General features: G+C 39.8%; 156 protein-coding genes and 5 pseudogenes. 72 read left to right on the top strand and 89 right to left on the bottom strand.

Annotated features, from left to right (window positions below):
* Window positions 1-962 (bottom strand): annotated as a pseudogene (locus AB1K80_RS05695) (collagen-like protein); the annotation flags it as partial.
* A gap of 186 nt (window positions 963-1,148) precedes the next feature.
* Between AB1K80_RS05695 and AB1K80_RS05690 the strand changes: the two are divergent.
* Window positions 1,149-2,168 (top strand): LLM class flavin-dependent oxidoreductase, encoded by a 1,020-nt coding sequence (locus AB1K80_RS05690; protein WP_412855653.1) that lies wholly within the window; start codon window positions 1,149-1,151, stop codon window positions 2,166-2,168.
* Window positions 2,169-2,208: 40 nt separating this feature from the next.
* On the opposite strand, the gene AB1K80_RS05685 is transcribed toward AB1K80_RS05690, so the two are convergent.
* Window positions 2,209-2,829, bottom strand: coding sequence for an acetate uptake transporter (locus AB1K80_RS05685; protein WP_412855652.1), 621 nt, complete (start codon window positions 2,827-2,829; stop codon window positions 2,209-2,211).
* A 139-nt stretch (window positions 2,830-2,968) separates the two neighbouring features.
* Between AB1K80_RS05685 and AB1K80_RS05680 the strand changes: the two genes are divergently transcribed.
* Window positions 2,969-3,787, top strand: a complete 819-nt coding sequence (locus AB1K80_RS05680; RefSeq protein ID WP_412855650.1) for a uroporphyrinogen-III synthase — start codon at window positions 2,969-2,971, stop codon at window positions 3,785-3,787.
* 41 nt (window positions 3,788-3,828) lie between these two features.
* Here AB1K80_RS05680 and AB1K80_RS05675 read toward each other — a convergent pair whose 3' ends face one another.
* Window positions 3,829-4,431, bottom strand: coding sequence for a DedA family protein (locus AB1K80_RS05675; protein WP_412855649.1), 603 nt, complete (start codon window positions 4,429-4,431; stop codon window positions 3,829-3,831).
* A 189-nt stretch (window positions 4,432-4,620) separates the two neighbouring features.
* Between AB1K80_RS05675 and AB1K80_RS05670 the strand changes: the two genes are divergently transcribed.
* The gene (locus tag AB1K80_RS05670) at window positions 4,621-4,851 is read left to right on the top strand and encodes an excisionase family DNA-binding protein (protein WP_412855660.1); all 231 of its coding nucleotides are present in this window, start codon (window positions 4,621-4,623) and stop codon (window positions 4,849-4,851) included.
* 45 nt (window positions 4,852-4,896) lie between these two features.
* Here the strand turns inward: AB1K80_RS05670 and AB1K80_RS05665 are convergent, their stop codons facing one another.
* From AB1K80_RS05665 to AB1K80_RS05655, 3 genes are read right to left on the bottom strand one after another with little or no spacing between them, the layout of a single operon-like run.
* Entirely contained in the window at window positions 4,897-5,997 is a 1,101-nt protein-coding gene (locus AB1K80_RS05665) for a Ger(x)C family spore germination protein (RefSeq protein WP_412855648.1), read from the bottom strand.
* Window positions 5,994-7,091 (bottom strand): GerAB/ArcD/ProY family transporter, encoded by a 1,098-nt coding sequence (locus AB1K80_RS05660; RefSeq protein WP_412855647.1) that lies wholly within the window; start codon window positions 7,089-7,091, stop codon window positions 5,994-5,996. The genes AB1K80_RS05665 and AB1K80_RS05660 overlap by 4 nt, the downstream gene beginning before the upstream one ends.
* A 12-nt stretch (window positions 7,092-7,103) precedes the next feature.
* Window positions 7,104-8,585, bottom strand: a complete 1,482-nt coding sequence (locus AB1K80_RS05655; protein WP_412855646.1) for a spore germination protein — start codon at window positions 8,583-8,585, stop codon at window positions 7,104-7,106.
* 171 nt (window positions 8,586-8,756) lie between these two features.
* Between AB1K80_RS05655 and AB1K80_RS05650 the strand changes: the two genes are divergently transcribed.
* The 11 genes from AB1K80_RS05650 to AB1K80_RS05600 all read left to right on the top strand — a co-directional run bounded on the left by AB1K80_RS05650 (window position 8,757) and on the right by AB1K80_RS05600 (window position 21,550).
* Complete coding sequence (locus AB1K80_RS05650; protein ID WP_412855644.1) at window positions 8,757-9,326, top strand: branched-chain amino acid aminotransferase; 570 nt, start codon at window positions 8,757-8,759, stop codon at window positions 9,324-9,326.
* 128 nt (window positions 9,327-9,454) lie between these two features.
* On the top strand, window positions 9,455-10,261 hold the full coding sequence (locus AB1K80_RS05645; RefSeq protein ID WP_412855643.1) for a tyrosine-protein phosphatase: 807 nt from the start codon (window positions 9,455-9,457) through the stop codon (window positions 10,259-10,261).
* A 24-nt stretch (window positions 10,262-10,285) separates the two neighbouring features.
* A complete protein-coding gene (locus AB1K80_RS05640) occupies window positions 10,286-11,818 on the top strand; it encodes a family 10 glycosylhydrolase (RefSeq protein ID WP_412855642.1) in 1,533 nt (510 codons plus the stop codon).
* A gap of 137 nt (window positions 11,819-11,955) precedes the next feature.
* Complete coding sequence (locus AB1K80_RS05635; protein ID WP_412855641.1) at window positions 11,956-13,098, top strand: acyl-CoA dehydrogenase family protein; 1,143 nt, start codon at window positions 11,956-11,958, stop codon at window positions 13,096-13,098.
* 45 nt (window positions 13,099-13,143) lie between these two features.
* Window positions 13,144-14,778, top strand: coding sequence for an AMP-binding protein (locus tag AB1K80_RS05630; protein ID WP_412855640.1), 1,635 nt, complete (start codon window positions 13,144-13,146; stop codon window positions 14,776-14,778).
* Between the two features lie 8 nt (window positions 14,779-14,786).
* Window positions 14,787-16,136, top strand: a complete 1,350-nt coding sequence (locus tag AB1K80_RS05625) for an acetyl/propionyl/methylcrotonyl-CoA carboxylase subunit alpha (protein WP_412855638.1) — start codon at window positions 14,787-14,789, stop codon at window positions 16,134-16,136.
* Window positions 16,133-16,348, top strand: coding sequence for an acetyl-CoA carboxylase biotin carboxyl carrier protein subunit (locus AB1K80_RS05620; protein WP_412855637.1), 216 nt, complete (start codon window positions 16,133-16,135; stop codon window positions 16,346-16,348). Before AB1K80_RS05625 ends, AB1K80_RS05620 begins: the two co-directional genes overlap by 4 nt.
* A 14-nt stretch (window positions 16,349-16,362) precedes the next feature.
* Window positions 16,363-17,268, top strand: coding sequence for a hydroxymethylglutaryl-CoA lyase (locus AB1K80_RS05615; protein WP_412855636.1), 906 nt, complete (start codon window positions 16,363-16,365; stop codon window positions 17,266-17,268).
* A 15-nt stretch (window positions 17,269-17,283) separates the two neighbouring features.
* Window positions 17,284-18,063, top strand: coding sequence for an enoyl-CoA hydratase-related protein (locus AB1K80_RS05610; protein WP_412855635.1), 780 nt, complete (start codon window positions 17,284-17,286; stop codon window positions 18,061-18,063).
* Between the two features lie 18 nt (window positions 18,064-18,081).
* A complete protein-coding gene (locus tag AB1K80_RS05605) occupies window positions 18,082-19,605 on the top strand; it encodes an acyl-CoA carboxylase subunit beta (protein WP_412855634.1) in 1,524 nt (507 codons plus the stop codon).
* A gap of 13 nt (window positions 19,606-19,618) precedes the next feature.
* Window positions 19,619-21,550, top strand: a complete 1,932-nt coding sequence (locus tag AB1K80_RS05600) for an AMP-binding protein (protein ID WP_412855633.1) — start codon at window positions 19,619-19,621, stop codon at window positions 21,548-21,550.
* Window positions 21,551-21,577: 27 nt separating this feature from the next.
* Here AB1K80_RS05600 and cysI read toward each other — a convergent pair whose 3' ends face one another.
* Both cysI and AB1K80_RS05590 read right to left on the bottom strand, forming a co-directional pair.
* The gene (gene cysI / locus AB1K80_RS05595) at window positions 21,578-23,296 is read right to left on the bottom strand and encodes an assimilatory sulfite reductase (NADPH) hemoprotein subunit (protein ID WP_412855632.1); all 1,719 of its coding nucleotides are present in this window, start codon (window positions 23,294-23,296) and stop codon (window positions 21,578-21,580) included.
* Between the two features lie 31 nt (window positions 23,297-23,327).
* Window positions 23,328-25,142: an assimilatory sulfite reductase (NADPH) flavoprotein subunit gene (locus AB1K80_RS05590; protein WP_412855631.1), complete on the bottom strand. Its 1,815-nt coding sequence runs from the start codon at window positions 25,140-25,142 to the stop codon at window positions 23,328-23,330.
* 222 nt (window positions 25,143-25,364) lie between these two features.
* On the opposite strand from AB1K80_RS05590, the gene AB1K80_RS05585 reads away from it, so the two are divergent.
* Window positions 25,365-25,730, top strand: coding sequence for a DUF3221 domain-containing protein (locus tag AB1K80_RS05585; RefSeq protein ID WP_412855629.1), 366 nt, complete (start codon window positions 25,365-25,367; stop codon window positions 25,728-25,730).
* Between the two features lie 81 nt (window positions 25,731-25,811).
* Here the strand turns inward: AB1K80_RS05585 and AB1K80_RS05580 are convergent, their stop codons facing one another.
* Window positions 25,812-27,239 carry an aldehyde dehydrogenase family protein gene (locus tag AB1K80_RS05580; RefSeq protein WP_412855628.1) on the bottom strand — a complete coding sequence of 476 codons (1,428 nt, stop codon included), beginning with the start codon at window positions 27,237-27,239 and terminating at the stop codon, window positions 25,812-25,814.
* Between the two features lie 210 nt (window positions 27,240-27,449).
* On the opposite strand from AB1K80_RS05580, the gene AB1K80_RS05575 reads away from it, so the two are divergent.
* The 3 genes from AB1K80_RS05575 to AB1K80_RS05565 are packed head-to-tail and all read left to right on the top strand — an operon-like array spanning window position 27,450 to window position 29,061.
* On the top strand, window positions 27,450-27,875 hold the full coding sequence (locus tag AB1K80_RS05575) for a DMT family transporter (RefSeq protein WP_412855627.1): 426 nt from the start codon (window positions 27,450-27,452) through the stop codon (window positions 27,873-27,875).
* A gap of 13 nt (window positions 27,876-27,888) precedes the next feature.
* Window positions 27,889-28,572, top strand: a complete 684-nt coding sequence (locus AB1K80_RS05570) for a Crp/Fnr family transcriptional regulator (RefSeq protein WP_412855626.1) — start codon at window positions 27,889-27,891, stop codon at window positions 28,570-28,572.
* Between the two features lie 21 nt (window positions 28,573-28,593).
* Window positions 28,594-29,061, top strand: coding sequence for a DMT family transporter (locus AB1K80_RS05565; RefSeq protein ID WP_412855625.1), 468 nt, complete (start codon window positions 28,594-28,596; stop codon window positions 29,059-29,061).
* A gap of 16 nt (window positions 29,062-29,077) precedes the next feature.
* On the opposite strand, the gene AB1K80_RS05560 is transcribed toward AB1K80_RS05565, so the two are convergent.
* From AB1K80_RS05560 to AB1K80_RS05550, 3 genes are all read right to left on the bottom strand, one after another.
* Window positions 29,078-30,484 carry a phospholipase D-like domain-containing protein gene (locus tag AB1K80_RS05560; protein WP_412855624.1) on the bottom strand — a complete coding sequence of 469 codons (1,407 nt, stop codon included), beginning with the start codon at window positions 30,482-30,484 and terminating at the stop codon, window positions 29,078-29,080.
* Window positions 30,485-30,745: 261 nt separating this feature from the next.
* Window positions 30,746-31,090: a hypothetical protein gene (locus tag AB1K80_RS05555; RefSeq protein WP_412855623.1), complete on the bottom strand. Its 345-nt coding sequence runs from the start codon at window positions 31,088-31,090 to the stop codon at window positions 30,746-30,748.
* 32 nt (window positions 31,091-31,122) lie between these two features.
* Complete coding sequence (locus tag AB1K80_RS05550; protein WP_412855659.1) at window positions 31,123-32,262, bottom strand: collagen-like protein; 1,140 nt, start codon at window positions 32,260-32,262, stop codon at window positions 31,123-31,125.
* Window positions 32,263-32,562: 300 nt separating this feature from the next.
* On the opposite strand from AB1K80_RS05550, the pseudogene AB1K80_RS05545 reads away from it, so the two are divergent.
* The 13 genes and pseudogenes from AB1K80_RS05545 to AB1K80_RS05485 form a co-directional block, all read left to right on the top strand.
* Window positions 32,563-32,784: pseudogene (locus AB1K80_RS05545) on the top strand (T7SS effector LXG polymorphic toxin); the annotation flags it as partial.
* A 264-nt stretch (window positions 32,785-33,048) separates the two neighbouring features.
* On the top strand, window positions 33,049-34,884 hold the full coding sequence (locus AB1K80_RS05540; protein ID WP_412855622.1) for a ribonuclease YeeF family protein: 1,836 nt from the start codon (window positions 33,049-33,051) through the stop codon (window positions 34,882-34,884).
* A gap of 14 nt (window positions 34,885-34,898) precedes the next feature.
* Window positions 34,899-35,408 (top strand): hypothetical protein, encoded by a 510-nt coding sequence (locus AB1K80_RS05535; protein ID WP_412855621.1) that lies wholly within the window; start codon window positions 34,899-34,901, stop codon window positions 35,406-35,408.
* 199 nt (window positions 35,409-35,607) lie between these two features.
* A pseudogene (locus tag AB1K80_RS05530) lies at window positions 35,608-36,081 on the top strand (DNA/RNA non-specific endonuclease); the annotation flags it as partial.
* A gap of 8 nt (window positions 36,082-36,089) precedes the next feature.
* A pseudogene (locus AB1K80_RS05525) lies at window positions 36,090-36,203 on the top strand (TIGR01741 family protein); the annotation flags it as partial.
* A 169-nt stretch (window positions 36,204-36,372) separates the two neighbouring features.
* Window positions 36,373-36,948 (top strand): SMI1/KNR4 family protein, encoded by a 576-nt coding sequence (locus AB1K80_RS05520; protein WP_412855620.1) that lies wholly within the window; start codon window positions 36,373-36,375, stop codon window positions 36,946-36,948.
* 398 nt (window positions 36,949-37,346) lie between these two features.
* Window positions 37,347-38,387, top strand: coding sequence for a LacI family DNA-binding transcriptional regulator (locus tag AB1K80_RS05515; RefSeq protein ID WP_412855619.1), 1,041 nt, complete (start codon window positions 37,347-37,349; stop codon window positions 38,385-38,387).
* Window positions 38,388-38,395: 8 nt separating this feature from the next.
* Entirely contained in the window at window positions 38,396-38,518 is a 123-nt protein-coding gene (locus AB1K80_RS05510; RefSeq protein ID WP_412855618.1) for a hypothetical protein, read from the top strand.
* 90 nt (window positions 38,519-38,608) lie between these two features.
* On the top strand, window positions 38,609-39,865 hold the full coding sequence (locus tag AB1K80_RS05505; protein WP_412855617.1) for an ABC transporter substrate-binding protein: 1,257 nt from the start codon (window positions 38,609-38,611) through the stop codon (window positions 39,863-39,865).
* A 90-nt stretch (window positions 39,866-39,955) separates the two neighbouring features.
* The gene (locus tag AB1K80_RS05500) at window positions 39,956-40,828 is read left to right on the top strand and encodes a carbohydrate ABC transporter permease (RefSeq protein ID WP_412855657.1); all 873 of its coding nucleotides are present in this window, start codon (window positions 39,956-39,958) and stop codon (window positions 40,826-40,828) included.
* On the top strand, window positions 40,828-41,658 hold the full coding sequence (locus AB1K80_RS05495; protein WP_412855616.1) for a carbohydrate ABC transporter permease: 831 nt from the start codon (window positions 40,828-40,830) through the stop codon (window positions 41,656-41,658). The genes AB1K80_RS05500 and AB1K80_RS05495 overlap by 1 nt, the downstream gene beginning before the upstream one ends.
* Window positions 41,659-41,690: 32 nt before the next feature.
* Window positions 41,691-43,025, top strand: a complete 1,335-nt coding sequence (locus AB1K80_RS05490; protein WP_412855615.1) for an alpha-glucosidase/alpha-galactosidase — start codon at window positions 41,691-41,693, stop codon at window positions 43,023-43,025.
* 225 nt (window positions 43,026-43,250) lie between these two features.
* A complete protein-coding gene (locus tag AB1K80_RS05485) occupies window positions 43,251-44,711 on the top strand; it encodes a CoA-acylating methylmalonate-semialdehyde dehydrogenase (RefSeq protein WP_412855614.1) in 1,461 nt (486 codons plus the stop codon).
* Window positions 44,712-44,754: 43 nt separating this feature from the next.
* Here the strand turns inward: AB1K80_RS05485 and AB1K80_RS05480 are convergent, their stop codons facing one another.
* Complete coding sequence (locus tag AB1K80_RS05480; protein WP_412855656.1) at window positions 44,755-45,672, bottom strand: LysR family transcriptional regulator; 918 nt, start codon at window positions 45,670-45,672, stop codon at window positions 44,755-44,757.
* A gap of 145 nt (window positions 45,673-45,817) precedes the next feature.
* On the opposite strand from AB1K80_RS05480, the gene AB1K80_RS05475 reads away from it, so the two are divergent.
* The 11 genes from AB1K80_RS05475 to AB1K80_RS05425 all read left to right on the top strand — a co-directional run bounded on the left by AB1K80_RS05475 (window position 45,818) and on the right by AB1K80_RS05425 (window position 60,156).
* A complete protein-coding gene (locus tag AB1K80_RS05475; RefSeq protein WP_412855612.1) occupies window positions 45,818-46,978 on the top strand; it encodes an MFS transporter in 1,161 nt (386 codons plus the stop codon).
* A gap of 165 nt (window positions 46,979-47,143) precedes the next feature.
* The gene (locus tag AB1K80_RS05470; RefSeq protein WP_412855611.1) at window positions 47,144-48,682 is read left to right on the top strand and encodes a glycoside hydrolase family 43 protein; all 1,539 of its coding nucleotides are present in this window, start codon (window positions 47,144-47,146) and stop codon (window positions 48,680-48,682) included.
* 43 nt (window positions 48,683-48,725) lie between these two features.
* Window positions 48,726-49,991, top strand: coding sequence for a glucuronoxylanase (locus AB1K80_RS05465; RefSeq protein ID WP_412855610.1), 1,266 nt, complete (start codon window positions 48,726-48,728; stop codon window positions 49,989-49,991).
* Between the two features lie 742 nt (window positions 49,992-50,733).
* Window positions 50,734-51,048, top strand: coding sequence for an ArsR/SmtB family transcription factor (locus AB1K80_RS05460; protein ID WP_289385712.1), 315 nt, complete (start codon window positions 50,734-50,736; stop codon window positions 51,046-51,048).
* 12 nt (window positions 51,049-51,060) lie between these two features.
* Complete coding sequence (locus AB1K80_RS05455) at window positions 51,061-52,359, top strand: arsenic transporter (RefSeq protein ID WP_412855609.1); 1,299 nt, start codon at window positions 51,061-51,063, stop codon at window positions 52,357-52,359.
* A gap of 14 nt (window positions 52,360-52,373) precedes the next feature.
* On the top strand, window positions 52,374-52,793 hold the full coding sequence (gene arsC, locus AB1K80_RS05450) for an arsenate reductase (thioredoxin) (RefSeq protein ID WP_412855608.1): 420 nt from the start codon (window positions 52,374-52,376) through the stop codon (window positions 52,791-52,793).
* Between the two features lie 432 nt (window positions 52,794-53,225).
* Window positions 53,226-54,371: a choline esterase gene (locus AB1K80_RS05445; protein ID WP_412855607.1), complete on the top strand. Its 1,146-nt coding sequence runs from the start codon at window positions 53,226-53,228 to the stop codon at window positions 54,369-54,371.
* A gap of 760 nt (window positions 54,372-55,131) precedes the next feature.
* The gene (locus AB1K80_RS05440) at window positions 55,132-56,433 is read left to right on the top strand and encodes an ABC transporter substrate-binding protein (RefSeq protein ID WP_412855606.1); all 1,302 of its coding nucleotides are present in this window, start codon (window positions 55,132-55,134) and stop codon (window positions 56,431-56,433) included.
* Window positions 56,434-56,454: 21 nt separating this feature from the next.
* A complete protein-coding gene (locus AB1K80_RS05435; RefSeq protein ID WP_412855604.1) occupies window positions 56,455-57,402 on the top strand; it encodes a carbohydrate ABC transporter permease in 948 nt (315 codons plus the stop codon).
* A 197-nt stretch (window positions 57,403-57,599) separates the two neighbouring features.
* Entirely contained in the window at window positions 57,600-58,247 is a 648-nt protein-coding gene (locus AB1K80_RS05430) for a carbohydrate ABC transporter permease (RefSeq protein ID WP_412855603.1), read from the top strand.
* A gap of 49 nt (window positions 58,248-58,296) precedes the next feature.
* A complete protein-coding gene (locus AB1K80_RS05425; protein WP_412855602.1) occupies window positions 58,297-60,156 on the top strand; it encodes a GH32 C-terminal domain-containing protein in 1,860 nt (619 codons plus the stop codon).
* A 217-nt stretch (window positions 60,157-60,373) separates the two neighbouring features.
* Here the strand turns inward: AB1K80_RS05425 and AB1K80_RS05420 are convergent, their stop codons facing one another.
* Window positions 60,374-61,357 carry a LacI family DNA-binding transcriptional regulator gene (locus tag AB1K80_RS05420; protein ID WP_412855601.1) on the bottom strand — a complete coding sequence of 328 codons (984 nt, stop codon included), beginning with the start codon at window positions 61,355-61,357 and terminating at the stop codon, window positions 60,374-60,376.
* A 306-nt stretch (window positions 61,358-61,663) separates the two neighbouring features.
* On the opposite strand from AB1K80_RS05420, the gene AB1K80_RS05415 reads away from it, so the two are divergent.
* From AB1K80_RS05415 to AB1K80_RS05385, 7 genes are all read left to right on the top strand, one after another.
* The gene (locus tag AB1K80_RS05415; RefSeq protein ID WP_412855600.1) at window positions 61,664-62,917 is read left to right on the top strand and encodes an MFS transporter; all 1,254 of its coding nucleotides are present in this window, start codon (window positions 61,664-61,666) and stop codon (window positions 62,915-62,917) included.
* Between the two features lies 1 nt (window position 62,918).
* Window positions 62,919-64,388: a glycoside hydrolase family 32 protein gene (locus tag AB1K80_RS05410; protein ID WP_412855599.1), complete on the top strand. Its 1,470-nt coding sequence runs from the start codon at window positions 62,919-62,921 to the stop codon at window positions 64,386-64,388.
* 53 nt (window positions 64,389-64,441) lie between these two features.
* Window positions 64,442-65,422 carry a carbohydrate kinase family protein gene (locus AB1K80_RS05405; protein WP_412855598.1) on the top strand — a complete coding sequence of 327 codons (981 nt, stop codon included), beginning with the start codon at window positions 64,442-64,444 and terminating at the stop codon, window positions 65,420-65,422.
* 76 nt (window positions 65,423-65,498) lie between these two features.
* Window positions 65,499-65,615, top strand: a complete 117-nt coding sequence (locus tag AB1K80_RS05400; protein WP_412855597.1) for a maltose acetyltransferase domain-containing protein — start codon at window positions 65,499-65,501, stop codon at window positions 65,613-65,615.
* Between the two features lie 348 nt (window positions 65,616-65,963).
* Window positions 65,964-66,218, top strand: coding sequence for a hypothetical protein (locus AB1K80_RS05395; protein WP_412855595.1), 255 nt, complete (start codon window positions 65,964-65,966; stop codon window positions 66,216-66,218).
* A gap of 63 nt (window positions 66,219-66,281) precedes the next feature.
* A complete protein-coding gene (locus AB1K80_RS05390; protein WP_289383192.1) occupies window positions 66,282-66,707 on the top strand; it encodes a MarR family winged helix-turn-helix transcriptional regulator in 426 nt (141 codons plus the stop codon).
* A 91-nt stretch (window positions 66,708-66,798) separates the two neighbouring features.
* Window positions 66,799-67,146 carry a DoxX family protein gene (locus tag AB1K80_RS05385; RefSeq protein ID WP_106028876.1) on the top strand — a complete coding sequence of 116 codons (348 nt, stop codon included), beginning with the start codon at window positions 66,799-66,801 and terminating at the stop codon, window positions 67,144-67,146.
* Window positions 67,147-67,526: 380 nt separating this feature from the next.
* Here AB1K80_RS05385 and AB1K80_RS05380 read toward each other — a convergent pair whose 3' ends face one another.
* The gene (locus AB1K80_RS05380; RefSeq protein WP_412855594.1) at window positions 67,527-68,090 is read right to left on the bottom strand and encodes a sugar O-acetyltransferase; all 564 of its coding nucleotides are present in this window, start codon (window positions 68,088-68,090) and stop codon (window positions 67,527-67,529) included.
* A 157-nt stretch (window positions 68,091-68,247) separates the two neighbouring features.
* Between AB1K80_RS05380 and AB1K80_RS05375 the strand changes: the two genes are divergently transcribed.
* From AB1K80_RS05375 to AB1K80_RS05365, 3 genes are all read left to right on the top strand, one after another.
* Window positions 68,248-69,438: an MFS transporter gene (locus AB1K80_RS05375; RefSeq protein WP_412855593.1), complete on the top strand. Its 1,191-nt coding sequence runs from the start codon at window positions 68,248-68,250 to the stop codon at window positions 69,436-69,438.
* Between the two features lie 155 nt (window positions 69,439-69,593).
* Complete coding sequence (locus AB1K80_RS05370; RefSeq protein ID WP_412855592.1) at window positions 69,594-69,923, top strand: hypothetical protein; 330 nt, start codon at window positions 69,594-69,596, stop codon at window positions 69,921-69,923.
* Window positions 69,924-69,966: 43 nt separating this feature from the next.
* On the top strand, window positions 69,967-70,092 hold the full coding sequence (locus tag AB1K80_RS05365) for a hypothetical protein (RefSeq protein WP_412855591.1): 126 nt from the start codon (window positions 69,967-69,969) through the stop codon (window positions 70,090-70,092).
* A gap of 50 nt (window positions 70,093-70,142) precedes the next feature.
* On the opposite strand, the gene parC is transcribed toward AB1K80_RS05365, so the two are convergent.
* From parC to AB1K80_RS05350, 3 genes are all read right to left on the bottom strand, one after another.
* Window positions 70,143-72,584, bottom strand: coding sequence for a DNA topoisomerase IV subunit A (gene parC, locus AB1K80_RS05360; protein ID WP_412855590.1), 2,442 nt, complete (start codon window positions 72,582-72,584; stop codon window positions 70,143-70,145).
* Window positions 72,585-72,586: 2 nt separating this feature from the next.
* Window positions 72,587-74,554, bottom strand: coding sequence for a DNA topoisomerase IV subunit B (gene parE / locus AB1K80_RS05355; protein ID WP_412855589.1), 1,968 nt, complete (start codon window positions 74,552-74,554; stop codon window positions 72,587-72,589).
* Between the two features lie 410 nt (window positions 74,555-74,964).
* Window positions 74,965-75,378, bottom strand: a complete 414-nt coding sequence (locus tag AB1K80_RS05350; protein ID WP_412855588.1) for a CoA-binding protein — start codon at window positions 75,376-75,378, stop codon at window positions 74,965-74,967.
* A 155-nt stretch (window positions 75,379-75,533) separates the two neighbouring features.
* On the opposite strand from AB1K80_RS05350, the gene plsY reads away from it, so the two are divergent.
* Window positions 75,534-76,115, top strand: a complete 582-nt coding sequence (gene plsY / locus AB1K80_RS05345; RefSeq protein ID WP_412855587.1) for a glycerol-3-phosphate 1-O-acyltransferase PlsY — start codon at window positions 75,534-75,536, stop codon at window positions 76,113-76,115.
* A 102-nt stretch (window positions 76,116-76,217) separates the two neighbouring features.
* The gene (locus tag AB1K80_RS05340; RefSeq protein WP_412855586.1) at window positions 76,218-76,505 is read left to right on the top strand and encodes a HesB/YadR/YfhF family protein; all 288 of its coding nucleotides are present in this window, start codon (window positions 76,218-76,220) and stop codon (window positions 76,503-76,505) included.
* Between the two features lie 38 nt (window positions 76,506-76,543).
* Here AB1K80_RS05340 and AB1K80_RS05335 read toward each other — a convergent pair whose 3' ends face one another.
* The 7 genes from AB1K80_RS05335 to acnA form a co-directional block, all read right to left on the bottom strand.
* A complete protein-coding gene (locus tag AB1K80_RS05335; RefSeq protein ID WP_412855585.1) occupies window positions 76,544-76,855 on the bottom strand; it encodes a hypothetical protein in 312 nt (103 codons plus the stop codon).
* Window positions 76,856-76,857: 2 nt separating this feature from the next.
* A complete protein-coding gene (locus AB1K80_RS05330; RefSeq protein ID WP_412855584.1) occupies window positions 76,858-77,280 on the bottom strand; it encodes an acyl-CoA thioesterase in 423 nt (140 codons plus the stop codon).
* Window positions 77,281-77,382: 102 nt separating this feature from the next.
* Window positions 77,383-77,625 carry a small acid-soluble spore protein Tlp gene (gene tlp, locus AB1K80_RS05325; protein ID WP_412855583.1) on the bottom strand — a complete coding sequence of 81 codons (243 nt, stop codon included), beginning with the start codon at window positions 77,623-77,625 and terminating at the stop codon, window positions 77,383-77,385.
* 15 nt (window positions 77,626-77,640) lie between these two features.
* A complete protein-coding gene (locus tag AB1K80_RS05320; RefSeq protein WP_412855582.1) occupies window positions 77,641-77,784 on the bottom strand; it encodes an acid-soluble spore protein N in 144 nt (47 codons plus the stop codon).
* A 44-nt stretch (window positions 77,785-77,828) separates the two neighbouring features.
* On the bottom strand, window positions 77,829-77,960 hold the full coding sequence (locus AB1K80_RS05315) for an FbpB family small basic protein (protein ID WP_412855581.1): 132 nt from the start codon (window positions 77,958-77,960) through the stop codon (window positions 77,829-77,831).
* Between the two features lie 72 nt (window positions 77,961-78,032).
* Window positions 78,033-78,536 (bottom strand): TlpA family protein disulfide reductase, encoded by a 504-nt coding sequence (locus AB1K80_RS05310; protein WP_412855580.1) that lies wholly within the window; start codon window positions 78,534-78,536, stop codon window positions 78,033-78,035.
* 65 nt (window positions 78,537-78,601) lie between these two features.
* Complete coding sequence (gene acnA, locus AB1K80_RS05305; RefSeq protein WP_412855579.1) at window positions 78,602-81,331, bottom strand: aconitate hydratase AcnA; 2,730 nt, start codon at window positions 81,329-81,331, stop codon at window positions 78,602-78,604.
* 219 nt (window positions 81,332-81,550) lie between these two features.
* Between acnA and sspO the strand changes: the two genes are divergently transcribed.
* The 4 genes from sspO (at window position 81,551) to AB1K80_RS05285 (ending at window position 83,054) form a co-directional block, all read left to right on the top strand.
* A complete protein-coding gene (sspO, locus tag AB1K80_RS05300) occupies window positions 81,551-81,697 on the top strand; it encodes a small acid-soluble spore protein O (protein ID WP_412855578.1) in 147 nt (48 codons plus the stop codon).
* A gap of 21 nt (window positions 81,698-81,718) precedes the next feature.
* Window positions 81,719-81,865, top strand: a complete 147-nt coding sequence (locus AB1K80_RS05295) for a small acid-soluble spore protein P (protein ID WP_012010105.1) — start codon at window positions 81,719-81,721, stop codon at window positions 81,863-81,865.
* Window positions 81,866-81,967: 102 nt separating this feature from the next.
* Window positions 81,968-82,366, top strand: a complete 399-nt coding sequence (locus AB1K80_RS05290) for an Hsp20/alpha crystallin family protein (protein ID WP_412855577.1) — start codon at window positions 81,968-81,970, stop codon at window positions 82,364-82,366.
* 259 nt (window positions 82,367-82,625) lie between these two features.
* Window positions 82,626-83,054 carry a DUF2621 domain-containing protein gene (locus AB1K80_RS05285; protein WP_412855576.1) on the top strand — a complete coding sequence of 143 codons (429 nt, stop codon included), beginning with the start codon at window positions 82,626-82,628 and terminating at the stop codon, window positions 83,052-83,054.
* 23 nt (window positions 83,055-83,077) lie between these two features.
* Here AB1K80_RS05285 and AB1K80_RS05280 read toward each other — a convergent pair whose 3' ends face one another.
* Both AB1K80_RS05280 and AB1K80_RS05275 read right to left on the bottom strand, forming a co-directional pair.
* Entirely contained in the window at window positions 83,078-83,560 is a 483-nt protein-coding gene (locus AB1K80_RS05280; RefSeq protein WP_412855575.1) for a CcdC family protein, read from the bottom strand.
* A 95-nt stretch (window positions 83,561-83,655) separates the two neighbouring features.
* On the bottom strand, window positions 83,656-84,363 hold the full coding sequence (locus AB1K80_RS05275; RefSeq protein ID WP_412855574.1) for a cytochrome c biogenesis CcdA family protein: 708 nt from the start codon (window positions 84,361-84,363) through the stop codon (window positions 83,656-83,658).
* A gap of 209 nt (window positions 84,364-84,572) precedes the next feature.
* Here AB1K80_RS05275 and AB1K80_RS05270 point away from each other — a divergent pair, with 209 nt between their 5' ends.
* The gene (locus tag AB1K80_RS05270; RefSeq protein WP_369810454.1) at window positions 84,573-84,746 is read left to right on the top strand and encodes an aspartyl-phosphate phosphatase Spo0E family protein; all 174 of its coding nucleotides are present in this window, start codon (window positions 84,573-84,575) and stop codon (window positions 84,744-84,746) included.
* Between the two features lie 269 nt (window positions 84,747-85,015).
* Here the strand turns inward: AB1K80_RS05270 and AB1K80_RS05265 are convergent, their stop codons facing one another.
* The 6 genes from AB1K80_RS05265 to yneA all read right to left on the bottom strand — a co-directional run bounded on the left by AB1K80_RS05265 (window position 85,016) and on the right by yneA (window position 89,417).
* On the bottom strand, window positions 85,016-85,234 hold the full coding sequence (locus AB1K80_RS05265) for a YneF family protein (RefSeq protein WP_412855573.1): 219 nt from the start codon (window positions 85,232-85,234) through the stop codon (window positions 85,016-85,018).
* Window positions 85,235-85,318: 84 nt separating this feature from the next.
* Complete coding sequence (gene sirA, locus AB1K80_RS05260) at window positions 85,319-85,765, bottom strand: sporulation inhibitor of replication protein SirA (RefSeq protein ID WP_412855572.1); 447 nt, start codon at window positions 85,763-85,765, stop codon at window positions 85,319-85,321.
* 188 nt (window positions 85,766-85,953) lie between these two features.
* The gene (gene tkt, locus AB1K80_RS05255) at window positions 85,954-87,957 is read right to left on the bottom strand and encodes a transketolase (RefSeq protein WP_412855571.1); all 2,004 of its coding nucleotides are present in this window, start codon (window positions 87,955-87,957) and stop codon (window positions 85,954-85,956) included.
* 186 nt (window positions 87,958-88,143) lie between these two features.
* The gene (locus tag AB1K80_RS05250; protein WP_412855570.1) at window positions 88,144-88,374 is read right to left on the bottom strand and encodes a DUF896 domain-containing protein; all 231 of its coding nucleotides are present in this window, start codon (window positions 88,372-88,374) and stop codon (window positions 88,144-88,146) included.
* 69 nt (window positions 88,375-88,443) lie between these two features.
* On the bottom strand, window positions 88,444-89,088 hold the full coding sequence (locus tag AB1K80_RS05245; RefSeq protein WP_412855569.1) for a recombinase family protein: 645 nt from the start codon (window positions 89,086-89,088) through the stop codon (window positions 88,444-88,446).
* 17 nt (window positions 89,089-89,105) lie between these two features.
* Window positions 89,106-89,417: a cell division suppressor protein YneA gene (gene yneA, locus AB1K80_RS05240; RefSeq protein ID WP_412855568.1), complete on the bottom strand. Its 312-nt coding sequence runs from the start codon at window positions 89,415-89,417 to the stop codon at window positions 89,106-89,108.
* A gap of 154 nt (window positions 89,418-89,571) precedes the next feature.
* Here yneA and lexA point away from each other — a divergent pair, with 154 nt between their 5' ends.
* Window positions 89,572-90,192 (top strand): transcriptional repressor LexA, encoded by a 621-nt coding sequence (lexA, locus tag AB1K80_RS05235; protein WP_412855567.1) that lies wholly within the window; start codon window positions 89,572-89,574, stop codon window positions 90,190-90,192.
* Window positions 90,193-90,233: 41 nt separating this feature from the next.
* Here the strand turns inward: lexA and AB1K80_RS05230 are convergent, their stop codons facing one another.
* Complete coding sequence (locus tag AB1K80_RS05230) at window positions 90,234-90,674, bottom strand: hypothetical protein (RefSeq protein WP_412855566.1); 441 nt, start codon at window positions 90,672-90,674, stop codon at window positions 90,234-90,236.
* A gap of 295 nt (window positions 90,675-90,969) precedes the next feature.
* On the opposite strand from AB1K80_RS05230, the gene AB1K80_RS05225 reads away from it, so the two are divergent.
* Window positions 90,970-91,512: an IseA DL-endopeptidase inhibitor family protein gene (locus tag AB1K80_RS05225; RefSeq protein WP_412855565.1), complete on the top strand. Its 543-nt coding sequence runs from the start codon at window positions 90,970-90,972 to the stop codon at window positions 91,510-91,512.
* Window positions 91,513-91,547: 35 nt separating this feature from the next.
* Here the strand turns inward: AB1K80_RS05225 and AB1K80_RS05220 are convergent, their stop codons facing one another.
* From AB1K80_RS05220 to AB1K80_RS05190, 7 genes are all read right to left on the bottom strand, one after another.
* Complete coding sequence (locus AB1K80_RS05220; protein WP_412855564.1) at window positions 91,548-92,396, bottom strand: STAS domain-containing protein; 849 nt, start codon at window positions 92,394-92,396, stop codon at window positions 91,548-91,550.
* Between the two features lie 137 nt (window positions 92,397-92,533).
* Entirely contained in the window at window positions 92,534-92,971 is a 438-nt protein-coding gene (locus AB1K80_RS05215) for a sporulation protein (RefSeq protein WP_412855563.1), read from the bottom strand.
* A 195-nt stretch (window positions 92,972-93,166) separates the two neighbouring features.
* Window positions 93,167-94,075, bottom strand: a complete 909-nt coding sequence (locus AB1K80_RS05210) for a trypsin-like serine peptidase (RefSeq protein ID WP_412855562.1) — start codon at window positions 94,073-94,075, stop codon at window positions 93,167-93,169.
* 192 nt (window positions 94,076-94,267) lie between these two features.
* Window positions 94,268-97,411, bottom strand: coding sequence for a bifunctional cytochrome P450/NADPH--P450 reductase (locus AB1K80_RS05205; RefSeq protein ID WP_412855561.1), 3,144 nt, complete (start codon window positions 97,409-97,411; stop codon window positions 94,268-94,270).
* A gap of 15 nt (window positions 97,412-97,426) precedes the next feature.
* Complete coding sequence (locus AB1K80_RS05200) at window positions 97,427-98,008, bottom strand: TetR/AcrR family transcriptional regulator (protein ID WP_412855560.1); 582 nt, start codon at window positions 98,006-98,008, stop codon at window positions 97,427-97,429.
* A 224-nt stretch (window positions 98,009-98,232) separates the two neighbouring features.
* The gene (locus tag AB1K80_RS05195) at window positions 98,233-98,943 is read right to left on the bottom strand and encodes a DUF421 domain-containing protein (RefSeq protein WP_412855559.1); all 711 of its coding nucleotides are present in this window, start codon (window positions 98,941-98,943) and stop codon (window positions 98,233-98,235) included.
* 62 nt (window positions 98,944-99,005) lie between these two features.
* Entirely contained in the window at window positions 99,006-101,222 is a 2,217-nt protein-coding gene (locus AB1K80_RS05190; protein ID WP_412855558.1) for an RNA ligase, read from the bottom strand.
* A gap of 112 nt (window positions 101,223-101,334) precedes the next feature.
* On the opposite strand from AB1K80_RS05190, the gene AB1K80_RS05185 reads away from it, so the two are divergent.
* Window positions 101,335-101,526 (top strand): hypothetical protein, encoded by a 192-nt coding sequence (locus AB1K80_RS05185; RefSeq protein ID WP_412855557.1) that lies wholly within the window; start codon window positions 101,335-101,337, stop codon window positions 101,524-101,526.
* 12 nt (window positions 101,527-101,538) lie between these two features.
* Here the strand turns inward: AB1K80_RS05185 and AB1K80_RS05180 are convergent, their stop codons facing one another.
* The 3 genes from AB1K80_RS05180 to AB1K80_RS05170 form a co-directional block, all read right to left on the bottom strand.
* Window positions 101,539-102,447: a DMT family transporter gene (locus AB1K80_RS05180; protein WP_412855556.1), complete on the bottom strand. Its 909-nt coding sequence runs from the start codon at window positions 102,445-102,447 to the stop codon at window positions 101,539-101,541.
* A gap of 109 nt (window positions 102,448-102,556) precedes the next feature.
* A complete protein-coding gene (locus AB1K80_RS05175) occupies window positions 102,557-104,158 on the bottom strand; it encodes a M48 family metalloprotease (RefSeq protein ID WP_412855555.1) in 1,602 nt (533 codons plus the stop codon).
* Between the two features lie 225 nt (window positions 104,159-104,383).
* Complete coding sequence (locus AB1K80_RS05170) at window positions 104,384-105,226, bottom strand: Ku protein (RefSeq protein ID WP_412855554.1); 843 nt, start codon at window positions 105,224-105,226, stop codon at window positions 104,384-104,386.
* Window positions 105,227-105,339: 113 nt separating this feature from the next.
* On the opposite strand from AB1K80_RS05170, the gene AB1K80_RS05165 reads away from it, so the two are divergent.
* Both AB1K80_RS05165 and AB1K80_RS05160 read left to right on the top strand, forming a co-directional pair.
* Window positions 105,340-107,187: a DNA ligase D gene (locus AB1K80_RS05165; RefSeq protein WP_412855553.1), complete on the top strand. Its 1,848-nt coding sequence runs from the start codon at window positions 105,340-105,342 to the stop codon at window positions 107,185-107,187.
* Between the two features lie 54 nt (window positions 107,188-107,241).
* A complete protein-coding gene (locus AB1K80_RS05160) occupies window positions 107,242-107,931 on the top strand; it encodes a YoaK family protein (RefSeq protein ID WP_412855552.1) in 690 nt (229 codons plus the stop codon).
* Window positions 107,932-107,987: 56 nt separating this feature from the next.
* Here the strand turns inward: AB1K80_RS05160 and AB1K80_RS05155 are convergent, their stop codons facing one another.
* The 5 genes from AB1K80_RS05155 to AB1K80_RS05135 all read right to left on the bottom strand — a co-directional run bounded on the left by AB1K80_RS05155 (window position 107,988) and on the right by AB1K80_RS05135 (window position 112,151).
* Window positions 107,988-108,236: a hypothetical protein gene (locus AB1K80_RS05155; RefSeq protein WP_412855551.1), complete on the bottom strand. Its 249-nt coding sequence runs from the start codon at window positions 108,234-108,236 to the stop codon at window positions 107,988-107,990.
* A 456-nt stretch (window positions 108,237-108,692) separates the two neighbouring features.
* Window positions 108,693-109,805: a tetratricopeptide repeat protein gene (locus tag AB1K80_RS05150; protein WP_412855550.1), complete on the bottom strand. Its 1,113-nt coding sequence runs from the start codon at window positions 109,803-109,805 to the stop codon at window positions 108,693-108,695.
* Window positions 109,806-110,032: 227 nt separating this feature from the next.
* Window positions 110,033-111,052 carry a BclA C-terminal domain-containing protein gene (locus AB1K80_RS05145; RefSeq protein ID WP_412855549.1) on the bottom strand — a complete coding sequence of 340 codons (1,020 nt, stop codon included), beginning with the start codon at window positions 111,050-111,052 and terminating at the stop codon, window positions 110,033-110,035.
* 44 nt (window positions 111,053-111,096) lie between these two features.
* The gene (locus AB1K80_RS05140) at window positions 111,097-111,441 is read right to left on the bottom strand and encodes a DUF3992 domain-containing protein (protein ID WP_412855548.1); all 345 of its coding nucleotides are present in this window, start codon (window positions 111,439-111,441) and stop codon (window positions 111,097-111,099) included.
* Between the two features lie 74 nt (window positions 111,442-111,515).
* A complete protein-coding gene (locus AB1K80_RS05135) occupies window positions 111,516-112,151 on the bottom strand; it encodes a CotZ-related putative spore coat protein (RefSeq protein ID WP_412855655.1) in 636 nt (211 codons plus the stop codon).
* Between the two features lie 427 nt (window positions 112,152-112,578).
* Between AB1K80_RS05135 and AB1K80_RS05130 the strand changes: the two genes are divergently transcribed.
* Window positions 112,579-112,950, top strand: coding sequence for an iron chaperone (locus AB1K80_RS05130; RefSeq protein ID WP_412855547.1), 372 nt, complete (start codon window positions 112,579-112,581; stop codon window positions 112,948-112,950).
* 470 nt (window positions 112,951-113,420) lie between these two features.
* Here the strand turns inward: AB1K80_RS05130 and AB1K80_RS05125 are convergent, their stop codons facing one another.
* Window positions 113,421-113,738 (bottom strand): hypothetical protein, encoded by a 318-nt coding sequence (locus AB1K80_RS05125; protein ID WP_412855546.1) that lies wholly within the window; start codon window positions 113,736-113,738, stop codon window positions 113,421-113,423.
* 683 nt (window positions 113,739-114,421) lie between these two features.
* On the opposite strand from AB1K80_RS05125, the gene AB1K80_RS05120 reads away from it, so the two are divergent.
* Window positions 114,422-114,682, top strand: coding sequence for a YesK family protein (locus AB1K80_RS05120; RefSeq protein WP_412855545.1), 261 nt, complete (start codon window positions 114,422-114,424; stop codon window positions 114,680-114,682).
* A gap of 564 nt (window positions 114,683-115,246) precedes the next feature.
* On the opposite strand, the gene AB1K80_RS05115 is transcribed toward AB1K80_RS05120, so the two are convergent.
* Window positions 115,247-115,630 (bottom strand): RidA family protein, encoded by a 384-nt coding sequence (locus AB1K80_RS05115; protein ID WP_412855544.1) that lies wholly within the window; start codon window positions 115,628-115,630, stop codon window positions 115,247-115,249.
* Between the two features lie 105 nt (window positions 115,631-115,735).
* Between AB1K80_RS05115 and AB1K80_RS05110 the strand changes: the two genes are divergently transcribed.
* Window positions 115,736-116,074: a winged helix-turn-helix transcriptional regulator gene (locus AB1K80_RS05110; protein ID WP_412855543.1), complete on the top strand. Its 339-nt coding sequence runs from the start codon at window positions 115,736-115,738 to the stop codon at window positions 116,072-116,074.
* A 904-nt stretch (window positions 116,075-116,978) separates the two neighbouring features.
* Here AB1K80_RS05110 and AB1K80_RS05105 read toward each other — a convergent pair.
* The 9 genes and pseudogenes from AB1K80_RS05105 to spoVK form a co-directional block, all read right to left on the bottom strand.
* Complete coding sequence (locus tag AB1K80_RS05105) at window positions 116,979-117,440, bottom strand: Imm30 family immunity protein (RefSeq protein ID WP_412855542.1); 462 nt, start codon at window positions 117,438-117,440, stop codon at window positions 116,979-116,981.
* Window positions 117,441-117,461: 21 nt separating this feature from the next.
* Window positions 117,462-119,057, bottom strand: a complete 1,596-nt coding sequence (locus tag AB1K80_RS05100; protein WP_412855541.1) for a ribonuclease YeeF family protein — start codon at window positions 119,055-119,057, stop codon at window positions 117,462-117,464.
* A 130-nt stretch (window positions 119,058-119,187) separates the two neighbouring features.
* A pseudogene (locus tag AB1K80_RS05095) lies at window positions 119,188-119,573 on the bottom strand (ArpU family phage packaging/lysis transcriptional regulator).
* 337 nt (window positions 119,574-119,910) lie between these two features.
* Complete coding sequence (locus tag AB1K80_RS05090; protein WP_412855540.1) at window positions 119,911-120,114, bottom strand: XtrA/YqaO family protein; 204 nt, start codon at window positions 120,112-120,114, stop codon at window positions 119,911-119,913.
* Window positions 120,115-120,425: 311 nt separating this feature from the next.
* A complete protein-coding gene (glnA, locus tag AB1K80_RS05085) occupies window positions 120,426-121,760 on the bottom strand; it encodes a type I glutamate--ammonia ligase (RefSeq protein WP_412855539.1) in 1,335 nt (444 codons plus the stop codon).
* A gap of 60 nt (window positions 121,761-121,820) precedes the next feature.
* On the bottom strand, window positions 121,821-122,231 hold the full coding sequence (locus AB1K80_RS05080) for a MerR family transcriptional regulator (RefSeq protein WP_412855538.1): 411 nt from the start codon (window positions 122,229-122,231) through the stop codon (window positions 121,821-121,823).
* 89 nt (window positions 122,232-122,320) lie between these two features.
* Window positions 122,321-123,601 carry an aminotransferase class I/II-fold pyridoxal phosphate-dependent enzyme gene (locus AB1K80_RS05075; protein ID WP_412855537.1) on the bottom strand — a complete coding sequence of 427 codons (1,281 nt, stop codon included), beginning with the start codon at window positions 123,599-123,601 and terminating at the stop codon, window positions 122,321-122,323.
* Window positions 123,602-123,619: 18 nt separating this feature from the next.
* The gene (gene hflX / locus AB1K80_RS05070; protein WP_412855536.1) at window positions 123,620-124,882 is read right to left on the bottom strand and encodes a GTPase HflX; all 1,263 of its coding nucleotides are present in this window, start codon (window positions 124,880-124,882) and stop codon (window positions 123,620-123,622) included.
* Between the two features lie 121 nt (window positions 124,883-125,003).
* The gene (spoVK, locus tag AB1K80_RS05065; RefSeq protein ID WP_412855535.1) at window positions 125,004-126,023 is read right to left on the bottom strand and encodes a stage V sporulation protein K; all 1,020 of its coding nucleotides are present in this window, start codon (window positions 126,021-126,023) and stop codon (window positions 125,004-125,006) included.
* 271 nt (window positions 126,024-126,294) lie between these two features.
* On the opposite strand from spoVK, the gene AB1K80_RS05060 reads away from it, so the two are divergent.
* A complete protein-coding gene (locus AB1K80_RS05060) occupies window positions 126,295-127,053 on the top strand; it encodes an N-acetylmuramoyl-L-alanine amidase (protein ID WP_412855534.1) in 759 nt (252 codons plus the stop codon).
* Window positions 127,054-127,113: 60 nt separating this feature from the next.
* On the opposite strand, the gene AB1K80_RS05055 is transcribed toward AB1K80_RS05060, so the two are convergent.
* From AB1K80_RS05055 to AB1K80_RS05015, 9 genes are all read right to left on the bottom strand, one after another.
* A complete protein-coding gene (locus tag AB1K80_RS05055) occupies window positions 127,114-127,731 on the bottom strand; it encodes a hypothetical protein (RefSeq protein WP_412855533.1) in 618 nt (205 codons plus the stop codon).
* 93 nt (window positions 127,732-127,824) lie between these two features.
* Entirely contained in the window at window positions 127,825-128,799 is a 975-nt protein-coding gene (gene nrdF / locus AB1K80_RS05050) for a class 1b ribonucleoside-diphosphate reductase subunit beta (RefSeq protein ID WP_412855532.1), read from the bottom strand.
* A gap of 17 nt (window positions 128,800-128,816) precedes the next feature.
* A complete protein-coding gene (gene nrdE / locus AB1K80_RS05045; RefSeq protein ID WP_412855531.1) occupies window positions 128,817-130,919 on the bottom strand; it encodes a class 1b ribonucleoside-diphosphate reductase subunit alpha in 2,103 nt (700 codons plus the stop codon).
* Window positions 130,879-131,271 (bottom strand): class Ib ribonucleoside-diphosphate reductase assembly flavoprotein NrdI, encoded by a 393-nt coding sequence (gene nrdI, locus AB1K80_RS05040; RefSeq protein WP_412855530.1) that lies wholly within the window; start codon window positions 131,269-131,271, stop codon window positions 130,879-130,881. Before nrdI ends, nrdE begins: the two co-directional genes overlap by 41 nt.
* Before the next feature lie 263 nt (window positions 131,272-131,534).
* Window positions 131,535-131,747, bottom strand: a complete 213-nt coding sequence (locus AB1K80_RS05035; protein WP_412855529.1) for a hypothetical protein — start codon at window positions 131,745-131,747, stop codon at window positions 131,535-131,537.
* 79 nt (window positions 131,748-131,826) lie between these two features.
* The gene (locus tag AB1K80_RS05030; RefSeq protein WP_412855528.1) at window positions 131,827-132,138 is read right to left on the bottom strand and encodes a hypothetical protein; all 312 of its coding nucleotides are present in this window, start codon (window positions 132,136-132,138) and stop codon (window positions 131,827-131,829) included.
* Window positions 132,139-132,298: 160 nt separating this feature from the next.
* Window positions 132,299-132,520, bottom strand: a complete 222-nt coding sequence (hfq, locus tag AB1K80_RS05025; protein WP_003211269.1) for an RNA chaperone Hfq — start codon at window positions 132,518-132,520, stop codon at window positions 132,299-132,301.
* Between the two features lie 25 nt (window positions 132,521-132,545).
* Window positions 132,546-133,502, bottom strand: a complete 957-nt coding sequence (gene miaA / locus AB1K80_RS05020) for a tRNA (adenosine(37)-N6)-dimethylallyltransferase MiaA (protein WP_412855527.1) — start codon at window positions 133,500-133,502, stop codon at window positions 132,546-132,548.
* 71 nt (window positions 133,503-133,573) lie between these two features.
* Window positions 133,574-133,975 (bottom strand): YmaF family protein, encoded by a 402-nt coding sequence (locus AB1K80_RS05015; protein WP_412855526.1) that lies wholly within the window; start codon window positions 133,973-133,975, stop codon window positions 133,574-133,576.
* Between the two features lie 104 nt (window positions 133,976-134,079).
* Between AB1K80_RS05015 and AB1K80_RS05010 the strand changes: the two genes are divergently transcribed.
* Window positions 134,080-134,349, top strand: coding sequence for a spore coat protein (locus tag AB1K80_RS05010; RefSeq protein WP_412855525.1), 270 nt, complete (start codon window positions 134,080-134,082; stop codon window positions 134,347-134,349).
* A gap of 182 nt (window positions 134,350-134,531) precedes the next feature.
* Here AB1K80_RS05010 and AB1K80_RS05005 read toward each other — a convergent pair whose 3' ends face one another.
* The 5 genes from AB1K80_RS05005 to AB1K80_RS04985 all read right to left on the bottom strand — a co-directional run bounded on the left by AB1K80_RS05005 (window position 134,532) and on the right by AB1K80_RS04985 (window position 139,287).
* Window positions 134,532-134,981, bottom strand: coding sequence for an OsmC family protein (locus AB1K80_RS05005; protein WP_412855524.1), 450 nt, complete (start codon window positions 134,979-134,981; stop codon window positions 134,532-134,534).
* A gap of 77 nt (window positions 134,982-135,058) precedes the next feature.
* Window positions 135,059-135,793: a poly-gamma-glutamate hydrolase family protein gene (locus AB1K80_RS05000; RefSeq protein ID WP_412855523.1), complete on the bottom strand. Its 735-nt coding sequence runs from the start codon at window positions 135,791-135,793 to the stop codon at window positions 135,059-135,061.
* Window positions 135,794-136,438: 645 nt separating this feature from the next.
* On the bottom strand, window positions 136,439-137,587 hold the full coding sequence (locus AB1K80_RS04995) for a tetratricopeptide repeat protein (protein ID WP_412855522.1): 1,149 nt from the start codon (window positions 137,585-137,587) through the stop codon (window positions 136,439-136,441).
* A gap of 164 nt (window positions 137,588-137,751) precedes the next feature.
* A complete protein-coding gene (locus tag AB1K80_RS04990; protein ID WP_412855521.1) occupies window positions 137,752-138,501 on the bottom strand; it encodes a poly-gamma-glutamate hydrolase family protein in 750 nt (249 codons plus the stop codon).
* Window positions 138,502-138,810: 309 nt separating this feature from the next.
* Window positions 138,811-139,287, bottom strand: coding sequence for a CarD family transcriptional regulator (locus AB1K80_RS04985; protein WP_412855520.1), 477 nt, complete (start codon window positions 139,285-139,287; stop codon window positions 138,811-138,813).
* 556 nt (window positions 139,288-139,843) lie between these two features.
* Between AB1K80_RS04985 and AB1K80_RS04980 the strand changes: the two genes are divergently transcribed.
* Both AB1K80_RS04980 and bslA read left to right on the top strand, forming a co-directional pair.
* Window positions 139,844-140,227, top strand: a complete 384-nt coding sequence (locus AB1K80_RS04980) for a hypothetical protein (protein ID WP_412855519.1) — start codon at window positions 139,844-139,846, stop codon at window positions 140,225-140,227.
* A 124-nt stretch (window positions 140,228-140,351) separates the two neighbouring features.
* A complete protein-coding gene (bslA, locus tag AB1K80_RS04975; protein ID WP_412855518.1) occupies window positions 140,352-140,891 on the top strand; it encodes a biofilm surface layer hydrophobin BslA in 540 nt (179 codons plus the stop codon).
* A 285-nt stretch (window positions 140,892-141,176) separates the two neighbouring features.
* Here bslA and AB1K80_RS04970 read toward each other — a convergent pair whose 3' ends face one another.
* On the bottom strand, window positions 141,177-142,310 hold the full coding sequence (locus tag AB1K80_RS04970) for a tetratricopeptide repeat protein (RefSeq protein ID WP_412855517.1): 1,134 nt from the start codon (window positions 142,308-142,310) through the stop codon (window positions 141,177-141,179).
* A 528-nt stretch (window positions 142,311-142,838) separates the two neighbouring features.
* Between AB1K80_RS04970 and AB1K80_RS04965 the strand changes: the two genes are divergently transcribed.
* Window positions 142,839-143,456 (top strand): LysE family translocator, encoded by a 618-nt coding sequence (locus AB1K80_RS04965; protein ID WP_412855516.1) that lies wholly within the window; start codon window positions 142,839-142,841, stop codon window positions 143,454-143,456.
* A gap of 515 nt (window positions 143,457-143,971) precedes the next feature.
* Here the strand turns inward: AB1K80_RS04965 and mutL are convergent.
* From mutL to pgsA, 14 genes are all read right to left on the bottom strand, one after another.
* The gene (gene mutL / locus AB1K80_RS04960) at window positions 143,972-145,864 is read right to left on the bottom strand and encodes a DNA mismatch repair endonuclease MutL (protein ID WP_412855515.1); all 1,893 of its coding nucleotides are present in this window, start codon (window positions 145,862-145,864) and stop codon (window positions 143,972-143,974) included.
* Between the two features lie 21 nt (window positions 145,865-145,885).
* Window positions 145,886-148,465 (bottom strand): DNA mismatch repair protein MutS, encoded by a 2,580-nt coding sequence (mutS, locus tag AB1K80_RS04955; RefSeq protein ID WP_412855514.1) that lies wholly within the window; start codon window positions 148,463-148,465, stop codon window positions 145,886-145,888.
* 122 nt (window positions 148,466-148,587) lie between these two features.
* A complete protein-coding gene (cotE, locus tag AB1K80_RS04950) occupies window positions 148,588-149,133 on the bottom strand; it encodes an outer spore coat protein CotE (protein ID WP_412855513.1) in 546 nt (181 codons plus the stop codon).
* 244 nt (window positions 149,134-149,377) lie between these two features.
* Window positions 149,378-149,812: a RicAFT regulatory complex protein RicA family protein gene (locus tag AB1K80_RS04945; protein ID WP_412855512.1), complete on the bottom strand. Its 435-nt coding sequence runs from the start codon at window positions 149,810-149,812 to the stop codon at window positions 149,378-149,380.
* 1 nt (window position 149,813) lies between these two features.
* Window positions 149,814-151,340, bottom strand: a complete 1,527-nt coding sequence (gene miaB, locus AB1K80_RS04940; RefSeq protein WP_412855511.1) for a tRNA (N6-isopentenyl adenosine(37)-C2)-methylthiotransferase MiaB — start codon at window positions 151,338-151,340, stop codon at window positions 149,814-149,816.
* 156 nt (window positions 151,341-151,496) lie between these two features.
* A complete protein-coding gene (locus AB1K80_RS04935) occupies window positions 151,497-152,678 on the bottom strand; it encodes a glycine C-acetyltransferase (RefSeq protein ID WP_412855654.1) in 1,182 nt (393 codons plus the stop codon).
* Entirely contained in the window at window positions 152,675-153,739 is a 1,065-nt protein-coding gene (tdh, locus tag AB1K80_RS04930) for an L-threonine 3-dehydrogenase (protein ID WP_412855510.1), read from the bottom strand. The genes AB1K80_RS04935 and tdh overlap by 4 nt, the downstream gene beginning before the upstream one ends.
* A gap of 173 nt (window positions 153,740-153,912) precedes the next feature.
* Window positions 153,913-156,957, bottom strand: a complete 3,045-nt coding sequence (locus tag AB1K80_RS04925) for an efflux RND transporter permease subunit (RefSeq protein ID WP_412855509.1) — start codon at window positions 156,955-156,957, stop codon at window positions 153,913-153,915.
* 204 nt (window positions 156,958-157,161) lie between these two features.
* Complete coding sequence (gene spoVS, locus AB1K80_RS04920) at window positions 157,162-157,422, bottom strand: stage V sporulation protein SpoVS (protein WP_003211281.1); 261 nt, start codon at window positions 157,420-157,422, stop codon at window positions 157,162-157,164.
* A 200-nt stretch (window positions 157,423-157,622) separates the two neighbouring features.
* Window positions 157,623-158,417, bottom strand: a complete 795-nt coding sequence (locus tag AB1K80_RS04915; RefSeq protein ID WP_412855508.1) for a TIGR00282 family metallophosphoesterase — start codon at window positions 158,415-158,417, stop codon at window positions 157,623-157,625.
* A gap of 95 nt (window positions 158,418-158,512) precedes the next feature.
* Window positions 158,513-160,078: a ribonuclease Y gene (gene rny, locus AB1K80_RS04910; RefSeq protein WP_412855507.1), complete on the bottom strand. Its 1,566-nt coding sequence runs from the start codon at window positions 160,076-160,078 to the stop codon at window positions 158,513-158,515.
* Between the two features lie 297 nt (window positions 160,079-160,375).
* Window positions 160,376-161,419 carry a recombinase RecA gene (gene recA, locus AB1K80_RS04905; protein ID WP_412855506.1) on the bottom strand — a complete coding sequence of 348 codons (1,044 nt, stop codon included), beginning with the start codon at window positions 161,417-161,419 and terminating at the stop codon, window positions 160,376-160,378.
* A gap of 176 nt (window positions 161,420-161,595) precedes the next feature.
* Entirely contained in the window at window positions 161,596-162,846 is a 1,251-nt protein-coding gene (locus AB1K80_RS04900) for a competence/damage-inducible protein A (protein WP_412855505.1), read from the bottom strand.
* Between the two features lie 16 nt (window positions 162,847-162,862).
* Window positions 162,863-163,299: CDP-diacylglycerol--glycerol-3-phosphate 3-phosphatidyltransferase (gene pgsA / locus AB1K80_RS04895; protein WP_412855504.1), on the bottom strand; the 437-nt coding region annotated here is incomplete at its 5' end.

Genomic DNA, 163,299 nt, shown 5'->3' with positions numbered 1-163,299 from the left:
GCTCCAGTTGTACCAGTAATTCCTGTGGCACCGGTAGATCCGGTTGAACCAGTGATTCCAGTCGCACCGGTAGCTCCAGTTGAGCCAGTAATTCCTGTGGCACCGGTATGTCCAGTTGAACCGGTAATTCCTGTAGGACCGGTAGATCCAGTTGTACCAGTGATGCCTGTCGCACCAGTAGATCCGGTCGGACCCGTGATTCCAGTCGAACCAGTAGATCCAGTTGAACCGGTGATTCCTGTTGGACCTGTAGATCCAGTTGAACCAGTAATTCCTGTAGCACCAGTAGATCCAGTTGAGCCAGTAATTCCTGTGGCACCGGTAGGTCCAGTTGAACCGGTAATTCCTGTAGGACCAATAGGTCCAGTTGAACCGGTGATTCCTGTCGCGCCAGTAGGTCCAGTCGCACCAGTGATACCTGTGGCACCGGTAGGTCCAGTTGAACCGGTGATTCCTGTTTCGCCAGTAGGTCCAGTTGAACCGGTAATACCTGTAGGACCGGTAGCTCCAGTTGAGCCAGTAATTCCTGTGGCACCAGAAGAAGCTAAAAGCGTGTAATCAGGTGACACGCCTGGTATTCCGGTCGGAGCATCTACATTGGCCACATACGCATTTCCATTGAACGTAACGACTTGACCAGCTCTGTAACGTTGTGATTGAGATGGATTAAACGGTACCAAGGCGCTTAGACCACCAGCAGGGCCTGTAGGGCCGGTGGGTCCAGCTGGACCAGGAGGACCTGCTGGGCCTCTTCGTACAACTGTTTGTTTTGGTTTTAAGTGACTTTTGTCTTTTATCTTATGACACGAAGGGTTCCCTTGAGGGTACTTGTGCTTCGGTGGGTTTTGTTTGTGCAATGGACAGGCATGACTTGGCACACGGTCATGACGTGATCTTTTGTAATGAGACTGTCCATGGACCTTCCCGCAAACGGGACATTTGTGTTCGAATTGATTGTACAAATTGCCCATCTCCTATCATTGATAATTCATTCTATGTAAGGAGTTTCAAATGGGAAGTCAAAATCATCATCAATTCATCATTTCGAAGATCATCGAATCAAATGATTTAAAAACCAAATGATTTTATGTTATGGTGTTGAATGAATGAAATGAGTTGGATTTTTGACAGAAATGGGGACATCATTTATGAGTCAATCAGTTTTAAGAAACACAGCATATTCCGTTTTAAATTTATCTTCTGTAACAGAAGGCGGCACCATTAGAGAGTCTTTTGACAATAGTATGGATTTGGCCAAAAAAGCGGAGAAGTGGGGATACAATAGATACTGGCTTGCAGAACACCATAATATGGAAGGTGTTGCAAGCTCTGCAACGTCTGTGTTAATTGGATACATTGCTGGAGGAACCGAAAAAATTCGGGTTGGATCTGGCGGCATTATGCTACCAAACCATTCTTCACTTGTCATCGCAGAACAGTTTGGTACACTCGAAACTCTGTATCCAGGAAGAATTGATTTAGGTCTTGGAAGAGCGCCAGGAACGGATCAATTAACGGCACGCGCCCTTAGACGAAACCTTCATAATGGAGAGGATTTTCCGGAGCAGCTTGAAGAACTTCGTCAATACTTCAAACCTTCAGGTCAGGTAAAAAAACATGTAAGAGCTGTTCCGGGAGAAGGGTTGGACATTCCTATTTGGCTTCTTGGCTCAAGTGGGTTTAGTGCTAGACTGGCAGGAGAGCTTGGGCTACCATTTGCCTTTGCATCGCATTTCTCACCAAAACATACAATCCCTGCACTAGAACTGTATAGACAATCATTCAAACCTTCTGATGTATTAGACGAACCATATGCCATGGTTGGAGTGACAGTTGTTGCGGCGGATGACACAGAAAGAGCTAAATATTTGGCAACCTCACACGATCAGCGCTTCTTGAGTCTCATTCGTAATACACCTGGAAAACTAAAGCCACCTGTCGACAGTATGGAAGGATTGTGGACGCCTTATGAAAAAGCAATGGTCCATGAACAATTAAGTTCAACCATCATCGGAGATAAACAAAAGGTCAAAGAAGAATTAGAAGCCTTTATTGAAAATACACAAGCAAACGAAGTGATGATTCAATCAGATGTATTTGATCATGATGAAAGAATGCGTTCCTATGAGATCATTGCAGACATTTTCCAAGAAGAACAATCGAAATAAACATAAAAAAAGAACTGCCGAGTGGGCAGTTCTTTTTTATTTACTCTTTTGTCCATATACGAAATGGTTGTCCAACTGGCAACACAGTACGCCCAAAATGAGTATTGAGCACAACAGCTGCGGCACCATAAAAAGAGAGCAGGGAGATGATGAGTTCTGAGATACCTGCGATCATGTGCGTCACATCATACATCACACCAAATGTGCTAAGGGAAAGACCAATGAATAAGAAATCAATAAAGACGAAAATCATAAATAGTACTTTATGTGTTTCCATTGCGCCAATCGTCATAAACAAGCTGAAAATCAAGTAGCCGATAAAGGCAAACCCTAGTTGTTTTGGATCAGCGGATTCTGCTAATGCCTTCCCAAACGCACCTGCTTGAATAAGCCAAGTTGTTCCAACGCCCATCCAAAAAAGACCGAATGCGCCAAAGGCTGTTGCTCCAAAAATATTATGATGTTTTGAATCTTGTATGGACGCAATCAGCTGCGCGATTCCTCCAAGGAAGATAGCCCAAGGTAAAATGAGAGAAGTGCCATCAGTGATTCCTAGTTTTTGTGAAGACGCAACGAGCGTCACCATTGCGAGACCAAATAAACCGAGTGGTGTTGGGTCTGCAATTGATAATCGGATTGCTTGAACGTTCTGTTTTTCCATAGTAACCTCCTACATTTAACACTAACAAACCATACTCGAATTCGATAGAATCGTCAAGCTCTTTTTAGTAGACTCTTGCATCACCTTCCAAATAAATCTATATTATACATATCACATGAGATAGAAAAAGAGGGATAGCATGAGAAAAGGCTTAGAAGGAAAAACGATTGCCATTTGCGGAACACGAAAAACAGAAGAAATGCGTACACTTGTTGAAAAGCAGGGAGGACAAGCCGTCATTCGGTCTCTTCAAGGAACTGTATTTCTAGCGAAAGAGGAATTAAAGCCTGGCATTGAAACCTTTGTCAAACAAGGAGCCGATTGGGTCATTTTGACAACAGGAATTGGGACAGATACATTAATTGAGAGTGCAGAAGAATTAAACGTAGGTGCATCGTTTATGGATATATTATCAAAAGCCCAAATTGCATCGAGAGGCTATAAAACCTATGCCGCCTTAAAAAAACGCGGTATTCAGCCTGACGTGTCAGATGAAGACGGAACCGTTCGTGATCTCATTTCAAAATTAGCGCATCATGATTTTCAAGGGAAGAGAGTGATGGTTCAGCTTCACGGAGAAAATGCCCCAGCACTTATTCAGTTTTTACATGACAAGGGAGCAGACGTTTTGTCATTGTTGCCATATCAACATATCCCTCCGCAACCAGAAGCTGCCGAAACATTGCTTTCTGAAATGCGAGAGGGAAAGGTACATGCTGTCTGTTTTACGACTGCTGTCCAAGTTCATGCCTTTTTCAAACTAACAACAGAATGGGGGAGAAGAGACGAGCTTCAACGCATGTTCGAACAACCAGTGCTGGCTGTGGCTGTCGGTAAAGTAACAGCCGAGGCTTTAAGGGAAGAAGGCGTGGAGCGAATCCTTGCTCCATCTCTTGAAAGAATGGGTGCCATGATCATAGAACTATCTCAATATATGAAAAAACAATCGACACGCTAACAAAAGAACGCCTTTCACAGCTGACGTGAAAGGCGTTCTGATTAAATGGGCCATTTTCGATTCGTACGAATTTTTTTAATGACGATGTAACTCACGATGAGGAGAATGGCAATCGCCATAATCGGTGTTGTATATGAATGGGCGACACTTTGAACATGATCCCAATTCGCGCCAAGCTGCATACCGAGATATATAAATAGAATAGACCAAGGGATGGCAGCTAAGCCTGTCAATACAACAAATTTGAAAAAAGGCATCTTGGCAATCCCTGCTGGAATAGAAATCGCATGACGGACAACAGGGATAAAACGTGCCGTAAAGACGACAACCGTTCCATACCGTTCAAACCAACGCTCTGCGATTTCAATATGATGCGCGTGAATCAATAAGAATCTTCCATACTTCGTTAAAAAAGGTCTGCCTCCATATAACCCAATCCAATAAATAAAGCACTGGGCAATCGTTCCGCCGATGACCCCAGCGATCACAGCCCCCATAAACCCAATGGTTCCAGTTGATACCATATACCCACCATATGCAAGGACGATTTCACTTGGAATGATTTCAATCATTAACCCAAGCGCAACGCCCACATAACCAAGACTCGTGAGCCAAATTAACACTTCATTTAACATGTGTCCCATTCACTTCACACTGCCTTTACATACTCATTTTATCTCATCCTATGCTTGTTTCACGTCTCTCATGATGATCTTTAACAAGTCGTCCAGCACGTCCTGTCCAATTCAGAAGAAACGAGTACAGAAAGATGAAAAAAGATGAATCAGTCGTGATATAATTTGTAAGATGAAACGAACTGGTGGTGCACAATGATGTATTTAACAATTGCAGAAACAGCAGAATATCTCGATGTATCAGAAGCATATATTCAAACATTAATCCAACAAAAAAAGATACGCTACGTATTTGATGGGGAATCGTATCTCATTTATCAAGGGCAATTTCAAACCCATTTGAAACAACTTGAACAGTATAAAGAACTTGTGCGTGAAATTTTAAATGAACCCATCCCAGAAGATCCAGATGTAAAGGATGAGGATTAAAAAAAGACTGTGAGAAAAGAGTTGGATCTTTTCTCACAGTTTTTTTCATTCACTAACGCCCGTTTGAACAATCTCCATCTCACATTTCACTAGGACATCAGCATCAGGGTATATGTTGTGCCACTTTTCTGGTGTCATTGCTTTGTCTTTAGAACGATATCTTAGGCCGAGCCCAAGCGGATCAATGTGTTGCTCTTTAAATGACTGAACGAGCTCTGCTCCCTTGCTGGCAACACGATTCTCCACTTCTTTTTCGACTTGATCTAAAATAGAGAGCTTATCGATTTTTTTTGATTTCATAAATTCCTTTAACTCACCCTTTAGCTTGATTGTAATGGTAATATGCGGTTTTTCAGTTGAGTTCTTCGTTGGTTTTAATTGATAATCAACATGTGATTTAATATTCTCAATGACGACATGTGTCTTTTCTTCATCATCAAATCTGAATTCATAAATGCCATTTTTATGGTTTTCAACCATTGCTTTGAACGTAAATGCATCCTCTCGAGGAAGATGGTGGATCATTTTTTGATGATTAAAAAGAGCGATTCCCGACACTTCAATCGCATTACTTGTTTTTTTGATGAACGGAAGATAGGCATCGACTCCTTTAGCCATCATTTGACTCATAAAAATATGTTGGTTGGTCATGGGCTGGTTTCCTTCTCGCATATTTTGAGTGAGAAGATCCGCGAGATACACCCCGATATTTAAGTTGGATTGATTCATTTTTGTATACAGTAAATCTTCTACATCTCCATCGACAACAGCAAAAATTTGCCTTGAACCAATGATCGGGTCTCGGTAGATATAATTCATCAAATCAATCATACCGACTTCTGTTGCCAGCTTTTCACTAATTAAAATGACGAGAATTTGACCCATGACGACAGGAAACGGCGATTTCTCTGAAACGAGAAACTGTATATTACTGATGGTGTTTGATTTGGCACTTAATATTTGATAGCTCCCTTGTTGTTCACTTTTAAACACAGGAAAGACAAAAAAGCCATTCATTTCTCCGTCTTCCGCTAAATCAAATCCTGCTGCCTGTGAGATATTTAATTCGTCTAGAAGGCGCGGCTGTGCACAGCTAGTTAAGAAAAGGCTCAATAACATAAGACTGATCAGAAGGGAACGTTTCATGCTCGTTTTTTCACCCACCTTTTTTTCAGCAATAAGATGATAATCAGGCATACAATCAATCCATACGCAAGGATGTATCCACTATATTCAATCCATTTATTAAAGGATTCAAAAGAGGTTGCCCCAGCAAAAAACGAAAACATGACCAAAACCATGATACTAAGAATCAGTAACATCATCGATTGCTTCGTATGAAACACTTGTTTCGCCATCCTGCTCGCTGCCCATAGCGGGATGGCTACATTCGGAATAATAATCAAGAGCCATAATGAGATTTCGATAAATTCAAAACGCTGAATAAAAGGGAGTTTGACAATACTCGTAAATGTCAATGTTGGCCATTTCGTTAGTTTCAGCTGGGAACTCGAGTAGTACGCAATAGACACGAGGAAAACAAGTAAATTCAAACCTGTCGTGAATAAGGCACCTAAATGTGCAAACTTTTGTGATGTTTGTGCCTTTTTAATAAAGGGATAATACACAAGGAGGGTTTCAAAGCCAACCATTGTTAAAGAGGCATCTTTCACCCCTACAATGACCTCCATCAACGAATGATCAAACATTGGGAACATAAACCGAAGATGGCTATACTTCATCACGTAAAAGCAGATAAAGGTCATCCAATACGTTAATACAATGCTAAAGAAAGCCCAGCCAGTCACTGTTCTGAAGCCACCAGTGTGAATATAATAAACCAGCACTAACAGCAATGCGGCAAATAACAATCCAGGGATTTCTTGGAACAACCACACATGAATGACATCCACATAATGAACAAGAACGGTTAAAGACAATGAAGCAAAATACAGGATATATAACACATTCAACAATTGCCCAAGCCATTTGCCAAACACATATTGCGTAATCTCGCTAAATTCAGCTGTTGGTGCATGGCGAAACATGAAATAAATCAAAAAGATCATCAAATTGACACTGAAACCAGCAATCAAAATGGCCATCCAACCATCATTATTCAATGAAGCCGCAAGTTTTGATTGGAAATTTAAAATGCCGATCCCTACTTGATTGGCATTGATTAAAAAGAACACAAGAAAAGGGGATATTTGAAATTTTTCTTTGACAGTAGAGACCACATTTTCACTCCCTTATTCATAAAAATCATTTTTCCCCTTTTTGCCCACCTTCGGCTTTGAGCGGTGAATGGTTTTATTTTGCACACGCAAATTTTGAGGTCTTTTATTCAAAAAGCGCAATGGCAAGCGAACCAAGCTTCCTTTTAAATCGGCTAAACGAAGGGGGTAAATCGGCTGTAAATATGGCTGGCCAATTGATGTTAATTTCATGAGATGTGTGAGGAGAAAAGAGCCCATTAAAGCAATGCCAAGTGCCCCCCATGCCTGTGCTGCAAAAAGGAACGGAAAACGTAACAGACGAATGGTGTTCCCCATTTTGTAAATAGGTGTCACAAATGAAGCGAGTGCAGATAACGCCACAATAATCAGTAAAATATTACTCGTTAATCCAGCCGCCACTGCTGCCTGCCCGATCACAATCCCGCCAACAATACCAAGCGTTTGTCCAACTTTTGCTGGCAGCCGCGAACCTGCTTCTCTTAGTAATTCAATGGAAATCTCGAGAAATAAAGCTTCAACAATCGGCGGAAAGGGAACGAGGTAACGAGAAGACACGATGGTCTCTAATAAATCCTTAGGGATTAGTTCATAATGAAAGGTTAAAATCGCAACATATAATGGTGTGGCAAAAATAGAAAAAACGACGGCAAAGATACGCAACAGTCTTAAAGAAGATGCCGTAATCCACGCTGTATTGTAATCCTCCATCGTCGAAAAATACTCAAGCAATATCGTCGGTGCAAGCAAGGTGTGAGGTGAACCATCCACCAAAACAGCAATTTTCCCTTCGGCTAATCCTGAAGAGACTCGGTCAGGTCTTTCTGTATTTAAAAACAACGGAAAGATTGTATTTGATTCATCATAAAGAATTTGTGCAAGATAATTCGCATCTAAGATTTGGTCATAATCAATGTCTTCAATTCGCTGAACGACAGTGTCTATGTTATCTGGATTGGCAATGTGTTCAATATACAAAACAGCGATCTTCGTTTGAGAAAGAGTACCAACTGTCCTTTCTACAACTTTGAGATCCGGCGTTGGGAGCCTTTGTCTGATCAAATTTAAGTTGGTGTCAAGTAGCTCAACAAAGGCTTCCTGTGAACTAATAATGCCAAATTCAATCTCAGGTTGACTAATTTGTCTGCCTTTTTTATCTGCAATCGGGAAGAGTAGCGCTTTGTCCCAATCTGTCTCAAGACGGATCGCGATACAACCTCTATGTAAGGATTCTTTCACTTTTTCATTGTCGCTTGTGATCACCCCTTGATCGATCGGGATGATCTCTTTTAACTCTTCTAGAGTGGGATGTTCATGTAAATGCTTCATAGCAGGCAGGATTTGTTCATGTAAGAGATTCCCATTAATCAAAGAACGAAAATATGACATTCTGTATTGATACGCTTCACTCTGTGCTAACTCATTTGTAAAATCAGAGGAATGAGACATGGCCTCAAATACTGAACTCGGGTCCTGTTGTTTGTTTTTCTTTTGCATTTGAACCGTCTCCTCTCAAGATTTTTTTCTATTATCTAACCAATTAACGGAAGATATGCATAAAAAAGCATTCAACCTCAGAAGCAGGACGGTTTTGGACATCTCTTTCTTTTCGTGTGTGTTATGCTAAAATAATAAGCGCAAATGGAGTAGATGAAAGGAGACATAGCCATGTCGTTGCAAAATCGATTATTGGATTTATTGAATGAAGGGCAAGGACTGACAGACTTTGAATATGATGAAGCGGCGCGTCAAAACTGGGTGTTAAAAGGAAACAGCATTCATGAAGAAGCGCGTTTTAGTGATGCATATATTGAGCGTGTTAATAAGGAAACGGAAGAAATGATTCAAACAGAAGCATTATCTTTTTTGTATACACCGCTTACATATGTGAAAAGCCATCCAAAAGAATTTATTTATATCGAATCCAAATGGTCAGAGGTAGTGAAAGTAGATGGACTCGCCATCGAGTGGGATGATGTTTTTCAGACGTATACCGTACTATTCGGCTTAAAACGTCCTAAAAAAGAGACGAATGTACTGAAAGAGATGCTTTCACCATTGAATGGTACCCTTCAATTTAATGGTCAAGATGGGTTGTTTGACGTGAATTTACAGGTGCTTGAATTAGAAGAAATTCAGGAGGACATGCCTCTAGCAAACGTGATCTCTGCCATTTATCGCTTTTTGTTCCATCTCATATTACAACTAGAGAAGAATGAATCAAAAAACGGCTCATAATCTGAGCCGTTTTTTTGATTCACCGATGTGCAAATGGACAATGGTGTTTGTTCTTTATCACTTTTCTTTTCCTTCATCACATAAAAGCGTATGATAGAGACAAGCCAGATGAAAGGACTTTTACTTCTATGAATCAACCAACGATACAATTTTCAAAGCTTGCTAATTTTAGAGAAGTCGGCGGAGTTTGTACAACAGATGATGTGATGATCAAGCGTGGCATGATTTATCGATCCGCAAATCTTTCCCGCCTGACGAAACAAGATGTCGCCAAGTTCACAAATCTAGGGATCCAAACGATTTGCGATCTTCGTACAACTTCAGAACGCAAATCACATCCACCTAAGTTGAAGAATCACGACAAGATCATTCATATCCCCATGCAGCCAGACAGTATCATGCCGAGTAAATGGGCGATGTTTCGCATGCTAACAACTGAAGGGAGATCTCTCTCATTTACGCCTATCATGAAGGATTTATATCAGAGCATGCTTCATGAGCGGAAGAAGCAAATTCAGCAATTATTTACGCTGCTTTCTGATGAAAAAAACTATCCACTTATGCTTCACTGTACGAGTGGAAAGGATCGAACTGGCTTTTTATCTGCTCTCATTCAATTAGCATTAGGTGTGCCCATCCGCACCGTCTTATCAGAATACATGCGTTCAAATGAGGGTGTCCAAATCCTTGTGAAAAGACAAGAACGTTTTGTTCGCATGATGAGCTTGTACCGCGTATCAAAAGCACAAGTTCAGCCACTTCTCGGCGTACAGCAAGATTATCTTGAGGACGTTCTAAACGAAATGATGGAAACATACGGAAGTGTAGAACGTTATTTAATTGAAGCGTGTGAGGTTCCAAAAGCCCAGCTTGACCAAATGAAAAACATCTTGCTTCTACCATCTTCTGGCATTCCATCACACAAAATAGAATAAATTCCATTAGAGGTGATGCATACGATGTGCAAGAAGATGAGTACAGGGGTTGTCATGCTGTTTATGATCATTTTTTTATTGATTCCATCTAGTAGTCTAGCTCGGCCAATTGCAAAGGGGACATTAGAAGCAAGCAGGGAGATGCGTGCTGTATGGATTGCATCAGTCTTCAACTTAGATTGGCCATCAAAAAAAGGACTGTCTGAAAAAGAACAAAAGCAGGAATTGGTTCAACTGTTAGATGGGATTCAAGCCATGAATATGAATGCGGTCATCATGCAAATTAAACCAACGGCAGATGCCTTTTATCCATCTCGATATGGTCCGTGGTCAGAGTATTTGACTGGGACACAAGGGAAAGATCCCGGATATGATCCGCTTGAATTTATGATAGAAGAGGCGCACAAGCGCAACCTCGAATTCCATGCTTGGTTTAATCCCTACCGGATCACAATGAATCACACAGACATCGGGCGCTTATCTTCCGATCATCCCGCGAAGCGGCATCCAGAATGGACAGTTGCTTATGGAAATCAACTGTACTACAATCCAGGAATTCCAGACGCGCAAGACTTTATTGTAGATGGCATCAAAGAAGTGGTGAAGAACTATGACATTGATGCAGTTCATATGGATGATTATTTCTATCCGAATCAAATCGCCGGTGTGCCGTTTCCTGACCAAGAAACGTATGAGACGTATGGAAAAGAGTTCACACATATCGAAGATTGGCGCAGACAGAACGTGAATCATTTGGTCCAACAAATCAATGAGACCGTCAAGAGAGAAAAACCATATGTGAAATTTGGCATTAGCCCTTTTGGTGTTTGGCGTAATATAAAGGATGATCCGACTGGCTCCAATACAACCGCAGGGATGACGAATTATGATCATTTGTATGCAGATACACGGCATTGGATTCAGCAACATCATCTTGACTATGTGACACCACAAATTTACTGGAGCATTGGCTTTCAGCCAGCCGCTTACGACGTGCTCACGAATTGGTGGTCAAATGAAGTAAATGGAGAGCCTGTTCACCTTTACATTGGTCAGGCAACGTATAAAATCAATCAAAATAGTGACCCTGCTTGGTCTGACCCCGAAGAGTACTTTCGCCAGATCAAACTGAATCGACAAGCACCACTCGTGCAGGGGAGCATGCATTTTAGCCTAAAGGACATCAACCGGAATCCTTTACAAGTCAAGGAACGGCTCATGAATGAGACCTATCAAAAGCCAGCGCTCATTCCGGAAATGCCGTGGCTCCATCAACAAGCACCAAAAAAACCACTCATTCATTCTGGGAAAAAGACGACAGAGGGTGCGGTGTTGCAGATTCAACATGAGCCACATTCTACTGCGGCCTACTATGCTGTCTATCGTATGACCACTAACGGGACATACGAACTACTAAAAACAGTCAGAAAAGAAGAAGGCTCGCGCACAACAATGAAAGACCCTTCAGCGAATCAAAAGAAACGCTATACCTACAAGATCACTGCCCTGAATCGACTCCATCACGAGAGCAAACCTACCACAAAAACGATCAAATAACGAAAAAGCATAAAATAGGTGTTTCCTATTTTATGCTTTTTTTCTTTGTTTTAATTTTCTGAATTCGATTCCCCATAGCATGAAGTGGCATCTTGATTAATAAATATTGATAGAAAGCTGTTAAAGGAGGAAGCCAGATGAACTTTGAATTAACGAAGGAACAACAGATGATCCGTCAAATGGTCAAAGAATTTGCGATAGCAGAAATTGCACCTCATGCCCAGACCATTGATGAACAAGCCACATTTCCTGAAGAAATATTTCAAAAAATGGGGAAGCTCGGCCTAATGGGCATTCCATTCCCAGAGACATATGGGGGTTCAGATGGTGATACGATTTCATACACATTAGCTGTTGAAGAAATCGGAAAGCAGTGTGCAAGTACAGGTCTTAGCTATGCGGCAGCGGTCTCGTTAGGCGCAAGTCCGCTCTATTATTTCGGGACAGAACAGCAAAAAATAGATCACCTTGTTCCGCTCGCATCAGGCAAAGCACTTGGTTCATTTGGTTTAACAGAACCGAACGCTGGATCAGATGCAAAAGGAACAAAAACAAAAGCGATAAAAGACGGACAAGATTATGTCATTAGTGGTGAAAAGTGCTGGATTACGAATGCGAACTTTGCACGGACGATTATCGTGACTGCCGTAACGGATCGAGATGCAAGTGGCCGCCCAATCATCTCCGCCTTTATCGTAGAAAAGGGACAAAAGGGACTAACCATTACAAGTCCATATGACAAAATGGGCGTGCGCGGTTCAGATACAGCTGAAATTATTTTAGATCAAGTGCGTGTACCAGCACATCACATATTAGGTGATCCATCCAAAGGGTTCAAACAATTTTTATACACATTAGACGGCGGACGCATTTCCATTGCCGCCTTATCAGTTGGGATTGCACAAGCTGCACTCGATGCTTCACTCGCTTATGCAAAAGAACGAAAGCAATTTGGTCAGACCATTTCTTCATTCCAAGCCATCCAATTTAAACTGGCAGATATGGCAATGCACATAGAGCTTGCAAGACAGATGGTCTGGAAAGCGGCATGGCTAAAAGATCAAGGCAAACCCTTTACAAAAGAAGCAGCCTATGCCAAACTTTTCGCCTCTGAAATGGCGACAAAAGCAAGTCTTGAAGCCGTTCAAATACACGGAGGTTCAGGCTATATGAAAGAATACGGTGTAGAACGACTCGTCAGAGATGCGAAACTGATGGAAATCGGGGAGGGGACGTCAGAAATTCAACGGCTCGTTATCGCAAGACAACTGTTAGCATAACGCAGAAATGAAAACGCTTACTACATGTGAGGGAGGAAAGCAAAGATGTCGATCCATCCACAAACCATCGGCTCCCTATTATTAGAGAAAAAAGAACGGCACCCAGCGCATGAAGCTGTTGTTTACCCCGATCGTTCTTTACGTTATTCATACGAAGCGTTTTACAATCACGTAAAACAAACTGGAAAAGGTCTCATGGCACTAGGCGTTGAAAAAGGTGATCATATCGCCATCATGGCACCAAATGTACCAGAATGGCTCATCGCACAATTCGCCTGTGCCTCCATTGGAGCTGTTCTCGTAACAGTGAACACAAATTTTCAATCACAGGAACTCGCATATTTACTCAAGCACTCTGATAGCAAAATGTTATTGATCGTCGACGGTTTTAAAGATACTTCTTATGTCCAGATGGTCAATGAGCTAATCCCAGAACTGCAAACAGCCGAGCAAGGCAAACTGACTTCTGCACAATTTCCTTTCTTAAAAAGCTGCATTTATATCGGACAGCACGTGCCAAACGGAATGATTGGCTGGGATCAGATGCAAGAGAAAGCCAAAACCATCAGTGAACTTGCTTGGGACGAACGATTGAATATGCTATCGCCTGATGATGTCATCAATATGCAATATACGTCAGGCACAACCGGCTACCCGAAAGGCGTCATGCTTAGTCATACAAACATCGTGTTAAATGCCCGTCACATTGCCGAGTGTATGAAGCTAACCGAGGAAGACCGAATGTGTATCCCGGTTCCTTTCTTTCATTGTTTTGGCTCTGTACTTGGCGTCCTTGCCTGCCTTTCAAAAGGCGGAACCATGATTCCAATTGAATCGTTTCATCCAGAGCGTGTACTGCAAACAGTTGAAAAAGAAAAATGTACCGCGCTTCACGGTGTCCCCACGATGTTCATTGCAGAACTCGATCATCCGAATTTTTCTCAGTATGACCTATCAACACTTCGCACAGGCATCATGGCAGGATCGCTCTGTCCATCTCATGTGATGAAAGCAGTCATTGAAAAAATGGGACTTAGAGAGCTGACGATTGCATATGGTCAAACAGAGAGTTCGCCAGTCATTACCCAAACAAGAACAGACGATTCATTTGAGAAGCGTGTTCAGACGGTTGGGCGTGCACTCCCGCATATAGAAGTAAAAATCATAGCGCCTGGTACGAAAGTTGAAGTGAAAAGAGGAGAGCAAGGAGAGCTGTGTACAAGAGGCTACCATGTGATGAAAGGCTACTATAAAAACGAAGAAGCTACGAACGAAGTCATTGACGAAGAGGGCTGGCTTCATACAGGAGATCTAGCTGAAATGGATCATGACGGTTACGTCAAGATTACAGGCCGGCTGAAAGATATGATCATAAGAGGTGGAGAGAACATTTACCCGAAGGAGATAGAAGACGTTCTATACACGCATCCGGCCATTCTTGATGCACAAGTTGTAGGTGTCCCTGATGAGACATACGGAGAAGAAGCTGCCGCATTCATTCGACTAAAACATCGCTGCACGATCACGATTGATGAATTAACGAATTATTGTCAATCCACGATGGCACGTTACAAAATTCCAAAATATTTCTTCATTATCGATTCGTATCCAATGACCGCTTCAGGCAAAATCCAGAAGTTTCGACTGAAACAACAGGCGCTTGATTTGATAAAGGAGTGAACGTAGTGATGTTTCAACAAGTACTGATCGCAAATCGAGGCGAGATTGCCCGTAGAATCATCCGAACATGTAAACGGCTTGGCATCAAAACGGTGGCCGTTTATTCAGAAGCAGACAAGAATGCCCTTCATGTACAAGAAGCAGATACCGCACATCATATTGGGGGTGCAAAAGTTTCTGAGAGCTATTTAAACATGGACGCCATCATCGACGTAGCCAAAAAAACAAGAGCCGATGCCATCCACCCCGGCTACGGTTTGTTATCAGAAAATGCCCATTTTGCTGATCGATGCCGCAAAGAAGGAATTGCTTTTATTGGTCCGTCTGCAACAGTCATTCAGCAAATGGGGAACAAAATTGAAGCTCGAAAAACAATGGAACAAGCGGGCATCCCAATCGTTCCTGGCGTTTCATCCCCAATCCAAGATGTAGACGAGGGGATCAAAAGAGCAAGAAACATCGGATACCCCATTATGCTAAAGGCTTCAAGCGGAGGCGGAGGAATTGGCATGCAGCTCGCTTCCGATGATGAAGAGCTGAAGCGAGCATTTGAAGGAAACCAAAAAAGAGCGAAAAGTTTTTTCAACGATGGCACCTTGTATATGGAAAAGGTCATTGAACACGCGCGGCATATTGAAATTCAAGTGCTTTTTGATTCCTTCGGTCATGGCGTTCATCTGTATGAGCGAGATTGTTCACTACAAAGAAGACACCAAAAAATCATCGAAGAAGCACCAGCTGTCAGGCTTGATGACACCGTAAGACAGCGCATGGGCCAAATGGCGATTCAAGCTGCCAAAGCAATTGGCTATGAAAATGCAGGAACGATTGAATGTTTACTTGATCAACATCAACAATTCTATTTCCTAGAGATGAATACGAGGCTACAAGTAGAACATCCTGTCACAGAAGAAATCACCGGCATTGATCTGGTTGAAGAACAACTAAAAATCGCTGCATGTGAACCACTTTCCTTCAATCAAGAAGATATTCAACCAATCGGTCATGCGATTGAAGTCAGAATATATGCAGAGGATCCCGTCACATTTTATCCATCACCAGGCACCATCACTCACTTATCTGCACCAACTGCCTCGCACATACGACATGAATCAAGCGTCACAACCGGCAGTGTCATTACCCCATTTTATGATCCGATGATTGCCAAGATGGTCATCTATGGCGATACACGTTTATTAGCAATTGAACGATTACAAGAAGCATTAGCCGCATATGAAATAGAAGGGATTAAAACCAACTTACCACTTTTAAGAAAAATGGCTGGATCTTCCGCCTTTTTAGAAGGAAGCATCACCACCGATTTTTTGATGAAGGAAAGAGAGGGAAAGCATTCATGAAGACCGTCACGATTCAAATGACCGGAAACTTATGGAAGCTCCTTGTGAAACAAGGAGATGTCGTGCAAAAAGGGCAAGAGGTGGCGATCTTGGAATCGATGAAAATGGAGATTCCGATTGTCGCAGATGATGCAGGTGTCGTCAGTAAGTTGCATAAAGCGGAGGGGGAATTTGTCAGCGAGGGAGAGGTGCTCTTGGAGTTAACGGAATAGGAGGGGAAGGTCAAATGACATTACCTACATCTGTGCATATCAGGGAGGTAGGGCCAAGAGACGGGCTCCAAAACGAATCAACTTGGCTGGAAACAAACGAAAAGTTGACTTGGATTGATCTGCTCTCAGCAGCTCATCTTCCTTACATTGAAGTTACCTCATTTGTCCATCCAAAATGGGTTCCAGCCTTAAAAGATGCCAAAGCATTAGCCCAATCACTGAATAAGAAAAACGATGTGACCTATGCAGCCCTCATTCCTAATCAAATAGGATTGGCCCATTTCTTTGAAGCGAATTTAGATGAAGGCGCCATGTTTATCTCTTCGAGTGAAACACATAATCAAAAGAACATAAATCAATCCATACATGAAACGCTTCTCTCCATCAAACAAATGACAGCAGACCTTAAAGCAGAAGGACGAAACACACGCGCGTATATTTCAACTGTATTTGGATGTCCGTATGAAAACCAAGTATCCATGGATCAGGTGCTTCGTCTAACCGAAAAACTGCTATCCTATGGCATCGATGAAATATCCCTCGGAGATACGATTGGAGAAGCCCACCCGCTACAAGTAGAAAGAAGACTAGACATATTACTTGAACGATTCCCTGCCGATAAAGTAGCCCTTCATTTTCACGATACAAAAGGAATGGCACTTGCCAATATTTATACAGCATTAAAGGCAGGGATAACAAAATTTGATTCTTCTTGTGGAGGGCTAGGCGGCTGTCCATATGCCCCTGGATCTAGCGGAAATGTCGCGACAGAAGACGTGGTGCATATGTTGCAAAAATTAGGCATTGAAACAAGTGTCGATCTACCTGCAATGATAAAAGCGGCAGAATGGATTGAAGCAAAAGTAGAACGGACACTGCCTAGTCACTGTCTACGTGCTTTTCACTCTCAAACTACTTGATAAAGGATGAATACCGTGGAACAACTAGTTCAATTTTCAATCAAAGAAGCGATTGGCGTGTTGACCTTAAATAGACCGAAAGCTGCCAATGCCTTATCCGCCGCAATGCTAACGGAAATCAATGAAACGATTCAGCACATACAGCACGACACACGAATCCGCTGCCTGCTGATCACAGGCGCAGGATCCCGTGTCTTTTGTGCAGGAGCCGATTTAAAAGAGAGGCGACATATGTCAGAGAAAGAAGTAAAACGCGCTGTCCTCACCATTCAACAAACCTTTTCAGCAATCGAAGAAGTAGCGATTCCAGTCATTGCAGTCATCAATGGGCACGCTCTTGGTGGTGGTCTTGAGCTTGCGTTAGCTTGTGATGTTCGCATCGCAAGCACCGAAGCAACACTCGGTCTGCCAGAAGCAGGACTAGCCATTATTCCAGGAGCTGGTGGTACTCAAAGACTTCCGCGCCTGATCGGGATCGGTCAAGCAAAGAAACTCATCTACACAGGCGCTTCCATTCGAGCTGAAAAAGCTTTGCAAATAGGCTTGGTCGAACACATATCAACACCGGATTCACTTATGCATGATGCCGTCACCCTTGCAACACACATCACCCAAAATGGACCCATTGCCTTAAAAGAAGCAAAACGAGCGATTCAATCAAGTCTTGATTCCGATTTACAAACAGGCATTGAGAAAGAATACGAAGCCTATTTACGACTGCTTCATACAGAAGATCGCATGGAGGGACTTCGGGCTTTTCAAGAAAAACGAACACCTCAATATAAAGGGAAATAAGAAAAGAGGGGATTGATCATGATCGAGGAATATGAGGTAAAAAAACAACAGATTTTAACAGGTGGAGCGGAACGATATCATCAAAAAAACAAAGAAAAAGGGAAATTATTTGTCCGTGATCGTCTTCACTTGTTACTAGATGACGACTCCTTCATTGAAGACGCTCTATTTGCAGAGTGTTCTGATGAAAGTTTACCAGCAGATGGTGTCGTCACAGGAACAGGTCGTATGAACGGACAAACCGTATGTGTCATGGCGAATGACTCTACCGTGAAAGCAGGCTCATGGGGCGTCAAAACGGTGGAGAAAATCATTAGAATCCAAGAAACCGCCGAGAAACTCAACTGCCCGATGCTGTATTTGGTCGATTCAGCTGGGGCTAGAATTACAGATCAATTGGCGATGTTCCCAGGAAGAAGAGGAGCGGGCCGTATTTTTTATAACCAAGTCAAGCTATCTGGGCGAATTCCGCAAATTTGCTTACTATTCGGTCCATCAGCAGCAGGCGGGGCTTACATCCCCGCATTCTGTGACATCGTCATCATGGTAGAGGGGAATGCCTCCATGTATTTAGGCTCTCCACGAATGGCAGAAATGGTCATTGGCGAAAAAGTGACACTGGAAGAAATGGGTGGCGCTAACATGCATTGCAGCATTTCAGGGTGCGGAGATGTATTAGCGAAAACAGAAGAAGAGGCCATACAATTGGCAAGAGATTATCTCACCTACATGCCTGCCAACTATACAGAAAAACCAAAAGCCACTGCCGCAAAAGCACCTGAACCATCTGACATCTCCATCCAAGACTTGATTCCAAAAGGCCAAAACACCCCATTTGATATGTATCAACTGATTGATTTACTCATAGACGAAGGATCCTTTTTTGAAATCAAAAAGCTTTTTGCCCCGGAGCTCATCACAGGCTTGAGTCGCTTTAACGGTCAGGCTGTTGGCATCATCGCCAACCAACCAAAGGTAAAAGGTGGCGTCTTATTTCACGACTCTGCTGACAAGGCGGCAAAATTTATTCAGCTATGTGACGCCTTCCATATCCCACTTCTATTTCTTGCGGACATTCCGGGATTCATGATCGGAACGAAAGTGGAACAGGCTGGCATTATTCGACATGGAGCAAAAATGATTTCCGCGATGTCAGAGGCGACAGTTCCTAAAATATCCATCATCGTGCGGAAAGCGTATGGTGCAGGATTATACGCGATGGCAGGACCGGCTTTTGAACCCGATTGCTGCCTTGCATTGCCATCTGCACAGATTGCGGTCATGGGACCAGAAGCTGCTGTGAATGCCGTCTATGCAAATAAAATTGCCGAACTCCCAGTTGAAGAGAGAGCCGCATTCATTCAAGCCAAACGCAAGGAATACCAAGAAGACATGAACATTTACGCGCTTGCATCCGAAATGATCGTCGATGGAATCATTCCGTTTGATCGTTTAAGAGAAGAATTATGTCATAGATTACAAGCCTATACATCAAAAGAAATGACATTTACGAGACGAAAACATCCGGTCTATCCGGTATAAAGGGGGCACCCTCATGAAGAATTCGACACCTGCGTGGATACCGGATGAGGAATTGATCAAAGAGACACGACTTTATCAATGGATGCACTCTCTCGGCTTTGCCTCCTATGATGCGTTTTATCAAGCCAGCATCAACCATACAGAATGGTTTTGGAAAGAAGCCGAAAAGGCGGTTGGGATCAAGTGGAAAGTACCGTATGAATCGGTCTTAGATCCATCATCATTCATGTGGCCATCATGGTATAAAGGCGGGAAATTAAACATCATTGACACAGCCATCAACAAATGGGCGGATGACGAAAAAACAACCCTTCAGCCAGCGATTATATGGGGCAATGAATCTGGTAAAAAAGAGACATGGTCCTTTCAGAAGCTACAAGAAAACGTCCATCGCTTAGCTGCTGGGTTTTTGAAAAAGGGGCTTCAAAAAGGAGATGTCGCGATCATTTACATGCCGATGCTCCCTGAAACAGTTGCGGTCATGCTTGCCTTTGCAAAAATTGGCGTGATTTTTAGTCCCGTCTTCTCTGGTTATGGAAGTGAACCACTTGCTGTTCGCATTCGGGCTTCTGGCGCCACCATTATTGTGACAGGGCACGAAGTCACAAGGCGAGGTAAGTTGATCAACATGAGAGAATGTGTCGCTGATGCGATCGAGAAGACAAATACGGTAGAAACAGTGATCGTCCATACTTCTTCTGAAACTGGTCATGTGCATGATATCAAGCTAAACGAGTTGCTAAAAGAAGAACCAATTACGGAAACAGCCTATATGACAAATGACGAGCCTTTGATGATTTTGTATACATCTGGAACCACAGGCACGCCAAAAGGCGCTGTTCATACACATGCAGGTTTCCCTTTAAAAGCCGCCTTTGATGCGGGACTATGTATGGATGTCAAAAAAGGAGACCGATTATTTTGGCTGACAGACATGGGATGGATGATGGGACCTTTTCTTGTCTTTGGCGGGCTGATCAACGGCGCAGCCATTGTCCTTTATGATGGCGCACCCGATTACCCAAATGAACAGCATATTTGGTCATTTATCCATCAGCAAAACGTCACTCATTTTGGTCTTTCACCAACCTTTGTTCGCTCCGCGATGCAGCAAAACATGTCTGACGTGAAGCTGTCACATGTCAAAGCCATCATATCTACCGGTGAACCGTGGAATGAAACGCCGTGGCGGTGGCTCTTTGACACAATCGGGCAAAAGAGCATTCCCATTTTAAATTACTCAGGTGGAACTGAAATATCTGGTGGAATCGTAGGAAGCACTTTGCTTCGACCAATCAAGCCCATTCTCTTTAATGCCGCCATCTTAGGAATGGCAGCTGATGTATACGATGAAACGGGACTTTCGGTCATAAATGAAGTAGGGGAGCTTGTCGTGAAAAAACCGTGGGTAGGGATGACATGTGGTTTTTGGAATGAGCCAGAGCGATTTGAAGACACTTATTTCAAACGATTTGAAGGGGTTTGGACGCATGGTGATTGGGTCATGCAAACAGAGAAAGGAGAATTTCACATCACGGGCAGATCAGATGATGTCATCAATACAGCAGGCAAACGGGTCGGCCCAGCCGAAATTGAATCCATTCTAGTGGGACATCCTGCTGTGCACGAAGCGGCGGTGATTGGGGTAAAAGATGAGGTGAAAGGGGAGGCGATTGTGTGCTTCATCGTGACCAGCTTACATGCTGATGAAGAAACGAAACTCATTCAAGAGCTCTCAGCACATGTTGGATCACATGCCGGAAAAGCGCTCACGCCAAAAGAAGTTCATCTCATTCCAGCTTTACCGAAAACAAGAAATGGGAAAATCGTTCGTCGTTTACTAAAAGGGGCGTATGAACAGCAACTTTCACCAGACCTTTCTTCACTAGACAACCCGAATGTGTATAAGCGCATCACCGAGTACTTAAAAACACATAAACAATAAAAAAAGACAGGAAGGACTCCTGTCTTTTTATTGCACGTGGAAATTCGTTCCATCCGTTGTCGCTTTAATAATGCCTGCTCGAATAACAAAATCCCCGAAGTGTTCATTTTCTTCTCGTTCTTTTGCATAGCGAGGCAACAGAGTGCCTAGCTCTTGTAAAATGTCTTCTTCGCCAACATTTTCTCGATACAGTTTACTTAATCTGCTGCCATCAAATGCGGCACCAAGATACATGTTGTATTTACCTGGTGATTTCCCAATAAAACCGATCTCACCTAAAGCATGACGCGCACATCCATTTGGACAACCAGTCATTCGAATCGTGATTTCTTTATCACTCAATCCGTTTTCTTCCACAATTTCTTCAATTCGATCAATGAGGCGAGGGAGGTAGCGTTCTGCCTCTGCCATCGCTAGACCGCATGTTGGAAGGGCAACACATGCCATGGAACTCCGGCGCAAAGCAGAGTGCTGCTGTCCATCAGATAAACCGAATTCCTGAATGAGCTGTTCAATTTGTTTCTTTTTATGTGAGGTGACATTTCCAATGATCAAATTTTGATTCGCTGTTAAGCGGAAGTCACCCGTATGAACCTTTGCAATCTCTCGAATGCCCGTCATCAGTTGATAATCATCATAGTCTGTGATACGTCCGCCTTCGACAAACATCGTATAATGCCATCTGCCATTGATCCCTTTTACCCAGCCATAGCGGTCACCATTGTGATCGAAGTGATACTCTCTGGCATCTAATAGGGCATATCCAAGACGGCGTTCAAGCTCTGCTTTCACATTGTCCAGACCAAGGCGATCGACCGTATATTTAAATCGGGCATTTTTCCTCACTGAACGGTTTCCATAGTCACGCTGAATTGTAATGACTTGTTTCGCAATCTCCACGACTTGATCAGGTGTACAAAAACCGATGACCTTCGCAAGCTGAGGATAGGTCGCAGTATCACCGTGAGTCATTCCCATTCCGCCACCAATGGCCACATTAAAACCAACCAATTGGTCATTTTCTAAAATCGCAATAAAGCCTAAATCCTGCGAAAATACATCAATATCATTCGAAGGAGGGACCGCCACGCCAATCTTGAATTTTCTTGGCAAATAAAGTGGTCCATACATTGGCTCAACTTCCGCATCTGGTGTTGCCGCCACTTTTTCTTCATCAAGCCAGATTTCGTGATACGCTCTTGTTTGCGGAAGCAGGTCATCACTTAGCTTTTTCGCAAGCTCGTACACATCGTGGTGCACTTCTGATTGATACGGATTCGATGTACACATCACATTCCGATTCACATCCCCACAAGCAGCAATGGTATCAAGCATTGTCGCATGAATGTCTTGAATCGTCTTTTTCATATTCCACTTTAAAATTCCGTGGAGCTGAAAGGTTTCACGCGTTGTCAGCTTTAATGTTCCGTTGCCGTATTTCTGTGCAAGCTCATCCATCACTAACCATTGTTTTGAAGTAGCAACTCCGCCCGGAAGACGAACACGTAGCATAAATTGATAGGCGGGTTCAAGCTTTTGTTTTTGTCGTTCATTTCTGAGATCACGATCATCTTGCAAGTAGCTGCCATGATGCTTCATGAGCCGGTTATCATCATCAGGTATGCCCGCTGAAATCGGATCAAGCATGACTTCTTTTAAGGTACCACGTAAGTAATTACTTCTTTCTTTTATATCCTCTACGTCACTTGGAGGGCCATCCGGCGCAGTTAATACAGTCTTCACCATCTCGTAAAAACTCCTTTCTTAAAGCATGAAATCAATATACGTCACGCTGATAGCGCTTTTGCTGTTGTAAATTGGCAAGGTAGCTTTCTGCCTTCTCTTTACTCATTGCACCTTCTTCCTGAATGATGGAAAGAAGGGTATTGTGGACATCATGTGCCATATGCTTTTCATCTCCACAAATATACACATAAGCGCCTTGCTCGAGCCATTCGAATAATTCTTTGCTGTTTTTCTTCATTTGGTGCTGCACATACACTTTTTCTTCCGTATCTCTTGAAAAGGCGACATCCATTTTTGTTAACACGCCATCTTTTAACCACTTTTGCCATTCTGTTTGGTATAAGAAGTCTGTGACAAAATGCTGGTCACCGAAGAATAACCATGATTTTCCGTTAGCACCGATTTCCTCACGTTCTTGCATAAACGAACGGAACGGAGCAATACCTGTGCCTGGTCCTACCATAATCATTGGCACATCAGGATCATGAGGAAGCTTGAAATTTTGGTTATGCTGAATATATACTGGCAATTTGTCACCTGGCTCTAAACGGTCTGCACATAAAATGGAGCAAACACCATGACGCGTTCTCCCGTGTGCATCGTATCTAACAGCACCGATTGTTAAATGGACTTCGTCTTCATTTGCTTTTAAACTACTCGCAATGGAATAAAGACGAGCGGGTATTTTTCTTAAGATCGTCGTGAAATCTGTTGCCGATCCTTCAAAAGGACCGAAATCGCGTGCTGCGTCCAATAAGTCTCTGCCTGCGATATACGCTTTTAGCTTGTCTTCGTTTCCTTCTTCTAAAAGGGTCTGTAGGGCCTCGCTTTTTGTCCATTGTGCGATCTTTTGAAGAAGAGGCTTTGTTAATACCGTAATCTCAAAATGCGAAGTGAGTGCTTCTTTTAAAGGAAGTGTATCTCCGTTTTTAAGAACAGGTACTTCTTCATTTTCATCCCATCCACAAATCGTGATTAGTTCATCAACAAGCGCCGGATCATTTGTCGGATAGATCCCGAGGCTGTCACCAGGCTCATAAACAAGTCCTGACCCTTCTAAAGATAACTCTAAATGCCGTGTTTCCTTGTTAGAACCACGACCATTTAAATTGATATTTTCAAGCACTTCTGCATAAAAAGGATTCGTTCTTGAATAAGGAGAAGCACCTGCACTGTTTTCGCCTGTAGACCCTTGTGGTAATGCGGAAACTTGACCTTCTCCAAGAGATTGGGTAACACCTTGAAGCCATTCCGAGAACGGCTCATCAAAATCAAGATCACAGTCTACCCGGTCAAAAAGCCGACTTCCGCCAAGCTCTTTCAAACGCTCATCAAATTCTTTACCTGTTTGACAGAAGAATTCGTATGAGCTATCACCAAGTGAAAGAACCGAATAGCTAAGGTGATCAAGCTTTGGCGCACGTTTGCTATGGACATACTCATGGAAGGAAATCGCATTATCCGGTGGATCACCCTCACCATGTGTACTAACGATGAGCAGTAAATTGTTTATTTTTTTCAGACTATTTGGTTTAAAATCTGTCATAGAAGAGAGTGTCACGTTGAAACCTTTCTCTTCAAGTTGTTGTGCTGTCTTTTTTGCTAAACCTTCGGAATTACCTGTTTGTGAGCCATAAAGCACGGTCACATCTTTGTTCACGACAGGCTGTGTCGAAGCTTGAGCAGAAGGGACTTGACCAGCGCCTTCTGAACCGGCAAGAGCTGCCTGTGCTGATAAATAACCAGTAAGCCAAATTTTTTGTTGATCTGTTAAAGTCGGGAGCAATTGATTCAGTAAATCCGCCTGCTCCTGGCTAAACGGACTGTTCAATACATGAAGTTGCAACGATATCCACCTCACAAGGAATATAAACATAGATTAATTCGATAGGAATTATATATATAGGTTCAAGTTGAACTTTACCGAAAGTTTGCCATTAAGTAAAATATATAATGTTGATGGTTATGATTAAGATTTTTAATACCTCTATTAGTTGAATGAGCGTATTTGTAGGGAATGGATCACATGATATGAAAGGGGAGCTATACGTTATTAAAGATTCTTAACATGTCAATCGTCATCATCTCTTTTTTACTAGTAGGGTGTGTTCACGGTCATTTTAAAAAAGCGAATACAGCACCTATGCAAGACATAAAAGACACAACATTTTCAGTTAGAGGCATACTGTTATATAAAAAAGAGAACGTTGGCTTCCTGCTTATCCATGATAAAGTCCCTAAAAAAGAGGATGATTTCTTAGAACCGAATAGGCTTATTGACAAGTATCAATCCGATCTTATCGTAATGGATCTGTCAAAAGTGAACACAAAGAAATTGAAACCTGGTCAAAAAATAGACATTTGGTTTGATGAACTAAAAGAATCCCTTCCACCTAAAACGACAGTAAAGAAATACAAACTGATCAACAGATGACGACGAACGCGAAATGATACATATCCCCAACATAAAAAAGGAGAAAAACGGGCGCGCGTTTTTCTCCTTCTTTTTTCATCATTATGCAGTTGGCATCCCCATGACAGCTTTCACTTCTAAATACTCTTCGATACCGAAATCTCCCCATTCTCTGCCAATACCTGATTGCTTAAAGCCACCAAATGGGGCGAAGTAATCTGTTTCCGCATTGTTAATGGTGATTTGACCCGCACGAATATGTTCTGCTACATATTTTAATGTCTTTTCATCTTGACCAATAACATACCCGGCCAATCCATACACGGTATCATTGGCAATTTCAAGCGCATGATCTAGGTCCCGATAAGTCAAGACACTCATTACTGGTCCAAAAATCTCTTCTTGGGCAATGACCATCTCATTTTGAACATTGGTGAAAATCGTATGCTTAGCGAAATATCCTTTGTCCAATCCTTCTGGCTTACCAGTACCGCCAGCTAGCAAGGTAGCACCTTCTTCAATGCCTTTTTCAATGTAAGACTGGACCGTATCCCACTGTTTTTTTGACACGAGTGGACCAGTGGCATGATCTTCTCTCGGGTCACCAACTGTAAACTTCGGAAGGGCATTCAGCAGCGCTTTTTCAAACGCTTCTTTCATTGATTCAGGAATGAGTACGCGAGTTGCTGCAGAACATACTTGCCCTGTATTCATCGCAATATGATGAATCGCTGTTTCTGCTGCTTCATTCACATCAGCATCTTCTAACACAATAAGAGGGGATTTACCACCAAGCTCAAGGGCCACTTTTTTTATGTTGTCTGCCGCGTTTTCCATAATTTTAGAACCAACGGCACCTGATCCTGTAAATGAGACGAAATCAATATCAGGATGTGAGCTAATGCCATCCCCAATCACTTCACCTGTTCCGTTCACGAGATTGAAGGCACCCTTTGGAACACCGGCTTCATCAATGATTTCAGCTAATATCATCGCAGCAAATGGTGTGATTTCTGCTGGCTTTAACACAACGGGTGAACCAGCTGCAATGGCACCAGCAATTTTAAGTGACGTTTGATTCGTTGGGAAATTCCACGGTGTGATCAATCCACTTACGCCAATTGCTTCCTTTATAATGGTATGTCCGCCACGATCTTCAGTAAAAGTATACGTTTTGAGGGCTTCTGCTGCTTTAGAGAAGTGTTCAAGGCCCATTTTATAATGTACTTCTTCTGATACTTTTAACGGTGCACCAAGCTCTTCTGTCATCACTTCTACTAGTTCATCCTTGCGTTTTTCATACCCGCGCACAATATTCTCAAGCATCTTCACGCGCTCGCTTCGAGACGTTTTTGAGAAAGAAGGGAAGGCGGCACGAGCGGCTTGAACAGCTTGATCTAAATCTTCTTTTGTCCCTAAACTAATCGTACCAATGACTTCCTCCGTTGCGGGATTGATAACTTCCGTTGTGTCATTTCCTGTTGATGCAACCCATTGTCCATGAATAAAGTGTTTCTCACGTTTTCTCATTTTGACATGTCTCCTTTTTTGGTTCATTTTGATTCATATTCTGTTTTTAGCTCATATTAAACAGTACCCACTGTCAAAAATCTAAAACGAAGAAACTGTCAAAAAAGGGTGTCTGATATAATACGCAAAGTGGGACATATGTCCTTTTCAATAGAAGGGCATCTATCTTTTAATGGAACTAGACGAAATAAAGAAGGAGCAATTGAAAGAATGAAGGGTGTTATTTTCGCTTTAATCGGAGGCGCTTGTATTACGCTACAAGGCGTTGCCAACGCACGAATTAGCCAAGACATCGGCACATGGCAAGCTGCCACCATCACACAGCTGACAGGATTTTTATTATCTCTTTTGATCTTGTTGATCGTCAGAGACGGACACATTCGAGAATTGAAAAAGGTGAAGCCGCTCTATTTAATGGGTGGCGCATTTGCTGCCATTATTATTTTTAATGAAGTGACCGCAATCCAAATGATTGGTGTAACGCTCACCATTTCTGCACTACTCATCGCACAGCTCACCTCTACCTTTGCCATCGATGCAAAAGGGTGGTTCGGTGTGCAGAAGAAAAAAATGAAATGGCCTCATTATGCAGGTATTCTATTGATGATCGCCGGCGTGATCATCCTAAAGCTATAAAGGAGGGAAGCACATGGAGGAGCTTCATCAAGCATCTCTTTTTTCCTCTTATATCGAGAGACATCAATTACAGCATGTCTTTCACAGTACCTTGCTATCACATGTGACACTATGGCGATATAGGCAAGGGGAGCTCATTTGTTCTAAAGGGGACAAAAGAGAATATATGTACTTGTTGGTGAAAGGGAAATTGAAAATTTTCACGACAACAAAAGAAGGGAAAACCTTTATTCTTTGTTTTAAAAACCCGCTCGAGGCGATCGGAGATATAGAATACATCCAGCAGACAGACATGGTGAATACTGTCGAAGCGGTCACAGAGGTACATTTGCTTCGCATCTCACATCAAGCTCTTTCACGCTATGCAAAAGAGGACCCACGTGTCTTAACCTTTTTGCTAAAAGGAATTACCAACAAATTTTATACGAAATCAAATGATTTGAGCTTTCATCTTTTACACCCTGTGGAGGTCAGACTCGCAAGCTATTTATTGTCTGTTTTATTAGACGAGGAAACCTCAAACAGCCAATTACGGTTGACAGATATAGCGAATTTAATTGGAACGAGCTACCGTCATATTAATCGCGTCATTCAGCAATTCGCTGAAAAAGGGGTGATCGAACGGCGAAGAGGAAACATTACGATTCGCGATAAAAAACGATTACTGGAAATAGCAGAACACAATATTTATGAATGAAAGACACGAAAGGATAAATGTATGATCATAGGATTATTATTAGCCATTACAGCTGGCGCACTTGTTAGCTTACAAACCATATTTAATCGACAGGTCAATGAACATACGGGCTCTTGGTCAACGACCACACTCGTACTAGGAATGGGTTTTATTGCTTCTCTCATGATGGGACTTCTATTAGAAGGGACCGGAATGTTTCAATTACGGCATATGCAGGCTTGGTACTGGGTAAGCGGGGCGATTGGGGTAGGGGTCGTGATCTGTCTCGTTCAAGGAATTAAACATTTGGGCCCAACATATGGGATTGCCATCGTCTTAATCTCACAACTAGGCTGCGCGCTTTTATTTGATTCCCTTGGATGGCTCGGATTAGAAAAAGTAGAATTTTCACTGACCAAACTATTAGGTGTTCTTGTAATCGTGGCAGGGATCTTAATTTTTAAATTGACCAAATTTGAGGAAATAACAGAAGAACAAAGGGAGCAGTAGAAATCGCCCCCCTTGTTCAAATTAATCGTCGCCAAAAGACTGTGATCGTAGATAAACTGACCAAAAGGAGCCTTTTCACTAGAGGCTTTTTTTTCTGCCCACCAGCACTTGGTTTACATTCCGTGCGATCCTTAGCCACGAGTTGACTCGAGGCTATTTTTCGTTCAATGGCCGCAGTGAGTGATAAGGCGAATGATACGTTTTTAATCATTAAAATGGATTCTGTATTTAAAAAACTTGATCTCGCATCCAAATTATACGTTCCGATTACACTGATCTGATCATCAATGACCATTGACTTCCCATGAATGGAATATGGACCTTCATATTCATATAAATGAACACCCGTTTTGATGAGTTCTTTTCTCGTGCTCAAATACCCAGCAAACGCTAAAGGATTCGGCGTCGATTTGAGGGAATTGGTGAGAATCGTCGTTTTGATCTCTTGAGATAAAGGAGTGAGTCCATCCTTCATTGGACGTGTTGGTATCACATAGGGTGTCTGAATGAAGACGGATCGCTTTGCTTGATGCGCCAACTCATTTAACTTTTTCAGCACCAGCGGACGCTTATTCAAACGTTCGACAGGATTAGAGAAAAAAGAGACTTGTTCCACAAAAGTGGCATCCTTTACCCAATCAAAAGATGCCATGACAAACGGCTCCTTTGTACGCACCGCCTCATGAAAAGATCTAAGTAATTGTTTCTTTAACTTTTCTCCTTTGTCTATTTTTCGTTTTGAACGAGCTGCTTTTTCTCTCGTCGTAAAGTCATGTTGCCAAAGATCATCAAAATATCGCACCATTTCATTTAAGACTTTTCCCTTTTTTGCATTGTAAATGAGAACATCGCGGTCATAAGCAAAATCTTTCGGAGGTTGATCTGCAAAATATTTATCACCGATGTTTCTACCGCCCATGACAGCAACTTCTCCATCTACCAGAATCAGCTTATCATGCAAACGATTATGCCACGTCCATGGCTTAAACAACTGAAAGGGCTCATAAAAGCGAATAGACATATTCGGTTGTTGGGCGACTGCATCCCGAAAATGCTTTAATGGTCCACGGAGGCTGTGACAGATCCCATCTAACAAAATTTGAACCTGCACCCCTCGCTCAGCTGCTTCCATTAAAGCGCCAAGGACCCATTCAGCAGTTCTTCCTTTTTGAATCGAATAATAGCTAAGGCGAATCATCTTTTTTGCCTCACGAATCATTTGTATACGAATCTGACCTGATTCAAACCCGTCGTCGAGAAGCATCACCTGATTTGCACCTTCTTCGTCTCCAGAAGATGAAGTCGCTTGATAAATGCAATGATCTTCGCATTTTTTTTGAACAGGTAAGTAAAACAGAACAAATGCGGTAATCAAGACATAAACCACATACAGAAAGATAAGAAAAAATAAGAGTTGAAGCATTTTGTCAGCTCCTTATCACAATCAACTTTTTTCTTATCTTGTGTCAAAATGAAATTTTCACTCATGTTGTGAATGATCATGAGAAAGAATCATCATTCAAACTTATTCACAATGAATGTTCAAACAATGATGATGAAGTGAGCGAAGAACGAGGTCTAAAGAAAGACTGATATGACAAATTGTAAACGTAAGTATAGGTTCCTTTAAATAAAAAGAGGGGAACAGTATAAAATAATCCCCTCTCTTTCAAAGAAATGGTAACTAAACATTGATCACGATTGATGTTGTTACAGGTGCTTTATTAGCGATCACAGTTGCTGTAACTTCAACTTCTTTGCTTGCGTTTTCTAACAAATTGACTTCGAATGAAAATGCACCAACTGGATCTGTCGAAACGCTTTCAGGTTGAACGATACTTTCAGGCGAACTTGACAGATTGACATTTACCGCTCTTAAAGGAACAGTATTACAAGTTACGATTCCATTCACTTGAAAACACCTATGATCTTTCTTGATGAATTCTAATGTGATTTCAGGGCAACTCGTTTTCACCATAAAATCATCTTCTCGATAAACTCTTCTTCCGCACCCACAGTTTCTAGCCATATTCACTCACATGCCTTTTCCAATTCTTTATTTTAAAAGTTTTGAACACACGTATCGCAAGGACCACCTGTATTTTTAAAGACAACATTGTCGACTAAAGCGGCACTACCCTCGGCTGGCCCCCCAATATTTTGGAAGGTGATACAGGCAGTAGTCGCTCCTGGTGGTGCACAAACGGTTAAAGAGTACTCTTGGAAGACACTTTGAGGTTGATTCGATACAGCAATAATATGCGGAATACCTTCGGTGAATATTGGATTCGTTGTCACAGTTCCTTCTGCAGTACCCGTATTGGTGATTAATGGTGGGCATGACTGTGGCGGGAAGGATACTGATGCAACTAAAACGCCTGTAGCTCTCACATCTCCGGCAAACGTAAGCGTAAAGCAGCAACCTTCTGAAACAGGAACAATTTGGTTGATAAAGCCAGGTGTTGCAACTGTTCCAACAGGTGGGGTAGGGTCTAAACCTAGAATACTAACAGATTGTATCGTTGGCGTTGTAGGATCTCCAACAAAACGACCACTATGTGCATCTGGGAAGTCCACAACCGTAGCAGTATCAGACGTCCATGACGCAGGTGGAGCTCCAGCAGCTGATAAATCAAATCCTGGGTTTGTTAACAGGTTCGTACATGGACAGCAAGCTTCCCCTGTAGGGCCGGTTGCACCTGTTGCACCCGTTGCGCCAGTAGGACCTGTTGCGCCGGTTGCACCCGATGGACCTGTAGGACCCGTCGCGCCGGTTGCACCCGATGGACCTGATGGACCCGTCGCGCCGGTTGCACCTGATGGACCTGTAGGACCCGTCGCGCCGGTTGCACCTGATGGACCTGTAGGACCCGTTGCTCCGGTTGCACCCGATGGACCTGTAGGACCTGTAGGACCCGTTGCGCCGGTTGCACCCGATGGACCTGTAGGACCCGTTGCTCCAGTTGCACCTGATGGACCCGTAGGACCCGTTGCTCCGGTTGCACCCGATGGACCTGTAGGACCCGTCGCGCCGGTTGCGCCTGAACCTGTAGGACCCGTTGCTCCGGTTGCACCCGATGGACCTGTAGGACCCGTTGCTCCGGTTGCGCCTGAACCTGTAGGTCCCGTTGCACCCGTTGCACCTCGTCTACCAGGTATTCCTCTCGGTCCACGCCTTCCAGGAACACCCACTGTCTTGATACAACAACAAACATCTAACCATTCTCCACATTGAGAACATCGTCTATACTTCACATGACTCACTCCTAAAAAAGATGTAATCATGACATAATATTAGAGAAATAAAAATATGTAAGGGCATTTGTGAACCTCGAAGATGTATTTTTTAAAACCGACAAAATCCTTGTCTGAAAACAGGTCATGAATACAAATACTATAAATAAAATTGGTGGAGATAATTAGAAAGATAAATGCTATTTTTATGCCTTTATTCCTATTTAACGACAGACATCGTGTTCGTAAAATTGGCCTTGATAAGGAATGAGTGACTTCTTCTGGATAAGATACTTGAATACAAAAACACTAACAAGTGCCATGGATACAAGGGCTAAACACTATCTAAAACTACGCGAACAAATGGAAGATTTGAAAAAAGCATTACAAAGTGTTGCCAAACTCGGTGACGACTTCACTGGGAAATATGCAGATAACATTAAAAACTTTTATAAAGAGCGGGCTGGGAATGTGGACATGATTATCAGTTAAAAGATAATTACTACTGCTTTGCTAATAAGTACAATTCTTGGGACGCCTGTTTAACAACATACTCAGGCAGATACTAAAAGTAATTTAGTGTTACTTTCCTCAAGAAGTGCAGGATCATAAAGAGTATCCGTACCAGTTTTTAAATTACTGCTACAGGTCTGTTCTGCACATTGGATGGACAAAAATAGATAAAATGGATTAAATTATAAGATCCCTTATGGTATTCTAGTAAAGGAATATCCATATAAAGGAGTATTTTATATGAAAATATTAGATTCTCCCTCGTTGTTTTCAGCTGTACAAGAAAGGTCTAAAGCATATGAACAGCTTCGGGAACAAATGACGGATTTGAAAAAAGCGTTAAATGGTGTATCGAACTTAGGGGATGAATTCACTGGGAAAGGCGCAGACAATATTAAAGCCTTTTATAAAGATCTTGCACTTTATGTTGAAACCTATGTTAACTTCATTGACATGCAAAAGGCGTTTTTAGATGGAGTGAAAGGGAAGCTTATTGATGCTTCGTTAGGCGGTAGTACTTTTATAGATGAACACTTTTTAGACACTCAATTGAAACAAGGGATTCAGAACAATAAAGATATGGTCACTGAACAAAAGGAAGCCTTATCCACTATTTTTAATGATATCAGTGATCTTATTGAGCTGAATGTATTTTCAAGTAAAGAGGTCAATGAACATCTAGACGATGCGAATAAAAAAAGAAAAGACGCAATTCAAGCCTTACATAAAATAGATAATGATTTAAAAAATGATTACGCAAGATCAGAAGAAATTGAGCATCACCTCAAGATATATTATACAAAAATGATGGCAGCGACAGGAAAAGGGAAGAACGCTCAGCCAATGTATTATGATGCAAAAGCTTTTCATGAGACAGATGTTTATAAGAACCATGATGAAATCGATGCAAAGGTCAATGCATATTTAAAAATGAAAAAAGAAGAAGCGGAAAAGAGAAGAATCAAAGAGCTAAAGGCAAAGCTTGATGATCCTTCTTGTATGTCAGTAGAAAAGTACTTTGAGATTGTAGATGAAATTGGTTACGATAATCTTTCAATCGATCAGAAATTGTACTATAGCCAGCTTCTCCAAATCAAAGCGCAGGAAGAGGCCTCAAATGGAATTTTCGATGGAGTTAAAGGGACAGTAGTGGGTTTATATGATGTGGCGAAAGATACAGTAGTCGGTATATACGATCTTGTCACTGACCCTGGTGGTGCTGTAGAATCATTTGTGACAGCTGTTTCTAATCCCCGTGAAACAGCGAAGGCGATTGAAAAAGCGATCTCAGACTCATATGAAAGAGACATGGTGAATGGTGATGCGTATTCTAGAGCTCATTGGGTAAGTTATGCAACAGGTACTATTGTAACATCTGTATTTGGAACTAAAGGGTTGGGGGCTACTACGAAGACGGGTGTAGTCAATACGACAACTGCAGTTGTGAATGGTGTATCTAAAACCAATAACTTTGTGAAAAATGTAAAAATATATGATTTACTACCGTATTCACCAAAGGTTCAAATAGCTGGTGGAGGAAAACTACCTTATAATGTGTTTGATGGGGAGAATCTGAAAAATAAGCTTCTTTCCATGGCGAAGGATCTAGACAATCAATCTGGCTTTGGAATCTCTCAGACAGACAGACGATTACCAGCACCAAAATCAGAAGGTAATGGAGGTCATTTGACTGCATCCAATAAAGGATCTAAGGGTACGGGTAATGTTTTAAGTGATGGTACAGTATGGGAAAATATAAAAATTACTCAACCACTTTATGAAGGTACAAAAATTCCAAAATCATTTGAATTAGTAGCAGATGGAAAAAAATTCTGGGTACATCCAAATGGGACAAAACATATGGTCGAGTATATAACAAGAGATGTAACTACACATGGTATGCCGATAAATAGTCAAACTTTATTGTCAAGTTTTCAAAACTCTGTTAAAAATGCTGTTAAGGAAGGCATTAAATATGAAGAAATCATGAACATAGGCAATTGGGAGTTAATATTTAGTAAACCCCGTGGAGATGGATTACTACCGGTAATAAAGCACGCTGTGTATAGGCCTTAGAAGGAGAAATGATTATGTTAAAAGTAACTGAATATAAAGGAAGTCAGACTGTAAATATTGAATATGATGTTTATACACCGATTAATATTGAATTCGGTTCTTGGAATATATCAAAGGAACCAACAATATATTGGAGAACTGGGGATTTCAGAAGATCTTTAATTGAAGTAGGCATTGGGAAATATACAGGTAATATTCGTTCTATTACACTAACTTTAAGTGAGAATGTACACAAAATGGAAAGTATAAACTTGGATATGAATAATATGACTTTGATTAAAGGTGTACCTATTTTTCAGATTGACGAATTTAATGATCAGCCATATATAGACGAAAAGGGTGAATTGAACGTTTATATAGGAATTGATAAGGTGTTAATTTCATTTTCAAAAAGTGATACTGTGTCTATTGTACAAAATGATACTGTGGGATTTGCTTTAGATAAAAATAAAATGGTTTGTGGCATTATCGTAAGTGGTATGTTAGAACATGAAAAGAAGACATTAGAAGATGCATTGAAATAAAGTATTGTGAATTACAAAAAATCACTAAACCTTGATTGGCTAGATGCCTTTCAAGGCTTTTCACCTTAATTTAACTGATAAACAAGTGTGATAAATGAATATGATTTTATTTGAGATTTCATAACTCATGAAGTAGTACCCTCATGGAGTATTAATTTAATATTTGGATTTTGTGAGAAGTACGATAAACAGGCGAGATTATGTGAGGTGGAATCTCAAAAAGGTATTAAAACCAAATGTCGTTTATACAACAAAACAAGGGTACACCTACACAACAGATCACTATGGACGAATTGTTAAAGTTGAAGCAAGTGATTTAAAATATGGAGAAGTTAAAAGAAACCAATACGCCCAATCCAATGCAGGGAAACCTGATAGACTGACAAAAGATGAGGGAGGCCATTTAATCGCATCTATTGTTAAAGGGTCTGGGGATATAAACAATCTTGTGCCGATGAATTCCCAGATCAACCGTAGTGGTATAAAATGGTATCAGTTGAAACAGGAATGGTTGGCAGCATTGAGGAAATATCCACCTAAACATGTAGAAGTTAGTATTGAACCTGTTTATAAAGATGATTCGTTAAGACCTGATAGTTTTTTTTGTGAAGTACAAAGTCGGAGTCTGGAAAATTCTCATTTGATGTTGGATACGAAGGTGTTTATTCTTTAGGATTTGACAATGTACAAAGAATAGCAGTTTGGGAATACGAAACGTTCGGATTTTTACCAGACGATGAGGAAGATAAAGAAGCAGTGCTGAATTATGTGAAAAATAAAGAAGAAAACAACTAACACAATTGCCCTCCAATTTGAAGGAGGGTTTTTGTATTAGAATAGGCAAAGGAAATGAAAAACTATATCGGCATGAGATTTCAATGGAAAATACAACTTATTCCGACAGACTTGCATGCAAATATACCACATATTGGTGCTGCATCAGACTTGAGAGGTGGATATTAAAATGGGCTTTGAACAAATTAAAAATAAACTAGATCAATACACTCTTAATATTAGATCGACTAGAACAAAGGGAAAGTTAGAGAACATAGAGAAATTAGGAGCAGAAAGCGATTTTCATTTCTCTTCTGATTATAAGTGCTTTATTAGTGAGTACGGAGAATGTTGGATTGAAGACAATGTATACACCCAATTAAAAGAAGAGCCAGTGTGGTTAGATGGCGAAGCGGTTCCAGTAGGTTTGTTTTACGGGTTAGAGCAGAATAAATATGATATACGAGATGTCATAAAAACATATAAAGAACAACTACCAGAGAAAATTATTCCTATCGCAGATGCAGACGGTGGAGACCAAATTTGTTTAGATGTTAGTGAGTTAAATCAAGGGAAAGTTTATTTCTGGGATCATGAACTAAGAGATGGCGAACAAGACCTATTCCTAATCGCTGATACGTTCACTGAATTTATTGAAGGGTTATTTGTTGTTGAAGAAGACGAAGAAGATAGTGAGACAGGAGCTATTGATATCCAACTTAGTGACGACCTTTTGGCCATGTTAAAGGATATAAATAAAGATTGAACTCTATCAATTTCACAACTGAGACTCGGATAAAACTTACACATTACCCTCCTAATTAAAGGAGGGTTTTTATATGCTCGAATTTAATTCGAACAAAAGCCCTTAAAACTCAAAAGAACGTGCGTTCTATTGTTATTTAATCAGTGATTAAATGCTTAGTAACAGAAAAAATAGATAAACCAATTATAGACGAAAAACAAGCTGAAGAGTTTGAAACAATAATTGCCTATGCAATGAGCGTTACGCAAAGTTTACTAAAAATAAATGTCTTCTTCCAACTTATTTAAAAAAACAATGAAAAAAACAGGAAAATTATTCTTGAAAGCGCTTTATTTGTATGTTATTCTTCAATTATCTTTAGTAAACATTTAGTCAAATAAGCCATGAGGAGTTTGCCTATGACCACACTCAAAGATATTGCACATGATGCAAAAGTATCCGTTTCTACTGTATCTCGTGTCTTAAATGACGATCACACGTTAGCTGTTTCAACCGCAACAAGACAAAACATCCTCGACATTGCCAAGAAATTAAACTATACCCCAGTCAGAGCAAGAAAAGCAGATAAATCAGAAGGAAAAGGTTCCTCTGAATCCCCAATCATTGGTGTTGTTGTCGCACAATCCATCGACGAAGAATTAAACGATCCATTTTTTTCATCCATTCGAAAAGGAATTGAAAAAGAATATGCCAATCAAGGTTTATCGGCCCTGCATACATTTCGGCTAAGAAGCATGGACCACGGCGAGATGCTGAAGGATATGGACGGGTTAATCATCATTGGCCGAATTAGTCCAGACACTGTTGAAAAAATGACGAACCGCATGGAGCATATTGTCTTTATTAATCATTATGCAGATGAAGATTTGTATGATTGTGTGCATGTAGACTTTGAAAGAGCTGCCGATCGAGCCATCGATCACCTTCGATCCCTCGGATATTCTCATTTAGGTTATATTGGCGGGAAAGAGCGAGAGCACTATTTCGAAGGAGATGCTGTCATAGAAGATCAGAGACAAAGCACGTTCATGAAAAGAATGCAAGAGGCGGGAAGTCTCAATATGAATGATGTACATATCGGAGAATATTCCATGCAAGAAGGCTATGACCTCATGCAGCAAGCCATCCAAAAGGGCAATCTTCCAGATGCGTTCTTTATCGGAAGTGATTCCATGGCGATCGGGGCGATGCGCGCTTTACATGAAGCAGGTCTTCATGTCCCTACAGACGTATCGATCGTTGGTTTTAATGACATTGAAGCAGCCTCATTTTCAAATCCGTCCCTCACGACCGTTAAAGTGTATACAGAACAAATGGGGGAAGTTGGTCTGAAGCTTTTGCTGGAGCGAATCCGCGGGAGAACATTGCCGTTAAAAGTAGTCGTGCCAACAAAACTTATTGAAAGAGGAAGTACATGTGCCAAACATGAAAGGGGGTGAGTCAATCAATGAAGGCAAACAAAAAAAGAGACAAAGAAGCAACTGGAGAACTCCATCACATGATGGCCAAATCACGTGTACGCAAGGGGGTCTACCGATTTTTGCTTTTATCTCTCTTTGAAAAGAATTGAATTCCAGTATAATGGACTTCTTTTGTTTGCACAACGGTTTGAATTCTACTAAATATAGTCTGAATTTTCTGTAATTATAAGGAGGAGACCATGAATAAAAAAAGCATCTTGCTGAGTGTAGTGATTGTCTTGGCGGTCGTATTATCTGCATGCGGTAATAGTGGGGCGTCCGAAGCAAACGGAAAGGTCACACTGACCCTTTTTTCGACCATGAGTAATAACGGGGAAAGAAAAGCGTTTGAGGAAGTGATTCGTGATTTTGAAAAGGAGCACGAAAACATTCGAATTGATGCAAACTTCCCTGGTAACAACTACGAGGACATGATACGCGTCAAAATGGGCGCTAATGATATGCCTGACCTCTTTGATACACACGGCTGGGCCAAATTGCGATATAGCGAATATGTCGCTGATTTAAAAGACATGGACTGGGTACAACATCTAGATCCTTCACTAGATCAAATTTTAAAAGATCAAAATGGCAAAGTATACGCCTATCCTCTTAACCAAGCCAAAGATGGCTTAAGTTTTAATGCGAATCTATTAAAAAAATATGACATTCAAGTGCCTAAAACACTGGATGAATTAAAGAAGGCTTTGACAACTGTGAAAGAAAAGAGCAATGGAGAGGTCGTGCCGCTCTGGATCCCAGGAGGAGATAACTCAAACATTGCCCAAGTCTTTGATGAATTAGCCACACCATTATTAATAACTGATCAAAATCATCAATACGGAAAATCGCTAGAAGATGGAACGTTTGACTGGTCTAAGTATAAGCCGCTTCCGCAGTTTATGAAGGAATTAAAAGATGAAGAGCTTTTAAACAAAGATGTACTCACAGCTAAACTCACCCAAGCACCTGAATTAATGGCTCAAAACAAAATCGCTTTCTCCTTCGTAGGCGGTTCTCTAGGGCCTGAGGCAACAGAATTGAACGATGCAATCAAAGTGGGGACGATGCCTGTTCCATCAATTCATGAAGGGGATCAGCAAAACTGGATCGGTGGAGAAAGGTTTACTGTCGCTGCATGGAAAGACTCCAAGCATTTAAAAGAAGCCAAACAATTCATTGATTTTCTAGCAAAACCTGAAAATGCGAAGAAAATCGCAGAAGGGACGTCTTCTGAAACAGCCCTCAAACATGTGGAAGCGAAAAACTATTACTCTTCCTTTTATGAACAGTATGAGGACATCAAGATTGAACCTTACTTTGATCGAAAGTATTTACCAAGCGGCATGTGGGCTGTCATGGCAACGACTGGTCAAGAATTATTAGCGGGCTCGATCACACCAGAACAATTATCGAAGAAAATGGAAGAGGAATATCAGCGGTTAAACAAACAATAACCAACTCAAGCTGAAACAGGAGTGAAGCCAATGAGTGATCTCTCGAAAACAAAACAAACGGCAACATTCACCTCTTTTCCAAAACAAAAGATGAAACGAAGTCACAAATCATCACTTTGGTGGATGTACTTACCTGCTGTTCTCGTTGTTAGTACCTTTATCATTTACCCTTTTTTCAACGGGATTCAGCTTTCTTTTACAAATTGGAACGGTTTCTCACAAAACTATGAGTGGATCGGACTTGCACAATATGAACGGTTGCTACAAGATCCAACAACGTGGCTTGTCGTAAAAAACACGCTGCTTTATGGGATCGGAAGTACCATCTTACAAAATATCATTGGACTTGGGTATGCGCTCCTGTTAAATCACAGTTTGAAAATGAGAGCGGTCACAAGGACGATTATTTACTTGCCGGTCATGATTAGCCCGATTGCGATGGGCTACATATGGTATTTCATTTTTGCATACCAAGGCGGTGCATTAAACGACGTCGTGGCGCTTTTCGGCTTTGAACAAATGAATGCACTTGGCAATCCACAATTGAACACATGGATCATTGTAATGGTGAACACGTATCAATTCGTCGGTATTGCGATGATCATTTATTTAGCAGGGCTCCAAAGCATTCCAAAAGATTATTATGAGGCGGCACAATTAGACGGTGCGTCTAGTCTCCAGCAATTCAGGCGGATTACGCTGCCGCTTTTAATGCCATCGATCACCATTAATGTTGTGCTCAATGTCATTGGCGGGTTGAAGCTATTTGATGTCATTGTCGCCCTCACAGGAGGCGGACCTGGTGATGCCTCACAATCGATGTCCACTTTTATGTATGATTTGTACTTTAAGCGGCAAGATGCCGGCTATGCAGCAACTCAAGGTGTCTTCATGGCCCTCATCATCCTTGTGATCAGTATCGCTGCACTGATTTATTTCAAACGAAAGGAGACCGAGGTGTGATGGATAGCGCATATAAACGAAAGAAAAGATGGTTATCCTTACTCGCTCTTTTGATTACATTGCTTCATTTGATCCCATTTTACATTTTAGTGACGACTTCACTAAAGGGCATGGGTGATTTTAGTTCAAAATGGCTCTTTCCAACAAATCTTCATGTTGAAAATTTTCTCATCGCATGGTCAGAGGCCCAATTGGGACAATCGTTTTTGAATACATTGATCATAACATTCAGCTCTGCAGTGTTGCTCATTTTTCTAGGATCACTTGCAGCCTATCCACTCGCCAGAAGGGCAACGAAGCTCAATAAAGCCGTTTACCTGTTGTTTATTGCCATTATGGTCATTCCACCTCTGACGGCACTTGTTCCGTTATACAAGATGGTCGTACAAATCGGGATGATGAACACGTATCAAATCGCAATACTCAACAATGTGGCTGCTTTCTTGCCGCTCACCATCTTTTTATACGCTGGTTTTATCAGGTCTACCATTCCAAAAGAGCTGGAAGAAGCAGCACGTATCGATGGAGCAGGAACACTAAGAGTCTTTTTCACTGTCGTCTTCCCGCTATTAAAGCCCATTACAGCTTCTGTTTTGATTATTGCATGTGTTTACATTTGGAACGACTATCAATTTGCGATTTTCTTTTTACAAGATAAAGAGATGCATACACTTACAGTCGCATTATCCAATTTCTTCGGTCAAAATCAACATCAGCTCCAGCTCGTTGGTGCAGCCGCACTCATTGCAATGCTACCAATGGTCACGATGTTTTTACTCCTGCAAAAATACTTTATCGCAGGGCTTTCGCAAGGTTCTGTGAAAGGATAATCCAAACTTGATATAAAAAAGGAGAGTCGTCTATGTCTAAAATTACCTTTATCGGTGCTGGGAGTACCGTATTTGCCAAAAATATATTAGGAGATTGTATGTTTGTGCCTGCGTTATCTGGCTTTGAATTCGCCTTATATGATATTGACCAAAACCGGCTAAAAGAATCAGAGACCATGCTCAAACACTTAAAAGAAAACTACAATGCAAATGTGGCCATTCGTGCATATGACGATCGTAAAGATGCCTTAAGGGACGCGAAATATGTCATCAATGCCATTCAGGTCGGAGGCTATAAGCCAAGTACTGTCATCGACTTTGACATCCCTAAAAAGTACGGACTAAGACAAACCATTGCGGATACAGTTGGGATCGGTGGGATCTTTCGTTCACTTAGAACCATTCCCGTCATGCTCGATTTCGCGAAGGATATGGAAGAGGTTTGTCCTAATGCCTTATTTTTAAACTACACGAACCCGATGGCGACACTGACAGGGGCCATGCTGCGTTATACACCGATTCAAACCGTTGGCCTTTGCCATAGTGTTCAAGTATGTACAAAAGATCTGTTTGAATCTCTCCAAATGGAACATGAGGGGATTGAAGAAAAAATCGCCGGCATCAACCATATGGCATGGTTATTAGAGGTCAAACGAGATGGGAAAGACTTATATCCAGACATCAAAAAACGAGCAAAAGAAAAACAAAACATGAAACACGATGATATGGTTCGTTTTGAATTAATGGATAAATTCGGCTACTACGTGACAGAATCATCAGAGCACAATGCCGAGTACCATCCATATTTTATTAAATCACGTTATCCAGAGCTTATCGAGCGGTTTAACATTCCGCTTGATGAATACCCGCGCCGTTGCGAAGAGCAAATCAACAATTGGAATACAATGAAGGATGATCTTGTGGGAAATACACACATCACGCATACGCGCTCGAAAGAATACGGCTCACGCATTATTGAAGCCATTGAAACGAATGTGCCATTTAAATTTGGTGGCAATGTACTCAATACAGGGAGACTGATTCAAAACCTGCCTGAAAAAGCATGTGTGGAAGTACCATGTATTGCAGATCGTAGCGGCATCATGCCGTGTTTTATCGGAGAGATACCAGAGCAATTGGCGGGCCTTAACCGTACCAACATCAGCTCACAGCTGATGACAATTGAAGCAGCCATCAGCGGGAAAAAAGAACATATTTATCAAGCGGCTTTGTTAGACCCACATACAAGTGCTGAACTATCCATTGATGACACGATTAAACTATGTGATGACTTAATCGAAGCCCATGGAGACATGCTGCCACATTTTTCAGAACCGAATCAATCTGTCACTTCATCTCCGTCCTAAATGAAAAGATGAGATGATCCTTCCACCTGATGCTGTGCGGCATCAGGTTTTTGTATGCACCGGAGCGGTTTATGATGCATCATTGATCACAAAGTAAACCAATACAACGGTTTTATTTGACAAAGCGTGTATACAGATGGGCAATCGTTTGATGAGACAATGGGTGATAAACAAGAGCTTCTAAAGTGTGAGATGACCCAATCATGATAAAAAGGAGACAAAGACATGACCAAAACAGATATCCAAACGTTGAAAAATTATATCGGCGGGAAGTGGATGGATGCGGAAACGAATCAAACCGAAGCTGTCTATAATCCGGCGACTGGAGAAGTGATCGCACAAGTCCCTCTCTCAACAAAAACAGATGTGGAACGTGCGGTACAAGCCGCACAAAAAGCGTTTACCATTTGGTCGAAAACAGCTGTCCCTAGACGTGCACGAATCCTTTTTAAATATCAACAGCTACTCGTAGAGAAGTGGGAAGAGCTAGCAGAACTCGTCACGATTGAAAACGGAAAAAGTATGTCAGAAGCCAGAGGAGAAGTGCAGCGCGGAATTGAATGTGTAGAATTTGCCGCTGGTGCTCCGACGCTCATGATGGGAAAACAATTGCCAGATATCGCAACTGGTCTCGAATCCGGAATGTATCGCTATCCAATTGGTGTCATTGGTGGTATTACGCCATTTAACTTTCCAATGATGGTCCCTTGCTGGATGTTCCCACTTGCGATTGCATGTGGAAATACGTTCATTTTAAAACCATCCGAACGCACGCCTCTTCTCGCTGCACGGTTAGCAGAACTGTTTGAAGAAGCAGGGCTACCTAAAGGAGTCTTAAACATTGTAAACGGTGCACATGATGTCGTAAATGGTCTTCTTGTGCATCCAAAAGTAAAAGCGATCTCATTTGTCGGTTCTCAGCCAGTCGCAGAGTATGTATATCAAAAAGGAACAGAACACAGGAAACGTGTACAAGCGCTAGCTGGCGCAAAAAACCACTCGATTGTGTTGAAAGACGCCGATTTAGAAATGGCAACAAAACAAATCATTGGTGCTGCCTTTGGATCAGCTGGAGAACGATGCATGGCTGCCGCTGTTGTTGCAGTCGAGGAAGAGGTGGCGGACAAACTCATTCACCAATTAGTCGACGAAGCCAATCAACTGGTGATCGGAAATGGAATCAATGAGGACGTTTTTCTTGGGCCTGTCATCCGAAAGCAGCATAAAGAGCGGACGCTTCAATACATACAATCAGGTATTGAAGAAGGAGCCAGTCTCATTCGTGACGGACGAAAAGACAAAGAAACGAATGGAGAAGGTTATTTTGTTGGACCAACGATTTTTGATCACGTCACGAGTCAAATGAAAATTTGGCAAGATGAAATCTTCGCCCCTGTTTTATCTATTGTACGAGTCTCATCACTTAGCGAAGCGATTGACCTGTCCAATCAATCAAAGTTTGCAAACGGGGCATGTCTTTACACAGACAGCGCATCACGCATAAGAGAATTCCGCGAAAACATAGAGGCGGGCATGCTAGGCATTAACATCGGTGTTCCCGCACCAATGGCATTCTTTCCGTTTTCCGGATGGAAAGATTCATTCTACGGGGACTTACACGCCAATGGAACAGATGGGGTCGAGTTTTACACAAGAAAGAAAATGGTCACCGCCCGTTATATGTAAATAAAAGAAGAAAAAGATGCAGCGCCAGAGTAGGTGACTGCATCTATTTGTCTCTTCCTTGACCATTGTGCTTTGAAAATTGTTTTTCCATTTCTGAAAAAAACAGATGAGCCGCCTGAGAAAAGACTTGATGCTTTTTCCAAACGAAACGGACACCTGATGCTAGTTTCGGTTCTAGTGGCCTAAAGCACAAGTGGCTCTCCTCTGACGTATCGGCCACTTTATCAATGGATATCGCATAACCGACCCCTTCTTTGACCATGATGCCAGCATTGTATAATAGGTTATACGTACACACCACATGTAACTTCTCGTAATCCTCTCCAAACCATTCCGAGAACTCATTCCTAGATAAACCGGATTTCATCGCTTGTCTAGAAAGAAGAAGAGGAAGATCGACTAGATCCTGCCTTCTGATGGATTCTTTCATCGCCAAAGGGCTGTCTTTTCTCATAACAACTCCCCAAACATCATCGGCAGGCAGACGAATGGAATGATACTTAGACAAATCGGCTGGTTCAATGAGTAGACAGAAATCAAGCAACCCTTGATCTAACATCTCGGTGACATCATCAAAGTTGCCGCTTTGAAAATGACATTTGACCTTTGGATACTTTAGCTGAAAGTCTCTTACGACTTTTGCAATGAGCCTCATCGCTTCTGTTTCTCCGCCGCCAATATACACATCCCCACTAATAGTGCCTTCCATTGATTGAAATTCTTTTTCCACTTTCGTGACCATCTCAATGATTTCTTCAGCTCTTTTTCGTAAAATCATGCCTTCCTCAGTAAGTGCCATATGATGACTCTTGCGGACAAATAGTTTTTTCCCCAATTTATCTTCTAATTCCTTTAACTGTCTAGATAAAGTAGGCTGTGTAACATGCAGATAATGGGCTGCACCTGTGATGCTTCCTTCTCTAGCAACAGCAAGAAAATAACGTAAAACCCTAATTTCTATCCTCACGACCCCCTCGACAAAAAGCGCATTATGCCTAAAAGGCATTTCGCCTTATGAGATTTAAGTATTGGTTATATCATAAACTTCCCCTTAAACTATACTCAAGCTTCAATCATAAATCAATTTAGAAGTGAGGAGAATGTAGATGAGGAATCAGCCGCAATTATTGATCTTGATTTTAACAATAGGTGTTTTCGGTATTTTGAATACTGAGATGGGGTTTATCGGTATATTACCTGACATTGCAGCTTTTTATGATGTACACGTTTCAACAGCAGGTTGGTTAGTTAGCGTATTTGCCATTGGTGTGGCTGTATCAGGTCTAACCATGCCGCTCCTTCTATCTAGATATAATCGAAAAAAAGTCATGCTGCTCGTCCTTAGTATATTTGTTGTAGGGAATATCATCTCAATATTTACAACTCATTTTACCGTATTAATGCTTGCACGAATCATTCCAGCACTTTTCCATCCAGTCTATTGTGCATTGGCATTTTCGATTGCAGCTGAATCTGTCAGCAAAGAAGAGGCTCCTAAAGCCGTATCGAAAGTGTTTGTTGGTGTGTCTGCCGGTATGGTAGTAGGTGTACCGGTTGTCAGTTTGATCGCTAGCGTGTCAAATTTACAAATGGCTATGGCTTTTTTTGCAGTGACCAACCTGCTCGTTCTCATTGCCACTCTCATATGGATTCCGTCAATGCCTGTTCAAGTAAGGCGAACCCATGGTGAGCAACTGAACATCTTAACAAAATCAAAACCGTGGTTTTCAATCATCTTTGTCATCTTATTAAATGCAGCCATATTTGGGGTATATAGCTACTTAGCTGAGTACTTACAATCGGTGAGTCAAGTTTCTGCAAATCTATCAAGCTTGCTGTTGTTCATCTATGGTGTAGCCAACATCATTGGAAATGTGGCAGCCGGAAAGTTATTGACACTTCATGCTAAACGCATCATAATCATGACACCCATCATGTTAAGTACGGTATATGTTTTTTTATTTTTGGCCGCGCAGCAAACGTTCCTAATGATTTTGATTATATTACTATGGGGGATATTAGCGGGAATAGGCGCACTTGTGAATCAATATGTTGTGACATCCGCAGCACCAGAGGCTCCTGACTTTGCAAACGGAATATTCTTGTCATCGACCAATATTGGGACTGTGATTGGCACAATACTTGGCGGTTACTTTATTTCTAACATGGGCATCCAGTATGTCGTCTTTGTGGGGATCATCTCAGCAGGACTTAGTTTATTGGTCATTTCAATGCGACATCACAGAACGAAAACTGACCAACTTTAAGAATGTATCAAACGTCCTTGCCAAATTTGATGAAAAGGTGAGAATCATACGCTCATATGTACACGCACACCCTCAAGAAATAAGTCTTTTTATGCATTCTCCATGGTCAAACGACAACATATTTTTGAAGGAACCCTATCTTAGATACCAGGAGGATGTAAAGCGATGAGAAAGAAGTGTAGTGTATGTTTTTTGGTTATGGCTTTAATATTGAGCTGTGTACCTTGGAGTAATGCGAAGGCTGTAAGCAGCCCCATTGCAAAACAAGTAGGGAAGTCAAATCCGCTAATTGACCATCATTTGGGGGCAGATCCATTTGCACTGACCTATAACGGAAGAGTCTATATTTATATGTCAAGTGATGACTACGAGTATCAAAGCAACGGGACAATTAAGGATAATTCATTTGCCAATTTAAATAAGGTGTTTGTCATCTCGTCAGCGGATATGGTGAACTGGACTGATCATGGAGCCATTCCAGTAGCAGGTGCCAACGGGGCAAATGGTGGGAGAGGCATTGCCAAATGGGCGGGAGCTTCTTGGGCCCCATCAGCCGCGGTGAAAAAGATCAATGGTAAGGATAAATTTTTCCTTTATTTCGCGAACAGTGGGGGAGGTATCGGGGTTCTAACAGCAGATAGCCCAATTGGTCCGTGGACGGATCCAATCGGAAAAGCGCTCGTCACGCCAAGTACGCCAGGCATGTCGGGGGTTGTATGGCTTTTTGATCCAGCAGTTTTTGTAGATGATGATGGTACTGGTTACCTATATGCCGGCGGAGGTGTTCCTGGCGATTCAAATCCAACACAGGGAGAGTGGGCGAATCCAAAAACAGCCAGAGTCATGAAATTAGGGGAAGATATGACGAGTGTTGCGGGCAGTGCTTCTACCATTGATGCCCCTTTTATGTTTGAAGACTCAGGCATGCACAAGTATAACGGAACCTATTACTATTCCTATTGTATCAATTTTGGCGGCACACACCCAGCTGACAAACCCCCTGGTGAGATTGGTTATATGACCAGCTCAAGTCCGATGGGCCCCTTTACGTATAGAGGGCACTTCCTGAAAAATCCGGGCGCATTTTTTGGAGGCGGTGGAAACAACCATCATGCTGTTTTCAATTTTAAAAATGAGTGGTATGTGGTGTATCATACGCAAACTGTCAGCTCCGCTCTGTTCGGAGCCGGAAAAGGGTACCGTTCTCCGCATATTAATAAGCTAGTGCATCAGACAAATGGCTCCCTTCAAGAAGTAGCAGCCAATTATGAGGGGGTCAAACAGCTGTCCAATCTGAATCCTTATCAAAGGACAGAAGCTGAAACGTTTGCTTGGAATGGACGCATTTTGACAGAAGACTCTTCAGCACCCGGAGGGCCGGTCAACAATCAACATGTCACCAATATTCAGAACGGAGATTGGGTGGCTGCGGGGAATGTAGACTTTGGATCGAGCGGTGCAAGCACATTTAAAGCCAATGTCGCATCCGCTACAAGCGGGAAAATAGAAGTACGACTTGGCAGTACAAGCGGCAGACTAGTCGGAACACTCCATGTTCCTTCAACAGGCGGAACGCAAAACTGGCGAGAAATTGAAACTGCGGTTAACGGTGCAACAGGCGTGCACAACGTATTTTTTGTCTTTACCGGAACAGGTGCAGGAAACCTATTTCAATTTGATTCATGGCAATTTACTCAAAGGTAACAAAGGCAGATGCAGAAATATTGGGTAGAGGAGTGGGAACTCGATGTCATGTGTAAAAAAATCAATTTGTGCTTTATTGGCCTGCTTCACCATGTTGCCTCTCATGTTCATAGGACCCGGAGTGACTAAAGTATCTGCAGCAAGTGATGCCAATGTAAATATAAATGCGGAAAGACAGGTGATTCGTGGCTTTGGCGGAATGAACCACCCAGCTTGGATCGGGGATTTGACAGCACCTCAAAGGGAAACCGCCTTTGGCAATGGACAGAATCAATTAGGGTTTTCTATTCTTAGAATATATGTAGACGAGAACAGAAATAATTGGCACAGAGAAGTCGCCACTGCCAAACGCGCGATAGAGCACGGAGCTTTGGTGATTGCTTCGCCATGGAACCCTCCAAGCAGTATGGTCGAGACCTTCAATCGTAATGGAACAACTGCTAAGCGGCTTAAATACAATCAATACGCAGCATATGCTCAGCATCTAAACGACTTTGTGACTTATATGAAGAGTAACGGGGTGAATCTTTATGCCATTTCAGTGCAAAACGAGCCAGATTATGCACACGAATGGACATGGTGGACCCCGCAGGAAATCTTGCGTTTCATGAGAGAAAATGCCGGTTCCATCAATGCCCGTGTAATTGCGCCAGAATCATTTCAATACCTAAAAAATCTATCGGACCCCATTTTGAATGATCCGCAGGCGCTTAGAAATATGGACATTCTCGGTGCTCACCTGTACGGGACCCAAATCAGCCAGCTTCCATATCCGCTTTTTAAACAAAAAGGAGGAGGAAAAGAGCTATGGATGACAGAAGTATACTACCCGAATAGTGACAACAACTCAGCGGACCGTTGGCCTGAAGCATTAGGGGTTTCAGAGCATATTCACCATTCAATGGTAGAAGGGGATTTCCAAGCATATGTGTGGTGGTACATCCGCAGGTCTTATGGTCCTATGAAAGAAGATGGGATGATCAGCAAACGCGGATACAACATGGCACATTTCTCCAAATTTGTTCGTCCTGGCTACGTAAGGATTGATGCAACGAAAAGTCCTGAACCGAATGTTTTCGTATCAGCCTATAAAGGTGAGAATAGAGTCGTCATTGTGGCGATCAATAAAAACAATACAGGAGTCAATCAACACTTTGTGATGCAGAATGGAACTGTTTCAGAAGCATCGAGGTGGATCACAAGCAAAAGCAGTAACCTCGAGCCTGGAACAGATGTAACGATATCAGGCAATCAATTTTGGACCCATCTTCCGGCTCAAAGTGTGACAACATTTGTAGTAAAGCGTTAAAAACATCGAATTGCAACAAGCTGAGTTTCTTATTTTGGTTATGGGCTTTGGATGAAGAAGTATTATCATGCCACATATGTAAATGCAGCAAAAACTAGCTCAACAAAAACCATATCATATAAACTTATTGAATAAGCATGCTACAAAAAGTTTTTATTGCTTACAGTTGGTTTGGAGAGCTTGGAAGTCATAAAATAACTGGCAAGGAGCGTGGATTTTATTAGCGTATTCTTTCTTCACCCGATGGCTCTAATCTTATTTACATTGCCATTGTTATCTTTGGTTTGGGGGATTGTTGGTTACCTTTTAGCGAGTATGTCGTTCTAATCATCACATTTGTAGTTTCGACTATTTCATATTTGCCTATACGGGGTTCGTCATGTCAAATATATATTGGGTAGTGACTATGACCTTTCTAAGCATGTGTACCTGTGTCATCACAAAAATGAGACGATATCTTTCAAATCGTTATAAAAAAGTATAGATATCCAAAAAGCTTATGTTCCCAAACATAAGCTTTTTTTACTTCAATTTTAATGAAAATACTTTATTTAAAAATGAGAAAACATTGAATGCCATATTTCTATCCATGAATAAATTTTTGGTTTGACTCATATAATCTATTGTTTATATAAGTCATTGATTATATACTAATAAAGGAGTTGAAAACAGTGACTAATATTTGAAAAAGAGGGGGGATCATAGCATAGTGGATTCTAATGTTTCAATTGGTGTGACGCATATGACGAATTGTTTAAAAGCACTTAGCGATCAAACAAGACTGATCATGATGAAATTATTTTTGGAGAAGGAATATTGTGTTTGTGAACTAGTCGATATGTTCGAAATGAGTCAACCATCCATTAGTCAACATTTAGGAAAATTAAAAAAGGCTGGATTTGTCCACGAAAATAGAAAAGGACAGTGGCGTTATTATTCAATTAATACACTGTGTCCAGAATTTGAGACGATTCGGATGATCTTAAATCAAATAGACAAAGAAGATGATCTTTTAAAAAGGGTTCAACATAACGGAACTAACGTTTCTTGTTCGTAAGGAGGGATGAGTTTGAGTTTTGCCATATTGTCATTACTCATATTTTTGTTGACTTTGGGATTGGTTATTTGGCAACCAAAAAACTTATCGATTGGCTGGTCAGCATGTGGAGGAGCTATTTTAGCCTTAATTATAGGTGTTGTGAATGTTGAAGATGTGATGACCGTGACAGGCATCGTTTGGAATGCGACTTTAGCTTTTGTCGCCATTATCGTCATTTCACTCATACTAGATCGAATCGGTTTTTTTGAGTGGGCAGCACTGCATATGGCAAAGGCTGCAAAAGGAAGTGGGCTACGTATGTTTGTGTATGTCACTATCTTAGGTGCAGCCGTAGCTGCTTTATTTGCAAACGATGGTGCAGCACTAATTTTGACACCCATTGTTTTAGCCATGGTCAGAGCATTACACTTCAATGAAAAAATTGTGTTCCCATTTATTATTGCGAGTGGTTTTATTGCAGATACAACTTCGCTTCCCCTTGTCGTAAGTAACTTGGTGAACATTGTAACAGCCGACTATTTTCAAATAACTTTTATCGAATATGCATCTAGAATGATTGTGCCAAACCTTTTCTCATTGCTAGCGAGTATCACTGCATTATACCTTTTCTTTAGAAAGAGTATACCTAAGCGCTATGATCTGACTGAGTTAAAGCACCCTCATGAAGCAATAAAAGATCCAAAAATGTTTAGATTATCTTGGTATATATTGGTTTTTTTATTGATTGGGTATTTTGCTAGCGAATCTTTATCCATACCTGTATCGGTCATAGCTGGCGTGATCGCCATCATATTTTTAATCATTGCCCAAAAAAGCCCTGCTGTTGAAACTAAAAGCGTATTAAAAGAAGCGCCATGGGCGATCGTTTTCTTTTCAATCGGCATGTACGTTGTTGTCTATGGCATGCGAAATGCAGGACTCACTGATGCTCTTTCAAGCGTGATTCAAGCTGTAGCAGATCAAGGTTTATTGGTAGGGACTCTTGGTATGGGATTTATCGCAGCAATTCTTTCATCTGTCATGAATAATATGCCGACTGTCATGATTGATGCATTAGCCATATCCGGTACTGATACCCAAGGAATGATGAGAGAAGCGTTGATTTACGCAAATGTCATTGGTTCTGATTTAGGTCCAAAAATTACACCTATAGGTTCTTTGGCAACACTCTTATGGCTTCACGTACTATCTCAAAAAGGTGTGAAGATTTCCTGGGGGTCATATTTCAAAATCGGTGTCATTCTCACAGTACCAACACTATTCATCACACTATTAGCTTTGTATTTCTGGCTAATCATTATACATTAAAGGAGAAGATCAACATGTCAAAGAAATCAATTTACTTTTTATGTACCGGCAATTCTTGTCGTAGTCAAATGGCTGAAGGATGGGCTAAAAAACATCTTGGAAATGAGTGGAAGGTCTATAGCGCTGGTATTGAAGCTCATGGATTAAATCCGAATGCTGTAAAAGCAATGAAAGAAATAGGGATTGATATTTCTAATCAAACGTCTGACCTGATTGATCAGAACATATTACAAAATGCTGACTTAGTCGTCACACTATGCGGTGATGCAGCTGATAAATGCCCGATGACACCCTCTCATGTCAAACGTGTACATTGGGGCTTTGATGATCCAGCAAAAGCAGAAGGAACAGAAATAGAGAAGTGGGCTTTTTTCCAAAGAGTACGAGATGAAATTGGAGATCGATTGAAACAGTTTGCTAAGACTGGAGAATAAGAGCATTCATAACGTAATCAGCCGATTGAAACAATCGGGTTATATTATGCTTATTCCTAATGTGCAAATTGGATATATGATTAATTAAATAGAAGCATACAAATACAACGAAGCACAACGAAGCCAAAAGATCAATGACAGGCGATTAATCGAACCAACTTAATATGTTCTATAATACCATCATGTCCTTTGATCTTTTGGCAATGATGGTATTTTTTATTTAAACTAGTTACATGTTTCAACTTTTGTACAAAGACATGATGAAGGGAATCATAAATATTTCTGAAATTGGTAGCGATATCAAGAAAGCCATGGAGTATATATGATTCACTGAAGATAGGATGTAATAGTTTCAGATTGTTGAAAAGCGCTTATAGCGCAATGTATGTATTTCACATTCACCACTTTTATTAAGAAAGGGGGAACAAGAAATTGAAAACTGATGATGCATTTCCAAAACCAATTGGTGGCTTTACTGTCGGGCGAACCCAAATGGATGTTGATTACACGGCATCAGATCACTCAAAAAGGGAACTGACGGCGTTTGTGTACTATCCGTCCGATAGTAGCGAAGGGAAGACTACATCAACGTACATGTTTCCAGAAGTCTACGAGATGCTTAATGAACAGCCACTTGTCACTGAGTATCTTAAAAAGAAGGATTTTTTCTCTATCGATATCAAGACTCAGTGTTACGACGACCTTGCTCTTTCCGAGAAGGAAAATCGCTATCCGGTGTTATTCTATGTTTGCGGCGGGGGCGGTTCTCCAGAATGGGGTACAGTGATTTGTACAGATTTGGCAAGCATTGGGTATGTTGTCGTAAGCATCGGCCATCAGAATAGCACGATGTATAAGCGTAAAGACGGGCGCCTGTTTAATGTATCAAAGGATTTTTCCGATGTCATGATGGCGTTTTCTGAAGATCCGGAGATGATGGCATTTTCTAGTAAGATGGAGATGCGGCCTGACGATGAAACGGCCATTGACATGTGCCGTAACGTCCTTACACTGCCGATACTTAACCAGTTAATGAAGTATAGTGAATTACAGTCAGAAGATGTCAGGTATGTAGCCGATTATCTATACAAACTGGACTCTGGAGAGGTGAATTCCATCTTTAAGGACAGATTGTTGCTTGACATCGGCATAGGCATAGTCGGACATTCTTATGGAGGGCCAACGGCGGCGATTGTTTGCCGGGACGACGACCGGTTCGCCTGCGGGATTGGCTTGGATAGTGGTGCGTTCGGTCTTATCGACAGCGACCTGAAGAAACCCTTTTTGCTGCTATTTTCTGAACCTAACTATAATATGAATGCGATCATTGGCGCTAACAACAGTATGGAAACCTATTATTTCTCTGTTGATCGTGTTGCGCATTTAGATTACTGCGACATCGTGTTTACCAGTGTTAATGAGGAACTCAGAGGCGAACGGAATGCTATGGAGATGCGACATCTTGTGACAGACTATACGAAGAACTTTTTTGATCATTACTTGCCGCAGATGGATGCAAGTGTGGAAAGTCTGGCATACGATGGCGTGGACTTGATCAAGAAGACCAGCAACAAGTGACATAACTGAAATGAAAATACTCAAACTGAAAAACCTTTTTGAACAATTTCATTTATTAAGGACGTAGAGATTTTTTCATATTACACTAAGCTGTACAAGAAGGTAAATGTGGATCCATTATTATTTTGGAAGACAAAAGCGGACCCATAGTAATCAAGTCTAATAACGTATCTTTTATTGATGATTATCGTTCGCACAATTGACATTATTACGAGTATTTAGTTTGTAGGAGAGAAAAGTGTGGGTGTCACAAACTTTTTATGTGGGTTAAAACCTGCAATAATTTTAAGTAGAAACAATACTAATAACCTAATTAAAATAGAATATGAGAGCGTTGTGTTTTGCAATATATTCAGCAATATCTAAACAAAAAGGATCCAGCAAAGGCTCTTTTTTGTGTGCAACACACAAAAGGCTGCAGCCCCTACTGGTATTGAGAGGATATCTTTACTGAGAAATCTCTTTAAAAGACCAGTAGGGGGAATGGACATGAATAAGCATTTAAACTACACTTGTTTTGAAAAATACAAAAGAAAACGCAAAAATGAGCGTAAGCGTCATTACAAAATTATTTCATTCATCACTTAAATAACTTTTGAATGATAGATATAGAATTGGATATAACAAAGAGCAATAAATAAAAAAGAAAATTCAAACATTTCATGTCAACCGGTTGACATGTGAAACCGCTTGACATAAAATTTTCATTGAAAGCGCTTTTATATTTATGGAAAAGATAAAAGAGGGGAACGTGGAATGTATGAAAAAGTGGCTATTTGTAAGTATAGCTTTATTACTGATTTTTGCTGCAGTAGGATGTAGTAAAAATCAAAGTGTCAACAGTGATGGAAAAAAAGTCATCACAATGTGGGTACATGTATCTGATGATAATGAAGAAGGTAAAGTTTATAAAAACCGGGTAGAAGCTTTCAACAAGAAGTACGCATCTGAAGATATTAAAGCTAAGATTGAATTTATTCCACGTAGTGGAAACGGTGGTGGGTATGAAGATAAAGTGAACGCAGCACTGACAACCGGTACATTACCAGATGTTATTACTTTAGATGGGCCGAATACGGCTGCTTATGCTAAATCTGGCATCATTGCTCCACTAGATGAGTATGTGAAAGATCAAGATGATTTACTACCGAGTATTAAGCAACAAGGAACATATCAAGACAAATTGTATGCAATTGGTGCTAGTGAATCATCCGTGGGAATTTACTACAATAAAAAAATGTTACAAGAGGCAGGCGTTGATTTAAATACGTTACCGACAGTTGATAAACCTTGGACATGGGATCAATTTATTGCCCTGTGTAAAACGTTAAAAGAAAAATATAATAAACCGGCTATTGATATGCAATTACAATCAAAAGATGAAATGTTAACGTATGCTCTAACACCATTTGTATGGTCTGCAGGTGGAGAAATTCTCTCAAAAGATGGTACGAAGGCAGAAGGTGTGTTTAATCAGAAGCCTACTGTTGAAGCATTGCGTTTTATTCAAACAATGTTAAAAGAAGGGTATACAACGCGTACCCCCGTCAAACAAGCTTTTGAAACAGAAAAGTATCCAATGAAGTTTAGTGGTGTATGGACAGTAACAGATCTGGAAACAAACTTTCAAAAAGTTGATTATGGTGTGATGCCTTATCCCGTATCACCAAAAACAAAGAGACTGGTTTCACCTTCAGGAAGTTGGCAGTTTGCAACAACACAAAAGTCTGAAAATAAAGAATGGTCTGCTAAATTGGTGGATTGGATGACAAATAAAAATTCAAATTTAGAATTAAGTCGCACAATTGCAGCCCTACCAGTTCGTTACTCTTCTGAGAAAGTGCTTACAAAAGAATTTTCTGATCAAATGAATGTATTCATGAAACAATTAAAGGAATCAGGACACACTCGACCAGTAACATCAGCGTATCCACAAGTAACACGTGCTTTCCAACAAACAATTGATGATATAAGTTTCTATGATCAAAACAAAAATATCAAAAACATCTTAGATTCACGTGCTACAGAAATGCAGGAAGCTATCGATAAGGCGAATCGATAAAAGCAGCTAGAAGGAGGCATTATGATTAAAACTGGATTAAAAAGAAATAAGACCGTTTCCAATTTTCCACTAAAATCAAAAGAGACCAAAAATAAAATGAAATGGAAAGAAAACGTAGTAGCTTATACATTTTTAGGACCGGCATTATTCCTTTTATTGCTGTTCCTCATTATTCCAGCGATTATGTCCATCTACTATGCATTCACAGATTACTACCTGTTAACGCCCGATATGCGTAAATTTGTCGGATTAGATAACTTTATCAATTTATTCAAGGATCCTATCTTCTTGAAAAGTTTAGTGAACACTCTAAAATTTGTTGTTTGGGTAATTCCTTTACAAATAGGGGCAGCTCTTGGGCTAGCCCTCCTGTTAAACAAACAGCGCAAAGCTAACACATTTTTTAAAGTAGCCTACTTTAGCCCTGTAGTCATGTCGCTGGTTGTTATCTCTGTTCTGTGGCTCTATTTGTTAAATCCAAATGAAGGAATCATCAACAATGTACTCACGCATTTTGGCCTCTCAGCTCAACCGTTCTTAACAAGCCCTAAGCAAGCGATGTTTACAATAGTTTTTGTTTCAGCATGGCAGGGAGCTGGCTTTCAGATGCTAATTTTTCTGGCAGGGTTGCAGAACATACCTGGGGATGTCTATGAAGCTGCACAGTTAGATGGAATTAATAAATGGCAACGATTTATTTACATTACATTGCCTTTACTAAAGCCAACCTCTGTTTTTATCTTGATAACGACATTAATTGGTGCATTTAAATTACTGGTTCAACCAATGGTCATGACACAAGGAGGTCCAATCAACTCCACGATGACAGTTGTATATTACATTTATCAAACTGGTTTTACAGATCGAATGGTTGGATATGCTAGTTCAATTGCTCTTCTCTTTGGAACAATTATTGGATTGGTTACGCTAGCCCAACGAAGATTAGTGAAGGAGGAAGATGACTATTGAGACGGAACTTCGGACCCTTAACAATTTTAGAATACATTTGTTTGGTTCTACTGGCGGTATTATTTATTTTTCCATTGTTCTGGATGATCGCATCATCAATGAAACCAGAAGCAGAAGTATATCATCATATGAATAGTGTCAAAGCTTTCCTACCTTCGTTCGATCCGTCAAATTGGTTTATATCATATAAGCAAGTTTTGTCACGCTTTCACTTACTTGGCTATATAGTAAACAGTTTGATCTATGGTCTATGTGTCGCAACTGGTTCTGTCATTATCAATGGGATGGCAGGTTTTGCGTTCGCTAAATTGAATTTTAATGGGAAACGAGTACTGTTTGGTCTTTTATTGGCCCTTTTAATCGTCCCACTCGAAACCATCTTAATCTCACAATTTACTATAGTTCAGAAACTAGGATTAGTAGACACTCGCCTTGCAGTCATCTTGCCTGTTTTAGCAGGGGCATTCAATATCTATCTATTCCGAAACTTTTTTATGGCCATACCTGCAGAGATTATTGAGTCAGCCAAGTTGGATGGAGCAAATACGTGGCAAATATTTTTAAGGATCATGTTACCGATGTCCAAACCGGCTGTTGCTACAGTTGGAACCTTAGCCTTTATCGGAAGTTGGAATGATTATATCTGGCCTTTGATGGTTTTGACGGACAAGTCCAAATTCCCTATCCAAGTAGCCATCACGGCAATTAATAGTACAGATCCTGTTTATACCAATCAAGTGATGGCTGTACTCACCATATCTACCATTCCATTAATCCTTATTTATATCGTAGCCCAACGGTATATTTTGGAGGGTATTGGTGGTTCAGGGACAGGCATCAAATAAAAAATAGTATATAATTCGCAAAATGAATAAACAAGAGTCGAGGTGTTGAATGTCTACGTTTAGGAGAAAGATCATTATTCTATTTATAGCCGTAATTGGATTATCATCATTTAGTTATTTTGTGAGGAAGGATGTAGCAAAAGGGACAGATTATAAGGAGAATATCTCGGAAGTTACTTTCTACAATGAATTATATCGTCCACAATACCATTTTTCACAACCCGAAGGTCATTTAGCAGACCCAAATGGTTTAATTTTTTATAAAGGAGAATATCATTTGTTCCATCAACAAAATGGAACCTGGGCTCATGCAATTAGTAAAGATCTCACTCATTGGAAACATATGCCGATTGCGTTCGGACATGATCAATTGGGCGAGGCCATTTCAGGGAGTGCTGTAGTGGATTGGAATGACACAAGTGGCTTCTTTGATGGAAAATCTGGTCTTGTTGCGATTTTTACTAACACATTGGATGGCTTAGAACAACAAAGTCTCGCTTATAGTAAAGATAACGGTAGAACCTGGGTAAAATATAAAGGTAATCCAGTTCTTCCAAACAATGAAGGGAAGGATTTCCGAGATCCTAAAGTTTTCTGGCATGAAGAAACAAAACAATGGGTAATGGTTGTATCCACCAATCAAAGTGTTACCTTTTACGGGTCGAAAAACCTGAAAAAGTGGACAAGAATGAGCCGATTTGGTGACCAGGAAGGCTCACATGCAGCAGTCTGGGAATGTCCAGATTTGTTCCAGCTACCTGTTGACGATAGTGGAAAGAAAAAATGGGTTCTTCATGTAAGTGTTGGCGATAATGATGAAACAAATGGATCAACTGCTCAATATTTTATTGGCGAATTTGATGGAAAAGAATTCAAAAATGACAATGGGCCAGAGACAGTTCTGACAACAGATATAGGACAGGATTTCTACGCTGGGCAGACATTCTCTGATATTCCCGAAAAAGATGGAAGACGTATTTGGATTGGATGGATGTCTAATTGGCGTTATCCATACCAATCACCAACATCTCCGTGGATGGGTAATATGTCTATCCCTCGTGAATTGACCTTAAGGACAATTGAAAATGGTCAAATTAAATTAGTACAAGAACCAGTAGATGAATTAAAACAATTAAGAGCAACCACTACACAATTTAAACCGTTTACGTTCGAAGGCAATAAAAAGATTACTAATTTTAAAGGGAGTACATTTGAATTTGAAGCAGAAATGACATGGAAGGAAATACGTGAGTTTGGAATTCGTGTGCGACGAGGGGATTCAGGAAAAGAGCACACAGATATAGGACTTGATGTGAAAAATCACAAGGTTTTTACTGATCGAACAAATGCTGGGTTGAAAGAATTAATCGATCGAAATGGAAAACCATTTGCATTTGGTTCACGTCATGAAACTGATTATCCAAAGAATCGCAAGAAAATCAAAATTCATGGTTTTGTGGATGAATCATCGGTTGAAGTATTTATTAATGATGGGGAACAAACTTTTACAAATTTAATTTATACTAATCCAGCTAATCGTGGCATTGAATTATATTCAAAAGGAGGTAAAGTACGTGTAGACTCTCTGCAATTTCATCATTTAAACTCTATTTGGCGTGATAAACTCAAAAAGGACAAGTTAGAAAGAATTACATTAAGTGAACAAGCAGTCGTTCTTAAAATAGGCGAAAAAAGGGATGTTCAAGCAGTAGCAAAGCCGGATTGGTTAGATTACAAAGGTGAGTTAAAGTGGGAAGGAACTGACAAGTCAATTGTAAAAGTATCTACCGAAGCTATAGGTTCCCAAGGAACATTGAGAGGGTTAAAGACAGGTAACACAACTATCAAAATCTCTGACAAAAGTGGAAGAGTTATTACAAAGTTACCTGTGAGTGTGGTAGGGAACTAGAATAAAGATCAATCTATTTAACGTTAAAATGTAAACGGATTCAAATCTGTCATTTTAGACAAACTTCACCAATTGATGAAGTTTGTCTTTTTGATTAGAGACTATTGAACCTAGAGCATACTCATTTTTAGAAAGCTACTATTAAGCTTTTTTAAAAATTAATTCATGCTAATCGGTTGACATCTAAGTGTCAAAATAATATATCAAGATACTATCTTTAAGTGGTTGTTCTTTCTAAAAGCTTAACGGGCAAGCTTGTTTCAAGTGGTAAATCGTTAAATTCACCTTCAATTTCTTTTGTTAAAATCTCAATGGCCTTTTTAGCAATTGACTCAACTGGTTGACGTATTGTTGTTAATCCAGGTAGCAAGGTTTGACTGGTTTCTGTTCCATCATATCCGATGACTTTTAGTTCAATTGGAATGTCTTTTCCTCTTTTTTGTGCCTCAACCATAACTGAGGCTGCAATTAAGTCATCACTTGCAAAAATACCATCTACCTCTGGATGCTCATCGAAAAGTTTACAAATGACCTCTTGCTGAATTTTACGATCAAATGTATTTGAAATTTCATACGTAATCGGTGTCATTCCCTGTTCATTCATGACATATTCATATGCTTTCCGTCTTAAATTTGCTGGTGTTTCCAGTTGAATGGGTCCGTTAATATGGATAATATGCTTACAACCTTTAGAAATTAATAATTCTGTTGCTAGTATTCCGCCTGAATAATTATCAGAAGAAACGGTAGGTATCTGTTTCGATAAATAATGATCAATCGCTACAATGGGGAGAGTGTGGTTATGATAATCTAGTATACCTCGGTTATATGTCACAGCTATTACACCGTCTACTTGATTTCGTATCAACATTTCCCAATATTTCTCTTCTTTATCTATCCGATTTAAACTGTTACACAGCAGCACCTTAAAATTAAGCGAAGCACAGATACTTTCAATATGAAAAACCAGCTCACCAAAAAATGGATTGCTTGTCTGAGGTACGATGATCCCTATCAGATTTGTTCGTTTATTGAATAGAGAACGGGCAATATCATTAGGAAAGTAATTGACCTCTTTCATTGCTTTGTAGACATTTTTCTTTGTTTCATCACTTATATAACCGCGATTGTTTAATACGCGGGAAACAGTTGTTGGCGAAACACCTGCTATTTTTGCCACATCGCTAATTTTGGGTTTCATCCTATTTCCTCCTAATTTCTTAAGAACCATTTATTCGTATTATACTGAGATATGTTGTAACAGTAAAATGCATTGAATGGAACGGACTTATACTGCAATAAATTTGCTCCATCATGTTACATAAATCCGATTACAACCATTCACAATTTAATTATAATATATTTATTCAATGAACAAAGATCGGAATTATTTGAATATTCAACAATGAAACCGGTTGACATATGAAACCGGTTGACATAAAATAATATTGAAAGTGCTTTCATATTTAAAAACTATTCTACATCACTAGCTAAAGGGGCATTTAATGTGAAAGGTTCAAAAAGTCTATATTGGAAGTTAAGTGCATATTTCTTCTTTTTCTTTTTTACTTGGTCTGCTAGTTATTCTTTATTTTCTATTTGGTTAGGGCAAGAAATAAAATTAAATGGTTCAGAAACAGGTTTGATTTTTTCTGTAAACGCTATCTTTGCCTTATGTATACAGCCTTTGTATGGTTACATTTCTGACAAAATAGGTTTAAAGAAAAATGTCTTATTTTTTATCAGTTTATTACTTGTATTTGTAGGACCATTCTATATTTTTATCTATGGACCGTTATTACAATACAATGTCATTTTAGGTGCAGTTGTTGGGGGACTATATTTAGGAGTAGCTTTTTTGGCTGGCATCGGAGCCATCGAATCTTACGTTGAAAAGATTAGTCGTAAGTATAAGTTTGAGTACGGAAAATCAAGAATGTGGGGCTCGTTAGGATGGGCAGCAGCTACATTTTTTGCGGGACAGATATTTAATATCAACCCACATATTAATTTTTGGGTAGCATCTGTTTCAGCCATCATATTGCTCACAATCATTATGTCCGTAAGAATAGAAATGACAGATCACGAAATGGAAAAAGCCGATTCTGTTACATTAAAAGACGTTGGACGACTATTTCTATTAAAAGATTTTTGGTTTTTAATGATGTATGTTATCGGAGTGACATGTGTTTATAGCGTTTATGATCAACAATTCCCAATTTATTATGCATCCTTATTTCCAACTGAAGGTTTAGGCAATCAAGTATTTGGATATTTAAATTCCTTCCAAGTATTTTTAGAAGCTGGGATGTTGTTTCTTGCCCCATTTGTAGTCAATAAACTTGGCGCAAAGAATAGTTTAATTTTAGCAGGACTTCTAATGGCCTTTCGAATCATTGGATCTGGACTTGTCATTGGACCAATTGGAATTTCATCCATGAAATTAATTCACGCACTTGAATTACCGATTATGTTGATTGCTATTTTCAAGTATTTAGCAGCGAATTTTGATACAAGATTATCTTCTGTATTATATTTAGTCGGTTTTCAATTTGCCTCTCAAGTAGGTGCATCTATTCTTTCACCAATCGCAGGTGGATTATACGATAATATAGGTTTTCGTCATACCTATATCATCATGGGAATCATGGTTTTTTGTTTCACAATTATTTCAATTTTCACGTTATTAAATTCGGAAAAAGTCATAGAATCGCGAGTGAAGGTAAAAAAGGATACAAAAAGTTATCTAGGAGGATATTAGGATGTTATCAGTAAATGGAATTCAGAAAGCAGAAGAGGCACTTAAGAATACAAAAGAAAAAATGAATAACCGTTATCGACTAGGTTATCATATCATGGCACCAGCGAACTGGATCAATGATCCAAATGGTTTAGTACAGTATAAAGGGGAATACCACGTATTTTATCAGCATCATCCATATGATGAAAATTGGGGTCCAATGCATTGGGGACACGTAAAAAGTAAGGACCTTGTTCATTGGGAGCACTTGCCCATAGCCTTAGCTCCCGGAGATGTTTGTGATACAGATGGATGCTTCTCGGGAAGTGCAGTCGATAATCATGGAGAACTAACTTTAATCTATACTGGACATCATTATACCGATAAAGAAAAGGACCTCTTCTATCAAAATCAAAATATTGCGGTCAGTACAGATGGTACTACTTTCGAGAAAGTTGGAGAGAATCCAGTTATTGCCGAGCCACCAGCAGATAGTTCACGTCATTTTCGTGATCCAAAGGTATGGAAACATAACGATGTTTGGTATATGATTTTAGGAAATTCAACTAAGGATAATATTGGAAGAGTTATTATGTATCGTTCTTCTAATCTACGTGAATGGGAGTACATTGGCGTCCTTGCGCAAAGTGACGAGAATCTTGGATATATGTGGGAGTGCCCAGATTTCTTTGAATTAGATGGAAAGTATGTCCTCTTGATTTCTCCACAAGGGATTCAAAAAGAAGGAGATTTATATCATAACTTATTTCAGACAGGTTATTTGATTGGAGATTATCATTACGAAACAAACGAGTTTGTGCATGGGGGATTTACTGAGTTAGATAATGGACATGATTTTTACGCGGTTCAAACATTTTTGGATGAGAAAGGTCGTCGAATTGCGATTGGTTGGATGGATATGTGGGAGTCAGATATGCCAACAAAAGAAGATGGATGGTGTGGAGCACTTACATTACCACGTGAAGTTACTTTAGGAGAGAATGATAAAGTTTTAATGAATCCTGTGGAAGAATTAAACTTATTACGTGAGATTGAACATCATACACTTACCAATGTAACTTCTAATAGCTATTTAATAGAAACAAACGAAGATTTACTTGAAATAAAAGCTGTGTTTGACCTAACCAATTGTAACGCTCAGTCGGTTGGAATAAGAATTCGTGGAATTAACCAGGAAGAGACTGTATTAACGTATCACTTGGACAAGCAAACACTTAAACTCGATTGTTCTAAGTCTGGTAAAGTTGAAGATGGTATAAGAAAAACCATTCTTAGAGCAAATCAAGAGCTTTCCTTACGCTTATTCCTTGATCGATCCTCTATTGAAATATTTGCAAATGAAGGACAAGCAACTATGACAAGTCGTATTTATCCAACTGAAGATAGATTAGGCATTGAAATATTTACAGATATTGAAGATGTAAAGGTTAAGGATTTAACATACTGGAAGTTAAAAGATATTTGGAAATAAACTATGAATGAACAAGTGTAGAAGCACTTGTTCATTGTTTTGGGGTGAAGATGTTGAAAAAAGTTTTTTGTATTGGCGAAACATTAATTGATTTTATTCCTGTTCAAAAAGAAAAGTCTTTAAAAGAAGTTACTAGTTTTGAACGTGTGGCTGGGGGAGCTCCTATGAACGTTGCAATTGCGATTGCAAAATACGGGGGAAATTCTGTTATGCTAACGAAAATAGCTAATGATAGCTTTGGTGATTATTTAGTAGATGTGCTTGAAGGAAATGGGGTTGATACTTCATATATTATTCGATGCAATGAAGGAGAGACCGGTTTGGCATTCGTATCTATAGATAAATTGGGAGAGAGGGACTTCAGTTTTTATAGAAAGAATTCAGCTGACTTATTACTTTTACCAAACGAGGTGAAAGTAGAGTGGTTTGATAAGGGAGACCTTCTTCATTTTTGTTCTGTAGATTTAGTCGAAAGTCCAATGAAACAAACTCATATCAAAGTAATAGATAGTTTTCAAAAAATAGGGGGGATTGTCAGTTTTGATCCCAATGTTCGTCTTCCTTTATGGCCTGACAAAGAAAGCTGTCGTCGAACAATTCTAGACTTTTTACCTTTAGCAGATATCGTGAAAGTATCAGATGAAGAATTATTTTTTATAACCAATATTAAGGGAGAGAGGGAAGCTATTAACTCTCTTTTTGTTGGCAATGTAAAAGTGGTGGTTTATACCAAAGGGAAAGATGGAGCCATTATTTATTTGAAAAATGGAGAACAATTCGAGGATAAAGGATTTAAAGTGACTGTCTCAGATACAACCGGAGCAGGTGATGCATTTATAGGTGGTTTTTTATCTGAATTGCTTTCAATTGATATATCGTGCGACAATCTATGTCAAAAAGTGAGTGAACACCATCAACAGTTGCTTACCTTTGCTAATGCAAGTGGGGCACTTACTGCCTCAGTTAAAGGAGCGATTCACGCAGCACCTAGAAAACAACATATAATGAATTTTATTGCTACTCAAAGAGCATAAGAAAATATGTATTTATAGTTAGGAATTAGTATGAAATTCACGATATAAGTAAGGGTTAAAAGAAAGGATTTAAATAATGAGGACTGAAAAAGAAAAGATGTTAGATGGAGAAATGTATAATCCTGCAGACGCACAATTAAGAAACCATCGAGAACATGTTAGAAGGCAGATTAGAATATATAAGGTGCATTAAAGCGAGGTTAATATTTCCAACCTCGCTTGTTAGATTCGTCTGCACTTTTTCAATAAACAGGAAAATTCATTTTTCCTTAAATTCACTTTTTGGTCTGTGAATCAATCATTCCAAAAATTTCCTGAGATATTTTATTTATAAGCTCTACTTCAGAGTGAGATCGAGTAGAGAGTAAACAAACATGAGCTTTAAAATTTTCAAGCAAATGATCTTCTTCACTAACAGAAAAAAAGTAACCGGTTTAACTTCCAGTACCAGTAACAATTTTTCTAATTCTAATGTATCGAGTGTAATATTTCTTTCACCACGTTCAACACCTGCCGTAATAGGGGAAGAGGTTATGGCCCCTTGTTCATGTCCCGAATGGACCCTTATTCATGTCCTTGTACACAAGTAGAATATGAAACTGAACTTGCTCCAATTGTTCGTGAACAGCTTGAAATTATTTTTTATCAATTGTTAGTGAATCAATATACAAATGTCGAAAAACAAGTGTTAAAGGTCACGGCTGTTTTTTTAAGTTGGGGAATTCACGGAGCTTCTGTTGAGTGGAGAAAGAATAGTTCGCACATATCTTCAGAAGAATTTATCAAATCAGCTTGACAATGTTAAACCGCTCCACTAATATAAATGCTATAGCATATAAAATTGTTAGAGGGTGTTTACATGAAGTTACATGATTTAATAGGTTATCTCGTTCATCGCACTGATGTGAAAATGACGAATTATTTTACGAATAGGTTAAAGCCGTACGGAGTTACACCAGAACAGTGGAGCATTATTAGTATTCTTAGCCGTGAAAAAGGCTCGACTCAAAAGGAATTGGCAGAAGGCATTGATAAAAATCAAACCACTGTCGTAAGAATGATCCAGTCAATGGAACGAAAAGGGCTTGTCAAAAAAATCTATAATGAACAAGACCGGCGCTCGCATCACCTGTTTTTAACAGAAAAAGGGGACAAGATCAAAAAGGCGATTCTTCCTGTCGTCATGGATGCACATCGAACTGTGACAAATCAATTAAGCGATGAAGAGATTCAACAATTAAAATTACTTTTAAACAAATTATTTCATTCACACTATTCATCTTGATAAATCTGTAAGGTTGGAACAACCTCTATTTTGGTACGATATATGCTATGACATATAAATTTCACCTTTTGGTCAAATAACTTAGAAAGATGTGATCACTATTTTCATTCTTATTCTACAAATTGTATTGGCCGTTTTCTTTTTCCTAACAGGAACAAAAATCATATCAGGAAAAATGGCAGAAGAGTTCAAACGATTTGGTTTACCCGCATTTTTCAATGTTTTAACGGGGGCTCTTGAGCTAATAGGCGCTGCTGGAATGCTAGCTGGCATATGGATGCCAACATTAGCATTATTATCAGGCTTATTGTTAGGAGGCACGATGCTGGCAGCTGCATTTACTCTGATCGTATTGGCCAAAGACCCCTTTAAAAAAGCAATCCCTGCACTTGTTTTATTCGCTCTTAGTATTGGGGTCAGCTTATACCACATTCTTTAAGTTCATATCAAGGTAAGTCACAATAACCTAAACAAATCTCCATTTTTCTAATGGTGGATTGTGTTTAGGTTTTTTAGCGATTGAATCGTTTTCGAAGAACTAGGCATGAGATAGCAAAAACTGCGAAAGCGCCTGCTGATCCAGCAGTAAACATCAGCCCAGATTGTTCTAGTTTGGATTTGAATAACAAAGGGACAGAAAGAATGAGCGCGGCACCTGTACAACAAGTTTTAAACGATTTATTTATTCATTTCTTTTTATTAGTTTACATAATATATATTCTAGGAAGTTGTAAAACAGATCACTTTTCCGCATCTCAAAATTAAGTATACTTATCTTATTGAGATAAAATAAAAAAATCCAACGTTCAACCGTCAGATTCAGTTTGTTGATGATTCAAGATATTTTATGATCTTCGCTGGATTTCCACCAACCACAACATGTGATGGAACATTTTTGGTCACGACGGATCCGGATGCAATCACTGCACAGTCGCCAATGGTGACACCTGGGTTAATGATCGCGCCTCCGCCAATCCAAACATGATGACCAATATTTACTGGTTGACCAAATTCAATGCCTTTTGCGCGTTCTACTGGATCAAGCGGGTGTCCAGCTGTATAAATATGTACGTTCGGTCCTAATAAACAATGATTCCCAATGGTGATTTTACAAACATCTAATAAGACTGCATCAAAATTCGCAAAAAAATGCTCGCCTACTTCGATATTATATCCGTAATCGCATTGCAATCGTCCTTCGAACACCACATCTTCACCGCTAGCACCTAACAATTTCTTTAGAATGGCTCTTCTTTTTTCTGGGTCACCTGTTTGCTGGTAGGCAAATGTCAGTTTTCTAGCTTTTTCTCGATCTTCCCTCAAGGTTTGATCATTTGGTTGATAGTATTCTCCTTGGAGCATCTTTTCTTTTTCGCTTTTCATGTTGATCTCTCCCCTATTCGTTCTTTCTCCATCATGACCTTTTCACAAGTTTCCAGCAATATGATCCTTTATGTTGTTTACGAATGACGAAGTCTCATTTATAATCGAGTTGGTTTGCGTTTTGAACATATATAGAATATCAGATATGAGGGATTAGATGGAATTAAAGTGGTATAAAGCAATCATTGTGATTTTTACAATGTCCGGGATTTCTATCTCTACGTGGTTTTCACGGACTCCAGAAGTAAGAGATGTATTACAAGCGGACACTGGAACAATGGGACTCATTTTACTTGGCTTATCGGTTGGATCAATTGTTGGTCTTGTTCTCTCCAATGTATTCGTACGAACAAAAGGCGGACGAATGGCGATTGTCATAAGCGCCTTTTTGATGTTTATGGGCTTCGCCACACTTGCTGTTGGTTCTATGCTCCCTTCAACTCTTGTTGTCACGACTGGACTTTTTCTTTTTGGAATGGGCTCAGGTATGTGTAATGTGGCGATGAATTTAGAAGGAACTGAAATTGAGTACAGGATCAGTAAAACGATCCTGCCGATCTTACATGCTTCCTTCAGTATTGGGACATTGATCGGTGCAGGCGTTGGTATTCTGCTGATCTATCTAGGTGTTTCTGTCATGAACCATCTGCTCATCATTGCATGCCTTTTCTTATTCAGCATTCTTGCATCTACTCGGTTTATTCCGCATGGGACTGGAAAAGACAAGCGCGAGAAACAATCAAAAGAACCTCAACCTTCACAAAATACTTGGCTTAATAAGCGCACCGTATCTCTTGCGATGATCGCGCTATGTCTTGCCTTTGTAGAAGGCTCTGCAAATGATTGGATTCCCCTTGCAATGGTGGATGGATATCAAGTTTCACATTCAATGAGTACCGTCATCTATGCGTTATTTTTATGCGGTATGATTACCGGACGACTGATCAGCGGACAATTAATTGATCGGTTCGGCAGAGTATTATTGCTACGAATCGCCATTATATCGGCTGCTATCGGTCTACTCCTTGTGATTTTAAAAATCTCTCTTATTGTTTGCATGATCTCAATCTTCTTATGGGGCCTCGGAGCTTCATTAGGCTTCCCGCTGACCATTTCTGCTGCTGGTGATGATAGCCGGTATGCGGTCAAACGTGTGAGTATTGTCACTTTATCAGGTTACACAGCCTCTCTCTCTGGACCACCAATTCTAGGTCTTCTCGCCAATGAAGTGGGTCTACTCAATGCATTTATTTTTGTCCTTGTGGCCATATGTATTGCGGGAATCTTTACAAAAGCTGTCGCAAAGCCGCACTCAGGACAATCTCAAGAAGAAGTGCTAGAGTCATAGATGTAAAAAAATAATTTGAAACCTTTTACAGAGAGAAATAGTCTCATATATGTCTCATGTTTACACCATTTTCACTCAGGGAAAGAAAAGATGAAGACTTTTCAAATAACTGAAAACATGGTAAGCTCATGAAAAAACAGGAAGGGGTGAGAAAAATGAAAAGACATATGCTGTTAAAGTTAGCCGTCATATTCATCGCATTTGCAAGTTTTCATTTGTTCTCAATGCCTCATTCCGTTCAAGGTTATCACCATTTAAAGGTGGTCGCTGATCAAGAATCACATGAAATGAAAATTGTTCAAACAATGGACGATGAAAAAAAACATGTGAGCACAGTATTTGCCGCATTTACAGCATTGCTGATCATTGGTAGTGTATTAGCTGGATTTGCATGCATCACCTATACTGATCAATTTGACCGGAAAAAGAAGCATTTACTTGCAGTGTTCTATCAATCTTCTTATTTCGGATTAGCACGTGTTTAACCCAACCATTTAAATCAAAACAAAAATTGGGAGGTTTTACACGATGTTATTTTTCTTACGTTTATTCATTCTAGGTTTATTCTCGGTCACGTCCATTTCTCTTTTCGTTTATCAAGGAATTGAAGTGGTTCATGCCATTACTAGTATGTTTGGCAACCATGAGAGCTAAATGCCCTAAATACAAAACAGCCCCCTGACATTTGCAGGGGGTTTTCGTTTTTAAGATTTAGCTTGATCCGGTGAAGGTGCAGGTGACAGAAGAACATGCGTGACTTCTCCCTGCTCCTCTTCATCCAAAATAAATGACCCGTTGCTATACCGATCATTGGCTCTCAGACTAGAGATATCAAGTGGGATCGTTGTCCCCTTCTCTGTATCGATCTCAAGCGTGTCATGCAGTAATGCAGCCATTACAGCAACAACGCGATGAGGATTTTTCTTTAATTCTCTTAGCATCAATACGCCACGTTTGGCACGTGTTGTTTTCTCAAATTCCGAAAGATTCATACGCTTCACAGCGCCTCTTTGTGTAGTAAGCACAAGGACATGATGTTTCGGATCAATGATCTGTCCAGAGACCACTTCGTCTCCTTCTTTCAGATTAATTCCTTTGACACCAGCCGCTCTAGCACCAACCACGCTGACTTCTTCTTCATCAAACCACAATCCATACCCATTTTTCGTCGCAATAAACAATTCTTGCTGTCCTGTTGTGACGTGAACATCTATTAGTTCATCATCCCCTTTTAAGTTCAATGCAACGAGCGGTTTCGAATAACGCTGTGCTTTATATTGAAGAAGCTCGGTTTTCTTCACCATACCGCCTTTTGTAAAGAAGACAAGGTATGATGACTCATCAAATTCTTTAATTGGGATTGCCTTTTGTATATATTCATCACGATCAATCGAAATAATGTTTGTAATATGTTGCCCCATGTCTTTCCAACGTATATCTGGTAGCTGATGAACCGGACAATAAATGTAGCTCCCTTTATTCGTGAACAATAGAAGGACATCCGTTGTATTCATTTCAAACTGCTGAATCAACCGGTCTGTGTCCTTCATGCCAAAGTCTTTCCCATTAGACGCGGCATAGGAGCGCTGGCTTGTCCGTTTGATATACCCATCCTTTGTGACAGTGACATATACATCCTCTGAAGCGATCATGACTTCCAAGTTAATCTTGATTTCTTCAATTTTCTCTTCAATCACAGAGCGTCTGTCATCAGCATACGTTTTTTTGAGCTTTTTCAAACTTGAGGTAATGACCTTTAACAGCTTTTTCTCATGGGCTAAGATGTCTTCAAGTTCTGCTATACGCTGATCAAGCTCTTTCGCCTCTTCTCTTAATTGCGTAATATCCGTATTTGTTAAACGATACAATTGGAGAGAAACAATGGCTTCTGCTTGCGCTTCGGTAAAGTCGTATTTCTCTATTAAGTTATTTTTCGCATCGCGCTTATCATTAGACGAACGAATGGTCGCAATCACGTCATCCAAAATGGACAGTGCCTTAATTAAACCGTCGACAATATGATGGCGCTCCTTCGCTTTTCGCAGCTCATATGCCGAACGATTCGTCACCACTTCTTTTTGATGGGCGATATATGCATCTAGTACCGTTGTCAATGTCATTAACGTTGGTCTTCGATTATGAATCGCAACCATATTAAAATTATAAGGGATTTGCAGATCTGAATTTTTATATAAGAAGTTCAAGACGCCATTGGCATCGGCTTCTTTTTTCAGCTCTACGACGATACGAAGTCCTGTACGGTCAGTCTCATCTCGAACCTCCGAAATCCCCTCTACCTTTCTTTCAATACGAAATTCGTCCATCTTTTTGACAAGATTGGCTTTATTCACTTCATAAGGAATTTCTGTGATGACGATTTGCTGACGTCCACCACGAATGGTTTCAATTTCCGCTTTTCCGCGGATGATGATCTTTCCTTTACCTGTTTCATATGCCTTCTTAATGCCATCCACACCTTGAATAATGCCGCCTGTCGGGAAATCCGGCCCTTTAATGACCGTCATCAAGTCTTCTACGGTGCAATGCGGCTGCTCAATGCGCTTGATCACACCATCAATGACTTCTCCGAGATGATGCGGAGGAATATCAGTGGCATAACCAGCTGAAATTCCTGTCGATCCGTTGACAAGTAGGTTTGGAAACATCGCTGGTAAGACCACTGGCTCTTTGCTTGTATCATCAAAGTTTGAAACAAATTCGACTGTTTCTTTGTCTAAGTCTTTCAGTAGCTCTGACGCAATCGCTGATAGACGCGCTTCTGTATAACGCATAGCCGCTGGCGGGTCTCCATCGATACTCCCGTTATTTCCATGCATCTCAATCAGCACGTTACGCACTTTCCAGTTCTGACTCATCCTCACCATCGCTTCATAAACAGACGAGTCTCCGTGCGGATGATAGTTACCAATGACGTTTCCGACGGTTTTGGCCGCTTTACGGAAGTTTTTATCTTGTGTGTTGCCTTCCGCGTACATTGCATATAAAATTCTTCGTTGTACAGGCTTTAGACCGTCACGTGCATCCGGAAGCGCACGTTCTTGGATGATATATTTACTATAGCGACCAAAGCGGTCCCCAATGACTTCTTCTAATGGTAAATCGTGAAATCGTTCTTGTTGTGCCATGTTTAAACCTCCTCAGCTAGCGACAAGTTTTCATTTTCAAGAATGTTACTTTCCTCATCAATTCCGAAGGCGACATTCTTTTCAATCCATTTACGGCGCGGTTCTACTTTATCACCCATCAGTGTTGTAACGCGGCGTTCCACTCGTGCAGCATCATCAATTTTCACTCTGACAAGTGTTCTGGATTCTGGATTCATTGTCGTTTCCCATAGCTGGTCGGCATTCATTTCACCCAAACCTTTATAGCGCTGGATCGTATAACCCTTTCCAACTTTCTTTAGCACGTCATCCATTTCTTCATCAGACCATGCATACTCAATGATTTCTTTTTTGCCTGAGCCTTTGCTGACTTTATATAACGGTGGAAGAGCAATAAACACTTTTCCATGCTCGATCAGCGGCTTCATGTATCGATAAAAGAATGTTAAAAGAAGTACCTGAATATGAGCGCCATCTGTATCAGCATCTGTCATGATGACGATTTTGTCATAGTTGATGTCTTCTACTTGAAAATCGACACCTACGCCACCACCAACTGCATGAATAATGGTGTTGATTTCTTCATTTTTGAAAATATCCGCAAGCTTTGCTTTTTCTGTATTAATGACTTTCCCTCGAAGCGGAAGCACCGCTTGGAACTTCCGGTCACGTCCTTGCTTTGCTGATCCCCCGGCAGAGTCTCCCTCTACTAAGTAAAGTTCGTTTCTAGCTGGGTTTCTTGATTGTGCAGGCGTCAGTTTTCCGCTTAACGTGGCTTCGGATTTTTTCCGTTTCTTGCCGCTCCTCGCTTCTTCTCTCGCTTTTCTGGCAGCTTCTCTCGCCTGCTGTGCCTTTACAGCCTTTTTCACAAGGAGAGTCGCTGTTTCCCTATTTTCTTCGAGATAATAAGCCAGCTTTTCAGAAATGACCGCATCGACAGCGGATCTCGCCTCACTTGTCCCAAGTTTTCCTTTTGTTTGCCCTTCAAATTGTAGCAATTCTTCAGGAATTCTGACGGAAATGATAGCGGATAGCCCTTCGCGAATATCAGTGCCTTCTAAATTCTTGTCTTTTTCTTTTAGTAACGTGACTTTTCGTGCATATTCATTAAACGCTCTCGTCATCGCCGTTTTTGCGCCAGACTCGTGTGTACCACCGTCTTTTGTTCTGACATTGTTAACAAATGACAAGATATTCTCTGAATAGCCATCATTAAATTGAAAGGCAAAATCTACTTCAATTGACTGATGCACCCCTTCAAATGAGACCACTTCGCTCAGTACATCTTTTTCTTCATTGAGATATGCAACGAATGCCTCGATACCCGTCTCATAATAAAAAGTTTCTTGGACATCATGACGTTCGTCAATTAAGTCTATTTTTAATCCTTTTAATAAAAAGGCCGATTCTCTTAGACGTTCTGATAATGTATCGAAATTATAGGCCGTCACACTAAACATGGTCGGATCTGGTTTAAAGTGAAGCAGTGTTCCTGTCTTTTTTGTTTTCCCGATTTTTTCAAGGGAAGTGACAGGCTTTCCGCCGTTTTCAAAACGTTGATGATAAATAAAACCATCACGTTCAATTGTCACGGTGAGCCATTCTGACAGTGCATTCACAACTGAAGCCCCTACACCGTGAAGTCCACCACTTGTTTTGTATCCGCCTTGACCAAATTTTCCGCCCGCGTGCAAGACTGTTAAAATAATTTCAGGCGTTGGTTTTCCAAGCTTGTGCATACCAGTAGGCATTCCACGCCCTTTATCCTGAACGGAAATGCTATTATCTTTATGTATTTTCACAATGATTTGATCTCCATGGCCAGCTAGCACTTCATCGACAGAGTTATCTACAATTTCATAAACAAGATGATGAAGTCCACGGGAATCGGTTGATCCTATATACATTCCTGGACGTTTCCGAACCGCTTCAAGCCCCTCTAGCACCTGAATTGAATCATCGTTATAATCTACTTGCTGCTTTTTAACCAAATGCTTATTCCCCTTTCACTACCAAACATAACCGGTTCATCATGAAATGATCTCTTGAGATTTTAATGATGATCATGCTGCTCATTACGATCTAATTTAATAAGCTGCATCATCACCATGCATATGTGCTTCATCTATACATACTCTTTTGCACAACGATCAAAGATTTTGCATTCAGAACTCGAAGTCCATTATAAACAAGACTATATCATAAGCCAAATGCATTCATCATGATGAAACCAGTTAAACAGAACAAACGTTCCTATTTTATGATATCGCTCTTTTTCTTCATTTGCAAGGTCATCAATATAGTCCCTGTCGCCTTATTTTATCGCTTTCTTGAAGAATGGCAAATATATTTCTGCTTCAAAAGAAGAAAAACCCTTGAAAAAACAAGGATTTTTGACGAATTAGTGAGTTTTTGTCATAGCATGTGCCACCTTGATACATAAATCCATGATCGCCATCTTACCATGTTCCTCAATCAATCTCTTCGCTTCTTCATGATAAATACCTTGCTGAGCCCAAAAAACGGGTGCATCTATCTCTAAAAATTCTTTTGCGAGCTCTGGTAAAAATTCTGAACGTCTAAACACATTCACGATATCAACAGGCTCTGTTAAGTCTTTTAACGAGGCAACCGCTTTCACACCAAGTGCCTCATCAATGGTTGGATTAACTGGAATAATCTCATAACCAGCATCCTGCATCGCTTTTGATACCATATACGACGTTCGGTGCGGCTGATCCGATAAACCAAAAACAGCAATTCGCTTGCTGTTTTTTAAAATACGACCAATTTCTTGTTTGGTAGGCTGATTCATCATGACACTCCTTTTCTTCTATTTTAGCGAAGTTTCTTCCTAAAAACAAAGCTGAAATGATTCACCTGCTATATTTTCAAAAAAAGATCACTATGTTATTCGTTAGATCATGTTAAAATGTAAAGCAAGAGGGAGAATATAAAGGAGATATGCAGATGTTAATTGCTTTGATGTTTATTTTGGCTTATCTTCTCGGCAGTATACCATCCGGTCTGATTGTCGGGAAAGCTGCAAAGGGAATCGATATTCGTGAGCATGGTAGCGGGAACCTTGGGGCAACGAACGCATTTCGTACACTTGGGGTAAAAGCAGGGTCTATCGTCATCACAGCCGATATTTTAAAAGGGACTCTTGCTTCAGCATTACCGTTTTTCATGCAACTGGACGTCCATCCCTTATTAGCAGGAGTAGCTGCTGTCATCGGTCACAGCTTTCCTCTATTTGCAAAGTTTAAAGGGGGAAAAGCAGTCGCTACATCAGGCGGCGTCTTGCTATTTTATGCCCCATTTTTATTTATCACAATGATCGCCGCTTTTTTCTTATTTTTATACATTAGTAAATATGTTTCTTTATCATCAATGTTAACTGGGGTCTATACATTCATATACAGCCTATTCACACAAGACTTGTTCTTGATTATTGTAGTGGCTGTTTTGTCTGGCTTCGTGATCTTTCGGCATATAGCCAACCTCAAACGCATTCTCAACAAAACAGAGCCCAAAATCAAATGGCTTTAGCTGTTTTAAAAAATGAATCTGTGGTATAAGAATAGAAAAGCTGTTTTTTTGCATTCTGCATTTCGAAAAACAGCATGAATTTCAAAAAAGGAGCGATCACTAATGAAATTAACGATAAAAGACGAAGCACTAAATTGGTACAAGGATGAATTAGATTTAGAAAAAGGTGATCAAGTTCGCTTTTTTGTCAGATATGGCGGGTGCAGCAATGTACAAAAAGGCTTTTCTCTTGGCGTCACAAAAGATCAACCAGAAAAAGCTGGCGCGACCGCTGAATTAGAAGGTATTACTTTCTTTGTTGAAGAAAGTGATATGTGGTATTTTGACAACCATGATCTGCATATTGATTATAACGAGTCCGTAAAAGAACCAGAGTTTCATTATGAATAACAAAAAAGATACCTCATCCCTCGGGTATCTTTTTTGTTTTATACGCAGATCAATAGACCAAACTCCTGAATATTTCCTAAGGAGCGTTCCTTTTTCAGTATTCTTTTTTGCACGTCACCAATGAGATCAAAGTGAGGAAATCCTTCGCGAATATGAATCCATTCTTTTTTCAAACCATATGTTTCTCCCCACAAAACTAACACGTTCAAATCTTGACAGGCAGCCTTTGTGACAGTATTGGCATTTGGAAAACGGTCATCTAGCCAATAATGCGTTAAAAAGGCGATTTCACCTTGCTGAACAGCTGATTTCCAGCCGTTCAACTCATGTCTTTTGATACCAAAAGCCATCACTAAACCTGCTTCTTTGACTGTTCGTAAACTTTGTGCCAGTCTGGGAAAGCTTTTCTAAATTGAATTGGTTTAAACGTGTCTTTCTTTACGCATATATGGGAAGTTGTGCCGGTGATCGCTGTTTGACCATCAGGCTTTTGAATTTCATAGCCATACACCGTTTTGACGCCATTATACTCTTCAATCCATGTATGTACTGTCGCTGTTTCGCCATACAATAATGGCTTTTTATATTGAACTTGAAGATCGACTACAGGTGCAAGAACGCCATCCGCTTCAAGCTGTGCATAAGAAAAACCTAATTCTTTCATCAAGGCCGTTCTGCCGACTTCCATCCATATGAGATAATTGGCATGATATACGATGCCCATTTGATCCGTTTCAGCATATCGTACTTCTATTTCTTTTTTTGAAATATACACGTTTCATCGCTCTCCTATCGAAACCTAAAGTCTCTGTCATTTTACCACATTCCAAAAGGTTGTTCTAAAAAGAGCCAATAAAATAAACCAGGAATCCCTGGTTTATTCAGTATACCCGTTCTTTCTTGCCGTTTGTTCATCCTTGATTTCAGAACGCATCGCGTCAATACTCATTTGGCGGTTTTGATTCTTCTGCTGAATCATTTGCTTTTCTTCCTCTGTTGAAAATGCCATGGCCTCTTCAGACTCATCTATACGATCGAGTGTATTCTGAATCATGTCTTGCAGCTTTTCAACATTATCAGAACGATCATCTGGATTGGATTGATAGGACTTGTCGTTCATCATTCTTCCCTCCTACTATTCGCCTTTCGTTTGTATCACATCAGGCTGTTCATTCGTTTTATTATGCATCTTTTTTCCTTTATTCCGCTTGTATGCGACAGATTTTGTCCCTAAATGGTCAGGTGTAAATTGTGCTTGTTTATCATGCTCTCTACCCATCATTCATCCCTCCCTCTTCTATAGGATGAACGAAATAACGCAAATCATAACTGGTTTTTATCGAGCCGTTCTTCCAACTTTTCCTCAAGCTGGTTTAAAAACTCTTCATTGCTTAGTAATTCTTTTTTATTTTCTAAGACGAGCTCTTCAAATGTACGTCTTTTTTTTCTTCTCATTCCGCTCACCTCCATGTCGTTACCATACATTTTAGCCAAAAGATTTAGAAAATAAGCAAAAAAGCTGAACCCTTATAGGTCCAGCTCTTCTTCTATCTCTTTTTTTGTCAGCATTTGATTTTTCACAGACAAGATGCGTCCTTTTTCGTCTAATATGTATGTTGTTGGATATGACAGCACTTGATATCTGGCTTGGATGCCCTTTTCATCTAACAAAACCGGAAAACTTAGTTTCAGCTCATCTTTAAACGATCGTACATGCTCCACACTCTTTTCAGTTGTGGTCAAATTCACCGCAAGAACTTCGACTTGATCATTCTCGCTTCTGATTGCATCTAAATCGGGCATTTCCGTTCTGCACGGTTGACACCATGTTGCCCAAAAATTGACGAGAACTTTTTTCCCGCGATAATCAGATAAGGAGACCGTTTGGCCATCAAGTGTTTCCAATTGAAAATCCGGCGCCTCATCGCCTTTTTCAAGACCAATCGCTGGCTCTTTTGGTTCAAGCAAATTCCATACAAATAAACCAATCAACACAAGTAAAACAGCGCTTGCCATTCCTTTCTTCCACATGATTGATCCTCCACTATTTTAAAAAAGAAGAGAAAGCTTTCAAACGCCTTCTCTTCTTTACTGTATTAGTTGTTTGCCAATTTTTCGCGAAGTACCATTTGAAGGATACCGCCATGGCGATAGTAGTCAATTTCTACTTCACTGTCAAAGCGAACAACTACTTCAAATGTTTTCACATTGCCATTTGCATCAGTGGCTCTCACAGTCACTAGGTCACGCGGACGAACTGTTTCATCCACATCGACTTCAAAAGTTTCTGTTCCTGTTAATCCATATGTTTCGGCACTTTCTCCGTCTTTAAACTGTAAAGGAAGGACGCCCATGAAGACAAGGTTACTTCTATGGATACGCTCAAAGCTTTCAGCAAGAACAAATTTAATGCCAAGAAGGTTTGTTCCTTTTGCAGCCCAGTCACGTGAAGATCCCATACCGTAATCTTTACCTGCTAAGATCGCAAGACCTGTTCCATCTTCTTTATAACGCATACATGCATCATAAATGGATGTCACTTCACCAGTTGGCCAATATGTTGTATATCCGCCTTCTGTTCCTGGTGCGATTTGGTTTTTAATACGGATGTTTGCAAAAGTACCTCTCATCATGACATGGTGGTTACCACGGCGAGATCCATATGAGTTAAAGTCTCTCGGTGATACGCCTCTTTCTTGCAAGTATTTACCTGCAGGTGTGTCTTTCCCAATGGCTCCAGCAGGAGAAATATGGTCAGTCGTGACAGAATCTCCGAACTTCGCTACGACGCGTAAGCCTTTAAGCGGTTCAACTTTACCAGGCTCAACTGATAAGTTTTCAAAGAATGGCGGGTTCGCAATGTATGTTGAATCTTCATCCCATTTATACAATGCATCATCCGTCGTTTTGATTTCATTCCAGCGGTCATTGCTGTCAAAAACAGTTTCATACTCTGAACGGAATAGCTCAGGTGTGACTGTGCTTTTAACGATGCTGTTGATTTCGTCCATTGATGGCCAAATGTCATTGAAATACACGTTATTTCCGTTTTTATCAACACCGATTGGATCTTTAGTTAAGTCAATATCAACTGTACCAGCAAGTGCATACGCCACAACTAATGGTGGGGATGCAAGGTAGTTCCCTTTTACAAGCGGATGAATACGACCTTCAAAGTTACGGTTACCTGATAAGACGGAAGTGATCAGTAGATCATTTTCAGAGACAGCTTCCTCGATTTCTTTTGCAAGCGGTCCAGAGTTTCCAATACATGTTGTACAGCCATATCCAACAATGTTAAATCCAAGGTCTCTTAAGTATGGAAGAAGACCTGAATTCACAAGGTAGCCTGTAACAACCTTTGAACCTGGTGCTAATGATGTTTTCACATAGTTCGGCACCTTCATCCCAAGCTCACTTGCTTTCTTCGCTACAAGACCAGCTCCGATGAGCACGTATGGGTTAGATGTATTCGTACAGCTCGTAATGGCAGCAATGGCAATTGCACCTGTCTTCATCACAGCTTTTTCACCGTTTTGAAGATCAAATTCGATTTGTTTATCAAGCTCTGATTTCTCTAAACCGAATCCTTGGTTCCCTGCTGGGCTTTCAATATGCTGATGGAACGTCTCTTTCATTTTAGAAAGTGGAATCAAATCTTGCGGACGTTTTGGTCCAGACAGGTTTGATTCAATTTGAGAAAGGTCAATTTCTACAACATCAGTAAAAATTGGGTCTTCCATATCCGGCGTATAGAACAATCCGTTTGCACGAGAATATGCTTCAACAACATTAATTTGCTCTTCATCACGGCCTGTTAGGCGAAGGTAAGCAAGTGCTTCTTCATCTACAGGGAAGAAACCACATGTTGCACCATATTCCGGAGCCATATTTGCAATTGTTGCTCTGTCTGCTAATGGCAGCTGTGCAACACCTGGTCCGAAGAACTCAACGAATTTGTTTACTACACCTTTTTCACGTAGTACTTGTGTGACTTTTAATGCAAGGTCAGTGGCAGTTGTTCCGTTTGGAAGCTCACCTACTAACTTTGCACCAATGACTTCAGGGACTGGGAAGTAAGAAGGCTGACCAAGCATACCCGCTTCCGCTTCAATCCCACCAACGCCCCAACCAAGAACGCCGATTCCGTTAATCATCGTCGTATGCGAGTCAGTACCAACAAGCGTATCTGGATAAGTGATCAGCTCGCCATCTTCTTCAATCGCATGAACAACACTTGCAAGGTACTCTAAGTTCACTTGGTGAACAATCCCTGTTGCAGGTGGAACAGCTTGATAATTATTAAACGCTTTCTTTGCCCAGCTTAAGAAGTTGTAACGCTCTGCATTACGCTCAAATTCTAAATCCATGTTAATGTTTAATGCATCTTCCGTTCCAGCTTTGTCTACTTGAACAGAGTGATCAATGACAAGGTCAACTGGAATCTCAGGGTTAATTTTATCTGGGTCTCCGCCAACATCAGCCATTGCTTTTCTTAAAGAAGCAAGGTCAACGACGGCTGGTACACCGGTGAAATCTTGTAAAATAACACGAGATGGTTTAAATGGAACATCAATCTCTTTGACCTCGGCAGTTCCCCATTTTGCCAAGTTTTCAACATGTTCCTTTTTGATCACTTTACCGTCTACTTGACGAAGGACTGATTCTAACAAGACCTTAATGGAATAAGGCAATTTAGATACATTGCCAACACCTTGTTTTTCAAGTGCTTCTAGCGAATAATAGTGATATGTTTTCCCGTTTGTCGAAAACGTTTTTCTAGATTGAAAAGCGTCTTGTTTAGCGACTTGCTGTTGTTTCGACATGTCCAAAATCCCCCTTTTGATGATCAAGATCAATTTCAACTCTCAGAAAAATCGTCGTATTCACCACAATTTTCTCACAATTTCATCTTAAAACAATTTCATACATAAGTAAATAACAATGCTTTTATTAAATTCAATAAGTTTACCTTATCACTAGGAAATGTTTACTCTTCATAAATCAATTGGCTCACGCTCATACTAAAGCTGAGGTGATAAGACATGACAAAACGAAAAGCAAATCATATCATTGACGGAATGAACGCAGCCAAAAGCCAAGGAAAAGGTGCTGGCTATATTGAAAACGATCAACTCGTGTTAACAGAAGAACAAAGACAAAACAATAAAAAGCGCAAAAAGAATCAATAATATCAGAAAGGAGACAAGACCATGACAAATAAAAATACAGGGAAAGACATTCGTCAAAACTCACCAAAGGAACATCAAAGCGGACAGCCTGAACCACTATCAGGTAGTAAAAAAGTGAAAAATCGCAACCATACAAGACAAAAACATAATTCCCATCACGATATGTAACTCATCCTCTCTCATCCCGTTACCTGGCGGGATGTTTTAGGTTAATCACACATTTCACTTCTGAACATATCATTTATTATGAGATATGATGGAGGAGTGTTTATGGAGAATGAAAAGCAAGTGAGTTCTTCTGATTTTCTTGAAATAGATGATTGGCTTCATGTATTAATGGATGATCCTTTTGCTTGGTATGATGAACAGCTCCCAATTGATCTTTATGAAACAAGCCTTGACTATATCATTGAGCTGGATACAACCCACCTACCCATATCTGACTTCAAACTAACCTTCGCTGGTTATGAACTTGTTCTATCTTATGTATTAAAGCAAACAAATCATGAGGAACAGCCGATCGAAAAAAGCGTGATGCTTCCTTTCTACTTGAATGACAAAGAAATTGTGACAGAGTATGAAAACCAAATCATATCCATCCATATTAAAAAAAGTGCCCATCGTCAAGATGCAGCATTTACGTTTCAAATGCCATACTTCAAACATTGAGAGCCCACCTAAGAAAGGTGGGCTCTCTTCCGTTCGTTTTAAGTCAAATCCATCCACGCGCCACCACCATGGCCAAATAGTAGAGTCGCTATATGATAACGTATTCGTTTTCTACTAATTGGTTTGGGTGTTTCTCGTAAAAGGGCGCTACCAGTGCCGAGAGTATTCATAGTGAGGCGCTTTATACATTTTTGTTATTTTCTTCTATCATGTATTCATGTAAAATAAAATAGACATAAGGGGTATAAGGGGTGAGAACATGTTAAGCGGCTGGTTTTTGTGGTTTATTTTATTTTGGGGTACGGTCATGATCGGTTTATTAGCAATCGGTGGCTTTTTTATGTTTCGCAAATTTTTAAAACGATTGCCTAAGGAAGACGGTAGATCAGAGCTAGATTGGCAAAATGAATATATACAAAAAAGCCTTCACTTGTGGCGGGAGGAAGACAAACAACTTTTAAATGAACTTGTATTGCCTGTTCCAGAGCTTTTTAGAGATGTGGCGAAAGAAAAGATTGCCGGTAAGATTGGCGAATTGGCCTTAAAGGAACAAGCTGCTAGCATCAATTTAGACCTAATCATTCGAGGCTACATGATCGCTACGCCAAAACGAGACCATAAGTTTTTACTCAAACGTCTACAAGAAAAGAACATCGATCACAAGCCATATGAATCTTTATTAAAATAACCTCCTTTTGTTGAAAAGGAGGTTTAATTCATTTGCACCTGCTGTGGATCTAATTGTTTCGATAGTTTTCTAAAGGATAAGTACATCGCAACACGCCACGGCACGATCATTCCGAAAGCAAGTATCCAGAACATCCCGCTTAATGCGCCATAATCAATAGAAGAGCTTAGGACGGTCTTCATGGCAATACGTAGAATCAGAAGTCCTATCAGAATGAAAACAAAAGCTTTTGAACGCTTTAAATAAATATCTTTTCCTCTAATCTCAAATTTGGATGTTTTAATTAAAAAGATAGAAAAAAACATCCCTACTGTAATCGCTTCAAGAAATTCGGCTCCAGTGACTTGAAACATCGGAACAAAAAACATCAATGCACCAGTGCTCATGAAAATAGGCGGTAAAATAATCTTTTTAGCGGTTGCAGGTTTTTCAGATGATTTAATTCGGATAAACATGACAGCTACGGCCATACAAACCGCAATTATCGATGAGATGATGACCATCATAACAAATCATTCCTTTATGCTTTAAGCTCAGCTAATTATAATATACTCCAATATACGAAAAAAAACCATGTATAGCGACTGTGTAGAAAACGATTTCAAAAACCTGTAAATCCACCAAACAAAGACGAGAACAGAATAATAATCCACGTCAGAAGATCAAAGAACAGTAAAACCCCTATGACAATCATAATAATTCCGCCAATTCTCATGATCAATTGCTGGCGTTTTCTAATCCAAGTGAGCTTCGTAATAAAAAACGAAAGAACAAAAAACGGGATAGCAAACCCCAGTACATACGCCAGCATATAGGTCACAGCAGACTCTGGATGGTTACTGGCAAGTGTGATGACAGCTGATAAAATGGGGCCCGTACAAGGCGTCCACCCCGCCGCAAAACCCATTCCGATAAGAATCGAGCCGAAAAAACCAGCTGGGCGATTTTTGAATTGCATTCTTTTTTCTCCCATGAGAAAAGAAGGCTGGAACACACCTAGAATCATAAAACCAAAGAAAATAATGAGAATGGCGCCAATTTGACGGATCGCTTGATGATATTCATTAAAAAAAGATCCAACAAGCGAGGTGCCAAAGCCAATCGCAATAAAAATAATGGAGAATCCGATTAAAAAGAATAGTGTATGTAGCAAACTCCTCTTTCTTAGCATCACCTTCTCTGAATTCACTTCATCTATACTCACACCCGTGATATAAGATAAAAAGGCTGGATAGAGCGGCAAACAACACGGTGAAATAAACGAGAGAAAACCTGCACCGAATGCTAAAAAATAATTCAGCTCTGTCAAAAAGAACACCCCCTTCTTACAATATACAATAAGAGATGACAAAATCATTTCATTTTTTTAACATCCTCTTAATAAAGATGGTCTAATCTCTTAAAACCTTATATAATTTAATTTGACATCGAGACATTTAATCCTTTAAATTTGAAAATAAACCTTAAAATGGATATAATAGAACCGATTCTTTTTATCAAGATTTGCATGAAAGGAACATGACTTTGGTAAAAACATCATTATTGACTCAGATTGAAGAAAAAAGAGAAGAGCTGATGAAAGTTGTCTTGCATAATGGGATGACATCCACAGTGACGATAGAACATAGCCAGCAGCTAGATCATCTCCTCTTACAATATCAACGACACTTACATTCCAACTCAGCCAACTAATCATATCTATTGACATACACACCGTGCCGCTAAATGTCAGAACAGTTGATATGTATTGAAGATAAACGATGCAAAAGCCCCTCTTAACGGAGGGGTTTTTGTTGTACGACTTTGTTCATCGTCACGCCATATAAAAAACCACCTTCCCTGCTCGTTTATGCAAGTACAGTGGTTTTAAGCGTTTGATGAAGGTGACTTTAATAAATTCTAGACATCGCTTGTCCATCCTTTATTACCATGTTCCATCTATGATCATAATATCTGACGTATTATTTCGCTTGGTTGTTCATGGCTTTCATCATTTGATTGATTTTCTTTTGGGACGGTTTCATGCCCATTTGCATCATCATCATTCGAAGCATTTGTTCATTAATTGGTGGATTCTTTTTCAAATAGCTCATCATATACTTACGAGCAATAAAGAATCCGAGTGCAACTCCTGCAAGCAATGCAACAACGCCTACAAGGATGCCAACCCATAAATCCATAATTCTTCCTCCTTCATGTTGTATCGTATAAAGTGTACTAAACAAAAGGTGATTATACAACATTTCACGTTCATTTTTATTTTTTTAAACAAAATTCCTTACTTTGACAGGATTGAGCCACCCATGCTTTTTCGATCCAAAGTCCATGGCTAGGAAGCAAGGACTAATTTTTCTCAGTACTTCAAAAAACACCGTTTCCGCCTCATAGCTGCCTGTAGCGGACATTTGAATATAACGATCTTTGATGATAAATGCCGCAGTCCCTTTTCCGCCTGGTAAAGAGGCACTATAAATGGACCCAATCTGCGTATAGTGAATATTTGTTAAATGACTCATTAATCGTTGATGCATATGAAAAGCAGGGATTCGTTTCGTTACATAATCCACTTGCTTCACAAGCATCACCAACTCATCGTCACTTCGGTTCGTCCAGTGTAACGACTCAAACAAATGAAACAAAATAGACTCTCTACCAAAATAATGATTGGCAAATTCATCCTCAATCCAATAAATATAATAATGGCGTTCCATGTCAATCCCTTCCTTTCACATTTCGTCAATCTCATTTAATGCTTGTATTATACAAAAATGTGAAAGAAAGAATTGTCTATATATGAAGCGAGAAGGAACTAGTTTTGTCAAAAAAACAAGAAAAAAGAAAAATGTTTGCAGAGCTGATGAACATGCTCTGCAAACATCCTGCATGAAAGCGAGTCGATTTATTTATTCAGCTTTGCTTTCACACGGCTTACGATATTGCTAACAGTAAATCCGTATTTCTCCATGATGGTTTCACCTGGTGCTGAAGCACCAAATTTATCAATCGCAATCACATCACCGTCAAGCCCAGTGTAACGCTCCCAGCCTAATGAAGCACCCATTTCAATGGCAATACGTGCTCTCACTGATTGCGGAAGAACTGACTCTTTATACTCGTCGGATTGTTGATTAAAGCGATCCCATGCTGGAAGACTCACAACAGAGACGCGGATGCCTTCTTTTTCAAGGGCCTTTTGAGCTTCAATTGCTAAACCGACTTCAGATCCTGAAGCAAGTAGAAGCGCTTCTGGCTGTGCATCTGCTGCTTCAACTACTACGTATCCACCCTTTTCTACACCCTCGTATGCTTTTTCAGGTGCTTGGTCAATCGTCGGAAGGTTTTGACGCGTTAAAACTAGCGCTGTTGGTTTATCCGTAGAAGAAACAGCGAGTTTCCATGCTGCAGCTGTTTCGTTTCCATCTGCAGGACGAATCACAGAAAGATTTGGCATCGCACGTAATGAAGCAAGCTGTTCAACTGGCTCATGCGTTGGGCCATCTTCTCCAACTGCAATACTATCGTGAGTAAAGACATACGTTACTGGAAGCCCCATTAATGCAGCAAGTCGAATCGCTGGTCTTAAGTAATCGGAGAAAACAAAGAATGTTCCACCAAATACACGTAGACCACCGTGGAGTGCCATACCGTTTAAAGCCGCACCCATCGCAAATTCTCTGACACCGAACCAGATATTCTTGCCAGCGTAATTGTCTTTTCCAAAGTCTTCTGTATGTTGAATCGTTGTTTTATTTGATCCCGCAAGGTCAGCAGATCCTCCAATAAAGAAAGGTACTTGCTTTGCAATGCCGTTCAATACTTCCCCAGAAGAAGCACGTGAAGCGAGACTTGAACCCGATTCATAAACCGGAATGTCTTGATCCCAATTTTCAGGTAGCTTTCCTTCAATCGCAAGCTTTAATTGGGCTGCGAGTTCAGGGTATTCTTTTTCATATGCTTCAAACAACTCATTCCACGCTGCTTCTTTCTTCGCTCCAGCGTCTTTTACAACTGTTTGGAAATGTTCATAAACTTCAGAAGGAACGTGGAAATCTTGTTCAAACGTCCAAGAATATGCTTCCTTCGTCAACTTGGTTTCCTCACTGCCAAGTGGTGCACCATGCACACCAGATGTGCCAGCACGGTTTGGAGAACCGAATCCGATTGTTGTCTTTACTTCAATCAATGTCGGTTTGTCTGTGCTTTGTTTGGCTTTTTCAATAGCAGCTGTTAGTTCTTCAATGTTGTTTCCGTCTTTCACATAAAGGACTTCCCAATTCATTGCTTCGAAACGATTTTTTACGTTTTCAGAGAATGAACGATCTAAATCGCCATCTAAAGAAATGTCGTTTGAATCGTAAAGAACAATTAATCGACCTAAGCCTAAATGACCAGCAAGTGAAGCAGCTTCAGAGGAAATCCCCTCCATTAAGTCACCGTCTCCACAAATACTGTATGTATAGTGGTCCACAACATTAAATTTGTCTTTGTTATATGTTTCAGCTAGGTGTCTTTCTGCAAGTGCCATTCCAACAGCCATCGCAATTCCTTGTCCTAAAGGACCTGTTGTCGCATCGACACCTTCTGTGTGTCCATATTCAGGATGTCCAGGTGTTTTACTTCCCCATTGGCGGAATTCTTTTAAATCTTCGATGCTAAGGTTGTATCCGCTTAAATGAAGCATGCTATATAAAAGCATAGAACCATGTCCCGCTGATAATACAAAACGGTCTCTGTTAAACCAATTTGGGTTTTGCGGACTTACGTTTAAGTGATTCGTCCATAATGCATAAGCCATAGGAGCTGCACCCATCGGCATTCCAGGGTGACCCGAATTTGCTTTTTCAATTGCGTCTATGGATAGCGTACGTATTGTTGCAATAGATTTCAGTTCAATCGTTTCCATATAAATCCCCTTCCGTAACTTGTGTACAACATTATCATAAATCTACTGTCCTTTTTTCACAACTATTTCACGCTGAAAAAGAAGTAAATTATCACATTTAGTTTCTCAATTGATGAAAAACTTATACAAAAATGAAAAAGATGAGAATATTTCTCCCATCTTTTCAATAATAAAGAAATGATCTTCTTAATGAAGATTTTGATCTCTTTCTTTTTTTAACTTTTCTGGTGTGACGTCATTTCCTTCTGGATCGACGATTTTAACAGTTTTTAGTGTATTTTTCATAGAAGAACGAAAAGCTTTTAAGTATTCTTCTCTTAATTGCTTTTGCTCCGTTTTTTCAGCGTCCGATAAACCGATCTCTTTCGATTTTTTTGAAAGCTCATTGATCCTTGCAAGCTGTTCTTTAGAAATCATGACAAACTCCTTTAAAACTTTTTCTCTACATACTACTAAATATCTTTTACATTTACAACAATTCAAACTTTACGTAAGATTCTTTTCGTATTCCTGATACCTTCTATGTACGGTTGCTTTCGAAATATCAAAACCGAGCGCTTGAAGCGTCACAGCAATTTCAGCAAAGGTCATGTTGTTTTTTCTTAATCGAACAATCTCGGAAATCGGCACCTCAATACGCTCACGTCCAGGTGCTTGCTCCTTATGTTTTAAGTTGCGTTCAGGCTGGTAGCCGCGCTCAATTGCTCTTTTCATGCCGCGTTTTATTTTTAAATTATGGATTTTCCGTTGGTATTCCTCTACGATCCCTACGATCTCAATGACCATTTCATCTGCTTCTGAAAGCTCTAGCTCTCCTCTATGAAATACACTATACACTTTGACTTTTTCTTTAAATAGACAATGAAGGAGTGCGATTTTTGCTTGTCCTCTACCGAGTCGTGTCTCATCTTGAATTAATACTGCATCAATTGACTCTTCCTTTAATGTCGCAAGCATTTCAAAAACACCATCACGATCTAGATCGTATCCACTTGCTTTTTCTTTAATCACTTTAACGACGTTCATCTTGTGAGAACTAGCTAAAGCTAATAGCTCTTCTTCTTGTCTTTTTAACGAGGTTTCCTGTTCTTCTTTTACAGTACTGACTCTCGCATAAATCATTGCATTCATGTCATCAATCGACCTTTCTACTGGACTGTTGCGAGTTCATATACGACTGGATGCTCTTTTTTGACAGGTATGACAAGGATATCTCCTGGCTGAATGTCCGTTGAGACTAGATCATTTTGTTTGGTCACCCAATCAATAAATGAATTCTTATCGATTGATTTGCTGTCGTTTACTTGATCAGCTATGCCCCAAAGTGTATCACCTGATTGAACCTCTATTTTAACATATTGATTTGTATCATTATGGCTTGTGACGGCAATAAGTGAGAGAAATACGCCAACGATGAATGTGAATAGTCCAATAAATATGATAGATTCTTTTAACGTCATAATGTCATCTCCCTTAATAGAATGTGTGTTCGTTTCGAATTTATTATAAATACGAACAAACGTTTCTGTCAAATGGTTTTTTCGAACCTATGTTTGTACTACGAGGAAAAACATGCTATAATTTCTTTAAAATTGACGTTTTGAGGTGCAAAAGATGACGAAGCTATCAAAAAGACAACTCGATATCCTAAAATTCATCAAAGACGAAGTAAAAAGCAAGGGCTATCCCCCTTCCGTTCGTGAAATTGGTGAAGCGGTCGGTCTAGCATCTAGCTCAACGGTTCATGGACATTTAGCTAGACTAGAAACAAAAGGCTTAATTAGAAGAGATCCGACAAAACCTAGAGCAATTGAAGTACTAGATGAAGAGGAATTGAATATTCCAAAGAGTCCTGTGATGAATGTTCCAGTCATCGGAAAAGTCACAGCGGGTTTACCTATTACCGCTGTCGAAAATGTAGAAGAGTACTTCCCTCTTCCTGAAACATATGCAACGCCAGATGAACAGATCTTTATGCTTGAAATTATGGGAGAAAGTATGATTGATGCAGGCATATTGGACAAGGACTATGTCATTGTCCGTCAGCAAAGCACCGCCAACAATGGGGATATCGTAGTAGCCATGACAGAGGAAGATGAAGCGACAGTCAAACGCTTTTATAAGGAAGATACGCACTTTAGATTACAGCCAGAAAACCCATCAATGGAACCGATTATTTTACAGAATGTGAGTATACTAGGTAAAGTGATTGGTGTATTTAGAAATATTCATTAAAAAACCGGACTTCATCTTTCTTGGATGAAGTCCGGTTTTTTTTAAGAACAAGAATATGCTAGAATCCTTGAGCTCGGGAAGGAACCAAATGTAAAGTTTGGCCATATAAAGCCCGTTGTACGTCCAAAAGGCTGTGAAGATAGTACAAACATTAATAATACTTGACCGTTTCTTAGGAATACGATGGTCCAACGTCTATTACAACCCGCAGCAAATTGAACCGTTTGCTGCCCGCCGATACTTTGTTGTGAAATGAGGCTCTGCATACTTTGTGGCTGAGAAACCGCTTGCTGATACTGTGAAAGAATTTGCGGTGAGGGAGCTGGTGGAGCCGACTGTCCGCCAATCCCTTGCCCTGAACCAACTCCTCCAATTGGAAACATAGGAAATCCTCCTACTGGAGGTACTGGTAACGTTCGCCACCCAAATACGTGCCCGTCATATGGGTATCCATTCCACACATCTTCATATGATTGATACATACTTAAACACCACTTTCTTAGACTTTCATCACGACATTATATGTGCCGGACGTAAAAGAGTGTTGGGACTTAAACGAGAAATATGTTAAAAAGAGGTTTTATTCCCATTTAGAACGGTTAAATGATGAATAAGACGAAAATTTTAAAAAATGGGAACTTTTTATGCCGCTCAAACGTTATATAGATATCAGCAAACGAAACAAAAAACATTTACATTTAATACTTGTAATCTAACTGTAATTATTGTAACATTTGTAATATAAGAAGTTTTCATTTCGAAAAGGGGGCATTCGCCTTGAAAAAATTATTTGTTTTATTCACTGCAATCATGCTAATCATCTCATTACAAACAACGACACTGGCCGCTTCCAAGAAACATAACAACTTGACGAATAAAGAAGCGTTACATATTGCTCTAGATGCAAGAGAACATTTTTGGAGTGCTATGTCAGGCTACAAAGTCAATGAACATACTGATTACAAATTAAAATCATTTACTTACAAAGACATGACTTACAACTACCTTGCTAAAACATTTGATACGAAGAAAAAGCTAAATCACTATTTATCAGAAGTTTTCACAAAAGATGCGATTACTTTTGGGTTAAAAGACTATCAGTTCATTGTCCATAAAGGTAAAATGGCGGTTCCAATCGGCGACGGCGACAACATGCTGAACTGGAACAAAGCAACACCGAAACTCGTTTCTAAGAAAAGTGATCTTCGCACATATGAGTTTACAGTACCAACCCTCGACGGACGTAAAGTAAAACGTACCGTCACCTATAAAAAAGAGCAAAATGAATGGAAAGTAACCCAATTCGATGCTGTCATCTAAATAAAAAACAGGCCGTTTCTTACAGGCCTGTTTTTTTATTTAGATGACAAATCAGCGATTCGATCAAGTGAATGTGCAAGCGATGATGCCGTACGGAGTTCATTCAATGGAAGCCCTAATTGAACGGCTGTTTGGGCAATTTCTGGTCGAATCCCTGAAATGATCGTCTCCACGCCAATCAAACGAAGGGATGTCATCAGATGAAAAATTTCTTGTGCAACCATCGTATCAATCATCACAACTCCTGACAGATCAAGGCACAAATGCTGTACACCTTTTTGCGAGCATTCCTGTAACGTATTTTCAAGAATGAATTTCGCCCTCGCTGTGTCAATATCCCCTACTAATGGCAGTAAAGCAATATGTTTTTTTAAGACAATGACAGGAGAACTTAGTTCATAAATCAAATCCCTCTGTGCCATTAATTTTTCGGTGGTATTTTTCACATATTGCTGAATAAACACATGAATAGAGATATTAAATGCCTCCGCAATTAAATCATACCAATAAAAAATCCGATCAATGTCAATATTTCCTTGACGCTGTTTGATAAATTCTTTTACATAATGCAGGACGATCTTTTGATTGGACATATATTCCCTGACGACATAGTCTAGTGGTGTATTTAAATGCTTCGGATCACTCGCTAAATCTTCAGACCACTTCTTAAACTCAGTATGTAAATACGTCTTTTCTTCAATTAACGCACGGATAAAATGCTGATAGTAATCTTGATTTTGCCGTTTCAGCTCTGCAATGATACCGGAATCTGTTGATCGATAAATCGATTCAGGGTCATCATCCTCAATTGACTCATACCATCTTTCAGTCAATCCCGCCGCATGTTGCATGAAAAAATCGTATAATTCACGGTTTTGCTCCATAAACAGATGTCCCTTCAAATTTCTTCTAGTCAGTCACGACATATTGATTGTACCATCCAATGTTTTGTTTCTGCCAGCTCGAATACGCTGTCATTCTCAATAAAAAAGACCCTTCAAGGGCCCTATGATACACACCTTTATTTGACGATGAATAAGATTCTCTGTCCATCAGCATAAGGATTTATTTGGTGTCCTACCCATGAACCAGCACCTCTATTATCTGAAGGACTGACATATTTGACACTTGCCCCCTTCCCTCCTTCAAGACACACTGCCATCGGCCATTCATCTCGGTCAAATCCAGGTTTCGTCGGAATGCCTTTCAATGATTCTTGTCTTCGGCTATCTGCTCCATTCCTGTCAATGGTACACACATCTGAATGCCCTTTACGAATCGCTTCTTGAATATGTCCACCTGTTTCAGGATAACGATCCTTCGGAAATTGAATGACATGATCATACCGATCAGCACCTGTTGCCCTCTGCTCCTCACCAAAACCGACTAAAATAAAGCCCAACCATAACACAAAGCATAGAATCGCAGCAGAAAACCAGCTTTTTCTTATCAAGAACATGAAACCTCCCCATACAACTTCATGACAACATTGACCTAAAGAAAATCAGTCATTTTTAATGTATGAGTGAACTTCAAAAACATGTGAACAGATCAGGCAGCATGGAGGCGAATGTGACAGATTAATAGATGATCACGCATGCTAAAAATAAAAAAGCTTGTCCCCATCAATGGAAACAAGCTTTTTAGTCTATTATTATTGTGCTTTCGCATAGTTGATAAATTCAACAAAGGCAGCAGTGGCTTTTGGTCCACCGTTGATCGTACCATTTGAGTACCCTGCATTATGGACACCAACAATTTGTTGATTTTGATCTAGCATGGCAGATCCAGAATTGCCACCGAATGTGTCAATTGAATAGTATGCTAGATTCGCATCTTCTCTCGTCACAGGACCTGACATCTCCCACTGTGATACTTTGCCAGTTGATCGCATCTTATCACCTGGATAGCCAGAAATTCTAATAGTCGTTCCTGCAATGTTCGTCACCTGACGGATGGAACGGTAACCAACTGTATTTCCGATATTGGTATTGGTTTTAATCACTGCAAAATCGTATTGACTAGCGCCAGTATTAATATATCCACTTGGCACATAGAAATCGGTCATATTCGCTGAACCGTTGACGGCCGTTCCATCATTCATCCCTGGATAGACAGAACCCTTTGCACTATAACTTCTCGTGGATGTATTGTACACACAATGTCCATTTGTCAAAATTTTGTTTGGGGCAATCAATGTTCCTGTGCAGCTAGATCCTCCAAACGTAATATAGGCAATCGAATTGTAGGGTGCTACTCTTGTATTCGCTACTTTTGTTCGGCCATCTTCTCCAATGACAACTTTTGTTTGAAAGTCTTTTAGATATTTAGACAGTGGTTTTACTTTTTCGCCAACAGTGGAAGAGAGGTCATCAACTCTGTTGAAGGATGATGGGGCTTTGATATCTTTGTGGAATTCACTAGAAGGGATTACTTTTCCGTCAGAAGTCACCATGTCATAATCAGACGTTAGCACTGAATCAGATGTTGCATGGGCAAAACTAGGCACACTTAAAGCACCAAAAACGAGTAACGAAGGGATTAATTTTTTCACACTTTTCATCATATTCCTCCTTAATGTCCTATATTAAAAATCATACGATTGTTTCATATTAGAGTAAATGAGAGAATATTCTTATTTTTTACAAAATTTACATTTATAAAATAGGTGTTTTGAATCTTTCATTCTCTTCATCATTCTATCTCTTTCCAATTTAAACAAAAAAACCGCCTTTTGGGCGGTTTTCTGGCTAGCTCAACTCCATACATCTTTTACATACCTATTTTCATTCGTAAGTGATGTGAGCCAATGTTCAGCTTCTTCTTTTGTACACTGTTTGATCTTTTGATACATCTCCAATAACGTAAGTTCTACATTTGGCGCCATGGCTTTTCCATCTCCGCAAATATACAGATATGCACCTTGATCAAGTAATGCGATCAGCATCGCTCCATCTTTTTTCAGCAAGTCTTGAACATATACTTTTTCCCCGTTATAGCGAGAGTATGCCGTGTGAGTGATGACAACACCTTGATTCTCTGCTTGCTGCATTTCATCAACATAAAGATGATCTTCTTTCGGGTGGCGACAACCAAAATAAAGATGTGCTTCCCCTAGTTGTTTTCCTTCACTTTGCCATTTTTCTCTCGCTTGAATAAACCCTCTAAAAGGTGCAATACCTGTTCCAGGACCGATCATAATCATCGGTATTTCTGATGTAGGGGGCAATTCAAATCCTGTTTGTGAGGCATGTAAGAAGCAAGCCACTTCTTCCCCTTCTTCAACGTCGCATAAATAAGTTGATGCGACGCCAGCATACTCCCCTAGACCACTCCAAGCTTCGCCTTTCACAACGGCTACTGTAATACTAACTCGTTGTTCGTCTACCTTCGGAGAGCTGGAAATAGAATAATAACGCGGCTTCAACCCTGCTAATAACGATAAAAAGTGCACAAATGGTAGCTCACATGCTTCATATTGTTCTAGTAAATCGAGCATCGTGACACGTTTCTTTAATATCGCTTCTTGATAAGATTCTCCAGCCATCTGTTCAAGCTCGATGCGATGAGGTGGACAAACCGTATATTTGGCGAGCTCTCTTAGCTGCGTACGTGTCGCAGGTTCTTGAAGTTCAACATGCGATGCCAGCAAGTCTTTGATTTGAATCGGCTGTCCTAACGGCAAGTGACTGACCTGTTTTTCAGACGACAGCTTAATGTATTTTTCAGGATCTAATTTAAATCGTTTGGTCACCCTCTGCACGAGAGCTTCACGGTTTTTCGGTAGGATACCGATGTGTTCTCCTTCTTTGTATTGTTTTCCTTGCGGTAATTTCAATTCGATATGCCTTGTTTGCCGCGGACTATTTTCGGTTTGTAACTCTCGATTTTTCAATACAACGGCTGAAAAGGCACCATATGCTTTTGCAACCGGACGTTCGACTAATTCATTCGTATAATCAAACATTAAGCTTGGTGTTTCCTGATTTTTCTCTTGGTAAGTCAAATCAAATTCTTTTGCAAGTACTTGAAATATAGATTGTTGAAATGTTTCTTTCTCCTCATCCATATCACCGCTAGCATCACCTTCGCCTAATGTTGCCACACGTTTTGCTCCCTTTTTCTCCAGTAATTCATCAATGAGTCGAGGAATGCGCTGGTACGTGCTTGCCCAATTTCGATCACCACATCCAAAAACAGCAAATTTCACGTTTGATAAATCCTGCGCTTTATCTTGTGTCAGCCATTCCACGAATTGTGTTGCATGGTCAGGCGGATGCCCGTTATATGATGCCGTCACAATCAGAACAGCTCCATCCTCTGGTAATTTGCCTGCATACTCATCCAGTGGGGCAATGGTCACATCAAAGCCTTTCGCTTTCCCAACGTCTCCAAATTCATTGGCGATTTGCTGTGCTGTTCCTAGATTCGATCCATATAAGACCAGTAGAGGTGTTCCATGACTAGCTACTTTTGATTGTGCAGAAGTGTCACTTTTTTTCTTTTCCTCTTTTGGAGGCAACATAAAAAACTGTTGTTTTCGTGGTCTTACTTTGATTTTAAAGTCGTTCGGTTTAATCGTGAGAGACTCTTTTAAATCGAGCTCATATGATGTATGGTCAATCAACTCAAGATGATGCAGTACCATCGCCAGTACCATCGTCGCTTCATGAAGGGCGAATTGCATACCGATACATGCACGCTGTCCATTTCCAAATGGTTTATAAGCATGCTGTGGAATTTTTTCTGGATGCATAAAACGCTCTGGTTTAAACTCATTCGCATCATGGCCCCAAACTGATGGATCTCGGTGCAATTTAGGAAGTAGCACGCCGACGCTTTGATTTTTTTCAATTGGATATGCCCCTCCGATGACCGTGTCCTCTTTCGCATAGAGCATAAAAGCCGGAGCAGTCGGCCAAAGGCGGAGGGCTTCATTTAAAACCATGCGTGTGTACTTTAGCTTTTGTACTTGTTTGAACGTTGGCATTCCACCTTGAAGCACCTCATCCGCTTCTTGAACCGCCTTTTTTAATTTGTCCGGATTCTTCAGTAAGAAATAAATCGCAAATGAGAGTAAACCACTTGTCGTTTCATGACCTGCTATTAAGAAGGTAATGATCTGATAACGGATATTTTCATCCGACAACCTCTCTCCTGTTTCAGGATCCGTTGCATGCAGCATCAGAGACAGCAAATCGTCTCCTTTCACGTTTTGTTGCTTACGCTCCTTAATAATGTCATCCACTAGATCCTTCATAAAATCGACATTTTGCACAAATTCTTTTTTTCTTTTGATCATGAGTTTATCAGCAATCGGTAATCGGCTGGATTGATCCATCGCTTCGTTTAACCCATTTAACATACTTTCAATAAATGGATGCTGATTTTCTTTATAAAAACTGTTAAAACGATAATCAAAACCACACAGTCCGATGGTATCCAGCGTGAGTTTTGTCATATCTTCAGCTACTTCAATCTCCTCATCATGGCCCGTTCTTTGCCATTTTTGAACAAGTTGTGTGGCAATATCCAGCATCATATGATGATACCCTTTCATTGCTTGCTGACTAAAGGCTGGCATTAAAATGTGGTGTGCCTTTTTCCAGTTCGGTTCATCTGTCCAGCTAGTAAATAATCCATCCCCTGCAAAGGCTCTTACTTTCTCAAGACTAATGCCAACATATTTATCAAACCGGCTTTCATCACACACTTCACTTACAAGTTCATGACTTGAGACAAAAATGGTTGTTTGCCCTGTAAATTCAAATTGAAAGATCGGCCCTAATTCATCTGCCAAACGCCAAAAGGTTTGGGAAAGCTCTCCCTTTTTTAATAGTGGGATATTTTTTAAAGGGCCATATGTTTTTGGTTTTGGAATGATTGATGCTTGTTTCATGTGCCTACTCCCCTTTTATGATGATGCAACGCTAATCGCGCGCCATAAACATTGTTCAATTTCTTCTAAAAATTCGATGGTTGGCTCCTTTTCCTCAGCAAGTATTTGTTTATGTAGCTGCACAAAGGCGCCAAATACAATAGATAAGATGGTTCTTCCTGAAAGATTCGGATGGATGCCATCTTTTCGACCTTCCTCAAAGATGAGAAACAATTCATCTAACAGCTGCTGCATCTTTTCTTTACTTGTCTCATCTAAATAATGGGACCGCTTATCAATTTCTAAAAAGTATAAACCGCTTGGATTTTCCTTTGTAAACAATACCAAGCAATAAAATACATGCTTGAAGTATTCCCTCATACTTGCTTTCGGATCTGGGCTGTTCGTGTTCATTTTTTCGATAAATGCAGAGAGACTTCGCTGATATAAAATATTAACGAGTGCTTCCTTGCTATCAAAATATCGATAAATGGTTCCCGCTCCGACGTTTGCTCTTTTTGAAATCATCGGCATTGTGGTGCCATCAAATCCTCGTTCAATAAACAACTCAAGGGAAGCCTTCATGATCTGTTCTTGTTTATCAGCCGGGACGGTCATTTTTTTATCCTCTCCTTTTTAGGAATGAACGTTCATTCCGCATAGAATATATTATATTTGTATTTTAATTTCTTCCATTTATACTTAAACACACTTATTTGGTGACGTCACTACATTTTCTGAAAATAATAATAATTGAGAAATGATACCTAGTAACCGCTACATCCAAAGGACTTAAAAAATTTGGAAGTTTTGTGACATACGGGTGACTTGGCACTATCTATTCATTCTTGATCTATCGGAGAATGAATGTGATCGTCGTATGTATCAATATATAAACTGCCGTTACTTGCACGAACAGCATACATCACCTCTTCTAACGTAAGTTGCCTTTTTTGGAGTTCTTCATGAACCCACTGTTCGCTCAATTGATTCTCTTCTATGTTTTTCAAAATGAGTTTCCCATCCATAATGACTTCAATTGGCATATAATGATCTGCATTCATCCATAAGTTAAGGTCTTTTCTTGTCACGTTTTCAAATGATGGATACTTTTTCAAGGACATATGTCCATCTGTTTCAATCATCGCAAATTCAACCTCACGAATATCAAACACATCTTTTTCTCTGAGTTGTTGGTTTAAATAATCCAGCGTATATCTCATCCCTTTCATATTTTCTTCAAGAATTTTGCCGTTTTGTATGAGGAGCGTCGGTTTTCCAGCCATCAATCCTCTGATTTTTCGACTTCTTAATGCCAACATCGCAATGACATAAATAATAAATACAAGCGTCACAAAAGAAATCGTTGTATGATGAAATGGCAATGCCGTATTAAATGCAAGGTTCGCCGCAATTGAGCCTAAGCTGATAGCGGCTATAAAATCAAATAGATTCATTTGGGCAATGGTCTGCTTTCCGAGCAGGCGTGCACCACCAAATAATATAGAAAAAGCAAACGTTGTCCGAAGTATCACTTCCACATGATCAGGCATTTGATTCCCACCTTTCAATGACATCAAAGAGAGCCTTTTCTTTAGAAAAGACTCTCTTTAGACTATGCATTTATTTCATCATTATTCAAATGGGCGACTTCCTGTTGCATAAATTGTGATCGCAATTCAATAATGGAACTGTTTCTCACATTCTCTGTGTTTTGTTCTAGAAGCCATGTGTAAAATCTAGCTTGCTCCGCTGTTTGCAAAGCCTGCATATATTTTTGCGTCGGGCGTTTCTGAGCCACACGCTGTTTAATGGAGCGCATCTGCTTCCAGAATTGATAATAAGGGAGTTTTAATTTTGTCATAAATCCTTGGTGATCCTCTATCACATAGCCCTCTTCTTTGATCGAATGATCTTGCGATACCTCTTGATACCATTTATAGAAAGACGTCCAATCGTGAAAAACAGCCACTTCCTGTTTGCAACATATTCCGAGTTCTGTACTCAATCTCTTCACCTCTGCAAATGGCGATTTTTCATAGGTCATTTGACGTTTTACAATATCTAATAAGATCAGTTGATCTTGATCATATGAGATAATGTGCGGATCTTTATGTGGCAAAATTACTTCAAACACAAGAGATACTTGATTGTCACGCACGTACGATTTGATATAGTCAGCCTGCACCTCGTCAAACGTTTCATAAAAGAGATCTTCTACCCAAGAGGCATGCTGATTTTGTTTGACATGTGACGTATACGATTTGGATGTAAACACCAATTCGTCTTCCATTTCGTTGTAGCCAACAGTTCCTAAATATCCATTTGCTTTATCATATACGGTGACAGGGAATTGTAGATGATTCACCAAATGCTGCATTCTAGTTTCAGGCCGCTCATCAATATTAAAAAATTTATTGTAGCTTCTAGATACAATTTGCTTAGAGATCATATTGACAAACAAACCTCTTGCTTTCACATTTACATCATCCCATCGTCTCTCGCTAAATGCTTTCTTAGTAAAGTTAAAAGACGAGATATGATGTGGTAGCTTTAATTCTTGTACATATTCATGTTGGTCTAAGTGGTCTAAAAAGTCATCTAGCGTAATGTCTGGGTGAACAGCAGCCGTTCGTGTTTTCTCAGAGGCTTTATAGACAGAATTATCAATTTCATGCGTCTTAATTCCGTCAGCTGTGATGTTCAACACCCGTAGCTGTCCACCAAATTCAACCTGACCTTCCAGATTATACGATCTTTCTGCTGCTTTTATAGGCAATCTGTATAAGTTACGATGTCCGTGTATTTGAATGATGTCCATTCCAGAAGTATTTTGTACAAATAAATGATCAATGTCATCTGAGTATTCACCTACTCCGTGAACGAGCTGCTGAGTCGAGACATGCAGAAGTTCCATTGGCAAATGAGAAAGCCCACCGTGGGTCACAAGATATGTCTGCCCATGGTACGTAAAATAGGCCAACTGATGAAACGTTCTGACAAATTTCCTTAATTCTTTTAAATCAATGCCAGCTGCTTCAATTTCTGGTGCAGTATGACGATTAAACATATTGCTTCTTACTTTTTCACCATGTGCAAATCGATATAAATGCTGATCATGATTGCCTTCAATCACGATGACATTCCGGCATTCTCTATGTGCAAGCATCCATTCTAAGACTTCCTTGTTTTCTATTCCTCTATCAAGCAAATCGCCTGCAAAAATATAAAGTTCGTTTTCTTTAATATCTCCTTGCAAATACGTGCGAAGGGCTGTATAACAACCGTGAATATCTCCGAACACATGAACAGCCTCATATTGATCAAAAGACCTAGGTTGATAGGTCATCACATCCGAATATTCCTCTGGCTGTAAGACGGTTACCCATGACGGAACTTTTTCTGTTTTTAACCGTTCATTCATTTGATACAAAACAGACTCGCGCACAACTTTATGCGGCTCTCGTGAGCGATTTTGCAACAGAGCTGTTTCAAGTGGCACTTGTGTGAAATCGACAACATACACCCTGTAACGATATGAAGTCGCCAACGACTTATATTGTGAAATCGATTTACTCGTAATATGTGTCGCATCAATGACAGTAAAGTCTCCACGTTCCATTCGGGCTGTGAGTAAATCAAATAATAAAGACCAGACTTTATGGTCGTGTTTGCTTGTAATCTCTGGTTTCCCATTGACTGATAACTGTGGTGGCTGAGTCAACAGACGGATCTGATCAGCTGATAATGTATATGGTTCTAAGCCTTGCTCTTTGATCCACGTTGATTTACCTACGCCCGGGAGACCTCGTAATAGGACTAATGTTCTCATATTGGTTCTCCTTTAATGAGTGATATTTTACCTATTATAGATAAATAATGGATAAATCTCAATCTTTTATTGAATATGGTAATATATAGATAGAAAAAGGGAGGTTTTACGTATGTCTAATGGAGAGAAAATGGCATTTAACATGGGAGATTTTCTATTTCAAGTGTTCTCTCTTCTTTTCATTGCTGCGATCATGACTATGATTGTCATCACGTTTCGAATGATTAGAAGAAAACGACTAGAATTGAAGAAAGTGGAGGAAAGATTGAACAAAGTAATTGAAAAAGACGATGTAAAAGAATAAAAAATCCGGAAATTAACCGGATTTTTTTGTTTTCATGACGATCCCCTGACGCTGCTGCATCAAAAAGACAAAGACACCTAAAAGGACAAGAAGTCCGCCGAACATTTGAAACAGAGTGACTTTCTCTCCAAGTAGCCATACAGCCAGGATCGTTGCCCCGACAGGTTCGCCAAGAATACTCATGGAAATGGTTGTGGCATTCACATAAGTTAACAGCCAATTGTTAATGACATGAGACATCGTAGGAATAATGGCGAGCAATAAAAAGATTCCCCATTCTTTACCCGGATAGCCTATAAACGGTGTTTGCTGAAGCAGGTTGAATAAAATTAAAAAAAGGCCGGCAAAACCAAACACACAAAAACTATAAATCCAATGAGATATTTTTCTTACGGCTTGTTGTCCGATTAATAAATAACAAACAACCGCGATCACACTTAAAAAGGATAAAATGTCTCCAACAATTGCTTGCTGGCTATGCCCGATATCTCCCCAGCCAATCATCAGGGCACCAACAATCGCCGCACACATCGTCAAGATCGCAGACATCGTTGTTCGTTCTCGGAAAAGAAGGAAACCGCCTATTAAGGACACCATCGGTTGTAGAGCGATGATGATTGTAGAGCTGGCCACTGTGGTCAGCTTCAGTGAGCCAAACCACAACACAAAATGGAGCCCTAAAAAGAAACCTGATATACATAAGAAAAACCAGTCTCTCCTCTTCATCGAGAGAAATTCTTTCTTACGCGGCAAAATAAACGGAAGCATCAAAACTGCCGCAAACATCATTCGGTACATACTTAAAATAGCAGCAGGCGCACTCGACCATTTGACAATAATGGCAGAAAACGAAATCGCAATGATTGAAATGACAAGTGGTAGTGCAATTGATTTCTTTTGTGCAGTTGTCTTTATTTCCATCAGCAGCTTCCTTTACATCAGCAATTATATGTCGTCATCTTACTATGTCCATTGAACTAGAGGCAAGAAGTATGTTTCATCATTGTGTAGAGATACACAGTAGCATTCATCAATGACGTTGATTGATTTTCTTTATGTTCTCAATTCGTTTTTCGAAAGAGGGATGACTTTCCCGCCATTCAGATTTTCTTTCATCACCATCTTCTTCTTCAATCAAGTTGCTTAATTTAATCAAAGTATTGAGATACAGTGTTTTATTCTCAAGATGGGAAACCGCAAAGTTGTCCGCCTGAATCTCAAATAACCGGCTGATTTTCTTTGGTAGCCATTCCGTCATAAAGATCATGATGATGATTCCTATTGGGAAAATGAGAATGTACTGCCACCATCCATTGGCTAGCATAATCTGTCTGGCATAATACATACTTATTCCCATGAGTAACGTGACAATCAAAGTGAGGAAAATGGTAAAATGCGTGTGCTTTAACTTCGCGTGTCCCATCTCATGAAATAGGATCGCACGAATTTCCTCTAAATCAAACTCATCTAATAACCCTTCGGTCACATAGACATGGACCGTTCTTGAAAATGGAACTTGAAAAGAATAGATCCAAGCATTTACCTCGTGTTGCGAGCCTTTCTTTTTCCATATTTTCACCTTTTGATTTGTCTTTTCCTCAATCTCTTTGCTGATTTTCATGAATTCGTCCGTATGTAAAACTTCATATTGATTCAGCACTTTTTGAATGAATGAGTACCCAACAATAAATAAGATGACTAGTGCGAAATACCAAGCACAAAACAGAAAAAGGTTATCCATGATCTTCGCTTGAAACGACAATGGAAGTAATAAATAAGAGCCGAAATAAAACAAGGATAATGTGACGCCGCCAAACAAAACAACCTGTTCCCTATGACTCATCAAAAATGAATCTTCTAATGTGCCCTCATGTTCTTCTACATCTTCAGGCGAATCTTTTGTCGTAAACTCAAATGAATAAGCTGTCAATAAGACTGACAGGAAACTGGGCACAAGAATAGAGAGAATGATGCTTATAACATAAGATCCTGTGATGGATAGCACATATCCCATTAAGAAATGATAATTTAATCCCAAGGGAAGAAAAATGGCAAGAATAAAAGGAATAAATAATGTAAATAGGTTTTTCATAGATTCATGAAGGTTAAAAAACAAACATAACAGAGCGGGTAAAAGGATTCCTATTAACGTAATGAATGTAATCAATGTGGGACTATGCTTAAAAACTGTTTCGATCTTAGTCGTTTCAGTTAAATTCGTTAGATGGTATTTAGTAAAAAAGGGATCATGCGACACCTTTTCTATGTTGATCGCCTCATGAATCGGTTCAAAACCTCTCCTTAAAAAAACCACTGCCTCATCTTCCATTATTTTGCCTGCTTCAATCGTGCTGGTCCCATTCGTTGATGGAATCTCTGTGAAATGTATTTGCTTTCCACCTAATTGAAAGGCCGGTTCCGAAAGATCTTTGAAGGAACCATCTTGATAGGTTAATAAATAATCACCCTGAAAAAGAGAATGAGAGATGAATACTTTTGGATTGTTTTCTTTGTTTGAATCTAGTAGAACAAACGGTGAAAATACTGCTGAACGGATGCCTATTTCAATCAAAATGAATATGATTGTCATGAGGCTAGCAATAAGATAAGAAAGTGAGGCTTTTCGTAACAATTCATCACATCCTGCTATAAATATACTTTGGTCATAGTTTTAAAATTGTTTTGAATGATTAAGATGATGGTCATCCGTTTGCTAAAATCACTTGATTAAAATTCTATCACCTTCATACATATTTATGTACTGCCAACTGATAAACAAATCTATTTTTATCAAAAAACTGATGTACAGTGTGCGGACTGTGTTAACCAAAAAAACCGCTCGCAAGCGGTCTTTTCTTTAGGCATTCTTTTCTTTTTTAGCGGGGGCTTTTCTTTTCTTAGGCGCTGCTTTTTTCGTTTTTGCCGGTTTAGATCGGTCAATTGAAGCCTGAAGTGCGGCCATCAGATCGGTTACATTTGCAGCTGGAGCTTTTTTTGTTTCTGGCTGAACTGTATGTTCGCCAGAGATTTTATCCCCAATGACATTCATCAGTTGCTCTCTATATTCATCTTTATATGCAGCTGGATCGAATGTGGTGGTTAATTGCTCGATTAATAAAAGTGCTGTATCTAGCTCTTTTTTCACAACGTTCTCTTCTTGTGGAATGTTCGGTACATCTGAGACGTGTCTAATCTCGTCTGGGAAATGGATGGTTTCCATTAGCAAGATGTGTTCATAGCATCTAACAATGGCCAATTGCTCTTTTGAGCGAATCATGATCTTGGCAACGCCAATTTTCCCCGATTCTTGTAATGCTTTTCGAAGTAATGAATATGCCTTGGCACCGCCTGTATCTGGCGATAAAAAATAACTTTTTTCATAATAAATGGGGTCAATTTCCTCAATTTTGACGAAATCAATGATTTCAACAGCCTTTTCTTCATTTTCTTTCTTCAGCTTTTCTAACTCTTCTTCATCCAATTCAATAAATTTATTTTTGGCATACTCATACGCTTTGACAATTTGATCTTGGCCTACCTCTTCCCCGCAATGGGCACAAACCTTTTGATAGTTAATGGGCGTATGACACTCTTTGTGAAGCTGTCTTAGTTTAATGTCTTTGTTTTCTGTTGCAGTAAACAGCTTGACTGGGATATTGACTAAACCAAAGCTAATGCCGCCCTTCCATACTGTATGCATCGTGACGCCTCCGTTCTTTTCTCCTTACTATGTAATGTTTTCACAAGAGTTATGTATGTTTATGAAAATTTCAACTCAATCTAAGATGACATGATGTAAGGATGTGACGAATAATGAAGCCCATGCGATTAACTTATAGCGACGAGATGCCAATAGGACGTGACTGGTTATATGAATTAAAATATGATGGTTTTCGCACCATTCTCATGTGGGAGAAAGACGAGATTCGCCTAGAAAGTAGAGCGGGAAAACGACTCAATGAACAATTTCCCGAAATCATTGATCAGTGTCATCAGTTAAAAGAACAGCTAGCTTCTTTTTTACCCATGACACTAGATGGAGAATTGGTTTATTTACTAAGTGAGCATGAGAGTGATTTTGCAAAGGTTCAACAAAGAGGACGATTAAAAAACAAAGAAACAATCGCTTTACAGTCTCAGCGGTTTCCATGTCACTTCATCGTATTTGATCTATTGAAGTGTAACGGAAACGTCATCAATCACTTGCCCCTTACTGAGAGAAAAGAAAAGCTTCTACAACTTTTCCATGAAGCAAATCTGCCTCCTTACGTTCAACTAGATCACCCATCTCACATTCAAGTCATCCAAACACATCGTCATCCAGATGACATAAGAGAGTTAATGCAAACGTATTTAACGGAAGGCATTGTGGCAAAAAAGACAGGCAGCAAATGGCTTGACAATACACGATCTAAAGAATGGCTTAAAATGAAAAATTGGCGTTTTGCTTCCGTTATTGTGACTCAATTTAATCATGATAATGGCTACTTTCAAGGCTGTATTTATCATGAAGATGAACTGTTAGAAGTAGTGCAATTTAAACATGGCTTTTCCAAAGAAGAAGAACAAACACTTCGGTCTTTATTTCAAACAGAAGGACATCCTGTAGGGGCAACATATTATGAAATCCCGCCTTCTATATGTGTCAAAATCGCGTGTATTTCTTTTGATGGATCGACACTAAGGGAGCCCCGTTTTTCGTCGTTTTTATTGGATACCGATCCCTCAGTGTGTACATGGGGAAATATGCTGAAGCAGCTCTATCCACTCCCACCTAAAATAGACGTGACTCATCCCGAGAAACCCATCGTGCCTGCGCTTCACCTCAATAAAGCGGATTACTTACTTTATTTAAGACAAGTGGCACCTTTCCTCTTACCATTTTTACGAGAAAGGCGGCTTACCTTAATTCGTTTCCCACATGGTGCAGGAGGAGAATCTTTTTATCAAAAATCTACACCCGATTATGCACCTGACTTTGTCGTGACAGATTACGCTCATGACATTCGTTATACCGTCTGTCATGATCCGAACACGTTAATGTGGCTAGGTAACCAGCTAGCCATGGAGTTTCATATCCCATTTGAAACAAGAGATACTGATTGTCCAACAGAAATTGTCTTTGATTTAGACCCGCCAACGGTCGATGATTTTCACCTAGCTGTTGACGCAGCACGACGCATTAAAGCTCTTCTAGACGGTTTGCATCTTACAGCGTTTATTAAGACCAGTGGCGGAAAAGGGTTGCAACTTTACATCCCTTTAAAGAAAGATGCATTCACCTACAGCGATACTAGACGGTTTACAGCGTTTATATGTGAGTTTTTATGCGAACAAGCGCCTGACCTTTTTACATTAGAGCGTCTAAAGAAAAACCGGGGCAATCGCCTGTATTTAGATTACCTTCAGCACGACGCTGGAAAAACAATCATTGCGCCTTATTCCCCTAGGGGTAATGTGCAGGGTCTTGTTGCCACACCGCTTGAATGGGAAGAGCTGGATCATAAAGATCTTCACCCATCCATGTTTACGATGCCAGCTGTCATCAAGCGATTAAACGAAAAAGGTGATCCGTTTCGCCGGATGAGACATCTTGTAAACGATGATCATTTGAGACAAGTTTTACATCAGCTTCAAGATATGTTGCCAATCCATAAGTAGATGGACATCCCTGGTCAATGAGCGTTACACTGATCATTAGAGAGAAAGAAAGGAATGACCATTTTGACCGCACATTCATTTCGAAACATCGCACTACTCTTTCTATGTCTATCTGCCGGTATTGTCGATGTGATCGGTTATTTGAGCTTAGGCCATGTTTTCACAGCCAATATGACTGGTAATATTGTGCTGCTTGGGATGGCAGCAGGCAGTTCGTTGCAACTAACCGCTTTTCATTCATTCACAGCACTAAGTGGGTTTGTCTTCGGAGTGATTCTTGCTACGATCATTGGCGGAAAACACAAAAAAGCTTTCTGGCCGAAAGCAGTCACACGCATTTTCATCATGGAAGTATTGGTTTTGCTCGTCTTCGCTTTGATGACGCTTTTGATCAATATAAAGGGGTCCTACCTCATGTACATCATCCTCTTAAGTATGGCCATGGGTATGCAGACGACTGCTGCGCGTAAATTAGATGTCGCTGGCATTTCAACAACCGTGTTAACAAACACACTGGCACATCTGTTTGAGGACTTAGCCCAGCGCTTGTCAAACCGTGAACATAGAAGAGCACCTGTGGAAAAAGTCAATTGGCTGAGACTAGGATCGATCCTCTTTTACTGTCTAGGTGCTGCTGTCACTGCATTCATAGATGAAGTTGATCCATTTCTAATCATTTGGCTACCCATTTGCGCCCTTGTCATCATGATCATCACTGCGACATTTAAATACGCAAGCCAATGAGAAATAGCCTAGTGACAATTACTATTTCTCTGGCTGCATTTGCGTCTAAACAAAACTCATCTGACATAAACACCTTGGGGTTGACCCATGATGTAGGTTGATCCATACGGAGATCCAGAGAATGTACCAAATCCACCATACCCAGGGTATCCCCCTAAGCCAGAAAACACACCCGGACTCACATAATACCCACCAAAGCCAATATGAGAGCCTACTGGTCCAATTTGGGCTCCTCCTCCATGAAAGCCCACTGTCCCAATGTGTGGACCCCCTCCATGAAAGCCACCAAATGTCCGTAAATACATACAATCACCTCTTTTCACTTCCCTTATTTCAGCATATGCATGACGAAAGGAGCGGTGTTTTTTCTTTTCCATTATCATCTGTGTACTTTAGACCAATTTGCTTTAAATTGAATGAAAAGTCCTGCAAAAAATTAAATTAAGCAAAGAAAGATGACCTTTTTAACTTGTTACATCACCCTCACTTTCATTAGAATAATGGGGCAGTAACAAATTTGCACAACCCCCTTTGTTGCGAATTCTTCTTCTTATTAAACGTATTTGAAGCGTTTAATAAGAAGAGCCTTACATGCATAAAAAAACCCTCGCTGACTATGTCAACAAGGGTGCTGATGGATGGGTGATTATCCACCAATAATTTTTTCTGCTACTTCAAATGAACCAACCACATTGTCAGTTAGAACAGCTGCTGCAATGGCTAAACCCACAACAACGAATAGTTTTAATCCTGTCTTCATCTTAAATCAACCCCATTCTTTTCATATGTAAATCTGCTTCTACACTTTTATTTAAGTAATGAACAGATTGCTTATAAAGTTCTCGCGCTTCACAATACTTCGCTGCAAAATGTGAAAGCTCTTTGACTTCATGATATTCATTCTTCTTTTCTAATTTTCTCAACTTCTCATCAATTTGCTGAAATCTTTGTGGTGTGTTTGCTAAGTACAGATCATGTACAATGCCGATTTTCAGCCGGAATACTTCATGCGCCGCTTCCTGCATTCGGACGTATGCCGCCTCTATATAGTGACTTGCACGTTGCGTTTCTCCTATGACACAAAGTTCTCGACTGATCAAGTACGTAGAATGGAAAAAGAAATCTGATTCATAGTATTCTTGATGGGACAAAGCCTTTTCAAGATGGTGTATTGCATCTTTCGGCTTATTCCAAAATGAATATAAAATGGCTACATTGTGATGGTGCTGTGCGAGCATAAAGTCATCTTGTTCAGCTATAAGGACTGCTTCCGCAAGGCGATAATTCTCAAGTGCTTCTTCATATCGGCCAATCTCTGTTAAATTAGCTGCAATGAGAGAATAGGAAAGAGCTGTTCTTCTTTCATAATGCTTATGCCGCTTATACACATGTAGCGCCCGGCGGATATAACTCAATGAGAGTATCATGTGACTGAGGCGATAATAAAGCCAAGCAAGCTTATAATCAAAATCAGCACGCTCAATCTCATGAGGTATTTTATCTAAGAGCTTTTCCGCACTTCGATACATCTGCAAGGCAACCTCATAATTTCCTTGATGCTGCTCATAGACACCCTCATAAAAATCAAAATAGAAAGCAAGTCGATGAGACAACTCATCAACACTTTTTCTATTAACACTTTCTATGCTAGATGACGAAACAGCCCCCTTATGCCCTCTCACATTATACATGAGAATGTGATGCCTTTTCTCAAGAAGAGAATAATACATGAGGATATCAGGATCTTCAATCGTTTCAACTGCTTGTTTTGCCTCTGCAAATAATCGCTCTGCCTCATCTGCACGATCTTTTTTGATTTCCATGTTCCAATCATTTAATAGTGATGCTAATTCCGCAAGTGGAACTTTGCTCATTCTACACCCCCAACCACCTTTAGCTACACCGCAAATTGACTATAAATGGATTTCGTCATAGCATTTGCTAAATTCTCCATTTGATTTCATTTTAATATGAATCATTTGATTCTTCAATAACCTTTTCCATTGTAAATATGTATCTTTTTACTGGGTATTGATTTGTTTCTTAACAGTTGAACACGCGTTTATAAATGAAAAAAGCCCTCCGATAGAGCTTTCTTCATTTATTCCACACGTATGATGGTTAATGCCGCTCCTACTGATCCTCCGCCAAGTAAAGCAACTGTTGCGACCAATCCAAATATTTGTAGAGAAATCTGATTACCTGCTGCCAGTGTGGTAATAAGAGATACATTGTAGGTAGATGCTGATAAAGCAGGTGATAAAATAGATCCGGCAATAGTAGACCCGCTGTTCATAATTCTTGTTCCAGCAAGCAATGCTGCGGTTGTATTCACTTGATACGTAATAAAATATCGACCGGAGACAGGTACAGTAAAAACCGTATTTCCACTACTTGCTGTAAATCCATCTAAACTCTGATGATTTGGTAAGGAAACAGGCGTCCCACCTAATACTGCTAGCACTGTACTCCCAGACGTATTAGACGCATACATTGAATTTGCTGTTATACTTGTACCAGTTGGACCTGTGATTCCGGTTGGGCCTGTTGATCCCGTTGGACCCGTTACTCCAGTTGGACCCGTTATTCCCGTTGGACCGGTTAATCCGGTAGAACCTGTTGATCCGGTTGAGCCCGTTACTCCAGTTGAACCCGTCGATCCCGTTGGACCCGTTATTCCCGTTGGACCCGTTGATCCGGTTGAGCCCGTTATTCCCGTTGAACCGGTTAATCCGGTAGAACCTGTTATTCCCGTTGGACCCGTTACTCCAGTTGAACCTGTTGATCCGGTTGGACCCGTTATTCCCGTTGGACCCGTTACTCCAGTTGAACCTGTTGATCCGGTTGGACCCGTCATTCCCATTGGACCCGTTACTCCAGTTGAACCTGTTGATCCGGTTGGACCCGTTATTCCCATTGGACCCGTTACTCCGGTTGGACCCGTTACTCCGGTTGAGCCCGTTATTCCCGTTGGACCCGTTACTCCGGTTGGGCCTGTTACTCCAGTTAGACCAGTGATTCCGATTGGACCTGTTGATCCAGTTGGACCTGTTGATCCAGTTGGGCCCGTTGCACCAGTTGGGCCCGTTATCCCTCCACACATGTTAAGTTGGGCGCACATGTCTCTCACTACTTTCAGTTCGTGGAATCATCAAGACATACACACTAATATTGATAATTTAAAGAGAAAGAAACAACAACATTCCCCGATGAAGTTCCGCCAGTACCCGTAATGCCTATCGAGTTAATGTCATTGAGGGTAATAGACCGACTCTCCCCTGGAGGCACTGTAAAATCTGGTACAGCTACTCCGTTCACTTCAAGTGAGACAGTAGGAGCCACTGCCACAATTCCATTGTTTTCTACCATAATCGTTCCATTTATGACAAATGATGTACCATCTGTCCATACTACAACTGCATCCGTTGTAGCTGCTAAATCGACTGTAAAACATACAGCATCATTTACGAAGCCTGTTTGCTCATTACTGCATCCGCCTAAAATAGCCATTTTAACCCTCCTTCAACCTATTCTTGATAGACTATGATCTAGTGATCTACTCAGTTTGTGCGATTATCCCATTTTTACAGCTTTATTTTTCTCCTTTTCACTACATGTAATTGAATCTCTAAAATCGCCTCCACATGTTCTAAAGACTTTTCCTTTGAAATCAACATGATATTTTCCAATGTGATCGATCGACTTTCTCCTTTTTTAACACTTAAAAAATGACATCCCTTTTTCGTTTGAATGCTTATCGTAATGGGTACATCTTGATTCCCTTGATGACATAAAACAATTGTTGCTGTATTGGGGCATGTAGTTCCATTACGCCATACGTCAATTGAATGAGACGTTGTTGATAAACAAAAATGGAGACGATGGGTTTGTATATTCTTGAGGATGAGGGCATCATATACTGGTAGCCCTACCTGAGTTATCCCGCATATACAAGAGAGATCCACAAGAATTCTTGAACTAGATCGATACAATACTTTTCGAGAGCACGTCGCTCTTGTACAACATGGTACAAGAAGCTCTAACCACACACAATGATGCTCTTCATTGATGGAAACCAATGAAAAATAACACGTTTTAAAGGCGTTTCTTTCATAGAACACCCAGGAGCAAAAAGGTTCCCCATCTTCCATGATGAGCAAAAAAGGAGAACGAATGGAACGCTTATATGCAAATCTAACGTCTTTTGAATGATGGATCATCTCTTTTAATTTACTCATCAACCGGTTTGTCACTTACAATCAACCCAATTCAGTGCTGTATACAAATCGATATGGTGCTATATCGTATGTAACTATGATTGTTTTGTGCGATTTCCCTATTAATAAAGGGACCGTTGAATCTAATTATGGGCTAAGCTTCCCATTTCACATCTGACTCTATATAATGTAATAAAGGTCTTACTTGCCTCAGTAGCTTTAGAAGGGAAGAGCGCCGTAAAACATTGTAGCAAACGGGTCGCAAGGCAAGGGTTTCAGAAGCACCGAAAAGCAAAAAGCTGAGACAGGTGAAATTCCTGTCGGTGAAATTCCGTAGGGAAGCGTGTTGCCCCTAGCCTATGCTTACGAAAGGAGTGCGGGTTCGAATCCCGCCTGAGGCTTTTAATATTGAAATGATGGAGGTTAAATCATGCATGTATTTGATGAATATATAAAAGGTATTGGGAATCCAACTTTACAAGAACGTACGAAAGAAATATTACAATGGATTGAGGATACGTTTCCTCAATTAGAGACGAGAATTGCGTGGAACCAGCCCATGTTCACAGACCACGGCACCTTTATTATTGGATTTAGCGTAGCAAAACATCACATCTCTGTCGCACCAGAAGCAAAAGGAATTAATCATTTCTCAACTGACATTGTACAAGCTGGTTATGACCACGGAAAAAACATGTTTCGGATGAAAGAAAGTTTAACGATCGATTATCCGTTACTGAAAAAGATCATCGAATTTAATATTGAAGATAAAGCCGATTGTTTAACATTTTGGCGGAAATAAAAATCACCCCGATCTGATCGGTTGAACAGTTGAACAGTTGAACAGATTTTTAGCTAAGAACATTTTGATTTAGTTTTAAGTTCTTGCTTTTAATAACTAATTGTATACTTATACCAAGTATCAGGGCAAAACATACTAACCTCATTAAAGACTGTAATAAAGCCCAGACACTCCACTTCGATTTTCGCACAACTGTTGTCTCCAAATTTACACACAACGCTTTAACTCTGTGTGAGTTGGATAAAATAATGTTAAGTTTCAATAATCAATCAAATTGACGAAAAGAAAACAACATGGATGTATGTCTTTTTTTATTAGGTCCATTCGTAACATAAAAGGAATTAGATATAAGAATTCTTAGTGTGGAACATGAGAAAAACACACCTTCCTTTAATCGGCTTTTCTCTATTTATAAGTTGAGGAAATAGGAAGTCGGAAAAAATAAAGCTGTCGGAAAAATCCCGACAGCTTTATTTTTTAATTTTTTTAAATTTTTGGATGAATTGATGCGCTCCATTTAAAAAAACAAGAAAACGTTTGTTTTTAGTTTCTATGACGATTCTATCTGGTTGAGCATAGGGCATCCCAATTTTATAATCAATATTATCAGCTACACCATACTTGTCGGACTCTTTAATACTTATTATTTGATCAATAGGAATCTCTATTTTGGACAAACCAAAGTTCAAGACTAAATATTTTTTATTAAAACGATATCGTGTATTTAGAAAAATATAAAAAACAAACACAAGTGCTAATAAAATGATTATCATAAATACATATTCCATATAATCATCTCTCCCTATATGTTTTATATTATTTTACCATATTACCCAACTATTTGAAATAAAAAAACTATAAGAATTGAGATGAGATGAGATGGTCCAATATATGTTCCAACTTCGACACGTTCTTAACTCATTGGAGAAGGGGAGCTTCTTTAAAGTTAAATAAAGTACCAGGTAGTACTCTTTCATAATTTGCAGCTATACAATTGGCTGTCCTCTCACAAACTGCGTTTTTCTTGAATTCGAGAAACTACTCTTTTCCACTCAAACGATGAGAAAAAATCATCAAAATTTCAACGATGACATTTATTTGTTCCTTGTTCAAATTATGATCCAAAGCAAACATGACAAATGGGTGTTCGTCTCCATCAATCGATTCCTTGTTTTTAGCACTTCCCAAAAATACCATTCACTGATTTGACAACTTCTTTCTTTTTCAAATTCCCCAAATTGTTTCAAGGTGTATCTAATTAGATGACAAACCGAGAGATTAACAATGACTAATTAGTCACTAGTGCTGCCTATTTTTGTCGAAAGGGTAGTAAGAAGAAGGTACCTTATTGTAAAATGACCTTTGCACCTAATCATTATGAGGATCTATTATGAAAATTTTCACTTGTTCCAGAATGGAATGGAATACAATCATTTCATATTTCTTTTATTTTTTAAAAGGAGGTAAATAAATGTCATCATACTGGCTGCTGACGATTACCCTTACACTTGTTATACTGGTTGTTTCTTTAATTTTCAAAAGAAAGAATGCACCTTTGCAGTATGGAATACCAGCTATTTTCATTCTCATTAGTATGATCTTATTGTTAATAAGTTTTTTTGTAGGACGATGGGAAGGTTTAGCAATGGGTGCAATCAGTGTTTCTTTACTTATTGCATCAGTGATCACTTTAGTTATTAATCGCACCTTCAGTTATTTTAGTGGTAAATAACACAGAGCAACTTCTGAATTAATAGCCTCTAAAAAAAGCGACGACCAACCAAGGCACTTATTGTGCTCAACGGTCAGTGACCGCAGGTTTTTCCTACTGGACAAAAATATTCCGTTTGTTTTGCTTATCTCTATCATACGATGACCCACACAGAAAAAAGACCCCCTTTTTCTCGGGTTAAGTCCAATAACACCAAAAACCTTGAAAGGCATTAAGCCATTCAAGGTCCTTTTGCATAATATCATTAAAAACGACCTAATTATTAAAACCCTGATGGACGTAAAGCATTTTCTGTACCAGTCGGATATCCGCTGTTTACATCTTCCCTACTTTAATGACATCAATTTCTACACCATTTAAACATGCTCTATGCCAAGTCGCTCTATCTCTTAACCTTGATGAGATAGCCAGATTTCTTTCAGCTCATTTATAATTTGTTCATTTTAATCACATAGATGTTTAGCCCGAATCCTTATTCTGCTTAAATTATAAGATAATAAACGGAATAAAGATTTTACCCTATACCTTGTATAGAGAATTGGCCAAATGAATATAATAATATATTTAATCAGTGTGTGCGATAGCCTTGACTTCAATCAATTGCTCTGGGAAAGCCAGATCTGTCACACCAATGAGACTGCCAGCTGGTCTGTGTTGAACTAAGTATTCCTTGAATAGATCTATAACCGTTTCAGAGTGTTCTTGTGGATTTGTTAGAAAAATTTCCACATATGCAATGTTGGATTTTGTGACTCCCAATCCCACCAATACCCGATCAAGGTTCTCAAATGTTTGTAGAGTCTGAGCTTCAATATTCTCCTTACCAACGAACATACCATTTTTATCGTATGAAAATTGACCTGAAATGTAGATTGTTCCATTAACGCTATATCCTTGTGTTATACCGTGATCCCATAGATTGTGATTGTAGGTTTTAATAGTAGTCATTGTTTTCTCTCCTTTATTTCAAAGTAAAGTAAGTATAAAATGAATATAAAGAAATAAACAGTACGCACTATTTAGATAGTTACTATCAGAAAGGATAGTGTCAATATGAGTATGGACGATTATAGAAATAAGGGTAATATCCAAGAGACACCTTTTGGATATACATTATCAGTTATAGGAGGAAAATGGAAAATGCTCATTCTGTATCTCCTTTCGGAATATCAACCTGTCCGCTTTAATGATATGAAAAGGAGACTTGAACCTATTACCTTTAAAACATTGAGTGCACAACTTAAAGATTTAGAGGCAGATGGGATGGTAATACGAAAGGAATATCCACAAGTCCCCCCAAAAGTGGAATACAGTCTTACATATAAGGCAGAAACACTTTTACCAATTTTAGAACAGTTATGTGATTGGGGAGAGAAAAATCGCAGTAATTAAACTCTTTTTGTATAGATAATTCAAAGGATTGCCTATGAAGAGAATAAAAGTAGCCTTTGATAAAGCAATGGAGCGTATAGGGAACTTCTAATCAAATGAAAACGATCGTAATGATTAGTCCTCATCCGTTTCCATAAAAAAACAGACCGTGCTGGGTCTGTTTAATTTCCCCCATTAGGTTTTAAATATTGAATTCGGATCGATCATCGTTGTGTTTCGATCAGATTTTTGAGGAAATACAGTGGTATTTCGATCAGTTGATTCTTGTAAGTAATTAAAAGAACCCAGACAAGTAGCACCTACCAATAAAAAGCGGCACTAATCAATATCTTCATTTTAATATTCATATAAACACTCCCCTTTTTGGATTTCGGTATGAGTTTCTATGGCGGTTGCTTTAATGTCTCTTTAGAAACAGAATCCCTGATCTTCATTTCACTCGCTCCTTGCGAATAAGCACCACATTACGTTATTCGCTTAAATAGATTTTTCAATGATGACCACACTCCGAGAGGATTCCGAGTACAGTCAATCATCAAATTGAAAAACTGTCCTCGATACGGCTGCCGCAGACTAGCTGCTATCCAGGCTCAGAATGTCCCTCTCGTATGGCCACATTCCTCAACACCTTTGTTCCGTATCCAGATACGCCATTGATACGGGAAAGGCGCGTCTCCCAATAAAAAAAGCGGACACCAATCAAGGCACTTAAAGTGCTCAATGATCAGCGTCCGCAGGTTCTTCCTTCTGGACAAAATATTCACGCTCGTTTTGCTTGTTTCTATCTTACGATGATCCACTTAGGAAAAAAGGTCCCCTTTTTCTCGGCTTTTTCTCGGCTTAAAGCCAAATAAACACAAAAAAACCTTGAAAGCCGGTGGCCAATCAAGGTTTAAACCATTTTCTAGATAATATTTATTACTTCATCTACAGATTCACTAAACATATCAGGGTCTTCATTCTTTATTGCAATTAATAGATCTTTAATATTATCTACGATGGATGGATCCTGTTTTGATAGTACATTGCGATAAACTAATCTCACTTCAGGATGGTTAAGAATCCTGTAATGTAGAATTTCAACCCATTCTGCAGCCTGGTTAAGAATCTGGGGAATCGCCTTAGCAATGTAAGTGAGCCCTTCTTCTGCATTATTTTTATATAACCTTTCTATTCCATGAACTAAACCAAACATAACTTCAAATTGTTCAGTATCGTCATCAAAAACCAAACATAAATCCGGGATAACCGAAACACTTCCATAATCAAGTACTTTTGCCAAAGACTCTTCAAACTCTTGTATTTTATTTCCGTTTTCTAAAAGTCGATTATCGTATAAGTTTTTTAACTCTTTCTTAAGATCCAAAGGAATTCAACCCTTCCATATTTACTTATTGAACAAATTAGGATACTGTTCTCTATTTTTATTCATTACGGTTATTAAACCTTGTCTTATCTCAGAATTGTATAAACCATCTTTTATATATATTTTCCGGGCATCCCAGATATCATGAGCTAATGCATCGCGATAATTAAGTTCTAGATAATCCTTCAATTTTTGCCCCGATAAACCATATGTATATGTCTCACGGTGTCTACCACCAGTACCAGGATGTGGTTGTTCCATATTCATACTAATACCATTGTTCCTTTTTATACCCGACTGTTTCATTTTTGCATCGGCCGGCATGTGATGAGGAGTAATATTATCAAAAGCGGTTCCTTGCTTAATCAGTTCTTTATACGTTCCAACTTTCCCTTCGTTAGGAAGCAGAGTTTTCCCAGTATCCTTTACTCCCATCTTACCATGAAACCCTTTCGCCCCAATAGGCAAGAGCATTCCAAGCGCCGCATCCATACTCGCTTGCTGCTGTTCTTTCGAGATCTTATTCCCAAACATATCTCGCCCCGTAATCGCTTCACTAAAGCCATTAGCTGCAGTGATGCCGTATAATCCTTTTTGTGCTGTTTTTAGTGCGTCAAAGGATTTCTGCGAGGTCTTGTAAATGTCGACTGCCTTTAATGCGGTTGACGTGGCTTGAGTGGTTTTGTATACAGCTTTTCCACCTTTGACAATGCGCCCCGCCCAGCCGACAACTGGGATGTAACCAGCTGCTGCCATGCCACCTGCGGCGACTCGTTGGCCTGAAGTGAGCTGTTCACCTGTGATCGGATCAATGCCTGTTGCGGCTCGTTTTGCGTCGTTTACGCCTGTTAGTTCATTCAAGATCATTCCGCCATAATCAAGTGCTTTTTCATGCCAAGGTCGGTTCTCGAGAGCTTCTTGCTCTTTCGCGATCCTACGGGCTTCTTCTTGTTCTTTTTTAATTTTGAGATATTCAGCTGTTTGCTTTTCAATATCGTCTTTTATTTTGTAGATTTCACTATTTTGATACACTTTCTTGTCAAAATTCATAGGTGAAATGCTTTTTCCATCATTTGTGGCATTCATCATTTCTGCGTACAATGCTTTTGTAGCTTGCTGCTCTGTCTCTGACAAAGCATATTCATCTTTTAAATTTTGATCAAGTTCAATTAAATCTTTAACAGTCTTTTTCCGCTCTTCTTCAGCATCTGCGATCTTTTCATCGAAGTTTTTGCTATCAAACACCTTCAAAGAAATGAGGTCATCGATATCTTCAAAAATGGTTTTGAGCGCCTTTTTTTGATCCTTCACAATGCTTTTTGCATTTTTAATCCCCATATGTACTGCATCGTCCAAAAAGTGTTCTTCTACAAAGGTATCGCCGCCAAAATTCGTATCATCAAGTGTACCAGAAACACCTTCATGAAAGGCTTTTTGCTTATCAATGAAGCTGATAAACATGTCTACATTTCCAGCAAGCTCTTTATAGAAGCTTTTAATGTTATCGGCACCTTTTCCTTTAAAATCATCACCGAGTTTGGCCACACCATTTAAGGCTTTTTTCAATTCTACCATTTGCTCACGGAGTTCCTGATAGTGTTTAGCTCTTGAATCCATGGCGCTTGTTAGTGATTTCGCTTCAAGTATCTTAGCCAGAAAAAGTCACTCCCTTCAGTATTACTCATAAGGTCTATTTTACCAACGCAAAACTTACTATTGAATAGGAGTAAAGATACAAAAACAGCACTCATATAATTCCAAGTGCTATCGAAAGGTTAAATGTCGCTTGCTTTTTCAATTTGTAATACCGATCTTTTTTCAACCCCAGTTCTTCGCACACCTCTAAATCTTTCACCACACACTTGATGTAAGATATTTCGTTCGGATGATGTCTTGCTCATTTTCATCAAGGCTGTTTTCTAGTGCTCTTTCTATCTATCGGACCTTCAGTTCATTTAAATCTTCCTGGTTCCCGAGGGTCGGAAAAAGGCCTGTTGCGCCGTATGCTTCCTGCTCTTTTCTGTTTTCCTCTTTAACCTTCAAGGCCATATAGACCTTCAGTTCCTTTATCAAAGTATTTCGGACTAGTTTCTCAGCGATCCTTGGCAGTAAACACAATTGTTCTACTATCAACTTTCACACCTCTTAATAACTATAAGATTTAGAAATTTGAAAACAAATGGAAATAACGCTATTCTTATTCAATGATATCAAACACTGAAGGCGGCATCTCCGCAGTTGCGATACCCACTATGGAATTGATTATTTTACTGTTCACATTACTTATTATGAATTTCATGAATGGGGCTGATAAAATGGAAAATCATTTTTATTCTTTTGTAGAGAAATTCACTACACTGTTCGCTTTCCTTAAAACATCTATCAAAGTAGGTGTCGCCTTGAGCGTATGATTACTTTGACTCATCTCCTCTTTATACCTCTACAACTACTATTCTAAGAAACATCTCTTTTATTTAAATTTAAATGACCTGTTGTAATTTAAATTTATGAATTGACCATCACGTGTTGTGATCTCAGTTTTGCCGTACATTGGCGTTTCGGCCAACACTACATTATTGGAATGGCCATACAACACAATGACCTTCACTTCTCTTTTGGTCATAAAACTATCGATGGAGATATTTGAGTCCGTAAGTTTGTAAGGATTATTCATGCACAAGCGCCCATGTTATAATGATTTGTGCAGATTCAATAGAATCAGGGTCTTGTGCTTCGTTCTTTTTATTTTCCCCGAAGAGCTTGCAAATTCAAATCATCCTAAGTGATCGTTTCATTCAAGTTTTCGGCCCGGTATAATGGATTCAATAAATAAATATGAAGAGTATATCTCCAAATTAATGGAGTGATTTTTTTATCACTTTTTTATGGGTGAATCGTGGGTGTTACCTGCTTCATTCTAAAATACAAGGAACACCCACAAAAACAAAAAACCCCTGAAGCTAATAGCTCCAAGGGGTCTTCCTATTAATACTGAGACAAATACTGATCGCGTTCCCACGGGTGAACTTGTGACCTGAACATATCCCATTCAATTTCTTTTGATTCAATAAAATGATCGAATAAGTGATCGCCTAGCGCATTGGTCATGACTTCATTCGATTTGAGTAGCTCAAGGGCTTCTGCAAGTGTTGCTGGAAGATCAGCAATCCCATTTGCTAGACGCTCTTCTTTGTCCATAACATAAATGTTGCGGTCAATTGGTTCCGGTGCTTCTAGTTTATTTTTAATTCCGTCTAGACCTGCTGCAAGTAATACACTTAGCGCAAGGTACGGGTTAGCAGACGGGTCTACGCTTCGCACTTCTACACGTGTGCTGATGCCGCGTGATGCCGGGATACGGATGAGCGGACTGCGGTTTTGTGCACTCCATGCAACATAACATGGTGCTTCGTAACCCGGTACAAGACGTTTATATGAGTTGACTGTAGGGTTTGTGACAGCTGTGAAGCTTGTTGCATGTTTGACGATTCCAGCGATGAAGTGTTTGGCAGTTTCGCTTAATTGTAAGTCTGCCTTTTCATCAAAGAATGCGTTTTTACCATCTTTAAATAATGATAGGTTACAGTGCATTCCCGAACCGTTTACACCGAACAATGGTTTTGGCATAAATGTTGCATGAAGGCCGTGCTTTCTTGCAATTGTTTTTACAACAAGCTTGAAGGTTTGAATGTCATCACAAGAGCGGATCGCGCCTGCATATTTGAAGTCAATCTCATGTTGTCCAGGTGCGACTTCGTGGTGAGATGCTTCAATTTCAAAGCCCATTTCTTCAAGTTCAAGCACAATGTCACGACGACAGTTTTCGCCTAGATCTGTTGGGGCAAGGTCAAAATATCCACCTTTGTCATTGAGTTCAAGTGTTGGCTCGCCTTTTTCATCTAATTTAAATAAGAAGAATTCTGGCTCTGGTCCAAGGTTGAAATCGCTGAAGCCCATCTCTTCCATTTCCTTCAAGACGCGTTTCAAGTTGTTACGCGGATCTCCGTCAAATGGTGTCCCATCTGGCTTATAGATGTCACAAATAAAGCGTGCTACTTTCCCTTTTTCTGCTGTCCAAGGGAAAATCACAAATGTATTTAGATCAGGATACAGGTACATATCTGATTCTTCGATACGCACAAACCCTTCAATGGATGAACCATCAAACATACATTTGTTATCAAGTGCTTTTCCTAATTGACTGACAGGGATTTCCACATTTTTAATCGTTCCGAGAATGTCTGTAAATTGCAAGCGGATATACTTCACGTTTTCCTCATTTACTAATTTTACGATGTCTTCTCTTGTATACTTTGCCATTTCGTAAAACTCCTCCCCTATAAAAGGTAAATTGTTTATAGCAATGGGTTTGCACATGAGTTAGCGGAAAAACCTCGACATATCCCCTTGTCTAAAGGTCGTTCCTTGTTGGAAACGTCCTGCCTGAATGAGTTCTTTTTTCAGAAGCTTCCTCAGTTCATCATTTGTTAAATCATTCTTTGGTTTGGTTTTTTCTTCAGTTTTGGTGTCAGACGCTGACTTCTCTGCTTCAGCTTTGGCAAAAAGTTTTTTAATTCCTGCCATGTTTACACCTTGTTCAATTAGGTTTTTAATTTCTAATAGTTTATCAACATCATGGAAAGAAAATAATCGGCGATTACCATCACTTCTAGCTGGAAATACTAAACCGTTCTCCTCATAATAGCGTATTTGTCTTGCGGATAATTCTGTTAGCTGCATGACAATCCCAATAGGGAATAAAGGCATTGAGCGGCGAATGTTATCACTCATCTCAACTGTCTCCTCCTCTTTGCTTAAATCATTATATGTCATGTCACATCACATGTCAACGTTATGTCAGAAGATGTGACATGGTTTTTTTATCGAGTTGGCACTTCCATATAACCTTGTGTGAGCAAGGCATCTACAGCGCTGCAAATGGCATTTTTCACATGGGCATAGGTCAGTCCACCTTGAACATACGCCGTATAAGGTGGTCGAATCGGACCATCGGCCGATAGTTCAATGCTAGCGCCTTGTACAAAAGTACCCGCAGCCATAATGACATCATCTTCATAGCCTGGCATGTAACTGGCATGCGGTGTGACATAACTGTTGATAGGAGAGGCATATTGAATCGCCTGGCAAAAAGCGATCATTTTTTGAGGATCTCCAAATTCTACAGATTGGATTAAGTCTGTTCTTTTGGCATTCCATGCAGGATTCGTTTGGAACCCTAGCTTCTCAAGAAAGCGTGCCGTAAACACTGCACCTTTTAAGCTCTGTGCCACAACATGTGATGCTAAGAAGAACCCTTGATACATTTCTTGAAGTGTATAGAGTGATGCCCCTGCTTCACTTCCAATGCCTGGTGATGTCATTCGATAAGAGCAAGCTTCTACCCATTTTTCTTTTCCAACGATATAACCACCCGTTTTAGCAAGTCCGCCGCCTGGGTTTTTAATGAGTGAGCCGGCCATTAGATCTGCTCCAACATGACATGGTTCTTGTAACTCAGTAAATTCACCATAACAGTTATCAACAAACACAATGATGTCTTCATTGATTTCTTTCACAAATGAAATCATTTGCCCTATTTCTTCTATTGTAAAAGAAGGTCTTGTGGCGTATCCTTTTGAACGCTGAATCCCGATGACTTTCGTTTTCGAGGAAATGGACTCTTTTACTTGATCAAAATCAACTGTTCCATCTTCTCGCAAATCAATCGCCTTGTAATCAATGTGGAAATCTTTTAAAGAGCCTGTCCCTTCTTTCCCGCGGATACCGACAATTTCTTCTAAAGTATCATATGGTTTTCCTGTTATATAGATCAATTCATCTCCAGGTCTAAGTACGCCAAATAACGCAATGGAGATTGCATGTGTTCCTGAAATGATCTGCGGGCGAACAAGACCGCTTTCTCCCCCAAAAACGTCAGCATAAATGTTCTCTAACGTATCTCTTCCTACATCATCATACCCATATCCAGTGGTTGGATTAAAATGATAGTCACTCACCTTATGCTTTCGGAAGCTCTCAAGAACTCTCCATTCATTTTGCTCACTTTTTTGATCAATTTGTTGATGGATTTGAGAAATCTCTCGTTCTGTTTCTGCTGCTACTTTTTCTAGTATATTGCCATGTTTTAATGTGTGAAACATCGTTATTCTATTCCTTTCTTACAACATATACTTTTTCAATTGACCTAAAATAGTCTGTTCTTCACTCAAAAATCCAGTGATATCGTATAATTCTGCTTCTTTTTGAAATGTTACGGATTCCACCAGTGTCTCTGATTTTAAGGCTGATATGAGCTTCCCTTCATAGGCGGGAATTTGTACGTGATATGGCTGTAAAAAGTTGTTTTTCAACTCTGCCATGATGTCAGCTTTTAAGCGTTTCACATCTTCATCACGTCTTGCACTGATTAAAATATGACGCTCTGTAGATGATGGAATAAAATCAGGTCTGATTTGATCTTCTTTATTATAGACAGTCAGCATCGGAATACGATCTGCTTCTAGTTCTTCTAACAGATTATGAACCGTCCGTTCGTGACCTTCATAATCTTCATTGGAAGAATCAATGACATGAAGCAAATAATCTGCTTCTTTCACTTCCTCAAGTGTTGAGCGGAATGCCGCAATGAGTGTTGTTGGTAGATCTTGAATAAAACCAACTGTATCTGAAATGAGTACACTATAACCAGAGGTTAATGTCATTTTACGTGTCATTGGATCAAGAGTCGCAAAAAGCAAATCTTCTTCATGGCTATCTGCATCTGTTAACTGATTAAACAGCGTGGACTTCCCGGCATTTGTATACCCGACAATCGCTATTTGGAACACACCGTTTTTCTTCCGTCGCTCTCTGTACCTTGTTCGGTGTTCTTTCACTGTAGAAAGCTGCCCATGAATTTCGTGAATTCGGCTACGAATATGACGTCTGTCAGTCTCAAGCTTCGTTTCACCTGGACCTCTTGCGCCAATTCCGCCACCTTGTCTTGATAGGCTAATCCCTTGTCCGCTTAATCTTGGCAATGTATATTGAAGCTGCGCCAGCTCGATTTGCAGCTTTCCTTCTCTTGTCCGTGCTCTTTTGGCAAAGATGTCTAAAATAAGTTGTGTTCGGTCAATAATTTTCACATCTAGTGCTGTCGCCAAAGCCTTTAATTGGCTCGGTGACAGCTCGTCGTTAAATATGATGACATCGCATGTTAATTCCGCACAAAGTGCTTCAAGCTCTTCTACTTTCCCTTTTCCGATATAGGTCGCACTGTCTTGTCTATTTCTTTTCTGCGTCATCGTACTGACGACTTGCCCGCCAGCTGTTTTGGTTAAAGAAGCCAATTCTTCCATTGAGTATTGAAACCGTTCATCCGTGACATGTGGCAATTGACAGCCGACAAGTATCGCTTTTTCAATCATATCTTGTTCATTCAACGTCGGTTGTTTCCTTTCTTTACTTAAGTTTTCAGTAGTACCATCATACCAAACCCATCAGTGGTATACCACTATTCACAAGGTTTAATTTGGGGCGTCTATACAAAAAGGATACGCCGTTTCAAGAAGGCGTATCCTCTTTCATATGAAGATCTTGGCTTTTAATGGTAAGTAATTCTTTTTTATCGTAATGGTCCATGAGAAGCAGCCTCATCGCCTGCGTTCGGATCGCTTTTTCAATCGTATTTCGTACAAATCGACCGTTACTAAATTTCGCAGGGCTCGTCGTGCTTTTGATTTGCATCAAAAAATCTCTTAACTTCCATTCCGCCTCTTGGGTAAAAATATATTCCCTGTCAGCCATCATACGTTTCGCTATATCCATCAGCTGATCCACCGTATAGTCAGAGAAATTGATATTGATTGGAAATCTTGATTGTAAGCCGGGATTTAAGGAAAGAAAATGATCCATTTCCTTTGAGTAACCTGCAAGAATGAGGATGAATTCATGCTGTTTATCTTCCATGTGTTTGACAAGGGTATCAATCGCTTCTTTCCCAAAATCTTTTTCTCCCCCGCGCGCAAGAGAATAAGCTTCGTCAATGAACAAGATACCGCCTAGTGATTTTTTGATTAAGTCCCTTGTCTTCTGTGCGGTGTGTCCAATGTACTCCCCGACGAGATCACCACGTTCAGCTTCAATTAAGTGTCCCTTTGACAGGACATTCATTTCAAAGAAAAGCTTGCCAACTAGTCTTGCCACTGTCGTTTTTCCAGTACCGGGGTTTCCTTTAAACATCATATGAAGGGCTTGCTTTCCTACCTTTAACCCTTGCTCTTGTCGTTTTTGGTTTACAAAAATCCAAGCATAAATCTCTTTTATATTGCGTTTCATTTCATCCATTCCAACGAGGCTGTTCATTTCACGCTCTATTTCCCTTAAGATACTATGCTTTGTCTCATTTTTTTGTAAGGCTTCTAAGTATTCTGCTTCTGAATCTGCATCAACCAACACTTGCCTTTGCCCATTTAAGATAATATTGATTTGGCCGTTGTTCTTATATGTGACAGCTCGCTCCAACGTATTCACCTCTCGCTCTTCTCTCTTTACCTTATTCGGGTGGAGCTGTAATCGTGACATTCGCCCGCTTTTGTCTTTTGACATCCAGTTTGGTTTGCTGTCAAAATGACCCGAGATACCGATAATTGTAGGGAATTCTGCGGTTTCCCAGGAAATGATTGATTATTTCTAATGTATTCAACTCCATTGTGAGGACAAACCAATTATTTATTTTTCTTTGAAAGATGGCGCTTTTGGATTACAAATGAGGCAAAAAAATATGACCCATTCCATATAGTGTACAGGCAATTCTTCTATTTCCTCATAAAATAAAGTCGAGGTGATGAAATAGATGGTGAAAATTTTTATTGATCCGGGCCACGGAGGCACAGATTCTGGCGCTGCTGCCAATGGACTTTTCGAGAAAAATATAACCCTTCAAATTGCGCTTTTTTTGAGAGATATCTTGCTTAGTGAATACGATGGCGTTTCTGTCCGATTAAGTCGTTCAATTGACCAATCTGTTACTCTATCCGAGCGAACGAATGCAGCAAATCGTTGGGGAGCTGACTATTTTGTCTCGATTCATATCAATGCTGGTGGGGGCACTGGCTTTGAAAGTTATGTGTATCCAGGTGTTTCAGCTCCAACAACCACTTATCGCAATACCCTTCATAATGAAATCACCCGCTCAATTGAATTCGCCGACCGAGGTAAAAAAACGGCCAATTTCCACGTCCTACGTGAAACATCTATGTCCGCGATTTTAACAGAAAACGGCTTTATTGATACAACGGCTGATGCAAATAAACTCCGTAACGCTTCCTTCCTTCAACGCATTGCTCGCGCACATGCCACTGGATTAGAAAAAGCTTTTCAATTGAAGAAAAGATCCGTCAATCTATATAAAGTACAAGTAGGTGCTTTTAAAGTCAAAGCCAATGCGGATGAACTTGTCACCACACTGACATCTAAAAGGTTTGACGCATTTGTGGTGTTAGACGGCGGTTTATATAGAGTACAGGCAGGGGCTTTTCGGTCAAAAAAAAATGCTGATGACCTCGTTGCAAGACTGAAACAAGCCGGTCACGACGCATTCGTTTTCCAATAAATGGTGAGATGAAATAAACCGGCTCTAGCTGGTGAGAGAGCCGGTTTATGATGATGGATTTTACGCTAGAATATTCACGACAAATTGAGACCACGTTTCAAGTCGATCGAAGTATTCAGGCTTTTTCAAGTCAGAAACGTTCATCCATTTTCCTGAGATTTGATCTGTTTCTTTGACTTCAACATGTGCACCAGGTGATAATTCCAGTGCAGATAAAAGACCAATGTGCACACGGCCGACGCTATTGTCATCATCATTGATTAGTCCAAGCGTCGTCATGTTAAGTTTGTCATCTTCTTGGATGGATAGCTCTTCATCCAGCTCGCGATCTGTATTTTCTTTGAGGATCTGAGCGAAGTCTTTCCCTTCGATAAAGTTCATGTGACCTCCAAATCCTAGTGATAACTTATGATGAAGCCTTGTTTCTCCACCACCTTGAAGTCTTTCATACACATAAACCTCATCCTCACGCTTAATTACAACATATGGAATAGGCTGTTTGAAGTCTGGATTTTCTTCTGCATCGCCTCTTCGCATTTGTTCGAAATTCTCTTCGATTTCTTTCATGATCGTTTTGATCGTTTGCTCTTCACTATTGACACCATTAAACGCTAGTGTCTCGTTTTGAAAAACACGTTGACGTGGTGCGACTAAAATGATTTCATCCATTTTCCCCATGGTAATCGTAACCTCCAGTATATGACAATATTAAGAAATTGCAAAAAGCCAAAACGAGTGTTGCGTTTTGACTTTTTGCATGCAATTTATGATTTATTCTCCAAAGAAGAAGTCCTCATCTTTTAACGGCTCAACCGTTGCTTTTTTATAGCCGTTCCCTTTCATGGAGAAGAAGTCGTGCGACTTTGTCTTTGTATTGAGTCCATTCAATACGATTGGGTTGATTTCTTCTTCCTCAAAATAAGGAGCAAATCCAAGGTTCATTAACGCTTTATTGGCATTGTATCGAATGAACTTTTTCACATCATGAGATAAATTCACTTGGTCGTAAATATCTTCTGTGTAATGTAGTTCATTCTCATAAAGCTCTTTCAACAAATCAATAGAGAAGTCATACAATTCTTTTTGAACGTCAGGTGTTTGATCATTGTAAATTTCTTGTGCCAATAATCCAACGTACACCCCGTGAATCGCTTCATCTCGCAATATCAAGTTGATGATTTCGCCACTTTGCATCAGCTTTCCTTGTCCATAGAAATAGAGTGGGTAATAGAATCCGCTATAGAAGAGGAAACTCTCTAAATAAACAGAAGCCACCATTGCTTTAAATAAGGAGATCGGGTTGTCCCTTTCAATCGAACGATAAAGAGTGACAATCATATCTGCCTTCTTTTGCAAGTATGGGTTTTTCTTTACCCATTCAAAAATTTCACTAATCGTTTCTGTTGGTGCAAGTGTCATAAAGATATTAGAGTATGATTTCGCATGTACTGCGTTTTCCATCATCGCCATAAAGTTGAGCACGGCTTTACGCTGATGGCCGTCTACATGTTCCGCTACAATCGGCATTCCCGTGTTTCCTTGTTCTGTATCAAGTAACGTCAGTCCAGCGAGTACCTTCATGTACGCATCTCGCTCTTCTTCACTTAAATACTTCCATGTTAAAAGATCACCGTTTAAAGAGATCTCTTCAGGTAGCCAGAATTGCTTCACGTTTTGGTTGTAAAACATTTGTGTAAAATCGTCTTCGTGTTTTGACCAGTTGGCTGCATCATAAATTTTTGTCAATTTAAACTCTCCTTTAATCAAACAACACAAGAAAGACAGCCTTCCTGCCCTGTATCCTTCGTTCTTGCATAATAAAGTGTCTTAATGCCTTTATGGTGGGCATAAAGATCAATGCGGTTTAAATCGCGCGTTGTCATTGTATCTTTTAAGAACAGTGTAAAACTAATTCCCTGATCAACGTGCTGCTGAATCGTTGCGATCATGTCCACAACTTTAAACATGTCCATATCATACGCTTCTTTGTAGAAGAACCAGTTTTGCGCTGAAAGGCCTGGCATCGGATAATACGTTTTGCTGTTTCCGTATGTTCTTTCTTCAATACGTTCCATAATTGGCATCACAGAAGCTGTTGCCGATTGAACATAAGAAATAGAACCTGTCGGCGCAATACATAAGCGATAGCTATGGTACATTCCATTTTCAGCTACAAACTCTTTCAGTGAAGCCCAGTCTTCTTTTGTCGGAATGTACATGCCTTCAAATAGAGCTGCTGCTTTCTCTGTTTTTGGCGCGAAATCGGTTTCTAGGTATTTATTAAAGTACTCACCCGTTGCATATCCTGAGCCTTCATAACGATGGAACGTTTCGCCTTTTTCTTTTGCAAGCTCACTTGAGCGTTTAATAGAGTAGTAGTTCACCATCATAAAGAACGTATTTGCAAAATCTCTTGCTTCTTCACTTTCATATGCGATTTGATTTTGCGCTAAATAACCGTGAAGGTTCATCGCGCCAAGTCCAATCGACTTCATCGCTTTGTTGGCTTTTCTAACGGCCGGTGCATTGCGAATATCTGTTGTGTCAGAAACAAGTGTTAATGAATCTGTTGCAAGCTTTACTGTTTTTTCAATGGATTTATTTTTCATGACGTTCATGATATTTAATGAACCAAGGTTACAAGAAATATCTAATCCGATCTCATCATCTTGATCATAGTCAGTGTAAGACGATACTTCTGAAGCTTGAAGTACTTCTGAACACAGGTTTGAGAATTTGACACGTGAAATATGGTTAAGTGCGTGTTCTCTATTTACATTATCCTGGAACATGATATACGGATAACCTGATTCAGAGCGAAGCACAGCTAATTTTTCTAGAAGCTTTCTCGGGCTGACTTTTTCTTTTTTGACTTTCGGATTTTCAACGAGCTCGTCATACATTTCTTCCATGTCCATCTCATCTAGGTGCTGTCCATATGCTTTATAGACTGTGTGCGGATAGAATGTGTAAGCTGTTTTATCTTCTCTTGCAAGCTCGATAAATTTATCTGGGATGACAACACCAATTGAAAGTGTCTTCACACGTACATCTTCGTCAGCCGAGATTTTTTTCGTATCTAAGAAATCATTAATATCTCTGTGGAAAATGTTCAAGTAGGCACTACCAGATCCTTGTCTTTGTCCCATTTGATCTGCGTATCTAAATGCATTATCAAGAAGCTTCATCACGCCTACGACACCTTTTGTCGCGTTTTCTACATCTTTGATCGCTTCACCTTTTGCACGAAGCTTAGAAAGGTTCAAGCTGACGCCTCCGCCTAGTTTTGATAGTTGCATAGAAATATCAATTGCTCTTGAAATATCGTTTAATGAGTCATTCACTTCAAGCAAGAAGCAGCTGACGAGTTCACCGCGTCTTTTACGACCAGCATTTAAGAATGTTGGGGTACTTGGCTGATATTCTTGATTGATCATTAATTCTACAAACTCAAGTGCCTTCTCCTTGTCTCCACCAGCGAAGAAAAGAGCGACAACGGAAATACGATCTTCATAGCGTTCAAGAATTTTCTTTTTATCATTTGTTTTCAGTGCATAATCGTTGTAAAACTTAAACGCACTCATAAATGATGGGAATCGAAACTTCTTCGCATAGGCAGCTTCAAATACCTCTTTAATGTCAGCCATGCTGTATTGTCTTAAAAATTCTTCCTCATAGTAGTCGTTTTCTATTAAGTAATCAATCTTCTCTTCTAAATTGTGAAAGAAGACTGTATTTTGATTAATATAATCTACGAAGTAACTATGTACAGCTTCTTTGTCCTTATCGAACTGAAACTTCCCTTCTTTTTGAATCATGATCTCATTATTTAATTGTATCCACTTTGGAACCTGATTTTGTGACAATTCTTTCTACCTCCTGTGTAAACAATTCAACATCCCGTTTTGTGCCGCTTAATTCAAAGGTGTGCAAAATAGGAACTTGATATTGTTTAGAAATCGTATCGGCGCTTTTGGCATAATTATCTCCCCATATTTTGTTTCCACTCACTGCCACACCTAATAAAAGGTGTGCATTTTTTTCTAAAAAAGACTGAGTAGTACTAGGGACTTGTCCAAATCCTGTTGTGTAAGTAACAAGAATAAACGGCGTATCCAAAAACTCTTCTCCAGTCAGTTTTTGCTTGTCTGTAAAAGGGGTCTTGTCCAAAAAGCGTTGAACATTTCCTGTTTTTGAATCGAATACGATTTGAATCAATTCCATCACGACCTAGTTTTTATTATTGTCGATCTCTTCGATCACCATATATAGTATACTATGTTTTTTGAAAACACAACATATAGATGTTCGGAACGAAAAAAATCAACCAACCCGACTGAACAACCGTAGCCGAACTCGTACATTCAAATAAATAGAGCAGAGCAGCATCCAAACATCGATCTGCCCTACTCCCTATTTAACTGAAACTGAAATCTATCATAACACGAAAAAAAATCGCTTAGTAGACTAGACTTTTTGTTTTATTTTTTGTAGGCCGTGCACTGTAAATCTTCTGACACTTCTGATATTTCGACTTCAACACCTAATTCTTTCAGCACAGCTTCAAGCGCTGAGACGATTGAAGCCTCTCGTACTAATTCTTTGCCATTCACTGACACACTTGTTCCGTATTCAAAACAAGAATCGTCTTCACACGTTTGCTCCCAGTGATTGATTTTAATTTTATGTTTCATATACTCATCCTTTACTATCTAGATGTCTGATACATGTCTATAGTGTAGCGACTTCACATTCATTTGTAAATTTACGTGCCTACTCCTCGAACTCTCCGTCCCACTCATCTATGTATTTCTTTGTGACAGGAATGAGCTCATCTTCTTTTTCATCAAATCGATAAATGAGTACTTCATTGTCTCTCACGACAGCAAAATGATTATTTTTTAGCTGAATGGATGATTGCAAAATCCCTTCCACAGCATACCCATTTTCTTCATCGGATTGACTATCATGCTGTTCATACATCGTTTCAATATTTGAGACGGAGCACGCGCCAAATAATACAATGATGCCTATCAATAAGACCATGACCTTGATTCTTCTTAATTCGATCTCTGCATTTTCCATTAGGATCCCTCACTTTTCAAATCGCACATATGGAATGATACGTATTATGAGCTGAAAAGTTTCATTGCACACAAAAGAGCCCCTCTGTTCTGACAAAAAACGTAGCGGGTTTTGGCCGGTTTATTCTCAGATACATGGGGCTATTGGTTATACGATGACGTTATTCTAATTCTAAATTCACATTTTTTTGAGGGGCAAATGTTGAAATGGCATGTTTATAGATCAGTTGCTGCTTTCCTTCTGTTTCAAGCAGCACTGTGAAGTTGTCAAATCCTTTCACTTGACCACGTAATTGAAAACCATTCAGTAAGAATACAGTGACAAATGTATTGTCTTTGCGAATTTGATTCAAAAATTGGTCCTGAATATTAATCGGTTTCATGTTTCGTCCTCCTTGATTCTGATAACTACAGTTTCGCTTTAAGTCCAAGCTTTCCTGCTATATATGCGAAAATTTCAACTTTTTTGTCAGAAAAGTGGCAAGGTGGTGTCATATCAAACCAAGTGACATCCATTTTATTACGAAACCACGTCAGCTGACGCTTCGCATATCTACGGGAATTTTGCTTTAATTGCTCGATGGCTTCATCAAGTGTACAATCACCTTCAAAATAGGCATACAATTCTTTATAGCCTATCGCTTGAACAGACTGACAGTCCTTCAAACCAGATTGATACAGCGCTTTAACTTCCTCAACTAAGCCCTCATCTAACATCATATCAATTCTTTGATGAATGCGCTCGTACAAAAGCTCTCGATCCATTTTTAACCCAATTAATGCTGTTTCGTACAGCGGGATTTCTTGATCGCCGTTCTTCATCTCGGACATTTTCTTGCCAGTTGTATGTATCACCTCAAGCGCACGAATGACGCGGCGGACGTTATTCGGATGAATCGATTTTGCTGCATCGGGATCGACAGCTTTTAGCTTCTCATATAGCTCTAATGCTCCATGTTTCTGTGCATATAGCGTCATTTCGTCTCTATACACTGGGTCACTTTTTTCTTCAGTGAATGTGTAATCGTATAAGACGGATTGAATATAGAGACCAGTACCGCCAACAATCATTGGCGTTTTTCCTCTAGCGGCAATCTCATCGATTTTCAAGCGGACGAGTTGCTGGAATTCAGCTGTCGAAAAGGAGTCCTCCGGTTGCTTAATATCAATTAAATGGTGCGGTACGCCATCCATCTCTTCTGGGGTAATCTTTGCTGTTCCAATATCCATCCCTTTGTAAATCTGCATTGAATCACCGCTGATAATTTCTCCATTGAATGCCTTGGCTATTTCAATGCTCAGCTTTGTTTTTCCAACAGCTGTTGGTCCTACTAATACAATGACAGGTTGTTTTGCTTTTTTCACATGACATCACTCTCTTTTACAAACTGCCTACAGTATAGCATAACTTCTCTTTCTCTCCTATTTACACAGCATCACCAGCCAAGCGGTTCATTTCCGACGACTTCGTACGTTCTCCCTTTGAAACGGTGCGTATGGGTTGGACGGTCTTGATCCGAACTGTAAACAATCCCTCCATATGAAATAGGAACTGGATCTGTATACGCAGAGTATGTCACTTCCTCGATCTCGTGATAATGTGTCCCATCGACTCTAGGGATAGCTGGACCAGTCACACCATAATATCTGTGAAAGTGCCCTCTTTCAAAAGAAGTGACCCCTCGATAAAAATGAGTATGCTGGTCCGTGCTGCTTCCATTTACAGGCTGAGAAATACCTTCTATTAAATGGTAATGATTTTCTGTTACATTCGTTCGTGCTTTATAAGCATGTGCATGAGGTGGACATTTTGCCCAATCAGACGGATATAAGCCCATTTTCCACATTCCTCCTTATTGTAGGCGTTCGCCCAAACATATATAGGCAAACAGAATACACTGATGGCAGTTACATTGATTTTATGTGAAAGGAGCTTTTTTATATGAATCATTTTGAACCGCCATTTATTGAAGATGAGATGAGAAGGCCTTTTGGATTTGGGTTTGGACGTCCTGGATTTGGGTTTGGGCGCCCCGGTTTCGGCTTCGGTAGACCAGGATTTGGCTTCGGAAGACCAGGATTTTTTGGCCCGCCATTTTTAGGTGGTTTTGCTGGTGGCTTACTGGCTGGATCTCTTCTAGCGCCAGGGTTTGGGTATGGATATCCTTATCCACCGCCATTCCTACCATATGGGCCATACCCTTTTTATTAAAAAATGACTTTTTAGTGAACACAACCTGATATAAAAAGAAGCAATCGACACCCCCTGTTTTCATGGGCTAACATTTACTTTACCGTTTTCTTGTAAAGTAGGTGTTTTTTTATGTTAAGAAGAAGGTGAAAGACATAAAAAAAGTCATTTTCCCCATATAAAAGGGAAAATGACTTTTTATTTTAACGACCGATTTGGATGGTCTCTTCTAAGGAAATCTCTACATTCCCCTGAACAGCTCTTGAGATCATACACGAACTCTCTGCTTTATGTGCAAGTTTGCGCGCTAGATCTATCTCTTGTGATGAAGCTGTTGTTTTCAGCGTAATGACAGGTCGGTGGATGATTTTTTCATATGTAAATACACCGTTTGTCACATCTACAATGGCTTCCGAGTGCATCGTGAGGTCTTCTTTTTCTAGTTGACTTCGTTCCATCATGGCTGCGAGTGTAATGATATAACATGTTGCAGCCGCACCTAGTAGCATCTCATCTGGATTGGTTCCAATGCCTGGACCATCCATTTCTTTCGGGATCGAAACGTTCGTTTTTAATTGTTCACATGAGATTGTTCCAACATCGTTACGTAAACCAGGCCAGCTTGCCTGAAGATGAAAATGATGACGTGTCATATCCGTCTCTCCTTTTGTTATCACTTTATATAGTGTAACAAGAAATCACCTTACTTGTCCTAAGTTGTGCACAATGCTTATGTATATTCTTCCTCAAGTACCGTTCGAATCGCCCGAACATATCTGTAAAACATTTCATTTTTTGTACTCGACCGTCGCCGGTAATCAAAGCTGTCAAATAACGCCTCGCGCTGACTTCTACTAATCTCAAGCTGCACACTCTGCCCAGTTCTTGAAAGGTTATTAATGTTATTATTGCTCGTTCCGCTTAAAGTGGCATGTGCAACAGCTAGCTCCGCAGAAAAACCATTTCGCTCTAATGAGTTCACAATTTTCTCCGCACGGTCGTAATCCGTTCCGCCGACAAGTGTATGGTCGATTCCTTCCTCTCCTTTATATCCATGCACTGCTAATACGTAATCATGCGCTTTCGCCTGTGCAACTCCGATTGGTTCATCGAAGTTTGTACTTGTCACATGAAGCTCTGATGCATTTTCTCTCAATCCTTCAAATAAATATGTAGAGAAATCATTATCAAAAAAACGGACAATCTCACTCACTCCGCCTTCAATTCTTCCTCCATGAGGTGACATCACAAGCAGGCGGCTGTCAGGGACAGGATTGGATGTAATTTGATAGTTTGCTGTCGACTCGTTATCTTCTAGTTCTTTAAAATTGCGATAAATATCAGATGAACCGCTTTCGTCTTCCCCACCTGATGATACTGGCTCATCATGTTCCTTTGCTTGCATCGTATAATAGACGCCCCATCCGATGACAAGCAGGAGAAGCAAAGCAAAAAACTTCTTCATTCCCGTTCTCCTTTAACAGATTTCTAAGCCGTTTCTATGATTCAAATTGAGCAATCAATTCTTTTCATTTTTTCCACATTTTCTCTCTAAATTTGATCATAACACTCTCAATCATGAGATTCCTCAAAAATAAGATAATTGCATTTATATACACAGAAACGTCTCTGCTTTTTGAAAACAGAGTTAGAATAGTATGACAATCAATTGACGTTATGTTTAATATGACCTAGTCCTATCCAGTCTGTTTTCTTTCATTCAGCCTATTTTTTACATTGATTCTCTTTTCTTTATTTGTCGTCGAATCCGTTTTGTATGAGCATTGACCCTGTTACATCCCCCTTTTTTCCATTGAAATCCACTGATTTACTGGTTCTCTAGAAAGAACTCTCTTCCCTATCATCGGCAAATGAAAAACATTTTCCACCTTTTTCTATTATTTTACAAAATGAAATCGTTTTCTTTTTGAAATCAATGGAAAATCTGCACCGAGCTGTGCGGGTATCCCCATTTCACATCAAAACCAATAAAAAGAGCGATCAAGGAAAATGGGATAAAAAAAAGCCCTTTACGTTTAAAACGTAAAGGGTGTTGTGTTCATCTGTTTTTTATGTGTGAAGTCTTTCATCTAATAGAGTCGCTGACATGTTATGCTTCGTTCTCATACATCTCATCTCCTTTTTGAATGTGCGTACGCGCTTCGATCACAACTTCAAAAAAAGTGGAAGACTCCTTGTACATGTCGCGTTCTTTATAATAATTAGCCGCATCTAGTGCTAATTCCTCTAAATCAGCAAACATTTTTTTATTTTTCAAACCCAAAAGGGCTAATGTCAGTTTGTCACCGCTGTCTTTCTCTAAATAAAGCGCCTGCAAAAATTGAAATTTCAATTGATAAATCTCATCATTCAATAACCTAGCCTTGTGCCATCCTTCATCTATCACTTGTTCTGCCCGCTCTAAATGTTCGAGCTTGATACATGTGAGTGCAAATGAGAACAGTGATTTGATCATCGTTGCGGCTTGATCTTTTTCATAGAGCGCAATCGCTTGCTCAAAATAAACGGTCGCTGTATGGTAAGTTCCCATACTATAATGACAAGTCCCTAAATTATTGAGGGCCATCGCTTTAAAATAAGACGTGCATTCTTTTCTTTCAATCGTTTCACAGTCCTTGAGCGCCTTTTCTAGATAAGGTAGCGCTTTTTGGTGCTGATTCACATCAATCCAATTACCAGCCATCACAAAGTCACACTGAATGCTTCTCTTTCCATACAGTTGATGTTTTTTATAAATATCTCTCGCCTTTTTTGCATAATGCATAGAGAAATAGGTTTGTTTCATATGATAGTAGACTTCTGCAATTTTATAGAAAAATTCCGCTTTTTCAATCTCATCTGTCACTAAGTTCAGTTGATGTTCCGCAAGCTTGTAATATGAAATCGCCTCTGTATAACGGCGCTGGATAAACGCATACATCCCATGAAAAAAATGAAAATAATAGCCCAGTAAGCCTGTCATTTCATCTTCTACGTCCTCAATTTCTTTTGGGAAGGATACAGTATGAAGTGTCTCGCCTCCTGTATGAACTGGAGATAAGTGCTGAAGCATCATTTGATGGCGAAAATCAATTAATGAATAGTAAAGTAATAGGTCTTGATCTTCTTCCATCTCATAAATCTCTTCCTCAACAATTTGCTTCATCTCTTTTGCCTGTTCGACTTCAAATTTACAAATATGCGTGTACCATTGATTGATTTTTACACCTACTTCGGAAGATGGTATTTTGTGTGCCACCCACTTCAGCCCCATTCTATCATATCAAACTGATACTATTATTTTACATAAATTATGTTTTTAAGGCAAATGAACAAATATTTCATATTTTTACCTCTAAATTGCTATTTCTATCTTTTTTACCAAGTTTAAATCATGTACTTATACCTATCAAAACCACTTTTCTATGAAGTAGAATGAAATTCTTTTATCACATCTTGCAAACCATTGATATAACGTCTAAATGCTTTCTTTTTCCCTTTCCTCGTATCAAAATTGTCAAAGAAAGCTTTTCTCTGTGCAGTGCTAATTTCGAGCTGAACACTTTCACCACTCGCATTTTGATTATTAATGTTTTTAGGATCTGTTCCAGAAAGCCGCTCACCTTCTTGCAGCAACTCTGCAGAAAAGCCTCGATCTTTTAATTCACGGACGACGGCTTTTGCCATCTCACGATTCGTCCCGCCTACAAGTGTATGTTTCCGATCACTTTTATAACCGTGTATGGAGATTGAAAATGGGTATGTTTTAATCATTTGCATCAAAATGGGCTCATCAAATTTTGTGCTCGTAATATGCAAGTCGCGATTGTTATCATTTTTTGTTCCTTCAAACAAATAGGTCGAGTATGTCTCCTCAAATGCTTCTACAATTTCACTTGCTCCAGGTTCAATTTCTCCGCCATGTGGAGAGAATACAAGCAAATCACTGCTTCCCTTTTCATGTAATTCAATCTCATACCCATCTTTTTCATGCCGGATCATCTGTTGGAAGCTTTCATACCGATCCCCTTTTTTTCGTTCTCTATTGCTCTTTTCTACTTCTTCATGATGTTTTTTCTGTTCTTTTTTTTCCTCTTGTGAATGATTGCATTTGACCATTAATAGCGCACAGAGGATGAGAAATATGAATCCACATAATAGCAGCCTTTTCATCTCACAGCTCCTTTTCATTCTTAGGTGCCTTCTTTCCGCATTATTTTACTATTAATAGCGAAAGAAATTCAAAGGATGTTCCGTATAATTGAACGAATCAGGAGGAGCGACCTGTTTTTCAAAACATTTTCTAGGTATTTCAGACTTCAATTGACCTTCATCGCTTTCATAAAAATCACTTCCAATGGCCTTGATTTCAATTTAGTGAGAAACACACACAAATCTGTCAAATTCTTCATCAACAAAACAAAAAAAGCTGCAAACAAAGCGATGTCTTTCGCCTGTTTGCAGCTGATCTTCTTGCACAACTTATGCATTTTTTAATTCATTTTGTAAGGCCGCTAACACTTCATCTTGCGGGAGCCCTTGTGCAAGCGAAATTTCACTCACTAACATATCTCGTGCGTCCTCGAGCATCTTTTTTTCACTAGAATTTAACGCTTTTTTCTGATTCCGTCTCATGAGATCTTTCACAACGTCTGCACCATCTTGGATCGCACCTGTTTTTAGCTTTTTCAGATTTTCATCATATCTTTGCTTCCAGGTCAGCGTGTCGTCGTTTGTTTCTTCTGCAAAATTGTTCATCACAACTTTTAACGTTGCTTGATCTGCAACCGGACGTATACCGATTTGATTCATTCTTCCACAAGGAATCATCATTTGCATATTTGGCATTTGAATCAGAAAATATTCCTCAGTCTTCCCTAAAATCTCTTTTTCTTCCATTCCTTCAATCACACCGGCTCCATGCATAGGATAAACAATTTTATCACCTATTTGAAACAAATCCGCCACCTCCGAAAGTATTCACATTATGATTATAACACATTTCAGCGAATGATAAAAATTTATATTTTATCACGTTGTTTTATCAAGAGTCAATTATTTTTATGTATATTTTTAAAAAAAGCCTTTTTTTTAAGTGTAGCGCAAACATCCAGTCCGAAGTGACCACTGTGCATATAATAAAATTGAGTCACATTTAGGAGGGATGATCATGTGCAACTGCAAGCATAAGTGCAAAAAATCCCACTCAAACAGTCGTTATCAACATCACGATGATATCGACTATGAAACCGCGTCATATCATCATGAAGATCATTGGTTTGAACATGATTTTTGGGATACTTCTAGAAGCTACGATCCCTTTTATAAACCTAAAAGTGTCTGTAGAAAATGTAAAAAGCGTCACAGAAGAAGACATAGATTCTCGTTGTAGTGTGACGCATGCACTGCTTTTGTTTTCCCCGGCTGAAAAGCCGGTTTTTTTGATTGGGATAGGCTCACGATCTGCATGTCGTACATAGGATATGGCAACCTAATAAAAAGGATGAGATACAGCATGAACAATATGAATGGGCAGGCCAATTACGATTACCACGGAAACCCTTATCACACAATTGAACATGTTTATACAGCCAATCATGAACATATGATCGCGCCAAACATGTATGATTCAAACGTGTTTGGTTCTATGAATATGCCAAACCATTATCATACTGATAAACAAAACGCCTATACCGGATATCAGCCACATCACCATCACCATGCAACATATTCTCCAATGAAACACCATCACCCTCATGGTATGTACGGTGGATATGAGATGCCTACCCATCAGCCATATGGGCATTATGGTGATGGGCAAATGATGATGCCACAACAAATGACTGGTCATGCTTATGGAATGAATCAACCAAATGCTTTTTCCCATAGATATTTTTAAAGAATAGTAAAATAAGGGTACAAAATACCATTTAACCCCATATAGGAGTATGGTATCATCATAGGTAAATAATGGATGAATTCATCTATTATTTACCTATAAACAACCTAGGGGGAAAGAAAAAATGAAAAAAATGTGGACAATCGTCATGTTAGGAATGTTAACAGTCGTCATGGCACTTTCTGCACCACTCGCAGCATCTGCTGAAGGAACCAAAACACAAGAGGCATTAGCGACTACAAATGCAAAATCAGCTGCACTCTATGCAAAAATCACCGGAGCAAGTAAACAAGAATGGTCTTTCTCTGATCTAGAACTAACATATCGACCAAACTCTGTGCTCAGTATCGGAGCAGTAGAATTCACTTTACCAACAGGCTTTCAAGCGACAACAAAAGATCTGATTAATGGCAAAGCATTAAAAGACAGTTACATTTTAAACAGCGGAAAAACAGTTCGTATCCCAGCCAGAATTGATTTATTCGGAACTTCTGAATATAAATTACAACTTTCACATAAAGTACTCCCTGCCGCTGGTACATATACGTTCCGCGCAGAAAATCGTGCGATCAGCATTGGTTCTAGATTTTATGCAGAAGATACAATTGATATCAATAAACGACCTGTTGTTGTGACACCACCAACTAACCCATGTGGATGCTAAATAAAAAAAGCGCTTTTTGAGCGCTTTTTTTGTTTGGTGATTTTTATCATGGTATTTTTTTTACGATTCATCAGGTTTAAAAAGGGATAGGTGACTATTATACAAACTGTTAGAAGATCATGTTATATCAAATAAAAAGCCCTCAAAAGGGCTTTTTATTAAGCAGAATAACCGATACTTGCTGTATGTCCTCTTCTAGCTTCGTCATGACTTTCTGTAACTTCAGACGTAAAATAACTTAAAACCCCTATTAAACTAATCACAATTAACGCTGCTGATAAAGTTTTACATTTCATAAAGACAGTCACCCCTTTTGATTTGAAGTTGGAAATAAAGAATCTTCTCGTAAAAGAACATAGCTTTGTCTTTATCTCCTACTTCATTATAATATTTTGCACCATCTTTTGCTAAATCCTCAAGGTCGGCATACAATGATTTTGTTTCTATTAAGTCTAATATTTTTTTCAATTGTTCAAAATCATTTTCTACATATAATGATTTTAAAAATTTGAACATTGTCAGTAAAATATGATCTTTCAACTTTTCAGATAGTTCAATACCCTTACTTAATGCATAAATCCCTAAATCTTTTTCACCGTTTTTGAAATATCCTTTTGACAACATAATGAGTGGATCTAAAATTCTGTTTAAGTGTTCATATCCTTGTTTTTTAAATTCTTGAGTTGAGTCATTAAAATATTGAATTGCCTTTGACAATTCATTGTTGTGAAAATAACTCAATCCTAGATTATATAGTGCCGATCCTTTCAATCTTTTTGTTGAGTTGTGGATGGCTTTTTCTAGCGCGTGTTCAAAATGGGGTATTGCTTTTTCAGGGCACCCCATATCAATATAATTTAACCCAATCACAAAAGAACATTGTATTTCTCTTACAGCATATGTATCTTTTTCTCTGTAACAGTCTATTGCTTGGGCAATGTGGTGCATGGACATGTGGTTTTGTTTCATGTGGTAATAGATTTCTGCCATTTTATAATTGAATTCCGCACGTTCAATATCGTCACTTACGAGAGACAATTTTTTCTCGGCTCGTTTGTAGAAGGTAATGGCGTTGAGATATTCATAGTTTTCAAATTCGTACATGCCATAAAAGAAGTTAAAATAATATTCAAGTAATCCTGTTAGCTTCTCTTGATCCTTCTTTATCTTAGCGGCTAATACTCGGAAATTGGCCCGTCCTTTCCCTTTTTCCAAAGGATTCAAATAATCCAACATTACTTTATGTCTAAACTCCATGAGTGAGAAATATAATAATAAATCCTGATTTTCTTCCATATGTTCTAGCATAGATTTTATCTCTTCTTTATATACCTCAGCGTCCGGCACATTGAATCTTTGAATGTGATAATACCATTCATTGATTTTTATCCCGACATGTGAAGAAAGCACTTTCTCCATATGACCTTACCCCTTCCTTAATTCCCCTTATAATGACATATATTATCATTTTCCGAAATGTTCCACACCGAAAAGAAACCGCAATATATGTTAGAAGAATTCAGCTGAGGTAAGAAGATGTTTCATCATTTACAACTTATCAAATGGTGGCTAAACCTATTCATCCACATCTAAAACCTTGCGATATGATACTCTTAAACAGGGATGTAGTTTCACATTGTGTTTACTTTTGTGCAAAGGAACTATTTTTCTTATTTTGTATAGGAATAGTGATTGAAAGAGCTAAGGATAATAGGAATATTAATATATATATATAATCCCATTATAAATAAATTGTTTATTTATAATGATTTGTATAAAGCCCGTTATCGATACTATAAAAATCAACATACACAATACACGAACTAGATTCATTTATATACCACCTAACTAATATTTACTTCACATAAAATTAAGGCGCACAAGCTGTACCCATTGTACAAGCTCCGAGATATAATATATATTATCACTTTGAAAGGACGTGAAGACATGAATGATCTACTAACATTCTTTCTTCTCACATTTTTCGTCGTTGCTTCTCCCGGAGTCGACTTTGCCTTAATTACGAAAAGAACCATAGATGCAGGAAAAGTGGATGGAGTGAAGATGGCGTTAGGTATTACGTCTGGCGTTCTTATCCACACACTTGCTGCAGCATTTGGGCTTTCTCTAATTTTAATGAAGTCTGCTTTAGCATTTGAAATCATAAAGTATTTGGGTGCAATTTATCTTATTTATCTAGGCGTATCATCTTTCTTCAATAAGAAAAAGAAAGATGATACATCTGAAGAATTAGAAACACACAAGCAGCTATCTGCTTTTAAACAAGGATTAATTTCAAACACATTAAATCCAAAGGTTGCAATATTCTTTTTAACGTTCTTACCTCAATTCGTCACACCACAATTTAATACAAGTCTTCAGTTTGTAATGGGTTGTATTTATGCTCTGTTATCTATATTGTGGTTTACAACAATTGTATTTTTGCTTGGTTACATCCGAAAATTTCTATTATCAGCTAAAGTTCAAATGGTCATTGACAGAATTACAGGTCTAGTATTAGTAGGTTTTGGTGTAAAACTGCTGTTTACAAATCCAAAACATTAAGGTATTTCTTTTCAAAACGGTTCGAATAAAAAAGAAGCCCCTCCAAATGGAAGGGCTTTTTCATTTAGAATTTCTTGAAAATGATTTAAAAAACAAGCAGGCATAAAGTCTGCTCAGTCAGTTGATCTAGTTTTTGATTGAATAAGTTACAGGAACAATTCTATAAAAACGGTGGTTATAGTAAGCTAAAACAATAGCAATAATAGCTTCAATAAGTGAGATCACTATGATGATCGAATGATTAATAAGGCCACCTTTAGCAATTAGTTTCTGACCTAAATAATTCAGTAGATAGAAGATCAAAAATATTATGAAAACCATGTAAAAAACAGCTAACATACACAAATACACCGTCCCTCAATTGTGGGTAATGACCGACTCGGGCTTGCTACCATCAACATGACAGTACATGTTTATCTTCACGTTACAAAAAAACACGAAACAGAAAGCGTTTTGAAAAACACCTTGAAAATTAATTGGTGGGCAAACCTATTCACCCACCATCTAAAACTTTGCTACATCACCCGTTTAAACATTTTCTCCATCTCATATGTTGAGTGATGAATGATAATTGGGCGACCGTGAGGACATGTAAATGGATCTTTTGTTTGTCGCAGTTCATCTAATAACGCTTTGATTTCATCATGACGCAAATGACGATTTGCTTTGATTGAGCCTTTACAACTCATCATAATGGCAGCGTCTTCTCTTAATTTTTTGATGTCCACTCGTTTTTCATCAAGTACTTGCTGAATGATTTCTTCAATGAGTTCAGCTTCTTCTCCTTTTGGAAACCATTGTGGATGGGAGCGAACGATATAGCTTCCTGATCCGAATGGTTCTAAAAATACGCCCACTTTTGCTAAAATTTCTTGATGCTCTTCAATAATTAGCATCTCGTTCTTTGAATAGTGAAATGTTAACGGGACGAGCATTTCTTGCACTTCTTGTTCGATGTCTCCAACCTTTTCCCGATAATATTCATATTTGATTCGTTCTTGCGCCGCATGCTGGTCAACGATATATAACCCGCGTTCATTTTGGGCCAAAATATACGTTCCATGCATTTGACCAATCGGGTACATAACAGGCACTCGTTCGGTCTCATCAGTTAGATCATGACTCTCTTCTAGGAGAGGTTCTTCATAAGAAGCAGCTGATTCTTCTAAGTGAACGTCGTGTATATGATCAGATGGTTTGTCTTCAACCGGTTCGTGCTGCGTCGTTTGAATTTTTTCCGGCATCGACATCTCGTCTGTTTCTTTTAGGCTAGGCTCATAAACAGTCGAATCGAGCGGGCTTGCTTGGTACGAAACAGGTGGTTGAGTATGGGTTTGTTTCGAGTCAAAGGTTAAAGACTGCTGCACATTTTTCGCAGCTGGCATGGGTGCTTTTTTCGGAAGCGAAGCACTTGGAATGAGTTGTTGTTTCTGAAATACTTCCTTGATGCCCTGTTTAATGAGCTCATGAAGTTCTTTTTCTTTACTTAGTCTCACTTCAAGTTTGGATGGGTGTACGTTCACATCTACTAGAATGGGGTCCATGTTCATTTCAATAAAGGTGATCGGATGGCGCCCGATCGGAAGCAGGGTATGATACCCTTCATGAATCGCCTTCACGAGTGGAAAATGTTTCACATATCTTCCGTTCACAACAGAGGACATATAATTCCTCGATGCTCTTGTCACCTCTGGTAAAGAAATATAGCCTTTCACTTCAAAATCTAGCGATTGCACATGGAGAGGCAGCATCTTTTTTGCGACAGCCGTTCCATAGATAGCAGCCAGTACATGCCGAACGTCTCCATTTCCATTTGTCTGAAGAAGTACTTTTCCTTGATGGCGCAACCGAATCGACACTTCTGGATGGGCAAGTGCGATTCGGTTGACCACATCTGATATGTTACCAAGCTCTGTATGAACTGTTTTCATGTACTTTAAACGAGCTGGCGTATTATAAAATAAATTCGTGACCACGATTTCTGTGCCGCGGCGACCAGAGGTTTTTTTCTCAGAAATGAGCTTTCCGCCTTGCAGGGCTAAATGTGTACCAGCTCCGTCGCCAGTACTTGTTTTCATTTCTAGGTGAGAAACAGAAGCGATACTTGGTAGCGCCTCTCCCCTAAACCCGAGCGTTCTGACGCGAAACAGATCATTTTCATCTTTGATTTTACTTGTAGCATGTCTTTGAAAGGCGAGCTTACAGTCGTCAGCATCGATTCCTACACCATTATCAATGATTTTAATAGAAGAAAGGCCCGCTTCCTCTACATCGATCTCAATGACTGTACTGTTTGCATCGATCGCATTTTCAACAAGCTCCTTTACAACAGAAGCTGGACGCTCGACCACTTCACCAGCCGCAATTTTGTTTGATAGGTCATCAGATAACTGTATAATCTTTGACACATTTGCTCACCTCACCTTACTTTATAGTTTCTTTTGTAACTCAAAGAGCTTTGTCATTGCTTCTAATGGGGTCATATCCATTAAGTTAAACGATTTTAATTCCTCTATTACTGCTTGATCCTTATTCCGTACAGAAGTGGTTTTCGGTCTTTCTTCTACTTCAAAGAAGGAAAGCTGTTTTTTCTCTTCGGTACGTTCTGGCTCTGTTATTGGTGATGGAGAAATGATTGGTGACACGTCACGTGATCCGCTCTCAAGCTCCGTTAAAATCGTCTGGGCTCGATCGATGATTTCGTTAGGCAGCTCTGCAAGTTGCGCTACATGAATTCCATAGCTTTTATCAGCTGCGCCTTCTTTAATTTGATGTAAGAATACGACTGTGCCTTCATGCTCTTCTGCTCGTACGTGCACATTTTTCAGCTCACTTAATTGAGATTCAAGCACAGTGAGTTCATGGTAGTGTGTAGAGAATAGCGTTTTGGCGCCAATATGATCATGTACAAATTCAATGATGGCCTGAGCAAGTGCCATCCCATCATAGGTGCTTGTCCCGCGTCCAATCTCATCAAATAAAATCAAACTGTTTTTCGTTGCATGGACCATGGCATTTTTCGCTTCAAGCATCTCTACCATAAAAGTACTTTGGCCAGAAATCAAATCATCTGCCGCACCAATTCGTGTAAAGATTTGATCAAAGATCGGAAGTGTCGCCTTCGATGCAGGGACAAAACAACCAATTTGGGCAAGAATCGAAATCAATGCCACTTGTCTCATATACGTACTTTTCCCTGACATGTTAGGTCCAGTAATGAGCAAGGTTTGTCTGCCTTTTCCCATGTGACAATCATTCGGCACATACTCCTGATGATCCATCACCTTTTCAACGACTGGATGACGCCCGTCAATCACTTGCACGTCATCTTCTGAAAATTCAGGGCGAACATAGCGGCGCTTTTCACTTACTGTGGCAAAACATTGCAGTGCATCTAGCTCGCTCATTTGTTTAGCAAGTAATTGTAATCTAGGAATATATGCTTTCACTTCTTCTCTTAGGGCTGAAAATAATTCATATTCTAACTCGCTAATATTCGATTCTGCTTCAAGAATAAGGGCTTCTTTTTCTTTCAATTCAGGTGTAATATACCGCTCAGCGTTGGCAAGGGTTTGTTTTCGTTCATAACGGCCTTCTTCCAACAAATGCGTATTCGCCCGGGTCACTTCGATATAATAACCAAATACTTTATTAAACCCGACTTTTAATGAACGAATGCCTGTATATTCTCTTTCTTGTTGTTCAAGCCTTGCAATCCAATCTTTCCCGTTCCGGCTAGCATCGCGATATTCATCTAATTTTGAATTGTAGCCATCTTTGATCAAATTGCCTTCCTTTAAGGTCATCGGTGGATTCTCATAAAGGGCTTCTTCTAGTAAAAGAAGCAGGTCATCACAAAGGTCAATCTCATTCCCTCTCGCTTTTGCCATTTCTTCTGGCAGGTTCAGAACAAGTTCTTTAATCGCTGGGACTTGTTTTAAAGACTCTTTTAGTTGAATCAAATCACGAGCATTTACATTCCCAAACGCCACACGACCTGCTAGACGCTCAAGGTCATATACTTGTTTTAATCGTTCACGTAAATCCTCTCTTTCAAAGAAATGGTCCATGAGAATTTGCACCATTTCTTGACGCTCATTAATTTGGCCTTTTCGAATCAATGGACGATCAATCCATTGCTTCAGTAGCCTTCCGCCCATTGCGGTTTTCGTTTCATCTAGTAGCCATAATAAAGAGCCTTTTTTGCTTTTAGAACGGATGGTTTCTGTTAATTCTAGGTTACGCTTCGAGTAAAGATCAATTTTCATTGTTTGTGCGAGCTCGAATACTTCTACTTGCTGGAGATGATCAAGACTTCTTTTTTGTGTTCTTCTTAAATAGGCATATAGTTTTAAAAATGAAGACTGCAAGTGTTGATTTAAATGGTGAATGAGTGGTTTTGCTTCATCTAATAGTTCTTCTCCATCTTGATAGGAAATGGTCGCATGACACCGATCTTTAAGGGTTTTCACAATGCCTTCATCCAAATCTTTTGATACCACAATTTCTTTTGCTCCAACAGAATAAATTTCAGACACGACTTCATCTAATCGTTCAATCAGTGCTGCCATGTTCTCCCCTGTTGATAAATCGGAAAGCGATAGACCATATCCATCTTGGAAAGCGGAAACAGATGCAATGAAATTGTTCTCCGTTTCACTAAGACCTTTCCCATCCATCACCGTACCAGGTGTAATGAGTTGAACAACTTCTCTTTTCACTACCCCTTTAGCCGTTTTAGGGTCTTCCACTTGTTCACAAATGGCCACTTTGTAGCCTTTGGAAATGAGCTGCTCTATGTATGCGGAAGCAGAATGATAGGGTACACCGCACATCGGAATCGTCCCGCCATCTCTGCTCGTTAATGTAATTTCCAATTCTTGCGCTGCTTCTTTTGCATCATCAAAAAACATTTCATAAAAATCGCCTAAGCGAAAAAATAAAAAGGCATCTTGATAATCTGCCTTAATCTTTAAGTATTGCTGTATCATGGGCGTATAACTTGCCATATATCTAATCCCTCACTATATTACTTTCAAATTCATACCATCATATTATATCATAAACAAACCCCTTCTTTCCCTAGTTGGAAATAGAAAAAAACTAGGGTTACATGCGCCCTAGTCATCCATTATTCTTTTGCATCTTCCGCTATGAAATCGGGGTTGATATCTTCTAGCTCCTCATCAACTTCCTCTTCCCATTCTTGGTCATCTTTTTCTTTCCAGCTAGAATCAACCTCTACGACAATTTTCGTTTCGCCCACCACTTCAGCTATAAATTCACGCTCAGCCTGAACGACAATTTTATTGCCATTTGGAGAAATCGTTACTTCTAAGCAATTGGGTTGTTGCAACACCTTTGCAATGACCTCATGCTCATCATCAAGGAAATTTTTGTCTTTATATCTCAATTTGATGATATCTAGATATTTGACACGTTCGGTCACTACTTCTGTTTTGGTATTGTCCGCATAGGAATACCATACATTAATATCAAACGTTCCTTCAATTTCAACTGTTTTACCGACCTTTTCAGCATCATACTGATGATTAATGATCCAACCACCTAGGATGCTCGTTGGTTTTTGCGATGGCGTGATGTTGTGTGTGCTCTGAGTGAATTTCCTCCCTTTTGCAACCACCGCTTTTGTAATAATTTCTCTGTATTCAGACATTCCGGCATGCCTCCTTGTTCTTGATCGTTTTATCTTATGCTGGGCATTCGTCTAGTGTGTCATGATGTTGAGCTTCATGTTCAAATTCATTTCTGTTTCAGTGTATGCGTGGTCGCCCATAAACTTGCCTTGAAAATTGGAAAAGTTCGATCGCAAGCGCATGAGGAGGCTCTGGATGTTGGGAAATTAGTCATCTGTTTTTAAAGATGGAACAACAAAAAAACCCCGCATTTGCGGGGTTTCTTCATTTAATAGAGCAACTTGGGGATGTATTTTTCACCTTTGAACCGGTCTCACCTAATAATAGGTCACCGCCAGTTGAAAGAATAATTTCATCCGTGACTTGATTAGAAATCGTATGTGCGACTAGTTGAAGCAAAGAATTCACTTCCACTTGCGATTCTTTGAATTCTTGAATGATTGGAATGTCATCCAGTTCTTCTTGCAAAGCATCGATTTTTTCTTCGACTTGCTTTAATGCTTCATGCTTGCCGTAATGCTTTAAGTTCACAGCTTGTTTTTGAAGCGCCTTAATTTGGTTAATAATCGCTGAAATTTTGGTATTTTCATTGATTTGCGCTTCCGCTTTTTTGAAAAAGTCAACTTCTTCTGTTTCAGAAATCATTTTTGCGAGCTCTCTTGCACGCTCCACAATGTCTTTCTTTGAATAAAGCGTCATTTTAATTCACCTCGATAACTTCTCCAACCATCTCTCCGTCAAGAGACCAAGTTTTCGCTTGTGTGATTTTCACTTTGACGATGTTGCCAATCGCTTCTTTTGGTGCTTTAAAATTCACAAGCTTGCTTTTACTTGTATATCCGGCTAGGATCTCAGGATTGTTTTTACTTTCACCCTCTACTAATACTTCGACAGTCTGCCCTTCATATTCCTTCATTTTCTTCGCAGAAATTTCATTCACAAGTGCATTCAAGCGTTGTAGACGTTCTTTCTTGACATGCATTGGGACATTATCCTTCATTTTCGCTGCTGGTGTTCCTTCTCTTGGAGAATAAATGAATGTATACGCCGCATCAAATTCAACTTCTCTATATAGGGACAGTGTTTCTTCAAACTGCTCATCTGTCTCGTTCGGGAATCCAACAATAATATCTGTTGTAAGGGATGCGTTAGGCATCGCTTTTTTAATTTTGCCGACAAGATCAAGATAACGCTCGCGGTCATATTTTCTCGCCATTAGTTTCAGTACTGAAGAACTTCCTGATTGAACTGGCAAATGAATATGGTCAAGCAAGTTGCCACCTTTTGCAAGCACCTCAATCAAATGATCATCAAAATCACGCGGGTGACTTGTTGTAAAGCGGATACGCGGGATATCAATTTTACGCAGCTCATCCATGAGATGACCAAGACCATATTCCATGTCTTCGAAATCTTTTCCGTACGCATTGACGTTTTGCCCTAGAAGCGTAATTTCTTTATACCCTTCCGCAGCTAGTCGTCTAACTTCTTGGATAATTTCATCTGGTCGACGACTTCTTTCCTTCCCGCGGGTGTAAGGAACGATACAATACGTACAAAACTTGTCACAGCCGTACATAATGTTTACCCAGCCTTTAATTTTACCTTGGCGTGCTCTCGGAAGGTTTTCAATGACATCCCCTTCTTTTGACCAAACCTCGATGACCATTTCTTTCGATAGATAACACTCAGATAAAAGCTCTGGTAGACGATGGATGTTATGCGTTCCGAAGATCAAGTCAACGAATGGGTGTTTTTTTAAAATTCGGTTGACAACTGATTCTTCTTGTGACATACAGCCACAAACACCTAAAATCAAATCTGGTTTTTCACGTTTTAATGCTTTTAAATGACCAAGTTCCCCGAACACTTTGTTTTCTGCATTTTCACGAATTGCACAAGTGTTCAATAAGATGACATTCGCATCTTCTGTGGAGTTTGTCGGCTCATAGCCAAGTGCCATAAAAATACCAGCCATGACTTCTGTGTCGTGCTCGTTCATTTGGCAACCATATGTGCGGATATAAAACTTACGGCCGTTCCCTAACCCTTTAAACCGCTCGTCAATTTGAAATTGATTATATTCGACTTCTTCTTTACCCCGTTTTTTTGCATCTTTTAAAGATGGCGGAATGTAAACAGCTTCAAAATATTTGCTGTAGTCCTTCTCGGATTTTTTGTCCGATGAACTTACTTGTCCGCTCGCTTTTCTCTGTTCTTCATTCATATATGTGTACTCCTTTCAAACCAAGCTCCACCCTACAGTATAGACTATTTTGTTAGGAATTGAAAATAAATTCATATGATGTTCTGTTTAAAATCATACGTCACAAACTGGATGATTCTAGAGAAGAAATCATAAAAAAAGAGAGCCCTCGCTCTCTTAATCAAGTATTTTCAATTTTTTCGCTTCTTCTTCTATGATTGTCAGAGCACGGTCTAGTTCTTCTTTTGTGTGCTCTGCTGTGATCATGGCTCTGATTCTCGCTTTTCCTTTGGCTACTGTTGGAAAGGCGATTCCTTGGGCGAAGACACCTCGCTCCATTAAGGCGTTTGAAAATCGGTAAGTCAGTGCCTCATCTCCGACCATGATCGGAATGATAGGGGTCTCTGTTGGTGCAATATGAAACCCTAGAGCCATTACTTTCTCTTTAAAATATGCGGCGTTTTCCCAAAGTGTTTTCATTCGCTCCGGTTCATCTAATAGCACTTCAATGGCCTCTTCACATGCTCTTGTCACAGCAGGCGGATGTGAGGTGCTAAACAGGAACGGTCTTGCTTTGTGTTTTAAATAATCAATTAACACCGCAGAACCAGCTACATAACCGCCCAGTACCCCAACCGCCTTACTCAATGTCCCTACTTGAATATGAACTCTACCATCAAGCTGAAAATGATTGACAGTCCCGCGTCCATTTTCACCAAGCACGCCAGAAGCATGTGCATCATCGACCATTACAAATGCATCATAGGCTTCCGCCAGATCCACGATGTCTGGAAGCGGTGCAATATCCCCATCCATTGAAAACACGCCATCTGTTACGATCAGTCGAACGCGATAATTCATCGATTTCTTTAATATTTTCTCAAGCTCTTCCATATTTGAATGCGCGTATACTTTTTTATCTGCTTTCGTTAGACGGATCCCATCAATGATAGAAGCATGATTGAGCTCATCGGAAATGACAATATCATCTTTTGTTAAAATACTTGATAATACCCCTTGGTTCGTCGTAAATCCTGATTGAAACACAAGAGCTGCCTCTGTTTTTTTGAATGCAGCGAGCTTTTTTTCGAGGCGCTCGTGCATGGTCATGGTTCCAGCAATTGTTCGCACGGACCCTGTTCCCGCACCGAATTCATCAATTGCCTCTTTCGCCGCTTTCATTAGCCTAGGATGTGAGGTGAGTCCTAAATAATTATTTGAAGAGAGTTGTATGACGGATTGTTCATTTAATGTGACGGTAGATGATTGTTTTGATGCGATTTCTTTTAACGTTTGGTGGGTGCCTTCCTGCTTCATTGATGCTAATTCATGTTGTAAATAAGTGAATTCTTTCATCATTTCTTCCCCCTTTGATATGATGGCATCATCAGTACGACCTTTCCACATGTCCCGTTTCTCATCAATTCAAATCCCTTTTCAAAATCCCCAAACGGCAACATATGTGTGACAACCGGCTGAACATCAATGGTCTTCGTTCTTAAAAGCTCAGAGACTTGTCGCCACGTTTCAAACATCTTTCTCCCCGTTATCCCTTGAACGGTTAATCCCCTAAATACAATTTGATTGGTGATGTCAATGCTGACTGGCCGTTCCGGTAAACTTAAGATATTGACTTTCCCACCATTTGAACAAGATTCCAGTGCTTGATTGATCGCTACAGGATGCCCTGACATCTCACAAATCACATCTGCCCCTTCATTACGTGTGAGTTGCTTGATCATTTTGACTGGATCCTCTTGTTCGATATCCACAATATGGTCTGCTCCCATTTTCTGAGCCAATTCAAGTCTGTACTCATTTTTATCAACCGCAAACACTTGGACAGCCCCTGAAGCTTTTGCCACTGCGATCGCCATTAAGCCAATCGGTCCACAGCCAAAGATAGCGACAGACTTGCCAGAAACAGGCGTGTGCAGCACTGTATGAACAGCATTACCAAGTGGCTCTTGAATGGAAGCAAGCTCGATGGACATGCCATCCGGATTATGCCACACATTTTGTTCTGGGACTTTGACATATTCAGCAAAGCAACCATCAATGTCTACACCTAAAATTTTCGTTCCACAGCACAAATGCTGTTGCCCTGTTAAACACATTGAACACTGATTACACACAATATGAGTCTCAGCCGATACAAAATCCCCTATTTTTGCACGTCTGACTTGCTTGCCCACTTTCACAACTTCCCCTGTAAACTCATGTCCGAAAATGTAGGGCGCTTTGACTCTCCCCATTGCCCAGTCGTCCCAATTATAAATGTGTACATCTGTTCCACAAATCGATGTAGCTTTCACTTGAATCAATACTTCGTGATCATTGATTTCCGGAATAGGCATTTCAGTCAACACCGCACCGTAAGCGCTTTCTTTTTTAACAATCGCTTTCATCGTTCCACACATGACGTACAACCCCTTTGTGAAAAACTTCTCCCAACAAGATCTTATCACGGTATTTTTTATTCGTAAATACCACTGTCTACTGGATAAATACAAATGATCACTCCAGATATTTTTTGCGAAATTTTTCTAAAAAAAGAGCAAATCTCTTATGATACAGAGATTTGCTCTTTTCGTTATCTTCTTTTTGAAACGGCAACATAAAGCGCTGGCACAATCAATAAGGTCAGGACTGTTGAGAAAAAGACACCTGAGACAATACAGATCGCGAGCGGTTTAAAGAGTGGATCATTGCTTAAAGCGACAGGCATGAGGGCAACAAGTGCCGTAAATGCCGTTAACAATATCGGTCTAATCCTTGCTCTACCTGCCTCAATCACTGCTTGAAGTTTGTCGAAACCAAGTTTGCGTCTTTGTTCGATAAACTCAAACAGCACCACAGCATTTCGGACTACGATACCAGCTAATGAGACAATTCCCATTGTCGCCATAAAGCTGAACGGAGTTTGTGTGACAAATAGGCCAATAATCGCTCCTGAAATGGCCAAATATACGGTTCCAAGCACTAAAAGCGGTAGCATCAATGAATTGAATTGGAAAGCAATGGTCACATAAATAAGAAGCAACACAACCCCAAATAAGAGACTGATTTCAATGAAGAACTGTGCTTGATCTTCATTTTCTCCCCCTTGGGAAATCGCGATGTCCTTTGCGACTTCACTTTTTTCCACTTCACTAACAGCCTCTTTCATATCTTCCTTGAACGTATCCGAAGTACCTGGGTATGCCTTTAGCGTAATCGTTGGCGTACCGTTCTCATGTGGAATGCTTTCATACTGATCTGTTTCTTTTTCTTTCACATATCGGCTAAGTGGTTCTAGAGATGGCATCCCGCCCTGATTAGTAGTCACCGGGACCTTCATTTCCTCTAACTTTAAACCGTTTTGGTGTGTCGTGACATCTTGCTTGACCACGAGATCCATTTCATCTGTTCCATTTTTAAATGTACCTAATGGAATTCCTTCTGTCACAAGTCCAAGTTGTCTGCTGACAAACTGTGCACTGAGCCCATCCTCTGCCATTCTGTCACGATTTAATTCGTAGGAGATGGTTTTCACTGGCTGATTTACGTTATCAGTAATCAGACTTGCGCCATTTTCTTTCATTTCTTTCGTCAATGCTTCTTTGGCATCAAGCAGCTTTGTAAATTCGTCATTTGCAAGGGTAACAGTCACAGGTGCTCCTGTTGGTGGACCTTGCACTATTGTCTTCATAAAGATGTCAGCGTCTTGAAACTTGTCTCTTAATGGTTCTGTCATCTTGTCAATTAGCGCTTGAGCTGTCATTTGATCATTGTCGACTCTCACGACCACTTGTCCGGTATGATCACTAGCATTCGAGATGCTCTCATTAAATAAGTTTGGCACACCGCCACCTGCAAAAATGGCCGTCTCTTCTATTCCTTTTTCTCGTTTAATTTCTTGTTCGATTTCCTCTAATGTTTCATTTGTCTTATCTAGCGTTGTTTCACTTGGAAGGGTAACTGTCACAACGACTTCCTTCTTATTCGCTGCTGGGAAAAATTCAAAAGGCGTGACGAATATGAGTAAAAAGGCAAGTGTTGCAATGAGCATCCCTGATAATCCAATGAGAAGCGGACGCTTGACGATTTTTGTCAGGACGCGGTCTGCATAAAAATCTGCAAGTCTTTTCAGTGGTTTACCTAAGAATCCTGGCTCCTTTTGAACCTTCTTGTTTTTTATTTTCCGGTTAGCATGATATTGATATACCGGAACAAGCGTTAAAGAAATCACCATAGACGCAAGCACAGTCGTCACAAGAACTGACGGCAATGCACGAATAAATGATCCATTCGCTCCAGATAAGAAAACTAGTGGCAAGAAGGCAAATACAACCGCAAGTGTTGATGTCAAGATGGATCCCGCGACCTCTTTGACTCCTGCGATGGTACCTTTCAGTGGACTTTCGTATTTTTTCATCTGTCTTAAGATATTATCGTTGACCACAATGGCATCATCCACGAGTATCCCTAGTGCAATGATAAATCCAATGATGGAAATCTGATTCAAATCAACTTGTAAAAATGGCAGCGGAATCGTCCCAATCGTAATGGATAATGGGATGGCTAATGACACAATAAAAGCACCGCCAATTGTCAGACCAAGCGTGGTGACAACAATGACAGCAATGATTGCGACAATCGCTTCTTTAATTAAATCGTTAAAGATCGCATCTACTTCGCTTTTTTGTGAATAATAGTCGACCCATTCCACACCGTTTGGTAGCTGCTTTTCTTTTTCAATGACATCACTTACTTTGTCATACATTTTAGGAATATCTAGCCCTGGTTGAATATTGACAGTAAATGAATAAGCCGGCTTTCCATTATATGAAATGATATCGCTTTTCTCTTTTTCGACTTCTTTTAAACTGCCAAGCTGACTAATGGCCACAGGCTCTCGATTCACTTTTGAGAACAGTTCAATCTTTTCTACTTGATCTAATTGATCATACGTATTGATGGACAGTTTGACTTTTTCTCCTGATTGACGAAGCTCGCCCAATGGCGATGTTTCAAATTCTTGCTGAATGGCATTTGTGACATCAGTCACATTTAAACCTTCATCAGTTAATTTGTTTGAATCAAGGTTCAGAACAGCTTGTTTGTCATTGAAGCCTTTAATAACAACGCTGTCAACTCCTTTGATTTCCTCTACTTTCTCTTTTAACGTTCGTAGCGCTTCTTGACTTTTTGCTAAGTCAGACTGTTGATCAGAAACGATCATGTAAGAACCAACCGGCACGTTGCCGAACTCATCTTTTACATCTGGTTCCATCACGCCATCTGGAAACGAGGTTGCCGCATTGGCTGTCTCATTTTTTATTTGACTTGCAACCTTTTGAAAATCTGCTTTGTCATCAATTTCGAGGACAATATTAGAAAAACCAATCGCTGATACTGAGCTCGTTTCCTCTACACCACTAATATCCGAAATGGCTGATTCGAGCTTATTGGTGACATCACTTTCCACCTGTTTGGCATCCGCCCCAGGAAAAACAGTAGAAACCGTGACGATATTTGGCTGGAATTCAGGCAGTTCTCGTTTAGGAAGCTGTGTAAATAAATAGCCACCCACAATGAGAATGATAAAAAATAAAACAAAAACAAGCTTTCCTCTTTTCAAAAAACCTTCAACCATTATTTCACCTACTTAAATATTTATTTTTGATGAAGTGTTTTCAACTCATTCTAAATTTATCATTATGGTGAGAAAATGCAAGTTCTAATATGTACCGTTTTTATTTATTTTACGAAGTGAATTTGTTATATAAAAAATGTATCTCGGTAAACAAAAACAACCTGCTTACATGATGTAAGCAGGTTGAAAATAATAAAATTAGAATTATCGTGGCTCTACAATCAGTTTGATCGCTGTTCTTTCTTCTCCATCGATAAGAATGTCTGTAAAGGCTGGAATGCATATTAAATCCACTCCACTTGGCGCAACAAATCCTCTCGCAATCGCAACAGCCTTGACTGCCTGATTCAATGCTCCAGCGCCTATCGCTTGTATTTCTGCTGCACCGCGTTCACGAAGAACGCCTGCTAATGCTCCTGCTACTGAATTCGGATTTGACTTTGCTGAAACTTTTAAAATTTCCATTTCTGCTCCCCCTTAAATTTACAATGGATAAGTGAGTGTTCATTAGAACAATCTTTGTTAGATGATGCTATTTGTTGAAATTCCATCCCCAAATGTTTTTCAAAAATAGCAGGCTACCTACCATTTTTACTATATTCACTATAGAGGGTGCATATTCCTTCTTTCTGTTTAATATTTTTCTGAAATAAATTTGTGAACATTTATTCAAAGAAAATATGGTCATCATTTATCAAAATTCGATCAATTTTGACAGCTTTTTTCGACTGTTCGTCAATTTCTACTATGACTGCACTTAAAGTTGTACGTCCTTCCGCAATTTCAAAACGTACAGGCAGGCTTGTTTTGAAACGTTTAATGATGGTTTCCCGATCCACACCTAAAATGCCATCATAAGGGCCTGTCATGCCAACATCTGAAATATACGCCGTTCCTTTAGGGAGTACACGGTTATCTGCTGTTTGGACATGTGTATGTGTTCCGACAACGCATGATGCACGGCCATCCGTATAAAAGCCCATCGCTTGTTTTTCACTTGTGGCTTCAGCATGAAAATCAATAAAGATAAAAGGTGTGCGTTTAGATGCTTCTGCAATCAGCTCATCTACTTTTTGAAATGGGCAGTCAATTGGTGGTAAAAATGTACGCCCTTGCAAGTTGATCACTGCTAGTTCTTTTCCTTGTTTCTTTAGAAATGTGAGCCCTTTGCCAGGTGTTCCTTGCGGGAAGTTCGCTGGACGTACAATATAGGTTGCATCATCGATAAAATCGAAAATGTCCCTTTTATCCCATGTATGGTTCCCCATCGTCAGGACATCAGCCCCTGCTTGTAGTAATTCGTGATAGATTTTCTCGGTGAGCCCTTTGCCGTGTGCAGCATTCTCTCCGTTTACGATTGTAAAGTGTGGCTGGTACTTTTTCTTTAGCTTTGGCAAGTATTCTTTTAATGTATCTCTACCAGGTGAACCGACAATATCTCCAACAAATAATATTTTCATGCGTTTTGAACCCTTTCTCTTTTAAATTGACCTTTATCTTCATATCAGTGTTGCATATTTACATAAAAAAATAAAGCGGCGCTAAGCGCACCGCTCTATTTTGCATACTCTACTGCGCGAGTTTCTCGAATGACCGTCACTTTGATGTGACCAGGGTAATCGAGCTCGTCCTCAATTCGCTTACGAATATCCCTAGCTAGACGGTGAGCCTCAAGATCATTAATTGAATCTGGCTTCACCATAATACGCACTTCACGTCCAGCTTGTATTGCAAACGACTTTTCAACACCTTCGTAAGATTCAGAGATATCTTCTAATTTTTCAAGTCTCCGAATGTAATTTTCAAGTGTTTCGCTTCTTGCACCAGGGCGTGCTGCCGATAAAGCATCAGCTGCTGCGACAAGAACAGCGATAATAGATGTCGGTTCTTGGTCACCATGGTGAGATGCAATACTGTTGATGACAACAGGATGTTCTTTATATTTCGTCGCAAGCTCAACGCCTATTTCTACGTGGCTTCCTTCTACTTCATGATCAATGGCTTTTCCGATGTCATGTAGAAGACCGGCTCGTTTTGCAAGCTTAGCATCTTCTCCAAGCTCTGAAGCCATGAGACCTGCAAGATGTGCAACCTCAATGGAATGCTTCAGGACATTTTGTCCATAACTTGTACGGAATTTTAAGCGACCGAGAATTTTGATCAGATCCGGATGTAAACCGTGAACACCAACTTCAAATGTTGTTTGTTCACCCATTTCGCGGATATAATCATCGACTTCACGGCGTGATTTTTCCACCATTTCTTCAATTCGAGCAGGATGAATGCGGCCATCCTGGACTAGCTTATCGAGAGCTATCCTTGCTGTTTCACGTCTAATCGGATCGAAGCCCGATAAGATCACAGCTTCAGGTGTATCATCAATGATCAGATCAATACCTGTTAACGTTTCTAGCGTACGGATATTTCGTCCTTCACGTCCGATAATACGACCTTTCATCTCATCATTTGGAAGATTGACTACAGATACCGTTGTTTCAGCTACATGATCAGCTGCACAACGCTGTAACGCAAGTGAAAGAATATTTTTCGCCTTTTTATCAGCTTCTTCTTTCGCTCGGTTCTCAGACTCTTTCGTCATGACTGCAATGTCGTGGGAAAGCTCATTTTCAACTTGATCCAGAATGATTTGTTTCGCTTCATCTCGAGTTAGACTAGAAATACGCTCCAACTCGTCTTTCTGCAAACGAATCATATCATCCACTTTGCTTTCCATCTCTTCAATATGTTGTTGTCGTTCATTCAGAGAATGATCTCTCTTCTCCAACAGGGACTCCCGTTTATCTAAAGTTTCGTCTTTGCGATCAAGATTTTCCTCTTTTTGAAGTAAACGGTTTTCTTGTCTTTGAAGCTCATTACGTCTTTCACGAACTTCTTGCTCCGCCTCTACACGAAACGAATGAATTTCATCTTTCGCTTCCAAGAGCGCTTCTTTCTTCAATGCTTCCGCATCACGCTTTGCATCTTCAACAATTTGTTCGGCTAAGTTTCTTGCGCCGGATATTTTTGCTTCTGCAATGGTTTTACGAACAAAGTAGCCAACAACTAAACAGATTAGGCTCAGCAAAATGGAGATGATCGTAAACATCGTTGTAGGCGACATAGTTTCACCTCCTCTTGCTATGAACTTGGTTTTACAAATAAAGTGTCGGCATGTACATTGTTTTGTGTCTCAACATACAGGGCCTTCACAGGGAATGAGATCCTCACTGCCCTTGTCAAGTTTAAATTAGTTATCAATCATGTTAAGAAAAACAAGTGATACATTTCCATTGTAATTGTGTCGGAAATACTTGTCAAGCTAGTCAGACTGGGGCAGAAGTCGTTATTTCAAGCGAAGACAGTACTTTTTCCCGCTTAGCTATCTGTCATCATAAAAAAAGACGCATTTCAGCGTCTTTTAGTCAGTAAACTCTAATTCTTCTTGTCCTTCTTCTTCTGCCGTCTTCACTCCGTTTGTATCCAAACCGTAGTGTTCTCTGATTTGTTCTTGAATCATCAGAAGAATATCCTTGTTTTCTTTTAGGAACTGCTTCGCATTTTCACGGCCTTGTCCAAGACGTTCCTCTTGGTAAGAATACCACGCACCACTTTTTTGTACGATATCTAGTTCACTACCAAGGTCGATGATTTCTCCCTCTTTCGAGATTCCTTCACCGTACATGATATCTACTTCTGCAACACGGAATGGTGGTGCCACTTTGTTTTTCACGACTTTGATTCTCGTTTTATTCCCCATGATGTCATTGCCTTGTTTCAACTGTTCTGCACGGCGCACTTCTAAACGAACAGACGAGTAGAACTTCAATGCACGACCACCAGGTGTTGTTTCAGGGTTACCAAACATGACCCCTACTTTTTCACGAATTTGGTTGATAAAGATCGCAATGGTTTTCGATTTATTGATCGCACCTGATAACTTACGAAGCGCTTGAGACATTAAACGTGCTTGAAGACCAACGTGAGAGTCCCCCATGTCTCCTTCAATCTCTGCTTTTGGTACAAGAGCAGCAACCGAGTCAATGACGACAATATCAACTGCACCACTGCGGACTAGTGCCTCTGCAATTTCAAGTGCTTGTTCTCCTGTGTCTGGTTGAGAAAGTAACAACTCATCGATATTGACACCTAGCTTTTGGGCATAAACAGGATCAAGTGCATGCTCTGCATCGATAAATGCAGCTTGTCCTCCCTGTTGTTGAACCTCAGCAATGGCATGAAGCGCCACTGTTGTTTTACCAGAACTCTCTGGGCCATACACTTCAATAATACGACCGCGAGGATATCCACCTATTCCAAGCGCAGTATCAAGTGCTAACGAACCACTAGGTACTGTTGAAATACGTGTATCTGTTTGCTCTCCTAGTTTCATAATAGAGCCTTTACCAAACTGTTTTTCTATTTGTTTAAGAGCCATATCTAAGGCTGCCTGACGATCACTCATTCTATTGTTTCCTCCTTTATCAATTCCACTATCTATACTATACCTTGTTTTACGTCATTTGCCAAGAAAAAATCGAACACATATTCGATTTTTTCTCGCAGATTATTTAAGAAAAGAGTCATTTCTATTAGAGAAAATACTCATTTATAAAGGAGTAAACCTAACAAAAAATAAAATTAGCTCTCTTTTACTACATTTAGAAGGTGGTATAATCCATACTTCACCGCACGTTTTCGAATGCCTGATCGACTGCCCGTGAACATCCATTCAAATACTTCTGTCTGATCATTTGTAGATAGGCCGATAAACACTTTTCCGACTGGCTTTCCTTCTTGCGTACCAGGACCTGCCACTCCAGTAAAGCTAATCCCAATGTCGCTTCCTGTTAACTTTCTTACGCCCTCAGCGAGCTCATGAGCACACTCTTTGCTGACAGCACCGTGAACGGATAACGTTTTGTCTTGACAGCCTAGTACCTCTTGTTTCATTTGGTTTGTGTAACAAACGACACTTCCGTTAAAAATCGAGGAGGCCCCTTCAAGATCTGTCAACCATTCAGAAAACATTCCGCCTGTTAGACTTTCGGCGGCGGCTACAGTTTTTTCATTTTGATGCAAAGCTTTTGAAACTTCACGAACAAGAGATGTATCACCATATCCGTAAAAGTAATCTCCCACTCGCTCTAAAATACGCGCTTCTGTTTCTTTTAAAAGACGCTCAGTTTCCTTTTCATCCTCGTGTTTTGCCGTTAGCCTTAGCGTCACCTCACCGTCTGATGCCAGTGGGGCAATTGTTGGGTTCGTCTGGGCATCAATTAAATCTTCAAGATCTGTTTCAAGCTGTGATTCACCGATTCCGAAAAAGCGCAGTACGACAGAAACAATTTTTTCTTTCAAGCCGAGTTTCTCTGAGATGAGCGGCTTTGCTTCATGTTCGAACATCGGATGCAATTCACTTGGCGGACCTGGGAGCAAGATATAAAAAGTATCTCCCGTTTGAATAAACATACCAGGTGCCATCCCAAATCGGTTCACAAGTATGTCTGAACCTTCTAGGACAAGTGCTTGTTTCCGATTGTTCGGTGACATGACACGTCCAGTCTTTTGAAAATAGTCTTGAATCGATGCAAATGCTTCTTCATTCAACACAAGCTCTTTGCCAAGCATATTGGCAATCGTTTCTTTTGTTAAATCATCTTTTGTTGGCCCGAGACCACCTGAAAAAATAATAAAATTAGATCTTTCTTGCGCCACACGGATGGCTTGTTTTAAACGCTCTGGATTGTCACCAACTGCTGTGTGGTAATAAACATTCACACCAATTTCAGCTAGCTGTTTGCTGATAAATTGTGCATTCGTATTCGTAATTTGCCCAAGCAAAAGTTCGGAACCGACCGCAATAATTTCTGCTTTTCTTTCTGACTTCAAAGCGTACACGTCCTTTTTAGTTGGAATTCTTTAAAGCTTCCCAGTTTTTCACAAAGTAATCCCACCCTGAAACAACTGTAAAGAACACAGCTACCCACATCGCAAGATCACCAAACGGGAATGATACAAGTTCAAACGGCAGGTTATGCAATAGAAGGGCAGAAATAGCAATGATCTGCGCCCACGTTTTCACTTTCCCAAGCATATTGGCTGCTACCACTTCGCCGCCTCCAGCTAACACAAGACGAAGACCTGTTACTGCAAACTCCCGGCTGATGATCACAATCGCCATCCATGCAGGAGTAAGGTCATATTGAACAAGTATAATTAACGCCGCTGAAACAAGCAATTTATCTGCAAGTGGATCTAAAAATTTACCGAAATTCGTCACTAAATTGAGTTTGCGTGCATAGTAACCATCAATCCAATCAGTAGTAGAGGCAACGATAAACA

Origin of the sequence: Bacillus sp. 179-C3.3 HS, assembly GCF_047229225.1 — a bacterium.
Classification (GTDB): Bacteria; Bacillota; Bacilli; order Bacillales; family Bacillaceae; genus Bacillus.
Note: the sequence above shows the minus strand (reverse complement) of the source record. Positions and strands in the feature narration are given on the sequence as shown.

Coding starts and splice junctions, on each gene's coding strand:
- AB1K80_RS05585 (WP_412855629.1), top strand. CDS start 25,365: ATGTCAATCGTCATCATCTCTTTTTTACTAGTAGGGTGTGTTCACGGT.
- AB1K80_RS05285 (WP_412855576.1), top strand. CDS start 82,626: ATGTTAAGCGGCTGGTTTTTGTGGTTTATTTTATTTTGGGGTACGGTC.
- AB1K80_RS05250 (WP_412855570.1), bottom strand. CDS start 88,374: ATGATTTCTAAAGAACAGCTTGCAAGGATCAATGAGCTTTCAAAAAAA.
- AB1K80_RS05110 (WP_412855543.1), top strand. CDS start 115,736: ATGAGTATGGACGATTATAGAAATAAGGGTAATATCCAAGAGACACCT.
- acnA (WP_412855579.1), bottom strand. CDS start 81,331: ATGTCGAAACAACAGCAAGTCGCTAAACAAGACGCTTTTCAATCTAGA.
- AB1K80_RS05485 (WP_412855614.1), top strand. CDS start 43,251: ATGACCAAAACAGATATCCAAACGTTGAAAAATTATATCGGCGGGAAG.
- AB1K80_RS04970 (WP_412855517.1), bottom strand. CDS start 142,310: ATGGAGAAAGTGCTTTCTTCACATGTCGGGATAAAAATCAATGAATGG.
- AB1K80_RS05220 (WP_412855564.1), bottom strand. CDS start 92,396: ATGGAGCAAAACCGTGAATTATACGATTTTTTCATGCAACATGCGGCG.
- AB1K80_RS04925 (WP_412855509.1), bottom strand. CDS start 156,957: ATGGTTGAAGGTTTTTTGAAAAGAGGAAAGCTTGTTTTTGTTTTATTT.
- AB1K80_RS05600 (WP_412855633.1), top strand. CDS start 19,619: ATGAAGAATTCGACACCTGCGTGGATACCGGATGAGGAATTGATCAAA.
- AB1K80_RS05690 (WP_412855653.1), top strand. CDS start 1,149: ATGAGTCAATCAGTTTTAAGAAACACAGCATATTCCGTTTTAAATTTA.
- AB1K80_RS04965 (WP_412855516.1), top strand. CDS start 142,839: ATGAATGATCTACTAACATTCTTTCTTCTCACATTTTTCGTCGTTGCT.
- AB1K80_RS05155 (WP_412855551.1), bottom strand. CDS start 108,236: ATGTATTTACGGACATTTGGTGGCTTTCATGGAGGGGGTCCACACATT.
- AB1K80_RS05350 (WP_412855588.1), bottom strand. CDS start 75,378: ATGAATCAGCCTACCAAACAAGAAATTGGTCGTATTTTAAAAAACAGC.
- spoVK (WP_412855535.1), bottom strand. CDS start 126,023: ATGTCACGATTACAGCTCCACCCGAATAAGGTAAAGAGAGAAGAGCGA.
- AB1K80_RS05560 (WP_412855624.1), bottom strand. CDS start 30,484: ATGCTTCAACTCTTATTTTTTCTTATCTTTCTGTATGTGGTTTATGTC.
- AB1K80_RS05150 (WP_412855550.1), bottom strand. CDS start 109,805: ATGAGCAAAGTTCCACTTGCGGAATTAGCATCACTATTAAATGATTGG.
- AB1K80_RS05365 (WP_412855591.1), top strand. CDS start 69,967: ATGTTATTTTTCTTACGTTTATTCATTCTAGGTTTATTCTCGGTCACG.
- hfq (WP_003211269.1), bottom strand. CDS start 132,520: ATGAAACCGATTAATATTCAGGACCAATTTTTGAATCAAATTCGCAAA.
- AB1K80_RS05435 (WP_412855604.1), top strand. CDS start 56,455: ATGATTAAAACTGGATTAAAAAGAAATAAGACCGTTTCCAATTTTCCA.
- sirA (WP_412855572.1), bottom strand. CDS start 85,765: ATGGAACGCCATTATTATATTTATTGGATTGAGGATGAATTTGCCAAT.
- AB1K80_RS05650 (WP_412855644.1), top strand. CDS start 8,757: ATGTCGTTGCAAAATCGATTATTGGATTTATTGAATGAAGGGCAAGGA.
- AB1K80_RS04990 (WP_412855521.1), bottom strand. CDS start 138,501: ATGAAAAGGCTGCTATTATGTGGATTCATATTTCTCATCCTCTGTGCG.
- AB1K80_RS05215 (WP_412855563.1), bottom strand. CDS start 92,971: ATGTTCTTGATAAGAAAAAGCTGGTTTTCTGCTGCGATTCTATGCTTT.
- AB1K80_RS05005 (WP_412855524.1), bottom strand. CDS start 134,981: ATGACACGTCATCATTTTCATCTTCAGGCAAGCTGGCCTGGTTTACGT.
- AB1K80_RS05135 (WP_412855655.1), bottom strand. CDS start 112,151: ATGATCCATCATTCAAAAGACGTTAGATTTGCATATAAGCGTTCCATT.
- AB1K80_RS05080 (WP_412855538.1), bottom strand. CDS start 122,231: ATGAGTGATAACATTCGCCGCTCAATGCCTTTATTCCCTATTGGGATT.
- AB1K80_RS05425 (WP_412855602.1), top strand. CDS start 58,297: ATGTCTACGTTTAGGAGAAAGATCATTATTCTATTTATAGCCGTAATT.
- cotE (WP_412855513.1), bottom strand. CDS start 149,133: ATGTCTGAATACAGAGAAATTATTACAAAAGCGGTGGTTGCAAAAGGG.
- AB1K80_RS05390 (WP_289383192.1), top strand. CDS start 66,282: ATGAAGTTACATGATTTAATAGGTTATCTCGTTCATCGCACTGATGTG.
- miaB (WP_412855511.1), bottom strand. CDS start 151,340: ATGAATGAAGAACAGAGAAAAGCGAGCGGACAAGTAAGTTCATCGGAC.
- AB1K80_RS05125 (WP_412855546.1), bottom strand. CDS start 113,738: ATGGAATATGTATTTATGATAATCATTTTATTAGCACTTGTGTTTGTT.
- parC (WP_412855590.1), bottom strand. CDS start 72,584: ATGGCACAACAAGAACGATTTCACGATTTACCATTAGAAGAAGTCATT.
- AB1K80_RS05495 (WP_412855616.1), top strand. CDS start 40,828: ATGGATAGCGCATATAAACGAAAGAAAAGATGGTTATCCTTACTCGCT.
- AB1K80_RS05090 (WP_412855540.1), bottom strand. CDS start 120,114: ATGAATAATCCTTACAAACTTACGGACTCAAATATCTCCATCGATAGT.
- plsY (WP_412855587.1), top strand. CDS start 75,534: ATGTTAATTGCTTTGATGTTTATTTTGGCTTATCTTCTCGGCAGTATA.
- AB1K80_RS05000 (WP_412855523.1), bottom strand. CDS start 135,793: ATGAAGAAGTTTTTTGCTTTGCTTCTCCTGCTTGTCATCGGATGGGGC.
- bslA (WP_412855518.1), top strand. CDS start 140,352: ATGAAAAAAATGTGGACAATCGTCATGTTAGGAATGTTAACAGTCGTC.
- AB1K80_RS05440 (WP_412855606.1), top strand. CDS start 55,132: ATGAAAAAGTGGCTATTTGTAAGTATAGCTTTATTACTGATTTTTGCT.
- sspO (WP_412855578.1), top strand. CDS start 81,551: ATGACAAAACGAAAAGCAAATCATATCATTGACGGAATGAACGCAGCC.
- glnA (WP_412855539.1), bottom strand. CDS start 121,760: ATGGCAAAGTATACAAGAGAAGACATCGTAAAATTAGTAAATGAGGAA.
- AB1K80_RS05195 (WP_412855559.1), bottom strand. CDS start 98,943: ATGCCTGATCATGTGGAAGTGATACTTCGGACAACGTTTGCTTTTTCT.
- AB1K80_RS05290 (WP_412855577.1), top strand. CDS start 81,968: ATGGAGAATGAAAAGCAAGTGAGTTCTTCTGATTTTCTTGAAATAGAT.
- AB1K80_RS05295 (WP_012010105.1), top strand. CDS start 81,719: ATGACAAATAAAAATACAGGGAAAGACATTCGTCAAAACTCACCAAAG.
- AB1K80_RS05675 (WP_412855649.1), bottom strand. CDS start 4,431: ATGGGACACATGTTAAATGAAGTGTTAATTTGGCTCACGAGTCTTGGT.
- cysI (WP_412855632.1), bottom strand. CDS start 23,296: ATGGTGAAGACTGTATTAACTGCGCCGGATGGCCCTCCAAGTGACGTA.
- AB1K80_RS05170 (WP_412855554.1), bottom strand. CDS start 105,226: ATGCATACAGTATGGAAGGGCGGCATTAGCTTTGGTTTAGTCAATATC.
- mutS (WP_412855514.1), bottom strand. CDS start 148,465: ATGGCAAGTTATACGCCCATGATACAGCAATACTTAAAGATTAAGGCA.
- AB1K80_RS05315 (WP_412855581.1), bottom strand. CDS start 77,960: ATGAGAAGAAAAAAAAGACGTACATTTGAAGAGCTCGTCTTAGAAAAT.
- AB1K80_RS05570 (WP_412855626.1), top strand. CDS start 27,889: ATGGAGGAGCTTCATCAAGCATCTCTTTTTTCCTCTTATATCGAGAGA.
- AB1K80_RS05145 (WP_412855549.1), bottom strand. CDS start 111,052: ATGTGCGCCCAACTTAACATGTGTGGAGGGATAACGGGCCCAACTGGT.
- AB1K80_RS05475 (WP_412855612.1), top strand. CDS start 45,818: ATGAGGAATCAGCCGCAATTATTGATCTTGATTTTAACAATAGGTGTT.
- AB1K80_RS05210 (WP_412855562.1), bottom strand. CDS start 94,075: ATGAAAAGTGTGAAAAAATTAATCCCTTCGTTACTCGTTTTTGGTGCT.
- AB1K80_RS04980 (WP_412855519.1), top strand. CDS start 139,844: ATGAACAATATGAATGGGCAGGCCAATTACGATTACCACGGAAACCCT.
- AB1K80_RS05185 (WP_412855557.1), top strand. CDS start 101,335: ATGTCTAATGGAGAGAAAATGGCATTTAACATGGGAGATTTTCTATTT.
- AB1K80_RS05575 (WP_412855627.1), top strand. CDS start 27,450: ATGAAGGGTGTTATTTTCGCTTTAATCGGAGGCGCTTGTATTACGCTA.
- AB1K80_RS05245 (WP_412855569.1), bottom strand. CDS start 89,088: ATGAATGCAATGATTTATGCGAGAGTCAGTACTGTAAAAGAAGAACAG.
- AB1K80_RS05500 (WP_412855657.1), top strand. CDS start 39,956: ATGAAACGAAGTCACAAATCATCACTTTGGTGGATGTACTTACCTGCT.
- AB1K80_RS05515 (WP_412855619.1), top strand. CDS start 37,347: ATGACCACACTCAAAGATATTGCACATGATGCAAAAGTATCCGTTTCT.
- AB1K80_RS05635 (WP_412855641.1), top strand. CDS start 11,956: ATGAACTTTGAATTAACGAAGGAACAACAGATGATCCGTCAAATGGTC.
- AB1K80_RS05265 (WP_412855573.1), bottom strand. CDS start 85,234: ATGGATTTATGGGTTGGCATCCTTGTAGGCGTTGTTGCATTGCTTGCA.
- AB1K80_RS05630 (WP_412855640.1), top strand. CDS start 13,144: ATGTCGATCCATCCACAAACCATCGGCTCCCTATTATTAGAGAAAAAA.
- AB1K80_RS05015 (WP_412855526.1), bottom strand. CDS start 133,975: ATGGGCTTATATCCGTCTGATTGGGCAAAATGTCCACCTCATGCACAT.
- AB1K80_RS05605 (WP_412855634.1), top strand. CDS start 18,082: ATGATCGAGGAATATGAGGTAAAAAAACAACAGATTTTAACAGGTGGA.
- AB1K80_RS05075 (WP_412855537.1), bottom strand. CDS start 123,601: ATGTTTCACACATTAAAACATGGCAATATACTAGAAAAAGTAGCAGCA.
- AB1K80_RS05540 (WP_412855622.1), top strand. CDS start 33,049: ATGAAAATATTAGATTCTCCCTCGTTGTTTTCAGCTGTACAAGAAAGG.
- AB1K80_RS05010 (WP_412855525.1), top strand. CDS start 134,080: ATGAATCATTTTGAACCGCCATTTATTGAAGATGAGATGAGAAGGCCT.
- AB1K80_RS05060 (WP_412855534.1), top strand. CDS start 126,295: ATGGTGAAAATTTTTATTGATCCGGGCCACGGAGGCACAGATTCTGGC.
- AB1K80_RS05030 (WP_412855528.1), bottom strand. CDS start 132,138: ATGGAAAATGCAGAGATCGAATTAAGAAGAATCAAGGTCATGGTCTTA.
- arsC (WP_412855608.1), top strand. CDS start 52,374: ATGTCAAAGAAATCAATTTACTTTTTATGTACCGGCAATTCTTGTCGT.
- AB1K80_RS05625 (WP_412855638.1), top strand. CDS start 14,787: ATGTTTCAACAAGTACTGATCGCAAATCGAGGCGAGATTGCCCGTAGA.
- AB1K80_RS05400 (WP_412855597.1), top strand. CDS start 65,499: ATGAGGACTGAAAAAGAAAAGATGTTAGATGGAGAAATGTATAATCCT.
- AB1K80_RS05620 (WP_412855637.1), top strand. CDS start 16,133: ATGAAGACCGTCACGATTCAAATGACCGGAAACTTATGGAAGCTCCTT.
- AB1K80_RS05555 (WP_412855623.1), bottom strand. CDS start 31,090: ATGGCTAGAAACTGTGGGTGCGGAAGAAGAGTTTATCGAGAAGATGAT.
- AB1K80_RS05160 (WP_412855552.1), top strand. CDS start 107,242: ATGACCATTTTGACCGCACATTCATTTCGAAACATCGCACTACTCTTT.
- AB1K80_RS04945 (WP_412855512.1), bottom strand. CDS start 149,812: ATGACGCTTTATTCAAAGAAAGACATTGTGGAGCGTGCAAGAGAGCTC.
- recA (WP_412855506.1), bottom strand. CDS start 161,419: ATGAGTGATCGTCAGGCAGCCTTAGATATGGCTCTTAAACAAATAGAA.
- AB1K80_RS05310 (WP_412855580.1), bottom strand. CDS start 78,536: ATGTGGAAGAAAGGAATGGCAAGCGCTGTTTTACTTGTGTTGATTGGT.
- AB1K80_RS05230 (WP_412855566.1), bottom strand. CDS start 90,674: ATGTATCAATCATATGAAGATGTGTGGAATGGATACCCATATGACGGG.
- AB1K80_RS05410 (WP_412855599.1), top strand. CDS start 62,919: ATGTTATCAGTAAATGGAATTCAGAAAGCAGAAGAGGCACTTAAGAAT.
- AB1K80_RS05420 (WP_412855601.1), bottom strand. CDS start 61,357: ATGAAACCCAAAATTAGCGATGTGGCAAAAATAGCAGGTGTTTCGCCA.
- AB1K80_RS05280 (WP_412855575.1), bottom strand. CDS start 83,560: ATGATGGTCATCATCTCATCGATAATTGCGGTTTGTATGGCCGTAGCT.
- yneA (WP_412855568.1), bottom strand. CDS start 89,417: ATGACGTTAAAAGAATCTATCATATTTATTGGACTATTCACATTCATC.
- AB1K80_RS05270 (WP_369810454.1), top strand. CDS start 84,573: ATGACTTTGGTAAAAACATCATTATTGACTCAGATTGAAGAAAAAAGA.
- AB1K80_RS05680 (WP_412855650.1), top strand. CDS start 2,969: ATGAGAAAAGGCTTAGAAGGAAAAACGATTGCCATTTGCGGAACACGA.
- AB1K80_RS05535 (WP_412855621.1), top strand. CDS start 34,899: ATGTTAAAAGTAACTGAATATAAAGGAAGTCAGACTGTAAATATTGAA.
- AB1K80_RS05375 (WP_412855593.1), top strand. CDS start 68,248: ATGGAATTAAAGTGGTATAAAGCAATCATTGTGATTTTTACAATGTCC.
- AB1K80_RS05510 (WP_412855618.1), top strand. CDS start 38,396: ATGAAGGCAAACAAAAAAAGAGACAAAGAAGCAACTGGAGAACTCCAT.
- AB1K80_RS05615 (WP_412855636.1), top strand. CDS start 16,363: ATGACATTACCTACATCTGTGCATATCAGGGAGGTAGGGCCAAGAGAC.
- AB1K80_RS05460 (WP_289385712.1), top strand. CDS start 50,734: ATGACGAATTGTTTAAAAGCACTTAGCGATCAAACAAGACTGATCATG.
- tdh (WP_412855510.1), bottom strand. CDS start 153,739: ATGTGTGGAACGATGAAAGCGATTGTTAAAAAAGAAAGCGCTTACGGT.
- AB1K80_RS04935 (WP_412855654.1), bottom strand. CDS start 152,678: ATGATGAAAGAATTCACTTATTTACAACATGAATTAGCATCAATGAAG.
- AB1K80_RS05380 (WP_412855594.1), bottom strand. CDS start 68,090: ATGAAAAGCGAAAAAGAAAAGATGCTCCAAGGAGAATACTATCAACCA.
- tlp (WP_412855583.1), bottom strand. CDS start 77,625: ATGAACGACAAGTCCTATCAATCCAATCCAGATGATCGTTCTGATAAT.
- AB1K80_RS05685 (WP_412855652.1), bottom strand. CDS start 2,829: ATGGAAAAACAGAACGTTCAAGCAATCCGATTATCAATTGCAGACCCA.
- AB1K80_RS05655 (WP_412855646.1), bottom strand. CDS start 8,585: ATGCAAAAGAAAAACAAACAACAGGACCCGAGTTCAGTATTTGAGGCC.
- AB1K80_RS05205 (WP_412855561.1), bottom strand. CDS start 97,411: ATGAAACAAGCATCAATCATTCCAAAACCAAAAACATATGGCCCTTTA.
- AB1K80_RS05035 (WP_412855529.1), bottom strand. CDS start 131,747: ATGAAACATAAAATTAAAATCAATCACTGGGAGCAAACGTGTGAAGAC.
- AB1K80_RS05490 (WP_412855615.1), top strand. CDS start 41,691: ATGTCTAAAATTACCTTTATCGGTGCTGGGAGTACCGTATTTGCCAAA.
- AB1K80_RS05120 (WP_412855545.1), top strand. CDS start 114,422: ATGTCATCATACTGGCTGCTGACGATTACCCTTACACTTGTTATACTG.
- AB1K80_RS05465 (WP_412855610.1), top strand. CDS start 48,726: ATGTCATGTGTAAAAAAATCAATTTGTGCTTTATTGGCCTGCTTCACC.
- AB1K80_RS05115 (WP_412855544.1), bottom strand. CDS start 115,630: ATGACTACTATTAAAACCTACAATCACAATCTATGGGATCACGGTATA.
- AB1K80_RS05645 (WP_412855643.1), top strand. CDS start 9,455: ATGAATCAACCAACGATACAATTTTCAAAGCTTGCTAATTTTAGAGAA.
- AB1K80_RS05565 (WP_412855625.1), top strand. CDS start 28,594: ATGATCATAGGATTATTATTAGCCATTACAGCTGGCGCACTTGTTAGC.
- AB1K80_RS05640 (WP_412855642.1), top strand. CDS start 10,286: ATGTGCAAGAAGATGAGTACAGGGGTTGTCATGCTGTTTATGATCATT.
- AB1K80_RS05320 (WP_412855582.1), bottom strand. CDS start 77,784: ATGGGTAGAGAGCATGATAAACAAGCACAATTTACACCTGACCATTTA.
- AB1K80_RS05100 (WP_412855541.1), bottom strand. CDS start 119,057: ATGGATTCAAGAGCTAAACACTATCAGGAACTCCGTGAGCAAATGGTA.
- spoVS (WP_003211281.1), bottom strand. CDS start 157,422: ATGGAAATTTTAAAAGTTTCAGCAAAGTCAAATCCGAATTCAGTAGCA.
- AB1K80_RS05665 (WP_412855648.1), bottom strand. CDS start 5,997: ATGAAACGTTCCCTTCTGATCAGTCTTATGTTATTGAGCCTTTTCTTA.
- AB1K80_RS05505 (WP_412855617.1), top strand. CDS start 38,609: ATGAATAAAAAAAGCATCTTGCTGAGTGTAGTGATTGTCTTGGCGGTC.
- AB1K80_RS05055 (WP_412855533.1), bottom strand. CDS start 127,731: ATGGGGAAAATGGATGAAATCATTTTAGTCGCACCACGTCAACGTGTT.
- AB1K80_RS05130 (WP_412855547.1), top strand. CDS start 112,579: ATGCATGTATTTGATGAATATATAAAAGGTATTGGGAATCCAACTTTA.
- AB1K80_RS05520 (WP_412855620.1), top strand. CDS start 36,373: ATGGGCTTTGAACAAATTAAAAATAAACTAGATCAATACACTCTTAAT.
- AB1K80_RS04915 (WP_412855508.1), bottom strand. CDS start 158,417: ATGAAAATATTATTTGTTGGAGATATTGTCGGTTCACCTGGTAGAGAT.
- AB1K80_RS05165 (WP_412855553.1), top strand. CDS start 105,340: ATGAAGCCCATGCGATTAACTTATAGCGACGAGATGCCAATAGGACGT.
- AB1K80_RS05470 (WP_412855611.1), top strand. CDS start 47,144: ATGAGAAAGAAGTGTAGTGTATGTTTTTTGGTTATGGCTTTAATATTG.
- rny (WP_412855507.1), bottom strand. CDS start 160,078: ATGTCGCCTACAACGATGTTTACGATCATCTCCATTTTGCTGAGCCTA.
- AB1K80_RS05340 (WP_412855586.1), top strand. CDS start 76,218: ATGAAATTAACGATAAAAGACGAAGCACTAAATTGGTACAAGGATGAA.
- AB1K80_RS05200 (WP_412855560.1), bottom strand. CDS start 98,008: ATGACCGTCCCGGCTGATAAACAAGAACAGATCATGAAGGCTTCCCTT.
- AB1K80_RS05580 (WP_412855628.1), bottom strand. CDS start 27,239: ATGAGAAAACGTGAGAAACACTTTATTCATGGACAATGGGTTGCATCA.
- AB1K80_RS05370 (WP_412855592.1), top strand. CDS start 69,594: ATGAAAAGACATATGCTGTTAAAGTTAGCCGTCATATTCATCGCATTT.
- AB1K80_RS05180 (WP_412855556.1), bottom strand. CDS start 102,447: ATGGAAATAAAGACAACTGCACAAAAGAAATCAATTGCACTACCACTT.
- tkt (WP_412855571.1), bottom strand. CDS start 87,957: ATGGAAACGATTGAACTGAAATCTATTGCAACAATACGTACGCTATCC.
- lexA (WP_412855567.1), top strand. CDS start 89,572: ATGACGAAGCTATCAAAAAGACAACTCGATATCCTAAAATTCATCAAA.
- AB1K80_RS05335 (WP_412855585.1), bottom strand. CDS start 76,855: ATGGCTTTTGGTATCAAAAGACATGAGTTGAACGGCTGGAAATCAGCT.
- AB1K80_RS05670 (WP_412855660.1), top strand. CDS start 4,621: ATGTATTTAACAATTGCAGAAACAGCAGAATATCTCGATGTATCAGAA.
- AB1K80_RS05190 (WP_412855558.1), bottom strand. CDS start 101,222: ATGAGAACATTAGTCCTATTACGAGGTCTCCCGGGCGTAGGTAAATCA.
- AB1K80_RS05140 (WP_412855548.1), bottom strand. CDS start 111,441: ATGGCTATTTTAGGCGGATGCAGTAATGAGCAAACAGGCTTCGTAAAT.